Here is a 228452-nt window from a genome sequence, read left to right on the forward strand (position 1 = left end):
TCGACGTCGTTCGCGAAGTCGATCGCAACGTCGCACGGGCCGGCCGCGTGACGCACGCCGCGCAGCACGCGATGGCCGCCGGCTTCGAGCTGCGCGCACAGTGCCCGCCCGATGAAGCCGTTCGCGCCGCACACGAGGACGGTCATGCTGCGCACCCCGGTGCAGCCATGCGGGCAGGTCGACGGCAAGACGGTGTTCATTCTCATCCTCTATTTACAGTTATTTCTGTACAGACAGAAATAACAACCCCGAAAAAAGCGGGCTGGCTGCCCGCATTGCGCGTACCGCTTACTTCGACGGCTTGCGCCTGACCGTCTGGCTGATCTTCGCGCCGATGCCGAGCGCCTTCATCAGCGTATCGGGCTTGAGCCGCAGCATCTCGTCCGACCAGGTCGTGAGCGTCTCGACGAACTGCAGCGTGTCGCGGATGCGCTGCTCGGTCTCGCGGCTCTCGTTCGCGATCTCGGGATTCGTCAGGCAATCGCGCAGCACCGTGAGCGTCGGCTCGATCTCGCGCTGCCGCCGCCCTTCGACGATCAGCTTGAACAGTTCCCAGATGTCGGTCGACGTCTCGAAGTGGTCGCGGCGGTCGCCCAGCACATGCACGACCTTCGCGAGCCGCCACGCCTGCAGCTCCTTCAGGCTCGTGCTGACATTGGAGCGCGCAACGTTGAGCGTCTCGGCGATCTCGTCGGCCGCGACCGGCCGGCCGGCCAGATAGAGCAGCGCGTGGATCTGCGAGACGGTGCGGTTGACGCCCCACCGCGAGCCCATTTCGCCCCAGTGGAGAATGAATCGTTCGGCAATCGGTGTGAGTTCCATGACGTGAAATTTAGGCATTTCAGTTATTTCTGTCAAGAGAGAAATAACCGGGCGATCCGCCCGGTTCCGGCCGCGCCCGCCCGCGATCGGCCGCATCCTTTACAATGCGCGGGATTTTTCCGATTTCAGGCCGTTTCCGCCTTTCTGACTAGAGGTTTCCATGATCATCAAACCGCGCGTGCGTGGCTTCATCTGCGTGACGACTCATCCGGTCGGCTGCGAAGCCAACGTCAAGGAACAGATCGACTACGTGACTTCGCACGGCCCGATCGCCAACGGCCCGAAAAAGGTGCTCGTGATCGGCGCGTCGACCGGTTACGGCCTCGCCGCCCGGATCTCGGCCGCCTTCGGCTCGGGCGCGGACACGCTCGGCGTGTTCTTCGAACGCGCCGGCAGCGAAACGAAGCCCGGCACGGCCGGCTGGTACAACAGCGCCGCGTTCGAGAAATTCGCCGCCGAAAAGGGGCACTATGCGCGCAGCATCAACGGCGACGCATTCTCCGACAAGGTGAAGCAGGTCACGATCGACACCATCAAGCAGGATCTCGGCAAGGTCGATCTCGTCGTCTACAGCCTCGCGGCACCGCGCCGCACGCATCCGAAGACGGGCGAAACCATCAGCTCGACGCTCAAGCCGATCGGCAAGACGGTCACGTTCCGCGGCCTCGACACCGACAAGGAAGTGATCCGCGACGTCACGCTCGAACCGGCGACGCAGGAAGAGATCGACGGCACCGTCGCCGTGATGGGCGGCGAGGACTGGCAGATGTGGATCGACGCGCTCGATGAAGCCGGCGTGCTGGCCGACGGCGCGAAGACGACCGCGTTCACGTACCTCGGCGAGCAGATCACGCACGACATCTACTGGAACGGCTCGATCGGCGAAGCGAAGAAGGATCTCGACAAGAAAGTGCTGTCGATCCGCGACAAGCTGGCCGCGCACGGCGGCGACGCGCGCGTGTCGGTGCTGAAGGCCGTCGTCACGCAGGCCAGCTCGGCCATTCCGATGATGCCGCTGTACCTGTCGCTGCTGTTCAAGACGATGAAGGAAACCGGCACGCACGAAGGCTGCATCGAGCAGGTGTACGGCCTGTTCAAGGACAGCCTGTACGGCGCGACGCCGCACGTCGACGAAGAAGGCCGCCTGCGTGCGGACTACAAGGAGCTCGATCCGCAGGTGCAGGCGAAGGTCGTCGCGCAGTGGAACCACGTGACGAACGAGAACCTGTACGAGCTGACCGACTTCACCGGCTACAAGACCGACTTCCTGCGCCTGTTCGGCTTCGAGATCGCCGGTGTCGACTACGACGCGGACGTGAACCCGGACGTGAAGATCCCGGGCATCATCGACACCACCGTCTGACGATGCTGCCCGCCACCCGCGCCGTGCGTACGGCGCGGGTGGCGGGTTCGAGATTCCGGCTGCGTCAGCGCTGCGCCGGTTCTTCCAGATAGACGCCCGCCGACAGCGTGGCCTTCACGTGCCGCGTGAGTTCGTCGGTGGACACCTCTTCCGCACCCGCCTCGATCGCGTCGTACGCCTGGCGCACGACGTCGGCCGGCGTCGCTTTCGGCACGTCGAGGCCGGCCGTCAGGTCGGTATCGATGAAGCCGGCATGCAGCCCGACGACCTGCGTGCGCTGCTCGCGCAGCGAATGGCGCAGCCCGTTGGTCAGCGCCCACGCGGCCGATTTCGATACGCCGTAGCCCGACAGGATCGGCCGGTTCACCCAGCTCGCGACCGACAGGATGTTCAGGATCGCGCCGCCGCCATGGCTGGCGAGGATGCCCGCGAACGCGCGCGACATCGCCAGCATCCCGAACACGTTGGTTTCGAAGTGATCGCGCAACGCATCGGCCGCACCGTCGTCCGTCAGGCTGCCGAGCCGCGCAATGCCCGCGTTGTTGATCAGCAGCGTGACGTCGCGCGCCGCGTCGGCCGCCGCGGCGACGGCCGACGGATCGGTCACGTCGAGCTTCACCGGCACGACGCCCGGCAGCGTCACGGTGGCCGGATCACGCGCCGCCGCATAGACCTTGCGCGCCCCTCTTGCGAGCGCCTGCTTCGCAAACTCGAGCCCGAGCCCGCGATTCGCGCCCGTGACGAACACCACTGCACCTTCGATCTTCATGATTGTTCCTATCGCATGATGAATCGCATGCACGCCGGCTCGCCGCGCGCGTGAGATCCGGTGGAAAACCAGGCTGCCATTGCGTACCGAACCGTTGCACCGCCGCCGGCAGACGGCGAGCCGCCCGCTGCCCGCGCCCCGCCGGCGCCAAAGACTCCGACCGATTGCCATCCGGTGCTCCGGCAGTGGCTTTGCACCCTCCGCCAAGTCGGCTACACTCGATGTCAATGTCGATCACCATTGTCTTTGCGGTGCATTGTGTTCGCGCAGCCCGGGCATGTCAATGGCGATCACCATTGTGATTTCCAATCGGTGCGATCGGCAAAATCAGGGAGGGATCTATGGGTGTGTCAAGACAGCAGGCTGCCGAGAACCGGAGCGCGATCGTCGCGGCCGCCGAGCGGCTGTTCCGCGTGCGCGGCGTCGACGCGGTGGGGCTCACGGAGCTGATGAAGGAAGCCGGCTTCACGCAGGGCGGCTTCTACAACCACTTCAAGTCGAAAGACGCGCTGGTTGCCGAGGTGATGGACAAGGCCATGCAGGACCGCGCGGATTCGCCGAACGCCGAGAGTCTCGACGCGCAGGTGGCGTTGTACCTGTCGGCCGCGCATCGCGACAACGTCGAGGCCGGATGCCCGCTGTCGGGTTTCGCGGGCGACGCGCCGCGACTGACCGATGCGGCGCGAGCGTGCTATGCGCACGGGCTCGCCACGTATCTCGATCGGCTGGAACGGATGGTGGCCACGGCAGGCGCGACGCCGGCGCAGACGCGTCGTGACGCGATCGCAGCCTTCAGCCAGATGGTCGGCGCGCTCGTACTGTCGCGCGCGATCGCGGGCACCGATCCCGCGCTGGCCGACGAGATCCTCGCAGCAGGGCGGGACACGCTCGTCGACGGGCGCGACGATCCGGGCGTAATCGCGTAATGGCGTGTCGGCTTGCGCGGCGTGTTGGTGTGCGGCGGGCGCGGCGGCGCTTCAGCGACTTGCCCCGCTATTCGACCTATTTGACCGCCCGCGCGGCCTCCCACAGCTGCTGCCCGCCGAGCGCCGCATGCCACGCATCGAAGCGCGTGCGCCACGATTCGAACGGCTCCGCCAGCGGACGGCGCGGATCGTCGCTGAGCGAATACGCCATTCCTTCGATCAGCCAGCGCGGCTTGGTCGCGACGGCCAGGTTGCCGAGCACTTCCGCCTGGCGGTGATGGATCAGCTCGTGCGCGAGAAAGTAGGTCTGCCAGCCGCGCGGTGCGACGACCACGCCGAAATTCCCGAGCGTCAGCGCCGCGCGCTGGCCGAGGCCGAATGCATCGGCGCACGCCCGCGTCGAACAGAACACGACGCGCGGCGCTGCCTGGAATGCACCGACGGCTGCCGCCGCGCGCGCATAGCCATCACGATAGAGTTGCCGCGCATCGCCGAGCTTCGCGGCATCGTCCGTGCAGATGTCGTCGCTCGGGCACGACACGCCGGGGATCAGCGCGGGCGCGACGACGCGCAGCGGCTTGACGAGCGCATACGCGGCAATCGGCAATGCGACGAGCAGGCCCGTGAGGGCGAAAGCAACATGGGAGCGTTTCATCGAGGCGGTGGTTCCGGGGTGTTCTGCTGGTGTTGTCCTGCGTGAATATATCGTCCGGCGACGATGCCGGCCCCGTTCTTCCTTCCGGCCAGAACCAGCCGTCACGATCCATCCTTCCGCTGCAGCACAGACAATTCCAATCGGATTTTCAACCCGATGGCGGCTGCATTCGTCACCGCCGGTAGCGTCTTGAGCCGCGCCAGCCGTTATCGAGCCGGAGAATGGCCGGCCAACCGCTGACCGAACCGCGCCGCGCCCGGCTGAAACGGGCCGCACACATCACGCGGCGCGCTCCGTGCTCACGTCGCCGGCGCCCGCCCCTCGGCGGCTCCAGCGTATTCCCAGCCACAGAAGCGCGACACTGCACACGAACAGGAGCACCTCGACCAGCACGGTATCGACATGCCAGTATCGCGTCAGCAGGACGGCAGCGAGGTCGAACATGAAATGGAGCGCGATCGCACACGCGAGCCAGCGTTTCGTCCCGCGTACGAACGCCTGCAGCACGATCAGCGACAGCCCCACATGCGCGGCCATGGCGCTCGCGCGCTCGAACAGCGCGAGCAACGGCGACGCGAGCGTCATGCCGGCGAACTGCGACCCGATCAGCGACTGCGTGCCGGCCGACACGACGACGCCCGCATGCGCGAGCAGGTAGCCGGTGCCGAGCACGACAAACCCGGCGCCGACCAGCAGCATCGCCTCCAGCCCGCCATGCCCGAGCCCGAGCATCACGGCCGTTTGCGGGTCGTGCCGCTTCGGCAGCAGATACCGGAACGCGACCCAGCGCCCGCATTCCTCGAAGAGCCCGGCCGTCAGCGCCGCGAACACGAGCATCGGCACACGCCAGCGCGGATCGGTCCCGAGCCAGTGGAACAGCGGTATCTGCCACGACAGGCGCAGCACCGGCTGGAACACGAAAAAGATCAGCATGCCGTAGAAGAACACGCGCAACGGAACCTGCGTGCGGCGCCGCCATGCGATCGCGAGCAACGCCGGCACGATCAGCGCCACGACACCCGCCGCGAGCGTGAGGAACAAGAGCAACGGAGCGACGGGATGCATGACGGATGCCGTTACGCCAGCTGCTTGTGGAAATACGTCGTCGCGCAGCGCGTGCCGTCGGGCATCAGCGCATAGTTCGGCACGACGCCGACACGCTGCCAGCCGGCCCGCTCGTACAGGCGCTCGGCGTCGCCGCCCGTCACGGTGTCGAGCACGAGCACGCTCTTGCCGGCGTCGCGCGCGGCTGCATCGGCCGCCGCCATCAGCCGCGCGGCGATGCCCTGCCGGCGCGCGCGCCGCGACACGAGCATCTTCGCGATATCCGCGCGATGCGGCTGGTTCTCGGGCTGTGCGGTCACGACCTGCACGGTGCCGACGATCCGGCCGGCCGCGTCCTCGGCAACGAGCAGGATGCGCTCGCCCTTCGCGACGCCGTCGGCGACGTCGTTCCAGAACGCGACGGCGGTCGGCCGCTCGATCGGCAACATGAAGCTGACGGACGCGCCGCCCTCGACGCAATCGATCAGCACGTCGGCCAGCGCATCGACGCAGGTCTTCGCTTCGCCCGCGTCGACGCGACGGACGGTAACGGATTCGGTCATGCCATCCCCGGTAGTGAGGTGGGCCGCACGCGCGGGTTCGGCGTGCGGCCGGATCGGAAAGAGCGCCGCCCGGTCGTCGCATCTCGCACAACGGTGGCAGGCGCGCGGCAACGCCGCAGCCGATCGGCGCGCGTTACCGCCCCATCATCCTACGCGACGAAAACTTCCGTTGCATCGCCGTTCGCCTCTCCTATACTTAGCCGCATGGCTAACTCTCAACCCGGCATCAGCGACGTCTTCCACGCCCTCGCCGATCCAACGCGCTGCGCGATCGTCAGCGCGCTCGGTCACGGCGAACGGACCGTCTCCGCGCTGGCCGCGCCGTTCGACATGGCGCTGCCGTCGTTCATGAAGCACGTCGCGGTGCTCGAGCGCAGCGGCCTCGTGCAGACCCGGAAAGCCGGCCGCTCGCGCACCTGCACGCTGGTCGGCAGCCGGCTCACCGAGGCCGAGGCATGGCTCGCCGAGCAGCGCGCGCTGTGGGAAGCACGATCCGATCGTCTCGTCGAATGCGTCGAACGCCATCACCAGGAGGAGCACGATGTCAGCCAGCCCCGTCGAACCCGCTGAAGCCCACGATCTCGTCATCACCCGCACGCTGCGTGCCCCGCGCCACGCGCTGTGGCGTGCGTGGACCGACCCTGAACTGCTGAAGGAATGGTGGTGCCCGAAACCGTGGACCACCGAAGTGCGTGCGTTCGACCTGCGGCCGGGCGGCGCCTTCCACACGTTCATGCGCGGCCCCGACGGCGGCACGAGCGACAATCCCGGCTGCTTCCTCGAAATCGTGCCGGAAGCGCGCATTGCGTTCACGTCGATGCTCGCGGGCGGCTGGCGGCCGCAGGTGCCGTGGATGGGCTTCACCGCGATCATCACGATGGCCGACGACGACGCCGGCAGCCGCTACGAGGCGCGCGTGATGCATCCGGACGCCGCGACGCGCGAGCGCCACGAAGCGCTCGGCTTCTTCGAGGGCTGGAACACCTGCATCACGCAGCTCGACGCCTTCGCAGCCGCGCTGCGCTAAGCACGGCCGTGTGCGCACGCATTGCATGCCGCCTCACACGCGCCTAGGATTCCTGAAGGAAGCATGACGACACGCCGGCCGCCGGCGTGCACCGTCGCGCGCGCTCCGCGGGAGGCAACATGTTGCACACGCACACGCACTCGACCCGGGTCAGCCGGCACCTGAACGCCCCGCGCGGCCGCGTCTACCGCGCACTGCTCGATCCGCACGCGGTGGAGCAATGGAAGGTGCCCGACGGCATGACGTGCCGCGTGCATGCGTACGACGCGCGCGAAGGCGGCGCGCTGCGCGTGTCGCTGAGCTACGACGCGCCGTCGGCCGGCGCCGGCAAGACCACCGCGCGCACCGATACCTATCACGGCCGCTTCGTCACGCTCGTGCCGGACGAGCAGATCGTCGAGATCGACGTGTTCGAGACCGACGATCCGATGCTGCGCGGCGCGATGACGATCACGATCACGCTGTCCGACGAAGCGGGCGGCACGCGGGTGGACGCCGTGCACGACGGGGTGCCGCCCGGCGTGCCGGCCGCCGACAACGAGACCGGCTGGCAAATGGCGCTGGCGCGGCTCGCGGCGCTGGTGGAGGCCGGGTGAGCCAGCGCCCGCCCGGCGCGGCATGCGTCAGCCGAGCCGGTAAGCGCGCGTGACCGTGCCGCGGAACAGCGCGTCGCGCTCGTCCGGGCTCGCGTGCGCGGTCAGCCGCTTGAACGCATTCCAGCCGTTCACGAACGAATACGAGCCCTTGTCGACCGGGAAATTGCCCTCGAACATGCAGCGCTCGGGGCCGAACGCATCGATGCAGGTCATCATCCACGGCTTCCACGCGTCGGCGAGCTGCGCGGAAGACGGCGGCCGCGCGCCCTTCTCGAAATCGAAACCGTTGATGCGCATCCCGAGCCCGCCGACCTTCACGTACACGTTCGGCAGTTGCGCGAGCGTACGCATCGACGCCGACCAGCGCTCGAACACCTCCGGCCGCTTGTCGGCATAGCTGGCGATCCGCACGACGCCGCCGCAGTGATTGACGATGACGCGCGTGTCGGGATTCGCCTTCGCGAGCGCGAACAATTCGGGCAGCTGGGGAAAGAACAGCCACGCGTCATACGAAAGCCCGAGCGGTGCGAGCTGCGCGACGCCTGCCCGGTACGCCGGATCGAGCAGCAGCCCGCGCGGCACCGCCGACAGCGGATTGGCGAGCGTCGGATCGGCATCCCATGTCGTCAGGTGACGAATTCCGCGGAAGCGCCCGCGCCCGGCTTCGAGATGCGCTTCGAGCACCTCGCGCACGCGTTCGCCGAGACGCAGGTCCGCGTGGCCGACGATGCCTTTCGCGACGGCCACGGGGCCGTTCTGCAACGACTCTGTCACGCCCGCGACATAGGCCGTCTCGCCCACCGGCTTCAGTTCGGCCGGGCCGGAATCGCGATAGCGCGTCTGCGCCTGCATGTAGACGGACGCCTGGACGTTGTGGCCCGAGCGCGCGTCCTGCAGGTAGTCGTCGAGCATGTAGATCCAGCCCGGCCGCTCATAGAAATGATGATGCGCGTCGACGATCGGCAGGTCGGGCTCGAGCGCGGGTTCGAGCGCCGACGCGAGCCAGTCGGGGCGCACCGCGAGATAGTTGCTTTGCGTCGTCATGCGGGAAACTCCCTCCTGGGTGGCTGCCCGCGTCTCGGTGAACGCGGGCAGCGCAAGCGATGCGGCGGCCGCGCCGAGCAGCCGGCGCCGCTTGATCGAAATGGTCGTATCCATGTCATTCGCTCCGGTCGAACGCATACAGCGACAGCGTCAGCAGCGTCGTGATCGCGAGCACGATCGCGAGGCCGAGCATGCCGGCGGTAAAGGTGCCGAAGCTGTCCTTCAGGTAGCCGACGAGATAAGGGCCCGCGAAGCCGCCGAGCGCGCCGATCGAGTTGATCAGCGCGAGCCCGCCGGCCGCGGCGTGGCCGGACAGGAAGCGCGAGGGCAACGTGTAGAAGATCGTGCGGCCGGCAATCGTGCCGATCAGCGCGAGCGTGATGCCGACGAGTGCCGGCCCGAGCGTCAGGAAGTGCGTCGACACGCCGAGCGCCACCGCGCCGATGAACAGCCCGATCGCCAGGTTCGCGACCGGGCCGCCGCGCCGGTCGACACGCTTCGCCCACCACAGCAGCGCGACGGTCGCGAAGAAGTACGGCACCGCGGACAGCCAGCCCGTCTGCATCGTCGACATGCCGTGCGCCTTCAGCATCTGCGGCAGCCAGATGCCGATCCCGTACGAGCCCATCGTGAAGCCGAACGAGATCAGCGCGAGCACGTACACGCGCACGTCGCGCAGCGCGACGCCGAAGCGCTTCTTGCGGCCGGCGGCCGCGCCGTCGCGCTCGAACGCACGCTGCAGCGCGGCACGCTCGTCGTCCGACAGCCACGCGGCATTCGCCGGCGAATCGGACAGCAGCTTCAGCACGAGGAAACCGAGCGCGCACGCAGGCAGCCCTTCGACGATGAACATCCATTTCCAGCCGGCCAGCCCGAGCGCGCCGTCGAGTTGCAGCAGCCACGTCGACAGCGGGCCGCCGATCAACGACGACAGCGGCGTCGACACGGTGAACCACGCCAGCACGCGCGTGCGGTAGCTCGCCGGAAACCACACGGCGAGGAAGAAGATCACGCCGGGAAAGAATCCGGCCTCCCCGATGCCGAGCAGCAGCCGGATCGCATAGAAGCTCGTCGGCCCGGTCGCGAGCGCGGTCGCGGCCGCCATCAGCCCCCACGTGATCATGATGCGGGCGAGCCAGCGGCGCGCGCCGAAGCGATACAGCGCGAGATTGCTCGGCACCTCGAACACGCAGTAGCCGGCGAACATGATCCCCGCGCCCCAGCCGAACTGCGTCGCGGTCAGCCCGAGATCGCGATTCATCGTGAGCGCCGCGAAGCCGACGCTCGTGCGATCCAGGTAGTTGAAGAAATACGCGAGCGCGAGCAGCGGAATGAAGCGCCACGCGGCCTTGCGCACGGCCCGTTGCTCGATCGACGCGTCGGTCTCGCGATCGGCGGCCAGTGCCGGGGAAGCGGATGTCATGGTTGTCTCCGTGGATGGGGCGGTCCGCGCCCGCGCGTTGCGCGGCCGGGACGCCTTTGTTCGTTCGATGAATCGCGGCCGCGCTACGCGCTCGCCAGTTCGTTCGGCGACGGCGCGCCGCCCGGTGCCGCGTCGTCCGTGCCATGCCGCCCCGCGACGACACCGGCTTCGATCAGCGCACGTGCGTCGTCCGGCGTGTAGCCGAGCTCGCCGAGCAGCGCGCGCGTGTCCTGGCCGAGTGCGGGCGGCGCCGAGCGCAACCGCAGGCGTTCGCCTGCGAGCGTCAGCGGCAGCAGCGCGGTGCGCGTGTCGACCGGCCGCCCGGCGCTGCTCGCGTCGGCCGGCAGCGTCACGGCCTCGAGGCCGCCCGTGGCAAGCAGGTGCGGGTCGTCGAACAGGTCATGCGGTTTCGTGATCGGCGCGTACGGCAGGCCGTTCGACTCGAAGATCGCGCCGATCTCCGCGGCCGAATGCGGCGCGAGCCGCGCCCGCAACTCGGGCAGCAGCCAGTCGCGCGCCTGCACGCGCAGGTTGTTGGTCGCGAGGCGCGGATCGTCCTTCAGCGCGGCCAGGCCGAACGCATCGCAGAACAGCGCCCACTGCGTATCCGACACGACCGCGAGAAAGATCTGTTCGCCATCCCTGACGGCAAACACGTCGTAGACGGCCCACGCGGAAATCCGGCTCGGCATCGGCGACGCGGCCTGCCCCGTTACCGCGAACTGCATCATGTGCTGCGCGACGAGGAACACGTTGTTCTCGAACAGCGAGCTCTGCACCTGCTGGCCGCGGCCGGTGCGCTCGCGCTGCGCGAGCGCGGCCATCGCGCCGATCGCGCCGAACATGCCGCCCATGATGTCGTTCACGCTCGCGCCGGCGCGCAGCGGCCGCCCTTCCGGGCCCGTCATGTACGCGAGGCCGCCCATCATCTGCACCACCTCGTCGAGCGCGGTGCGATGCTCGTACGGCCCCGGCAGGAAGCCCTTGTGCGACACGTACACGAGGCGAGGATTCAGCGAGTGCAGCGCCGGATAACCGAGGCCGATGCGGTCCATCGTGCCGCTCTTGAAGTTCTCGCTGAAGACGTCCGCCGTCGCGACGAGCCGCAGCACGATCTCCAGCCCGCGCGGATCCTTCACGTCGACCGCGAGGCTCTTCTTGTTGCGGTTGAACATCCCGAAGAAACCCGCGCCCGAACCGCGCAGCGCGCGCGTGCTGTCGCCCGCGATCGGTTCGATCTTGATGACCTCCGCGCCGAGATCCGCGAGCAGCATCCCGCAGGTCGGGCCCATCACCATGTGCGTCATCTCGATCACGCGCACGCCTGCGTACGGCAGCGCCGAAGCCGGTCGATGGTCGTTCATTGCGCGACTCCCGTCAGGCATCCTTCCGGTTGCACCGCGGTTGGGGAACGGCCGTCCGCGTAGCGGAAGCCCTTCGGCAACCCGGCGTCCGGCACATGGCCGTACAGCGCCTCGGCCGGCAGCGCCGCGTGCAGGATCGCGCGTGCGGCGAGCAGCGCGTCGACGTCGACACCCGTGTCGAATCCCATCGCTTCGAGCAGGAACACGAGATCCTCGGTGACGATGTTGCCGGTCGCGCCCGGCGCATACGGACAACCGCCGAGGCCGCCCTGGCTCGCGTCGATCGTCGTCACGCCCGCGTCGAGCGCCGCGACGACGTTCGCGAGCCCCTGCCCGCGCGTGTTGTGGAAATGCGCGCCGCCGGCCTTGTCGCCGACTTCGCGCTGCAGGCGCAGGAACAGCCGGCGCACCTGCGCCGGGTTCGCATAGCCGCTCGTATCGGACAATCCGATCTCGTCGACACCGCATTCGGCCATCGCCACCGCCATCGCGATCGTCTCGTCGTCGCTGACGGCGCCCGCGATCGTGCAGCCGAACGCGACCGATACGCCCGCCTCGATCTGCACCGCCGGAAACCGCGCATCGCGCAGCGCGACGATCGCGCGCACCTCGTCGATCATCTGCGCGGACGTCTTGCGGATGTTCGCCAGCGAATGCGCGTCCGTCACCGATACCGGCAGCGTCAGCTTGTGCACGCCGGCTTCGAATGCGCCCTCGGCGCCGCGCAGGTTCGGCGCGAGCGCAGCGACGTGCAGCCCGGGAATCGCCAACGCGTGCGCGACGACTTCGCGCACGTCGGCCATCTGCGGCAACAGCCTGGCCGGCACGAACGACCCGACCTCGATCTCGCGCAGGCCGGCCGCGGCCAGCGCCGTGATCCAGCGCAGCTTGCCGGCCGTCGGCATCACGGCCTGGATGCTCTGCAGGCCGTCGCGCGGCCCGACCTCGCTGACCAGCACCTTCGGATATTCGGAAACGCTCATTTGACACTCCATCGTTCTATCTGAAAGAACATTGTTCTGTTTGACAGAACTCTAAGCATGCATCGAATGAGCTGTAAGCGGGGTATACCCGTGAAATTGCGATTTTCTGGAACTTGAGTTCTGCCAGGCAGAACGATATAGTCGACCGATCGTCATCCGAAGGAAGCAGGCAGTGCCTACGACTCACACCGATCACGCGGGCGGCGGGCCCGATTCGCCGGCCGAAGAAGCGTCCAGCGGCGTCGCCGTTCTCGATCGCGCGTTCGCGATCCTCCGTGCCTTCGGGCAGACCGACGACCGGCTGTCGCTCGCGGAGCTGTCGCGCCGCACCGGGCTGTACAAGAGCACGATCCTGCGCCTGCTCGCGGCGCTCGAACATGGCGGCTTCATGCGCAAGCTCGACGACGGCCAGTACGCGATCGGGCACGAGCCGCAGCGGCTCGCCGCGCTGTACCAGCGTTCGTTCCGGGTCGGCCCGGTGATCGAGCCGCTGCTCGAGACGCTGAGCCGCGAACTCGGCGAAACGGCGTCGTTCTACGTGCGCCAGGGCGACATGCGCTCGGTGCTCTATCGGGTCGAGCCCGCCCGCGCGGTGCGCGTGTCGATTCGTGTCGGCGAGGAGTTTCCGGTTCGCCAGGGTGCGTCCGGGAAGGTGCTGCTGGCGTTCACCGATACGCAGGATGCGCAATGGCACGACGTGCGCGAACAACTCTGGGCCGCGTCGTACGGCGAGCGCGACCCCGAGACGGCGTCGGCGTCCGCGCCCGTGTTCGGTGCGGCCGGCGAGTGTGTCGGCGCGCTGACCGTCTCCGGCCCGAAATCGCGGCTCGCTGCCGCGCCGGCCATGGCGGCGGCGCTCGCGATGCTGCTGCCGCTCGCGCAGAAGGCGACCGTGGCGCTCGGCGGTGCGGGCGCACGCTACGACGCAGCGGCCGTGCGCGACAGCCTCGGGCGGCTCGCGTCGGCAGCGGGCCACGGCGACGCAGCGTCATAACCGGCTGCGCGCGCCCGGCTGCGCAACAGCGCAAAAGGCGGCTGCGTGCGACACTGGCCGCCGATGCATGCATCGCGCGCCGCCTGCGGGCGTGCCGCGCGTGCCACCGCCAACCGGACACGCTTGAGGGCAGCCACCATGAACGCCGCGCGCACCGCCACCTGGTATTTCGACTTCGTTTCGCCGTTCGCCTACCTGCAGCAGGAACAATTCGACCGGTTGCCGGCCGCCGCCGCGTTCGAGCCGCGGCCCATCGTGCTCGGCGCGCTGCTCGCACACTGGGGCCAGAAAGCGCCGGCCGAGATCGCGGCGAAACGCGTCTTCACCTATCGCCACGCGCAATATCGCGCGGACAAGCTCGCCATTCCGTTCCGGATGCCGCCCGCGCACCCGTTCAATCCGATCAAGCCGTTGCGCCTCGCGATCGCGATGGGCAATTCACCCGACGCGATCCGGCGGATCTTCCGGCATATCTGGCGCGACGGCCAGGACGTGTCGACGCCGCAAGGCTTCGCCGCGCTGTGCGAAGCCGTCGGCTTTCCGGAAGGCGTGACCGCCGTCGAAGCCCAGCCGGTGAAGGACGCGCTGCGTGCGAACACCGATGACGCGATCGCGCACGGCGTATTCGGCGTGCCGACCTTCGAACTCGACGGCGACCTGTTCTGGGGCGAGGATGCGACCGACATGTTCGCCGACTGCGCGACGTCGCGCGCGTGGCTCGACTCGCCCGAGGTGCGCCGCATCAGCGCGTTGCCCGAAGGGATCCGGCGCGGCTGACGGCGCCCCGTGGCCGCCCGGCGCGCGCGGCGCGCATCCCGCATCCCGCGTCAGGCGTCGCGCCCTTCGACGAGCCCCGGCACGGCCTCGCGCATCATCGCGGCGAACCGCACGAGCCGCGACGGATAGAACTGCGCATGCGGGTAGGTCAGATAGACAGGCAGCGGCGCGGCCTGCCACTCGGGCGCGAGGTGAACGAGCTCGCCGCGCGCGAGGTCGTCGGCCAGCATCCATGACGAGCCGACGCACGCGCCCACCCCCAGCAGCGCCGCACTGCGCAGCGCGTACAGGTTCGCGGTCGTGATGCGCGGGCGGATCGCAATGCGCCGCGTCTCGCCCGTGACCGAATGCGTGAGCGCCAGCTCGGTACGGTAGTACGTGCGCAGCGCGAGCCACGGCAACGCAGCCAGCGCGCCGGGGTCGGCCGGCACGTCGGCGCCGTTCAGCACGGAAGGCGCGGCGACCACGAAGCGCGGCACCTTCGAGAGCCGGATCGCGACGACGGCCGGATCGGTCGGCTCGCCCACCTGGATCGCGCAATCGATGCCGCTGCCGACGAAATCCCGCACCTCGTCCTGCAGCAGCCACTCGACCGACACGCGCGGATAGTCGCGCAGGAACCGCGCAAGCGGCTCGACGAAACGCTCCTGGCCGAATGCGTGCGGCACCGCAACCCGCAGCAGCCCGTCGGGCTCCTCCTGTGCACCGCGCAGATCGGCCTCGAACGCCGCCCAGTTCGCCAGCAACTCCTTCGCACGCTTGAAGCAGCGCTCGCCGTCGACCGTCAGGCGCATCGTGTGCGTCGTCCGCTGCAGCAGCCGCATGCCGAGCGAACGTTCGAGCGCCTGCAGCCGCCGGCTGATCGTCGGCTGCGTCGTGTGCAGTTGCGCGGCAGCGGCCGACAGGCTGCCGGCCTCGACTATGCGTACGAAGGTTTCCATCAGCTCGAAACGATAGCCGGCACCGTCCACCGGCACCGCCTGAACGCGCGGAGACCCGCCATCAGTGGGGGATAAGGGAGATTTTTCAGTCATTCGTGGAGCGTATAACAAATCTGCGCAGGGCGGCACTACCGTGGCCGGCCGCGTGCCGCCACACTCGCGTCCATTCCCTTGTTCAACCCAGGATGAACGCGATGTCCACTCCGTCCCGCCTCGATGCCGCGCCGCGCGCGGCCCACGCCCCGGCCCGCCCGGCCGCCCATTCGATGCCCGATCGCCGGCTCGTGCTGCTGCTCGCGGCGGCCGCCGGCCTCGGCGTCGCCCCGCTCTACTACGCGCAGCCGATGCTCGGCGCGCTCGGGCCCGATCTCGGCGCGTCGGCACGCGCGATCGGCTTCGTGCCGACGCTCACGCAGCTCGGCTATGCGCTCGGCATCCTGCTGCTCGCCCCCCTCGGCGACCGCTTCGACCGGCGCCGCGTGATCGTGACCAAGGCCGCGATGCTGGTGGTCGCGCTGCTGCTCGCCGCCGTCGCGCCGTCGCTCGGGCTGCTGCTTGCGGCGAGCTTCGCGATCGGCCTCGCCGCGACGATGGCGCAGGACGTCGTGCCGGCCGCCGCGACGCTCGCGCACGACGCGCATCGCGGCCGCATCGTCGGCACGGTGATGACGGGGCTGCTGCTCGGCATCCTGCTGTCGCGGGTCGTGGCCGGGTTCGTCGCCGAGACGGCCGGCTGGCGCGCGATGTTCGCACTCGCGGCCGCCAGCGTCGCCGCGATCGGCGTCGTGGCCGCGCGCGGGCTGCCGCACTTCGAGCCGACCACGCGCCTGCCGTATCGCGCCCTGATCGGATCGCTCGGCGCGCTGTGGCGCCAGCATCCGGCGCTGCGCCGCGCCGCGCTCGCGCAGGGGTTGCTCGCCGTCGGATTCAGTGCGTTCTGGTCGACGCTCGCGGTGATGCTGCACGGCGCGCCGTTCCACCTCGGCAGCGCGGCCGCCGGCGCGTTCGGCCTCGCGGGCGCCGCCGGCGCACTGGCCGCGCCGATCGCCGGGCGCATGGCCGACCATCACGGCCCCGAGCGCGTCACGCGTATCGGCATCGGCATTGCGACGGTGTCGTTCGCGTCGATGGCCGCCGCGCCGCTGATGTCGCCGCATGCCCAGCTCGTGCTGCTCGCGGTCGCGACGATCGGCTTCGATCTCGGCGTGCAGGCCACGCTGATCGCGCACCAGGCAATCGTCTACCGGATCGACCCTGCGTCGCGCAGCCGCCTCAACGCGGTGCTGTTCGTCGGCATGTTCATCGGGATGGCGGCCGGCGCCGCGATCGGCAGTTTGTTGCTCGCGCAACTGGGCTGGAATGCGGTCACCGCGCTGGCCGTCGTGACATCGCTGGCCGCGCTCGCCGTGCGGATCTGGCGCCACTGAATTTCCGCATCACGCACCCATGGCGGGCAGGCCCACAGGGCTTGCCCGCCTTTTCTTTTATTTTCGATCGGCGCACGCACGACGCTGCGCGGCCTGGCGAATTCGCGCGCATCTGGCGCGAAAAGCGCTCATCCCGTGCAAGGTCCATACCGGCCCGCCCGATTGTCCAGTTCAGCGAATTATTTTTCCGGCGGCCATGCGCATCGATGCGCAAACGTCGGACGATTCGATGCGCCCCCCCCACGCGGCACTCGCCCATCCGGCCCCATCGCACAGCCCCGTTTTATCAGGGGATTCCCGGTATTTTTTCGCATTTTCTTTGAAATAACGGGTGACATACTTGCCCCCCGTTGCGCTCCGGTACGAGCGCGCTTCCAGATCCTGCCGGCCGCACGTCATGCACTGCGGGCCCGCCGGGGTCGCACGACATGAACAATTTCGACACCACGATCCAGATCTTCCTCACCCACATGACGTTCGGTCCGCTGATGAATCACGCGATCCGCGTGATCGCGGGCCTGTACACGTTCAAGGGCTTCGTGCTCATTCCCGTGCTGTGCTGGCTGTGGTTCCAGCCGAGTCCGAACCGCGAGCGGCAACGCGAGCAGGTCGTCGCGACGATCGCGAGCGGGCTCATCGCACTCGCGTTCGGCCGGCTGCTCGCCCAGGTGCTGCCGTTCCGCGTGCGGCCGATCTACAACCCCGACCTGCACCTGCATTTCCCGTCGGCCGGACTGCGCGCGGCCACGCTGCAGGCATGGAGTTCGTTCCCGAGCGATCACGCGATGCTGTGGATGGCGATCGCCACCGGCATCTTCATCATCGCGCGCCGCGTCGGCGTGTTCGCGCTGCTTTATTCGGTCGTGTTCATCTGCCTGCCGCGCGCGTATCTCGGCTTTCACTACCCGACCGACCTGATCGCGGGTGCCGCGATCGGCATCGCGCTCGCGTGGCTGCTGACGCGCGACGCGATCCGCTCGCGCTTCGCGCCGCAGATACTGGCGATGATCCGGCGCTTCCCCGCGCCGGCCTATACGCTCGCCTTCCTGCTGTGCTTCGAGCTGATCACGCAGTTCGACGAACTGCTGACGCTCGCGCAGTCGGCCACCCACACGATGTGACGGGGAGACGCCACGATGCTGCCGCTGCTTTCGTTCCGTCGTCGCCCGGGCACGCGCTGCCGGCCCTGCGCGGCAGCGTCGCGCCGCGCGACGCCCGCGCCGATCAGTCGCGATCCGGTGCGCCCAGCGGAAAGAACGAGCGATACGGCCGTGCCTCGTCGACCGCGCGCGCGAACGACGGACGCGCCAGCAGACGCTTGCGGTACGCCATCACGTTCGCGAACGACGGATCGATCCGGTGGGTCCAGTCCGCGTAGAACAGGAACGGCGCCGCGCCGCAGTCGGCGAGGCTGAAGCGGTCGCCGGCCGCCCATTCGCGATCGGCCATCTTCTTGTCCAGCCACGCATACGACGTGTCGAGCATCGCGCGCGCATCGGCGACGCCACGCGCATCGCGCTCGGCTTCCGGCCGCAACGCGTCGTGCACGACCTTCTGCTGCGGCGTCGACACGTAGTTGTCGAAGAAGCGATCCATCGTCCGCACCTCGAGCGCCGCGTGCGGATCGTCGGGCAGCAGCCGCACGGGGCCCGGATGGTTCAGGCCGAGATACTCGATGATGATCGACGCCTCGACCACGGTGCGGCCCGCATCGACGAGCACCGGAAAGCGCTTCAGCGGCCACAGCGCGGTCAGCTCCTGCATCGGCTTCGGATCGTCGTGCGCGAGCACGCGATACTCGAATGGCGTGCCGTTCTCGTACAGCGCGGTCAGCACCTTCTGGCAGTAGGACGAAAAGGGATGGGCGTATAGCGTCGGCATCATCGTGCGGTCTCTCAGGGGTTTCGGCACCGCGTCATGCGGCGCCACGTGATCGGATACCTTGACGACGAACGGCACCGGGCCGTTTCGACAGCGGCCCGGATATTTTTTCGGTGCGACTCGGGCCGTTACGACCGGCCGTCCATCACGACGCGCCCTTCGGCGCGCCAGCGCAGCATCCCGCCGCCGAGATTCGCCACCGTGTCGAAGCCGGCCTTCAGCAGAATGACGGTTGCCTGCGCGGATCGCCCGCCGGCCCGGCACACGGTCACGACCGGCCGGTCGCGTGCGATCTCGCCGGCGCGCGCGGCCAGTTCGCCGAGCGGAATCGGCGTCGCGCCGGGCAGGTGGCCGAGCGGCCCGGTGAATTCGTCCGGCTCGCGCACGTCGACGACCTGCACCGCCGCCAGATGATCCTCGAGCCATTGCGGATCGATTTCCCAGAACCCGGCGAACGTATAGACGAGCGGCGCCCAGTCGGGCACGGCCTGCACATCGGGCGCGTTCGCGGCGACGCCGCACTGCAGGTTCGCCGGCACCGCGACGTCGATCTGGCGCGGATGCGCGAGCCCGAGGTTGCGCATGTAGCCGGCGAAATCGTCTTCGCTCAGATCGCCGCCGAGGCGCGGATTGAAGCGCCGCTCCTCGCCGACACTCGTCACCGTGAGCCCGCGATAGTCGTGCGCCGGATACAGCAGGCACGCGGCCGGCAGCGTGAACAGCCGGCCGTGCACCGCGCGATACAGCGCGCGCGGGTCGCCCTGCTGGAAGTCGGTGCGGCCCGTGCCGCGGATCAGCAGGCAATCGCCGGTGAACGCCATCGATTCGTCGTCGAGCACGAGGCTGATGCAGCCGCTCGTGTGGCCGGGCGTTGCGCGCACGGTCAGGTAGCGCGCGCCGAACGCGCAGCGGTCGCCGTCGTTCAGGTAGCGGTCGGCGCCCTGCGCGCCGCTCGCGGCCGAGATCGCGATCGTGCTGCCCGTGCGCTGCTTCAGCAGCCACGCGCCCGTCACGTGATCGGCATGCACGTGCGTATCGACGGTCGCGACGAGCCGCAGCCCGAGTTCGTCGAGCAGCGCCGCGTCGCGGCGCACCTGCTCGAACACGGGATCGATCAGCAGCGCTTCGCGCGATGCGCTATCGGCAAGCAGGTACGTGTATGTCGACGATTGCGGGTCGAAGAGTTGCCGGAAGATCATCGCGAAGTCGCTCCGTCGCTGGTTGATACGTGCTTGATGCGTATTGTCCGGCCCGCGCCGCCGCTGTCGCGCGAGCCGCCCCGTCGGGGTCCTGCATGGCCGGCATCCGCCCGGCACGTCGTGTCAGCGCGGCTGCGTCACGTAGCGCAGGTATGGCTTCAGCGTCCGGAAGCCGTCCGGATACTTCTGCTTCGCCGCATCGTCCGACACCGACGTCGGAATGATGACATCGTCGCCGGGCTTCCAGTTGACCGGCGTCGCCACCGTATGCTTCGCGTTGAGCTGCAGCGCATCGAGCAGGCGCAGCACCTCGTCGAAGTTGCGCCCTGCGCTCATCGGATAGACGAGCATCGCCTTGACCTTCTTGTCCGGCCCGATGACGAACACCGAGCGCACGGTCGCGTTGTCGACCGCCGTGCGCGGGCCGCCGCTCGCATTCGGATGAATCATGTCGTACAGCTTCGCGACCTTCAGTTCGTCATCGCCGATCAGCGGATAGTTGACCGCGTGACCCTGCGTTTCAGCGATATCCGCCACCCACTTCCGGTGATCGCTGACCGGATCGATCGACAGGCCGATGATCTTCGTGTTGCGCTTGTCGAATTCCGGCTTGAGCCCGGCCATGTAGCCGAGTTCGGTCGTGCACACCGGCGTGAAATCCTTCGGATGGGAAAACAGGATCGCCCAGTGGTCGCCAATCCATTCATGGAAGCGGATCGTTCCCTCCGTGGTCTCCGCGGTGAAATCGGGCGCGTCCTCGCCTAGTCGAATCGACATGTTCGTCTCCGTCTAAATGGGAATCGTCACGACGCCCGCGCCGCGGCTTGCGCGACGCGCGATCGTCCGCGCGCGAAGTGCCGGCATGGCACATGCCGGGTTCCGCGCGTTCATATAGCGTAGGTCAAAATGCACGCGCCACCGGCATGCGGTGTGCGGCATCCGGCGTGCCGTGGCCGATTCCGGCGACGAGTGCGGTGCAGCAGGACGTTGCGCCGCACCCGGCCGCGCGTGCGCGCTGACTTACACTACCGGCTGTTCTCGTCTTACGTTCACAGGAATGCCACCGACATGTCGATGACGATCGATCCGAAGCAAGCCGCCGCGCTGCTGGCCGTCGCCGACACGGGCAGCTTCGAGCAGGCCGCCGTACGGCTGCACGTGACCGCGTCCGCCGTCACGCAGCGGGTCCGCGCGCTGGAGGCGAGCCTCGGCACGCCGCTCGTGCTGCGCACGCGGCCGTGCCGCCCGACGGTGGCCGGGCAGCGCGTGCTGCAGCACCTGCGCCGCGTCGCGCTGCTGCAGGCCGACCTGCAAAGCACGCTCGCGATCGAGCGCGAATCGCCGATCTCCGTCACGATCGCGCTCAATTCCGACAGCCTCGGCACGTGGTTTCTCCCGGCGCTGACGTCCGTGCTCGCGGGCGAACGCATCCTGTTCGAGCTGATCGTCGAGGATCAGGACCACACGTTCGCGCTGCTCGAAAGCGGGATGGCGGTCGGCTGCGTGACGACCGAGCCGAAGCCGATGCGCGGCTGCCTCGCGACGCCGCTCGGCACGATGCGCTACCGGCTGCTCGCGGCCGCCGCGTTCGCGGTGCGCTGGTTTCCGCGCGGGCTGAACCGCACGAGCGCGCGCAAGGCGCCCGTCGTCGCGTATTCGCGGCGCGATACGCTGCAGTCGTCGTTCCTGAAGGAGAAGTTCGGGTTGCCCGAAGGCGCCTACCCGTGCCACTACGTGCCGGGCACCCATTCGCACTTCGCGGCGGTGCGGCACGGGCTCGGCTATGCGATGGTGCCGGAGCCGCTGATCGGCAGCGCGCCCCTCGACGCGCAGGGGCTCGTCGATCTCGCGCCCGCGCACCCGACCGACGTCACGCTGTACTGGCACGCGTGGACGGTGCAGTCGCCGACGATGGCGTCGTTGTCCGAGCGGGTGGTCGAAGCCGCACGCCGGCTGCTCGCGCCGCTGCCGTGACGCGGGCGTGAGCGACACCGCCGACGCAGTGCGCAGTGCGGCGCGACATACATGACGACGAGCATCCCCGCCGCGCCGCCTATACTTTTTCCATCGGCCTCGCGAACGCGTTGCCCGGCCGACCACGTCAATCCGGCCGCTCCCTTTCCCGTCAGGAGAACATCATGTCTCGCCGCTACATCGATTGCCGCGAGTTTCCCAGCGCGACGAATTGCTCGGTCGCGATTTCCGCCGACTCCGACAACGAACTGCTGGAAGCCGCCGTGCAACATGCGGTCCTGGTGCACCAGCACACCGACAGCGCCGAACTGCGCACGCAGCTGAAAGCGCTGTTCCGCGACGGCACGCCGCCTGCCGACGCACCCCGGCAAGCGTAATCCGCCGGCTCGCCCGATATCGACAGACGGGTTGCCACGTCGCCCCGTCACCTCTCCGCTTCCTGCTTCGCGCCAAGTCGCGCCGGCGCCCCCCGCCGGCCGGCGCATTCCACCTTACGCGCGGCGCTGCGCGAAATACGCACCGACCGCGTCGATAAACGTATCGATGTCCGCGCGCGACACGTCGCAGTGCGTGACGAAGCGCGACGCGTACAGCATCTGCGTGAGGATCCCGCGCGCCTTGAGCCACGCCTCCAGCGGCGCGCAATCGGCTTCGGGGAATTGTGCGAACACCATGTTCGTCGCGTGCGACAGCACCTTCACGGCGTCGATGCGCGCAAGGCCTTCGGCAAGATGCGCGGCATTCGCGTGATCGTCCGCGAGCCGCTCGACATTGTGGTCGAGCGCGTACAGGCAGGCCGCCGCGAGAATGCCCGACTGCCGCATCGCGCCGCCGAGCACCTTGCGCCAACGCTGCGCGCGCTCGATCAGCGCGCGGTTGCCGACCAGCACCGAGCCGACCGGTGCACCAAGCCCTTTCGAGAAGCAGATCGACACGCTGTCGAACGGCGCGCCCAGCTCGGCGATCGAACGGCCCGACGCGACGGCTGCGTTGCATACGCGCGCGCCGTCGAGATGCAGCGACAACCCGCGGCTGCGCGCGAACGCGGTGGCTTCCTGCACATAGCCTTCCGGCAAGACCTGGCCGCCGATCGTGTTTTCGAGGGCGAGCAGGCGCGTGCGGGCAAAGTGATTGTCGATCGGCTTGATCGCCGCGGCGATCTTCGCGAGCGGCAGCGTGCCGTCCGGCGCGTTCTCGATCGGCTGCGGCTGGATGCTGCCCAGCACGGCCGCACCGCCGCCTTCGTACTTGTAGGTGTGCGCGAGCTGGCCGACGATGTATTCGTCGCCGCGTTCGCAATGGGCCATCAGCGCGGCGAGGTTGCTCTGCGTGCCGCTCGGGAAGAACAGGCCGGCTTCCTTGCCGGCCCGCTCGGCCATCACCGCCTGCAGGCGCAGCACGGTCGAGTCGTCACCCCATACGTCGTCGCCGACTTCGGCGGCAGTCATCGCGGCCAGCATCGCCTGGCTCGGACGTGTCACGGTATCGCTGCGTAAATCGATCATCGTTGAGTCCTGGGTAAACGCGGACCGGAACCGATGCGTCCGGCCCTGCCGAAACGAGACTCAGAGTGTACGCAATTCATGCAGCGCGTGTGTACCGACGGTCGATGCGCGCACGATTCTTCATTTGCGCGCCATGCTGCACGGGAACGACCGTACTGCCGTCAGTATCGCGGCGGCGGTTGAACGCCCGCCGGCGGCATCGGCGGCGCCGCGCGCGGCGCGCCGCCATATCCGCCACCGCCGCCGCTCATCCCGCCCGGCACCGGCACGCGGTTGCCGGTCGCGTACATGCATTGCAGGTAGCCGTAGTCGTAGCGGCGCTGGATGTCGTAGGCCGAGCCTTGCGCCGCGCCGGCGCCCACCACGCTGCCCGCGAGCAGCCCCGCGCCTGCGCCGACGGCCGCGCCCGTGCCGCCGTTGAACGCCGCGCCGGCCGCCGCCCCGAGCGCGGTGCCGACGGCCGCGCTGCCGACCGCGCTCGCGGTCGACGCTTGGCCCGCGCTCACGCCGCCCGATTGCTGGAACGCGTATTGACGGCAGTTCGCATCGTCGGCGCGGAACTGGTCGAACGACTTGCCGGTGCCGGGCAGCGCCATCACGCTCGGCCCGGTCGGCATGTACGCGCACGCGCCGAGCAGGCCGGCCAGCGCCAGCGCGGCCGGCACGCGCAGGGGTCGAAATACGGATTTCATCGTCGCGCCTCCGTCACTGCGGCCGCGCCGGCACCGATCGCCAGCCCGACTTGCAGGTCTTCACATACGGGTAGTAATGCTTCGACGCGTCGCAGTAGTACCAGAGGTTCGCGTCGCCGTTGTCCTGCGGCTGTCCCTTTTCGACGTACTCGGTCGGCGGCGCCGGATCGACGGGCACCGCGACCACGGGCGGCGGATAGTAATAGGGCGCAGGGACGACGGGGTAGTAATACGGGTAACCGGGGCCGACATAGACGCCGACCCGGGCGGCATGCGCCACGCCGCCCGTCGCGATCGCCACTGCGGCCACCGCGCCCAGTGCGAGCTTCAATCCATTCACGTCACGTTCTCCGGCTGGCGGTTCGTCGATGCGAACCCGACATACCGAACGCTACGCCGCGCGTGATCCGTCATCCATTACGGGCGCACATGCCAATGTTGCGCGGCGTTACCTATGTGACAGCCCCCATCGGCCGCGGCCCGCCGGCACGACCGCGCGCATTACGCGATAACGCACCGCAACGGTTCGGCCGCGCGCGGGCGCCGCGTCGCGCGATGTCACGCAGGGTTTGCGTCCGCACCAAACCGTTCCGATGACGCGACGCGCCATATTGACGCACGTGCGTCAGACCGCCACGCCACGGCCGCGCGCGCCGCAAGCAGCCTTCTTGATACGAATCAACGATTTACCCCGGAATCGCGCACGACGGGCTGGACATCTGCGACGAGTTGGCGCATTTCGCGGTGCAACATCGCGGCACATACTCCAGCCAACCCCGACGCCCCTCCGCCGGGGTCCGCCGGCAACCCGCCGGCGGGTATCGTCAGCCTCGGTCAACTGGTATGGACACCGCTCTTTCGGCCCTCGATCTGGCCCGCCTGCAATTCGCGTTCACCGTCTCCTTTCACATCGTCTTTCCGGCGCTGAGCATCGGCCTCGCCAGCTTCATCGCCGTGCTCGAATATCGCTGGCTGAAGACCGGCAAGCAGTACTACAAAACCCTCTGCCTGTTCTGGTCGAAGATCTTCGCGGTCGCGTTCGGGATGGGCGTCGTCTCCGGCGTCGTGATGAGCTACCAGTTCGGCACGAACTGGTCGGGCTTCTCGAGCTTCGCCGGCGCCGTCACCGGGCCGCTGCTGATGTACGAGGTCATGACCGCGTTCTTCCTCGAAGCCGGCTTCCTCGGCATCATGCTGTTCGGCTGGAACCGCGTGAGCCCGCGCGCGCACTTCGGCGCGACGTTGATGGTCGCGATCGGCACGCTGATCTCGACGTTCTGGATCCTCGCGTCGAACAGCTGGATGCAGACGCCGCAGGGCTTCGAGATCGTCGACGGCCGCGTCGTGCCGACCGACTGGTTCGCGATCATCTTCAACCCGTCGTTCCCGTACCGCCTGTTCCACATGGCGATCGCCGCGTTCATCGTCGCCGCGCTGGTGGTGGCCGCGACCGGCGCGTGGCACCTGCTGAAGGGCCGCCGCGACAAGGGCGTGAAGAAGATGTTCTCGATGGCGCTGTGGCTGCTGCTCGTGCTCGCACCGCTGCAGGCCGTGATCGGCGACCAGCACGGCATCAACACGCTGAAGCACCAGCCCGCGAAGATCGCCGCGATCGAAGGGCTGTGGGAAACCGAAAAGGGCGGCACCGCGCTCAACCTGTTCGGCATTCCGGACATGAAGGCGGAAACGACCCGCTACGCGGTGCAGGTGCCGCACCTCGGCAGCCTGATCCTCACGCACAGCTGGGACGGCGAGATCCGCGGGCTGAAGGACTTCCCGCCGGAAGACCGCCCGAACTCGACGGTCGTGTTCTGGAGCTTCCGGATCATGGTCGGCCTCGGCTTCGCGATGATCGGCCTGGCCGCGCTCGCGTGGTTCCTGCGCCGCCGTGGCCGCCTGTATGAATCGAAGTGGTTCCAGCGCTTCGCGCTCGTGATGGGCCCGACCGGTTTCGTGTCGCTGCTCGCGGGCTGGGTGACGACCGAAGCGGGCCGCCAGCCTTGGGTGGTCTACGGCGTGATGCGTACCGCGCACGCCGTGTCGCCGCTGTCGGTGCAGCAGGTCAGCCTGTCGATGATGACGTTCGTGATCGTGTACTTCCTCGTGTTCGGCACCGGCGTGTACTACATGCTGAAGCTGATGAAAGCCGGCCCCGCGCTACCCGACGCGAAGCATGACGACATGCCCGACACGCGCCACGATCACACCGCGCGCCGCCCGATGTCGGCCGTCGACGAGCCGCTCGAGACCGTCTGAGCCCCACCCTTTCCGCACACGAGAAAACCTATGGACGTCACCGTAATCTGGGCCGCGATCATCGCATTGGGGCTCTTCATGTACGTCGTGCTCGACGGCTTCGACCTCGGCATCGGCATCGTCTTCCCGTTCTTCCCGGACGAGAAGGAACGCGACCTGATGATGAATACGGTCGCGCCCGTGTGGGACGGCAACGAGACCTGGCTCGTGCTCGGCGGCGCCGGGCTGTTCGCGGTGTTCCCGATCGTCTATTCGACCGTGCTGTCGGCGCTGTACCTGCCGCTGATCTTCATGCTGGTCTGCCTGATCTTCCGCGGCGTGTCGTTCGAGATCCGCGCGAAGGCGCGGCGCACGAAGCAGCTGTGGGATCTCGCGTTCATCGGCGGCTCGGCCGGCGCGACGCTGTTCCAGGGGATCGCGCTCGGCGCGTTCCTGCAGGGCATCAACGTGAAGAACGGCGTGTTCGCGGGCGACGCGTTCGACTGGCTCACGCCGTTCAGCCTGCTGACCGGCCTCGGCCTGATCGTGACCTATGCGCTGCTCGGCTGCTGCTGGCTCGTCGCGAAGACGGAAGGTGACCTGCAGCGGCGCCTCCATCGCGTGGTGTGGCCGCTGACGGTCGTACTGCTCGGCTTCATCGCGGTCGTCAGCCTGTGGACGCCGCTGCAGGATCCGGCCATCGCGCAGCGCTGGTTCGATTCGGGGCTGTTCTGGCGCCTGCTGCCGGTACCGTTCCTGGTCGCCGGGTGCGCAGTGTGGATGCGGCGCGCGGTGCGCGACCGGCATGACATGACGCCGTTCGTGCTCGCGCTGGCGCTCGTGCTGCTCGGCTATGTCGGCCTGCTCGTCACGCTGTTCCCGTACGCGATTCCCCAGACGATGACGATCTGGGAAGCAGCGGCGCCGCGTTCCAGCCAGACCTTCACGCTGGTCGGCGCAGCGGTTATCCTCCCGATCATCATCGCCTACACGACGATGGGTTATTGGGTATTCCGAGGCAAGGTGCGCCATGAAGACCAGCATTACTACCACCACTGATTCCGCCGAGCGCCCCGCTACGGCGCCACGGCCGCGGATGCGCGGCTGGATGTGGTTCGTCGTCCTGTGGGCGGGCGGCGTGATCGGCGCCGTCACGCTCGGCTATGCGTTCAAGATCTTCATGAACCTGACGCTGTTTGCGGTGAAGTAAGCCGGCCGGCCGCTTCGATCGAACATGATCGAGGCGGCCGTTTTCATTTCGTCGGCCGATTTGCCGATTTGCAGACCCGTCCGATTTCGCCGCGTCCGCCCGGCAGGCGCCGCCGCGGCCCTCCCCCGCCTACCGCCGCTCGCCCAGCGCCGCCTCGATCTTGCGATCGGTCTTGTACTGGCTCAGCGCATACACCGACCAGATCGCGGCCGGCAGCCAGCCGATGATCGTGATTTGCAGGATCAGGCAGATGATCCCCGCGATCGGGCGGCCGATCGTGAAGAACTGGAACCACGGCAACAGCAGGGCAAGCAGAAGGCGCATTGGGAATCCTCTCGAGGCGTCGTTGAACGTTCATGCGCAGCCAATATGGCGGAGCGCGCGCCCCATTTCAAGCCCGGCCCGCCGCTCGCGCGCGAACCCAGCCGGCCTTCGCCCTACGCCGAATCGGCCAGCCACCGCGCGACCCGCGCAACGAGCGGATCCACTTCGTCGAAGCATTCGGCGCCCGCCACGCGCGGCGCGTCGCAAATCGCGAACACCGGCTTGCCCCACTGCAACCCGAGCGCGATCTCGGACAGCGTGCCGAGCCCGCCGCCGATCGCGATCAGGCACAGCGACGCACGCGCGACCAGTGCGTTGCGCGTGATGCCGAGCCCGGTCGGCAGCGCGACGCTCAGATAGGGATTCGCGAGGGCCGCGTCGTCTTCCGGCAGCAGCCCGATTGCGCACCCGCCGGCCGCATGCGCGCCGCGCGCGGCCGCCTCCATCACGCCCTGCTTGCCGCCGCCGACGATGGCGACACCCGTCGCCGCGAGCGCATGCGCCACCCGCTGCGCGACCCGCATCTGCTCGTCGGTCGCCTCACGCGGGCCGATCACGCCCACCGGCATGCGATGCCGCCGCGTGCCGCGCTGCCGCTGCGCGAGTTGCGCCAGCGCGTCGCACGTCGCATCCGACCACTCATCCATGACGTCGTTGCCGTACAAGGCCTTCCCCCAATGCAAGAACGCAGGTGCAGATCGCCGTCAGCACGATCGACAGCACGGCCGCCTGCGAGAAATCGGTTTGTCCGTCCGACAGCTTCAGATACATCAGCAGCGGCAGGATGTTGATCTGTGTGCCGGCCAGCGCGAGCGCCGTGCCGTAGGTGCCGAGCGCGATCGCCGTGACGAGGCACCACGCGGACGCGACCGACGGCCACAGTTCGCGCCACGCGACGTCGAGCCACGCACGCCACGGCCGCGCGCCGAGCGTCAGTGCCGCCTCGAGCGGCCGCCGGTCGAGATTCGCGAGCGCCGGGTAGATCATCAGCGCGACTCGCGGGATCAGGTAATACGCATACGCGACCGCCAGCCCCGGCATCGTGTAGATCGCGCCGCCGAGCACGTTCGGGTCCGCGCCCAGCGACGCCGCCAGCGTGGTGACGAAGCCCGCGCGGCCGAACGCGAGGATGAAGCCGTACGCGATCACCAGCCCGGAAAACGCAAGCGGCACGCCAAGCAGCGCGAGCGTCCAGTGGCGGCGGGCGGGCGACTGCCCGGCCAGCGCGAAGGCGACCGGCACGCCGACACCCACCGACAGCGTGCCGGCGCCCGCCGCCAGCGCCAGTGAACGTACGATCGCATCGGCGACGAGCGGATCGCGCAGCACCGCGCCGAACGCACGGCCGCCGTCCGTGAAAGCCGAGCCGACGAGCGCGGCGAGCGGTAGCGCGAAGCACACCGCCAGCAATACCGCCGCCGGGGCCGCGCCGAAGCGGCGCAGCGCGCCGCGTTCCGCCAGGGAAGTCTGCATCGCGCGCCTCTCAGTTGCCGAGCGTCGCCTGCGACCAGAGCTGGTCGACCTCGGCCTTGCGTGCGGCCGCCTTTGCCACGTCGAGCGGGCGCACCTGCGGCGCCTTCGGCAGCTTCGCCGCGACATCCGGCGCAACCGGCGTGCCGGGCACGGCCGGCCGCACGAAGCCCTGCGCGAACAGCGCCTGCCCGACGTCGCTCATCACCAGGTTGAGCCACAGCTGCGCGGCGGACGGGTTCGGGCCGTTCTTCACGAGGCTCATCGCATACGGTGCCGACACGCTGCCGTCCTGCGGAATCACGACGTCGGCTGCGTCCCCCATGCCGTCGACGTACTTCGCCTTCAGGCCGTCGTTCTCGTAGCCGATCAGGACCGGAATCTCGCCCTTCACGAACTTCGCATAAGGCGTCGTGCCCTCGACGCGCAGCACGTTGCCCGCGCTCTTCAGCTTGCCGAAGAATTCCGCGCCGGGCTTCGGGTTCTCGACGCTCCCGCCGTTCGCATACGCGGCCGCGAACACGGCGACCTGCCCCTGCCCGGTCGAACGCGGGTCGAGATAGACGACCGCGTTGCGATATTCCGGCTTCAGCAGGTCGGACCAGCGCTGCGGCACGTTCTTCACGAGCTTGCGGTTGACGAGGAATGCGATGTTCAGCGAGTGCACCGCGAACCAGCGGCCGTCCGCCGAGCGAAACACGTTCGGCAGCTTGTCGAAGTTGACCGGCTTGAACGGCGCGACGACATCCTTGCTCTCCGCATCGAGCGCCGACGCGGCGAAGTAATACGCGGTATCGGCCTGCGGACGGCGGCGCGACTTGTCGAGCGCGACCACGGTCGCGGCCGAGCCGATGTCGTTGTAGGTGATCTCGACCTTCGGATAGCGCTTGCGGAACTCGGCGAACAGCGCCTTCCAGTTGGCCCATTCAGGGCCCGTGTCGAACGACACGACGAGCCCTTCGTCGGCGGCCTTTGCATACAGCGCGTCCTCGCCCGGATACAGCGGCGCGGCGTGCGCCGGCGCGGCAGCCAGCGCCGCGAACGCGCAGAGCGCCAGCACGCCGGCGCGCATGGTTTTCACAAGAGGGTGGCCTGCAAGCATCGGGGATCTCCGTTGAATGAAAGGGGTCATTGCGCGTCCGGCGCGGCCGGCAGCACGAGCAGATGGCGCGGTTCGATCGCGATACGCCGGGTGGCCGGCACGCGGCCTTCGCACAGCAGCGGGTCGGCCGAGCCGGCGGGAATGAAGTCGTAGCGTTGCGTCGCGCCGAAGTAGCGCACTTCGCCCGGGCAGCCGTCGATGCGGTTCACGCCGTGCTCCGGCGGATCGGCTTCCACGTGCTCGGGCCGCACCAGCACCTCGATCTCGGCGCCCGGCCGGTGCGCGCCGGTCTCGACGCGCAGCGTCGCGAAACGCACGTCGACCGTGTCGGGCGCGACCACGCGGCCGCGCAGCAACGTCGAATGCCCGACGAAGCGCGCGACCTGCGCGGACGCCGGCCGCTCGTACAGGTCGCGCGGCGTGCCCACCTGCAGCACCCGCCCGCCGTCGACGATCGCGACGCGGTCAGCCATGCTCAGCGCCTCGTCCTGGTCGTGCGTGACGAGCAGCGTCGTCGCGCCGCATGCGCGCTGCAACGCGCGAATCTCGTCGCGCAACTGATGGCGGATGCCCGCGTCGAGCGCCGCCAGCGGCTCGTCGAGCAGCAGCAGCTTCGGCTCGATCACGAGCGCACGCGCCAGCGCGACGCGCTGCTGCTGCCCGCCGGACAGCATCGCGATGCCGCGCTCCGCATGCGCCGCCAGGCCGACGCGCTCGAGCATTTCTCGCGCGCGCCGCCGCCGCGCGTCGGCCGCGACGCCGCGCATCCGCAGCCCGTACGCGACGTTGTCGGCCACCGACAGGTTCGGAAACAGCGCGTAGTGCTGGAACACCATGCCCACTTCGCGCCGCCACACCGGCACGCCCGCCACGTCGGCGCCGCCGATCGCGATGCGGCCGCTGCCGCCATCGAGCAGGCCGGCCGCGAGCCGCAGCAGCGTGGACTTGCCGGACCCGCTGCGCCCCATCACCGCGAGCAGCTCGCCTTGCGCGGCGGACAGCGTGACGTCGTCGACACCGTGTCGCGCGCCGGGATACTGGAAACTGACGTGTTCGAATTCGAGACTCATGACGGACTCACTTCAGACGTTGCACGGTGCCGACCGACACGAGCGTCGCGAGCACGGCGAGGACGAGCAGCACGACGGTGGCCGCGCACGCCATCCCCGACGCGCCGTAGAACGCCTGCAGCAGCACGATCGGATAGTTGCGGTAGCGAAAGCCCGCAATCAGGTTCGAGATCTGGAATTCGCCGATCGACAGCGCGGCCACCATCACGAGCCCCGAAAACAGGCTGTGCCGCAGGTTCGGCAGCACGATCGTGAAGAACTGGCGCAGCGGCGTCGCACCGAGCGTCGCCGCGCAGGCCTCGAGGCGCGCGAGGCCGAGGTGGCGCAGATCGCTGAGCAGCGTCTGCAGCAGGTACGGCAGCGTCAGCACCGCGTGCGCCGCAATCAGCAGCGGCAACGTGCCGAGCCATGGCAGCGTGTCGCCGCTGAAGATCGCGATGTAGCCGAAGCCGAGCGTCAGCGCAGGCACGCCGACCGGCATCAGCATCACGACGCGCGTCGCCATGCCGCGCCCGGCCTGCGCACGGTGATGCAGCGAATAGGCAAGCGGCAGGCCGATCAGCGCGTTGAGCGCGCAGCACGCCAGCGCCACCGTGAGGCTCACGCCGAATGCGCGGGTAAAGCTGCGATTCCCGGCCAGATCGGCGAACCAGTGCCCGGTGAAGCCGGTCGGCAGCAGCGTGTTCGTCCACGACTGACCCACCGACCCGATCAGCAGCAGCGCAATCGGCAACAGCAGGTAGAGCCCGAACACCGCGACGAGCGCATTCAGCAGAAAGCGTCCGGCACGCGGACGCGCGGGCCTGTTACGCGGAATCGGAACACCATCGGCCAGTGCCGGGGCGGTAGACGCAGGCATGGAAACACTCGCGGACAAGAGACAAAGATGCCACGCAACGCCCGCCGGGCGGGGCTGTCACGCGTTTTCTGGACGATCGCAGTGTGCGGTTCCGACATGGCATCGTCATGAAAAAAACGTACAAAGCCCGCATCGATCTGTGCGCCGAAGGAATAGTCGCGATGAAGCACCTGTATCCGAACATCGCGGAACTGCACGCATTCACCTGTTCTGCGAAGTACCTGAATTTTTCCTATGCGGCTCGCGAACTGGGCCTGACGCCCAGCGCGGTCAGCCGGCAGATCGCGAATCTCGAGGCGCTGTTCGGCGTGAAGCTGTTCGCGCGGGAGGGGCGCAGCCTCGTGCTCACGCGCGCCGGGCAGGTGTACCACGCGCGTGTCGCCGGCCCGCTGCGCGAGATCGGCAACGCGTCGATCGAACTGCTGAGCGCGCGCGAGAACGGCGACCTGCTGACGATCGCCAGCGTGCCGACGTTTACGACCAAGTGGCTCGTGCCGCGGCTCTCGCGCTTTCTGGCCGTCGCGCCGAGCGTCACGCTGAGCTTTCGCCGCCATCTCGCGCACGGCGACAGCTTTCCGTTCGGGCTCGACGCGGCGATCCGCTACGGCGACGGCGCTTGGGAAGGGGTGCGAAGCGATTACCTGGACGGTCGGACCTTCGTGCCGGTCTGTGCGCGCGAATTCGGCGAGCGGCACGCGTTGCGCACGCCCGCCGACGCCGTGACCGCACCGCGCCTCGTGCACGAGCAGGCGGAAATCGCATGGTCCGCCTGGGCGGAACGCCATCGCGCCACGCAGATGAACGCACTCGCCGGGCCGCGCTTCGAACAGTATTCGGTGCTGATCCAGGCCGCGCAGGCGGGACTCGGGCTCGCGCTCGTGCCACGTTTCCTGATCGCGGACAATCTCGCGGCCGGCACGCTCGTCGAACCGTTCGACGCGCCCGTCGAGGTCGACGCACAGGGACACTACCTGTGCTATGCGCCAGAGCGACTCGAGACGAGCGAAGCGCTGCGGCACTTCAGGGAATGGATGCTGGACGAATGCGCACCGGCGTAAGCCGGCCCGCATTCGTCATGCGGCGGGACGCGCGCCGCCGCGCGCCCCGTACCGGGCGCCGCCTGGCGGCAGCGTCCGGCAGGCATCGGTCAGCGACCGATACCGAGCCCCGGCAGCACGCCGGTATTCTCGGCCACCACGGCATGCAGCAGGCGCGGGTTCACGCCGAGCAGGCCGAGGATCGTCGGCGCGACCTGCTTCGTGCCGACCGTGTCGGTCACCGTGCGGGCGCGATGCAGGCCCGGATACGACACGAGCAGGCCGAGGTGGCTGTCGTCCGGCGCGTTGCCGCCGTGCTCCTCGTCCTTCTTCATGCTCGACGTGTAGATCACGCCCGGATTCGGCTGGACGACGATGTCCGGCGTGCGGCCGTTGGCCGGATCGCCGAAGCGCTCGGCGAGCGCCGCGCCGTACAGGATGTAGGCCTGCGCACCGTCCGCGCAGATCCCCGGCGCGTTGCAGCTCAGGTTCGCCTTCAGCGTCTCTACCACGGCCGTGCGCTGGTTGCGGTCACGCAGCCAGATCAGGCCGACGTCGTCGGTCTGCACGAAGCCCGTGCCGACCAGGCCGGAGCCGTCGTTCAGGTTGCCCGTCTTCGTGTTGTTCTGGCCGAAGTTGCCGTTCGGGTCGAAATAGTTGTTCGCTTCGAGCAGCTTGGTCAGCGTGTCGCCATTCTTCACGAGCTTCGTGTGATCGGTCGGCGACTGGCCATGCTTCGACGTGACGATCACGGCCGTCGATGCATACAGGTTCGCCTGCTTCAGCGCCGCGACGACATGGCCGATCGAGTTGTCGACGTACGTGATCGCGTTCGCGACCTGCCCGTTCGGCGTGAAGTTCGCATCCAGGTAGCCGCCGCCCTTCGTCACCAGCGCCTTCTGCGCGACGCTCAGCGTCTGGAAATTCGCGCCGAACAGCGTCGGCACCGGCGCGCTCTTCGTGCCGGTCGAGTCACGGCCGTTGATCTGGTTGATCAGCGCCTGCACGTGCAGGTTGTCGAATTGCGCGGTATGCGAATAGACGTCCGTGTAGTCCGTTTGCGTCGCCGGGTCGATCGAGTTGATCTCGGTGCGCGCGAGATCGTCGACGCCGGTGCCCGACGGCCCGTTCAGCCAGTCGTAGCCCCATGCGTGCTTGTCGGCCCACGCGGTGGTTGCGTTCGGGATGCCCGCCTTCACGGCCTCGAACACCGTGTTGGTCTTCACGTAGTTGTGCGGATAGACCGGCACGCACTTGCCGTTGACCTTCGCATTCGGGATCGCCTGCGGGTTGAACGCGCCGCCGCCGTTCAGGTGGACCAGCGCGCCGCCGTTCTGGGCATCGATGCCGGTCGTCTCGTCGAACACGACGTTCCAGCCCTGCTTGCCCGAGCAGCTCGTGTCGCCCGGCGCGTACAGGTTGCGGTCGTACGACACGTCGTAGAACAGGCCGGCCGTCTTCGGCGAGCCGCCCGTCACGAGCGCGGCCAGGCCCGGGAACGAATCCGACAGGCCCGGCGTGTACGCGTTCGTGTACGTCACGCCGTGCTGCGCGAGCACCGCGATGTTCGGGCACGTGTTCGCACCGATGCAGCGCGCGAGATCCTGCTCGTGCAGGCCGTCGACGCTGATCAGCAGCACGTGCTTCACGACGCGGCTCGCGTGGCCGCGGTCCTCGCCCTGACTGTTGCCGTCCTGTTGCGCCGCGTGCGCACCCGCGCCGGCGAGCGCCAGCGCACCCGCCGCCATCCCCACCCATTTCCGCTGCCTACCAAGGAAAGACATGATCACCCCACCTCATCGATTGATGTTGAACTGCGTGACTTGCCATCAGGCGCGCAAAATATCGCCGGATCGTGGGGCGTTCGCATGAAGCGGGGCTTTCTGTTTTCTATCAAACGTAACCAATCGCAAGCGACACGACGCGGTCGCAATGCAAGGTGGCCTGGCGCACGTGACGACGTGCGCGCACGATGTCCGCACCGGGTCGGTGCACGGTGCACGCGGTCGTCCGCCGCGCGAATTTTTTTCGCGCTTGGCGCATGACTATTGGCGTGTGATAAAGGGTTTTCCCTGACCCGGAGCACGAGTATGTCGACCCTGGAAGCCCTCCGGTTCGTGCTGGACGATGCACGCACCCCCGAAATCATTCGCCACCACGTCGTCGACGCGTTGCAGTACGCGTTGCGCAACTACGGACAGGTGTTCACCGCGAAGGAAGTCGAATGGCTGGCGCAGTGGGACGACGCGCGTCTGCCGCTGGCCGCGAAGAAGGAACTGGGCAAGCGCGAAGAACCGGCGATCGCCGCGCGCTGAACGCAGCACGCCGCCGCGCCCGAACGGATGAACGGACACAGCGGCGGCGGATGGCCTGCTTACTGCAGGCCGAAGTCGACGCGGGTGGTCGCGCCCTTGTCCTCGATGCCCTTCGCATCGAGCTTCGGCGCGACGACGAACACGCGGCTCGAATCGATCTTCCCATCGAGGTACTGGCGCACGGCCTGCGCGCGCTGTTGCGCGAGCGCACGCAGCGCGTTGTCGTCGGCCGGCGCATGGTCGGCGAGCGCCTTCTTCATGTCGGCGTCGGGCAGCGTCTTCTGCAGGCCGACCAGGTTGCGCGGCTTCTTGAAGTCGGCGGCCTTGTACGCGCGCGTCAGGTACTTGCTGTACTCGGCCGGCTCGACCTTCACCGACATCGGGTCGATGCTCTCGCCCTGCCCGACCACGTCCTTCAGCTTCTGCTGGCGCACGAGCCGATCGACGTATGCGTCGCCAAGCCCCGACGTGTCCTTCGCCGGATCGACGCGGCCGATCAGGTCGAGGCGGATCGACGGCTTCTCGGTCAGCATCTTCACCACCGTGTCGAGCTTCTTCTGCTGCGCGTCGTCGAGCTGGTACGAGCCCGGCGCGAATTCCACATAGCCGAGATCCTCGCCGCCGCTGCCGAACGCATGCGCGAGCAGCGAGAACGGCGACGTGACGGCCTTCGCGATCAGGTTCAGCACCGCGCGCCAGATCAGCCCGCCGACACTGAACTCCGGATTCGACAGCGAGCCCGACACCGGCAGGTTCACGTCGATCTGCCCGCGCGTGTTCTTCAGCAGCGAAATCGCGAGCTTCACCGGCAGCTTGGTCGCCGTGTCGTTCTCCACGTGGTCGCCGAACGTGAGCTGGTCGATGAAGATGTGGTTGTTCGCCTTCAGCTGGTCGTTCGCGAGCTCGTAATGCAGGTCGACGTTGAGCTTGCCCTTCGTGATCGGGTAGCCCGCGTACTTCGCCGAGTACGGCGTCAGGTTGGTCAGCTCGATGTCGTGCGCGGTCGCGGTGAGGTCGAGCGCCGGCTTCTCGATCAGCGGGTTCACCGACCCCTTGATCGAGATCGGCCCGTTGCCCGCGAGGTTCGCGGCGACGTCGACCGGCGCGGACGTCGTCGAATCCGTGCCGAACGCGCCGACCGTGCCCTTGATCGCGATGAGGTTCGCCGTGTAGTTCGGCTTGATGAAGTTGTCCGTATACGTGACACGGCCGTTCTGCAGCAGCAACTCGCCGAAATGCATCCGCACCGGGTTCTGCGGCGGCGTCGCGGCCTTCACGACCACCGTCGCCGACGCAGCGGCCGGCGCGGATGCCTGCTGCGCGACCGCCGGCGCCGATGCGGCCCGCGGCGACAGCGGCACCGGCTCGCCCTTGCTCGCGTCACGTGTGAGCGACTGCGCGGGGCCTGTTTCCTTCGCGACCACGTCCTTCAGGTTCAGGCGTCCTTGCGCATCGAGCAGCACGCGGCCGTAGAAGTTCGAGAACGTCACGCGCGCGGCGTCGACGTCGGTGCCCTTCTCGTCGTAGTTCGCCTTCAGGTTCGTCAGCGCGAGCGAGCGCCAGCCCGCGAACGGGTCGGAAGTCGCCTTGTCGAGCATCCGCACGTCGACGAGCGCAACGTCGCCGCGATAGGTCGCGCGCGGCGCGTCCTTCACCTGCGCGAACGTCAGGTTGCCCTGTGCGTTGAGCAGCGCGCTTGCGATCGTCGCGTTCAGCGCGCTGCCGAAGTACGGCTCGAACGCGGCCGCGTCGAGGCGGTCGCCGTTGATCTTCAGGCCGAGCTTCAGCGGCTGTGCGGTCACGTCGCCCGTCACGTTCAGCGAGCCCTTGCGGTTCAGCGTCGCCTTCAACTGCACGGGCAGCGGCTTGGTCATGTCGTCGCTGATCTTCTGCACCGACAGGTCCAGCGGCTTGATCGCCAGCTTCACCGGGCGCGGCGTCGACAGGTCGGTGAAGTTCGCGGACGAACCCTTCACGTTCAGCGCGTCGATCCGGTAATGCCACGACGGTGCCGCGGCCTCGGCCTTGCGCGCGACCGTGCGCTTCGGCACCGACGCCTGCGCGGGTTCGGCCAGCGCCGCGAGGTCGATCCTGCCGTCCTTCAGCCGCTGCACGTCGAGCGCGAGCCCGCTGGCGTCGACGCTCGCGATCTCCGCGGTGCGCGTGGCGACGTCGACCTTCGCGATCTTCGCACTCGCGTCGGGCAACACGATCGCGGGCGCCTTCGCGTCGGGCGTCGCGATCTTCAGCGACTTCAGGCTGATCGTGCTGTCGGCAACCTGCGCAGCGAGCGGCGTCTTGCCCCAGTCGGCCTTCGCGTTGACGGTCGCGCCGAGCGTGCCGTCGAGCACGCGCGCACGCGTGGCCTCGCCGAGGTACGGCTGCAGCACCGGCAGCGCGAGCGCGGCGACCGTCAGCTTGCTCTCGGCCTGCTTCTCCGCGAGATTGAATGTGCCTTCGGCCGTCACGTCGCCGCCGCGCGACAGCGACGTCGACAGCGTGTATTTCGCGGGCGTCTTGCCCTGCATCGAGAAGCCGTCGAGCGTCGCGGCGAGCTTCGTGAGCGACAGCGCGGTCGGCGTCGCCGGCACGCGGTCGTCGACGTTGACCGTGCCGCCGTCGATCGCGAAATGACGGATCGTCAGGTCGAGCGGCGGCGCCGCCTTCGCGTCGGCTTCGGCCTTTGTGCCGCTGGCGGCGGCTTCGGCCGCGGCGGAAGCGGCCGCGGCGCCCGACGCCGCGGGCTTGCCTTCGGCAGCTTTCGGTGCAGCTGCCGGCTGTGCGGCGAGCTTCTCGACGTTCAGCACGCCCTGCTTGTCGCGCGACAGGTCGACCACCGGCTGGTCGATCCGGATCTCGTCGAAGTGCATCGCGTTGCGCAGCGGCTCGAGGCTGGCGGCCGCGACGTGCACGCCGCGCGCGGCGAACAGTGGCGCGGACGCGTGGTCCGTCACCTTCGCATCGTTCAGGTCGACGGTGCCCGATACGCGCAGCGCGGGCGTCTCGCCGCTCATCACGAAATTGACCGTGAGGTCGCTGCTCAAGAGGCCGCTCGTCACGGCCACCGGCAGCTTCGCCGGCACGTACGAGATCAGCTTCGGCACGTCGAGGCGGTCGAACTTCAGCGCGATCTCCGATTCGCGCGACTGCGCGAACGGCTTGGTCTTGCCGTCGATCGAGATCGGGCTGCCGTCGAAGCGCGCGCGCAGCTTCGGCTCGACGAAGATGTCGGTCTTCGAGGCCAGCGTCGCGATATACGGAATGCCGAGCGTCCAGTTGTCGACGACGTGCTTTTCGTTCAGCAGGCGGTCGTCGAAATCGATCCGGCCGTTGTTGACCTGGATGTTCGACACCGAGAACTGCGTCGGCTTGCTTTCGGGTTTGGGCGACGGCGTCGAGAACTTCTCGATCAGGTCGGTGAAGTTGAAGCGCTGCGTGTCGTAGCGGACGATATGAAAGCGCGGCGAGTCGAGACGGATCTCATTGACGATCGGCGCACCGCGGAACAGCGATGACCACGACGGCCGCACGATGAGCTTCGCGATGTCGATGAAGTCGCCCTGCCCGCCTTTGTCGCCGAGATGGACGCCGTCGGCTTCGAGGTTCAGCGTGTACGGGTTCAGCGCGATGCGCTGGATCGTGGCAGGCCGGTCGAGCTGCTTGGTCAACTGCTGTTCGGCGATATGGCGGATCAGCGGCGGCGCCGCGAAGAACCCGAGCAGTCCGAATAAAACGACGAAGATCAGCAGGCCGATGCCGATGCGGCGGGTCCGGCGCGAGCGTGCAACGCCACCGAGGGCATGGAGGGTCGAGGATACGGTTTCTTTGTCTGCGCTTGCCATGCTTGAATGCCTCGGGATGGGATGCCAGGCCGCACCGGACAACCGGGCGGCCGCGCACGCTATCCCGAAAGTATAGGCTCAGGAGGTGACGGTACAGGGTTCGGGCGCCGTCGCGCCCGCCGGTCGGACAACGCCGCCGGTCATCCGTTCATTTCCGGACGATGACGGGCGGCATCCACGATCCGTCGCTCGCCTTCGGCTTCGGTGCGTACAGGCGCAACGCGAGCGCAAAATCGGCGCGCGGCGCGGGCAGCCAGTTGGCCGCATGCGTGCCGCCCGGCGACGCCGACACGACGATGTCGATCGAGCCGTCGTGGTTGCGGCGCAGCCGGTCGCGATCGCCGAGCGAGCGGCGCGCCGACCCGACGTCGGGCAGCGCGCCGCTCGTCGTGTACGGCGTGAGCGTCCAGAATGCGCGCACCGGCGGCAGCGCGCCCGGCGCGAAATGCAGCACGTAGCGGTTCGCACCGTTCAGCGGATGGCCGTCGCTGTCGACGCGGACGACCGCGAGCGTTTCGTCGTCGCGCGTCGCGGTGCCGAACTGCGTGTAGGCCGCGTACGCACGCAGCGTGTAGTCCTGCCCGTACTTGCCGGCCGTATCGCCGATCCAGCTCCAGCCGTTCGCGTTCAGCAGGTTCGACGGCGGGGTCGAGAGTCGCGCGCGCGCCTCGGCGACGCCGGCCGTCGCAGCTGCGAGGCGGTCGCCCGTCCACAGCACCGGGTAGCCGGCCGACACGCCGATGTCGGCGAGCAACGACTGCGCGTGCGCATCGTCGGCTGGCGCCGGGTTGTCCTGCAGCGCCTGTGCGAAGCGCGCGAAGAACGCCTTGGGGTCGAGCGACGCCACCTGCTCGGCCGGCGTACCGCCGCCCACCGCTTCGGACGGCGCGCTGCCCGCATGGACCGCGACCGACGCGCCGCGCGCGGCGCCCGTGTAGACGGACAGCGGCACCACGCGAATCGCGCGCTGCAATTTCTTCACGTTCGTCAGGTCGCGCCCGCCGCTCGTCTGCAGCCGGACTTCGAGCCACGCGTTGGCCGACGGGACGTCGATCCGGACCGCGCCCTTCGGCAGCGTGCCCTGCCAGTCCTTCGCGGCGAAGGCAATCGTTTGCGATCGCGCGCCGCCACGGGCACCGCTTGCGCCCACGCTCGACGACGACCACAGCACGTTCGTCCACATGTCGAGCGCACGCGCGTCCCAGTAGCGGCCGCGCGTGTCGGGCAGCGTGACGATCACGGGTTCGGCGGCGACGTCGAGCCAGCCGGTCGAGTCGAGCGTGTCGACGCCCGGCAGCGGCGGATTGACCGCGCCGACGGGCGGCAGCGCCTGCGCGTGGCGCAGCGTGTTGAGCGGCGCCTGCCCCGGTTGCGCGCCGTCGCCGCCCGTCGCCGCTTCCTTCGCGACGTCCATCAGCACGAGCGGATACGCATAGACATAGGAGTCGGCAACTTCCGCGCGCATCCAGCCGGTTTTCCGCTGGATCGCGTCCGGTTGCGACGCGCACCCCGCTAGCAACGCCACCATGGCCAGCGACGCGCACGCGCGCCGCAGAGAAACTGATTCCTGCTGGTTTTCAATCATCGATTACTGGCCGAATATCGTTCTTTTCAGTCAACGCCTTGTTCGACTTGCGAATGCCGAAAGCAAGGCACCCCAGCCTGCCCGGATAACCGTTTCGCTACGTTTCGTCACGGTGGGCGCTGATGTCAGGCCGGTATCATAGCGCCTACGGGCATCCCCCAATATGCCGAATAGCTGGTGGGGCGTATCCGCGGGCCGGGCGGGTCCGAAATATTTCGTCGGATCGTCAGGAAAATTGGGGCGGCATCGTGGCGGCTTCAACCTGCTTCGGCTTCGTCGCAACGCGGATCGAGCCGCCATCCGGATTGACAGATGATGTCGCTACAGCGGCGAATTCAGGGTCCGCATCCCGCCGCAGGCTCACCGCGCGCGGGTGATCCAGGCCGCCGAACAAGGCGTCAGCCGGAGCCGTCTCGCGAGCGCCAAGCTCTGCGCGTGACCACGCGGCGGTGTGCAAACACATGACGCCCGGCTTTCCGCCCGGAAGCCGGGCGTTCGCTTTTTCCAGCCGTGGCACCCTGTGAACAGTGATGGCCTTGTGCCGATCCGCCTGCCTTGCGTCGCATCGTCATGTACCGCTTGACCTTACCATCATGGGAATGTTGATACTGGAATCATTCGCGGCATGAGCCGCGCATTCAGGGAATCCGACATGACTGAACCACTTACCTCCGCAGCGCTGCACACGATCGAGCTGAGCGTCGACGGCATGCACTGCGGCGGCTGCACGGGCCGCGTGCAACAGGCGCTGGCCGCTGTGCCGGGCGTCGTCGAAGCGACGGTCGACCTCGACGCGCACGCGGCGGCGGTGACTGCACAGGAAACGGTCGACGCCGCACAACTCGTCGATGCGGTCGGCGCAGCCGGCTACCGCGCTGCCGTGCGCGCACCGGTGCTCGAAGCCGCCACGGCAGCGCATGCCCATCCTGTCGAAGCGTCGCCCACGCCGATGGCCGCAGCCGCTTCCACTACCAGCCGCCCGCTTCCGGCCGACAGCACCATCGAACTCGACATCGACGGGATGACCTGCGCGTCGTGCGTGTCGCGCGTCGAGAAGGCGCTGGCGAAGGTGCCGGGCGTCACGCGCGCGTCGGTCAATCTCGCGACCGAGCGCGCCGCCGTCGATGCCGCGCCTGACGTTACCGTCGCCCGGCTCGCCGAAGCCGTGAAACAAGCCGGCTATGGCGCGACACCGGTTGCCGGCGCGGCGATCCTGCCGGCAGCCGCCACCACGCCCGCCGAACTCGAACTCGACATCGGCGGGATGACCTGCGCGTCCTGCGCCGGCCGCGTCGAAAAAGCGCTGGCCGCCGTGCCGGGCGTCACGCGCGCTTCCGTCAACCTCGCGACCGAGCGCGGGTCGGTGCACGGCGCCGGCGCCCTCGACGCCGCCACGCTGATCGCGGCCGTCACCACCGCCGGCTACCGCGCGTCGCTCGCCGCCGCGTCATCGGCCGGTCTCACGGCCGGCATTGACGCGCAACCTGCCAGCGCCGAACAGGATCCCGACACCCGCAAGCGCCTCGAAGCGATTCGCGAACGCGATCTCGTGATCTGGTCTGCGGTGCTGAGCGCCCCGCTCGTCGCGCCGATGCTCGTCGCGCCGTTCGGCATCGACCTGATGCTGCCCGGCTGGCTCCAGCTCATGCTCGCATCGATCGTCCAGTTCGGCTACGGCGCGCGCTTCTATCGCGCGGCCTGGCATGCGGTGAAGGCGCGCACCGGCAACATGGACCTGCTCGTCGCGCTCGGCACGTCGGCCGCGTACGGGCTGAGCCTGTGGATGCTGCTGCGCAACCCCGCGCATCCCGGCCACCTGTATTTCGAGGCGTCGGCCGTCATCGTCACGCTGGTGCGCTTCGGCAAGTGGCTCGAATCGCGCGCGAAGCGCCAGACCACCGACGCGATCCGCGCGCTGAACGCGCTGCGTCCCGACCGGGCGCGCGTCGTCGAGCACGGCGTCGAGCGCGAGGTGCCGCTGGCGCAGGTGCGCGTCGGCACGCGCGTCGGCATCCGTCCCGGCGAGCGCGTGCCCGTCGACGGCCGGATCGTGTCGGGCCGCTCGCACATCGACGAATCGCTGATCACCGGCGAAAGCCTGCCGGTGCCGAAGGACGACGGCGACCCCGTCACGGCCGGCTCGATCAACGGCGAAGGCGCGCTCGTCGTCGAAACCACCGCGATCGGCGCGGAGACGACGCTCGCGCGCATCATCCGCCTCGTCGAATCCGCGCAGGCCGAGAAGGCGCCGATCCAGCGGCTCGTCGATCGCGTGAGCGAGGTGTTCGTGCCGGCGATCCTCGGCATCGCGTTGCTGACGCTGGTCGGCTGGCTGATCGCCGGCGCCGGCACGGAAACCGCGATCCTCAATGCGGTCGCGGTGCTCGTCATCGCATGCCCGTGCGCGCTCGGCCTCGCGACGCCCGCCGCGATCATGGCCGGCACGGGCGTCGCGGCCCGGCACGGCGTGCTGATCAAGGATGCGCAGGCGCTCGAACTCGCGCAGCGCGCGACCGTGATCGCGTTCGACAAGACCGGCACGCTGACCGAAGGCAAGCCGTCCGTGACGGCGTTCGAAGCCGTCGGCGTGCCGCATGACGAAGCGCTCGCGCTCGCGGCAGCGGTGCAGCGCCAGAGCGACCATCCGCTTGCACGCGCCGTGGTCGCCGCATACGACGCCGACGTTGCCGCGCGCGGCAGTGCGGTGCTGCCGGCCGTCGCGGCCGATGCACGCGCGGTGGCCGGACGCGGCGTGGAAGCCCGCGTCGGCGGGCAGTTGCTCGCGCTCGGCAGCACGCGCTGGCGCGACGAGCTCGGCATCGCGGTGCCGCCCGCGCTCGACACCCGCGCGACGGAGCTCGAACGCGCGGGCAACACGATCTCGTGGCTGATGCGCGCCGATGCGCCGCGCGCGTTGCTCGCGCTGATCGCCTTCGGCGACACCGTGAAGCCGGGCGCCCGCGACGCGATCGCGGCACTGTCGGCGCGCGGCATCGCGAGCGTGCTCGTGACGGGCGACAACCGCGGCAGCGCGGCAGCCGTCGCAGCCTCGCTCGGCATCGGCGAGGTGCATGCGCAGGTGCTGCCCGACGACAAGGCGCGCGTCGTCGCCGAGCTGAAGCGCACGCACGGCGGAGTCGTCGCGATGGTCGGCGACGGGATCAACGATGCGCCCGCGCTCGCCGCAGCCGATGTCGGCATCGCGATGGCGACCGGCACGGACGTCGCGATGCACACGGCCGGCATCACGCTGATGCGCGGCGACCCGGCGCTCGTCGCCGACGCGATCGACATCTCCCGACGCACGTACCGGAAGATCCAGCAGAACCTGTTCTGGGCGTTCGTCTACAACCTGGTCGGCGTGCCGCTCGCGGCGCTCGGCTGGCTGAACCCGGTGATCGCGGGCGCGGCGATGGCGTTTTCCAGCGTCAGCGTCGTGACCAACGCGCTGCTGTTGCGGAGATGGAAGGGCCGCGCGCGGTGACGCGTGCAGGTGACGATTGCCGGACGGCGTTCGGCGTTCGGCGTTCGGCGCTTGGCGCTTGGCGCTTGGCGCTTGGCGCTTGGCGGACAGGAAGGATCGTGAGGTCGGCCGGCGTTGGCCAGTCGCGGCGAGTCGAGTCGTCAGCGCATGACGACGCGGCGCCGGCCGGTGGATTCAGTCCGAAATGACCGGCTTGATCAAGGTCGTCGTGATCGGTACGAAGCCGCACGCGCGATACAGCGCGCGGGCCGCCGCGTTGTGATTGAACACCGACAGCCCGATCTCGGTGACACCATACCGGCGTGCCTCGGCATCGAGCGCCTCGAGCGCGCGCGTGGCCCAGCCCTGGCGGCGCCGGGACGGGGCGATGTCGAGGTCGTAGATGAACAGCGTGCGGTTCGGCCCTTCGGGCACGATCGCATACCAGAGGTCGCCCACCACGTCGCCGCTGGCGCCGTCGATGAGCACGACGAGGGTCTGGCCGGCGGTACGCAGGCCGTCCGGCAGCAGCGTGTCGAAACAGGCGCGCGCCCGGCTGGCCGCGTCTTCGACAGCATTTTGCCCGGATGAAACGAGATCGCGCGCGTAGCCGTCGATGGCTCGCGTGCGGTACGCGTGGAATTCGCTGGCCGTCATCGGCCGCATCTGCAGCATGGCCCGGTCACCGTGAACGGAATCGGACTTCCAGTGTAGCGGGACGGTCGCGCAGGCGCGCGATGCGGCGGCGGAAAGCGGGCAGGCAGGTGCGGCGGGCGCCGCGCCGACAGCGAATCAGCGAATCAGCGAATCAGCGAATCAGCGAATCAGCGAATCAGCGAATCAGCGAATCAGCGACGGTACAGGACGATCGGCACGAGGTGTGCACGGCGCACGCGCTCGGCTTCGGCACGACGCGCGGCGTACGAATATTCAGCGTCGAGCGGCAGGTGCGGAGACACGAAAAGGTCGTCGATCTTTTGCAGCAGGGCGAGGATGAAGCTCATGTGAGACTCCTGACAGATGTGGCTAGGGTTTTCCCTTAGATTGACTCCATTCTAAGGGTTTTCCCTGAACTCTGCCAGCACACCGCATCAGTTTGCCGCATGCGCACGACGGGCGATCGCCGATGCAGAACGGCGATCCTTGCTCCGTCGGGCTTCCAGGATAGGGTCGAAGCAATTAACGCGTGCGGCGAGCACGCTTCGCGACGGCCGCCTCGCGATTCGCGTTGCGCTGAAGCCGGTCGACTTGCGACAGAAGCGCTTCGTGATGCTCCTCGAGCGTCATCAGCGTTGCCTGCTGCGTCGACAGATCGGCCGCGAGGCGATCGATCCGCTGCTGCTTCGTGGCCACGTCCTGCTTCAGGTGCGCGATCTGGCGCGTCTGCAGCACCAGCGCGACGAGCCCGGCCAGCACGACGACGGCCAACGCCAGCAGCAGGCGGTTGACGCGGCGCATCTCGCGATCGGCCGTGCGCGTCAGGCCGTCAACGTCGGCCTGCAGTGCGGCAAGCCGGTCGGTCAGCGGGCGCAGGTGCGTATCCGGATCGAAGGCCGGCGCGGCCGGTGGCGCGCGCTCCGCCGACGGCTTCGTGACAAAGGAGGCAGCGGAAGCCACCGGCTGTGTGATGGGGGATACGGTGGCGTCGGCCTGCGGCGCGGCGTCACGGGTGTTCGCGGTGATTGCCGGCTTGGCCAACTGCGCCGACGTCTGCGGCTCGACCGTCGACACCGCGTCCGGCGCCGGGCTCGACGCGGCCGCTTCCGGCGCCGTGTCGCCGCTCGTCCCGACCGCTGCGGCTTGCGCCGCTGCCGCATCGCTTGCACCGGCAGCCGCCCGGCGTTTGCCGCCCGACGACGACCGACGCTCCTTCGCGGTGTCACCGGAAGATCGCCCTTCACGGGATTTGGCGGCGGCGGCGACAACAACAGCCTTCTCGACCTCAACACCAACCGCTTGCGATTCGGTCGCCATCGCCGCAGGACCATCGGCCGCTTGCAGCGTGGTCGCCACCATCGCGACGCCGTCGACCGCAGGCACATCGGCGGCCTTCAGTGCGACGCCATCGGCCAGAGGAACATCGACTGCCGTGATTGCCACACCGCCAGAAGCCGGCACGACGTCGGCGTTTGCGACATCCGCACCTTCAGGCGACGAAACGCCATGCGCCACCGCCACGACTTCCGGCGTCACCGCACCTTCTTCTGCTTCCACATTTCCAGCCGCGGCCACATCTTCCGGCACGCTAAACCCGTCCAGCGCGGCCTGCCGCCCGGAGGCCACATCGTCCGCGACACCGGCCGCCGCTTCGGTTTCCGCAACCGCTTCCTCGCGCACTGCAACCGGCACGCGCTCACCCGGCTCGAGCACCGGATCGCCGAACAGGTCGAGCGTCCGTTCGTCCCGCGACGCCTCGGCCGGCGCACTGCCGGATCGCGCCGTCGCCCTCGCGGCGGTACTGCCCGCGGCAGCAGCCGAGCGCGGGCGCGAACGGGCCGACGAACGATTGGAACGGGAACGGGAGCGAGGCGTGGAAACGGATTCGGTCATGGAAATCAGATGGCGGGCCCCGCGGGCGCGGAACCGGATGTCGAACGGAATCGGTGGTCGGCCATTGTCGCATGCCCCGTTGCCGATTCAGCCTATTCGTCGCCCGACAGCCCGTTGCCCTCTTCGAAACGCGTGACGCCCTTCAGCGCGCGCAACTTGTCGCAGATCGCCCGGTATTCGATTTCCGACACCCGCGCGAGCGCGATGCGCACTTCGTCGTGCTCGCCCGTGTCGTCGGCGCGCTGCACGATGAACTGCTTCACGCGCGCGCTGTCGGGGCCGAGCGCCGCGTGCAGCGAATCGAACGTCAGCGCGCCGCTCACGACCGTCAGCGCGAGCTGGCGCCGCTGGCGCACCGTGAAGTAGCGCCGCTCCAGCGGCTTGATGCCGGCCAGGATGATCAGGATGATGATCGTCGCCGAAATCGACGCGACGTAGAGCCCGCCGCCCACCGCAAGGCCGATCGCGGCGACCGACCACAGGCTCGCGGCCGTCGTCAGCCCGCGCACGATCTCGCCACGCAGCAGGATCGAGCCCGCACCGAGGAAGCCGATGCCCGATACAACCTGCGCGGCGATCCGCGACGGATCGAGCACGATGTGCTCGCTGCTGCCGAGCACGTCGGCGAACCCGAACGCCGACACGATCATGATCAGCGTCGAACCGACACAGACGAGCATGTGCGTGCGCAGGCCGGCCGCCCACGACAGGCGCTCGCGCTCGAAGCCGATGACGCTGCCGAGCGCCGCCGCGAGAACGAGCCGCATCACGAGTTCCAGGTTGCTCAGCATGCGATTTATCTCCTTTTTTGGTGCCGGCCGTGCGGAATGTTTTATCCTTGGCCCCGGCCGCGCCGATCCTCCGGGCCGCGCCGACACGTTTCGAACCCAGCGCTCAACCCCGTCATGTCCGTTTCCGACTCCGCTTCCGCCCAGGCCGCCCAGCTGCGCCACCATTTCGCGCACGTCGTCTTGCCGATCTGGCGAGGTTCAGGGTTCGACCAGACATTACAGCTGCCGTTCGAAGCCGTCGATCCGGCCACCCACGCGCCGCTGCCCGTGACCCGTTATCGCGCAATGGCCTGCGCGCGGCAACTGTTCGTGTTCGCACAGGCCGGCGACACCGCGCATGCGGCCACGCTGTTCGATGCGCTGGGCCGGCGCTTTCGCGACCCGCGCCACGGTGGCTGGAACTACAGCGTCGACGCGCAGGGCACGCCGCTCGACACGACCAAGGATCTCTACACGCACGCATTCATCGTGTTCGCGTGTGCCGCGTGGTATGCGGCGTCGGGCGACGCCGCCGCGCGCAAGGCGGCCGAAGAGACCGCGGCGCTGATTCAGGACCGTTTCGCGCCGCGCCCCGGCGACGCGCTGCTCGACGCGGCGCGCCACGCCGACTTCTCGTCATCCGGCAGCGGGGCGCTGCAGAATCCGCTGATGCACCTGACCGAAGCCTGGCTTGCGGCGGCCGATGCATTCGGCGACGCGGCGTTCGACGACGCGCTCGCGCGCACCGCGCAAGCCGTCGAGCGCACGTTCGTCGACGCGGCGACCGGCTGCGTGGCCGAGCTGCCGCTCGGCGCGGCAGACAACCGTTTCGAGCCCGGCCATCAGTTCGAGTGGTTCTATCTGGTCGATGCGGCCGGCGCGCGGCTCGCGCAAACCGGGCTCCCCGGCGCGCTGGCGCGCGCGTTCGCGTTCGCGGAGCGATACGGCGTCGATCCGCGGACAGGCGGCGTATGCGCTTCGCTCGACGCGCAAGGCGCGTGTATCGACGGCACGCAGCGGATCTGGGCGCAGACCGAATACCTGCGCGCGCTCGCGACGCATGGCGGCACGCCGGCCTCCGCGCCGCTCGCGCGGCAGAGCGAACGCTTCGCCGCGCGCTTCCTGCATCCGCGCGGCTGGTTCGAGTGCAAGACGGCGGACGGGCAGGTGTCGCGCGCCGACATGCCGTCGACGACGCCCTACCACCTCGCGACCGCCTACGCGGCGCTGCCGGCCGGTTCGTAACCCGTCCCGGCGAACGACGGCGCCGCGCGTTCGCCGCGTGCGGCGCGGCCATCGCCCAGTTCGAACACCGACACTGCCTGCATCAGGTGCGCGGTCTGGTCGTTCAGCGACGCGGCCGCCGCCGCGACCTCCTCCACCAGCGCCGCATTCTGCTGCGTGAGCTGATCCATCTGCGTGACGGCCTGGTTCACCTGCTCGATCCCGACGCTCTGTTCGACCGACGCCGCCGTGATCTCGGACATCGTCTGCACGACGCGCGTGATCGACGCCGACACCGTGCGCATCGCGTCGCCGGCACGCTCGACGAGCGCCGCGCCGCCGTTGATCTGCGCGACCGAATCCTCGATCAGCGCCTTGATCTCCTTCGCCGATTGCGCGCTGCGCTGCGCGAGCGAGCGCACTTCGCCCGCGACGACCGCGAAGCCGCGCCCCTGTTCGCCTGCGCGTGCTGCTTCCACGGCCGCGTTCAGCGCAAGGATGTTGGTCTGGAACGCGATGCCGTCGATCACCGAGATGATCTCCGCGATCCGCCCCGAGCTCTGCGCGATGCCGCGCATCCGGTCGATCACGCTGTCGACCACGCCGCCGCCGTGGCTCGTCGCTTCGAGCGCCGCGTCGGCCAGCGCGCTCGCCGCGCGTGCGCTGTCGGTGTTCTGCCGGACGGTTGCCGTCAGTTCCTCCATGCTTGCGGCCGTTTCCTCCAGCGACGCGGCCTGGGTGCCGGTGCGCGCCGACAGGTCGGCGTTGCCGCCCGCGATCTCGCCCGCCCCGAGGTGGATCGCGTCGGACGCGTGGCGCACCGTGCGCACGGTGCCCGCGATGCTCGTCTGCATCGTGGCGAGGCCGCGCAGCATCCGGTCGATCTCGAACACGCCGCCCGCCCGCACGACTTCATCGAGCCGGCCCTGCGCGATCCGCTCGAAATGGCGGCCGGCTTCTTCCAGCGGCGCGACGACCGCGCGCCGCGCGGCCGCGTAGATCGCCGCGCTTGCCGCGAGCATCGCCACCAGCAGCACGATGCCGACCGACTTGAACCAGAGCATGCCGCCGTCGATCGTGTCGAGCGCCGTGCGGCTCGATGCGCCGCCATAGTCGGTGAAGCGGCGCAGCTCGGCGAGATAGGCGTCCTGGATGCTTTGCGTCGGCTGGTCGAGGAATGCCTGGATGTTGTCGGCGTCGAGGAACTGCACGAGTTCGCCCAGCGCGCCGCGCAGCGCGCGATAGCGCTCGGCGAGCGCCGCGACGCGTGCGCGGTTGGTATCGTCGACCGGCTGCGCGGCCGTCAGCGCGGCGAACGCCTTGTCCGCCTCCGCAAGCGACGCGCCGGCATGGCGGATGATGTCTTCCGGCTTCGGGCCGCCGCGCACCATCCGCGTGCCGGCGCGCGACAGGTTAATGCGCGCGTCGAGCAGTTGCTGGGTCGCCTGGCTGGCCGCGTCGACCTGCGTGATCGCGATGTTCGACAGATCGTCGACGCCGCTGCGCGTCGACTTGAGCGCCCAGAAGCCGAGCGCCTCGATCGCAAACAGGAAGAGGCAGAACACGGTCAACACGCCGAGCAGACCCGACGCGAGCTTGATTTTTCCGAACATGGGGGGAATTCCTGGAAAGCGGACGATGAGGCAATGCCCCGGCATTAGCGGCATTTCTTCGTCGGACTTTAGGAACAGACGGCGGCAAAGTTCGCGTTGCCCGCGCATTCCAGCCGAATTGCCCGCAAACGGGGAAATCTACGGCATTCGACGCAATAATCGCGTCGCATCGCACCGGAATTTGCAGGAAACGCGGACGAATTTCCTTGCTTATCCGCAGCCCCCTTCCTAGAGTTCAGCGCAAGCGGGCACTCATTTCGAGGAAAGTCGATGACCGACATCACGGACCACGCGCGCGGCGCATTGCGTGCGCAACCGTTCAGCATGCTGCTGGGCACGGAGCTGATGCATATCGGCGACAACGAAGTGTCGCTGTGCCTGCCCGTGCGCGAAGAACTGCGGCAGCAGCACGGTTTCGTGCATGGCGGCGTCATCAGCTACCTCGCGGACAACGCGCTGACGTTCGCCGGCGCGCTCGTGCTCGGCCCGCGCGTGATCACCGCCGAATACAAGATCAACTACCTGCGGCCGGCCGTGAACGGCACGCTCGTCGCCCGCGCGAAGCTCGTCTATGCGGGCCGGCACCAGGCCACCTGCCAGTGTCATGTGTTCGTCATCGACGGCGATCACGAGCGGCTCGTTGCGATCGCGCAGGGCACGATCAACCGCGTCGGCGACGGCAAGATGCCGGATGCGCCGGAGGAAACGGCGTGAGAACGGCCTGAGCGGCCGGAACACAATATCGCGGCCTAGCGGCGCCTGAGTCGCGCCGCTAGGCCGCGTCATCCCCCGCCAGCGGCAAAAACCGCGGCGCCACCCTCGCCCGCACGTTCCCGTTCTCGTCAGTTCGATAGATCCCGCGCGCCGCGTTGTGCGGATGCGAGACCGCATCGGCCACGCTCAGCACCGGCGCGAAACACGCGTCGGTACCTTCGAGCAACGCGCGCCAGTGCGCGGACGGCCGCTGTGCGAACACATCGGCGAAACGCGCCCTCAGCGCGGGCCAGCGCTCCCGGTCGTACTGCGATGCCGGATCGACGCCGGTCAGCCCGAGCCGTTCGACCAGCAGCGCATAGAACGGCGGCTCGAGCGCGCCGATCGTCACGCATTCGCCATCCGCGCAGCGATACACGTCGTAGAACGGCGCATCGTGGAAGAGGCTCGGCTGCGCGCCGTCGAGCTGCCCGTTCGCGCGCGCCCACAGCGCGAGCGAGCCGAGCATCGACACGATGTCGACGATCGCGCCGTCGACCACGCGCCCCGGCCCGCCGCCGCGCACGTCGAACAGCGCGCAGACGATCCCGAACGCGAGGCCGAGCGCGCCGCCCGCATCGCCGACGACGGTCGGCGGCAACCCCGGCCGGCCATCGCGCGGCGCGGACAGCGACAGCAGCCCCGTCAACGCGACGTAGTTCAGGTCGTGTCCGGCCGCGGCCGCGAGCGGGCCGTGCTGGCCCCAGCCGGTCATCCGCCCGTACACGAGCGTCGGATTGCGGCGCGCGCAATCGTCGGGCCCGAGGCCGAGCCGCTCCATCACGCCGGGCCGCAGCCCCTCGATCAGCGCATCGGCCTGCGCGATCAGGTCGAGCGCGGCGTCGCGGCCGGCCGGCGACTTCAGGTCGAGCTCGACGATCGTCTTGCCTTCGCGCAGCAGGTCGCCGTCGCGGGCCTGCAACGCATCCGGCGCGCTCGTGCGGCCGGACGGGCGCGCGATCAGCGTGATCCGCGCGCCCATCCCGGCGAGCATCCAGCCCGCGAGCGGGCCGGGGCCGAGCCCTTCGAATTCGACGATGTGGATGCCGGAAAGCGGCGTGTTCAATGGCATGGCGACCTCGCTGAAATGCAGCCTGGACAGGCGCAACGAAACGTTCCGATTCTATGCGAATGCCTGCATGCGCCATGCCGCGGCCGGCTAGCCTGCCGCGGCATCCGGCCCCTGCCCGGCCAGCGCCTCCCGCATCGCCCGCACGATCGCGTCGCGCTGCGCGTCGATCCGCTCGACCGGCCCGGCCACGCCCATGGCCAGCGGCAGGCCGTTCCAGCCGTCCGCGATCACCATCGAGATCATCGCGGCGCCCTGCGTGACCGTGTGCGCCGAATAGGAATAGCCCGACCGGCGCGTCTGTTCGACCTTGTCGAGCACGACATCCTCGTCGATCGTCCGGCCCGACTTGCCGAGCCGGCGAATGCTGCGCGACACGAGCCGACGGATCGCGCTATCCGGCTGGAGGCTCAGCAGCGCCCAGCCGAGGCTCGACATGCAGATCTCGCGACGCGTGCCGATCGGCGCATAGAACTGGATCGGAATCGTATGCGCGCCCTCGACCGCATCGATGTACTGCACGTACAGGTCGCTCTGCACCGCGATCACGACTGCCTCGCGCGTGCGGACCGCCAGCCGCTTGGCGACGGCATGCCAGTGCCGCCGGCTGCCTGCCGTCGAATCGACGAGCGCTTCGCCGAGATTGACGAGGCGTGCAGTGGGCGCATACGTATGGGTGGCGTCGTCGTAGGCGAGATAGCCGAGCGCCTTCATGCTGGTCAGCAGCGCCGCCGCGCTCGAGCCCGGATAGCCGCAGCGCGTGGTGATCTCCCGCACGCTCAGCGGCCGCTGCAACGCGCTGAACAGCTCCAGCACCTCGAACACGCGCGCCGCGCTCTTGACCACGTTTCCGCTCATCCCGCCGTCTCCTCACGCCACCGGGCGAGCCTTCCACATATGTGGAACGGAATTTCCCGCCGCCAACCGTCGTGACGATACTAGGCTTCGGCCCGCGGCGTGAAGTCCCGCGGGACAGAACACTCGGAGACACCATGACAGCCTTTCTGATCCGTGAACGGCAGGGACCGATCCTGACCGTCACGATGAACCGCCCGGAAACACGCAATGCCATTTCGGACACCGATGCGATCGACGCACTGACCGAATGCTGCGACCACGCGAATCGCGACGAATCGATCCGCGTGCTGGTCCTGACCGGTGCCGGCACGACGTTCTCGTCGGGCGGCAACGTAAAGGCGATGCGCGCGTTCATGGAATCGGGCCCGCACGACCTCGCGGCGATCCGGACGAGCTACCGCCATGGCATCCAGCGGCTGGCGCACGCATTCCAGCATCTCGAAGTGCCGGCCATCGCGGCGATCAACGGCCCGGCCATCGGCGCCGGCACCGATCTCGCGTGCATGTGCGACATCCGCATTGCCGCCGAGCGCGCCCGCTTCGCCGAGAGCTTCATCGCCCTCGGCCTCGTGCCCGGCGACGGCGGCGCGTGGTTCCTGCCGCAGATCGTCGGCGCCGCCGTCGCCGCGGAAATGTCGTTCACGGGCGACGCGCTGGACGCACAGGCCGCGCTGCGCTGCGGGCTCGTGTCGCGCGTCGTTCCCGATGGCGACCTCCTGGCACACGCGCATGAACTGGCCGGCCGTATCGCCCGGCATTCGGGCACCGCGTTGCGCCTGACCAAACGGCTGCTGCGCGAAAGCCGCCACGCGAGCCTCGACACGCTGCTCGACCTGTCGGCGTCGTACCAGGCGTTCGCGCACGCCACTCCCGAACATCGCGCGGCGGTGAACGCGCTGTTTGCCGCGCGCGGCTGATCTCGCGACGCATCGCATGCCGGCATGCCGGCCGGATCCCACATCGAAGGAAACATCGTCATGACAAGCAGTCACGAAGGCGCACTCGCAGGCGTGCGCGTGGTCGACCTGAGCCGCGTCTACGCAGGGCCGTTCTGCGCGCAGACGCTCGCCGACCACGGCGCGGACGTCATCAAGATCGAACCGCCGCAGGGCGACGAAACGCGCGACTGGGGGCCCGCGATGCCGAGCGGCATCTCCAGCTACTACTGGGGGCTCAACCGCAACAAGCGCAATCTCGCGCTCGACCTGTCGCATCCGGACGGGCGCGACGTGCTGTTCCGTCTGCTCGACACGGCCGACGTGCTGATCGACAACTTCAAGCAGGGCACGCTCGAACGCTGGGGCATCGGCTACGACGACTGCCTGCGCGAGCGCTTCCCGCGCCTCGTCCACTGCTCGATCTCCGGATACGGCACCGACGGCCCGCTTGCGCGGTTTCCGGGCTACGACGCCGTCGCACAGGGCCTCGCCGGCTTCCTGTCGATCAACGGCGAGCCGGGCGGCATGCCGCTGAAGGTGCCGTTCCCGGTCGTCGATTACGCGGCGGGCCTGAGCGCCGTGTCGAGCGTCCTGCTCGCGCTGGTCGAACGGACGCGCTCCGGCCTCGGGCAGCACGTCGACATCGACCTGTTCAGCACCGCGCTGTCGATGCTGCATCCGATCAGCACGACCTGGATGGCGACCGGTGACGTTCCGGTCGCGACCGGCAACGTGTATGGCGCGATCGCGCCGTACGGCGTCTATCCGTGCAAGGACAAGCCGATCTCGACCGGCGCCGGCAACAACCGCACGTTCGCGCGGCTCGTCGAAACGCTCGGCGTGCCCGAGCTGGCGCGCGATCCGCGGTTCGCGACCAACGCGAAGCGCGTCGCGCATCGCGATGCGCTCGATACGCTGCTCGGCCAGCTGACCGCCGAACTGCATGCCGACGACATCGTCGAGCGGCTGCTGAACGCCGGCGTCGCGACGGGCCCGGTAAACACCGTCGCCGATGCGTTCGGCCACCCGCAAGCCGCGCGCAACGCGATGTTCGTCCAGACCGACACGTACACCGGCGCGGGCGTCCCCGCCAAACTCTCCCGCACGCCCGGATCGATCCGCCGGCCGCCGCAGCCGTTCGCCGCCGACACCGACGCCGTGCTCGACGCGCTCGGCATCGACGCGGCGCGCCGGGACGCGCTACGGCAAGCGGGGGTACTCCACGACACGCGTGCGGACGCCACCGGGAGCGCGTCATGACCTCATCCGGCTCGTTCTCTTCCCTGACGGGCAACGACGCCCCGTCGATCCTGCGCAACGACGACGCCGGCATCGCGTGGCTGACGATCCATCGTCCGCACGTCGCCAATGCACTGTCCGCCGAAGCGATCCGGCGGCTGTGCGACGAACTCGTCACGCTCGACGACAACCCGTCGATCCGCGTCATCGTGATCCGCGGCGCGGGCGAGCGCGCGTACAGCGCGGGCATCGATCTCGGCGATCCCGAGATGCGCGGGATGCAGCCGATGCGCGGGCTCGCACGCAACGTGCACGAGCTGATCCTCGAGCTGCGCAAGCCGACCATCGCGGCCGTCAACGGCTACGCCATCGGCGCCGGCTGTGAAATCGCGCTCGCCTGCGACCTGCGGATCGCCGCCGATCACGCGTACTTCGCACTGCCCGAAGCGCGCGTCGGCATGGGCGCGAACTTCGCGAGCGTGCTGCTGCCGCGCATGCTGCCGCGTGCGATCGCGATGGAGCTGCTGTTCACGGGCCGCCGCTTCGACGCGGCCGAAGCGCAGCGCGCCGGGTTGCTGAACCGCGTCGTCCCCGGCGCCGCACTCGACGACACCGTGCGCGAACTGGCGCAGACGATCGCCGTGAACGCGCCGCTCACGATCCGCCGCATCAAGGAAACCGCGACACGCAGCCAGGGGCTGCCGGTGGCTGCCGCGCTGCGGCTGGACGTCGGCCCCGACGTCTATGCGAGCGAAGACCGGATCGAGGGTGCCCGCGCGTTCCTCGAGAAACGCAAGCCGGTGTTCAAGGGGCGCTGAGCCCGACGCAGCACGGCGACAAAGCGCGCGCAACCGCTCCCAGAACGCGGGCGTGCGAAAAAAAACATGGACGGAGACACCTTCATGCAACGGAAAGCATTCCTGGTCGGCGCGAGCGTGCTATGCGCCACATCGGCGCACGCGTCGTCGGTCACGCTGTACGGGATCGTCGACAGCTACGTCGAATTCGATCGTATCGGCAGCCTGTCGAGCGTGCGGCAGAGCGGCGGCGGATCGTCGACGAGCCGGTTCGGGCTGACGGGCGTCGAGGCGCTCGGCGGCGGCACGTCGACGAAGTTCGTGCTGGAGAGCGGCTTCTCGCCGGCCGACGGATCGTTCCAGGGCGGCACGCTGTTCTACCGGCAGGCCTATGTGTCGCTGCAGAACACGCGCTACGGCGACCTGCGGCTCGGCCGGCAATACACGCCCTCGTTCTACGTCGCCTATGACGGCGATCCGTTCGGGCTCAACGAACGGCTGTCGCCGCTCGCGCTGCTCGCGACGTCGACGGACACGATCACCAGCAACACGACGCCGCCGATTCCGCGCTTCAACCAGGCGGTGTCGTACCTGAGCCCCGACTGGAACGGCCTGCGCGTGATGGCGACGTACGGCTTCCCGACGCCGAACGCGCTGTCCACGCAGGCCGGACGCAACTATGGCGCCGGGCTCCAGTACCGGATCGGCGGGCTCTACGTCGGCGCCGGCTTCCAGGGCGACACGTCGGCCGGCAACCTGTCGCCCGTCGTCTCCCCGTCGACGACCCGCCACTACGTGTTCGCGGCCAACTACGCGTTCGCGCACGTCAAGCTGTACGCCGCGTTTCTGTACGGCGTCAGCACGGCGCCGAACCTGCCCGCGTTCTCGACCGCGAGTGCCGGCGCGTCGATCGGCGTCGGCGCGCTCGATCGCGTGCTCGTGTCGGTCGTGCGCCGCGACGTGAAAGGCTCGGCGAACGACGCGACCGCGCTCGGCATCGGGTACGACCACCCGCTGTCGAAGCGGACATCGCTCTACGCACGCTACCTCTACATGAAGAACGGCGGCGACGCCCGCAACACCGTCGTCGTCGGCCTGCAGCCGCAACCGGGCGGCACCGAGCAGGTGTTCGCGCTCGGCATCGTTCACCGCTTCTGACGGAGTGCCCATGACCCCGACCCTTTCGACCCACCCGGCCGCCGTCGACGCTGGCGCGACGCCGGCGCTCTACCGCCGGATCTCGCGCCGGCTGCTGCCGTTCCTGATCCTCTGCTACACGCTGTCGTTCATCGACCGGATCAACATCGGCTTCGCGCACGCGCAGATGGCGGCCGAACTGCACTTCTCCGACGCCGTCTACGGGCTCGGCGCGGGCATCTTCTTCATCGGCTACATGGCGTTCGAGATTCCGAGCAACGCGCTGCTTGCACGGATCGGCGCGCGCAGGACGATTGCTCGAATCATGATGCTGTGGGGGCTCGGCTCGGCCGCGACGATGTTCGTCACGACGCCCGCGCAGTTCTACGCGTGCCGCTTCCTGCTGGGCGTGTTCGAGGCCGGCTTCTTCCCCGGCATCCTGTTCTATCTCGGCGCGTGGTATCCGCCGAAGCAACGCGCGAAGGCGTTCGCGCTCTTCATGACGGCCCTGTACCTCGCGGGGATGATCGCCGGCCCCGTGTCGGGCGCCATCCTCTCGTACTTCGACGGCGCCGCCGGCCTGAGCGGCTGGCAATGGCTGTTCCTCGTGGAAGGGCTGCCGAGCAGCGTGCTCGGCCTCGTCGCGCTGCGGTTTCTCGACGATCGGCCGGACGACGCACGCTGGCTGTCGGACGCCGACAAGCACGCGCTGCGCGCCGCGCACACGCAGGCCGAAGCCGGCACGCCGGAGGCGAACGCGGCGCGGCCGCTGCTCGCGCACCGCGATTTCTGGCTGCTGTGCGCGGCCAATTTCGCGATCGCGGCCGCCGGCTATGCGCTGGTGTTCTGGATGCCCGTGATCCTGCATCGCGGCGGCCTGCATGGCGCGATGCAGATCGGGCTGCTGTCCGCGCTGCCCTACCTGTGCGGCATCGTCGGCATGCTCGGGATGGGCTGGCGCACCGAACGGCGGCGCGAATGGCGCGGGCATGGTGCGTTCGCGATGATCGCGTGCGCGGCGGCGCTCGCCGGGCTGGCGAACGCCGCCGGCACGGCACACATGATGATCGCCCTGTGCGTCGCGGTCGCCACGCATGCCGCGGCGCTACCGGCGTTCTGGGTGCTGCCGGGGCTCGCGCTGCCGAAGCGTTCGATGGCAGTCGCGATCGCGGCGATCACGATGTCCGGCGCGATCGGCGGGTTCGCGAGCCCGTTCCTGATGGGCGTGCTCAACACGGCCACCGGGTCGATGCGCGGCGGACTTTATTTCAACGCCGCGCTGCTCGCGGCCGGCGCAATCGCATTGCTCGGCACGCTGCGCGCCCGCGCGGCGTCAAGTACGAACGCCGGCTGACGGCTTCGACCTCCCCTTTCTCACTCTCATCGACGCTCATGAATTTCGAACTCGAACTCGACCACAAGATGATCCGGGACCTCGTCGCACGCTTCGTGAAGGACGAACTGATTCCGCTCGAAGCGGCCGTGATGGCGCGCGAGGCCGGCGGCCAGCGCTTCGGGCTGCTCGCCGACGAGCGCGCACACCTCGACGAGCGCTCCCGGCAGCTCGGCCTGTGGGGGCTCGACGCGCCGCTCGACGCAGGCGGCGCCGACCTGCCGGCCGTCGCAATGGTCGGCGTGAACGAAGCGATCGGCACGACCGTGACCCCGTACATCCTGCCGCCCGACTCGCCGAACCTGCGGATGCTGTGCGAAGTGGCCGACGATGCGCAGCGCGCACGCTATCTCGACCTGTACGCACGCGGCGTCACGCGAGCCGCGATGGCGATCTCCGAGCCGGGCGCCGGCTCGGATCCGGGCGCGTTGTCCACGACGGCCGTGCGTGACGGCGACAGCTGGGTGCTGAACGGCCGGAAGATCTGGATCAGCCACGCGCCCGAAGCCGACTGGACGATCGTGATGGCGCTCACCGACCGGAGCAAGGGCAAGCGCGGCGGCATGTCGGCATTCATCGTCGACCGCGACACGCCGGGCTTCATCATCGAACGCCGGATCCCGATGATCGGCGGGCTGTCCACGTATGAAATCGTGCTGGAGAACTGCCGCATTCCCGCCGCGCAACTGCTGGGCCGGGAAGGCGCCGGGTTCGCGCCGATGCAGGCGCGGCTCGCGAACCGGCGGCTGGAGATGGCCGCCTGGTGCATCGGCCGCGCCGAGCGCGCGGTCGCGCTGCTGTGCGACCATGCGAAACAGCGCACGACCTTCGGCGTGCCGCTCGCGGAACGCCAGGCTGTCCAGTGGTGGGTCGCCGACGCGCTCACGCAGATCCACGCGTGCCGCCTCATGACCTACGAAGCGGCCGCGCGCGTGGATGCCGGGCAGGACGCGCGCACGCAGATTTCGATGGTCAAGGTGTTCGCGACCGAAATGGCATGGAGCGTCATCGATCATGCGATGCAGACGCTCGGCGCGATGGGCATGACGAAGGAAATGCCGTTGCAGCAGATGGCCAGCGAAGCGCGGCTGATGCGCATCTTCGAGGGCCCGACCGAGGTACACCGTTGGGTCGTCGCGCGCAGCGTGCTGTGATCGCGCAGCCCACCGTCACGATGGAGCCATGCGTTGGATACCCTGCATCTCGTCGATCCTGAAATCCGCCCGCTGCTCGCGGCCTGGCCGACCGTCACGCTCAGCGCCGACAATCTCGCGCAGTCGCGCGAACGCGTGCTGCCGCTGCCACCGCCGGACCTCGCCGGCAGCACGCTCGAGTGCCGCGCGGTGCCAGGCCCCGCCGGCGCGCCGGACGTCCCGGTTCTCGTCTACCGGCCCGAGGCCGGCGCACGCCCGCTCCCGGCGATCGTCCACATGCACGGCGGCGGCTACGTGCGCGGCGCGGCGAAGGATCTCGAGGCAGTGCACCGGTCACTCGTGACGCAGCTCGGCTGCGCACTGATCTCGATCGACTACCGCCTCGCGCCGGAAACCGTGTTTCCCGGCGCGATCGAGGACTGCTACGCGGCGCTCGCGTGGGTCTTCCGCCAGGCCGATGCACTCGGCATCGACGCGGCGCGGATCGGCGTGGCAGGCGAAAGCGCGGGCGGCGGGCTCGCCGCCGCGCTGGCGCTGCTGGCACGCGACCGCGGCGAATACCCGCTCGCGTTCCAGCACCTGATCTATCCGATGCTCGACGATCGCACCTGCACGCGCACGCCGCATCCGCATGCCGGCGAGTTCGTCTGGCATGCGGCCAACAACCGGTTCGGCTGGCACGCGCTGCTCGGTCACGCACCGGGCCTCGACGGCGTGTCGCCGTACGCCGCCGCCGCACGCGCCACGCGGCTCGACGGCCTGCCGCCCGCGTTCCTGTCGGTCGGCTCGCTCGACCTGTTCCTCGACGAAAATCTCGACTACGCGCAGCGCCTGCTTCGCGCGGGCGTGCCCACCGAACTGCACGTGCTCCCGGGTGGCGTGCACGGTTTCGACATCGTGCCCGGCGCGCGCGTGGCCGAAGCGGCACGCCGCCTCAGCCACGACGCGCTGCGCCGGTTCCTGCACGGATGACGAAAACGACGCGGGCGGCCGAAGCCGCCCGCATCTGCACCGCACCAACCGGCAACGCTCAGAACGCGTCGCCCGGCACGCGCACCCAGCCTTCCATCAGCACACGTGCGCTGCGGCTCATGATCGCCTTGGTGACGGTCCACTCGCCGTTCTCGCGCTGCGCTTCCGCACCGACGCGCAGCGTGCCCGACGGATGCCCGAAGCGCACCGCGTTGCGTTCGCCGCCGCCCGCCGCCAGGTTGACGAGCGTGCCGGGGATAGCCGCGGCCGTGCCGATCGCGACTGCCGCCGTGCCCATCATCGCGTGATGCAGCTTGCCCATCGACATCGCGCGCACCAGCAGGTCGACGTCGCCCGCATTCACGCGCTTGCCGCTCGATGCGACGTAATCGGCCGGCTTCGCGACGAATGCGATCTTCGGTGTGTGCTGCCGCGTCGCGATTTCATCGAGCGTGTCGATCAGGCCCATGCGCAGCGCGCCGTGCGCACGAATCGTCTCGAACTTCTCGAGCGCCTTCGCATCGCCGTTGATCGCGTCCTGCAGCTCGGTGCCCGTATAGCCGATCGCTTCCGCTTCGACGAAGATCGTCGGGATCCCCGCGTTGATCATCGTCGCCTTCAGCGTGCCGACGCCCGGCACCGTCAGATCGTCGACGAGGTTGCCGGTCGGGAACATCGACCCGCCCGCGCCTTCTTCCTCGGCGGCCGGATCCATGAATTCGAGCTGCACTTCGGCAGCCGGGAACGTGACGCCGTCCAGCTCGAAGTCGCCCGTCTCCTGCACCGCGCCGTTCGTCACCGGCACATGCGCGACGATCGTCTTGCCGATGTTCGCCTGCCAGATCCGCACGGTCGCGATGCCGTCGCGCGGCACGCGCGCCGGATCGACAAGCCCGCCGCTGATCGCGAACGGGCCGACGGCCGCCGACAGGTTGCCGCAGTTGCCGGTCCAGTCGACGAACGCCTTGTCGATCGAGACCTGCCCGAACAGGTAGTCGACGTCGTGGCCGGGCCGCGTGCTCTTCGACACGATCACCGTCTTGCTGGTGGACGACGTCGCGCCGCCCATCCCGTCGATCTGCTTGCCGTATGGATCGGGGCTGCCGATCACGCGCAGCAGCAGCGCGTCGCGCGCGGCGCCCGGCGCCTGCGCGGCGTCCGGCAGGTCCTGCAGCCGGAAGAACACGCCCTTGCTGGTGCCGCCGCGGATATAGGTCGCCGGAATCCTGATTTGAGGAATGTGAGCCATGTTTGCGTTATCCCTGTGTGACCCGGTCAGGCCGCCTGCGACGATTCGAGGAAGTCCTGCGCGAAGCGCTGCAGCACGCCGCCCGCCTCGTAGATCGACACTTCCTCGGCCGTATCGAGCCGGCACGTCATCGGCACCTCGACGCGCTCGCCGCTCTTGCGGTGAATCACGAGCGTCAGGTCGGCGCGCGGCGTGCGCTCGCCGATCACGTCGAAGGTCTCGGTGCCGTCGATGCCGAGCGTCGTCCGGTTCGTGCCCGGCTTGAACTCGAGCGGCAGCACGCCCATCCCGATCAGGTTCGTGCGGTGGATCCGCTCGAACCCTTCGGCGGCGATCGCCTCGACGCCCGCGAGCCGCACGCCCTTCGCGGCCCAGTCGCGCGACGAGCCCTGGCCGTAGTCGGCGCCGGCCACGACGATCAGCGGCTGCTTGCGATTCATGTACGTCTCGATCGCTTCCCACATCCGCATGACCTTGCCTTCCGGCTCGACGCGCGCGAGCGAGCCCTTCTTCACCGCGCCGTCGACGACCGCCATCTCGTTGATCAGCGTCGGGTTCGCGAAGGTCGCGCGCTGCGCGGTCAGGTGGTCTCCCCGGTGCGTCGCGTACGAGTTGAAGTCTTCTTCCGGCAGGCCCATCTTCGCGAGGTATTCGCCGGCCGCGCTGTCCAGCAGGATCGCATTCGACGGCGACAGGTGGTCGGTCGTGATGTTGTCGCCGAGCACCGCGAGCGGGCGCATCCCCTGCAGCGTGCGCTCGCCGGCCAGCGCGCCTTCCCAGTACGGCGGGCGACGGATATACGTGCTCTGCGCGCGCCAGTCGTACAGCGGCGCCGCACGCTCGCCCGTATCGGCCGTACGCGCGAACATCGGTTCGTAGACCTTGCGGAACTGCTCGGGCTTCACGCTCGACGCGACGATCGCATCGATCTCCTCGTCGGTCGGCCAGATGTCCTTCAGCGTGACGGGCTTGCCGTCCTGGTCGTGGCCGAGCACGTCCTTCTCGATGTCGAAGCGGATCGTGCCGGCGATCGCATACGCGACGACGAGCGGCGGCGATGCGAGGAACGCCTGCTTTGCATACGGGTGGATGCGGCCGTCGAAGTTGCGGTTGCCGGACAGCACGGCCGTCGCGTACAGGTCGCGATCGACGATCTCCTGCTGGATCTTCGGGTCGAGCGCGCCCGACATCCCGTTGCAGGTCGTGCACGCGAACGCGACGATGCCGAAGCCGAGCTTCTCGAGTTCGGGCAGCAGCTTCGCTTCTTCCAGGTACAGCTCGACCGCCTTCGAGCCCGGCGCGAGCGAGCTCTTCACCCACGGCTTGCGCGTGAGGCCCTTCGCGTTCGCGTTGCGCGCGAGCAGCGCCGCGGCAATCACGTTGCGCGGGTTGCTGGTGTTCGTGCAGCTCGTGATCGCGGCGATGATCACCGCGCCGTCGGGCATCTCGCCCGCCTTCTCTTCCCACTGGCCGGCGATCCCGCGTGCGGCGAGATCGGACGTCGGCAGCCGCTTGTGCGGGTTCGACGGGCCGGCCATGTTGCGCACGACGCTCGACAGGTCGAACGTCAGCGTGCGCTCGTACTGCGCGTTGGCGAGCGTATCGGCCCACAGGCCCGCCGCCTTCGCGTAGGTCTCGACGAGCTTCACCTGCTCGTCGCTGCGGCCCGTGAGGCGCAGGTAGTCGGTCGTCTGGCCGTCGATGAAGAACATCGCGGCCGTCGCGCCGTATTCGGGCGCCATGTTCGAGATCGTCGCGCGATCGCCGAGCGTGAGGCTCGCCGCGCCTTCGCCCCGGAATTCCAGATACGCGCCGACCACCTTTTCCTTGCGCAGGAATTCGGTCAGTGCGAGCACGACATCGGTCGCGGTGATGCCGGGCTGGCGCTTGCCGGTCAGCTCGACGCCGACGATGTCGGGCAGGCGCATCCACGACGCGCGGCCGAGCATCACGTTCTCGGCTTCGAGGCCGCCGACGCCGATCGCGATCACGCCGAGCGCGTCGACGTGCGGCGTGTGGCTGTCGGTGCCGACGCAGGTGTCCGGATATGCGACGCCGTCCTGCGCCTGGATCACCGGCGACATCTTCTCGAGGTTGATCTGGTGCATGATGCCGTTGCCCGGCGGGATCACGTCGACGTTCTCGAACGCCTTCTTCGTCCACTCGATGAAGTGGAAACGATCCTCGTTGCGGCGATCCTCGATCGCGCGGTTCTTCGCGAACGCGTCCGGATCGAAGCCGCCGCACTCGACGGCGAGCGAGTGATCGACGATCAGCTGCACGGGCACGACCGGGTTCACCTTGGCCGGGTCGCCGCCGCCGTCGGCGATCGCGTCGCGCAGGCCGGCGAGATCGACGAGCGCGGTCTGCCCGAGGATGTCGTGGCACACCACGCGCGCCGGGAACCACGGGAAGTCGCGGTCGCGCTTGCGCTCGATGATCTGCTTCAGCGAATCGGCCAGGATCGCCGGGGCGCAGCGGCGCACGAGGTTTTCGGCGAGCACGCGCGACGTGTACGGCAGCGTGTCGTAGGCGCCGGGCGCGATCGCTTCGACCGCGGCGCGCGCGTCGAAATAGTCCAGCGACGTGCCGGGCAGGGGTTTGCGGTTGGCGGTATTCATGATGTGGGGCGGAATTCGGGGTAAGACGTTGCGCGCGCGGCGGCGGCCCGGATCACGGGTGGCCGCCGCGCGCGGCGGACGATCAGCGCTTCTCGATCGGCACGAACTGCAGGTCTTCCGGACCGGTGTAGTTCGCGCTCGGGCGGATGATCTTGTTGTCGATGCGCTGCTCGATGATGTGCGCGCTCCAGCCCGACGTGCGCGAGATCACGAACAGCGGCGTGAACATCGCGGTCGGCACGCCCATCATGTGATACGACACCGCGCTGAACCAGTCGAGGTTCGGGAACATCTTCTTCGCTTCCCACATCACCGATTCGAGGCGCTCGGCGATGTTGTACAGCTTCAGGTCGCCCGCTTCCTTCGACAGCTTGTGCGCGACGCCCTTGATCACCTTGTTGCGCGGATCGGAGATCGTGTAGACCGGGTGGCCGAAGCCGATCACGACTTCCTTGTTCTCGACGCGGCGGCGGATGTCGGCTTCGGCGTCGTCCGGCGAGCTGTAGCGGCTCTGGATTTCATACGCGACTTCGTTCGCGCCGCCATGCTTCGGGCCGCGCAGCGCGCCGATCGCGCCGGTGATCGCCGAGTAGATGTCCGAGCCCGTGCCCGCGATCACGCGGCCGGTGAAGGTCGACGCGTTGAATTCGTGCTCCGCGTACAGGATCAGCGACGTGTGCATCGCCTCGACCCACGACTTCGACGGCGTCTTGCCGTGCAGCAGGTGCAGGAAGTGGCCGCCGATCGAATCGTCGTCGGTTTCCGTCTCGATGCGCTTGCCGTTGTGCGAGAAGTGATACCAGTACAGCAGCATCGAGCCGAGCGATGCCATCAGGCGGTCGGCGATGTCGCGCGCGCCCGGCAGGTTGTGGTCGTCCTTCTCCGGCAGCACGGTGCCGAGCACCGACACGCCGGTGCGCATCACGTCCATCGGGTGCGCGGACGCCGGGATCTGCTCGAGCGCCGCCTTCAGTGCGCTCGGCAGGCCGCGCAGCGCGCGCAGCTTGGTCTTGTACGCGGCCAGTTCGGTCAGGTTCGGCAGCGTGCCGTGCACGAGCAGGTGCGCGATTTCCTCGAATTCGCACGACTCGGCGACGTCGAGAATGTCGTAGCCGCGATAGTGCAGGTCGTTGCCGGTCTTGCCGACCGTGCACAGCGCCGTGTTGCCGGCCGTCACGCCCGACAGCGCCACCGACTTCTTCGGCTTGAATGCGCCTGCGGCGGCCGGTGCTGCTGCGTCTTTCGTCTCGCTCATGTTTCTGCTCTCCAATGTGTATCTGTGTCGGCCGGACTTGGCGCTTTAGCGCTTAGTCCGGCCCCATGCAAAGCGTTCCGGAATCGAATCCCGGCGCGCGGGCGCGTTACTTCTTGCCCTGCGCGAACAGCTCGTCGAGCTTGCGCTCGTATTCGTGATAACCGAGGTAGTCGTACAGCTCGGCGCGCGTCTGCATCGTCGGCACGGCCGCCTTCTGCGTGCCGTCGCGGCGCAGCGTCTCGTAGAAGTTCAGCGCCGCCTTGTTCATCGCGCGATATGCGCCGCAGCAGTACAGCGCGATGTCGACGTTCGCCTCGCGCAGCTCGTCGAGCGTGAACAGCGGCGTCGAGCCGAACTCGGTCAGGTTCGCGAGAATCGGCACCTTCACGGCTGCCTTGAAGCGGCGGTAGTCGTCGAGCGACTTCATCGCTTCCGGGAAGATCATGTCCGCGCCGGCTTCGACATAGGCCACCGCGCGCTCGATCGCCGAGTCGATCCCTTCGGCGGCAGCGGCGTCGGTGCGCGCCATGATCACGAACTGGTCGTCGGTACGCGCATCGACCGCGGCCTTGACGCGATCGACCATTTCCTCGATCGGCACGACTTCCTTGCCCGGACGATGGCCGCAGCGCTTCTGGCCGACCTGGTCTTCCAGGTGCACGGCCGCAACGCCGGCCTTGATGAACGAACGGACCGTGCGCGCGATGTTGAACGCGCCGCCCCAGCCGGTATCGATGTCGACCAGCAGCGGCAGGTCGGTCGCATTGGTGATCCGGTTCGCGTCGATCAGCACGTCTTCCATCGTGCTGATGCCGAGGTCGGGGATCCCGAGCGAGTTCGCGGCGACGCCGCCACCCGACAGGTACACGGCCTTGAAGCCGACGGCCTGCGCCATCTTGGCTGCGTATGCGGTGATCGCGCCGACCACCTGCAGCGGCTGCTCCGCCGCGACTGCCGCGCGGAATTTCGCGCCGGCGCTCTGAAGATGCGTATTGCTCATGAACGGCCTCCTGAAGGAACGACCATTAACAGCAAGGACCGGGCCAGCTCGCGGAATGTCGCTAACCCACTGATTCTTAAACAACCGGCACGGGCGAGGCAGCACCCGGCGATTTCAATTCGGCAATTTCATGTTTCAAAAATGAAATCGCGCGCGCATAATCGACCGTCATGGATCTCTCCTCGACCAAGCCCGTCGGCCCGGACGATCGCGCGGCGCGCCCGCGCATCTGGGCGATGGGTATTAGCCGTCTGCGCGATCTCTTTCGCGAGATCGCCGGCGAATTCGACGAACGCGCCGACGTGCGCATCGTGACGCGCGCCTATGAGGATGCGCTCAGCGCGATCGCCGAGGCCGGCACGGCGCGGCCTGACGTGATCGTCGCGGCCGGCTCGAACGGCGGCTTCCTGAAAACGCGTGCGCAGGTGCCCGTGGTGGTCGTGTCGCCGACCGGTTTCGACGTGATGCAGGCGCTCGCGCGCGCGCGGCGCGACGCATCGCGGATCGCGCTCGTCAGCGCCGGGGAAACGCCGCCTGAAGTGCGCCGCTTCGTCGCCGCGTACGGCCTCGACGTGCAGTTTGCGTCATATCAGTCCGCGCAGGAAGCGGAAGCCTGCGTACACGACCTGCGCGACCGCGGCATCGAGACGATCGTCGGCCCCGGCCTCGTCACCGATCTCGCAGCCAGCGCCGGCATGGGCGCGGTGTTCCTGTATTCGCACGCATCGGTACGCAAGGCCGTCGATACGGCGCTCGAAGTCGCGTATGCGACGCATGCCGAGGCATTCCGCCGCCAGCGGCTCGACAACCTGCTCCAGCACCTGCGCGACGGCGTGGTCGCGCTCGATGCGCGTGGTCGCGTGGAGGCGATCAACGAGCGGCTCGCGTCGGCGCTCGGGGTCGAACCCGCCGCGGCCGTCGGCCGCGCGCTCGTCGACCTGCGGCCCGAGCTGCGCACGCTGCGCGGCGAGGACGGCGACGCGCTCGCGACCGTGCGCGGCGTGCGCTACGTCGTGCATCGCGGGCCGCTCGTCGATCGCGGCGTCACGTCGGGCAGCGTGCTGACGTTCCAGGAATCGCGCGCGGTCGAGCGGCTCGACCGCGCCCTGCGGTCGCAGCCCACCACGCAGCAGTTCGCAGCGCGTTATGCGCTCGACGACGTGGTCGGCGCATCCGCCCCGATGGCCCGCGTGCGCGATCTCGTACGCCGCTATGCGAAATCCGACGCGACCGTGCTCGTGCTCGGCGAAAGCGGCACCGGCAAGGAAATGATCGCGCAGAGCCTGCACGCGCTGTCCGCGCGGCGCAACTACCCGTTCGTCGCGGTCAACTGCGGCGCGTTTCCGGAAGCGCTGCTCGAAAGCGAGCTGTTCGGCTATGAGGAAGGCGCGTTCACCGGCGCGCGGCGCGGCGGCAAGACCGGCCTGTTCGAAGCCGCGCACCGCGGCACGCTGTTTCTCGACGAGATCGGCGAGATGCCGCCGTCGCTACAGAGCCGGCTGCTGCGCGTGCTGCAGGAGCGCGAGGTGATCCGCCTCGGCTCGACCGAGCCGATCCGCATCGACGTGCGCGTGATCGCCGCGACGCACCGTCCGCTGCTCGCGGCCGTCGAGGCCGGCACGTTCCGCGCGGATCTCTATTACCGGCTCAACATCCTGAACGTCGGCCTGCCGCCGCTGCGCGAGCGTGCAGCCGACATCCCCGCGCTCGCGGCCACGCTGCTCGTGCAGGCCGCACGACGCGAACCGCGCCTCGCCGAACGCCTGCGCGACGCCGCCGATGCCGCGCGCGTGCTCGGCGCGACGCAAGCCGCACTCGCGCGCTACCGGTGGCCCGGCAACGTGCGCGAGCTGCAGAACGTGATCGAGCGGATCGCGGTGGAGCTGGCCGAGGAAGCCGATGAAAACGATCCGGCCGCCGCATGCGGTACGCTCGCCCCCGACGCACTGCAGGCGATCGCGCCCGAGCTGTTCGCGGCGCCGCCCGACGCGGCCGATAGCGACGATGCGCAGACACTACATGCGCGCCGCCGGCGCGCGGAAGCCGACGAGATCCGCGCGGTACTCGACGCGTGCGGCGGCGACCGCGACCGCGCATGCGCGATGCTCGGCATCAGCAAGACGACGCTGTGGCGGAAGTTGTCGGTGAAGTAGGCGGGCCCGGATTCGACGCGCCTGCGTGCTCGTGCCTGAAGAGATACGTCAGTCGGCCTTGTGATAGTGGCGGTACGCCTTCGCGCGATTGCCGCACGACGACATCGAACACCAGCGGCGGCTGCCGTTCTTGCTGTCGTCGATGAACAGCCACCGGCACGCGTCGTTCGCGCAACGCTTGACCTTCGCGAGCCGCGCACCGCCGAGCAGGTCGATCGCCGACCACAATACAGGGCTCAGCAGCCCCGCGAGCGTGGCGCCTGACGCGTCGATCCGCCACGCATAGCCGCCGTCGATACGCGCCAGCGCGACGCGCGGTGACGCTTCCGCCAGAAAACCGCTGAGCAGCGCGAGATCGTCGGCCTGCGGCTCGCATCGCTCCGCCTGCGCGTGAAAGAGCCGATACAGCGCCTCGCGCAACGCGAGCGCGCGCGCCAGCATTGCCGGTTCCCCCTCTTCTTCACCGTGCACACGGCACGCTTGCGCGAGGCCGGCCGGCACGCCTGCGTGCTCGCGGCACCATGCCAGCAGGTCGTCCATCGTCCCGAAGGTTTCCGTCGGCAGGTCGCTGCCGCGCCAGTACAGCGTGTTCATGAAATCGATGCCCAGCGTTTCGGGCGGCGCCGGAATCAGGCAGTCCAGCATGACGGAAGGTTGCGTTTTGCTCACGACGCCATCGTATCTAACCATCATGCCGGTTGACAAGCATCCGGGCGCTTTCTAACATAACCAGCATAGTAGTTATAAAAAGGTTTGCTGCACTGACACCCGCCTCAGTTCAAGGAGCCACAGATGATCGATCGTCTTTCGTACGTCGTTATCCACAAGGACCGCAGCCGCGCGTTCTACGACCGCACACTCGGCGCACTCCGCTACAAGCGGCTGGCATGGTGGTTATAAGCAGGTTTGCCGCACTGACGCCCCTCTTCAGTCCAAGGAGCCCCACATGATCGATCACCTTTCGTTCGGCGTTGCGCACATCGACCGCAGCCGCGCGTTCTACGACAGCACGCTCGGCGCGCTCGGCTACAAACGGCTGTATAGCGACGACGGATCCATCGGGTACGGCGCGACCGAGCCGCAGCTATGGTTGCAGCGCGCGGCGCGCCCGGTCGTCGCCGATCCCGACTCGGGAATGCATCTGTCGTTCAAGGCCGCTTCGCCGGTCGAGGTCGACGCGTTCTACCGCGCCGCGCTCGAGCACGGCGGCCAGGACAACGGCGGGCCCGGCAAGCGCGAACACTATGGCCCCGGCTACTACGCGGCGTTCGTCGTCGATCCCGACGGGTATCGGCTGGAAGCGCATTGCGAACTCGACAACATCGTGTAATCGCGTTCGCGTACCTATGCCAAGGGCCCGATTCCGCGCAATGCGAAATCGGGCCCTTGCCTTTGAACCACCGGTATCCGGCGCCCGACGACCGCCGGCAGCGGTCGTTCGACGGGATCGCCGGGTGCGCGGCTATCGCGCGTCGCGCGTGCGCTGCAGTTGCTCGCCGAGTCCTTCGACACCGAGGCGCGCCGTCTGGCCGGCCTTCAGGAACACCGGCGACGGCTTGACGCCCATGCCGACGCCCGGCGGCGTGCCGGTCGTGATCACGTCGCCCGGCTGCAGCGTCATGCAGCTCGACAGGTAGGCGATCAGTTGCGCGACGGTGAACACCATCGTGCGCGTGTTGCCGTTCTGATAGCGGTGGCCGTCGATTTCGAGCCACAGGTCGAGGCGCTGCGGATCGGGCACCTCGTCGCGCGTGACGAGCCACGGACCGATCGGGCCGAACGTGTCGAAACCCTTGCCCTTGTCCCACTGGCCGCCGCGCTCGATCTGCCATTCGCGCTCGGACACGTCGTTGACGACGCAATAGCCCGCGACGTAATCCAGTGCGCGCGCTTCGTCGACGTCCTTGCAGGTCGCGCCGATCACGACCCCCAGCTCGACTTCCCAGTCCGTCTTGACCGAACCCTTCGGGATGTCGATACCGTCGTTCGGGCCGCAGATCGAACTCGTCCACTTGCCGAACACGACCGGCTCCTTCGGCACCGGCATGCCGGCTTCGGCCGCATGATCGGCGTAGTTCAGGCCGATGCCGATGAACTTGCCGACATGCCCGACGCACGCGCCGATGCGCGGCTCGCCTGACACGAGCGGCAGCGTGGCCGGATCGATCGCGCGCAGCCGCGCGAGACCCGCGTCGGACAGCACGTCGCCGGACAGATCCGGCACATGCGCGGACAAGTCGCGAATCCGGCCTTCCGCGTCGAGAATACCGGGCTTTTCCTGGCCGGACGGGCCATAGCGAAGCAGTTTCATCGTGCTCAACCTCTGTTGTGGAATGGGACAGGATACCGGCCGACGCGGCCTTGCGCGGCCGCGCGCCAGACTGATTGTCGATCGTCGATTGCGCGCGCCGGCGCCGCATCCGGCATGCCGTTCGACGCGCGAGGGTCGCGCGGGCGCAGCGATCGTGGCGCCGCACGGAGGTACGGCGCGCATCGAACGGGCGGCCGCCGGCCTGCGCATCGGCGACGACAGCCCGGCACCCGCGACATGGTCCGGCCCGTACCGGCCGGCTTCACGCGCGGCCGCACCGTCGCTGGCCCGCCAGCCTTTGTACCACCGGCCGCGCACCGTGAAATGACGCGCGACGGATACCGACTATTGGTGCGCCCGCGGACGCTGCAGCGCAGCATCACGGGCGGCACCGCCCCCTTGTTCCTTTCGAAAACCTTGAACGGGTGCCACCTGTCATGAATACCGGGTATTCGGGGCTTCCCTGTCATCCTGAAAGTGAACTGATCCGTTCTTATACGGTAACGATCGGTAAAAAGACGCTGCATTGCACACTAAATGTTTGTTGTTAAGCTCAAACGGATGGCGTTCGTCGCCACACGCGGGCTCGATACGTGCGTGTTGCAGAATCGGCCAGCGTGCGTCGCCAATCGATCGAAAGCAAGTCCCCCAACTTCACACCGACAATGCAAACAACCAACGACCTGCTTCCCGGCTGCGACGCACGGGAATCGATGGGTGCGATCGACCGCTATCGCGCACCCGCGCTCGACAAGGGTCTCGACATTCTCGAGCTCCTGTCGGAGCAGAAAGAAGGCCTCACCCGCACCGAAATCACGAAGGAACTCGGCCGCAACGCGAGCGAGATCTACCGGATGCTCGAACGCCTCGTCGCGCGCCGCTACGTGATGCGCTCGACCGGCGGCGACCGCTACACGCTCAGCCTCAAGCTGTTCTCGCTCGCGCACCGGCATCCGCCGATGAGCCGGCTGATCGCCGAGGCCTTGCCGCCGATGCAGCGTTTCGCCGACGCCTCCGAGCAGTCGTGCCACCTGTCCGTCTACGATCGCGGCAACCTGCTCGTGATCGCGCAGGTCGACGGGCCCGGCCCGTGGGGCGTGTCGGTCAGGCTCGGCTCGCGCATCGGGCTCGCCGATACGGCATCGGGGCGCTTGATGCTGGCGTTCCAGGGCGCCGAGCAGCGCGCGCACATGCTCGCCGAGCACCGCAAGGTCAAGGGCGAGGCGCCGCTGAACGAGCAGGAACTCGCGCACGCGTGCCAGTCCATCCGGCAAGCCGGCTACCTGCGCCAGGACAGCCGCCAGGCGTACGGCGTGACCGACCTGACCGCGCCGATCCTCGGGCCGTCCGGCCATGCGATCGCGGTGCTGACCTGCCCATACCTGCGCCGGATCGATGCGCACATGGCGCCGTCCGTCGACACGGTCGTCGAAAGATTGCGCGACACGACCGCCCACCTGTCGATGTGCCGCGACGAGGCCTGCTGACGCGCAGGGCTCGGTGGCGCGCACCGGGTACGGCGCCATTGGCCGATCCCGGTCGCGCGCAATACCTGCGCGCGGCGCGACGCACGGTGCCATATCGTGCGTCCACGGCGCTACGCTAAAATAGCGGCCCTCTCAAAAACTACGGCGGCCGGTTGTCGCGGCCGTCGTGTCCGATGGATGTCATGGCCAAACTTCTGAACGATCAAGAATTCCAGCGTTTCTCCGAACTTCAGCAGAAGCAGGCAAGCTTCACGATCACGCCCGAAGAGGCGGACGAACTGCGCGATATCGTCGCGCGCGCGCAGAAGAAGCGCGACGATCGTGCCACCGCAATGCAGGCGATCGAGAACTACATCGAGCAGTTCGACATCACGCCCGACGAGCTCTTCTCGCCCGAGCAGATCGGCGACGCGGCCCGCACCTACGGGCTCATCACGGCGACCAAGAAGGAACGCACGCTGCCGCCGTCGATCACGTTCAACGGCAAGCCGTACCAGTGGACCAAGACGCTTCCGGACGACGTGCGCGGCGCGCTGTTCGAAGCGTTCACGTCCGGCGAATCGGTCAAGCGCTTCATCGCAATGCCGAAGGACACCGCGCGCTGCGCACTGACGATCGCCCGCCTCGAGCGCGAAACCGGCGCCGTCTATGCCGATCCGCACCTCGAGGAACTGGCGATTTCGCGCGACCAGGTGAACGACGCGGCGTCGAAACTCGCTGCCTGAAGGTAGCCGCGGGCACGGTTCATGCGTGCCCGCTCCCTGCGTGACGCCGGCCCCGGCCGGCGCTGCGCTTTCGGGAGCCGTGCGCCCTGACGCTCCCGAAAAGTCTCACCTTGGCGTCCTGCAAGCGCTCACCTACACCTCCCGAAAAAGCTCACCAAGACGCCAGGAGACCCTTACCGAAGCCTCCCGGATGTCCTCACCGACACTTCCCGCAGACCCTCACCGATGCGCCCCGGAAAGGCTCACCGATGCCTCCCGCAGACACTCACCGGCGACTCCCGGGAAGGCTCACCGAGTGCTCCCGTATCGGCTCACCGCTACCTTCCCGGAGAAGCTCACCAGCGGCTCCCGAAAAATCTCACCTTTTGGGCAAGTTCGAATTTTCGCGGGTGGAATACGGCGGTAAATGCGTGCGGACACCCTGCCGAAAACGGCGACGCGGGACAGGTATCGCAGCAAGCCGCATGCGTCCCGCAACGCCCTTTGTGCGTCGATATTTCCGTTGCGAACAGGCGCCGTCACGTTCGCGGTTGCTTCGCTCGCAAGACAGGCTCGAACGCTCTGCATTTCTGTATGTAACCGTCCACAACGTGCCGAAGGGCCGGAGACATCGACTGCATCCAACGTCTCCGCGCGGCGGGCCGCCGACACACGCTACGGCTGCAGCTTCATCCTGAAGCCCACGACGCCGGGCTCCTCCGTCGTCGACACAGCAAAACCGCACGACTTCGCAAGCGAGATCATCGCCGAGTTCTCGCGCAGCGCCTCGCCGATCATCCATGCGGTTCCGCGCGAGCGCGCGTAGTCGATGATCCGGGCCATCATCAGCCGGCCCAGCCCCTTGCCCTTCTGATCGGGTCGCACGGCGATCGCGAACTCCGCCGTCTCGTTGTCGGGATCCGCCACCGCGCGCACCACCGCGAGCGTATGGTCACGCCCCGACACGTCGGTGAACGTCACGATGAATGCCATCTCACGGTCGTAATCGATCTGCGTCATGCGCGCCACCTGCGAATGATCGAAGCTGCGCACCGCGCCGAAGAAACGCATCCTCAGATCGTCCGGTGTCATCGCGCCGAGCAGTTCGTTGTGCGCGGCCTCGTCTTCCGGACGGATCGGGCGAATCGTCACCGTCTCGCCGCGCCACTCGAGCGTCTGCTCGAGGTGGCGCGGATACGGCATGATCGCAAGCCGGCTGCGCCCCGCAGCCAGCGTGATGCGCGGCGCAATCACCTGCGCACGGTCGGACAGCACGCGCAGCGTGACCGATATCGCAACGACTTCGCGCACGTCGCAGACGACCTGCGACAGCGCCGTCAACGCGTCGAGCGTCGGCTCGATGGGCGTGCTGCGCGCATACGGCGAGCGTTCCATCACCGCCCGCGCGAGCACGGTGTTCAGCGGCGGCAGGCCATAGACGACGAACGGCGCCGATACGCCGTCCGCAGGCGGCACGGCATAGCGAAACACCGGGCCGAAGTTCGGATCGTCGTACATGTCGACGGTGACATCGACGACTTTCGTTCCGGCCGGCTCGACGGCCTGCTCGCCCTTCAGGCCGAAATGGGACAGCCAGTGCAGCGCGGCTTCGCCGGTCAGCTCATGCTGGCCGGCTTCGACCATTCGGCGCGCATCGGCCTGCGCGGATGCAACGCACTCGGCCGGTTGCTGAGGCGTGCCCTCGGGCGTTTGCATCAGCAGTTGCCGGCCGAGGTTGTAGTCGACGAGACGCGCATACGCACGTGCGAGCCGCTGCGGCGTGGTGTGCACGGGAATGCCGTTCGCGTGCAGTGCATCGCGCGTCGCCGCGTCGACCGCGCCGAAGAAACACGCGAGGATGCCGCGATGCGCGTACTGCCGCGCCTCGATCAGCGTGTGCGCAACTGCATCGGCCGGCGCGCTGTGGGAAGTCGAATGGACGACGAACAGCGTGCCCGTTTGCGGGAACGGCGCGAGTGCCTTGACTGCCGCGGCAAAATGCTCGGGGCGCGCATCGTCGCCCAGCGTCAGCGGATTGCCCGGCGCCGCGAGATGCGGCAGCGCAGCCGCCACGGCCGACGTGACCGCGGGCGACCAGTCGGCCAGCACGTCGCGCACCTCGGCCACCGCATCGACCGCGAGTTTCGCGACGCCCGCATCGCTCGTCACGAGCGTGGCCGCGCCACGCGCCGCGACGCGGCCGACGCCGAGCGTCTCGATCTCGTCGAGCAGATCGTCGAGCGCATCGACACGCACCATCCCCGCGCGCTGGAACGCTGCCGTATAGAGTGCGTCGCCGGGATCGGCGCGGCCGGTGCGCAATGCGAGCACCGGCTTGTTGCGTGCAGCCGCGCGCGCCGCCGACATGAACTTGCGCGCGGCGCGCACGGTATCGAGTTCGAGCAGGATCGCGCGCGTGCCGGGATCGCTCGCGAGATAGTCGAGCACGTCGCCCGCATCGACGTCGGACTCAGCGCCGAGCGCAACGACATGCGAAAAGCCGAGGCCCCGCGCATCGGCCCAGCCGAGCACGGCGTTCGTCAGCGCATTCGATTGCGACACCCATGCGACGCCGCCCGATCGCGCCGTATAGGCCGGCGCGCCGAAATGCGCATGCCGTGCAGGCGACAGTACGCCGAGGCTGCCGGGCCCGACGATACGGAGCACGAACGGCTTTGCCGCTTTCAGCGTGCGATCGAGCGCGGCGCGATCGGCGTCCGTGCGCGCCTCGCCGACGATCACCGCGACGCGCGTGCCGAGCTCGCCGAGCTTGCGCACGATGCCGGCCCAGGTTGCGGGCGGCGTGCAGATCACGGCGACCGACGGCGGCGCAGGCAACCGGTCGACATCGGAGACGACCGCATGCCCGTGCAGGTCACGATATTTCGGATTGACGGGCCACACGGGCCCCTGGAACGCACCGTCGAGCACGCGCGCCCATACCATCGCGCCGATACTGCCCGCGCGCGACGACGCGCCGACGACCGCAACGGACTTGGGCTGGAACAACGCATCGAGATGGCGAACGGTCACATCGGCTCCCTGCGATAACGAAAGACGACCCGATCGGCATGCGGCACGGACAGCGCCATACGCCGATCGACGCGAACCCCAAGCATAGGCGAAGCGCATGCGGCTGCCTATATGCCGAACGGTCGACTATTCGACACACGTCAACGCTCGCACCATGGTGCCTGTAACACAAACACGGAAGCCATCGCCGCGCGCCGATCGAGCACACTCGCTCGGCGCACACAGTGCAGGCGCACGATGCTGCGTCCGCTTTCTCAAAGGTGAGGATTTACAGGAGCTATGGTGAGGATCTTCGGGAATTGCACGGCGCCACGCGCAAACACGCGAAAGGTGATCGGAATTCGCTGCACGCGTGCACCGCGAGAATGGCGCAGGCCAACGCGCGTGTACCGCGCAATTGAAGCGCTGTTTACCGGAATTCGCTGCGATATGCCGTTGAATCGCGGCGAATTCGCAAAACGGGATCCGTCAATTGCGCGGCGTCGCGGTTCAATACGCTGTCGGGAATCGCGCCGGGAATGTACAAAAACAAAACGGTGCGACGGCCGCATGGCCGTTCGCACCGTCAGTCAACACGCGAAAGGTGAGGTTTTTCGGGAGTCAGTCCTTGATCAGGAAACGCGCGCGGTTCTTGCCGAGCCATGTCGGCGACCGCCCGCGGCCACTCCAGGTTTCGCCCGTCTTCGGATTCAGGTATTTCGGCGGCGACGTCCGCTTCGGCTTCGCGCTGGCAGCGGCCGCGCCTACCGGACGAAACCCGAGTTCTTCCGGCGTAATGTCGTATTCGTCGATTTTTGCGCGGATATCGGCAATCGCATCGGCAATCGCCTTTTCGCGTTCCTTGTCGATCTTTTGCTGAAGCCGTTCGAGCTGCGCGGTCAGTTGCCTGTAGGTCGCCATATCGATGGGACTCCGTGAGTATTATTCGTGAAAAATAGATGACTCTCAGCCAACAGAAAAGCGCTTCGCCCGATCGTGGTCTCCTCAGCCGGCAATCTCGGGATCAGTAACCGCTCTTCTTCTTGCACGCGAAGAGAAGATTTCGCGTGGCGTCATCACTCGATTGCTGAAGCACGTCGAAATCCCCATTGCAGATCGCCCGGGCATTGTCCGTGCAATTGCTCCAGTCGCGGCCGGTGCATTGCACCTGTGTGGTTGGGCGCCCGTCCGAAGTGAACAGCGGCGCGCTGCCGCCGCACCCGCCGAGCCCCGCAACCAGAGCCAACACGACGGCCGCCCGAGGCCACCGACAGACCGACGCAAGCATGTGTTTCATTGTTGTTCCCGTCAACCTTTTTTTGAATGTCGCGAGTATGCCATGCGCGGCCCTTTCGCCGTCAGTTCGGCGTTCGGCCGGGTTGCCCGCGCGCCTTGTACGGCAAGCTCTTGCGCGGATCGTCGGTGATGCGAACGAAAACCTGCTCGACGTCCGGAAGCGCCTCGAGTTCGCGTTGCAACGCCTGCCGATCGAACGCCGTATCGGCACATCCTTCGACGTAAATGAAACGCCGCTGCACGGTGATCCACAGGCTCGTGCCATGCAGCCGATCGGAGCCGGCGAAGTGCGCCTTCACGGCATCGGCAATCGGTGCGTCATACATATAAGAGTTCGGCTTCGTGCAGCGGTGCGCGAGCCAGCAGGTGGTGCCGCGTTCGGCACGGTAATGCGCGTCGTCCGTCATCTCGGCCCGGGTCATCCACGGGCCGAGCGGCAACGGGCATTCGGCCACATCCCGCGACAGCGCGATGAACGGATCGTTGTACCAGTTGCGCCGCGCCTCGGGCGCGTCGGCGTCGCCGGACTGCGCGAACGCAGAGGCCGCCAGCGACAGGGTCAGCCACCCCGCGATGCCGATCCGTTTCATCGTGATCTCCTCCTGTTCGATGCCTCACGTCCAGGCGCGTCGGCTTTGCCGATCGGCCTACCGGTCGATGCCCAGCGCCGCCAGCTTCTTGTAGAGCGTCGCGCGGCCAATCCCGATGCGCGCAGCCGCTTCCACCACCTTCCCGTCGCAGGCCGCCAGCGCATCGATCAGGAACTGGCGCTCCCACGCCGCCAATGCATCGGCATACGAAGCGGCCGGCGCAGCAGGCACCTCGCCCGCACGCCGCTCGACCCGCGACATGCCCACCGGCTGCGCCGGTGCAGCGCCGTCCGTCGATACGCGCACCGGCCCAAGAAACGGCGCGAGCGCACGCGCATCGATCACCGACCGGTCCGACAGCATCAGCGCGCGTTCGAGCGTATTGCGCAACTCGCGCACGTTGCCCGGCCACGGGTACGCACACAGCATCCGCAGCGCATCGTCGGTCAGCTCGCAATGGGCGGCGCGCCCGTGCTGCGCGGCCAGTTCCTCGAGCGTTGCGTAGACGAGCGCCGCGATGTCCGACGCACGCTCGCGCAGCGGCGGCGCGTGGATCGTCAGCACGTTCAGCCGGTAATAGAGATCTGCGCGAAAACGCCCGGCCGCGACCAGCGCCGGCAGGTCGGCGCTCGTGGCAGCGATGATCCGGACATCCGCGCGCACGATCCGGTTCGAGCCGACCGGCTCGAATTCCTTGTCCTGCAGCACGCGCAGCAGCTTGCCCTGCAGCGGCAGCGGCATGTCGCCGATCTCGTCGAGAAACAGCGTGCCGCGATCGGCCAGCTCGAACTTGCCGATGCGCCCCTTGCGGTCGGCGCCCGTATACGCACCGGGCGCCGCGCCGAAGAATTCGGTTTCGAGCAGCGTGTCGGGAATCGCGGCGACGTTGACGGTCACGAGCGGCTGGTGCGCACGCGCCGACGCCGCATGGATCGCGTGCGCGAGCAGTTCCTTGCCGGTACCCGTCTCGCCGAGCAGCAGCACCGGCGAATCGACCTGCGCGGCGCGGCGCGCCTGGCGCTTGGTTTCGAGACTCGCAGCGCTCGTGCCGACGAAGCTCGCGAACGTGTATTTTGCGCGGCGCGCCTGCGCGAGCGAACGCTGCGTCGCGATCAGTTGCTGCTGAAGCTGTGCGTAGCGGGAAAAGATCGGCGTGAGCGTCTTCAACTGGTCGAACAGTGCGAAGCCGATCGCGCCGACCGTCTCGCCGGCCTCGTTCTTCAGCGGCAGGCGCGTGACGACGAGCGGCTCGCGGCCCGTCTCCATGATGTCGAGCAGGATCGGCTGCCCGGTCGACACGACCTCGCGCATCAGGCTGTTCGGGATCACGGTCTCGCAGTCGAGGCCGACGGCCTGCTGCGGATCGGCGAAACCGAAGCGTGCCGCGTACCGCTCGTTCATCCACACGACGCGCGCATCGCGATCGACGACCACCGTGCCCGCACTCGAATCCTCGAAGGTCCGGAACAGCGACTCGGCGGCGCGCCGCAGTACGTCGCCGTAGTTGACCGGCAGGCGGGCCCAGTCGTTCATCATCGTGTCTTCGTCTCCGTGTATTTTCGACCGGCTGTCTCCGGAACGAGACGGATTATCTCACTCTGGAGACACGCCGCAATGCGTTGTCCGGGAAAGCCCTGCCCGATTCCACTGGCTGGCCGGACAGCCATTTCGTCTCCCGATGGAGACGTTTTAGGTAGAATCGTCAGACAACGACCGGCGCGGGCCCGCCGGTCTCCGGCGGACCCACGTCCGGCGGCGCAATCCGGCCGATGGCACGAAACCTGCACGAACCTGAGCCGGTTCGCGGCGCGTCGCGCGATCGAACAACAACCAAAGCCATTAGGAGACTCCCTTGTCATTCGTGATCGTCCTCGCCGCGCTGGCGTTTCTGATGTTCGCCGCGTACCGCGGCTACAGCGTGATCCTGTTCGCGCCGATCGCCGCGCTCGGCGCGGTCCTGATGACCGAGCCAGCGGCCGTCGCACCGGTCTTCTCCGGCATCTTCATGGAGAAGATGGTCGGCTTCGTCAAACTGTATTTCCCGGTGTTCATGCTCGGCGCCGTGTTCGGCAAGGTGATCGAACTGTCGGGCTTCTCCGAGTCGATCGTCCATGCGGCAATCCGCTACATCGGCCGCTCGCGCGCGAATGCGGTGATCGTCGCGGTGTGTGCGCTGCTCACCTATGGCGGCGTGTCGCTGTTCGTCGTGGTGTTCGCGGTCTATCCGTTCGCGGCCGAGCTGTACCGCCAGAGCAACATTCCGAAGCGGCTGATGCCCGGCGCGATCGCGCTCGGCGCGTTCTCGTTCACGATGGATTCGCTGCCCGGCACACCGCAGATCCAGAACATCATCCCGACCACGTTCTTCAAGACGACCGCTTGGGCCGCCCCGGCGCTCGGCACGATCGGCTCGCTGTTCATCATCGTCGTCGGCCTCTCGTATCTCGAATGGCGCCGCCGTTCGGCGATGGCGAAGGGCGAAGGCTACGGCACGTCGCTCGTCAACGAGCCGGAGCGCGTCGCGGCCGAATCGCTGCCGAGCCCGTTCCTCGCGATCCTGCCGCTGATCCTCGTCGGTGTGTCGAACTTCGCGCTCACCAAGCTGATCCCGACGTGGTACGGCGCCGCGTCGTACACGGTCGCGCCCGACGTGCTGCCGGGCGTGCATACGCCGGTAACGACGTCGATCAAGACGGTCGTCGCGATCTGGTCGGTGGAGGCCGCGCTGCTGCTCGGCATCCTGCTCGTCGTCGCCACCGCGTTCAAGCGTGTCAGCGAACACTTCGCGGCCGGCTCGAAGGCGGCGGTGGGCGGCGCGCTGCTCGCCGCGATGAACACCGCGTCGGAATACGGCTTCGGTGGCGTGATCGCCGCACTGCCGGGCTTCCTGGTCGTGGGCGATGCGCTGAAGAGCATTCCGAACCCGCTCGTCAACGCGGCCGTGTCGGTCAGCTCGCTCGCCGGTATCACGGGCTCGGCGTCGGGCGGCATGAGCATCGCGCTCGCCGCGATGTCGGACCTGTTCATCAAGGGCGCGCAGGCCGCGAACATCCCGATGGACGTGCTGCACCGGGTCGTCGCAATGGCGAGCGGCGGCATGGACACGCTGCCGCACAACGGCGCGGTGATCACGCTGCTCGCGGTCACGGGCCTCACGCACCGCCAGTCGTATCGCGACATCTTCGCGGTCACGATCATCAAGACGCTCGCGGTGTTCTTCGTGATCGCCGTGTACTACACGACGGGGCTCGTGTAATTGTCTGCATGAGGCGGCATTCCATATGCCGCCTCCAGGCCGGCAGCCTCGCCGCTGCAAATCGCGCCAAACCAGTCACGATCGGACCGCATGCGCACCGGAACGGATTCCGGCACTCGCATCCGGTCCGATTTCATTTCCCGGCTCGAGGGATCCGGTCGAATCCACGCCGCCGCGCACTCGCGTAGCGTGCGCGCCGCCATCCGGCATCCGCCACCGCCACCGCCACCGCCACCGCCACCGCCCGCCCATTGTTGCCCGCAACAAAACACTGCGTTGGGTGCGATCGCATTTTTCGCACGCCCGCCTCGGCCTACACTGGTTTCGACGTCGCCCGGCGCTTCGACGAACGAAGCGCCGCGATTCACATGAATCCCGGAGGTCCCGATCATGAAACGCCTGATCCAAGCCGTCGCCATTGCCTTGGCCGTCTCGACCCCGCTCGCCGCGCAAGCGCAGTCGAACCCGCCGCTGACGCGCGCGCAGGTCCACGCCGAAGTGAAGGCGCTCAAGCAGGCCGGCTTCCAGTCGAGTGACTGGTTTTATCCGGCCAGCATCGTATCCGCCGAAGCGAAGATCGCCCGTCAGCGCGACGCAGGCTACGGCAACGATCGCGGCGCGTCGTCGGAGTCGGGCAGGTAATCCGTCATCCGGCCCGCCCGACGCCGCATCCGCGGGTCGTCACGCCTTCACGGGCTGGATCAGCTTCGCGCACGCCGCGGCCTGCGGATCGCCCGCCGGCAGTTTTCCGCACACGCCGTCGAATTGCTTCACGAGCGAGCGCACCGATGCATCGTGCGCGCCGCTGCCGCGCCAGCGGTTCAACTGCGTGACGACCTTGGTCAACGCGCGCAGGTTCGCACCGTAGAACGCGTCGCGCGTCTTGTCCGCCTGCGCGAGCACGCTCGCGGCAATCCCTTCGATGCGCGCCGAATCGTCCGGCGCCAGCTCGACCGCATTCGCAAGATAGGTCGCGCCCCAGCGCAGCTTCGTCGCCGGCCCGCTCGCCGCGTCGTATGCCTTGCGGTACCAGTCGAGCGCCGCGGCCTTGTCGCCGCGCGCCTTCGCATTCGCGGCCAGCCCGGACATGAAGTAGTACGGTGTGGACGAACGCGGCAACTCGGCCTTCAGCAACGCATCCGACTCGTCGTACAGCCCCGCGTCGGTCAGCGTGTCCGCGCCTTCGCTGACGAGCGCCTGCCGCTCGTATGCGTTCGCGGCGCCCTGCACCGATGCGGCGATCTGTTTGCGCGCCGTGTCGGCCAGCGCCGGCGCGGCAAGCGGTACGCCCTTGTGCGCATCGCCGCGCGCGAGCAGCACGCGGCCGTGCAGCGCCATCAGCCGGTCGATCGACGACAGCGTGATATCGGTCGACAGGCGCGCGAGCGCCGTGTCATACGCGCCGCGCAATTTCGCGCGCTGCGCGTCGCCACCGCCGAGATACGCGACCACGCGCGCGGGCGCCGCGACCAGCACGTCCGAATCGGCGCGCGACAATGCGGGATCCTGCAGCACCGTGCGCAGCGAATCGGCAAGCGCCGCCTTGTCGAGCGCGCCGGCCTGCGCCGGATCGTCGGACGCGGCGACCACGGCCGACTTCAGCGCGAAGCGCGCCGATTCGGCTTTCGCACCGGCCGCCCGCGCGCGCTGCGCGAGCGACTGCAGCGTCTCGGCGACGCGATCGGCCGGCACCGGCAACGCGCCGTCGGTATCCCACGAATAGTCGGCCAGCAGGCGCCATTCGTCCGGCGTCAGCGACGCGCCATTCTTCAGCGCGGTCGCAAGCGTCTGCCGCACCGGATGCGCGGCCGTCATCCCGAGCGACAGCGCCTGCATGTAGCGATCGAGATCGGCTTCGCCCGGCAGCCGCGTGACTTCGGTGCCGTCGGGACGGAACAGGATCATCGTCGGATAGCCGTGCACCTTGAAACGCTCGCCGAGCTTCTGCGCGCTTTCGGTATCACCGTCGAGATACACGGGCACGAAGAACGACGAGCGGGTCTTGAATGCCTGCTGGCTGAAGATCGTCGACTTCACCTGGTTGCACGACGGGCACCACACCGCGCCCCAGTAGAGCAGCAGCGGCTTGCCGGTGCGCTTCGCCAGCGCGAAAGCAGCATCGACGTCGCCGTGCTGCCATGCGATGCCGGGCGGCAGGTGCGCGCCGTCAGGTGATGTGCTCGCCACCGGGGCGCCCGTGGGCGTGGCAGCGGCAAACGCCGCACCCGCGGCGGCGAGCAGGCAGGCGGCAGTCAGATTCCGGAGAGCGGTTTTCATCGAAGCGGGCCCGTTGAAAGAGACGGTTGCGGGAAAGTGCGGTACGCGAAGCGATGGCTACGACACGCAATGGCTGTGAAGCGACAGCCATGAAGCGATGACGATGAAGCCAGCCAACGTGCAACGCCGCGCATGGATCGTTACGGAAAAGCGCACGCCGGCCGAGGCGACCGGCAAATCGTTCAACGATACGACGGGCACAGCCGGCAGAAAACGAACGAATTCTCGAATGAATATGACGCGCGGCGTCGCGGCCGCGCGTGCTGCCGGATATGCGTCGGCCGAGCCTTCACTGCCGCGCCTTGAGCCGCGCCATGTGATACACGGATGCGTGCACGCCGTCGCGCAATGCATAGCCCGGCGATTCGCCCTCGATCCGGAAGCCGTGCTTCTCGTAGAGTGCGATCGCCGCGCGGTTGTCGGTGAACACGGTCAGCTCGAGACGCGTGATGTTCAGCCAGTTTTCCGCGAGATCGATCGCGGACGCGAGCAACCGGCTGCCGACGCCGCGCCCGTGATGCGCCGCGTCGACCATCATGCCGAGCCCTGCCGCATGGCGCCGGCGCGGATTCGGTTCGGGATGCAGGCCGAGATGGCCGACCACCACGCCGTCGATCTCGGCGACGAGGCTCACGCCGTGCTCGCGCGCGCGTTCGAGCCGCGTCTGCCATTTCTCGAGCGACGGAAACGGATGCTGCAACGTATTCGCGTACACCGCGGGGTGCGCGGCGATCTGCCGGACCGCGTCGACGTCGTGTGTCTCGCTGTGCCGGATCTTGATGTCGGTCATGGGTGGGCCGGTTCCGAAAAATCGCGCCAGTCGCGCGGGCTGCGCACGTGCGCAGCAACGGATCGAGCTTATCCGATTTCACGCATTTGAAACAACGGCGTCATGCGATGCCGTTGCACTCGCAACGACACGCGATCACGCCTCCCCCGCCGCGAGCAGGGAAAATCTGACCGCCCACGCAAACGGCAATCGGTAATTCCCGACTCGCTTTCGTCACGCATCGCCTCCCGGTCAGTCGTTGCGCACGCAACGTCACGCGCGCGACATGCGATGTCATGTCTTCATCACGTCGACGTCACGTCGCCTCCCTAGACTGGGCGCCGCCCAACCCGGCATGCGCCGGGCCGGCGTGTGCCGACGTCCCGGCCCGCGCATCACGAGCGCGCGGCGCACCGGATCGCGGCAACGGCCAAGGCATCCGCGCGACACCACGCATCGCGCGCGATGCGCGCACCGCCGCCACGCGCGGCCGATGCACTCGAACGCACACGCGGCGCGAATCGTCCCAGGGGGGCGACGCACGGGCGCCGCCAGACGAAGTCACGAACGCTCCCATCATCACAGGACCCGAACGCCATGACGTCACGCCGCAAATTCCTTCAGCAGACCGCCACTTCCGGCCTCGCCGCCGCCGCGCTGTCCGCGTTTCCGCCGAGCATCCGCCGTGCGCTCGCGATTCCCGCGTTTCACGAAACGGGGACCATCAAGGACGTGAAGCACGTCGTGCTGCTGATGATGGAGAACCGCGCATTCGACAGCTATTTCGGCACGTTCAAGGGCGTGCGCGGCTATGGCGACCGCTTTGCGGTGCCGTCGCCGAACGGCCGCAACGTGTTCTACCAGACGTACACGAAGCCGACGCCCGCCACCACCGTCACGCCGTATCACCTCGACGCGAGCCAGGGCAACGCGCAGCGCGCGGGCGGCACGCCGCACACGTGGGCCGATGCGCAGGCCGCGTGGGACCACGGCCGGATGAACCGCTGGCCCGACGCGAAGACGCCGCTGTCGATGGGCTACTACGACGCGGCGGAAGTGCCGTTCCAGCGCGCGCTCGCCGATGCGTTCACGCTGTGCGACCACTACCACTGCGGGATGCACACGGGCACGATCGCGAACCGCCTGTTCTACTGGAGCGGCACCAACGGCCCGAACGGCATCAGCCCGGCCGACGGCAGCCGCGTGAAGATCGCCGCGCTGAACAACCAGTTCAACGGCGGCAACGACATCGGCCCGTCGAGCCAGGGCTGGACCTGGACCACCTACGCCGACCGGCTGCAGCAGGCCGGCGTGAACTGGAAGGTCTACCAGAGCCTGATCGACAACTTCGGCTGCAACGAGATGATGAGCTTTCGCCACTGGCGCGCGGCGATCGAGCAGATGCCGCCCGCGCGCCGGCCCGCGTACGTCGCGTCGACGGACATCACGCAGCCCGTGACGGCGGCCGGCGCGTTCTACGATCCGGCGATCGACGATCCGCTGAGCCCGCTCGCGAAAGGGTTCGGCAACACGATGCCGTACGGCTTCCTCGAATCGTTCCGCGACGACATCCGCAACGGCACGCTGCCCGAGGTGTCGTGGATCATCCCGCCGTCCGTGTACAGCGAACACCCGGGGCCGTCGAGTCCCGCGCAGGGCGGCTGGTACGTGCAGGCCGTGCTCGATGCGCTGACGGCGAACCCGGAGGTCTGGAGCAAGACCGTGCTGCTGGTCAACTACGACGAGAACGACGGCTTCTTCGATCACATGCCGTCGCCGGCCGTGCCGTCGCGCAACGCCGACGGCACGCTCGCGGGCGGCCATACGCTGCGGGATGCCGACGTCGCCGCCGAGTACCACGACTTCACGCCGGCCACGTCGAGCCAGCCGGCGATCGACGGCCGCCCGTACGGCCCGGGCCCGCGCGTGCCGATGTGGGTCGTGTCGCCGTGGAGCCGCGGCGGCTGGGTCAACTCGCAGGTGTTCGACCATACGTCGACGCTGCTCTTCCTCGAAAAGCGCTTCGGCGTCGCGGAGCCGCAGATCAGCGCGTATCGCCGCGCGGTGTGCGGCGACCTGACGAGCGCGTTCAACTTCCGCTCGCCGAACAACGAACCGCTGCCGACGCTCGCGGGCCATACGACGAAAAGCCAGGTCGACGCGCTGAGCGCCGCGCAGCAGGCCGCGCCGAAGATCGTGCCGCCGGCCGCGCCGGCGCTGCCCGCGCAGGCCACCGGGGTGCGCCCGTCGCGCGCGCTGCCTTACGAGCTGCATGCGAGCGCGCGTACCGATGCCGGCAACGGCACGGTCACGCTGAAGTTCGCGAATACGGGCCGCGCCGCCGCCGTGTTTCACGTCTACGACAAGCTGCACCTCGACCGCCTGCCGCAGCGCTACGTCGTCGAACCGGGCAAGACGCTGCACGGCGACTGGGCTGCGCGCGCCGACAATAGCGGTAAATATGACCTGTGGGTGCTGGGCCCGAACGGCTATCACCGCCGCTTCACCGGCGACCTGAGCCGTCTGGCCGGCGCACGCGCGCCCCATCCGGAAGTTCGCGTCGGCTACGCGGGCGCGAGCGGCAGCCTCCACCTGCGGTTGCGCAACCACGGCGGCGGCACGGTGCGCTTCACCGTGAAGTCGAACCAGGTCTACGGGCCGCTGTCCGGCCGCGGCGCACTCGACGATCGCGGCCACGGCCATGGCAACGAAGACGGCAACGGCCAGGGTCGCGGCCACGACCATGGCCCCGGTACCACGTGGACGGTCGCGGTACGCGCCGGCGACCAGGCCGAGCTGCACTGGAAGCTCGACTCGACCGGCCACTGGTATGACTTCATCGTCACCGCGGACAGCGACGCGAGTTTCTCGCGCCGCGTCGCCGGCCGCGTCGAAACCGGCCGCCACTCGGTCAGCGACCCGGCGATGGGGCTCGCCGACCGCTTCTGACGGCCGCCGCGGCGGCACGCGTTGCACCGCGTGTCGCCGCCCGCGCCGGCGCGGCCGCCATCGGCGGTCAGGCGCCGGCCGCGGCCGCGCCCGATCCGGCGGAAACGCCCGCCCCGCGTGGCTGAAACATCAGAAGGATCAATGGTTCAACCCTCTATTCCCCCCAACGAAATTGCTCCGAATTGCGGCCCGTTCGCGTTAAACTGCGTCAAGCTGTATTCAACCAAGACATCTTCGCCACTACGGCATCCACGATACGAGGATAGGTTCGATGCGCACTACCGGCTCATCCGGGGCAATGACCCTGCTCACCGAACACGACCCGGCCGACGGCCGCGAACTGCGCTCGCTCCGGCTCGAAGCAACCGGCGACGGCAAGAGCGTGCTGCTGATCGAGATCGATGAACGCAAGCCCGGCATTCACCGCGAAGTCCGCTACGAGATCACGCCGGCCGAACTGATCGCGGCGATCCGCTCGCACGGCGCCGAGTTGCCCGGCGAAAACCACGGCGCAGCGTCGCTCGCCCGCACCTCCTCCTGATTTCGCACGGTGAGCCGCACGCAGCGCGCCGGCTCACCGCGCCCCCTGCCGCCGTCAGGCGCATTGCGTTATTCCCTCCGCTGACTTGAAAAAGGCCGATAATCGGCCCATCTGCGTGCTTCCCGCACGCGTTTCCTTTTCGGCCAGCCGTCATGCTCCTCCGTGACCTCGTCGCCCAATACGGGCCGCTTCTCGTCTTCGCCAACGTGCTCGCGGCGGCCATCGGGCTGCCGGTGCCCGCGATGCCGACGCTCGTGCTGTTCGGCGCGATGTCCGCGATGCATCCGGCGATGATCGGCTCGCAACTGGTCACGGTGGTCGCGCTGTCGGTGCTCGGCGCCCTGATCGGCGATACCGTGTGGTACCTCGCCGGCCGGCGCTTCGGCGGCACGACGCTGAAGACGATCTGCCGGCTGTCGCTGTCGCGTGACAGCTGCGTGAAAAAGACCGAACACTTCTTCGGCCGCTACGGCGTGCGCGTGCTCGCCGTCGCGCGCTTCATTCCGGGGCTGTCGCTCGTGTCGGTGCCGATGGCCGGCGCGTTCGGCACACGCTATCGCACGTTCGTCGGCTACGACGCACTCGGCGCCGCGCTGTGGACGATCGTCGGGCTGACGGTCGGGCTGATGTTCTATCGCCAGATCGACTGGCTGTTCGCCGGCGCGGGCCAGCTCGGCCGCGTGGCGCTGCTGGTCATCGTCGCGCTGCTGGCGGTGTACGCGGCGATCCGCTGGATGCGCCGCCGCGCGCTGATCCGCCAGCTCGCGAGCGCGCGGATCGGCGTCGACGAGCTCGACTCGATGCTGCGCAATACGTCCGCGCCGGTGGTCCTCGACGTGCGCTCGCCCGAGCACCGCAAGCTCGACCCGTTCACGATTCCCGGTGCGCAATTCGCCGACGAACGCCAGATCGGCGACATCGTCGCGCGCTATCCGTTCACGCAGAAGTTCGTCGTGTTCTGCTCGTGCCCGAACGAAGTGACGGCGGCCCTGATGGCGAAGCGCCTGCTGGACGCAGGCTTCACCGATGCGCTCGCGCTGCGCGGCGGCCTCGACGCATGGCGCGATACGGGCCGCCAGCTCACGTCGCTCGTGGAAGACATGCCCGCTGCGAACGATCCGGTCGCGGGGCTGCACAAGCCGGCCTGATCGTTTCGATCGCAGGCCGGCCGTGCGAGGCGGGGGCGCGTGCGCCCCCTTCGATCAGAACGCGTGCAGCGGCAGGTTCACGACCAGACGGTACTCGGTGTTCGTCGCGTCCGAGTAGTGCGCCGAACCGGCGTGCCACATCGCGATGAACGTGACCTTCGTGTCCTTCAGCTTGCCGCTCTGGAACGTGTACGACGGGATGAAGCCGAACTCGTGGTGACGGCCCTGCACCGGCGCGCCGTTGCTCCAGTAGATGCTCGACTTGCTCGGGTCGTTCGCCGCACCCGCGCTGCCGTCCGCACCCCAGCCCGTCACGCCCCAGACCATCGCCTTGAAGCCCGGCAGGCCCGCTTCCTTGCCGTAGAACGTGTAACGCAGCTGCAGCGACTTTTCGTGCGGCGCGTTGTAGTCGACGTCCATCGAGTTGGTCAGGAAGATGCCGTTCGTTTCGTTCAGGTAGTCGAAGAACTGGTCGCCGAGCACCTGCTGGAAGCCGAGCAGCAGCTCGTGCGGGCCGTGCTGCGCGGCCAGCGACAGGCTGTATGCGTTGTTGTTGATCTTGCCTTGCAGCGCATCGCCCGTGTCGTGCGTCGAGTAGACATTGCCGAAGCCCGTCCACTTGATCGTCTGCGGGCTGCCGATGCTGTGCTTCACCGACGCGTAGTACTGGTGCCACACATCGTCGGCCTGGTTCGCGTACAGCGCGATTTCGCCGTTCGGCGAGTAGTCCCACGTGCCGCCGACATACGACAGGCGGTTGATGCGCGTGCCGCCGTACTGCGTCGTCAGGTTGGTGAGCGTCGTGTGGCCGCGCGCGTCGGTCTTCGTGAAGCTGCCGGCCTCGAGCATCACGTTCTTGAATTCATTGCTGACGAGGGTCGCACCGAGGAACGTCGGCGGCAGCGCACGGTTGTCGTGCTGCTCCATGAACGGGTTGTCGACGGCCTGCAGACCGTACTTGACCACCGTGTTCGAGATGCGCGCCTTCACGTCGTAGATGCCGGGATAGGCCCATGCGAGCTGGTTGCCGCCACCGCCGCCTTTCGCGATGTGCACCATGCTGCCGGCGCCCTGGCCGCCGTCGAGCTTCAGCGCCGCATACAGCGACGCGTCGAAGCCGATACCGATCAGGCCCGTCGTATAGCCCGACTCGAAGTTCGCCATCGCGCCCTGGACCCACGCGTGACGATGCGGGCCGCCCTTCGCATCGAGCACGTCCGCATAGTTGCGGAACAGGAAGTTCAGATGGCTGTCGGCAATGAAGCCCTTCGACTGCGACTGGGCCGACGGCTCGTCCGGCGGCGTGACGGCCTGGTTCGCTTCGGCGTTGATAATGGCGTTCGGGGTCGTTGCCTGCGCAACGGTCGTGCCCGGCGCGGCCTGTGCGACCGTCAGCGGTGCGGGGGCCGCGTCGTCGGCGTGCGCGACGCCCGTCAGCGAGACACCGGCGAGTGCCGGCAGCCCCCATGCGAGCAGCATTTTCGATGCCGTCCCGATCGTCTTCTGTTTTTTCATCGTCATTCTCGTCTTGTGTTGATATCGTCCACGCCGGTTGCGATCCGCTCCCGGCCCCCCGGCGCGCCCGGCTAAGGACGCGCCTGTACCCGCGGCGCGAAGATCGTTCGCGCCGCACCTACCCCTGTTGACCTGCCTTGGTTATGTTTGCTGCGTCACTTCATCTCACGCCACACCCGCGCGGATGCACGCGACACGCGCTGCCGACCCCTGCCGAACTTCCGGCAGCGGCACGTCCTGCGCGCACGCATCGATCGCGACCGGGCAGCGCGTGCGGAACGCGCAGCCGGATGGCGGGTTGAGCGGCGAGGGCATCTCGCCCGCCAGCAGCATCGGGCGGCGAGCACGCTCGCGTGCCGGCTCCGGCGTCGGCGCCGCATCGAGCAGCGCCTTCGTGTACGGGTGCTGCGGCACGCCGTACACGTCATGCCGCGTGCCGAACTCCATCACGCGGCCGAGATACATCACGAGCACACGCTGGCTGATCGCCTTCACCACCGCCAGATCGTGCGCAACGAACAGATAGGACAACGACAGGTCGCGTTGAAGGTCGCGCAGCAGGTTCACGATCTGCGCCTGGATCGACACGTCGAGCGCCGATACGGGTTCGTCGCAGATCACGAGCTTCGGCTCGCCGATCAGTGCGCGTGCGATGCCGACGCGCTGGCACTGCCCGCCGGAAAATTCGTGCGGATAACGCAGCAGGTGATGCGCGTTCAGGCCGACGCGTTCGAGCATCGTGACGACGCGGTGGCGCACTTCGGTGCGGCCGAGGCCGGCCTGGTGCGTGACGAGCGGCTCGGCGACGACCTGTTCGATCGTCATGCGCGGATCGAGCGACGCGAGCGGATCCTGGAAGATCATCTGCACTTCGCGCCGCATCGTGGAGCCGCGCAGGTGATCGGGCGCCACGGCTTCGCCGCGCCATTTCACCGTGCCGGCCGTCATCGGCACGAGGCCGATCAGCGCACGGGCGAGCGTCGACTTCCCGCAGCCCGATTCGCCGACGAGCCCGACCGTCTCGCCGCGCTTCACGTCGAACGACACGCCGTCGACGGCGCGCAGCGTCCCCTTCGGCGACCACGGATAACCGCCGAGCGGCACGCGGAAATGCACTTTCAGACCATCGACGGACAGCAGCGTGTCGTCCGTCGCGCCGGCATGGCGGCGTTCATTGACGCTCATCGCAGACCTCCCGTCAGATCGGCCACGGGCCGGTGGCACGCGCGCACCGCGCCCGCGGCGCCATAGGTTTCGAGCGCGGGGCGCGCCGCGCCGCAGCGTTCTTCCGCATACGTGCAGCGCTTCGCGAACGCGCAGCCGGCCGGCGCGGTGCCGGGCATCGGCGGATTGCCGGGAATCGCGACGAGCGGCGCATCGTCCGCATCGGTCAGGCGCGGCAGCGCGTTGAGCAGGCCGATCGTGTACGGATGCGACGGCGCCGCGAAGATCGATTCGGCCGGCGCGTATTCGACGGTGCGGCCCGCATACATGACCATCACGTCGTCCGCGAGGCCCGCGACCACGCCCATGTCGTGCGTGATCAGCACGATCGCCGTGCCGCGCTCGCGGTTCAGCTCGCGCAGCAGGTCGATGATCTGTGCCTGCACGGTCACGTCGAGCGCGGTGGTCGGCTCGTCGGCGATCAGGATTTCCGGCTCGGACAGCAGCGCCATCGCGATCATCACGCGCTGGCGCATGCCGCCCGAGAACTCGTGCGGATACATGCGGATACGGCGCGCCGCGTCCGGGATACGCACCGATTCGAGCGCCTCGACGGCGCGCTTCGTGGCTTCCCTGCGCGACAGCTTGCGATGCAGCTGCAGCGTCTCGGTCATCTGCCGCTCGATCGTCAGGAACGGATTGAGCGACGTCATCGGATCCTGGAAGATCATCGCGATCCGGTCGCCGCGCACCTTGTTCAGCGCACGCGAATCCATCTCGAGCAGGTTGTCGCCGCGATAGCGCGCGGCACCGCTCGTCGCGCCGTTGCCGGCCAGCAGGCCGAGCAGCGCCATCACGGTCTGGCTCTTGCCCGAGCCCGATTCACCGACGATGCCGAGCGTCTTGCCGGCTTCGAGCGAGAACGACACGCCGCTCACGGCGTCGACCGGCGGCGCGTCCTTGCGCGTGAAGCGCACGCCGAGGTTGTCTACTTCAAGTAGTGCGGCCATCGTTAGCGATCCTTCGGGTCGAGCGCGTCACGCAGGCCATCGCCGACGAAGTTCACGCAGTAAAGCGTCACGCACAGCATGACGGCCGGGGCCAGCAGCAGCCACGGCGTCGATTCCAGTTTCTGCGCGCCGTCCTGGATCAGCACGCCCCAGCTCGTCATCGGCTCCTGCACGCCGAGGCCGAGGAACGACAGCACCGATTCGGTCAGCACGATGCCCGGCACCGAGACCGTCGCGTACACGACGACCACGCCGAGCAGGTTCGGCACCACGTGGCGCAGCACGATCGATGCCGGCGACACGCCGATCGCACGTGCCGCATCGACGAACTCGCGGCTGCGCAGCGACAGCGTCTGGCCGCGCACGACACGCGCCATGTCGATCCACGAGAACGCGCTGATGGTCAGCACGACCAGCATGAACGAGCGGCCGAACAGGGTCATCATCAGGATCGCGATCAGCAGGTACGGGATCGCGTACATCATGTCGACGATGCGCATCATCACGGAGTCGACACGGCCGCCCGCGAAGCCCGCGGTCGCGCCCCAGGCGACGCCGAACAGGCCCGACACGAGCGTGCCGAGCAGGCCGACCTCGATCGACACGCGGCCGCCGATCAGCGTACGCACCAGCAGGTCGCGGCCGAGCTCGTCGGTGCCGAACCAGTGCTGGTTCGCCCAGGTCGGCGGCAGGCTGATGGCGCCCCAGTCGCTCGCGGCGGGATCGGCCGCGAGCAGCCACGGGCCGGCGAAACACGCGAGCGTGATCAGCGCGAGCAGCACGAGGCTGAACACGGCCGCACGGTTGTGCAGGAAGCGCGCCATCGCAAGCGCGAGCGGCGAGCGCGAGCGCGGCGGCGAGTCGGTCTGCACGGGCAGGCCGACGACGGGAGTAGTCGGAGTCATCGCTGTGCCTCGCTCAATAACGAATGCGCGGATCGAGCCACGCGTACGCGAGGTCGACCAGCAGGTTGAACAGCACCGCGAAAACGGTCGTCATCACGACGAGGCCGAGCACCAGCGTGTAGTCGCGGTTGATGGCGCCGTTCACGACGAGCTGCCCGATCCCCGGCAGCGCGAACACCGATTCGGTGACGACGGCCGCCGTGATCGACGTGATGCAGACCGTGCCGAACAGCGACACGACCGGCATCAGCGCGGGCTTCAGCGCGTGGCGCAGCACGATCGTCGAGCCCGGCAGGCCTTTCGCGCGCGCGGTGCGGATGTAGTTGCTCGACAGCGTCTCGATCATCGAGCCGCGCATCACGCGTGCGAGCAGCGACACGTTGATGAAGGTCAGCAGCACGATCGGCAGCAGCCGGTATTGCCAGCCGCCGTCACCCCAGCCGCCCGCCGGCAGCCAGCCGTTGCCGGCCGACGTCTTCAGCAGGATCGCGAAGATCCACACGAGCACGGGGCCGAGCACGAACGGCGGGATGACGTTGCCGAAGTTGCCGATCAGCATCACGAAGCGGTCGATGAAGCTGTCGCGGCGCACGGCCGCGACGGTGCCGAGCAGCACGCCGAACACGATCGAGATCGGGATCGACACGCCGCCCACGCCGAGGCTCACGGGCAGCGCCTTCTTCACGAGATCGTTCACCGACCAGTCGACGTAGCGGAACGACGGGCCGAGATCGCCGTGCAGCAGCGCGTTCAGGTACAGCAGGTACTGCTTCCACAGCGGCTCGTCGAGGTGGTACTTCGCGTTCAGGTTCGCGAGCGTCGCCGCGGACAGCTGCTTCTCCGTATCGAACGGGCCGCCGGGCGTGAAATGCAGCAGCAGGTAGCAGACGGTGATGACCGCGAGGATCGTCGGCACCGCCCACAACGTGCGCCTCAATGCATAGGCCAGCATGATCGCTCCGCTCAGTGCTTGATCAGGTACATGTCCTGCGAAGCACGCATGTCGATCACGTTCTTCAGCGAGTAGCCGCCCACATAGGACTTCACGAGACGGTCGGCCGAGTACTGGAACAGCGGCACCATCGGCGTGTCGTTCATCGCCGCGTCGTGCGCCTGCGTCAGCAGCGCAACACGCGCCTTGTCGTCGAGCTTCTGGTTGCCGTCTTCGACGAACGTGTCCACCTGCTTGTTGCAGTAGCCGACGGTGTTCTGCGAGCTGCCGCAGCGGATCAGGTCGAAGAAGGTCATCGCGTCGTTGTAGTCGGCGAACCAGCCGTCGCGCGCGATCTGCACCTTGCCGTCATGCCGCTCCTTCATCAGCACCTTGAACTCGACGTTCTCGAGCTTCGTGTTGATGCCGAGCTTCGTGCGCCATTCCGACGCGGTGAATAGCGCGACCTTCTTGTGCAGGTCGTTGGTGTTGTACGTCAGCGTGAACGACAGCGGCTTCGCGTCCGAGTAGCCGGCCTGCTTCAGCAGGTTCTTCGCGGTCTCGACGCGCTTGGCCATCGGCCACGACGCCCATTCCGGCGTGAACGGCTGCACGCCCTTCGTGCCGTTCGGCATCAGGCCGTACATCGGCTTCTCGCCGGCCTGCGTGAGCTTCGACGTCAGCACGTCGCGATCGATCACCATCGACAGCGCCTGGCGCACGCGCTTGTCCTTCAGCGCCGCGTCGCTGTTGTTCAGGTAGTAGTAGTAGGTCGCGAGCTGCAGGCCCGGGCGCAGTTCGCCGCCGAACTGCTTGCTGACCTGCTGGAAGATGCCCGACGGAATCGAGTAGCTGTAGTCGATCTGGCCGGCCTGGTACATGCGCATCGCGGTTTCGTCGCTTTCGATCGGCAGGTACGTGACCTTGTTGATCACGACCTTCGGCGCGTTCCAGTACTTCGCGTCCTTCGTCACGACGATGCGGTTGTTCGGCTGCCAGTCGACGAGCTGGTACGCGCCGTTGCTGACGAGGTTGCCCGGGCGCGTCCACGCGTCGCCGAACTTCGCGACGACGTCCTTGTTCACCGGCACGAGCGGCGCCATCGCGGTCAGCTCGGGGAAGAACGCGACGGGCACATCGGTCGTCACCTCGAGCGTGTACGGATCGACGGCGCGCACGCCGAGCGCCGACGGCGCGGCCTTGCCCGCGATGATGTCCTTCGAGTTCTTCACGAACTCGACGAGGATCGTGTATTTCGAGCCCGTCTTCGGATCGACGAGGCGCTGCCACGAATAGACGAAATCGGCGGCCGTCACCGGCTGGCCGTTGCTCCACTTCGCGTCATGGCGAAGCTTGAAGATCCACGTCGTCGGCGTCTTGCGTTCCCACGACAGCGCGACGCCCGGCACGACCTGGCCGGCCGCGTCGATGCGGGCCAGCCCTTCGAACAGGTCGAGGCCGATCGTGTTGCCGGTCCACGACTCGATGTGCGCGGGATCGAGCGACTCGACTTCGGCGGGCACCTGGCGCGTCAGGTCCTGTTGAGGAGCGAGCGCGACGTTCGACGGAACGGTAACGGCGTGGGCGACGGGCGTCAGGGCGAGCGCGGCCAGCACGGCCGACATGGCATGCAAGGATTTCATCGTGGCAGTCTTGAGAAGGGTTGTTCGGTGAGCGTCGCGCGGCGAATGCCGCGGATTACGCTTGAGACGCTGACGGGCGCAGCGATTGAGGAGGCCCGTGATTCTCGTATTGCATTTTAGTATTCCTTACGTTTCTTTCGACAGGTATTCCGTCTTCGAAACGAAGGAATACCTGTGCGTTAGAACAGCCTCGGTGTACCGACCCAGACCACCACCGACTCGATCTTCGCGGTGTTGACCCAGCTGTGCGGGACCGTCGACTGATAGTGCGAGCTGTCGCCGGCCTGCAGGACGAACGTCTTGCCTTCCAGCGTCAGCGACACTTCCCCTTCAATCACATACAGGAACTCCTCTCCTGCATGTGTCGTCACCTCAGACCGCTTCTGCCCCGGCGGCATCCTCACGAGGATCGCCTCCAGCTGGCGTCCTTCGGATACGTTCGTCAGCCTCGCGAACAGGTTCGCCGAATCGGCAAACCCGAAGAAGCGCAGCTGCTCGCCACGGCAGACCGAGCGTTCCTCGCTCGGCGTATCCACAAAGTACTGCACCGTCACACCGAGCGCGTGCGCGATACCGGCCAACGATGTCAGCGACGGCGACGCGAGCCCGCGTTCGACTTGAGACAGAAACGGCTTCGAAATCCCCGCGGCAGTTGCGGTGTCGTCGAGCGTGCGCTTGAGTCGTTGGCGCAACGCGCGAATCTTGCTGCCCAGAGCGGCAGCGTCTGCGGACCGCGAGTTTTCAGTGGGGGGAACCATAGCAGGCCGAAAAGTGATCGTCAAAAAATGTTTGATGGAAAATAACTAAGTTAGAACGATATAGCTTAGTCTTCGGGTTCGCATACGTCTTCGGTGTTGAGCCCGGTGCACTAAACGGGACACGAAGCGAGCGAAATGACGCGCTATCTTGCCAGACTCGCCGGCTTCACAGGCAAGCTGCAAGCGGCTCTCCGGGAATCTTCGGAGAGCCGGCACGAAATCTTACAAGTAGATGATGAGACGAATGTTCCTGAAAGCTACTGCCACATTGGGAGTTTCCCTAAGTGGCGGATACCTGACGCACCGGACCGGCAACCGTTACCACGCGCGCGCCGGTTGGGGCCCCTCGCCGCCACACCAGGCGGTGCCAGGCCTCGGCCCGGGCTAACCGCCCGACTGTTTCATCGCCAGCGCAAAGCCTATCCGGCCCCATTGTGCACCGGCGCCAGTTCGACCCCAAGACGACGCGCGATCCGTGCCGTCCGTTTCAAACGAGATTGATGATGCAACCACCTGTTTCACAAACCCGATCGTTCACGACAGTCTTCCTCATCGAAATGTGGGAGCGCTTCGGCTACTACGGCATGGCCGCGCTCCTGGTCCTCTTCATGGTCGACCGGCTCGGTTTCACCGACAGCCATGCGAACCTGACCTGGGGTGCATTCACCGCACTCGTCTATGCGGCGCCGTCGATCGGCGGCTGGATCGGCGACAAGGTGCTCGGCGCCCGTCGCACGATGATCATCGGCGCGTCCGTGCTGTGCGCCGGCTACCTGATGCTGTCGGTACCGAACGATCACCTGACGTACATGTACGCGTCGCTCGGCGTGATCGTCGTCGGCAACGGCCTGTTCAAGGCCAACGCGGCGAACCTCGTGCGCCGCATCTATGAAGGCGACGACGCGCGCATCGACAGCGCGTTCACGATCTACTACATGGCGGTCAACATCGGCTCGACGGTGTCGATGCTCGCGACGCCGTGGATCAAGGATCACTGGGGCTGGCACACCGCGTTCGCAGTCTGCTGCGGCGGCATGTTGCTCGCAATCCTCAATTTCATGCTGATGCATCGCACGCTTGCGCACGTCGGCTCGCTGCCCGACGACCAGCCGATCCGCTGGAAGCGCCTCGGCGCAGTCGCGCTGGGCGGTGTCGGGCTCGCGCTGATCACGCTGTACGTGCTGCAGCACAAGCAGCTCGCAGTCGCCAGCGTGTGGACGGCAGCGTTCGCGATCCTCGCGATCTTCGCGTACATGATCGCGAAGTCGGAGCGCTCGGAGCGCGCAGGCCTGATCGCAGCACTCGTGCTGATCGGCCAGGTGATCCTGTTCTTCATCTTCTACGTGCAGATGTCGACGTCGCTGACGCTGTTCGCGCTGCGCAACGTCGATCCCCGCTTCATGCTGTTCGGCACGACGCTGTTCACGTGGAGCGCCGCGCAGTTCCAGGCGCTGAACCCGATCTGGATCATGCTGCTGAGCCCGGTGCTCGTGTGGGTCTACAACGCCGTCGCGAAGGGTGGCCGCGACCTGCCGGTCGCCGCGAAGTACGCGCTCGGCTTCGGTGCCGTGGCCGCGGGCTACCTGGTGTTCACGATCAGCGGCCGCTACGCGGTCGACGGCCGCGTGTCGTCGTGGTTCATGGTGTGGGGCTACGGCCTCTACTCGCTCGGCGAACTGCTGGTGAGCGGCCTCGGCCTCGCGATGATCGCCCGCTACGTGCCGGCGCGCATGAGCGGCTTCATGATGGGTGCGTACTTCGTCGCAACGGGCGTGTCGCAGTATCTGGGCAGCGTCGTCGCGAACTTCGCGCAGATGCCGTCGCACGAACTGCCGGCCACCGAATCGCTGCCGCTCTACCTGTCGCTGTTCGAGAAGCTCGGCTGGCTCGCCGCGATCGGCATGCTGCTCGCGCTGCTGCTGCTGCCGCTGATGAACCGCCTGTCGCGCCAGCACCAACGTTGTGCGGAAGAGCGTCGCGAGGAAGCGCTGCAGGCGCAGGGCGCCGCCACCGCGCAGTAAGTAATATCCCTCGGCGTGCGGCCTGCACGCCACATTCTCCCGCCAGGCACGCGAACGCGTCCTACACTGGATGCAGGAAACGCATCCGCTTCGCGCGATGCGCACTGGCGGGAGAAGACGATGAAAAGCAAGGCAACGCGGCTGTTGAGGATACTGTCGGACATCCGGCACGCTCAGCGCTGCACCGCGATACGGGCCGCGCGCGCCGCGGCCGAAGCCGACGCGGTACTCGCGGAACGCGACGATCCGGCGCCCGACGAACGCGACGACGCCGAATCCGACGACGCCACCGCCGCTCCCCGCTCCCGTATCGGCTCACCTCACTGACGCCGCGCAGCACGCTCCGTGCCGCACGCACTGCGTCCCGCGCCGCTCACGCGGCCGCGCCGCGCCACCGCGCGATCCACGTTCCCGAACCGGCCACGGCCATCATCAGCCCGAGCGCGCACGCGTCTGCCGCAAGGCCTACGCCGACATGCCGCAGATCCGCGCTGCGCACGACCGGGTGCAGCAGCGAATCGATGACGAGCGAAATCGCCGCGCCCGCGACGAAGCAGATCAGCCCACGCTGGCCCACGGCCACGACGGGCCGCACACCCTGCGCGATCCGTGCGATCCAGCCGAAGCGCACGCAGTCGGCCATCAGCCACGCAACGGCCGCGAAGCTCACGACACGCGGCAGCGCGAGATCACGCTTGAACACGCCTTCCGGCAGCGGCAGCCCCGAGAACAGCTTGTAGCTCGCGCAGCCGAGCACGACCGCGCACGCGAGCCCGGTCGCGGCGGCCCCCCAGCGCCCGAGCGCGATGCGCCGGTAGAACGGCTGGCAGCGCGCAAGCAAGCCAGCGACGAACATCAGTTGCCACGCGAACGGATTGAAACTCCAGCGGAATCCGTCGGTATCCAGCAGCTCGGGGCCGAGCCAGCCGGCCGTCAGCCATGACGCGATGCTCAGCGCGACGAGCAGCCACGGGTGCCGCCGCGCGGACGGCACGAGCACCGGCGACGCGAGCGCGAACAGCACGTACATCGGCAGCACCGACGCGAGATACGGCTGGCGCTGGAAGGTCAGCAGCTCGGCTGCGCCCGTGAGCGGCGACGCGAGCATCACGCTGACGTCGTCGAGCGCGAGGTTCGGCGCATCGATCCCGAAGTGGTCGAGCACGGCCGACACGACGAGCATCAGCGTCGAGGTCGCGAGAAACGCGCGGTAAATCTGCATCGCGCGGCGCACGAAGCGCTTTTGCGCGGCGCGCGCGCCGTGCCGCTCGGCAATCGCGCCATAGGCGCTCGCGGTCGCGAAGCCGCCGAGAAAGACGAAGACCTCGGCCGCATCGCACAGCGCGAACGCGTGCAGCGTAACGCGCGACAGCACGCTCGCGCCGATGTGATCGACGACGATCATCAACAGCACGATGCCGCGGAAGAAATCGACTTCGACCAGGCGGCCGCTGCGCGACGATGGAAACGTGGCGGAAGGCGGCGTGCTCAACGACATGAGCACACCTGCACGACGGCGGTGCGGCACGCACCGGAAGATGGATCGGGGAGAAGAAGGCGAGCGCGATCAGCGGCGATGCGCGTATGCCCGCATCGCGCCAACCCGGCCGGCCAGGCACGGAGATGACCGTTCATTGAAAGGCCGCATACGTAGGGAAGTCGGTAAGGCCAGTCTAATGGCCGATCCGGGGAGACCCTAAGTAACAAAGTGCAACCGAATCTTCTGTTCGATTACACGCGCGAGCCTTGTCGCGCAAAGCGGGCAGCGTCGCCAGACTCGCGTCAGCGCGACGCCAGTTTGCGGTCAGCATCGACGCGTTCGACCGCTGCGACGTGGTCGTTCTGCGATGCACGACACGGCACGCGGCATGCAGCCGCTGCATCGCGATCGACGTTTATCCGCGCGTGGGCAGGCGCCGCATCAGCATCGCGCTGTGCCACGCGGTCAATGCAACGGCGACCCAGATCGGCCCGTACGTCGCGAGCTTCGCGACGCTCAGCGTTTCGCCAAGCAGCAGCAGCGACACCGCGACGAGCAGCACGGGCTCGACGTAGCCGAGAATCCCGAACAGCGCCATCGGCAACATCCGGCTCGCCTTCAGGTAGCTCGCGAGCGCAAGCGTGCTGAGCACGCCGAGGCCCGGCAGCAGCGCGGCCCACAGCACCGGATGGCCGGCCACCTGCGTCGTGCTCGTCGCGACCATCGCGAACGCGATCGGGCACAGCAGCACGATCTCGACCGCGAACGCGGCGAGCGAATCGGCATTGATCCGCCGGCGCAGCACGAAATACGGCGGGTAGCCGAGCGCGACGACGAGCGTCGGCCACGCGAACGCGCGCGTCGCCCATACTTCGTGCGCGACGCCGAGCGCGGCGCATGCGACCGCCGCCCATTGCAGCGGGTCGAGCCGTTCGTGATAGTAGAAGCGGCCGACGAGCACCATCGTCAGCGGCAGCAGGAAATAGCCGAGCGACACTTCGAGCATGCGGCCATGCAGCGGCGCCCACAGGAACAGCCACAACTGCACGCCGAGCAGCGCGGCGCTCACGGGCAGCGCAATCAGCAGACGCCCGTTGCGCACGCTGCGCCGAAGGAGATCGACGAGCGCGGGCCAGCGGCCGCGCAGCGCGATCAGCGCAAGCGCGCCCGGTGCGGTCCACAAGACACGCCACGCGAAGATGTCGAGCCCCGTGAGCGGCGCGAGCAGTTTCGCGTAGGCGGACATCAGCGCGAACAACGTCGACGCCATCACCGACAGCATGAGGCCGCGCCCGGCCTCCGGATACCCCGTCATGATCGTCCCGTGCCGCTTACTGCTGCTGGAAGCGCTCGAAGCGCCTTTCGGTCCGGCGTTCCTCGAACGTCACCTCGGTCACGCGCGCGGCCGGCGGCCCGTGACGCAGCCACGCGAGCATCCGGTCGATCTGCGCGCCGGGCCCCTGGATCATCGCCTCGACGCTGCCGTCCTCGAGATTCGCGACCCAGCCGCGCAGCTTCAGCGCGTGCGCCTCACGCACCGTCGCATGACGGAAGCCGACGCCCTGCACGACGCCGCGCACCCGCACGTAGTAGGTCTCGATTCGTTCGTCCAGTTCATTGCGGCTCATCGCGTCGCCCTCCCGTTGCATTCAAGCCCGGCATTGTAGTCGCGTCGGACGCTTCGCACACGGGCCAGGGCCCGTTCGCGCCCGTCTCGGCCTTGCGTCGCCGCGCGCGCCGACCACGTACAATCTCGCCGATGCTCAACCGCCGCGCCGCTCGCGCGCGGCCCTGAAGGAAACGCATGACTGATACCTCCCGCGATCTCGTTCTCGTCACCGGCGCGTCCGGTTTCGTCGGCTCGGCCGTCGCGCGCATTGCGCAGCAGAAAGGCTATGCGGTGCGCGTGCTCGTGCGCCCGACCAGCCCGCGCACGAACGTGGCGGATCTCGACGCCGAGATCGTCACCGGCGACATGCGCGACGAGGCGTCGATGCGCGCCGCGCTGCGCGGCGTGCGCTACCTGCTGCACGTGGCGGCCGACTACCGGCTGTGGGCGCCCGATCCCGACGAGATCGAGCGTGCGAACCTCGAGGGGGCGGTCGCGACGATGCGCGCGGCGCGCGCGGAAGGCGTCGAGCGGATCGTCTACACGAGCAGCGTCGCGACGCTGAAGGTGACGAGCGCCGGCGATCCGTCCGACGAGAACCGCCCGCTCACGGCCGAGCAGGCCATCGGCGTCTACAAGCGCAGCAAGGTGCTCGCGGAACGCGCGGTCGAGCGGATGATCGCCGACGAAGGGCTGCCGGCCGTGATCGTCAACCCGTCGACGCCGATCGGCCCGCGCGACGTGAAGCCGACGCCGACCGGCCGCATCATCGTCGAGGCCGCGCTCGGCAAGATTCCGGCGTTCGTCGACACGGGGCTGAACCTCGTGCACGTCGACGACGTCGCGCACGGCCACTTCCTCGCGCTCGAGCGCGGCCGGATCGGCGAGCGCTACATCCTCGGCGGCGAGAACCTGCCGCTGCAGCAGATGCTCGCCGACATCGCGCAGATGACGGGCCGCAAGGCGCCGACGATCGCGCTGCCGCGCTGGCCGCTCTACCCGCTCGCAGTCGGCGCGGAGGCGGTCGCGAAGTTCACGAAGAAGGAGCCGTTCGTCACCGTGGACGGGCTGCGGATGTCGAAGAACAAGATGTATTTCACGTCCGCGAAGGCCGAGCGCGAGCTCGGCTACCGCGCGCGTCCGTACCGCGAAGGGCTGCGCGATGCGCTCGACTGGTTCGGCTCCGCAGGCTACCTGAAGTAACACAAAGCGGCGTGCCTCACGCCGCTTTGCGCACTTTGTTACACGTCCCGCGCGGCCCGGCACCGGCGCAGCGGTTAAAATCGCGGGTCTTACGCAGAGAAGACACGCATGAACCTGAACGATCAGATCGCTTCGCTCACCATGGGCGTCGATCAGCTCCTCCACGATCACCACGCCGCGCAGCAGGCGGCCCGCAGCGCGGAAGCCTTCGCACGCGCCGCGGCAATGGAAGCCCAGGCCGCGGCAGAGCGTCACGCCGCCGCGGAAACCGAAGCGCAGGCCGCCGCGCAACGCCACACGGCCGCCACCGCCGAGGCCGAGGCCGCGCAGCAGCGCCACGCCAGCGCGACCGCCGCCGCCGAAGCCGCCGCCCAGCGTCATACCGATGCCACCGCGCAAGCCGAAGCCGCCGTGCAGCGCCATGCGGAAGCCACCGCGCTGACCGAAGCGCTCGCGCAGCGTCACGCGGATGCCGAAGCCGCCTCGCAGCGCCACGCGGCAGCGATCGCCGAAGCCGAGGCCGCCGCGCAGCGTCATCACGCGGCCGCAACCGAAGCCGATGCGGCTGCGCAGCGCCATGCGGCCGCGGCCGTCGAAGCCGAGGCCGCCGCGAAGCGTCATGCGGAAGCGACCGCCGAAGCCGAAGCGGCTACGCAGCGTCACGCAACCGCAATCGCCGAAGCCGAGGCCGCCGCGCAGCGCCACACGGCCGCGATCGCAGAAGCCGAAGCGCTCGCGCAGCAGCACACGCAGGCGATCGCGGAAGCGCAGGCCGCCGCGCAACGTCATGCCGACGCGACCGCCGAGGCCAAAGCCGTCACGCAACGCCATACCGAAGCGATCGCACAGGCCGAGGCGGCCGCGCAACGCCACGCCGAGGCCGCCGCGCAGGCCGAGGCCGTCACGCAGCGCCACACCGAAGCGATCGCACAAGCCGAGGCGGCTGCGCAGCACCACGCGAAGGCCATTGCCGACGCCGAGGCGCTGGTCGAGGCCGTCGTCAAGGAAGCCGCGACGAGCGTCGTCGCCGCCACGACAGTTGCCGCGGAAGTCGTCGAACCTGCGCCGGCCGACGCGCCGGCGGCAGAACCGGTCGTGATCGCGCCCGCGCCGGCCGAAGCCGAAGCGGTGGAGGCAACGACCGGCGCCGAAACGGCCGCCGTCGCGACGGTGCAAGCCGAAACGCCGGTTGAAGGCGAAGCCGCCCATGCCCCGGCCCCGTCCGACAAATCGACGCTGCACGTGTCGCGCCCGACGCAGAACGAACTCACGCTGACCATCAACGGCGAATCGATCACGCTGCATCCGGAGCAACTGGGCCAGCTGATCGAGGAACTCGCGCATGCGCGCGCGTCGATGCAGCCGGAACCGCCGCCCGGCATCCCGGCCGGCTGGCGCTTCGTGACGACGAAGAACCCGATGATGGCCGTGCAGAAGCAGACGAACGGCGACCGCCTGCTGGTCGCCCGCCACACGGGCTACGGCTGGGTGCCGTTCACGTTCTCGCCGGACGTCGTGGTCCAGATGTACATGATGCTGACCCAGCGGTAAGCGCCGGCAGGCAGCGCCGCCCCGCCGCAAACGAAACAGCCCGACCGGTTCGCACCGATCGGGCTGTTTGCTTTCCGGCTACCGGAAGGCACGCCTCCCGGGCAATACTCAGCGATCCACCGGCGCCTGCACGCGCGCCTTCCACTGGCCGCCCTTGCCGCGCCAGTAGCGCCACGCGGACGCGAACGTCGCGCCGACGTAGAACAGCGCGACGAGCGGCAGCGCCGGCGCCCACAGCGGCGAGCGCCGGTAGTAGCGCAACATCGGCGCATACGCGGCGCACATCGACGCCCACGCGAGCCACGCCGGCCATGCGCGCGCGCCGTACGCGAGCGCCGCGGCGGGCGGCACGAGATAGATGATCGTCATCCCGAGCAGCGTGCCGGCCAGCAGCAGCGGCGAATAGTGCAGCTGCGTGAACGCGGTGCGCGCGATCATGTTCCAGATGTCGCGCCAGCTGTCGTACGGGCGCAGCGACACGCTGCGGTCGGCCAGGTCGAGCCGGATCGGATGGCGGCCTTCGCCGCGATGCTTGATCTGAGCGGCGAGGCTGCAGTCGTCGATCAGCGCGCCGCGGATCGACTCGATGCCGCCCGCCTCCTCGAGCGCCGTGCGCTTCACCAGCATGCAGCCGCCCGCGGCGCCGGCCGTCCGGTTGCGCGGGTTGTTGATCCACGAGAACGGGTACAGCTTCGCGAAGAAGAACACGAACGCAGGGATCAGCGCCTTTTCCCAGAACGAATCGCAGCGCAGCCGCACCATCAGCGACACGAGATCGCGGTTCTCGGCCTGTGCGCGCGTGACGAGCTGCGCGACGGCGTCGGGTGGATGGCCGATGTCGGCATCCGTCAGCAGCAGGTAGTCGGCCGGCAGGCCGAGCGTCTGCACCGCGGCGATCCCCTGCGACTGCGCCCACACCTTGCCCGACCAGCCGGCCGGCAGCGGCTTCGCGGCCAGCACCGTCAGCCGGTCGGCGCGGTTGATCGCGAGCGCGGCCGCGCGGGCCGCGTCGGCGGTGCCGTCGTCGCTGTGGTCGTCGACAATGATCAGATGAAAATTGCCCGGGTAATCCTGCTCGAGCAGCGAAGTCGCCGCCCGGGCGATCACGTCGGCCTCGTTGCGCGCCGGCACGACCGCGACGACGGCCGGCCAGCCGGCCTCGGCCGCGGCGCCGCGCGCCTCGGGCGGCAGCGGCCGCGCAGGCACCGCGCGCCAGAAGCCGCCGCGCGCGACGAGCAGCACGATCCAGATCATCAGCGACAGGCCGGACACCAGGAATGCGAGGACCAGCATCATCGGCGCGCCTCCTGCGGGGCGCCGGTAACGGCAGAATCAATAAGGGTCAGGAACAAAACGCCCGAAACCGCATGGGCGGACGGGCAATACGCGTAAGAATCGACGGTCATCGAATGGCCTTGAAATGAGCGCGACGCCGGGCAGCCGGAGCGGCTGCCCGCGAAACCGCATAGTTTACTGGGTTCCGCGCGCGCCAGCGCCGACGCGGCTCTCCCGCAAATGCAACACGGCAGATACGGCACCAGAGCAAGGACTGCGCGATAGAGTTAAAATGCGCGATTAATTCGGGGTTCCGGGGCCTGGCCGGCCGGTTCGTTCCTGCCTTCATAACATCAAGCCGGGGCGAGCGAGCGAGTGCCAGCTCCTCGAACCCCGGCGTCTGTCGTCGGAGTTCGCTCACTTATGCGAGTCATCCTTGCCCAGCCCCGCGGCTTTTGTGCGGGGGTTGTCCGTGCGATCGAGATCGTCGATCGCGCGCTGCAACAGCACGGTGCGCCGGTCTATGTGCGTCACGAGATCGTGCATAACCGGCATGTCGTCGAAAATCTGCGTAATAAAGGGGCGCGATTCGTTGAGGAACTCGACGAGGTGCCCCACGGCGCTGTCGCGATCTTCAGCGCGCACGGTGTCGCCCAGACGGTCGAGCGCGACGCGGAAACGCGCGGGCTCGACGTGCTCGACGCCACCTGCCCGCTCGTCACGAAAGTGCACGTGCAGGGCCGCCAGTACGTTGCGGCGGGCCGCCGGCTGATCCTGATCGGCCATGCGGGCCACCCGGAAGTCGAGGGTACGATCGGCCAGATTCCGGCCGAGGTGATCCTCGTGCAGAGCGAAGCAGAAGTCGATACGCTGACGCTGCCCGTCGACACGCCGGTCGCGTACATCACGCAGACCACGCTGTCGGTCGACGATACGCGCGGCATCATCGAAGCGCTGCAGCGCCGGTTCACCGACCTCGTCGGCCCGGACACGCGCGACATCTGCTATGCAACGCAGAATCGCCAGGCTGCCGTGCGCGAGCTGAGCGAACAGGTTGACGTGCTGCTCGTGGTCGGTGCGACGAACAGCTCGAACTCGAACCGCCTGCGCGAGATCGGCACCGAAAGCGGTGTGCCGAGCTACCTCGTCGCCGACGGTTCGGAAGTCAAGGCCGAATGGTTCGCGGGTGTGCAGACGGTCGGCCTGACGGCCGGCGCGTCGGCGCCCGAAGAGATGGTCGAAGATGTAATCGGCGCGTTGCGCGCGCTGGGCCCCGTCGACGTCACGACGATGGCGGGCCGTGAGGAAAAAGTCGAATTCAAGCTGCCGGCGAAGCTCACGCAAGCTGTCGCCCGCGAAGTTTAAGGAGGACATCTCTTGTCTATTCCGCTGCTCCAGCAAGTCCGCGTCGGCGCGTACATCACGCGCCAACACCTGTCCGGCAACAAACGCTATCCGCTCGCGCTGATGCTCGAGCCGCTGTTCCGCTGCAACCTCGCTTGCAACGGCTGCGGCAAGATCGATTACCCGGATCCCATCCTGAACCAGCGCCTGTCCGTCCAGGAATGCCTGGAAGCGGTCGACGAGTGCGGCGCGCCGATCGTGTCGATCGCAGGCGGCGAGCCGCTGCTGCACAAGGAAATGCCGGAAATCGTCCGCGGCATCATGAAGCGCAAGAAGTTCGTCTACCTCTGCACGAACGCGCTGCTGATGGAAAAGAAGATGGACGACTACCAGCCGAGCCCGTACTTCGTCTGGTCGGTCCACCTCGACGGCGACGCGCAGATGCACGACCACTCGGTGTCGCAGGAAGGCGTGTACGACAAGGCGGTCGCGGCGATCAAGGAAGCGAAGCGCCGCGGCTTCCGCGTGAACATCAACTGCACGCTGTTCAACGATGCGATCCCCGAGCGCGTCGCGAAGTTCTTCGATACGCTGAAGCCGATCGGCGTCGACGGCATCACCGTGTCGCCGGGCTATGCGTACGAGCGCGCGCCGGATCAGCAGCACTTCCTGAACCGCGACAAGACGAAGAACCTGTTCCGCGAGATCCTGAAGCGCGGCGAAGGCGGCAAGCGCTGGTCGTTCAGCCAGTCGTCGCTGTTCCTCGACTTCCTGGCCGGCAACCAGACGTACAAGTGCACGCCGTGGGGCAACCCGGCGCGTACGGTGTTCGGCTGGCAGAAGCCGTGCTACCTGGTCGGCGAAGGTTACGTGAAGACCTTCAAGGAGCTGATGGAGGACACGAACTGGGACAACTACGGCGTCGGCAACTACGAGAAGTGCGCGGACTGCATGGTCCACTGCGGCTTCGAAGCGACCGCCGTGATGGACACGATGGCGCATCCGCTGAAGGCGTTCGCCGTGAGCCGCAAGGGCATCAAGACCGACGGCCCGTTCGCACCGGACATTCCGATCGACAAGCAACGCCCGGCCGAGTACGTGTTCTCGCGTCACGTCGAGATCAAGCTCGAGGAAATCCAGCGCGCCGGCAAGGGCAAGCTGCAGAAGGCGGCGAAGCCGGCAGCGGCGGCCTAACTGCGTTTCGCCACGCGGGGGCTTGCGCCTCCGCACCGGCTGGCATCGAAGAAGCGCCACGGAGTTCGCTCCGTGGCGCTTTTGTTTTGCCGCACGCGTTTCGTCGAACGCGGGGCGGCCCGGAGCACGCCGGCGCACGCAGGCAAGCGTGCATGGCGACTGCCTAGTGCCTGGACTCCGCCGCCGCAATCAACTGCCATGCGGTCGGACCGCGATCGAGCAGCGGATCCGACGGCGGATCGACATCGTGCCGATGCGCTTCCTCCGACGGCAGCGTCTGCCACTTCGCGATGGCGATCTCGTCGCCGCATACGATGCATCGATAGATGCCCGCCACCGTCACCTCACTGCCCGGCGGCAGGTTCTCGCTGAATGCGCAGCCGCTTCCACACGTGAAATAGCCGCCGCTCCTGTATAGCGCCATCGCTCCTCCTGACCGAAACGAATGCGTTCGCGTCGACACGCACGATCGTCGCAAACGCAAGGATGGATCGTCGTCGCCCGGATACTTCCGGGTGCCTGTCATGTCATGAGACGACGAGCATGGGCACGATGAAATGCGACGTGTACGAAACACGCCCCACGGCCGGTCACTCAATGCAGAACAGCCGGCTCCCGCATCTTCGCCGCCGCCTGCGCGACCAGCGCCGGCTGTTCGGCCAACGCGAACGTGCAGACGTGCTCCCATAGCTCGGCGAGCCGATGCCGCGTGAGCATCGCGACGCACGCGTCGTTCGCGGCGAGCACGCGTTCGAGCACCGCGCATTCGTCGTCGGGCAGCGTCCATGCACCGCTTTGCGCGGCTCGCGCCACGCTCGCGTCAAGCACGCGCTCCGCGTCGACGCACAGGTCGATGCTCGCGTCGGGAGACACCGCATCGTCGAGCGCGAGGAAGACCAGATACACGCTCGTGCGCAGCCGCATCAGCAACGTTTCGCTGCCGTGCCCGCCGCGCAGCGCAACGAGCGCCATGTGGCATTTCAGCGAGATGTCGCGTGCATGCGTGGGCGGCAGCGGCAGCAGCCATTCGCGGGTCAACGGCACATGGCGACGGTTCTTCCGGGTGCCCTTCATGATCGGCTCCCGCTTGCGGGCGCATCGCTCGCCGCGACGGCCGGCCATGCGATGCGGCACGCAACGGCGTCACGGCCCGCATGGCGCAGGCGATTCGCACGGCGCCGAGCGCCGCGTCCATCGTCCCGCCGCTGCATCGCTCGCGCGTCCGGCAGCCGGCGCGGCGCCGACGCGCGCACGACGCCGGCAAATCGGATCGGGCAAGGCATGCTCGTCTCCTGCATCAGAACGTGTTCTCGCCCTTCAGGTAGTACGCGGTCTTCACGAAGAACGCCTTGACCGGATGGCCGCCCTGCACGTCGCGCGCGGCGCGCGCTTCCATCTCGGCCCGCTCTTCGTGCGACCGGTCCGGCACCGGATTGCGGACACGTTCGAGCGCTCGCTGCATCGCGAGCGGATAGTTCTGGTTGCCGGCCGACGTCGCGCGATAGCCGGCGCGCGTCATCTGCATCAGTTGTGCGTCGGTTTCGGCGCGCGCCGCAGACCAGCTCGACAGCGAGGCACTCGATGCGCCATCGGGCACGGCAGACTGAGCGAAACTGACGGCGGGCAGCGCCACGAGTGCGCAGGAAAGTACCGCAACGGGAACGAGGGATCGCATAGTGGCCTCCAGGTGGTTGTCCCCGCATCGATCGTGTTCGACGATGCGTTGAAACCATCGTATGACGCACCGCTTTCCGCTTGAATAGCCGATTCCGCAATTGATATTTTCGGCTTCGAAATCCGGCGCGCAAACCGCGTCATGCGCGAATCCCGCCAAACCGGAATTTCTTTATTTCATTCAACGCCCTGATCGCATTTGTTCAGACGATCCGACGCCGCACACGCAGCGCTTTTTCAATTTCCGAAATGACGTGTTGCCGGTGCGATCTCGGCCGGCGTACCTGCCGACAAGGCGTCCGGCGTGATATCGCGCGTGCGGATACCGCAAACCCCTGGCTTGATCGAACCGAACGATTCTTGTGATTCAGGACAAGTCATCGCGTCCGGATTGCCGGATAGCGACACGACATGCACCGCAAGGACGCGCGATAATCATGCATCGGCCGTTTCGCACGGCACCTCATGCATTCCCATTTCTATCGAGTCCTTCCATGGCTGCCCTCGACACCACTGCCATCCACAGTTGGCACGCGCACGTCTATTTCGATGCGGCCAGCCGCGACGCGGCCTGGGCATTTCGCCAGGTCGTCGACGAACGGTTCGGCGCGGTCATCGAACTCGGCCGCTTTCACGAACGCCTCGTCGGCCCGCACCCGGCCTGGTCGTACCAGATCGCGTTCGACGCCGCGCGCTTCGACGAGATCGTGCCGTGGCTCGTGCTGAACCACGGCGCACTCGATATCTTCCTGCATCCGAATACGAACGACGAACTGCGCGACCATCGCGATTGCGCGGTGTGGATCGGGAAGTCGTACGTGCTGAATCTCGACGCGCTGGCCGGATAACGACCGGCACGCGGCCACCTGCGCCGCGGCAACATCCACGTTTCGGGTCGACGTGAAACGTCCGGCGGCGGTGCGCCCCTACAGTGGGTTCCGTTATCGATGCTTCCGGAACCCGCCATGACACACGCCGATACCGATGCCCGGCACATTTACGAAGGCTGGCACGCAGCCGTGGTCGCGCGCGACGTCGATGCGCTGATGGCGCTGTATGCCGACGACGCGGTGCTCGAAACGCCGCTGATCGTCGTCACGCTGCCCGGTCACGGCTCCGGCGTACTGCACGGCAAGGCCGCGATCGGCGCATTCTTCGCGGCCGGCCTGCGCAATCCGGGCAACCGGCTCGGACGCTGGTACCGCACCGGGCTGTTCTTCTCGAACGGCCGCCAGCTCACGTGGGAATATCCGCGCGCCACGCCGGACGGCAACCAGGTCGATCTCGTCGAGGTGATGGATCTGCGCGACGGGCTGGTCGCACATCATCGCGTGTACTGGGGATGGGCCGGCTTTCTTGCGCTGCAAGCCGCCACGCCGGCGCGCGACCGCGCATGACGGCCACCGTGCCGAACCGCGCCGCGGCCCGCCGCGTGCTCGCCGCGACCTGCGTGAGCTACACGCTCGTGCTGCTCGACGCGTCCATCGTCAACGTCGCGCTCACCGACATCGCCCATACGTTCGGCAGCCGCGTAGCCGGCCTGCAGTGGATCGTGAACGCGTACACGCTCGCGTTCGCGAGCCTGCTGATGACGGGCGGCACGCTCGGCGACCGGCTCGGCGATCGCACCGTCTATCTCGCGGGGCTCGCGGTATTCGTCGCCGCGTCGGCGCTGTGCGGCGTCGCGCCGACCCTCCCGGCGCTCGCGATCGCCCGCGCGTTACAAGGCGTCGGCAGCGCGATGCTGGTGCCCTGCTCGCTCGCGCTGCTCAACCGCGCATTCCCCGAACCGGCGGCGCGCACCTCGGCGATCAGCCTGTGGATGGGCTGCGGCGGCATCGCGATGGCGTCGGGCCCGCTGATCGGCGGCCTGCTGATCCACCTGTTCGGGTGGCGCAGCCTCTTCTTCGTGAACCTGCCGCTCGGGCTTGCCGGCATCTGGCTCGGCCGCACGGTCGCGCGCGCCGCCGGCGATGCATCGCGGCATTTCGACTGGGGCGGCCAGGCCGCGGCCATCGTCGCGATTGCAGCGCTGATCGGCACGCTGATCGAAGGCCCGTCGCTCGGCTGGCGCTCGGCGCCGATCGTCGGCGGCGCGGTGACGAGCGTCGTCGCGTGGATTGCGTTCATCGCGATCGAAGCGCGGCGCCGCGAGCCGATGCTGCCGCTCGCGTTCTTCCGCAACCGGTTGTTCGCCGGATCGACGTTCGTGTCGATGGCGTCGGCGTTCGTGTTCTACGGCTTGCTGTTCGTGCTCAGCCTGTTCTATCGGCAGATCCGCGGCGCGAGCCCGCTCGACACGGGGCTTGCGTTCCTGCCGATGACCGCGATGGTTGCGCTCGGCGGACTGTGTTCAGGACGGCTGGTGGCGCACTTCGGCGCGCGCGGCACGATGTGCGCCGCGTTCGCGCTCTATGCGGCCGGCGCGCTCGGCATGACGGGCATCGGCGCGACGACGCCCGCGTGGCTTGCCGTCGCACCGATGCTCGCAATCGGCTTTGCATCGGGATTCATCTCGCCAGCGGCGACGTCACCGGCGCTCGGGACGGTCGACCGGCGCCGTGCCGGCGTGGCGGCGGCCGCGCTGAACGCGGCGCGGCAGAGCGGATCGGCGCTCGGTGTGGCGATCTTCGGTGCGTGCATCGCGACGCTGCAGCCGTTTCCGGCGGCGATGCGGGTGGCGCTCGGCATCGCCGCCGGATTGTCGGCGCTCGCTGCGGCGACATGGTGGATCGCGGCGCGGCCGACACCGGCAACCCGCGAACCGGCCGCGCACCTGCGAACCGCCACGCGCCGGTAACGCCTGCGCCGGCAGACGCGCCCGCGGCGCGCCGTCACCGAATCAACGCCGCCCGCCGCTCACGCCACATACATCGCGACGCTGACGAACTGGCACAGGCTCCCTGCGAGCACGAACAGATGCCAGATGCCGTGCCCGTGACGGATACGCTCGTCGTTGATGAAGAAGTAGATCCCCGCGCTGTAGATCAACCCGCCGGCCACGAGCCACGCGGTTCCGACCGGCGGCAGCGCATGGATCAGCGGACGCACCGCGACGAGCGCGAGCCAGCCCATCGCCACGTACAGGATCATCGACAGCATGCGCGTGCGCCGCCCGAGCGTCAGTTCCTGCACGATGCCGAACACGGCCAGCCCCCAGCTCACGCCGAACAGCGACCAGCCCCACGGGCCGCGCAGCGTGACCAGCGTGAACGGCGTGTAGCTGCCGGCGATCAGCAGGTAGATCGCCGAGTGGTCGCACTTCTGCAGGATCGCTTTCAGGCGCGGGCTGCGCACGCTGTGGTACAGCGTCGAGATCGCGTAGAGCAGGATCAGCATCGCGCCGTACACGCTGAAGCTCACCACCTTGTACGGATCGCCTTCGAGCGCGCCCATCGTCACGAGCGCCACGAGACCGACCACCGACAGCACCGCGCCGACGAGATGGGAAATGCTGTTGAAACGCTCACCGACATGCACGACGTGTTCTCCTGCGGGTCCATCGGGAAAAATGAACCCTTATGATACCGGCCGCCGGCTGTCGCCGTGCTGCGCGCCGGCAAACGGCGCGGCGATTCCCGCTGCCTGCGCGCCGCCGGCCCGCCAAAGAAAAAGCGCCGCGAAATCCTTCGCGGCGCTTTCCTGTCGATCACCGCGCCGTCGTGGCGGTGCGGTTCAACAGCACTTCCCTGCCCCCGACCCGTACCGCGCATTCTGACGCTCGCGGAAGAATTCCTCGTACGTCATCGGCTCGCGGTCCGGATGGGTCTCGCGCATGTGCGCGACGTAGGTGTCGTAGTCGGGCAGGCCGACCATCAGCCGCAACGCCTGCCCGAGGTAACGGCCCGCACTGCGCAGGTCGCTGCCAAGATCGCTGAACATCGCGGCCTCCCCTTAACGTCCGCTGCCGAGCGCCTGCGCGGCCGGCATTGCTTCGTACGGCGTCTCGCGCACGGTCGGCTTCGATTCGCGCCGCGCGCGCAGCACGGCAATCACGCCGTACACCGCGATCGCCACGACGACGAAGATGAACAGGCCGGCCAGCGCCGCATCGATGTAGTCGTTGAAGATGATCCGCTGCATCTGCGCGATCGACTTCGCCGGCGCGAGCACCTTGCCTTCGTCCACCGCGGCCTGCAGCTTCGCGGCGTGCGCGAGGAAGCTGACCTTCGGGTTCGCGTCGAAAATCTTCTGCCAGCCGGCGGTCAGCGTGCAGATCAAGAGCCATGCGGTCGGCACGATCGTCACCCACGCATAGCGCTCGCGCTTCATCTTGAACAGCACGACGGTGCCGAGCACCAGCGCGATCGCGGCGAGCATCTGGTTCGAGATGCCGAACAGCGGCCACAGCGTGTTGATGCCGCCGAGCGGATCGACCACGCCCTGGTACAGGAAGTAGCCCCACGCGGCCACGCACAGCGCGGTGGCGACCAGGTTCGCGGGCAGCGACTCGGTGCGCTTGAGCGCCGGGTGGAACGTGCCGAGCAGGTCTTGCAGCATGAAGCGGCCCGCGCGCGTGCCGGCGTCGACGGCCGTCAGGATGAACAGCGCCTCGAACAGGATCGCGAAGTGATACCAGAACGCCATCATCGCTTCGCCGCCGATCACCTGGTGCAGGATGTGCGCCATGCCGACGGCCAGCGTCGGTGCGCCGCCCGCGCGCGCGATGATCGTCGTCTCGCCGACGGCCTTGGCGGTCTGCGTCAGCATGTCGGGCGTCAGCACGAAGCCCCATTGCGTAACCGTGTTGGCCACCGCTTCCGGCGTCGAGCCGAGCACGGCGGCCGGTGCGTTCATCGCGAAGTAGATGCCCGGCTCGATCACGCATGCGGCGACGAGCGCCATGATCGCGACGAACGATTCCATCAGCATCGCGCCATAACCGATGAAGCGCGCGTTGGTTTCGTTGTCGATCAGCTTCGGCGTCGTGCCCGACGAGATCAGCGCGTGGAAGCCCGATACGGCGCCGCATGCGATCGTGATGAACAGGAACGGGAACAGGTTGCCCGACCACACCGGGCCCGTGCCGTCGACGAACTTCGTCAGCGCGGGCATCTTCAGTTCCGGTGCGACGACCAGGATGCCGATCGCGAGGCCGAGGATCGTGCCGATCTTCAGGAACGTCGACAGGTAGTCGCGCGGCGCGAGCAGCAGCCACACCGGCAGCACCGATGCGACGAAGCCGTAGCCGATCAGGATCCACGTGAGCTGCGTGCCCGTGAACGTGAACCACGCGGCGAGCGTCGGCGAATCGTGCACGTGCTGGCCGAACGCGATCGATGCCATCAGCAGCACGAAGCCGATGACCGACACTTCGCCGATGCGGCCCGGACGGATGTAGCGCGTGTAGACGCCCATGAACAGCGCGATCGGGATCGTCGCGGCGACGGTGAACGTGCCCCACGGCGAATTGGTCAGCGCCTTCACGACGATCAGCGCGAGCACCGCGAGGATGATCACCATGATCAGGAACGCGCCGAACAGCGCGATCACGCCGGGCACCGTGCCGAGCTCCATCTTGACGAGATCGCCGAGCGAGCGGCCGTCGCGGCGCGTCGAGATGAACAGCACGATGAAGTCCTGCACCGCGCCGGCGAACACGACGCCGGCCAGGATCCACAGCATGCCGGGCGTATAGCCCATCTGCGCGGCGAGCACGGGCCCGACGAGCGGGCCGGCACCGGCGATCGCGGCGAAGTGATGGCCGAACAGCACGTACTTGTTGGTCGGCACGTAGTCGAGGCCGTCGTTGTATTTGACGGCCGGCGTCATCCGCAGCCCGTCGAGCTGCATGACCTTGCTGGCGATGAAACGGCTGTAGAAGCGATATGCGATCAGATATACGCAGACTGCGGCGATCACGATCCAGAGGGCACTGACACGCTCGCCGTGCGCGAGTGCGATCGTTCCGAACGAGAACGCGCCGAGCAGCGCGACCGCAATCCAGAGCAGGGTACTGGAAGCCCGATTCATGGCGTCTCCTGGTCTCCAATGTGTTTTTGAGTGGATGCAGCGCGACGGCTGCACCCGCGTGACGTCGATGCGTCGTGCCGCGACCTCGCAGAGGCCGCGGCGATGGGCCGTAGTATTCCGTGCGACGGGGGTGGCTTACAAGCGGATAATTACGTACGCGGATCTACGTAAAATTACGTAGATGCCCGGCGCGTGGGCAGCGTCGGGCCGCGATTGATCGCGACCGGCGAGCCACGTACAGTGTTCGCCTGCCTCCATTCCGGAACCGCCATGCCGATCGGATTTCAGAAGATGAACGCGAACGGCGATGACTTCGTCATCGTCGACCTGCGCGGCCAGAATCAGGACCAGGCGCACCGCATCGACCGTGACCTGGTGCGGCGCATGGGCCACCGGCGTTGCGGCATCGGCTTCAACCAGCTCGCGGTCGTGTCGGACTGCGACGATGCGGCGGCCCGCGTCGCGTTCTGGAACGCCGACGGCTCACCGCTCGACACCTGCGGCAGCGCGACACGCGGCGTCGCGTGGCAACTGATGCGGGAAACCGGCATGGCGTCGCTCATGCTACGAACCCGCCGCGGGTATCTCGTGTGCTCGAGGGAGGCGAACGGCCTGATCACCGTCGAGATGGGCAGGCCGCTCACCGGCTGGCGGGACGTGCCGGCCGCCGAGGCACTCGATACCCTCGCGCTGCCGCTGCCCGGTGCGCCGGCCGCCTGCAACATGGGCAATCCGCATTGCACGTTCTTCGTCGACGATCTCGGCGCGATCGATGTCGCGGCGCTCGGCCCGGCCATCGAAACGCATCCGCTGTTTCCGCAGAAAACCAACGTGCATTTCGTTCAGGTCATCGATCGCACGCACATTCGCCTGCGCATCTGGGAGCGCGGCGGCGGCGTGCCGCTCGGTTCGGGATCGTGTTCGTGCGGCGCGGTCGTCAACGGTATCCGGCGCGGGCTGCTGGATGCGTCGGTACGCGTCGCATGCGACGGCGGCGACGTGACGGTGCATTGGGATGGCACCGGCAGTGTGTTCCTGAGCGGGCCCGTGACGTTCGGGTTCAGCGGGGTGTGGTTGGGCGAGCAGATGCTCGATACCTGACGGCCCGGCCCAACGCGCGCGCCTCGCAGGCGCGCGGTCGGCCTCACCAGCCCGTGCGCATTGGGCGCCGGCCCGGGTAGAACAATGCTCGCTCAGTGCTTGTCGTCGACCTTCTTCGGCTTCGGCGGCGACGGTACCTTCGCGTACTGGAACGCAGGCGTCGCCTTCAGCGCGTCCTTCGTCGCGCCCGGCAGGTAGATGTTGCCGTTGCGTACGTCGAGCGACGCGATCGGCACCGCGACGTCATGCGCAGCCACGCCGAGGAAGCCGCCGGCCGACACGATCGCCGCCGACACCGAGCCGTCCGGCGCGACGATCAGGTCGCGCACGGTGCCGACTTTCTGGTTCGCGTCGTTGTACACGGTCTTGCCGAGCACACTCTTCTTCACGCTCCAGCCTTCGAGGAGTGCCTGCGATTGCTCGACGGTCACGCTCAGCGGCTGCGCGCCGGCAATCTGTGCATGCGCGCTGACGCTTGATGCGAGAACGGTTGCTGCGATGAGGGTTTTGTAGAACTTCATGTGCGTTGCACTCCGGTTCGGTTGTTGTTGATTCCGGGAGCGAAGCGACGCGGGTGCAACGGCTCACCGGTGAGCATCCGGCGCTTCGGCGGTCGCGTGGCGGCCGGCCGCGCCGCCACTGCGTGTGTGCGTGGCGGACTGGCATGGCCGGCCGCAGCGTGCAACACGGCTTCATGGTAGCGGCATTCGCCCGATCGTGCGTTCAGCGTGCAACGTGGCAGGCGGGGTGAGCCGGATCACGATCAATGATCGTGCAGATAGATGGGGGTGCGCGGCGCGGAAAAATGGCGCCGCGGCCCGTTGGTCAGGACAACCTCACGGACGCGCCCCCGATCTTCGCGGCGCATCGAACAACGCGGCGTCACGCATTCCGCGAGTACGTTCGCCGGTGCCGCACCGCGTCGGCCAGCACGTCGAGCACGGGCTCGGTTTGCGTCCAGCTCAGGCACGCATCGGTGATCGACACGCCGTACTTCAGCGGCACACCCGGCTTCAGGTCCTGGCGCCCGGCCTCGAGATGGCTCTCGACCATCACGCCGACGATCCGGTGCTCGCCCTGCGACAGTTGCCGCGCGAGATCCTGCGCGACGTCGATCTGCCGGTCGTGCGACTTGTTCGAGTTCGCGTGCGAGCAATCGACCATCACCTGCTCGCGCAAGCCGGCCTTGCGCAGCACCGCGCAGCACGCTTCCACGTGCTCGGCGTCGTAGTTCGGCCCGGTCTTGCCGCCGCGCAGGATCACGTGCGCGTCGTCGTTGCCGCGCGTCTCGAAGATCGCGGCCATCCCCATTTTCGTCATCCCCATGAACGCGTGGCTCGCGGCCGCGGCGACGATCGCGTCGGACGCGACCTGCACGCCGCCGTCGGTGCCGTTCTTGAAGCCGATCGGGCAGCTCAGGCCCGACGCGAGCTGGCGATGGCTCTGGCTCTCGGTCGTGCGCGCGCCGATCGCGCCCCACGCGATCAGGTCGGCGATGTACTGCGGGCTCAGCAGATCGAGGAATTCGGTCGACGCCGGCAGGCCCAGCGCGTTGATGTCAAGCAGCAGTTGCCGCGCGGCGCGCAGCCCTTCGTTGATGCGGAAGCTGCCGTCGAGGCGCGGATCGTTGATGTAGCCCTTCCAGCCGACCGTCGTGCGCGGCTTCTCGAAATAGACGCGCATCGTGATCAGCAGGTCGTCCTTCAGCGCATCGGCGGCAATCTTCAGACGGCGCGCGTAATCGAGCGCCTGGTCGTGATCGTGGATCGAGCACGGGCCGACGACGAGCAGCAGCCGGTCGTCGCGGCCGTGCAGGATGTCGCCGATCGCACGGCGCGTATCCTCGACGAGCGTCTGCGTGGCGGCCGGCACCGGCAGTTCGTCCAGCAGCAGCGCCGGCGAAATCAGCGGGCGCACGGCGCCGATGCGGACGTCGTCGATGCGCGTGGTGTCCTGCGTCGCGTCGGCGCTGCCTACCTCGCGATCGTGGGAAGGATTGTCGAGGTTCTGCATGGTGATTCTCCGGGGGACGTCTGGAATGTTGGGCAGGCTCGATTATGGCACCCGGGCGGGACGGCGGCGGGTTGCGGCAGGGGGACGGGCACGGCTGCATAGCCGCAGCGCGACGGCGATCAAAAGGCGAAAAGAAAAAAGGCGACCCGCGAAGGGTCGCCCTGCCACGTGCTCCATCACACGCGGCGTTGCGGCTAGTGCAGCGTCTCGGGCGCCAGCGAATTGCTCGGCAGCAGCGACGTCAGCCAGCAATTGCTCGGCGCGGCTTTCCCGTTGAAGCGGTCGTAGAGCCACGGCAGCATGCCGGCCACCCACGGCACGATCGCGCCCGCATGTTCGAGCGGATATTCGTTGTACGTCACCGGCGTGCCGCTGGCGCAGAACTTCTGCGCCAGCGCGCGCACGTCGTACGCGAGCATCACGCCGTCCCCCACCTGGGTGCTGAACGTGCCATCGAGCGCGCCCGCCGTGCCCTGGCCGATGAACATGGGGATCGTCGGCGATGCGGCCAGCCCGGCATTCACCTTGTTCGCATAGGTCACGTACGCGGGAATGCTGTTGATGTCGCTCGCGTATTGCGGCTTGAACAGCGTGCCCCAGTGCAGCCCCGTGTACCTCGGCAGGATGTACGCGAGCGACTGGCTCTGGATGTCCTTGAATACGGCGACGCCGGTATCGCTGAGATACGGCGTCAGGTCGAAGCCGTAGCCGCGCGACAGCCCGGCCAGCGCGGCCGCGGCCACGCCGCCCCAGACGATGCTGCCGTCGACGTAACGCAGGTTGTGCGCGGGATCGACCAGCACGCCGCCCTCCGCCGCGCCGACGAGCTGCTTGTTGATCTCGGGCGCATAGCTCGGTGCGAGTTGCGCGGCCCAATTCGTTGCGATCGCGCCGCCGGAATAGCCGATCATCGCCACCTTGCTCGACGGATTCAGGCCGGTCGACGGCGTATTGAGCGCCGCGCGGATCGAATCGAGCGTCGTCATCCCGTATTCGGGGCCGGCAGCGAAGTCGGCCGTCTGGCCTTCCGTATCGGGCACGATGACGTTGTAGCCCAGCAGCAGCAGCGTCGACAGCGGAATCGATTCCGCGCTGTACAGCAACGTGCCGACGTTGATGACCTTCGTGACATCGCGATCGCCGGCGATCACCTGCGACGGCTCGTCGTACGAGTTCAGCGAATCATAGGCCGACTGGTACGAGATGGCCTGGCCGTTGCCGACCTGGCTCCGGATCACGGACGTCACGTTGACGACCGGCTGGTTCAGCGCGTTATTGGTGCGATACAGCAACTGCTGCGCGGTCAGTGCTGTGGGGATGCCGGCCACGTGATAGGTGACGTTGCGCATCTTGAGCACCGTGCCTGGCGGAATCGACGCCAGCGGCGTGGCGCCGGTGTACGTGTAGAACGGGTCGGACACGGTCGGCGCGGCGGCGCTGGCCGGCGGTGCGGCGATGGCCAGCGCGGCAGACACGGCGGCCGCGGCCATCATGAAACGTCTGGAGGACATGGTTGGGGCCCCTGGGATAACCTGCTTTCATCGAAGGAAGTTCGGCGGCGTTGCAGACCATCGTGCGTGCCGCTTCAAAACCGTTTCCGAGCCATCGACTGTCTCCTGAGAATGAGTAATCAGGGCTGTTCCGAATCTTCAGTTTTAGTAGGAGTACAAACCGGATGAATTGAAGCACAACGCGCACGCACTCGATGGGCGTTTTCCATTGTTTGAAGGTAAACGTCTAAAACCGGCGCGGCGAGATGCGGGGCGCTCCGGCCATTCGGCCGACTGTCCGTGTTTTGCCGAAGTGCCGTACGATCACGGCTGTCCGGTACCGAAGGCCGCGTCGTGCGATGCCGGCCGCACCGCGCACCGCCTGCCTTTGACCGATCGTTCCCTGCCCAACCGACACGCCACGATGACCGTCTCCGAACTGCTCCGCGCCATCCGCCAACCGTATGCCGACCTGCTCGCGAAAGCAGCTGCGCAACCGGCCGTGATCGTCGAACCGGCCTACCGGCGCGCCGACGGTACGCTCGCCACCGAAGGGCCGCTCGCGTTGCCGTGCCGGGCCGACATCATCGCGACCGAAGGCGAATCGGGCGGCCAGCCGACGATGGTCGACTCCGCCACGCAACTGGAGTTCGAGCCGTTGGCATTCGACCTCGAAACGGCGGCCGTGTCGATTCGCCCGTTCGTGTGGGACTGGGCCGCGATCGAGGCCGACGGTCTCGACGAAGCCGCGGCGGCCGATGCGTTCAAGGCGTGGTTCTTCGCGTGGTTCGATGCTGACGACGAGAACACGCCGGCCGAGGACGGCCTGCATGGGATCGTTCACTACCTGTCGGAACCGGTTCGCACGGAACAGGGATGGCGCGTCAATGCGGATCTCGGTTCCGCACCCGAGACGGCCGTCGAGGATCTGCTGTTCAAGTTAGTCGATGCGGGCGCTACGCGGATCAGCATCGGTTGATGACGCTTCCTTTCTCACACGCGACCATGAAAAAAGTCTTCGCCACTGTGCTGCTCTGCCTGTCGCTACCGGCACTCGCCAAAGTGTCCACCGACGTGTACTGCTTCAAATCGGCTGGCGACAAACCCGTGCGCTTCGAAATGCGCACCTACTACGACGACGCCGTCGATTGGTCGGGTGGCATGGTCCGCTATGCGAAAGCGAAAGCGGCCCTGCCGCTGGCGGTCGAACACGTCGATGAGGAAGTGCTCGTCGAGGGCCGCCCGCACCAGTTCACGACGACCTGGGTCGAAATGGTCGACGGCAGGATCAATGGACGGTACGAGATGATGTCGCAAGGCGCGATGATCTATTCGATGACCTATACCAGCGCACGCACCGGCAAGAAGACCGCGTTCAGCAGAGCACTGGACATAGACGCCTCCGAACAAACCGGGTGCCGCTGGTGATGCGCCCGCTGCTCCGGATCACGTGGGTGCTGGCCGCGCTGCATGCGGGCTTCGCGAATGCCGCGCCACGCACGGTCTACGAAGGCACGCTGCAAGGCGCCGGCGCCGTCGTGATGGAACTCGACGATCGCCCGGCCGCGGACGGTTCGATCTCCGGCCGCTACTTCTATGCGCAGCACGGCATTGATATTCCGCTGCACGGCACGCCCGCGGAACTGGTCGAACCGCTCGTGCGAACGCAGTTGCCGGACGATGCGCACAATGCATCGGGGTTCCGCGAGCACGCCGATTTCGATCATGCTGCGGCCACCTGGCAGGGTACGCGGGACAAGGCCGGCTATCGCGGCCGCTGGACCGATGCGCGCTCCGGCAAGACGCGCGATTTCGCGTTGCGGCGCGTCGCCGAATACGATCCCGACGCGGTCGCGCCCGGCGCCGTCGAAGCGATCACCACCGTGTCCGGGGGGGGCGTCGGCAGCGGCATCGCGCGCAGCGCGGACATCGACATGCAGCACGCGCCTTATGCCACGCTGAAACTTGCCGGGCACGAACGGCCAGTGGGCCCCGAGATCGGCGATGGTACGGTCGCGTACCGGATGTGGAGCGACCCGCGCACTGTGCTCGCTTATCCGCGACTGAGTCGCCATCCCGATCCGGCCGTGATGACACGGGTCAACCATCTGCTGGAACAACGGCACTGGCAGATGAGTCTTGCGGCGCTCGAATGCGCATCGACGCGCTATACCGACGACGGGCCGGCAGCCGGGACGCTCGGCAGCTACGACGACGACGAGCACGTGACGGTCACGTGGCTGTCGCACGCGGCGTTGGGTATCGTGGAATCAGGCAGCCTCTTCTGCGGCGGCGCGTACCCGGACAATCACTACGATCCGGTCACGTTCGACCTGCTGCGAGGCGCGTACCTCGACTGGAATCGCGTGATCGACGCCACTACGACAGGAACGGACGGCGACCCGGCAACGAGCCCCGCGCTGGTGGGCTTCATTACGCGGTTGCGCGCTGCGGCCACACAGGGCACACGAGTGACGGATGGCGAAGGCAATTCGCTGTCGTGCGCCGACGTGCTCCCCGAGTATCTGGCGTTCGAACTCGATGCACCCGGCAAGCTGTCGTTCGCCGTCTCCGGCATCGGGCACGCGATGGGCGCTTGTCTCGGGCCGCAACTCGATGCGCCATTTTCGGCACTCGCACCGATCCTGAAACCGGGCGGTTCGCGCTATCTCGTACCAGGCGTCAAGCTGAAATAACGCGGCGGTGCGGGCGGTATCCGCATCGTGCCCCGGCCCGGCCGCATAGCGACGGAGCCGGGCGATGCGCACGCACCGCGGGCGCTTGTGTCAGGACGCGTCGCCTTGCGCATCGACATCGATGCCCAGTTCGCTGGCCATCCGCTGAACCAGCGCATTCAGCCGCGCCACTTCATCCGCGAGGCGCTTCTGTTCAGCCTTCAGCGCTTCGAATTCGGAAGGCGGCACGGAATCGGCGCCGCCGGCATCCGCGCTCGCGAAGTCAGCCAGGTTCACTTCACCGCACATCAGGTGCATCCAGCGGTTCTCGCGCGCGCCGGGCGCACGCGGCAGCCGGACGACGAGCGCCTGCGCGCGCGCCGCGAGTTCGTCGAGGAACGCCTCGACCGACGAGATATCCGCGAAGCCGTGCAGGCGTGCGCTGTTCAGGCGCAGTTCGGCGGCCGTCTGCGGGCCGCGCAGCAGCAGGATCGTCAACAATGCGATCGCCTGGCTCGGAATGCCGAGCACGCGGTTCACGTTGTGTTCGAAACGCGGCACGCGGCTGCTGCTGCCTTCCATCACGAGGCTGAGGTGCTTCAGCCCGTCGAGTGCGGCCGTGACCTCGTCCTCGCTGACATTCATCACCGGCGAGCGCGCGGTTTTCTGGTTGCAGCCTGCGGTCAGCGCATTCAGCGACAGCGGATAGGTGTCCGGCACCGTGTGCTGTTTCTCGACGAGCACACCGAGAATGCGGGCCTCGAGAGGCGTGAGTTCGCGAAGGGCGCGTGGCGTGGGCGTATCCGGCGTGGTGTTCATGAGTGGCGTCGCAGCGTGCAGCAGTGAAGGGAAACAGTCGCGGCCCGTCCGGCATCGCGCACGGGCGAGCCATATGATAGCTCGCGCCGCGCGGCCCGCCGCCGCGCGCCCTTGCCGCAGCCGGCTTTCGTCCAACGTATCGGCGAGCCGGTGCTGCGCGGCAAAGGCGGTCGCGCCGCGCCGCCGATTCCGCCCCCTTGCACGTGACGGCGTTTGCGCGACGCGCATGCGGGCGCTACGATATGCGTCACCCTGACGTCCGCGGCGCCGCGCGACAGCCTTCGCACGCCACATCACGCATCGCCCGTCCCGCACGCCATGCCGCCATGCATGCGCACCGCTCGTCGACGCCGCTCATCCGTTCACCCCTTCGAACCGTTCACCGCCATGACCGCATCCTCCTCCGCACCGCACGTGCGCGCCATCGTCACCGGACACACGCGCGGCCTCGGCGCGTCGCTCGCCGAACAACTGCTGCTCGAAGGCATCGCCGTGCTCGGCGTGTCGCGCAGCCGTCATCCGTCGCTTGCGTCGCAAGCCGGCGACCGTTTCGCCGAAATCGAACTCGACCTGTCGGATACGTCGGCCGTCGCGGCCTGGCTGGCCGGCGATACGCTGCGCCGCTTCGTCGACGGCGCGTCGATCGTGCTGCTGTTCAACAACGCGGGCATCGTCGATCCGATCGGCCCGTTCGCCGCGCAGGATCCGGCGATCGTCGCGCGCGCGGTCGGCGTGAACGTCGCGGCGCCGCTGATGCTGTCGGCCGCGCTCGCGCAGGCGGCATCGGCCACGACCGAATGCCGGATCCTGCACGTGTCGAGCGGCGCGGCACGCAACGCGTACGCGGGCTGGAGCGTCTACTGCGCGACCAAGGCCGCACTCGATCACCATGCGCGCGCGGTCGCGCTCGACGCGAACCGCGCGCTGCGCATCTGCAGCGTCGCGCCGGGCGTCGTCGATACGGGCATGCAGGCGACCATCCGCTCGACCCGCGAAGACAACTTCCCGATGCGCGAGAAATTCGACCAGTTGAAGTCGAGCGGCGCGCTCGCGACGCCCGAGGCGGCCGCGCGACAGCTGATCGGCTATGCGCTGAGCGATGCGTTCGCCGCCGAGCCGACGGCCGACGTGCGGGAACTGCCGAGCCGCTAAGCCGCGCGGCCCGTCAACGCCCTTCGAGCCGCTTCGTCCAGTCTTCGACCTGCCGCTCCGTCCGGCGCTTTTCCAGCATCTTGCGCCAGCCGGGCGGTAGTATCGGGACGTCGCACGGCGCATCGAGCGTGCCCCCAGCCACAAGCGCGCACCGGCCAGCTGCTTGTCGATCGCGCTCGCGTGCGGCGTGCCGGCCAGCGGTCGGCTCGTACCGACCCGCACCGCGCCGACCGCGGCCGAGATCGCCGGCCGTGCCGCATCGCTCATGTCGTCACACCGTCGGGCAGTGCCGCGAGCAGGCGTTCGAGTTCGCGCGTGCGCGCGTCGCCGAGCGGCATCAGCGGCTTCCTCGGCTCGCCGGCGTCGAAGCCGCGCAGGCGCAACCCGGCCTTCACGGTCACCGGCAACCCGCCGTTGACGATGAACTGCAGCAGCGGCAGCTGCGCATGAAAGACCGACCTGGCGCGCGCCAGATCACCCGCGTGCATCGCGTCGAACAGCGCCAGCGGCAACGCCGCATTCAGGTTCGGCGCGGCCGTGCACCATCCGGCCGCGCCCGCCGCAAGCGCGGCGAGCGCCATCGGATTGCTGCCGTTGTAGAACGGGATCGCGCCATCGCTCAGCTGCGCGAGCCGGTGCATCCGCCCGATGTCGCCCGTGCTCTCCTTCACCATCGTCACGTTGTCGACGGTCCGGCAGATCGTCGCGATCAGGTCGGGCGACATGTCGACACCGCTCGTCGCGGGGTTGTTGTACAGCATGATCGGGATGCCGACGGCGTCGCCGATCGCGCGATAGTGCGCGACGATCTCGTCGTTGCCGAGCTTCCAGTACGACACCGGCAGCACCATCACCGCATCGGCGCCGGCCTGCTCGGCGAAGCGCGCGCGGCGCACCGCGCCCGCCGTGGTGAGATCGGAAATGCCGACGACGGTCGGCACGCGCCGCCGCACCGCGCGAATCGACGCGGTGGCGACCGCCTCCCATTCGGCATCGGACAGGTACGCGCTCTCGCCGGTACTGCCCAGCGGCGCGATCGCGTGGACGCCGTCGGCAATCAGGCGTTCAATCAGCGCATCGAGCGCGCTCAGGTCGACACCACCGTCGGCGGAGAACGGCGTCACCGGGTAGGCAATGATGCCTTTCAGCAGGATGGACACGATAGGTATTCCTCAGTAATGGTCGGATAGGGAAGCGACGAATCGCCCGCTCATGCGACGCAGTCCTGGTGCGTACGCAAGGCCCTGCGTGCGTAGTAGTCGAACGTCACGGCATCGCGCTTCGGCTTCGAAATCCAGTCGTGCGCCTCGCGCGCCAGCGCCGGCGGCACCGGCTTGATCTCGCCGGCCGACATCGCGAGCAGTTGCAGCTTCGCGGCCCGCTCGATCAGCAGCGCGAGAATGCACGCTTCCTCGATCGTCTTGCCCACCACGAGCTGGCCATGGTGCGACAGCAGGATCGCGCGCTTGCTGCCGAGCGCCTTCGAGATGATCTCGCCCTCCTCGTTGCCGACCGGCACGCCGGGCCAGTCCTTCAGGAACGCACAATCGTCGTACAGCGGGCAGGTATCCATGTGCGACACGACGAGCGGCTGCTCGAGCATCGACAGCGCCGCGACATGCGCCGGATGCGTATGGATGATGCAGTTCACGTCCGGGCGCTCGCGGTAGATCCACGTGTGGAACCGGTTGGCCGGATTCGGGATGCCTGCGCCGTCGACAACGTCGAGATCCTCGTTGACGCGCAGCAGGTTCGCGGCCGAGATCTCGTCGAAACCGAGCCCGAGCCGCTGCGTGTAGTAGGTGCCGGCGTCGCCCGCGCGGCAGGTGATCTGCCCGGCCAGGCCGGAATCGTGACCGGCGTCGAACAGGATCCGGCACGTGAGCGCGAGCTTCTGCCGCGCGGACCAGCCGCTGTCGCCCACCTCGCTGTCAAGACGCCGCTCCGCCAGCGCGACCAGCGCCGCCTTCGTCAGATTCAGCGTTTCCGCCATGTTCACCTCCTGAATGGATCGGGTCGGCCGGGCCGTCCGCAGCCGTTTCCCCGCGAAACATGACACACAATACACCACAGGACACTTTGTGTCATGCGTTACAATCGGTTTTTCGAAGGACACCCGGCGCCCCATGACGATTCGCCTGAAGCTGCTCAGAAAACAGAAGGGCTGGACGCTCGACGTGCTGGCCGACGAGACGGGCCTCACCAAGAGCTACCTGTCGAAAGTCGAGCGCGGCCTGAGCGTGCCGTCGATCGCGGTTGCGCTGAAGCTGTCGAAGGCACTGAATATCGACGTCGAGCAGTTGTTCTCGGAAAGCCACAACCGCGAGCTGATCACGGTCACGCGCGCCGGCGAGCGCACGGCGATGGGCGCAGCGGCCGACCGCCAGGCACACCGCTTCGAAAGCATCGCGGCCAGCGTCGCACCGAAGAAGATGCTGCCGTTCGTCGTGCATCCGCCGCACGAGTTCGTCGCGTCGACGTTCCGCGAACACGAAGGCGAGGAATTCCTGTTCGTTCACAAGGGTCGCGTCGAAATCGAATTTCCGAACGAGACGGTGCAACTCAAGGCCGGCGATTCAGTCTATTTCAACGCACTCATCCCGCACCGCACGCGCAGCCTCGGCGCCGCGCAGGCGGAGATCCTTGTCGTCGTCAGTCACGACGACTAGCATCGTCACTTCTTCGCGCAAGGATCCCCGATGGTCACGAAGGCCACCGCACCGTTCCAGCAGATCAAGACGCTCGTTCGCCAGAACGTCGAATCGGGCGACTGGCGCCCCGGCGATCGCATCCCGTCCGAACTCGATCTCGCCGCGCAATTCGGCGTCGCGCGCATGACGGTCAACCGCGCGCTGCGCGAGCTGACCGAGGAAGGCGTGCTGAAGCGCGTCGCGGGCGTCGGCACCTTCGTCGCCGAGGTGAAGCCGCAGTCGAACCTGCTGATGATCGCGCACATCCGCGACGAAATCCGGGCGCGCGGGCACGAATACCGCTGCCGCGTGCTGAACCAGTCGAGCGAACCCGCGTCGTTCGACGTCGCGGCCGCGTTCGGCCTGCCGGTCAATACGCCGGTCTTTCACGTGGTGTGCGTGCACGAGGAAAACGGGCGCCCGATCCAGCTCGAGGATCGCTACGTGAATCCGGCCGCCGCGCCCGGCTTCATCGACCAGGATTTCCAGGTCGAACCGCCATCCGAATACCTGTACAACAACGTGTCGCACGACGAACTGGAGATCGAGCACGTGGTCGATGCGTCGCTGCCGACCGGCGAACAGGCGCGGCTGCTCGACATGCGTGCCGACGAGCCGTGCCTCACGCTCACGCGCCGCACCTGGACGAACGGGCTGCCCGTCACGTTCGTGCACTTCCTGCATCCGGGCAACCGCTACCGGCTCGGCTCGCGCTTCAAGCCGGGCGCCGGACGCCACCCGACCTGATCCTTCATCCACGCACACGAGCGCGGCGGCCGATTCGTCAGGAAACGGCCGCCGCGTCCGTCATGCACGCCCGGCAACGTCAGATCGCGCCGGCCTGCCCCGCGCCACGCGACCACACGACCGGAAACAGCGGGTGATCGAGCGGCGCGCCGTCGGGCAGCTGCGCCGCGAGCTCGGGGAAATCGGGCGACGTCTTCCAGCGGCGCGGCGCGTGGCGGACATCGTCGCCGACGAAGCGGATCGAGAACGCGCGCCGCCGGTTCTGCGTCCCGCCCGACGCGTGGAGCGTGAGCATCCGGAAGCACACCATGTCGCCAGGCTCGAGCGCCCAGTGGCGGATCGGGAAGGCCGCGCGATCCGCTTCGATGTCGGGCAGGTCCGCCAGGCTGCCTTCCGGAAACCACTTCGCTTCCTTGTCCATGAACGTGCGCGGCATCAGCCACGGCCCGCGATGCGAGCCCGCGACGAATTCCAGCGTCGATTCCAGCGGCACCGGATCGACCGGAATCCACATGCTGACGTTGTCGTCGCCCTCGATGTTGTAGTACGGCTGGTCCTGGTGCCACGGCGTGCGCTGCCGCGTGCCGGGCTCCTTCACGAGCAGGTGGTCGTGATGCAGCCGCACGCTGTCGGTGCCCATCAGCGCGGCGGCCACCGACGGCGCCGGCGAGCGCACGATGAAGTCGCGATACGCGTCGTTGTGCTGCCAGTTGCAGAAATCCTCGAAGAACCAGCCCGGATCGTCGGGCCGGCTCGCGACTTTCGCGCGCGCGCTCGGCTGCGCGAGATTCGCGTCGATGCCGGCGCGCAGCGCGGCGACTTCGTCGGGCGAGAAGATGCCCTTGATGCAGACCGCGCCTTCCTCGCGGAACGCGGCGATCAGCTCGGGCGTCACGGCTTGCGCGACGCGATCCTGGATACTCGTCATGGTGTGCCTGTCGATTGAATGGATCACGGAATCACGGTGCGGACGTCAGCTGCTGTTTCGCGCCGTAGATGTCGAAGTCGAAATACTTCGCGGCGATCTTCTGGTACGTGCCGTTTGCGCGGATCGCAACGATCGCGTCGTTCAGCCGCTTCTTCATCGCGTCGTCGCCCTTGCGCACGCCCATCGCGACGCCGTAGCCGGTGATCCGCACGTCGGTCACGTCGGGGCCCGCGAACGCGTAGCCCTTGCCGCGCGGCGTCTTCAGGAACGAGTAGCCGGCCTGCGTCTTGTCCTGGAACGTCGCGTCGAGGCGGCCGTTGACGAGATCCTGGTACACCTGGTCCTGGTTCTGGTACGAGACGATCGTCACGCCCTTGGTCGCCCATTCGGCCTTCGCGTAGGCCTCCTGCGTCGTGCCCTGGTCGATCCCGATGCGCTTGCCCGCGAGCGACGCGGCGGTTGGCAGCAGCGTCGAGCCGACCGGCGCGACGAGCGCGCCCGGCGACGCATACAGCTTGTTCGAGAAGTCGATCTGCTTGAGGCGCTCGTCGGTGGCCGTCATCGCGGACATGATCACGTCGAACTTGCGAGCGCGCAGCGCCGGAATCATCCCGTCGAAGCCCTGCTCGACCCACACGCACTTCGCATGCAGCTGCTCGCAGATCGCATTGCGCAGGTCGATGTCGAAACCGGCGAGCGAGCCGTCGGGCTGCTTCGCTTCGAATGGCGGATACGTGGGGTCGATGCCCCAGCGGATCGTCGACGTGTCCTGCGCGAACGACACGAGCGGCGCGAACGCCAGCGCGGTAACGAGGAGCTTTGCAGTGCGGTTCATGGCGGGTCCTTGAAGGTCTCGACGCGGCGGGCGAACGCCGGCGTCCGGTGGGGGCGGTGCGCCGGCATGCCCGGCGCGGTACGCGAAAAGACTGGGACTTCGATGAAACTGCGATGCAGTCTAGACCGCTTAATTTTTGAGCGCAAGCGGGGGAAACGGGGGCGGGGTGGATGGAGGTCGGGCCGGGGCTCGAATCGGGAAGGATGCGTGGGGTGGTACTTGCAAAATGACCATCTGGCGGGGTTTTCAGGCCATTTTTAGGTGTTTTCCATGCGAGACGCGCGCCCGCCACGGGATGTGTTTTTCCGGATATCTATGGGATCACTATGGCTATCCAGGTGATCCCGGCACGATCTCGCCCAATGCTTTTCCAGTGGTGTGGCCGATGCACCCTATACAACGATGGCATTCCCCAAGGACGTGAATCAACCTGCGCGCCGCGCTCGAGCAGCGTGCGCGCTTCCGCCCGCATCGCCGCGATCGGCCGCGCTGCGCAGCCGGCCTTCGAGCGCGCCGCCGTCGGCGGCAGCCATGGCCGACGTGAGCGTGGTCAACGCAAACGAGCCGATGATCGCGATCCGTTTGAAAAACATCCCGTCTCCTCCTTGCTCGCCGCGCGCGCCGATGCGCGGCCGATGCGATGCGTCAGGCACCCCCGTGGCGCCGCGCAATGCCGCGCCGGGTCCGGCGAAACCGCGATTGCCCGCAGCGTCCGGCCATGTTAAAAATCGTCGCACGCATTTGGAAATGAAATGTTCTAATCCGAAAAAGTGCAGAAATGAATAGACCCCTGTTCGACCTCGACCTGCTGCGCGCGCTCGTGATGGTCGCCGACTGCGGCAGCTTCACGACGGCCTCGGCGCGCCTGCATTCGACGCAGTCGACGGTCAGCCAGAAGGTGCGCCGGCTCGAGGAAATCGCCGGGCACCGCCTGCTCGACCGCGGCACGCGCGACGTGCGGCCGACCGACGCGGGCGTGACGGTGCTCAGCTATGCGCGGCGCATGATCGCGCTGAACGACGAGATGCTGGAAGCGCTGTCGGGCGCCACGGTCGCGCTGACGATCCGGCTCGGCGTGCCCGACGATTTCGCGGCGGGCCGCACGACGCATGCGCTCGCGGCATTCAAGCGCGCGCATCCGCAGGTGAAGCTCGAAGTGATGTGCGGGCTGAGCCGCGACATCAGCGCCGCGTACGACCGCGGCGAGCTCGACCTCGTGCTGATCAAGCAGCGCCGCGACAGCCGCGAAGCCGTCGTGCGCTGGCCCGAGAAGCTGCGCTGGATCGACAGCGCGAAGCATCCGTCGATCGATCTCGACCCGGTGCCGATCGTCGTCTTCCCGCCGCGCGGGCTGTATCGCGACGACATGATCAAGGCGATCGAGGAGCGCGGCCGCCGCTGGCGGATCAGCTTCACGACGTCGAGCCTGAGCGGCATCCAGGCCGCGGTCGCGGACGGGCTCGGCATCAGCGTGCTCCCGGCGCGCGTGGTGACGGACGAGCACGTCGTGCTGACCGCGAAGCAGGGTTTCGCGCCGATCGAGCACATGGACATCGCGATCCTGCACCGGCCGACGGCCGACCCGATGGTCAGCGAGCTGACGAAGGCGCTCGCGACGATGCTGGAGCTCGAGGAGTAGCAAGCAGGCCGAATGCGGCGGCAACATGAAGAACGCCGAGGCGCTGCCGGCATGGCCGATGCAACGAGATCGCGGGCGCATCGACACGCCGCGCACGGCACCCGTCAGAACATCGTGTTCCCGTTCGCCGCCTGCTCGGGCACGGGTTGATTGACGTCCCAGTGCTCGACGATCTTGCCGTTCTCGAGCCGGAAGATGTCCATGATCGCGCTGCCGCGCGTGCCGGGTTCGCGCACCGCATGCACGTGCAGGATCACGTAGTCGCCGTCGACGAACGAGCGCTTGATCTCGCTGTGCGACTGCGGATACTTGTCGCGCAGGAACGCGACGAACTTGCGGAAGCCATCGCGGCCATCGGCCGCATTCGGGTTGTGCTGCACGTAGCGATCGCCAACGTACGCGAGCGCGGCGTCCGCATCTTTCTCGTTCAGGCCTTTTTCGTAGAACGCGAGCACCGTCCGCCGGTTGGCTTCCTGCTGCGCGTCGATCGGCCCTGCCGCTGCCGCGTGCGCGGCCGTCACGGCGAACAGGGCCGCTGCCATCCATCGTGCGGCCCGTGCCGCTGTCGTGCGTCGCATCGTCGTCTCCCGGAAGATCCGGCTGAAAACCCGATCATACCGGGGCGACGCTGCGCTCACGCTTCACTCAGGCCAGCGCACCGTTGCGCGCAACGATCTTCCCCGACGACACGACAAGCCGCCGCACCGGCCGCGCGACGACGGCCTCGGCGAACGTCAGCGCATCGACCAGCACGACGTCCGCACGGCTGCCCGGTTGCAGCCCGTATTCGCCGAAGCCGCAACCGCGCGCCGCGCTGTGCGTCACGCAGTCGAGCGCGACTTCGAGTGCATCGTCGCGGCGGAAATCGTTGCGCATGCCGATCAGCATCGCGCGCTCGAGCATGTCGGGCGACCCGTACGGCGTCCACGTATCGCGCACGCCGTCGTTGCCGCCGATGACCGTCACGCCCGCCGCGCGGCACGCGGCCACCGGCGGCACGGGCACCGCCGCCGGCGCGGTCGTGACGAGCCCGACGCCGAGTTCGGCCATCCGCGCGAGCAGCGCATCGCGCTCGCGTTCGGCGATCTCGCCGAGACAGAATCCGTGGCTGATCGTGACCTTGCCCTGCATGCCATGCGCGGCCGTGCGCTGCAGGATCAGGTCGAGCGAATACGCACCCATCGATCCGCGCTCGTGCAGGTGGAGATCGAGCCCGCGGCCGTGGCGCTCGGCGAGCGCGAACAGCACGTCCACCGCCTCGACCGGATCGCCTTCGATCGCGCACGGGTCGAGCCCGCCGAGCAGATCGGCACCGGCGGCGAGCGCGTCGGACAGCAGTGCGTCGGTGCCCGGCCGCTTGAGCACGCCCGATTGCGGAAACGCGACGATCTGGATCTCGACCTGCCCGCGCAGCGTCTCGCGCGTCGCGAGCACGCCGTGCAGATGCCGCAGCCCGGCTTCGGTATCGATGTCGACGTGCGTGCGGATGCGCGTCGTGCCGGCCGCGAGGAACGCGCGCGCCAGCGCGAGCGACGCGGCGCCGGCGTCATGGCCGCTCGTCGCACGATAGTGGCGCTCGTTCTCGATCCGGTCGACGAGGCGCGGCCCAACCTGGTTGCGATACCACGGCATTCCCCAGTGCGTCTTGTCGAGGTGCGTGTGGCCTTCGACGAGACCGGGCAGCGCGAGCGCGCCGGCACCGTCCTCGATCGCGCAGCCGGCAGGCGCGTCGAGCGACGGGCCGACGCGCGCGATGCGATCGCCTTCGATCAGGATGTCGAGCGCGGCGTCGGCACTCGGGCGGACGTTGCGGATCAGCAGGTTCGTCATGTCGGTTCCGGTGGGGGCGGTCAGGGCAGTCAGTGCGAAGGGAGCACGGCGCGTGCCGTGCCGCCGGTCAGGTCGGTCAGCGCGTGAAGCGCAGCGCGGGAGCGAACGGCGCGCCCGTGTCGCTTTCGCCGCGGCGGAACACCCAGCGCTCGGCCGGCACGCCGGCGACGGCCGCCGCCGCATTCGGCGCACGCACCGCGACGAACGTCGCATCGCAGCCGACCGCGATTCCATAGTTGTCCTTGCCGATCACGCGCGCGCCGGCGTGCGTCGCCATGTCCAGCGCGATGCCGAGTGCCTCGTCAGTGTAGAAACCCGACCGATAGCCGACCATCATCGCGCGCTGCAGCATGTCGCCGTTGCCGTATGGCCACCATGCGTCGCGAATGTTGTCGTTGCCCGCGAACACGTGCACGCCCGCGTCGCGCAGCGGCTGTACCGGCGGAAACGCGCAGTCGCCCGGCGCATTCGTCAGGATCGACACGCCGGCTTCGGCCAGCGCCGCCGCGGTGCGCCGCACGTCGTCATCGCTCACCTGGCCGAGCGCGTACGCATGGCTCACGTTCACGCGGCCGCCGAGCCCCGCCGCGCGCGTGCGCGCCGCGATCCGCAGCAACTGCGCGATGCCCGTTTCACCCGGTTCGTGCAGGTGGATGTCGATCTTCGCGCCGCGCTTCTCGGCGATGCCGAACACGATGTCGAGCTGGCCGTCCGCATCGCCGTCGAGCGTCGTCGGGTCGATCCCGCCAACCACGTCCGCGCCTTCGCGCACGGCTGCATCGAGGATCTCCGCGGTGCCGGGGCTCGTGACGACGCCGGCCTGCGGAAACGCGACCAATTCGATATCGACGATGCCGCGCCATTGCTCGCGCGCGGCCATCACGGCGTGCAGGTTCGACAGGCCCGTCGTCGCATCGACGTCGACATGGCTGCGCATCGCGACCGTGCCGAATGCGGCGGCCTGCGCGATCAGCGCATTCGCGCGTTCGACGATCGGCGGCGCGGCGGCGAGCTGGCGCTTCTCGACCGCGAGCCGCTCGCGCAGCGTGCCGACCGGTTCGTGCGGCACCCAGCGATCGCCGACGAAGCTCTTGTCGAGATGGATGTGGCCGTCGACGAAGCCGGGCAGCACGACGCGGCCGTCGAGGTCGATCGTTTCCGCGCCGGGCGCGGCGGCGCAATCGGCGCCGATCGCGGTAAAGCGGCCGTCACGGACGACGAGGTTGATGGGCTGGCCGCCGGCGTCGACGGCGTTGATGAAGATACGATCGGTCATGGCTCGGAATGTGGGGCGGTCGCGGCACGTCGCCGGCGCGGACAGGGGAAGGCACCGCAGCCGGCACGGCGCGACCGTTGGCAGGGAATCCGGCCACGATATCGGACGCCGCAGCCCGAGGCCAATTAAATGTCGCGATGCCACGCATTCGATTTCGCGATGCGCGGCGTGCGTGCGCGCCGGGCCTGGCGCGGCGATGGGGCGGGATCGCGGTGAAGACCGCGGAAAAACCGATGGCCGCGCAGCGTCGGCATCACCGGAAAGCGGGCGTCCGGAGGCTGCCTCGCGCCCTCGCCAGGCGTCGCTTCAGCGCGCCGCCCGGGCGGCGATTTACGCGGCAACAGACTTTACACGTTGTTACCCGGCCGCACCGGACGCGCCTTCGGCCATTCCTTATACTCACGCCGAGTTCGCCACCCGTCCCGGATTTCGTCGGCGAACCCGATGCCGATGCAGGAAACATCATGATGCGCATGCCTTCCACGAAGACCGTTCTGTTCGCCTCGCTCGTCGCCGTCGCGGCGCTTCCGCTGACCGCCTGCGTCGCGCCGGGTTACTACGGCGCGCAGCCGGGATATCCGCAGCAACAGCAATACGCCACGCCCGGCTACGCGCAGCCTGCGTATTCGCAACCCGGCTACGTGCAGCAGCAACAGCCGTATCCGAACCAGGCGCCGCAGCCGTACGATCAGTACGGCAATCAGCAGCAATACGGGTCGCAGCCGTATGACCAGTATGGCAATCAGCAGCAATACGGCAATGGATACGGCACGCAGTACGGCACGGTCTCGAATATCCAGCCGGTCAACGGTTCGGTCGGCCCGTCGGGTGTCGCCGGCACCGTCGTCGGCGCGCTGGTCGGCGGCCTGGTGGGCAACCAGTTCGGCCGCGGTCACGGCCGCGATGCGGCGACCGTGATCGGCGCGCTCGGCGGTGCGGTGGCCGGCAACCAGATCGGCCAGCAGATGGGCGCCGCGCAAGGCCCGAGCAGCTACCGGATCGACGTGCAGGTCAGCGACGGCACGATGCGCTCGTTCGACGTGCAGTCGCCGGGTAACCTGCGGCCAGGCGATCGCGTGCAGATCAACGGCAATCAGCTGGCGCGGTATTGATTCCGATCCGGCGCGCCTGACCCGATCGGGCACACCTTCGCGCGTGTGACGTCGGGCGTTGATCCGGCGCGACAGCGCGCCTGCTTCGCTTCACCCTCAATCTTCGTACCGGCGCGGCGCGCATGACGCGCCGCCGACACTGCCACAACGCCTTCGCACCGTCGGCCATCTCGAGCGCGCTCCGCCACACGACCGCTCCGCCGCACCACCGGCCGCGAGCCGGTGCATGAGCATCGCACACGCTTTGCGCCGAGCCCGACACGCGTCGACCGCGCGGCCGCCTGCAGGTGCCGCGAGCGCCGGTAGATGATCGCCATCAACGCCATCAACGCAGCGCCCGCATACAGCGACCCGCGCGTCGACGGATCGACGCCGAGCGTCGCGAACACGGGACAGATCCACGACGTGACCGACGCGTACGGCATGCGGAATGCCACCGTCTCGCCGCACGCGCCGGCGCGATGACGCCGTCGTTCACGCCGGCCGGCCAGCAGATGGTCTGCGACACGCCGATCTATGCTTACGGGATGCTCGCGAACGACCTGACCGGCAAGCGGACGGTGCCCGTGCGCGGAAGGATTCATGCGCGCAAGCTGTCGGATTTCGCCGGCTACATCCGGCACAGCGGCGAGGAGTTCGTGTTCGTGCCGAACGGCGAGCTGGAGCTGCGCTTCGAGAATGGCCATCCGTACCGGCTCGGCGCTGGCGACGGCCTGTATTTCGGCAGCGCGGTCGGCACATGTACCTGAGCCTCGGCGACACCGATGCCGAGGTGCTCGCATGCTGCGTCGACAGCGTTGCGCAGCGGCCGCGCGACGCGATCTGAAAGCACGAACGCGGCGGTGTCGAACGCCGCCACGCGGCATCCGGATTCCTATTACGATACAGACGATGCATCCTGCGGCCGCAACGGCCCGCGCCGGCATGCACGCCTCTCAACCGGAACGCCCCCGATGACGATCACGACCCGCCTGCTCGATGCGGCCGACGCCGCCCGTTTCCAGACCCTTCGCCTGCGTGCGGTCGACACCGCGCCCACCTCTTTCCTGCCGACGCTCGACGAAGAATCGCAGGTGCCGGTCGACGAATTCGCGACGCGCATCACGCCGACCCGCGAGCGTGCGGTGTTCGGCGCGTTCGACGGCGACACGCTCGTCGGCATCACCGGCGTGCGCCGCGATGCGCGCGTGAAGATCGCGCACAAGGCAACGATCTGGGGCGTGTTCGTCGATCCCGCGTATCGCGGGCAGGGCATCGCGCAGACGCTGCTCGAAAGCGCGACCGCGCATGCGGCGCAGGCATGGCAATGCAAGCAGCTGATGCTGTGCGTGAACGAGGTCAACACAACCGCGGAGCGGCTGTATGCGTCGCAGGGGTTCGTCCGGTTCGGCACGGAACCGCGCTCGATGTTCTTCGATGGCCGCTTCTACGACGAGCACCACATGGTCAAGACGCTGGCGTAACGCGGTACGGCGGCGAACGGGCATCGTGAGACGCAGCCAGATGCGTCCTTGTGCCCGCTTCGTCCGCACCCGCCTCGACGCCAACGATGTGAGCACCCACCAACTTTCCATGCGATAAACTGGCCGGGCCGATCCGCGCCGGTTTATGCGCAAAAACTTTTAAAAAAATTTCTGCGCCTTGGCCCTGCCCAACGCTGTCGCGCCCACGCCAGCCCGCCTCCGTCATTCCGCCCCTGTTCATCCCCCCGGCGCCCGCGCTATCGTTTCCGTACGTTCACAGCCCAGGAGCTACCTTTGCCTTCCCGCCACGGAGTCGACCTCATCCGCGCCCGCGTGCTGTTCGATCGCGAGCGCCGCGCGTTCACCGAAGCCATGCCGATCTCCCGTGCACTATCCGCGGAAGCGTCCGAGCATCTGCTGTTCGGCGTGCCGTTGCACTGGATGCAGGACTGGTCGACGCCGTTCTCGCTGTATGTGAAGGAGGCGCGCGGCGCGACGTTCACCGACGTCGACGGCCATCGCTATGTGGACTTCTGCCTCGGCGACACCGGCGCGATGTTCGGCCACGCGCCCGAACCGGTCGCACGCGCGCTTGTCGAGCAGGCCACGCGCGGCTACACGACGATGCTGCCGAGCGAGGACGCCGCGTGGGTGTCACGCGAACTCGCGCGCCGCTTCAGGCTGCCGGTCTGGCAGTTCGCGCTGAGCGCGAGCGACGCGAACCGCTTCGTGCTGCGCTGGGCGCGCGCGGCCACCGGCCGCAGCACGATCGTGGTGTTCAACGGCTGCTACCACGGTACGGTCGACGACGTGTTCGTCGATCTCGTCGATGGCCGCCCCGTGCAGCGCGACAGCCTGCTCGGGCAGTCGTACGACCTGCTCGCGAACACGCGCGTCGTCGAATTCAACGACCTCGCTGCGCTCGAAGCGGCGCTGAAAGGCGGCGATGTCGCCTGCGTGCTCGCCGAGCCCGCGATGACGAACATCGGGATGGTGCTGCCCGATCCGGGCTTCTGGGAGGCGGCACGCGAGCTGACGCGCCGCTACGGCACGCTGCTCGTGATCGACGAAACGCACACGATCAGCAGCGGCCCGGGCGGCTACGCGGTCGCGCACGATCTTGAACCGGACATGCTGGTGGTCGGCAAGCCGATCGCGGGCGGCGTGCCGTGCGCGGTGTACGGTTTCAGCGCGGAATTCGCCGAACGCGCGAAGCAGGCGAAGCTGAACGCGCCGCCCGGCCATTCGGGGATCGGCACGACGCTCACCGCGAACATGCTCGCGATGCGAGCGACGCGCGCGACGCTCGCCGAAGTCGCGACCGATGCGGCCTATGCGCACATGTTCGAACTCGCCGCGCGGCTGGCGGCGGGGCTCGAACAGGCGATCTCGAAGCACGGGCTGCCGTGGTGCGTGACGCGCATCGGCGCACGCACCGAGTTTCAATTCGCGCCCGTGCCGCCGCGCAACGGCACGCTCGCCGGCGCCCAGCTCGACAGCGAGCTCGAACACATCGTGCACCTGTACCTGCTGAACCGCGGCGTGTTGATCACGCCGTTCCACAACATGATGCTCGTGTGTCCGCAAACGACGGCCGACGATGTCGACCGGCTCGTCGCGCAATTCGACGCGTGCCTCGGCGAACTGGTCTGATGCCGTGACGTTCGCGGCGGGATGCACATCGCTCGAGTGCGGCCGCGTCGCACTGCCTGCGCCGCCGCTCGTGTCGCTTGACGGTGAAACAGGCCGCCGCACGGCGAGCCGTTTCCCGTCGCAGGCGAATCGTGCAACGACGCGCTACGCCGCCTTCAACGCCAGCCGCGCCACTTCCGCGAAATACCGCGCCCCCACCGGCAGGATCTCGTCGTTGAAGTCGTAGCCCGCGTTGTGCAGCGGCACGCCGCCGCGACCGGCCGCGTCGCCGTTGCCGATAAACACGAAATTGCCGGGCACGGCCTGCAGGAACGCACCGAAATCCTCCGAGATCATCATCGGCTGCACGTCGGCGTTCACCGCATCCGCACCCGCGACCTGCGCAGCAGCTTGCACGGCCGTGCCGACCCATTCCGGCGAATTCACCGTCGGTGCGAACTCGTGCGTGTAGTCGAACGTGCAGGTCGCGCCGTGCGTGCGGCAGATCCCTTCGCTGATCTCGCGCATCCGCGTTGCCAGCAGCGCCTGCACGTCGCGCGAATAGCTGCGCGTGTCGCCCTTGATCGTCACGGTCGACGGCAGCACGTTGCGCAGCCCGTCGGTAATGAACTCCGTGCACGAGATCACCGCCTGCTGGCCCGGATCGAGATTGCGCGACACGATCGTCTGCAGCGCGAGCACGACCTGCGCGCCGATCACGATCGGATCGATGCCCATGTGCGGGCGCGCCGCATGCGTGCCGCGCCCGTCGATCCGGATCACGAAGTTATCCTCGCTCGCCATGATGCCGCCGGCGCGCGTCGAGAACGTGCCCGCGCGCATCCCCGGCATGTTGTGCGCGCCGAAGATCGCATCGACCGGGAAGCGCTCGAACAGCCCGTCGGCCATCATCGCCTTCGCGCCGCGGCCATGCTCCTCGGCCGGCTGGAAAATGAAGCGCACGGTCCCGTCGAAATCCTTGCGCTCGGCCAGCAGCTGCGCGGCACCGAGCACCATCGACATGTGGCCATCGTGCCCGCACGCATGCATCTTGCCGGGCGTGCGCGATGCATGCTCGCGGCCCGGCGCATGCTCGGCGATGTTCAGTGCGTCCATGTCCGCGCGGATGCCGATCGCGCGCTTGCCGGTACCGGCCGTCAGGTTCGCGACGAGCCCCGTGCCGCCGATCCCGCGATGCACGTCGAGGCCGAGCGTCGTCAGGATGCGCGCGACGTAATCCGACGTGTTCACCTCCTCGAATCCCGTCTCCGGATGCTGGTGCAGATGGCGGCGCCAGGTCTTCAGTTGTCCCTGCAGCGTGCTTTCTTCGGTTGCGTCGGTCGGGTCCATTGCGTTCGCCTCGTCGGTCGTCATGTCGTTCAGGCGGCCACCGCCGTGCGGTTTAGCCAGTTGCGCTGCCGCGCGAGCACGGCGTCGGCCGTCTCGCCGACGCAGCGTCGGTACACGGACGGCGCCGTCGCGCCCTCCGTATTGATCGCCAGCACGCGCGAATGCGCGTCGAGCCCCACCTGCCGCGCGAGCGCAGGGTCGCGCATCAGCACCGCCAGCCCCGCGACGCCGGCCGCGCCCGATTCGCCGGCCACGAGCGGCACGTCGCGTTCGCTGCCGGCCGCGAGGCCGCGCATCGCCTGCACCGCGTCTTCGTCGTCGATCAGCATGAAGTGGTCGATGCACATCTCGAGGAAATCCCACGCAAGCGGCGACGCCTCGCCGCACGCGAGCCCGGCCATCACCGAATCGACGCTGCCGGTCGCCCTGGTCGCACGCCCTGCCAGCGCACTCTGGTACAGGCAGTCGGCCTGGCGTGGCTCGACGACGACGAAACGCGGCCGCTGCACGCCGTCGCGCTCCCAGAGATAGCTCGCGACGCCCGCGGAGAGGCCGCCCACGCCGCCCTGCAGGAACACATGCGTGAACGGCCGCCCGTCGTCCTGCGCCGCCTGCGCGGCCGCTTCGGCGGCGATCACGCCATAGCCCTGCATCACGTCGCGCGGAATCGCTTCGTAGCCGTCGTACGACGTATCCGACACGACGTACCAGCCGTTCGCCTGCGCGAGCTGCGCCGCGCACACCACCGACTCGTCGTAGTTCCCCGCGATGCGCACGATTCGCGCGCCGTACGCCGAGATCGCGCGTTCGCGCTCGGCGTCGACGTTCGCGTGCAGCACGATCACGCACCCGCAGCCGATCGTGCGCGCGGCGGCGGCGAGCGCGCGGCCGTGATTGCCGTCGGTCGCGCTGATCACCGTCAGGTCGGCCAGTTCCGCCGCGTAGCGGCCGGTGACGAGCCCTTGCGGATCGAGATCCTGCGTGCGCCGCAGGCGCTTCACGAGCCGCACCAGCGCGATCGGCGCGCCGAGCGCCTTGAAGCTGCCGAGCGGCGAACGGCACGACTCGTCCTTCACGCTGACGCTCGCGACGCCGAGCCGCGCGGCGAGATCGGGCAGCGCGCGCAGCGGCGTGCGCGCGTTGCCGACGAGCGGCCAGTGCGACAGCCACGCGCCGCTTTCGTCGGCCGATGCGATGTTCATCACGCGGCGCAGCGCGTGGGGATAGGCGGCGCGCGATGCGCGGGGGTTGGCGATCAGCATGGCGGGCAGCACTCCGTAAGTCGGTTCGGGTCGGGCGCGCACGGGTTGCACGCGCCGCCGGTTCGAAAAATAATATTGCGCACGCTGGTCAATAAAATCGCCAATTCGGCGGTCGCCACGCAAAAATTTCTCATTCTTTCGAGGCTTCACGCGCCATCATGACCACCCCACTCGATGCGTTCGATCGCAAGCTGCTGATGGAAATCCAGCGCGACGCGCAGACCCCGCAGAGCGAACTCGGCGTGCGCGTCAACCTGTCGACCGCGGCCGTGAACCGGCGCCTGAAACGCCTTGCGGACGACGGCGTGATCGAGCGCTACACGGCCGTCGTCGCGCCGGACAAGGTCGATCATCCGCTGACGATCGTCGTCAACGTCGAGGTCGAAAGCGAGCAGATCGACCAGCTCGACGCGATGAAGCGGACCTTCGAGCGCTGCCCGCAGATCCAGCAGTGTTACTACGTGACGGGGGAATGGGATTTCGTGCTGATCCTGGCCGTACGCAACATGGACCAGTACAACGCGCTCACGCGCGAGCTGTTCTTCGCGAACAACAACGTGAAGCGGTTCAAGACGCTGGTGAGCATGAGCCGCGTGAAGGTCGGGCTCGAAGTGCCGGTCGAACCGGGCGAGTGAGTGAGCGATTGCACACGTGAGGCGACCGGCATGCCATGGCGCACACCGGCCGCCTCCCATCGACGGCTACGTCAACGGCAGCTGAAGCTCGCCGCCGAATTCACGTCGCCCGAGCCGTTGTAGCGCGCCACCTGCGGATACGCGCACAGCGGCCGCGTGCGTCCCGCGCCCCACGACGCGGGCACATCCGCATTCGGCACCGCGTTCGTCGCATCGCGCGCGGCGGCCACCACCGCGCCGGGTGCCTGCCCCTGCTCGACCCACGCGACGAGCGGCGTCAGCAGGTCGAACTGGTCGGCCGCCGGCCCGCCCGAGCAGTGGTTCATTCCCGGCACCGGGTAGAAGCGCGCGAAATCCGACGCATCTCCGCCGTTCGCCTGCGCAACCCGTGCGTACCAGTCGCGTGTGTCGTCGAACGAGAACACCGGGTCGCCCGTGCCGTGATAGACGAGCAGCTTCGCACCGCGCGACTTCAGCGCGGACAGGTTGGTCTCGTCGGGCAGCGTCATGAACGACCACGCGGATTGCGTGTACACACCATTAGTCGCGAAAATCGCCGGCGCGTCGTTGTCCATGTCGAAACCGAGCGCGAAACCGGGCAGGTTCGCGAGCGTCGCGGCGGCTTTCGGCGGCGTCATGAATGTGAACGCCATCGCGGCCGGGTCGAGCGTGATCGAATTCGACTGCTTCCACGCAGCCCAGCCGCCGCCGGCGATGCCCGGATCGTACGGAAAGCCCGCGTAGAGCGCCGTGCCCGCGCTGTTGCGTGCGCCCGTGAACACGTTCCCGAGCGCGGTCTTTTGCGCGGTCGTCAGGCACGCGCCCGTACGTGTGCCGTTCGCGCAGGTCGGGATGTCCGATTCGACGCTGAAGTGCGCCTGGCACGCGGCGACGTCCTGCACCATCCCGTCGGCCGCACCGTCGAGCGCATCGCATTTCTCGAGGATCTTCGCGCCGACGAACTGCCGTTCCGCATCGTTGAAACCGCTGCGGATATCCGGCAAGCCGTTCGTTCCGGTCGCCGACGCGATCTTCGCGAACTGTTGCGCGCCGTACATCTCGCCGATCGCCGCCTTCGGCAGATGAAAGCCTGGATCGCCCGCGATGATGCCGTCGTAGTCGGCCGGGTTGCGCACCGCCGTGACCATCGCGTGACGGCCGCCGTTCGAGCAGCCGCCGAAATAGCTGCGATCGGGCGCCTTGCCGTACGCGAGCCGGATCACCTGCTTCGCCATCGGCGTCAGCGCGTCGACGGCGCCGTAGCCGTAGTCGATGCGCGCCTGCGGATCGATGCCGAACAGCGGGTTCTGCGCCGCGCTGTGCCCGGAGTCCGAGCTGATCACCGCGAAACCCTGGTTCAGCGCGTTGGTCAGCGGCCCGCCGCCGCCGATCTCGCCGGTCGCGGTCACGACGTTGCCGTCGAGGCCCCCGTTCGCCTGGTAGAAAAAGCGACCGTTCCACGCCTTCGGCAAGCGCATCTCGAAGCCGATCGCATAGGTCTTGCCGTCAACCGTGCTCACGCGCTCGTTCATCTTCCCGTCGATCACGCAGTGCTCGGCGATCGGTTTGCCGGCCACCGTGAGCGCGCCGGCGGCCGCGGTCGTCACCGACGTGAACGACGTGTTCGCATATGCGAGCTTCGCGGCGAGCGCGTCGCAGGTCTGCGCCATCGCGGCAGGCATCGCGGCGCTCATGTGCGTAGGCGGCGCGCTGATCGAATCGTCGCCGCCGCAACCGGCGAGCAGGGCGGCGGCGGACAGCGGCGCGATACAGAGGAATGCAGATTTCCTGTTCAAGATAACTCCCGTTGGGTTCGTCACGCCGGTGAATCAGAACATGTGCCGCACGCCGACCATCGCGCCGAGCTGCCCCATCCCTTCGCCGGGCGTCGTGCCGGGCCCGCCGCCGCTGACCGAGTAGCGCGCATGCGCGCTGTTCCACAGATACGACGATTGCGCATAGACGGCCGTGCGCTTGGTCAGCAGATAGGTCGCGCGCAGCGTCGCCATCGTCGCGCGCGTGTCGTGCGCGCTGTTGACGATCCGGTAGCCTTCGCCGTCGACGACGAAATCGGGCTTCACCGCATACGACGCGCCGACGAAGAACAGGTCGGAATGCGCGCCGGGCGCGGCCGGCGATCCGGTCGACACGCGCCGCCCGATCCAGCCCGCGCCGATCTTCGCGCCGGCCGCCTGCGCATACGCGCTCACGTGCGTGCGCGCATCCTTGCCGCCGCTGCTGGTGAAGGGAACGGGCGCCACGCCGTCGAAGAAGTTGGCGGCCGCGCCGGTGCCGCCGCGCTGTTCCTCGTACGACGCCGCCGCACCGAAGTACGCGCTGTCGTACTTGAGCATCACCGACCAGTTGCGGCACTGCACCGCGTCGCCCGGCACCTGCCCCGCGCACGTGCCCTGCCCCGGCGAGTTGCCGGTGCCCGCGCCGTCGCGGCCGAACGAATACGCGGCGCCGAAGGTCACGCCGCGATACGCGCCGACGTAGGTCACCGCGTTGTCGGCGCGGCCATTCGGCACGTACGCGTCGAACGAGCCGAGCCCGTAGATGTCGGGGCCGATGATGTCCGCGCCCTGCAGCGCGAGATAGGTCATCGTGTACTGGCGGCCGAACGCAAGCGTGCCGAAGCCGCTCTTCAGCCCGACGAACGCCTGGCGCCCGAACAACCGGCCGCCCTGCCCGAGATCGCCGCCGCGCACGTTGAAGCCGCTCTCGAGCGTGAATACCGCCTGGTAGCCGCCGCCGAGATCCTCGGTGCCACGCAGCCCCCAGCGCGACGGCAGCTCGCCCGTCACGCCCGGCATGCGCACGACGTGATCGCCGGCCGCGTTCGCGTGCGACACGTATTCGACGCCCGTATCGATGATCCCGTATAGCGTCACGCTCGACTGCGCATGCGCACCGGGCGCGGCGAGCGCGCAGCACGCGCCGGCGGCCAGCAGGCCGTTCCTTGTCTTCGTCTTCATCGTTGCGTCTCCAGACCTTGAGTAAGCGCGCTCTGACGGCGCGCATTGAAAAAACGAACCATCAGTCGCCTGCTTGCGGGCGGCGAATCAGCACGAATGCAGCAAAGGCCGCCACGAGCGTGACGGGAATGCTCGCGCCGATCACGACGGGTGCGCTGCGGCCCGCGGCCAGCAGCGTCGCGGCCGCGAGCGGCCCGACGACGGAACCGAGCCGGCCGACCGCCACCGCCGCGCCGACGCCGGTGCCACGCATCGCGGTCGGGTAGTAGATCGCCGCGAGCGCGTACAGCACCGACTGCCCGCCGACGACGAACATCCCCGCCGCGAACGCAGCCGCCGCGAGCGACGCGAAACCGGGCGCGGCCGCGAGCGCGGCGAGCGACAGCACGATCCCGATATACATGCCGCCCACCACACGCGACGCGCGCATCCGGTCGAGCGCCGCGCCGATGCCGAGCGCGCCGAGCCCCGCGCCGACGTTGAACGCGATCTGCACGAGGCCGACGTGCGCGCGGTCGAGCCCGCGCGAGGCCATCAGCGACGGCAGCCAGTTCAGCAGGAAGTACAGGACGATCAGCGTGCAGAAGTAGCTGATCCACAGCGCGACCGTCGACGTCGTACGGCCGTCGCCGAACAGCGTCCGTGCGACGCTCGTGCGCGCGGCCTGCGTGCCGGCGACGTCGAGATACGCGCGCGATTCCGGCAGGAACCACACCAGCAACGGCACGAGCAGCAACGGCCCCACGCCGCCGACGTAGAAGATGTGCCGCCACTCGGTGTCGCCGGCGAGCAGCACGCCGATCACGGACGCGATCACGCCGCCGAACGGGATTCCGCAGTACATCGTCGCGACCGCGCTGCTGCGCGAGCGCGGCTCGACCGCTTCGGACGACAGCGCGATCAGGTTCGGCATCGCGCCGCCGAGACCGATGCCGGTCAGCACGCGCACGACGACGAGCATCGCGAACGTCGATACCTGCGCGGTCGCGATCGACAGCAGCCCGAACAGTACGACCGATGCGATCAGCACGCGCTTGCGGCCGATCCGGTCGGCGAGCCGCCCGCCGAGCATCGCGCCCGGCAACAGCCCGAAGGTGCCCGCGCTGAACGCGATGCCCATCTGCGATACGGACAGCCCGAATTCGCGTGCCATCCGCGGCGCGGCGACGCCGACCGACTGCAGGTCGAGCCCTTCGAGGAGTGCGATCGCGAAACACAGCGCGAGCGTGGTCGCGACCGTGGATTTTTCCGCAACGTAGGTGTTCATCGTGTCTCCAGTCCCATGTCTTGTAATCGATCGGCCATGCAACGGCCGCCGCGCGCCGCCGCCGGCCAGTGGCGGGTCGGCGCGCGACGTCTCGTCCGAACGGCTGTTTTTATCAGGCAGCCTGATTCACTGGCCGCAAGCGTGCCTGCCGGTGTCGTGGCCGGCCGGTCGTTGTGCCTGCTTGTTGCTGCTTACTGCTCGCGCGTACTGCTTACGCGTAAATCACGTCAGGATCGCGTCGCGCCGGGTCGTACAGCGCGTCGATCGTCGCCGCGCGATGCTTCTGCACGGCCGCCTGGTTCAGCGAGCCCTTGTCGGTCACTTCACCGAGATCGAGCGACGGCGGCGTGTCGACCAGGCGGATCCGCGCGACGAACGTCGACCCGCCGCTCGCGTTCCGGTTCAGCGCGGCGAGCCACGCCGCGAACGCCGCGCGCACCGCCGGCGCGCGCAGCACGTCGGTCACGGACGCATCGGCCGGGAGCCCCGCCAGCGCACGGCAGGCATCGACGCGCGGGAACACCAGCAAGCCGATGTCGTCGCGATTGATTCCGGTGACGACCACGTCCTGCACATACGGCGCGCCGCTCGACACCGCGTTCGCGCGCAACGGCCCGACGCTGACGAACGTGCCGCTGCTCAGCTTGAAATCCTCGGTCAGCCGCCCGTCGAACAGCAGCCCGAGTTCCGGCCGCTGCGGATCGGCAAAGACGCCCGCGTCGCCGCTTCGGTAATAGCCTTCTTCGTCGAATACGTCGCGCGGATCGACGTCCGCATGCCAGTAGCCACGCATCACGTTCGGCCCCTTGAAGCGCAGTTCGTGCTTGCCTCCGCACGGCACGAGCTTCGCGTCGCAGCCGGGCGCGGGCAGCCCGATATAGCCGGCGCGCATCAGCGGCCCGGTCGTGAACAGGCACGACGGCGACGCCTCCGTCATCCCGAGCCCGGCCATGATCCGGATGCGCTCGCCGCAATGCGCTTCGGTCACGCGGTCGAGCCGGTCCCACGCGGCCTGCGACAGCCCCGCGCCGCCGAAGAAATACAGCTTCACGCGCGAGAAGAACGTCGCGCGCAACTCGGCATCGCGTTCGAGCGCGACGGTCAGCTCTTCCCAGCCCTTCGGCACGTTGAAGTAGATCGTCGGCGCGATCTCGCGCAGGTTGCGCACGGTTTCGTCGAAGCGGCCGGGCATCGGGCGGCCGTCGTCGATATACAGCGTGCCGCCGTTGTACAGCGCGATGCCGAGGTTGTGGCTTCCGCCGAACGTGTGATTCCACGGCAGCCAGTCGACCAGCACCGGCGGCTCGCGCGTGAGTTCCGGCATCGTCTGGCGCAGCATCTGCTGATTGCTGCACAGCATCCGGTGCGTGGTCGGCACGGCCTTCGGCAGCTTCGTCGAACCGGACGTGAACAGGATCTTCGCGAGATGGTCGGGGCCGACCGCCGCGTGGATCGCGTCGATCGTGCGCGCAACGGTGGCGAGCAGGCGCGACAGCGGCGCGGCGCGACCCTCTGCGTCGACATCGGCATCGCGCGCGACGATCAGCGCCGCATCGGCCGGCAACGTCGCGTCGAGCGCACGCGCGAACGGCGCGCGCTCGGCGACGAACACCGCGCCCGGCCGCAGCACGCCGAGCGTATGACGCAGCTTGCCGTAGTCGGTGGACACCAGCGAATACGCGGGCGAGATCGGCGAGTACGGCACGCCGGCCAGCATCGCCGCGAACATCAGCTGCAGATGCTCGAGATCGTTGCCGGACAGCACCGCGAGCGGACGCTCGGCCGACAGCCCGAGATCGACGAGGCCCTGGCCGAGCGCACGCGCACGGTCGAGCATCTGCGCATAGGTGATCTCGATCCAGCGGCCGTCGTCGCCACGCTTCGCGGCCAGCACGCGATCGGGATGCGCTTGCGCGCCGCGCACGAGGCAGTCGGTCAGGCGCGCCGGGTAGTCGCCGAGCGGTTCGCGCGAACGCAGGTACCACGCGCCGTTTTCCGCGCGACGAATCTCGGCCGCGCCGACGGCGACGGCCGCTGCGCGATAGCGCACGCCGCTCGTGTCGTTCACCGGCCCGCTGGCGAGCGTCGCATCATTCATCGTCGGCTCGCTCATATGGGATAGTGGCGCGGCGCGGTCTGCACGGTGATCCAGCGCAGCTCGGTGAATTCGGCGATCGACGCGCGGCTGCCGAAGCGGCCGTAGCCGCTCGCCTTCGTGCCGCCGAACGGCATCTGCGCTTCGTCGTGCACGGTCGGGCCGTTGATGTGGCAGATCCCCGATTCGATCCGTCGCGCGACCGCCATCGCGCGCGCGATGTCGCGGCTGAACACACTCGCCGACAAGCCGAACTCGCTGTCGTTCGCGAGCGCGACCGCTTCGTCGTCGCTGTCCGCGCGCAGGATCGTAACCACCGGCGCGAACGATTCCTCGCGATACAGGCGCATGTCGCGCGTCACGCCGTCGACGATCGCAGGCTGCATCGTGGCGCCTTCCACACGGCAGCCGAGCGGCAGTTGCGCGCCAAGCGCACGCGCATCCTCGACCAGCGACGCCGCGCGCGCGGCAGCCGACGCATCGACCATCGTGCCGAGCGGATGGCCGTCCAGCGGATCGCCGGCAACCAGCGTGCGCGCCTTCGCGACGAGCCGCTCGACGAGCGCATCGGTGATCGGCCGCGCGGCGATCACGCGCTCCGTCGACATGCAGATCTGCCCCTGGTTGAAGAACGCGCCGAACGCGATCGCGTCGACGGCCGCATCGAGATCCGCATCGTCGAGCACCAGCACCGGCGCCTTCCCGCCGAGTTCGAGCAGCACGGGTTTCAGGTGCGCGGCCGCGTGGCGCGCGATGATGCGGCCGACGTGCGTTGACCCGGTGAAGTTGATCCGCTTCACGTGCGGATGAGCGATCATCCGTTCGACGAGTTCGGGTGCATCGGCTGCCGCATGCGTGATCACGTTGACCACGCCGGCGCCGAGCCCCGCTTCGTCCAGCACCGCGCCGATCAGCGCGTGCACGCCCGGGCACGCCTCGGACGCCTTCAGCACGACCGTATTGCCGCACGCGAGCGGCATCGCCAGCGCCCGTGTGCCGAGGATCACCGGCGCGTTCCACGGCGCGATGCCGAGCACCACGCCGCACGGCACGCGCATCGCGAGCGCGAGATTGCCCGGTACGTCGGACGGAATCACGTCGCCGGCGATCTGCGTCGCCATCGACGCGGCCTCGCGCAGCATGTTTGCCGCGAGCGTCACGTTGAAGCCGAGCCAGCCGGGCGTCGCGCCGGTTTCGGCCACGCCGGTCTGCACGATCTCGTCAATGCGCGCGTCCATCAGGTCGGCCGCCTTCAGCAGCCGGCGCCGCCGCTCGGTCGGCGCGAGCGCCGCCCATGCGGGGAATGCGCGATGCGCGGCGTCGATCGCCGCGTCGGCGTCGGCAATGCCGGCCGCCGGCGCGCGCGACGCGAGCGCGCCCGTCGCGGGGTTGAAGCGGTCGAAGGTGCGGCCGTCGCGGGCGTTGCACCACTCGCCGCCGATCAGCATCCGTCTGTCGGTCATGTCGTCTCCTGCCTTGCCTGTCTCTTGCGATTACGCCGGCGGTGATGCCGGCGGCTGCGTCCGCGCTTGTATCAGCGCTTGTATGCCTGCAGGCCCGGCTTGATCGTCTTGTCGTCGAGGAACTGCTTCAGCCCCTGCTCGCGGCCGCGCTCCGGGTCACGCAGCTGCGCCTGGTCGAGCTTCGCATACAGGTAATCCTCGCACTGTTCCCACGTGAGCTCGCGCGAACGCTTGAAGCCATGTTTCGCCGCGCGCAGCACGACCGGGTTCTTGTCCATCAGACGCGCGGCGAGCGCGATCGTCGCGTCGCGCAGGCCGGCGAGCGGCACGCTGCTGTTCACGAGGCCCATCTCGGCCGCTTCCGCGCCAGTGAACGTGTCGCCGGTCATGATGTAGTGCAGCGCGCGGCGGTGCCCGACCGTGTCGGCCATCGCCTTGCTGACGAGGTTGCCCGGCGGGATGCCCCAGTTGATCTCCGACAGCCCGAACACCGCGTCGTCCGCCGCGATCGCGAGGTCGCATGCAACCAGCGGCGAGAACCCGCCGCCGAAGCACCAGCCGTTCACCATCGCGATCGTCGGCTTGTTGTACATCCGCAGGCGGCGCCACTGCCATTCGGACGCGTCGCGCCGCACCTTTTCCTGCAGCGCGTCGGAGCCGCCGTCGATCTCGCGGAAATATTCCTTCAGATCCATGCCGGCCGTCCACGCGGCGCCCGCGCCGGTCAGCACCAGCACCTTCGCCTCGTCGTCGAACTCGACCGCGTCGAGGACTTCCAGCATCTCCCGGTTCAGCGTCGGGCTCATTGCGTTGCGCTTCTCGGGGCGATTCAACGTCACCCACGCGATGCCGGCCTCCACTTTCACTTCAACGGTCTGCCAGCGGTTGTCGTACTTGCTCATGTCTGTTCCTGTCGTTCGTTTCCAGTGCGATTCGGTGCGCAGCCGTCCTGCTGCGGACGACCTCATTTAATATCAGGCTACCTGATATTGCAAGCGGCACGAGCGCCGGTGTAAACCCGGATCGGAACGCGGAGAAAGCGGCGGGGAAATCAGGGAGCAGCCGGGCGGCCGTCGATGGCGCGGACGAAGCGAACGCGGGCCGGGCGGGCCCGCGTCGTGAAAATCGGGGAAGCGGTCAGCCGCGCAGGTTGCGCGAGAACAGTTCGAGCGCGCGCTGTACGTGCGCGGCGTCGTCGGCCGAGATGTCGCCGAGCATGCGGGCCTCGAGCGGGCGCAGCACGGCTTCGCATTCGCGCAGCATCGCCGCGCCGGCGCCGGTCAGCGTCAGCAGGATGATGCGGCCGTGGGAAGGGTCGGCTTCGCGCGTGACGAAGCCCCGGGCGGCCATCACGCTCATCACCTCGTTCGCCGATTGCGGCGTGATCCATGAGCGCTCGGCCAGTTGCGCGTTCGACGATGCGCCGCGCGCCTCGAGCACCGACAGCGCCGTGTATTGCGCGAGCGTGATGCCGAGCGGTGCGAGCGCGTCGGTCATGTGGCGGCGCAGCAACCGGTCGAGGCCGCCGATCACGTAGGTCAGGCGCTGCTGCACGCGCGCCTTCGGCTTGTCGCCCGCGGCGCGGGCGGCGTTCTTCGCGGCGGGTTTCGAACGGACGGGCTTGGTCGGGGTGGAACTCATGGCGCGTGCTGGATGGAATTGCGGGCCATCTTACCAGCAGGTCGGCGGGCGAACGCATAGTCGCGACATCACTCTCAGCGTGCCTCCATGTTCTCGCGTGCCTCGTATAAGTACGAAATTATCGATCGGCACACTAATTAAATTACCAAAAACAATCGATTCTCATCTTGATAATGGTTCGTCACTTCGCGATGGGGTAAAAGAACGAATTCACTCCAATCCTCACTGGGTGGAGTGACTGCGATACTGAAACCAACAAGAGATAACATGAGACGAGGGTTTTGTTAATTACCAAATATTCCAAAACAGATAATTAATCCATTAGTGAAACATAATTATGGCTGATGTAAAAAAGATTCCTTACTATAGACCGCAAAAAGGGTTGCTAGGGCCAGAGTTGAAGAAGTACGAGGGCGCACAAGGATGCATCCCGCTTGAGACTCAAAAAACTGTATCAATCGATAAACTAGCTCCAGGCGAAAAACCGCCGCCATCCCCTCCACTACCACCAAAGCCGGTAGCGGAGCCGCCCAAAACCCGGAAGCAAGCAGAAGCACCGCAGCCGAAGCAACAGCCAAAGACCGAAGACCCACCAAAGCAAGACGAGGCCGAAGTTTGCGAGAATCCCCCACCCTTTGATTTGCAAGATGTAACTATTGCGATGGATAACTTGGGTTGGAGAGTCTCAGCCAAACTCGCCCGCATTTGGTTTGCGAGTTCCGAGCATATTTATAATGACAATGCCAAGTCAATTCAACCGGTAGACGGCGATAGCGTAACTCTTGGCTGGACGTTGAAATTTGGAAGTGTTCGCAGGAAATATGAAAAGCTTCTTGCCGAGGATATTTATCGAGACGCGGCCATAGTCGAAGCAAGAACAAAAATTCTTGCAAAAATCAACAAAATGTTCTCAGAAGACCGAAGAGCAAATCTCAATATCAATACGACTAAATTTTTGTCCGATATTCGTCATTTTCATATCGATTGGCAATTTCAGCTTGCTTCGATCAGCAATTGGGACACGCTCGAAAATCTCGCGCCAACCGACCTCACGGGAGCCTTGGCGAATTTTAATATATACGCAGCCATAGGCAATCTTGAGATCATTGGTGAAAAATATTTTAGATACGAGAAAACGAGCAATTTTTATTGTCTAAACGCCATCGGGAAAATTACGCATGTGTACGTTTACGTCAAAGATAACTACTCATTTAATGGGATTCAATATTTGGGGCATTGGAATAAGCGTGGCGTGATCATCGCGCCGGGACCTGTGATAAGCGGATCGGCGTCTAGTTCGCCAAAGCGTGATACTGATGTGGATATCTGGGTAAAAAGCATCAACAAGCCTGTGGACACGAGAAAAAGCCTTTTCGGGAAGTTCAAAGAGCCTGACGTGTTCTATCCGGTCTACAACTCGGACTACCGTCGATGGCGCGCCAAGCATCATAGGGGCGGAGACTTTATGATATATTCGAAACCCGTCTACCTGAAGCTGAAGAAGCCTGTTGAAATAAAACTTGGTGAAATATGCAGATTAGCCCCCCCCGAATCACTGGGCTAGCCATTCTTGTGTTTTTGCTGGTTGGCTTTTCCATTCACATGACCAGACCAAATTATGGTCGGTGTGATTTTTTTGAAAAAGAACTGAATGGGGGAAAGAAAGAATTTGGAGGTGCGGAATATTACGCAAAGTTGTGTGGCACGAATATTCGAAATGGACATGAAGTGAGACTTCAGCTTTTTGACGGGACTGGAGAATTGCGCGCTCAACGCTATTTTTCATATTACGTAAATTCGTCAACTGAGCGAGAACTGGTAGATGGTGTCGGCGGAATCGTATATTACGATAACTCGAGCAGTGATGTGATGCAGTTGCTTGCGATTCCGCCTACCAAATGGGATTGGATTCGCGCCCGACTACCTTTATTTTAATTGTGGTGATTATGAGCAAAAGAAAAGCCCCCGAACCTTCACAAGCCGGGGGCTTTCGTTGTTCTGTACCATTTCGGGTTGTGCTGCTGCTTCGCCCACGGAGGTAGCCACGTCTACAGCTCCCGTACGAACGGATGACCTTGCGTCACGTCGGCGTTACCCATTCCGCGATCACGTTTTTCGCGCGGCATGCCTGCCGTTCACACCCGCCATTCATCCAGTACGTGCCCCGCAAACCGCGCAGTCGGCAATCCCGCATACCGCGTCTGCGCGACGAACACGCCGCCTGCATCGGCATCGCTCGCCAGCGCGTCGTCGCTCAAGCCAACGCGCGCGCTCGTCACGTACAGACGGCCGCGGCCATCGAGCGCCGCGCAGCTCGGCTGCGTGGTCGGCACCGCGATGCGTTCCGTCTCGACACCGTCCGCCGCGTAGCGCACCACCCGCCGGCCGCCCCACTGCGCGTTCCACAGGCCGCCGTCGCGGTCCATCGTCGAGCCGTCCGGGTCGCCGTCCGCATCGGTCAGCCGCGCGAACGGCCGCACGCCGGCCACACCGGCGCGGCTGTAGTCGCACACGAGGATTTCTCGCACGAGCGAGTCGCAGAAGTACATCTTCGAGCCGTCCGGCGAGAACGCGATGCTGTTCGCGATCGCCGCCGCCGGCAACGCGAGCCGCTCCAGCGTGAGGTCGGCATTGAGCCGGTAAAACCCGCCAACCGCTTGCGGCGGCTCGCTACCCTCGTCCTTCATCCCGAACACGAACGCGCCGGACGGATCGCAACGCCCGTCGTTCAGCCGCGTCGGTAGATCGGGCTCGACGTCGACGATCCGCGTGAACGCGCCGCTGCGCAGGTCGAAGAACGCGAGATGCGTCGCGAGCCCGACGAGCAGCACGTCCGGATCGTGCGTCAGTGCGAAACACGCCAGCCGTTCGGGCATCGGCCAGTGCGCGAGGTCCGAACCGTCCGCGCGGCAGCGCCACAGTTGCGCGCCTTCGATATCCACCCAGTACAGCGCGTGCGTCTTGTCGCACCACGTCGCGCCTTCGCCGAGCGTGTTGCGGGTGTCCGCCAGCAGCGTCGCCGACGCGGCCGGATCAATCTGTTGCATTCCGTCTCCCGATATTTGTCGCATTCGCAGGCAGCCGCGCTTGCGTCAGATCTTCATCGCGCGCCGCTGGTTGCGACGATACTGGTCGAACAGCACCGCGAGCAACAGAATTCCGCCGCGTATCAGATATTGGTAAAAGGTCGGCACGTTCAGGAGGCTCATCGCATCCTGCACGGAGCCCATGATCAGCACGCCGACCAGCACGCCCGAGATCGTCGCGACGCCGCCCGTCAGCGACACGCCGCCGAGCACGCACGCGGAGATCACGCCGAGTTCAAGCCCGACCGACGTCTTCGGATCGCCGAGGCTCATCCGCGACGCGAGCATCACGCCGGCGAAGCCCGTCACGAGCCCCTGCAGCACGAACACGGTGATCTTGATGCGCATCACCGGCAGCCCCGCGAGCAGCGCGGCCTCGCCGTTGCCGCCCACCGCGAGCACGTTCTTGCCGAACACCGTCTTGCGCAGCAGGAAGCCGAACACGACGAAGCCGACGATGTTGCTCCAGATCGGATACGAGATGCCGAGGAACGACCCGCCGCCGAGATCGAAGAAGCGCTCTTCCGAGATCATCACCGCGTCGCCGTTCGACGTGATGAAGGCGAGCCCGCGCACGACTTCCATCATCGCGAGCGTGACGATCAGCGAGTTGATCCGCCAGCGCGCGATCAGCACGCCATTGACGAGCCCGACCGCGCCGCCCGCGAGCACGCCGCCCGCGATACCGAGCACGACGCTGTGCGTCGCGGTGATCAGCGTCGACGCGACGACGCCCGAAAACGCGACGATCGACGCGACCGACAGGTCGACCTCGCCGAGCGCGAGCACGAACATCATCGTCACCGCGATCGAGCCGATCAGCGTGACCGACAGCAGCAGGCCCTGGATGTTGCGCGGCGTGAGGAAGTCCGGCACGGTCAGCGACAGCGTCGCGAACAGCACGAGAAACACCATCACGATGCCGGAGCGGTTGATCAGCTGCCACATGCCGCCACGCGCCCGCACGGGCACGGCGGCGGCATCGGGGGACGGGGAAGTGCGTTGGGGTTGCATTGCCTGGCTCATTTCGTTTGCATCCGGTTGATCGTTGCGGGGCGCTAGCGCGGCAGCGCGAGCTTGATCAGCGCGTCGGGCGTCGCCTGCGCCTTCGCGACCTCGCCCGCGATCCGTCCTTCCTTCATCACGATGATCCGGTCCGACACGCCGATCACCTCGGCCAGGTCGCTCGACACGAGGATCACCGTGCGGCCCGCTTCCGCGAGTTCGTAGAACAGGTTGTAGATTTCCGCGCGCGCGCCGACGTCGATGCCGCGCGTCGGCTCGTCCATCAGGAACACGTCGATGCGTTCGGCCAGCCAGCGCGCGAGCACGACCTTCTGCTGGTTGCCGCCGGACAGCGCGCCGATCGGCGTGTCGCCGTCGCGGGTCTTGATCGCGAGCCGCTCGATGTAGCGTTGCGCGAGCTCGCGTTCGCGCCGCGCGTCGAGCAGCATCCGCGCCGGGCTGAAATGCCGGCGCGCGCTGATGTTCAGGTTGTCGGCCACCGACGCGATCGCGACGATGCCCTCCTGCTTGCGGTCTTCCGGGCACAGTGCGAGGCCGGCGCGCACCGCGTCGCGCGGGCTCCCGAACGCGACGCGCCGCCCGTTCAGCTCGACGTGCCCCGCGCTCGGGCGCGCGGCACCGTACAGCAGCTTCATCAGTTCCGAGCGGCCCGCACCGACGAGCCCGAAGAAGCCGACGATCTCGCCGCGCCGCGCGGTGAACGACACGGGCTCGGATAACCCGGGGCCCGCCAGCCCTTTCGCCTCGATCAGCACGTCGCCGGCCGTGCGCGGCCGGTAGCCGTACACGTCCTCGATCGAGCGGCCGACCATGCAGCCGATCAACCGGTCGCGGTCGAGATCGGGAACGGATTCGAACGTGTCGATGCGGCGGCCGTCGCGGAATACGGTCACGCGATCGCACAGTTCATACACTTCTTCCATCCGGTGCGTGACATAGATGATCGCGCGGCCTTCCGCGCGCAGCGCGCGGATGATCCGGAACAACTGCGTGGTCTCGCGCGCGGACAGCGAACTCGTCGGCTCGTCGAACGCGATCACGCGCGCGTCGCGCATCAGCGCCTTGCCGATCTCGATCATCTGGCGCTGGCCGATCGACAGATACTTCACCGGAATGCCCGGGTCGATATGCTCGCCGAGCCGCTCCAGCGCATCGAGCGCGCGCGCGGCGAGCGTGCGTTCGTCGACCACGCCGAGCCGGCTCGGCAGTTGCCCGAGCATCAGGTTTTCGGCAACCGTCAGCTCGGGCACCAGATGCAGTTCCTGGTAGATGATCGCGATGCCGGCCTCGAGCGCCGCGCGCGTCGACGCGAAGCGCTGCACCGTGCCGTTCAGCGTCAGCGTGCCGGCCTGCGGCTGGTTCACGCCGGACAGCACCTTCAGCAGCGTCGACTTCCCCGCGCCGTTCTCGCCCATCAGCCCGTGCACTTCGCCCGCGCGCACCGACAGCGACACGGCGTCGAGCGCACGCACGCCCGGGAACGTCACCGTGATGCCGTCGAGCGCGAGCAGCGGGCCGCCCGGCGGCGATCCGCCGGCATCGCTACCGGTGTCGCCGTCGTTGCCGGGTACGGCCGTCATCGTCTGCGTCGTCATCGCGTTCTCGCCTCGTGCGCTCAGATGCCGAGCTCGGCGCGCACGGCCTGCCAGTTCGCGCGCGTCATCAGCTTGCCGCTCGTCTGCGTGTCGGCCGGCGGCGTCTTGCCGTCGCGAATCCACTCGACGAGATTCTGCGTGCTGTCCTTGCCGTGGTTCGTCGAGCTGACCGCGATCGTCCCGAAGAAGCCGGTCGGCTCCTTCTTCTGGAATTCGGCGAACGCCTCGCCCGCACCGTTGATGCCCACGCCGATCACGTCGGCCGCCGGGATATGCAGTTGCTCGGTCGCACGCACCGCGCCGAGCACGGATTCCTCGTTCAGCGCGTAGACCACCCATTTCTTCACGTTCGGATGGCGCGCGAGCACGGGCGCTGCCGCGCTGAAGCCGCCTTCGTCGTCGGTCGTCTTCTGCGGCGCGTCGAAGATGTTCTCCTTGCGGAAGCCGTTCGCGATCAGCGCCTGCGTCGCACCGTCGGTGCGCAGCTTCGCGGTCGGCAGCTCGTAGTTCGTGATCCGCAGCGCGCCGACTTCCTCGGGCTTCCAGCCGCGCCGCTTCATCTCGTCGGAAATGGCCTGGCCGACCTGGTTGCCGATCTTGGTCGCCGACATCCCGAGGTGCGGCACGTTCGACAGCGGCTTGCCGGTCGAATCGACGAGCTGGTCGTCGACGGTCACGAACTTCATGTTGTAGCGCTTCGCGCGTGCGGCGATCGCCGGGCCGAGACGCACGTCCGGTGCGCAGATCACGAAGCCCTGCGCACCTTGCGAACCGAGGTTGTCGATCGCGGCCAGCACCTTCTCGCCATCGGGCGTGCCGATCTTCACGACCGAGAAATTCTCCTTCTGGCCGAGCGCAGCCGCGGCGTTCTGCTCGTTGATGAACCATGCCTGCTCGGGCATCTTCACCAGGAAGCCGATCTTCAGCGGCGCGTCGGCGCGCGCGGCGCCCTGCATGCCGAGCGGCGCGATGCAAAGCGCGGCCAGGAGCGCGCGCAACGTATGGCGGCGAATCGTGTGAGTCGTGCGGTTCATTCGGTGTCTCCTTGATATCGGCTTATGCCGTAATGATTCGTCGTGTGCGATCGCGCCGCAGCGCGTGCACATCGTTCAGCGGCCGAACGCGTCGGTCTGCACGCGCCGGCCGAACAGGAACGCGTCGGCGACGAGCCGCAGCGGCCGCACGTCGACGTCGCTTTCGCCACGCGCGATCAGCGCATGGAAGTGCGCATACAGCGCCGGATACTCGCGCTCCGGCCCGATCTCGACCGGCTCGCCGCCAATCGACAACTGCGCGCCGCCGCGGCTGATCGCGAGCACGCCGTCGGCCGTGTCCACCGCGATCTCCCATTGCTCGACCGGGCCGTGCCGCCAGTCGAATTCCGCGCGTACCGGCACGCCGTCGGTATCCATGCAGTCGAGTTCGGCGGCGATCGGCGTCTGCACGTCGCTCGGCACGATGAGCGTCGCCTCGCGCAGCACGAGCTCGCGCGGCAGGATCCGCGTGACGATCGACAGCGCGTTGATGCCCGGATCGAACACGCCGAGGCCGCCCGGCTCCCAGATCCACTGCTGCCCCGGATGCCAGCGCCGCACGTCTTCCTTCCAGCGCACCTGCACCGCACGGATCGCGCGCGTCGCGAGCCATGCGCGGGCGGGCTCCACCGCACTCGCGCAGCGCGAATGCCAGGTCGCGAACAGCGTGAGGCCGCGCTCGCGCGCGAGCGCCTCCAGCACGGCCACTTCGCCGAGCGTCGCGCCCGGCGGCTTCTCGAGCATCACGTGCTTGCCGGCCTCGAGCGCGGCGCGCGCCTGCGCGTAGCGCACCTGCGGTGGCGCGCACAGCGACACGGCGTCGAGCTCGCGCTCGGCGGCCAGCAGCGCGCGCAGATCGCGATAGTTGCGCACACCGGCGACTTCCGCGTGGCGGCTCGCGCATGCGGTCAACCTGAAGCCCGGTTCGGCGTCGATCGCCGGCAGATGCTGGTCGCGCGCGATCTTGCCGATCCCGACGACACCCAGCGAAACCTGATCACTCATCGTGCATGCCTCCTTCGCGAATCGTTCGGTGATCGTTCAGCGCGCCCAGCGCAGCACGAGCGGATCGAGCCGGCGTGCGATCGCGAGCAATTCGGCGCGCGTGTCCGGATGCAGCTCCGGCATCGGATGCCGCGGCTGCTCGCACGCGATCACGCCGCCTGCGCGCATCAGCGCCTTCGCGGTGAGGATCCCGGACTGGCGGTTCTCGTGGTTGATCAGCGGCAGCCACGCCTGGTAGCGCGCAAACGCATCGTCGTGGCGCCCTTCGCGGAACGCTTCGAGGATCGGCCGGATGCCGTCCGGAAACCCGCCGCCCGTCATCGCGCCGGTCGCGCCTGCATGGAGATCGGCAAGCAGCGTGATCGCCTCCTCGCCGTCCCACGGCCCTTCGATCGCGTCGCCGCCGAGCCGGATCAGCTCGCGCAGCTTGTTCGCGGCGCCCGGTGTCTCGATCTTGAAGTACGCGACCTGTTCGATCTCCCGCGCCATCCGCGCGAGGAACGGGGCAGACAGCGCGGTGCCGCTCGCGGGCGCGTCCTGGACCATGATCGGGATCGCGATCGCGTCGGACACGCGGGCATAGAACTCGAAGATCTGCGCTTCGGGCACGCGGAACGTCGCGCCGTGATACGGCGGCATCGCCATCACCATCGCCGCGCCGAGCTGCTGCGCGCGCAGGCTGCGTGCCGCGCACACCTGCGTGCTGTAGTGCGAAGTCGTGACGATCACCGGCACGCGGCCCGCGACATGGTCGAGGATCGTGCGCGTGAGCACGTCGCGCTCGTCGTCGGTGATGGCGAACTGCTCGGAGAAATTCGCGAGGATGCACAACCCGTCCGAGCCCGCGTCGATCATGAAATCGACCGCGCGCTTCTGGCTCGCGAGATCGAGTTCGCCGGTTTCGGCAAACGTCGTCGGGACGACGGGGAAAATGCCGCGATAACGCGGCGTGCTGCTCGATGTCATGGTTCGCGTCCTGCGCCGGCCCCTGCGGCGGCCGGCGGTCATGCGTTTACGGTTTCACGAAGCGCAGGCCCGGAAAGCCCGCAACCGGCTGCCACGCAGCCGCTCAATGCGAATGGCTCGGCACCTCCGCGCCGCGCATGCCGACCAGGAAGTCGAGGTCGCACCCCTCGTCGGCCTGCAGCACGTGATCGATGTACAGCCGTGCGTAGCCGCCCTTGCCGAGCTGGCCGGCCACGCCCGGCGCCGCGGTCGGATCGACGTCCGACAGGCGGCGCTGCAGCTCTTCATCCGTAATGTCCAGATGCAGCGTGCCGGCCTCGCAGTCGAGCTCGATCCAGTCGCCATTGCGCACGGCCGCGAGCGGGCCGCCGGCGGCAGCCTCCGGCGCGACGTGCAGCACGACCGTCCCGTACGCGGTACCGCTCATCCGCGCATCGGAAATCCGCACCATGTCCTTCACGCCCTGGCGCAGCAGCTTCGGCGGCAGCCCCATGTTGCCGACCTCGGCCATGCCCGGATAACCGCGCGGCCCGCAGTTCTTCAGCACGAGCACCGAACTGGCGTCGACGTCGAGCGCTTCGTCGTTGATCGTCGCCTTGTAGTGGTCGAGGTTCTCGAACACGACCGCGCGGCCGCGATGCTTGAGCAGTTCCGGGCTCGCCGCCGACGGTTTCAGCACCGCGCCGCGCGGCGCGAGATTGCCGCGCAGGATGCGGATGCCGCCGTCCGCGATCAGCGGCCGGTCGAGCGGGCGGATCACTTCGTCGTCGTAGTTCGGCGCTTCGCGCACGTTGTCCCACAGCGACTTGCCGTTTACCGTCAGTGCGTCCGGGTTCGGCAGCAGCCCGCCTTCGCCGAGCCGGCGCAGCACCGCCGGCAGCCCGCCCGCGTAATAGAACTCTTCCATCAGGAAGCGCCCCGACGGCATCAGGTCGACGATCGTCGGCGTGTCGCGGCCGATGCGCATCCAGTCTTCCAGCTCGAGCGGCACGCCGATGCGGCCCGCGATCGCCTTCAGGTGAATCACCGCGTTGGTCGAGCCGCCGATCGCCGCATTCGCGCGGATCGCGTTCTCGAACGCCGCGCGCGTGAGGATCTTCGACAGCACGAGCCCTTCGAGCGCCATCTCGACGATGCGGATGCCGGACATGTGCGCGAGCACGTAGCGGCGCGAATCGACGGCCGGAATCGCCGCGTTGTGCGGCAGCGCGACGCCGAGCGCCTCGGCCATGCACGCCATCGTCGACGCGGTGCCCATCGTGTTGCAGGTGCCGGCCGAGCGCGACATCCCTGCTTCGGCCGACAGGAAGTGATGCAGGTCGATTTCACCGGCCTTCAGCGCTTCGTGCAGTTGCCACACGGCCGTGCCCGAGCCGATGTTCTTGCCTTCCAGCTTGCCGTTCAGCATCGGGCCGCCCGACACGACGATCGCCGGCACGTCGCAGCTCGCCGCGCCCATCAGCAGCGCGGGCGTGGTCTTGTCGCAGCCGGCGAGCAGCACGACCGCATCGATCGGGTTGCCGCGGATCGCCTCCTCGACATCCATCGACGCGAGGTTGCGCGTGAGCATCGCCGACGGCCGCAGGTTCGATTCGCCGTTCGAGAACACCGGGAACTCGACCGGGAAGCCGCCGGCCTCGAAGATCCCGCGCTTCACGTGTTCGGCGAGCTTGCGGAAGTGCGCGTTGCACGGCGTCAGTTCGGACCACGTATTGCAGATGCCGATGATCGGCCGGCCGTCGAACTCGTGATCGGGGATGCCCTGGTTCTTCATCCAGCTCCGGTACATGAAGCCGTTCTTGTCGTTCGTGCCGAACCATTGGGTGGAGCGCAGCCTGGGTTTCGTTGCCGACATCGTCAGTCCTGTGGTGACGGGATACCGGCGCAGTCTAGGCAGAATTTTGATAACTGGCTAATGACGTTTTTGGCGATTACGATATCGATTCCGATATCGATATAAACCCGTACGATGCCCGAAGCCAGCCCGTGGGGAAACCGTGGCCGCCTCAAGACGCGCCAGCTTCTGCTGGTCGTCGCGCTTGCCGACGAAGGCAGCATTCATCGCGCGGCGGCCGCGCTGAACATGACGCAGCCGGCCGCGTCGAAGCTGCTGCGCGAACTCGAGGAATCGATCGGCGCGGTGCTGTTCGAGCGCCTGCCGCGCGGGATGCGGCCGACACTGTACGGCGACGCGCTGATCCGCCACGCACGCGCGGCGCTCGGCAGCCTCGACCAGGCGCACGAAGAACTGGCCGCGCTGAAGGCCGGCCATCTCGGCCACGTGGCGGTGGGGGCGATCACGTCGCCGGGCCTGCGGCTCGTGCCGCCGGCCGTCGCCGCCGTGAAGGGCACGCATGCAGGCCTGCATGTATCGGTCGAGATCGACACCAGCAACGTGCTGCTCGAACATCTCGCACAAGAAAAGATCGACATCGTGCTCGGCCGGCTCTCGGCCGAACACGACAAGCTGCGCCTGCGCTACGAGCCGCTGACCGGCGAGTCGGTCGCCGCCGTCGTGCGGCCCGGCCATCCGCTGCTCGCGCAGGCACCGCTGTCGCTCGCGGACGTGCAGCGCGCCGCGTGGGTCGTGCCGCCGGCCGGCAGCGTGCTGCGGCACCGCTTTGAGCTCGTGTTCCAGCGCGCGAGCCTCGCACCGCCGGCGAACCTCGTCGAGACGGCGGCGCTGCTGTTCATCACGCAACTGCTGGAGCAGAGCGACATGATCGCGGTGCTGGCCGAGGACGTCGCGCGCTACTACGCCCGGCACGGGATCGTCACGATGCTGCCGCTGGAGATGGATTGCCGGATGGACGATTTCGGGATCATCACGCGCACCGACCGGCTGCATTCGCCGGCCGTCGCGATGATGGCCGATGCGATTCGTGCGGCGGCGCGGGAGGTTTATGGGGTCGTGCCGTGAGGTAGCGGCGGTAGGGTAGGGTTCCGCCGCCGGACGTGGAGAGCAAGGTCGCCGTCCGGGGCTCTCCGACAACAGTACCCCGCTCTATACGGTCGAAGTCGTCAGCTCTCGAGCTTCGCCGCCGCCCTCTTCGACGACGGCGGGCCGGGTGCCGTATTGCGCTCGCTTCATCAGAACTGTGCGGTGACCTGAAAACCCACCGTCACGCGTGCCGTTGGGAATCCGGATGGCTTGTAGACCGGTGTGCCGGCAAACAGGTCGTAACCGTAGGCGCCCAATCGAGTCGCGACGCTGCCCTTTACGCCGATCACGGCACCTGCCAGTTGCGTGCCGACCAGCGCGACCGGCTGCGGGCCCCACACGCGGCCGTAGTCGAGGCCCGCGTAGACCGCCATACCCGTCTGCCCGATCGGCGCCTGCAATTCGTTGCGCCAGTAGAAACCGCGAGAAGCCGCCAGCATCGTCTCTCCGTCAAAGCCGCGCACCGTATAGCGGCTGCCGATCGCCAGGTCGTCGATGTAGTAGAGCGTGTTGCCCGTGTACTGGCCGTGGAAGGTCGTCACGTAGCGGAACGGCTGCTGCGCGATCGCGAACGGCACCGACAGGTTCGCATCGAGCACCGCCATCTTGTAGCGGTAGGTCGGGCCGCCGTCGGCCGCCAGCATGTCCTCCTGCGCGCCGAATGCGCCAATGCCCTGTCGGTACGCGAGCGTGCCGTCGAACTGCGCATTGCCGAAGTAGTGGCGATCGGTCAGGCCAAATTCAACGAACGTGTTGTTGCGGCGCTGCTGCGGAATTTCGGTATCTTCGATGAAGCTCTGGCCGAAGCGGCGCGACAGCCGGAACTGCGAACCGAACACGTCGTTCTGGCTGCGCGACAGCACGCGGTTCAGCTTGAAGTCGACCGTCTTCGAATTGCCGCTCGCGATGAACGTCTGGTTCACGCCGGCAATCTGCTGGTAGTACGTATTGGTGTATGCCGAGAGCGTCGCGGTCCAATATCCCCACGGGATCGAGTAAAAGCCATTCCAGCCGTGCGAGCCAAGACGCTTGTCGCCGAATTCCAGATCCTGGCTCACGCCGACGTTGAAGATGTCGTTCAGGCCGAGCGGGTTGTCTATGCAGAGCGACAGGTTGCCCTGCAGGCGGCCGGTCGCGCGCGTGCCCGAGTTGTCGATCGACGCGACCACGGTCCAGGGCTTGCCGCGCTTCACGTCGAGCACGACATCGCTCTCGCCCGGCACATCGGCGGGGACGATCTGCATCGACACGTCCTGGCTCGATACGCGCTTCATCTGCTCGAGGCCCTGCTCGAGGTCGCGCAGGTTCAGCAGTTCGCCATCGCGGGTCGGGAAAGCGGTTTTCCAGGTGCCGCGCAGCTTGTCGTCGGCGAAACGCACGTGGCGAATCACTCCGGGGATCAGCGAAAACTTGAGGGTGCCGGTCGACAGATCCTGCTCGGGCAGCAGCACGCGCGTCGTGACGTACCCGCGTGCCAGGATCGCTTGCGACAGGCCCTTGACGAGCATATCGATGCCTTGTTTGCCGACGCACTGGCCGACGTAGTGATCGAGCCATTCGCGCGCGAATGCGAAGCGGTCCATCGGCAAGGCCGACGCGCCTTGCGACTTCAGGGAAGCGGGCAGCGAGTCAGGCACGTCGAGCGAAAAACGATCAATGCGAAAGCACGGCGTTTCGGACGGCAGCGCCGGATACCCTGCGCTCGCCGTCACGCTCGAACGCACCCCGGGCGCGGAAACGGTCCGCTCGCGCTCGCGCGCCTCTTCCTGTTGTCTGATTTGCTGGTCGTTACCCGAACTGATCGGGCGGAGAGCCTCTTGTGCCGACACACTGGTCGCGATAAACAGCAGCGCTGCGGCGGCCGAATTCCCTCGGCGAATAATTTTCATGTTCTTCTAGATATGGAATCGTGAACTACAACCAGATCATGCGTATTCGTCAAGGATGCGACTGCTTATTAACGCGGTCAGCACACTGATCACCTAAAAAAGTCCGGCAAAAAATGCATAGGTAGCAGCCATACTGACCCAAGCAGCAGTATTCTGCTTGTGCGTCATCTTGACCCGCTTTTCTGGATTTTGATCTCCGCTAACTGTCACCATCCAACTATCCTGCTTTCCAAGAAAAGTCTTAGCTAAAGAAGATATTCCTCAATATCACGTAAACGATGAAGCCCATAACCGCAGCGAAAAAGCACCACCAGATGATTTTCTGTCTCCGCGTTTTCGGAACAGATGTAATTGACGGCCCCATGGCTACCACCCAATCCCAGTTTTCCCTTGATCAACGGAGAAGCACAAACCAATCTCGGCAATTTCGTCTACCAATCTGGCGCTGCCGAGTGATGAGATAGTCACCACCAGGACTTCATCGCCTGCAATTCATTACTGTTCCGGAATTATATTCCATTGACAGGCCATAGATATCAATCTGCCTCTCAGGAAACCATTCTGGGACAAGACTCAGCGCGGCGCGCCCTCCATCCTTACAAAACGATATTTCTTTTTCATTTGAGCCAACAACATTCCATCCTCGTGAAATAAACGCATCTCTGTAAGCGTTCAACAGCCGCTCATCCACTGAACGAGCATCAATACTCCTAATAATAAGCACAGCGCTGCCTCGTTCATTATCTTTGGAAAAGACAGTCATTCCACCCCGCCCGACAATCCAATCCATATCAGATTTCATTTTTCGGTATTTTTCAGCGGTATCCGTAGGGCTATTAACCAGAACTTTAGCAAAAAAAACATACATCGCCCCCAGCACCAAAAAACCGATAATCAAAGCTTTGAGTAACTTCATCAACGGCCACCTTCCATTATTGAACCTTGCCTATTTGCCCCCCGTACCCAACCCCTAAAGCACCACCCACACCAGGGACTTTTGTTACACCTCCAGCACCAATACCGATTTCAAAGGCAGTATCGCCGCCAATTGCATGATTGACTCCGGCGCAAACGCCGAACATACATGCACCAGCCCCAATCGATGCGCCGCTGAGGAAGTTATCAGTATTGCTCCCTCTCTGACTTGTAGGCAACCCTGCGTTTGATGCAACCATCCCGGTGGCAAGAGATATACCAGGCACTACCGGCACTGCACCACCAACCGAAAGATATGTGTTCCCGTTGTGGAGGTTTATTGTAAGAGACCCGCCCAAACCTAATGCTGAGCCTTGCACAGATAAGTAATCAAATGATCCGGTTCGCCTTGCAGACAGCCCCGATTGAAGGGTCGCGAAATCAGCTTGGGCATCTTGACTACTGTATTGAAACAAGTTGCCCGAGGCCACCTGCTTTACCATGCCGCCATACGACCCAGCCGAGAGGAAAGTAGTCGCGTAGTTCTTCAATTGCGCTTGCTCAGCAACATAACCACGTCCCTCTTGCTCTAATGCCACATACTGGTTGTATTCCGACGTACCTACGGCATATTCGGCTGAACACCGAACCAGTGCACATCCGGCGGCCTCCAATTTATGTTGTTTGGTCGGGTCGCCATTCGCTAAATCCTTGATGACCTGCTTTTCTTCCGGATGCAACTGCCGATTGAACCGATCAACGTTATACCCAGAGAACGCGCCAGACTCTCCACCCACAGCCGCCCCAGCCCCCGTCGCAAGCGCATTCGCCACGATATTGCCCAGCGCCTGATTCATATTGGCGTTACCGGTCGGATCGCTGCCTGCGACCGCGCTACTCAGCTCGTTCAGCTTGCCTGACGCGATCGACGCAATCGCCGCACCGGCTGCGCCGCCGACCGCATTGCCGCCCGCCAATCCCGTCACCAGCGCCGCGCCGGCACCTTGCATCAGTGCGCGGTTCGCTCCGCCCTCCTTCCAGGCGTCAACGCCTGCCTGGTCGCCATTCTTCTGGGCTTGCCGTTTCATCTCGTCAGCATAGTCCCCAATCCGGCGCGACACGGCTTCGCCAGCCGCGCTGGCCGCGGCCATCATGTCCGACTGGTTGGCCAGCAGGTTCTGCATGTCCGGAAGTTTGGCGACCGTGCCGTTCGTGTTCGTCGTATCGCGGTTCAAGCTGGCCACGTCCTGCTTCTGGTTTGCCGAATCCGTGATCGTCACCGTCCCTGCACTGACACCGCTCTTCGTCGTCGCGCTATCACTGCCGCTGTCGTTCTGACCAAGCATGGGCGCGGCGCCCCCCGCATTCTTGCCCGACGTGCTGCCGTGCGTGCTGTAGTTCATCCCGCCGTCGCCGGTCGTCGCGCCGGCACTGAAGCCGCTCGAGCTCGCATCGTAGCGCGACTGGTTCTGGATGTCCGAGAAGGACAGCGAACCCGTCGTCAGCGAATTCTTCGACGCGTCCGCTTGACTTGCGATGAATCCGCCCTTCAGGTCGGTATTGCCGGTGACGTTGATATTGAAACCGCCATCGCCCGCGTGAATCCCGGCCTGTTCATTGACGCCCGCATAGCTGCCCGACGCGTTGCCCTTGCTCTGGCTGAAGCTCGCACTGGCGCCGCCCTGACTGACGCTGAAGCCGCCACCCGAACTCGACTGATGTGCCGCGCTCGTCAGCGTGTCCTGCACGCTGACGATGTTCAGATTCCCGCCCACGTCGGCGTTCACCTGATTGCCCTTCACGTTCGAGCCGATGATGTTCGTATCGCCGCCCGAGATGATCGTCACATTGTTTGCTGCGTGTACATGGTTATTGTTTTGCGTGGCCAGATCGCTGTTGCCGTCGCCGTTGGCCTGCGACATCGCCGCGGAAACACCGAACCCGCCCGTGCCGACCGACACACCCACGCTCGCGCTCTTCGACTCATTCGTGCTGCGCGTCGAGTCGGTGTCCGTCGTATTGACGATATTGACCTGATTCTTCGCCGCCAAAATCACATCATTCGCGTTCACGTTCGAGCCGGCGATCGTCACATTCCCGCTACCCGGCTGTCCGTTCCCCGTTGCCGCAAACGCCGCCGTTCCGCCCGCAGTGACGCTGGAGCCGCGATTCGTCACGCTGTCTTCGGAGAACGCGCTCTTGCTATGACTGCTGCCAACGCTGACTTCGACCTTGAACTGAGGCGTTTCGCCCGCCCCCAGCGCCCGGACCACATCGCCCGCGGCCATGTTCGCATCCCACGCCGCGCTGGCCGCCGCCATTCCGTGGAGCGCTGCCGCGCGACCATCCTGGCTATTGCCGGACGCGCGCGATTGACCAACGGCATTCGACACCGCGTCGATCACCGGTGCCTTCAGTGCCAACGTCAGGCCGCTTTTCGACACTTCCTGCGTTTCGCCGCGGTGGTTCTTGTCCTGCGCCGCGTCGATCGTCACGTTCGCGCCTGTCCCGCTGAGATTCTTCGCGGCGATGAGGTCGCTGCCCGTCACGTGCAAATCATTGCCAGCCGTGATGCTGAGGTTACCCTTCAGCGAGCCGATCGTGCTGGCGTTGTTCGACACCTCGTTCGTCTGACTGGTCGTCTTCAGCGAACTGCTGCCCACCGACACCGACAGTCCGCCGCCCGACATCAACCCGGATTCCTTCTTGTCGTAGTAGCTCGACGACTGCAAGGTATCCTGCGACGTCGTCACCGTCACGTTGCGTGCGGCCGTAAGCGTCACGTCGTTCGTTCCGACGATGGTGCTGCCTCCAACATTGACGTCCTTTCCGCTGACAATGTTCACGCCGTCCGCCGATACCAGACTGCCGCGATTGAGCGTCATCGTCTGGTCGATCCCGCTCGCAACCTTCACGCCGCTTACGACATTGCTGTGGCTGTGCGTTTCGTGCGAGTTGAGTTCATGTGTCTCGGTTGCCGCGCCGACGTTCACATCGCCGGCCGCAAGCAGGTTCGCGTTGCCCTTATCGAGGCTGATCGTGCTACCGGAGAGCGTTATATCCTTGCCCGACACAATATTGACCGTATCGCCGCCCTTGAGCGTCGTCCCGGTCAGCGCCTGATCGGACGTGTGCAGCGTCTCCGCGTAGCTGCCGTGACTGTCGCTGCCCGAACTGTTGCTGTTCACCGTCGATGTCGTGCTTGCCGCGCCGAACGTCACAGCGCCCTTGGCAGCGATCGTGCCACCCTGGCCGAGGTCGATCTGCGCGCCCTTGGCGGTCAGGTCTCCGCCGACGGCAATCAACGATTGCCCACCAACCGTCACCGAGCTGCCGCTAACCTTGTTGATGTCGGTATTCGACACGCCATTGGCCCGCTGCACGATCTTGTGCTCGCCCGTCTGGACCGCACCGAGATCCCAGTTGCCGCCAACGTTCATCCCGAGGTTGCCGCCAACCGACAGGTTGCCCGCGTTCTGTTGGAAGTTGCCGCCGGTGACGATCAACGCATCACCCGCGACATCCAGCTTGGCGGTCGGCCCGAGCGTCGTCACCACGCTCGTCGCACCGTCGCGGCTCACGCGCGTGTTCGTCTTCGTCGCCGTATCGAGAATCAGGTCCTTCCCGGCGTCGAGTTGCAGGCTGCCGGCCTTCACGTTGGCCGACGTCAGGTCGATGTCGTTCTCGGTCTTCAATGACATCTGCCCACCGCTTTGCAGCGCGCCGAATGCGTTGTCGATCTGCTTGCCCTGAATCGCCAGCGTGTTTTCCGCCTTGATCGTTCCGCTATTCGTGAACGACTGTGCATTCTGGAAATCGATGTTCGTCGCACTGATCAACGGGCCGTCGATATTCTGCTGGCTGGCCTTCGCGAGATAGACGACCGGCACGAGCACCGACTGACCGTCGACCACCCGTGTTTCCATCATGACCACGTTGCTGGTCAGCTTCGACACCTGATCGGCCGACAGGCTCGCGCCGATCGGTAGATCGAGCGACTTCGACAGATCCGCGCCGGCCGCCATCAGCGATTGATACATGGTCTGCAGGTCTGCGTACGGCCCGATCACGGCCTTGCCCGTCAGCGCGGTGACTTCGTTGCGCACGAGCTGCTGCTCGTAGAAACCGTCGCCGAGCCGCTTCGGGATATGCGTGAGGTCGACGCCGAGCTGACCGAAGAAGTAGTCGCTCGAAATGAAATTCTTCTGGTTCGTGAACGCCGGATTCGTTTCGATCACGTAGCTCGCATTCGGCGCAGTCGTCGGCTTGAACAAGCCGCCTTGCGGAATGGTGAGGTTGTTCAGGATGTTCAGCGCCGTTGCACTGGCGATGATCGGATCGACCGGCGCCGACGGGCCACCGTGCACGGCCGACGCACCCGATTTCGCGCCGCTCGCGTTGCCGCTCAGGTTGGTGGGGGTGAAACCCGGCACCGACTGCCCCGGCAGCAGGCCGAGCGACGGAATCGATGCGTTGCCCGCCGTGTTGTTGACGCTGACGCCCGTGCCGGAAATCGTGCCGTTCGAACTCAACGTCGAGTCGTATTTCGGCAGCTTGTAATCCTTGATCGATGCCGGTGCCGCCTGGGTATAGCCGCCCGGGCGTCCCGTCACGAACGGCGCGTTGCCGAACGGCAACTGCCAGTCGTGTTCCGAGTTGTCGTAGTTGTTGTAGTGATATTGGCCCGAGTAGGAAACCGACACGCCCGGCAGCTTCTGGCCGGACGCCGCCCAGCCGTCGGCGTCGTAGTAGGCCGGCATCTTGATGTCGCCGACCGCCGCGATGTTGCTCCAGTAGTTTTGCAGCGTGCCGACCGACGACGCATCGATCTTGCCGCCCGACACGATTTGCGCGGCCGGGCTGATGTCCGTCACGGTCGTCGCCGTCGCGCTGTCCGCGTAGTAGGTCGTGAACTGATACGTGCTGTTCCATTGACCGCCATGAGGCGGCTCGGTGTAGACGCCGCCGATGCTGTCCGGATCCTTCACGCCGATCTGGCCCGTGCGACCGCTGATCGGAATGCCGAACTGCGCGAGCGATACAGGATCGATCTGGCTGGTAGACGTCTTCATCGCGCGGCGCGTGCTCGTCACCTTGTCCGCGTGCAGTTCCATGTCGCCGCCCGACTGGATCAGGGCCGACACGTTGTTGACGAGCGCCGCGTTCGTGTAGTTGCCGCTTGCGTCCTTGCCACCAGCCAGCACGACCTTGCCCATGCCGAAGATGGCCGTCGTCGCCATCGAATCTGCCGCGGTCGTGTCGTCGCGGTTTTCGATGTCGTGCGCGAGAATTTCCAGCGTACCGTTGCTGTCCGATGCACCGATCAGCGCCGTCGCCCCGAGGTTCGAGATCGTATTCGTCGCGTTGAGCGAAGCGCTGGCGCCCACGAGTGCGCCCGTATTCGTCAGGTTGGCCGATTGCGTGTGCAGCAGGCCGCCGGCAGTCAGGGCGCCCACGTTGACGATGTTGCCCGCGTTGACGCTCAGGTTGTTGACTGACTGCAGGTTCGCGTTGTTCGTGAAGGTGCCGGGCAACGTGAAGGCGAGATCGTGACCGACGTTGAACTGTGTGTCGGCCGCTGCCGTGTAATCGCCCTGCAGGCTCACGTCGGCGTCATGCGTCGCGCTATATGTGCCTCCGCCCTGCAGCGTGGCCGCCGCGACCGACAGGTCGTGAGTCGAGCTGATCTGGCCGTTCGTGTTCGTGATCGCGCCGGTGGTCGTGACGTTCACGTCGCCGTTCGACTTGGTGACGTTGCCGATGGTGCCGCCGCTGTTGTCCAACGTGTTGCTTTGAACATGCAGCGATGCACCGCTGAGCTGGCCGCCCTGCGTGTTGCTGATCGACGCTGCACCGATCGTCACGTCGCCGTTGCCGGTGATCGCACCCATTCCGGATACGACGCCGCCAGCGTGGCTGTTCGTGATCTGGCTGCCGCCTTGCACCGTCATCTTGCCCGCGCCGAGGTCAACGATGGCGCCGTCCGCGTTGTCGATCGAGGCCGATTGAATGGCGAGCGTGCTGTTGTCGCCCGCAGTCGACTGCCCGGCCTGGACATGCCCGCCATGGTTCGAAAGCGCACCGCCGTTCGTCAAGGACAGCGACGCGTCCGATCGCAGCAGACCCTGCGCGTTGTTAACGTCGCCGGCAATGGTCGCGTTGATGCCGCGCTGCGCCGCGAGAATACCGCCGGCGTTGTTCCAGGTAGCCGCGTTGACGATGGCTTGCCCCTTCGTCACGATGGTGCCCGACGCATTGTTCAACGCGCTGGCTCCATTGCCCGGTGCGATCGTCAGCGTACCCGCACCGGCGTGTGTAATGGTGCCGCCCGCGTTGTTCAGCTCGGCCGGCGTGAGCGTCAGATCCGTACTGTTGGTCTGGATCACACCGGCGGCCGAGTTGTCGAGCATGCCGCTGACGTTCATGCCCATTGCCGACGAGCCGTACTGGGTGATCGTACCGCCGTGGTTCACGAGGTTTGCAGCCGTCAGCGCAAGCTGATTGGCCTCGAGCTTGCCGCCACTGTTGTCGAGCGTCGAATCGGCGGTGACCGACAGGTTCGGCGCGACGATAGAGCCGCCCTGGTTCGTCATCGAGCCGGTGTGGATCGCCGCGTTCGCGCCAGCACCGATCTGACCGCCGTCGTTCGCTAGCGTACCGCTGGTGACACTCAGATCCGTGTTCGACAACAGCTTGCCGCGCGCGTTGTTCAGCGTGCCGCCGACAGTTGCCGTCAGTCCGTTCTGCGCGTTGATCGAGCCCGCCGTGTTGTTTAGTGTGCCGGTTTGCGCGACGACGCGCCCGTTGCTCGCAATGGAACCACCCACGTTCGACACCAAACCCGTACCACCGCCAAGCGTCAGTGCGCCGTTGCCGGCATGGGTGATCGTGCCGCCGTCGTTGACGAGTACGGCAGGGGCGAGCGTCAGGTCGGTACTGTTGGTTTGCAGCGTGCCGCTGTTCGAGTTGTCGAGCGTGCCCGACACGTTCACGCTCATCGCCCCGGCCCCGGTCTGCGTGATCGTGCCGCCGTGATTCACGAGATCCGTCGCATTCAACGACACCTGGCCCGCCTGCACGGTGCCGGCGCTGTTGTCGAGCGTCGTGGCGCTGACAGTGGCCGTCTGGCCGACGATTGATCCGCCGTTGTTCGTCAGATGCGTGCCGGCGTCGACCGCAACGTTCTGCGCGGCCTGCAGGGTTCCGCTACCGTTATCGACCGACTGGCCCGAAACGTGAAGATTCGTGTTGGATGTGATCGCGCCATGGTTGACAACGTTTGCGCCGCGGACCGAAACATCGCCGTTGCCTCCGATCACACCGCCTTGTGCACCGTTCGCAGTCGTCCCTGCGGCATTGGTCAACTGGTCACTCGTTGTCACCGACAGGCCGTCGCCGTTGAGCGACGTGATCCGACCCGCGGTGTTATCGAGTGACGCACCGGCCACCGTCATGCCGGCCGCGCTTTGAAGGGTGCCCTGGTTGTTCGCGATCGCGCCGCCACGCACGTCCGCCGTGCTCTCGGATACCAGTTCGCCGGACTGGTTGGCGATCTGGCCAACCACGTTGACTGATAGCGGCCCCTGCGACGAAACCTTGCCACTCTGGTTCGAGAGGGCCCCGCCGGTCAGCGTCGTGCCGCCGCCGCTCGACAGGTTACCGTGATCGTTGATCACGGTGCCCGATGCGTTCGCCTGAATGGCACCTTGCGCGCTCGTCGTCGCGTTCGACAGGTTCACGTCGCCGGCCGTCGCATTCAGCGACAGATTGCCGTTCGCCGCCGTCTGGCTGCCGGCGAAATTCACGTTGGCGCCTGTCAGCGACGCATTGCCACCTGCGACATTCTGGCCGATCGCCGTCAGCTGGCCCGACGCCGTCAGGTTCAGGTCGCCGCTGTGCGTGACGGAACCGTCGTTGTTCACGCCCGCGCCGAGCGTACCGGTCGAATTGATGGTGCTGGCATTCACCGTCGTGTTCTGCTGCGCCGCGAGCGTCCCACTGTTCGTCAAATCGGCCGCGGCGTTGGCCGACAGCGATTGCTGCGCATACGTGGTGCCGATATTTTGGATGCCGCCCGCGGCCGACAGCGCCATATTGCCGCTTGCCGTGGTCTTGCCCGTGAGCACGAGCCGGCCGTCCGATTGCAGCATCAAATCGCCAGCCTGCGCCGCGATCGTCCCAGCGTTCGCGACACCAACGCCTGCGGAGTTACCAACCAAAAACATCCTATTGGCATACATGCCGCCTAACTGAGCCACGTCAATTGCGACAGCGGGGGCAGGACCGTCACCGGCGATCGGCGTCGCGGCAAGCGTGTTGTGATTAACCTGATTCGTACCGGCGATTACGTTCAGGTTCTTCGCGTAGACCGCCGCGTTCACCTGTACCGCGCGGGCAATAAGGTCCACCTGATCGGTACCGGTTGCATTCAAGCCGGCACCTGAGACGGTCACGAGCCCGCGGTTGACGTTGTATCCAGCGAGCGAACCGTCGGCGCCGTAGTACGGCACGCCGGTCGTCAAGGTCGCGCGACTGGTATTCAGGAACGTTCCGCCGTCCACGAAAATCCCGGACGGGTTAGCGATGACCAGCTCCGCGCGAGCGCCTGCGATCTCCACGGCGCCGCGAATTTGAGAGGGGTTCGGGCTGTTGACCTGGTTGACGATGATCCGTGCGGCCTGCCCGGCTCCGTAGTTCGGGTTGCCGTTGATCCAGCCCGCCTGCTGCGTCTGAACCATCGTGGCCGAGTTGTTCAGGATCGCGCCAGCCTTTTGGACATCGAACTGGTTGTAGGTGTTGACCGATACGCCGGCCCCCGAAGGCTTGGCCACGTTGACTTGGGGCAAGCCATTCGGCGTCTGGATCACCTGCGTGCTGGTGCCGGGCGTCGGGATGATCTGTGCATCGGACAGGGTGGGTAGCATACCGAGTGCGGCGACGCCCGCCATCACGGCGCGAGCGCCGGACGTCGACGACCGCCGCTGCGCGCGTGCTTCGCCTGTTGCGGGTTTCCCTTCAGCTGTCGCTGTCTCCGCGACGGCCACCACCATACCCCGAAGCCTGGAAAACACCAGGCGGTGCGTATTCTTATTCATTCTGGTCGACGCGGCCCGCGTCCGTTCGTTTGATTATTGAACGCGAGCTTACTGAAACATCGAAAAATGACTGTCAAATATTGCCACGCCGTTGACGGAGAACCACAAATTTCGAATTTCAGTCTCGTCCGATTGACGCGGACTCGGACATCCCCAATCGGTTTCTCAAAGAATCCGTCGGCCAGACCAGATCGATTTCACGCGGATCTTTCGTGTATCCACCTGTTACACACTCCAGAACAACGGCGAATCGAATTCCATTGTGAGCTGGATCGCCGGGCGCGCGAGTCACTGCGGTAGATAACCACTGCGCCCGTTCCGGCGTGCAGAGGTCGGGCGCGAGGCGCTGCTCAGGATGCGTATCGGCGAGATGCAGGCAGATCGCGGCTGTTTCGTACAGCACGAGGTCGCCATCGACCAGCACCGGAATAAGTTCGGATTCAGCGCAAGATTGTCCGGTGACTTGTGCCGGTCGTGCACGCGGTCGATGTACTCGAGCTCGAACGGCTAGCCGATTTCTTCAAGCACGAAGTGCTGCGCCATGCTGACATTGCTGGGGGAGTAGAAAAGCTTCATCGTCGATTTCGTTTGGCGGGCATCGGCATCACGCAGCCGCAAACTCGATCACCGGCTCGCAGCGGATCGGAAAATTGACCGAGTTCGCGATATAGCACTTCGCATGCGCATCGTGATGCAGATGCGTCGCCTTCTCACGATCGTCGCCCGCCAGAATGGTCACGTGCGGGCGCAGCACGATTTCGGTGAAGCGGCCTTCCTCGGCGCTGTCGACCATCGTGCCTTCCGCGCTGTCGACATAGCCGAGCACGCGAATGCCCGCCTCGGCGCACAGGTGCAGATACCAGAGCTTGTGGCACGCCGATGCCGACGCGACCAGAAGGTCCTCGGGATTCCAGCGCGCGGCATCGCCGCGGAACGCAGCGTCCGACGAACCGGGAATATCCGGCTTCGATCCGGCACGGATCACATGATCGCGCCCGTACTCGCGATATCCCGACGTGCCGGTGCCGCGATTGCCCGTCCACTCCACTGCGACGCGATACGTGTGTTCGCCTGATGCCATCTCGCTCTCCATTGATGTCGGTTGCCTCGACCGTGCCGGATGCCGTTTTGCAGCACCCGCCCGTGGCCGTCATTGTGGCACCGGATTGCCGTTTGGTATACCATTATCCCAAATTGACGAAACACGCAGGCATGGAAGCCAAACTCGACTCCACGGCGGACGCCGTCGCCGCATCGCTGCGCGACATGATCATCAACGGCGAGCTTTCGGCCGGCGAACGGCTCGTCGAGCGCGACCTGGCCGAGCGGTTCGGCATCAGCCGGATTCCGATGCGCGAGGCGATCCAGCGGCTGGAACGCGAAGGCTTGCTGAATATCTTCAGGAATCGCGGCGCGGTCGTGCGGATGCTGAGTGTGACCGACGTGCAGGAAATCTACGACCTGCGCGTGCTGCTCGAAGGCGACGCGATCTACCGGAGCGTGAAGCGGCTCGACGACGAAACGCTGGCGCGCGCCGAACTCGTGCATCGCCTGCTCGGCGATGCGACCGTGCCGCGCAGGCAGGGCGAGCTGAACCGCGAATTCCACGCGTTGCTGTATTCATGCTGCGGCAATGCGCGGCAGTTGAAGTCGATCGCGGAGCTGCGCAGCCAGGTCGAACGTTACGAGCGCCTGCAGACCACGCTGCTCGCCGACACGCCGTCGTTCCAGGTCGAACATGAAGAAATCCTGAAGGCATGCCGCGAGCGCAATGCGCGTGCGGCACGCTCGATGACGATCGCGCATCTCGAGACGGCGAGAAGCATCGTGATGCGGCTCGTCGAAGGCGGCTGACGCCGGCGCGCGGTGCATATGCCCGCGAACGCCGGCCCGTGCGCCACTCGACGCTATTCGATACGTGTTCCGACACGCAGCTGGTTGCGGACCGCCGTCACACCGGCAACCTGTTGCGCGGCATTGACGGCCAGCGGAATCTGCACGTTGTCCGGTACGGTGCCCGACAGCGTCACCGTGCCGTCGCCCGCGCGAATCAGGATGCGGGTCGAATCGAGCCCGCGCGTGCGCGCGAGTACCGCGGCCACACGCTTGACGAGCAGCCGGTTCGATTTCCGTCTGGCCCGCGCCGTATCGCGATTGGCTGCGGCGGCGCCGGTGACACCGGCATCGCTTCCCGACTCGACGGCCGGCACGTCTGCGCGCGACGCCGCCGGCTGCGCCAGCACCGGCGCGGCCGGCGCCAGCAACAGCGCGGCGAGCATCAGGACAACCCGGGGGTTCGAATAGATCATGGTTGAGTTCCGCAATAGGATGGAAAACGAATCAAGTACCGGCCGCTGAAGCCGCACGCATCAGAACTGGGTGATCATGCCAACCGACACGCCGGTCACCGTGCGCCCGTCCGGCCGCAACGACAGCCCCGCGACGTTGGTCGGATCCTTCTTGTAGGCACCCGAGAAGCCGTTGCGATCGAACTCCGCATACAGGCTCGTCCGCTTCGACAGGAAGTACTGCAACATCGCGTACGACGTGAGCTTGCGGCCATCCGCGCCGGCGGCATTCTTCAGGTTCTGTCCGAAGTCCCAATAGGTCGCACCGGAGAATTGCAGGAACGGCGTGATCTGGTAGACGATCCCGGCCGCCGGAACCCGGTCGCGCCGTTCCGGCGCGCCGGCCTTCGTGGCGCTGACGGCGAGATCGCTGTAGCTCAGGTACAGGCGGGCCGGGCCGACCTGCCAGGTCGCGCCGCCCATGATCGTGCGCGCCCATTGCGATGCGTCGGCATTCCACGTCGTCTGATACGCGGCCCCGAGCAGCAGCGTCTGGTACCGGTAGCTCGTGCCAACCGCGACATTCGAGCCAGCGCGCTGGTTGCCGGCCGTTCCGCCGGGCGAGTAGCTGCCGCGCACGGTCATGCCGCCGAACGTGCCGGCGTACTTGATCGTGTTGTTGAAGCGCGAATCGTTCGTAAAGAAGTTGCCGCCCCACACCACGCCGGGAATCGTCGCGAGCGACTGTCCTTGCCCGCCGTTCGGGTCGAGCGCGATGCCGATGTCCTCGGCCGCATTCAGCTGTCGCCCCAACGTGACACGGCCGAACGTGCCGCTCAAGCCGACATAGGACATCTGCGAGAACAGCAGCCCCTGCGATTTCGACAGCGCGCCCGTTCCCGTCAGGAACCCGCTCTGCAGCATGAAGATCGCCTGCACGCCTCCGCCGAGATCCTCGACGCCCTTCAGTCCGAAGAGGTTGCCCGATATCGCGTTGTTGTCGAAGCCGACCTGGCTCCCCCCCTTCACGCCGTCGGTCCAGCGCACGCCGCCGCCGACATAGCCGAACAATGTCACGCTCGATTGCGCGACGGCATTGGCGGCCACGCATGCCAACGCCGAAACCACGATGATTCGCTTCATGTGTCTCCATCCATATATTCGTTATGCTTATTTTTCAAGCATCGCCAGTGCTTGAGTCCTGGTCGATGCGACAGCGTCGGCCGGCTCACGGGATCGCATCGCGGCGATCCGTGCGGGCCGGCCGTCACGCGTTCGGCAAGCGCGCTAGCGGCGCGCTTCCGTCTGCGGGAACGGGTAGGCGAGCTTCGCGGCCGTATAGCCGATCCGCATCGCGTTGACGTGCAGCGTGTCGCCGGGGCTCAACGGAATCACGCGCCCCGCGTCGTACACGGACCAGGCTTGCGGCGCGGGCCGCTGATCGCCGAGGTGGGCGAAGCGCGCCCCGAGCTTCGGCGGCAGCATTTCGCCGGCGAGCCGTTCGAAGTCCCAGCTCAGTACGGTGTGCGTGAGTCGGGGCGCCGGATCGTCGCGCCGCTCGATCCAGTAGCCGATCGACGCGCCGCGGGTCGCGCATGCGATCGTCACGCCGCCCGGTGCCGGCCGGATTTCCGGCATCGCCGTGGCCGGCGGCGCGGCGCCACCGAGCCACATCCGCGAGATCATCTCGGGCTCCGGGATGCCGCCCATGTCGCCGTAACGGTCGGTCCAGGTGTGGAATGCGGCGCGAAGTTCGTCGAGCTTCGCGCGATAGCGCGGGTCGTTCGCGAGGTTGTGCAGTTCCCACGGATCACGATCGGCGTCATACAGTTCCTCGACCGGTTTCGGGCCGAACCACGCTGCGGTGACCGGCGGCAGTTTGCCTTCATCCTTCAGCCGCAGGATGTCGCGCATCATCGGCATGCTTTCGCGGAACCGGATCGGCTGGTAGTACGGCCTCTCCGGCATGTAGTTGTACAGATAGCGGAAGCGCTGATCGCGCACCATCCGCACGCGGTCGTATTCGCTGTCCATCCGGTCGCGCGCGGCGAACACGTATCGGCGCGGCGTGGGTGCCCGTGCCGGCCCGAGAAACGCCTGGCCCTGCATGTAGGACGGAATCGGCACGCTCGCCAGCGACAGCACGGTCGGCGCGAACCCGGTTTCGGTGATGTAGATCTCCGGTGCGCCGTAGTCGCGATGCAGGCGCAGCAGCATCTCGGTCATCCCGTCCGGCTCGACCTGGAAATACGCGGTGCGTGGCAGATCGGCCGGCGGCTCGGCTTGCTCGACGCCGAACGGCACCGACGGATTGGCTCGCACGTAGATGCGTGAGTAGTAGTTCATCCCGAGGAAATCCGGCTTCGCGGCGATGACGTCCATGTCGCCGGGCTGGACAAGGCTGGCGAGCGAATGGTCGAGCGGCTCGGGGTAACCGTGTCCGTACAGCGGATCAAGGAACGCTCGATTCCACAGCATGTCGACGAGGCCGGCCGCCTTGCGGTCTTCGTCGCGCGGGCCGGCCGGACGGATCGGTTGAAGGTTGATCGTCGTGCCGATCCGTGCATCGCGCAGGTTGGCGCGCAGCGCCTGGAACGCGAGGCCCTGGGCCAGGTTCTGGTGGTGCATCGCCGCGAATACGCCTTCCGGCGAACGCAGGCCCGGTGCATGCACGCCCATTCCGTAACCGCGCAGCGCGAGACTGTTCGGTTCGTTCAGCACGATCCAGTGGCGCCGGTATCCCGGCGATGGGATGCATCGGCATCGACGGCATTCGATTTCGTGTTCGCGCATGCGGACAGCATCAGGATCGCGACGGCGCAGCCAGCGGTTCGGTACAGGCGGATTGCTCGGATCATGTCGACAAGGGGTCCGGGGTCGGGTCGGATAGCGCATCCATCGGCTCGACGCGTTGCCGTCAGCAAACGGCGCGGCCTCGAACTCGCATGCGTTGCAACATACAAGTAGGACATATTGCTTGTCAACGAAGCGAACCGAGCGATGTCTCGAAATGTGGTTCGGGGTCGGTGCAATGCGTCGCGCACCCGGATCGCTCGGTGATCCAGGTATTGTCACGGCATGCGGCGCCGGCCGGACAGCGGCCGGAATCGCCAGGGAGTCTCAGCGCGGCGCGCGGCGCTTGGCGCCCTTCGATTCCGCCGCCGCGGGACGTTGCGTGAGGGCCTCGATTTGCCGAAGCGCGATGTCGCGCCAGAGCGCGAATGCGGCGCGCGCGACCGCAGGCTCGCCGCCTGTCACGACGTCGATGGTCAGCCCGCGGATCATCGATCCGCCCAGCAACTGCAATTGCCTGATCGTCTGTGCGGTCGCGTGGTCGAAACCCGCGACGACATCGTCCGTCAATGCGCGAAAGCCGTCGTCGAACGGCTCGAGGATGCGCACGACCGCGTCGTCGAGCTCCTTGTCCGCTCGCCGCGCCAGCTGGATCTCCATGCTGGCGGCGAACAACGGCGTGCCGATGAGCGCGCCGGCGACGTCGAGCATCCGGTCGATCCGCTCCAGCGGTGTTGTCGCACCATGTGCCGCGCGCTTGAACTGCGCGAAGCGATCGCCGGTGAGGCGCTCCTGAACCGCGGCCATCAGCTCCGCCTTGGTCGGAAACTGATGCTGCAGCGCGCCCATGCTGACGCCGGCTTCGCGCCGGATCGCGAGCGTCGTCGCGCCCGAATAGCCTTCCTTGTAAAGCAGCGAGATCGCGGCGGTGATCACGCGTTCACGCGTCGCCTGGCTGCGTTCCGCCTGCGTCGGCCGGCGGGCGCGCGCAGTGCCGGTAGTCGTTGCCGCACCTGTCTTGACGATTTTCTTCATTCACGTGTTGGGTCGGACGCCGTGACGGACAAGGTCGGCCGTCGGGCGCGGTCATCATTTGACGATGGTGGTCGAGATCGGTCACAGCGCTCGACCCGCTATCGCACCCTCGCGCAAACGCGCATGGTCCATCGCGAACCACCGCCACATCGGCGCGGCATAGCCGCAGGGGTATCGTGCGCGGCCTGCGGCGGGCCGTCTACGGATGCGGATTCTACCAATGAAGCCCCCATGGGCACATGGCCGGCATGCGGCCTGCCCTCGGCATCAGGTGTGCCGCGATCGCGCGGCACCGTGCGTCGCGCGGTTGCCTGCCGGCGCGGTCGTCCCCCGCACCACCAGCCGCGGCACCGACGCCATCCGCACGCGCGACGCATCGTCGATCTGTCCGCCCGCCTCGCGCAACGCGTTCAGCAACTCGACCGCGAGCCCGGCGGCCTCGGCGGTCGGGATCGCGACGGTCGTCAGCGTGGGCCGCGTGTCGCTGGCCAGGTGAATATCGGTGATCCCGACGATCGACAGGTCATCCGGCACGCGCCTGCCGCGATCGGCTGCCGCATGCATCGCGCCGATCGCCGGCAGGTCGTTGGTCGCGACCAACGCAGTCAGTTGCGGATGTGCATCCAGCAACCGCCCCGCCGCACGCACGCCGCCTTCGATCGAATCCGGTTCGGCCGTGACGATCGACGCATCGAGCCCGGCTTCGTGCATCACGTCGACGAAGCCGTCATAGCGCGCCGCCTGCACGCCGTTTGCCGACCCGCCGACGATCGCGCCGATCTCGCGATGGCCGAGCTCGATCAGATGCCGCGTCGCAATCCGCCCTGCCTCGCGGAAATCGATCGCCACGCACGGCAATCCGTCGGGTGGCGCCTCGGGCCGCTCCCACAGGCACAGCACGACCGGCACGCCGCGCGCCGCCACGTCGAGCAGATCAGGCAAATGCAGGTTCGCGTTGGTCACGAGAATCCCTTCGGAGATCGTGCCGGCGATCTGGTCGAGATACGCACGCCCCTGCAACGGATCTTCGTTCGTATTGCAGACGATCAGGAACTGCCCGTTGCGCCGCACTGCGCGCTCGACTGCCAGCGCGAACTCCGGATAAAACGGGTTCGCGATGCTCGACACCATCAGCGCGACCGTCGGCGCGCGCCCTTCCGCCAGCGCCCGCGCGGCGAGATGCGGCCGATACCCGAGCGCCTCCACGGCCTCCAGCACCCGCGCACGGGTCGCCTCGCCCACCCGGCCGCGGCCGCGCAGCACGTTCGACACGGTCGCTGCCGTCACGCCGGCACGGTGGGCCACTTCATCCAGGGTTGCCATCGCTTGCTCACTATATGAGACGCTTATCCAATATTTGCTTCGCTTACCGAAGCGGCGCACTATCGCCGCACACCCTGCCGCCCGACCAACGGGCGCGACTCGGCCGCGATCGCATCGCCTCTTTTTTTGATCGCGATGATTAAGCGCTTAATCACTGATGAAAGCGCATTAGAACATGGAGCGGAGACAATGGCGAGCATCTCGATGCGACGCGTGCAGAAAGCCTATGGCGATCACGCGCCGGTCATTCGCGACGTCGATCTGGAGATCGGCGCGCACGAGTTCTGCGTGTTCCTCGGGCCGTCCGGATGCGGCAAGTCGACGTTGCTGCGCATGATCGCCGGGCTCGAGGATCTCAGCGCGGGCGAGCTGTCGATCGACGGCCGCCGCGTCGACGACGTGCCGGCCGCCGAGCGCGGCGTCGCGATGGTGTTCCAGAGCTACGCGCTGTTTCCGCACATGACGGTCTACGAGAACATGGCGTTCGGGTTGAAGCTCGCGCGCATGCCGAAAGCCGAGATCGACCGGAAGGTGCGCGATGCCGCGCGCATCCTGCAGCTCGACACGCTGCTCGATCGCAAGCCGAAGGCGCTGTCGGGCGGGCAGCGGCAGCGCGTCGCGATCGGCCGCGCGATCGTGCGCGAGCCCGGCGTGTTCCTGTTCGACGAGCCGCTGTCGAATCTCGACGCCGCGCTGCGCGGCCAGACCCGCATCGAGATCGCGCGGCTGCACCGGCAGTTCGAACGCGCGAGCGTCGTCTACGTGACGCACGACCAGACCGAAGCGATGACGCTCGCCGACAAGATCGTGCTGCTGCATGCCGGCGCCGACACCGCGCAGCACGGCAGCATCGCGCAGGTCGGCGCGCCGCTCGACCTCTACCACCACCCGGCCAGCCGCTTCGTCGCGGGCTTCATCGGTTCGCCGCGGATGAACTTCCTGCCGGCCGTCGTGACCGCCTGCGATGCGCATCGCACGACCGTCTCGCTCGCGCCGTCCGGCGAGACCTTCGTGCTGCCGCGCGACGGTTCGGCACTCGGCGCCGGCGCCGCCGTGACGCTCGGCATTCGCCCTGAACACCTGACGCTCGGCGCCGCGCACGACGCCACGGCGCTCGCGCGCGATGTCGCGCTCGTCGAGCGCCTCGGCGAACAGACCTACGTGCACCTCGACCAGCCCGGCGGCAGCTCGCTCATCGCGAAGGTGCCCGGCGACGCGCAGGTGCGCAGCGGCGAACGCGTGCTCGTGCATGCGCCGGCCGCGGCCTGCCATCTCTTCACTGAAGACGGCCGCGCGGTGCCCGCGTGCGCCGACGTCCACGTTCACCACTACGCATAAGGATCGGGCATGCGCCTCGGAGTCTGCTACTACCCGGAACACTGGCCGGAAACGATGTGGGCCGACGATGCCCGCCGGATGAAAGCGCTCGGCATCGAGCAGGTGCGGATCGCCGAATTCGCGTGGAGCCGTATCGAGCCGTCGCCGGGCGAATACGACTGGGGCTGGCTCGATCGCGCGGTCGACGTGCTCGGCACGGCCGGCCTCGAGATCGTGATGTGCACGCCCACCGCGACGCCGCCGAAATGGCTGGTCGACCTTCATCCCGACATCCTTGCGATCGGCGCGGACGGCCGGCCGCGCGCGTTCGGCTCGCGCCGCCACTACGACTTCTCGTCGCCGACCTATCTCGAAGCGTCGCGCCAGATCTGCACGGCGGTCGCCGAGCGCTACGGCCGCCACCCGGCCGTGCGCTACTGGCAGACCGACAACGAGCTCGGTTGCCACCAGACCGTCGTCAGCTACTCGCCGGCCGCGCTCGTGCGCTTCCGTGCATGGCTGAAGGCGCGCTACGGCACGATCGACGCGCTCAACCGCGCGTGGGGCACCGTGTTCTGGAGCATGGAGTATCGCCATTTCGACGAGGTCGACGCGCCCGTCGGCACCGTGACCGAGGCCCACCCGTCGCATCGCCTCGACTACCGGCGCTTCGCGTCGGACGAAGTCGCGCGTTATCACCGGATGCAGGTCGACGTGATCCGCGCGCATTCGCCGGGCCGCCCCGTCGCGCACAACTTCATGCAGCTGTTCACCGAGTTCGACCATTACGAGGTGGCACGCGACCTCGACATCGCGACCTGGGACAGCTATCCGCTCGGCGCGCTCGAGGAGCAATGGTTCGCGCCCGACGTGAAGGCGCGCTGGCTGCGCACCGGTCATCCCGATTTCGCGTCGTTCAACCACGACCTCTATCGCGGCATGTCGAAACTGCCGTTCTGGGTGATGGAGCAGCAGCCGGGCCCCGTGAACTGGGCGCAATGGAACCCCGCGCCGCTGCCGGGCATGGTGCGCCTGTGGAGCTGGGAAGCATTCGCGCACGGCGCCGGCTGCGTGTCGTACTTCCGCTGGCGGCAGGCGCCGTTCGCACAGGAGCAGATGCATGCGGGCCTGAACACGCCCGACAACCAGCTCGACGAAGGCGGGCGCGAAGCACAGCGTGTCGCCCAGGAAATCGCCGCCGTGCTCGACGCCGGCGCGGATGCCGACGCGAACGGTACGGTGCGTGCACCCGTCGCGCTCGTGTTCGACTACGAGGCAAAGTGGCTGTTCGAAGTACAGCCGCAGGGCGCCGATTTCCATTACCCGCGCTTCGCGTTCGAGTACTACTCGGCACTGCGCTCGCTCGGCCTCGACGTCGACATCGTTTCGGCGCACGCGCCGCTGGACGGCTACCGCCTCGTTGTCGTCCCGCCGCTGCCCGTCGTGCCGGACGATTTCGCCGCACGACTCGCGGCCTCGGGTGCGCATGCCGTGTTCGGGCCGCGCACCGGCTCGAAGACCGTCGACCTGCAGATTCCGCCGACGCTGCCGCCCGGCCCGCTGGCGTCGATCCTGCCGGTGCGCGTGTGGCGCGTCGAATCGCTGCGGCCGAACGTGACCGAGCGAATCGATGGCACGCTGCGCGACGGTTCGCCGCTCGCGGGCGATGCGCGCCACTGGCGCGACTTCGTCGAACTGCACGACGACACGCGCAGCGTCGTGCAGGCGCGCTTCGCCGACGGTCACCCGGCCTGCGTGTCGCACGGCGCGCTGCACTACTGGGCCGCGCTGTTCGACGACGCGACCACCATCCGGCTGTTCGCCGATATCGCGGCCGAAGCCGGTCTCGCGCCGACGCCGCTCGGCGACGGCGTGCGCGTGAGCCGGCGCGGCGGCCTGACCTACGTGTTCAACTATGGCGACACGCCGCACACGATCGACGCAGTGCCGCCGTCCGCGTTCGTGCTCGGCACTGCGCGGGTGGAACCGCAAGACGTTGCCGTGTACCGCAGCCGTTCGTAGCAACCGCCACCGGCGCCACGACGCGCCGGTCACGCACAACGACACCCAGGACTGGAGACATACATGACACATCGCCCCCTTCGCGTCGCCGCCCGGCTCGCCACGGCCGCCGCTGTCGCACTCGCATCGCTCGGCATGACGGCGCCCGCCGATGCCGGCACGCTGACGATCAACATCGCGTTCAAGGGCGCCAGCCAGCGCGCGGTCTGGCAGTCGACGCTCGACGCGTTCCGCAAGGCGCATCCCGACATCGACGTGAAGGCGACCTTCGTCGACGAAGAGGCGTACAAGGTGCAGCTCCCCGCATGGCTCACGACCGTCGCGCCCGACGTCGTGAACTGGCACGCGGGCGAGCGGATGGCGTACTACGCGAAGCGCGGGCTGTTCGAGGACCTGAGCGGCGACTGGACGAAAAACGGCTGGGGCGCGATGTACGCGTCGACGCGCGATGCATCGTCGTACAACGGCAAGCAGTACGCGGCGCCGACCGTCTACTACTCGTGGGGGCTGTTCTACCGCAAGGACCTGTTCCGCAAGGTCGGCATCGCCGACGAGCCGAAGACGTGGGACCAGTTTCTCGATGCGTGCAAGAAGCTGAAGGCGGCCGGCATCACGCCGATCGCGATCGGCGGCCGCGACGCGTGGACCCTCGCCGGCTGGTTCGACTATCTCGACCTGCGCGTGAACGGCAACGCGTTCCACCAGCAACTGATGGCCGGCGACGTGCCGTACACCGACCCGCGCGTGAAGAAGGTCTACACGACGTGGAAATCGCTGATCGATGCGGGCTACTTCATCGACAATGCGCTGTCCTACGATCTCGACGGCGCGCAGCCGTTCCTGTTCCAGGGCAAGGCCGCGATGATGCTGATGGGCACCTTCATCGCGGCAGGCTTCCCGCCGAACGTGAAGCAGGAGATGGGCTACTACCGCTTCCCGATCATCGACCCGAAGGTGCCGACCGCCGAGGACGGCCCGGTCGAATCGCTGCACATCCCGACGAAGGCGAAGAACAAGGCCGACGCACACACGTTCCTCGCGTTCGTCGAGACACCCGAGATGGGTGCGAAGCTCGCGGAAGGCCTCGGCTCGCTGTCGGCCAACAGCAAGTCGCCCGAGCCGGCCGATCCGATCTCGCGTATCGGCTTCCGGATCCTCGCCGACACGAAGGGCGGCGTCGCGCAGTTCTACGACCGCGACATGACGAAGGAAATGGCCGACGAAGGGATGAAGGGCATGCAGCAGTTCCTCGCGAATCCCGCGCAGCTCGATACGGTGCTCGCGCAACTCGAACAGACCCGCAAGCGCATCTACAAGAAGTGACCGCGTGACCCAACCGGCGGCCCGCGCCGCCGAGCCCGTTCAGGAGGCTTGCCGTGTCCAGTCCGATCACGTCCACCCCGCCCGCTGCCACTGCGCCGCCGCCGCGCGGGCCATCCGCCGCCGTGGCGCCCGCGCGCCGCCCGTCGCCCGCGGTACGGCGGCAACGGCGCGCCGCGTGGCTCTTTCTCGCGCCGGCCTGCGCCATGGTTGCCGTCTATGTGATCTGGCCGATCCTGTCGACGCTGTGGCTGAGCCTGTACAACTGGGACGGGATGACCGAGCGCACCTTCGTCGGTCTCGCGAACTACGTCGAACTGCTGCATGCGCCGACGTTCTACACGGCGCTGCGCAACAACGTGATCTGGCTCGTGCTGTTCATGCTCGCGCCACCGCTCGGCCTCGCGCTCGCGTTGTACCTGAACCAGGCGGTCGGTGGCATCCGGCTCGTGAAGTCGCTGTTCTTCGCGCCGTTCGTGCTGTCCGGCGTGGTCGTCGGCCTGATCTTCTCGTGGTTCTACGATCCGACGTTCGGGCTGCTCGCGCTGATCGCCGGGCACGGCATCCCGGTGCTCGGCGACGCGCGCTATGCGACGTTCGGCATCGTGTTTGCCGCGCTATGGCCGCAAACCGCGTACTGCATGATCCTGTACCTCACCGGCCTCACGTCGCTCAACCCCGAACAGATCGAAGCCGCACGGATGGAAGGCGCGCGCGGATTCGCGCTGCTGTGGCACGTGGTGCTGCCGCAACTGCGGCCGACCACCTTCATGGCGATCGTCGTCACGGTGATCGGCGCGCTGCGCAGCTTCGACCTGATCTCGGTGATGACGAGCGGCGGCCCGTTCGAGAGTTCGACCGTGCTCGCGTATTACATGTACGACCAGGCGATCAAGTACTACCGGCTCGGCTATTCCGCGTCGATCGCGGTCGTGCTGTTCGCGATCATGCTCGTCTACATCGTGTTCCAGTTGCGCCGCCTGCTGCGCAACGAGCAATAACCTGACCGGAGGCCATCATGTTTCCGACTCCCATTGCCCAATGGAAGCCCGTCTCGCGCAGGCTGTACAAGCTGTCGCTGCCCGTCGCGCTGCTGATCTGGCTGCTGCCGATGATCGCCGTGTTCGTCACCTCGGTGCGCTCGACCGAGGAACTGGTCGAAGGCCATTACTGGGGCTGGCCGCGGCACTTCTCGATGATCGAGAACTATCGCGACGCGCTGACGACGTCACCGATGCTGCATTACTTCTGGAACAGTGTGCAGATCACGGTGCCGTCCGTCATCGGCTCGATCGCGCTCGCGGCGATGGCGGGCTTTGCGCTCGCGACCTACAAGTTTCGCGGGAGTACCGCGCTGTTCGGGACGTTCGTCGCAGGTAACTTCGTGCCGGTGCAAGTGTTGATGATTCCGGTGCGGGACTTGTCGCTGCGGCTCGGGGTGTTCAATACGGTCGAGGCGCTGATCCTGTTTCATGTCGCGTTTCAGACGGGGTTCTGCACGCTGTTCCTGCGCAACTTCATCAAGCAGCTGCCATTCGAGTTGATCGAGGCGGCGCGAATTGAGGGGGCGGGGGAATGGACGGTGTTCTGGCGGATCGTGCTGCCGTTGATCCGGCCTGCGCTGGCCGCGCTGGCGATTCTCGTTTTTACGTTCGTGTGGAATGACTACTTCTGGGCGCTGTGTCTCACGCAAGGCGATGAAGCCGCGCCGATCACGGCAGGCGTTGCCGCGTTGAAGGGGCAGTGGACGACGTCGTGGAATCTCGTATCGGCCGGGTCGATTCTTGCCGCGCTGCCGTCGGTCGCGATGTTCTTCGCGATGCAGAAGCATTTCGTCGCAGGGCTTACGTTCGGGGCGACGAAAGGCTGAACGCGCTGCACACGCACACTCGCATCTCCCCCTCCGCATCGTGAGGTTGCCCGCTTCGGCGGGCTTTTTTTGTTGCCGCTGTAACGGCGACGACGCGTGATCGTCTACGAAAAACGCTGCAAGCCTCGTGAACGCGCGGCGGTCTCATGGCGATCATCGACAGTCGATAGACGATCAGTAGTCCAACAAAACCGGCACGCAGCGAAATCCGTCGCCGTTCTTTGCAATATGACCGATGGACGGAAACGCGACTTGCGCTGCGGCCAGTAGCGCGCCAGCTTCGGCGGCTTCATTGAACAGCGCGATACGCGCGGCGGCAGCCGCTTCAGGATCGTGCTCGAAGCCATTTTGCCACTCTGGATTATCGAAGTTGACTTCGATAATCGCCTCGCCTGCGAACGTCAGTTTCTCGCCATTCGACGCAACGTTCCGCCCGCCGACGTGATCCATGTCATCGCGCAAGCGTGCCCGCGGCCGTTCACGTCCACCCCTCGAGCCGCAACGTCGACCGCACGAGCCGCTGCTCCTCCTGTTCGATCTCGCGCAAATACTCGACGCACTGGCGAATATGTTCGCTCGCTGCCTTGCGCGCCTGATCGGGCAGCCGCCCCGTCACCGCGTTATAAAGCCGCGCATGCTGCCGATCAATCTGCTTCTTCAACGGCTCCCGGTGATAGAGATTGTTCACCGACGCAAACACGGAACTCAGCAGCAGATCCGTCAACGACTGCAGCGTATTCACAAGCACCGGGTTATGCGACGCCTCGCAAATTGCGAGATGAAACGCATGATCGAGCTTCGCGCGCGCGGCCGGGTCGAGATCCTGCGCATCGGCCGCCGTCATCTCCTCATAGCGACGCCTGATCAGGATGAAATCGGCCGGCGTACCGCGCAGCGCCGCGAGCCGTGCCGCCTCCGTCTCGAGCATCCCGCGCACCTCGAACAGGTCGTACAGCGTGCGCGGCTGCGAGCCGAGCAGATGCATCATCGGCGAGACTTCGCGTTGCGGGGTCAGGCTCGCAACGAACGAGCCTTTGCCGTGCGTGGTGTCGATGATCCCGCGCGCACGCAGCAGCTTCATCCCTTCACGCACGGCCGTGCGCGACACGCCGAGCTTCTCGGTCAGCCGCCGTTCGGACGGTAGCGCCTGCCCGGCCTTCAGCACGCCGTCGACGATCAGCGTCTCGATGCGCTCGGCAACGACGTCGGCCACGTTCCGCGCCGGGCCTGCGCGATCCTGCATTTCCATACTGGTATGACCACTTCCGAAGGATATTGGCGATTTTCTCACAAACCCTTTTCCCCATTGGGTTTAAAGGCATAGGTCGCAGCGGCTTTCCAATCGCCTTTCAAAAACTGGTATGACCACACCAGCCACGTCTGGACACACGCCCGCGGCACGCCAAGAATCCCGTCCATCCGGCGCACCGCCCATCGCGCTGCCGCATGAAAGAGACGGAGACACCCCGATGAGTTTCACCTACGACGAACGGATCGACGGCCCGCTGGCGACCGTCGGCCGCGACACACTCGTCGCCGCACTTCACGCGGCGGCGCCCGGCCTCGACGTGCTGCACGAACGCGAGGCACTCAAGCCGTTCGAATGCGACGGCCTCGCCGCGTACCGCACCGTGCCGCTCGCGGTCGTGCTGCCCGACACGGTCGAGCAGGTGCGCGCAGTGCTGCGCGTTGCGGCCGCACTCGGCGTGCCGGTCGTCGCGCGCGGCGCGGGCACGGGGCTGTCAGGCGGCGCAATGCCGCTCGAAAAAGGCATCCTGCTCGTGATGGCGAAGTTCAACCGGATTCTCGGCATCGACCCCGATGCCGGCATCGCACGCGTGCAGCCCGGCGTGCGCAACCTCGCCATCTCACAGGCGGCCGCACCCTACGGCCTCTACTACGCGCCCGATCCGTCGTCGCAGATCGCCTGCTCGATCGGCGGCAACGTCGCCGAGAACGCGGGCGGCGTGCACTGCCTGAAATACGGGCTCACCGTGCACAACATCCTGAAGGTCGAGATCCTGACGATCGACGGCGATACGCTCACGCTCGGCGCCGACGCGCTCGACGCGCCCGGCTTCGACCTGCTCGCGCTGTTCACCGGCTCGGAAGGGATGCTCGGCATCGTCACGGAAGTCACCGTGAAGCTGCTGCCGAAGCCGCCGAGCGTGAAGGTGCTGATGGCGAGCTTCGACGACGTCGCGGAAGCCGGCGCCGCGGTCGCGCGGATCATCGGCGCGGGCGTGATTCCCGGCGGCCTCGAGATGATGGACAACCTCGCGATCCGCGCGGCCGAGGATTTCATTCATGCGGGCTACCCGGTCGACGCGCAGGCGATCCTGCTGTGCGAGCTCGACGGCTCGCCGACCGACGTCGAAGAAGACGCCGAACGCGTCGCCACGCTGCTGCGCGACGCGGGCGCAACCGAGATCCGCGTCGCGCGCGACGAAGCCGAGCGCCAGCGTTTCTGGGCCGGCCGCAAGAACGCGTTTCCGGCGGTCGGCCGCATGTCGCCCGACTACTACTGCATGGACGGCACGATCCCGCGCCGCGAGCTGCCGCGCGTGCTCGAGGGCATCGCCGCGCTGTCCGCCGAATATGGGCTACCGGTCGCGAACGTATTCCACGCGGGCGACGGCAACATGCACCCGCTGATCCTGTTCGACGCGAACCGGCCCGGCGAGCTCGACCGCGCGGAAGCGCTCGGCGGAAAGATCCTCGAGCTGTGCGTCGCGGCGGGCGGCAGCATCACCGGCGAGCACGGCGTCGGCCGCGAGAAGATCAACCAGATGTGCGTGCAGTTCAACGCCGACGAAATCACGTTCTTCCACGCGGTGAAGGCCGCATTCGATCCGCAAGGCCTGCTCAATCCCGGCAAGAACATCCCGACGCTGCACCGCTGCGCCGAATTCGGCGCGATGCACGTCCATCACGGCAAGCTGCCGTTTCCCGAACTGGAGCGCTTCTGATGCGACGCGACATCGAATCGATCGACGACAGCGCAGCGCTCGTCGCGCAGGTCGACGCGGCGATCCACGATCGCCAGCCGCTGCACATCCGCGGCGCCGGCACGAAGGCTTTTCTCGGCCGCCCCGTCGAAGGCCGCACGCTCGACGTGCGCACGCATCGCGGCGTCGTCTCGTACGACCCGACCGAACTCGTCATCACCGCGCGCGCGGGCACGCCGCTCGCCGAACTCGAAGCAATGCTCGACGCGGCCGGCCAGATGCTGCCGTGCGAACCGCCGTCGTTCGGCGGCGCGGCAACGGTCGGCGGGATGTTCGCGGCCGCGCTGTCGGGGCCGCGCCGCCCGTGGGCCGGCGCGGTGCGCGACTTCGTGCTCGGCTGTCGCGTGATCACCGGCCACGCGAAGCACCTGCGCTTCGGCGGCGAGGTAATGAAGAACGTCGCGGGCTACGACGTGTCGCGGTTGCTCGCGGGCAGCTTCGGCTGTCTCGCCGTCGTGACCGAGGTGTCGCTGAAGGTGCTGCCGAAGCCGCGCGCGAGGTGCGATCTCGCGTTGCCGCTTGCCGTGGACGAAGCCGTGCGGCGCGTCGCTGCCTGGCGGCGTGCGGGGCTGCCGCTTGCAGGCGCATGCCACGCGGACGGAGTGCTGCGCGTGCGGATCGAAGGCGGCGACGGCTCGGTGAAGGCCGCGCGCGATGCGATCGGCGGCGAGCGCATGGACGACCGCGACGACGCGTTCTGGGCACGGCTGCGCGACCTCGCGCTGCCGTTCTTCGACGATCCGCGTCCGCTGTGGCGCGTGTCGGTGCCGGCCGCGGCGCCGCTCGACGCGTTGCCCGGCGTGTTGCTCGCCGACTGGGGCGGCGCACAGCGCTGGCTGAAGAGCGATGCCCCGCCGGCCGACGTGCAGCGCTTCGCCGCGCACGCGGGCGGCCATGCGACCTGCTTCACGCCCGGCGCCTCGCCCGAGCCGGTCCAGCCGCTGCCGGCCGCGCTGCTGCGCGTGCACCGGCAGCTCAAGGCGCAGCTCGACCCGCATGCGATTTTCAATCCCGGCCGCCTGTACGCCGATTTCTGACGCGAACCCGATCCCGACCGCCGATGCAAACCAATCTCAGCGAAGCAAGCAAGGCCCTCGCCCGGGCCGACGAAGCGGAAGCGATCCTGCGCGCATGCGTGCACTGCGGCTTCTGCAACGCGACCTGCCCGACCTACCAGGTGCTCGGCAACGAGCTCGACGGGCCGCGCGGGCGCATCTACCTGATCAAGCAGTTGCTCGAAGGCGAACCATGCGGCGAACGCACGCAGCAGCATCTCGACCGCTGCCTGACGTGCCGCAACTGCGAGACGACCTGCCCGTCCGGCGTGCGCTATCACACGCTGCTCGACATCGGCCGCGCGGAAGCCGAAAAACGCGCGCAGCGGCCCGCGCGCGAGCGCCTGCTGCGCGCGGGGCTGCGTCACGTCGTGCCGCGCCCGGCGACGTTCGCCGCGTTGCTGAAGGCCGGCCGCGCGCTGCGCCCGCTGCTGCCCGGCACGCTGCAGGACAAGATCCCGGCCGCCATCCCCGCAGCCGCGCCCCGTCCGGCCGTACGCCATGCACGGCGCGTGCTGATGCTCGAAGGCTGCGTGCAGCCGTCGCTGTCGCCGAACACCAATGCGGCCGCCGCGCGCGTGCTCGACCGGCTCGGCATCAGCGTGAGCCCGGCGCGCGAGGCTGGCTGCTGCGGCGCGACCGAATATCACCTGAACGCGCAGGATGCGGGCCTCGCCCGCGCACGCCGCAACATCGACGCATGGTGGCCCGCGATCGAAGCGGGTGCGGAAGCGATCGTGCTGACGGCGAGCGGCTGCGGCGCGTTCGTCAAGGAATACGGCGACCTGCTGCGCTCCGACCCCGTCTATGCGGAGAAAGCGCAGCGCGTCAGCGCGCTCGCGCGCGATCTCGCCGAGGTGATCGCGGCCGAGCCGCTCGATGCGCTGGCCGGTTCGATGCCGCGCCGCATCGCGGTGCATTGCCCGTGCACGCTGCAGCACGCGCAGCGCCTCGGCGGCGCGGTCGAACGCATCCTGACGCGGCTCGGCTTCGATCTGACGAATGTCGCCGACGGCCATCTGTGCTGCGGTTCGGCCGGCACGTATTCGCTGACGCAGCCCGCGCTCGCGACGAAACTGCGCGACAACCGGCTCGACGCGCTCGAAGCCGCGCGGCCGGACCTGATTGTCACGGCCAACGTCGGCTGCCAGACTCACCTGAACGGCGCGGGCCGCACGCCTGTGCGCCACTGGATCGAGCTCATCGACAACCCACGCGTCAACTGACCTGATTCCGGAGGAATGCCATGCAGACGAAACCCGAACTCGAACTCGCCGATGCCGACCGCATGCTCGCCGCCGCCCGCGCGGAAGCGGAGCGCCACGGCTGGGCCGTGTCGATCGCCGTCGTCGACGACGGCGGCCACCTGCTCGCGTTCGCGCGGCTGAACGACGCATCGCCGGCCACCACCTATATCGCGCAGGACAAGGCGCGCGCGGCGGCGCTCGGCCGGCGCGAGACGAAAGCGTATGAGGATATGATCAACGGTGGCCGCACCGCGTTTCTCAGCGTGCCGCTGACGGGGTTGCTCGAAGGCGGTGTGCCGGTCACGGTCGGCGGCCGGATCGCGGGCGCGATCGGCGTGTCTGGCGTAAAGTCCGAACAGGACGCGCAGATCGCCCGCGCCGGCACACAAAGCGTCGCGGCATAACCAGCCCAAGCCGCGCGCGATTTTTTCCCCGGGAGGATTAACGATGATCGACCAAGCAGGACTGCAAGTCGCGCCAGCGCTGAGCCAGTTCATTGAAAACGAAGCGCTGCCGGGCACCGGCATCGACAAGGCCGCGTTCTGGAGCGGTTTCTCGGCCCTGGTGCACGACCTGGCGCCGCGCAACCGCGAACTGCTCGCGGAACGCGACCGCCTGCAGCAGGAACTCGACAGCTGGCACCGCGCGCACCCCGGCCCCGTGCGCGACCACGCCGCGTATCGCGCATTCCTCGAACAGATCGGCTACCTCGTGCCGGTCCCGTCGAACGTCGCGGCAGCCACCGCGAACGTCGACAGCGAGATCGCCACGCAGGCCGGCCCGCAGCTCGTCGTGCCGCTGTCGAACGCGCGCTATGCGCTGAACGCCGCGAACGCGCGCTGGGGCAGCCTGTACGACGCGCTGTACGGCACCGATGCGCTGCCTGAAGACGGCGGCGCCGAACGCACCGCGACCTACAACCCGACGCGCGGCCAGCGCGTGATCGACTACGCGCGCAACGTGCTCGACAACGCGGCGCCGCTCGCGAGCGGCTCGCACCGCGACGCGCTGCGCTACCGCGTGCAGGACGGCCAGCTCGCCGTCGAAACCGCGAAGGGAATCGTGGGCCTCGCGCAGCCGGCGCAGTTCGTCGGCTACCAGGGCGCGGCCGACGCGCCGTCCGCGATCCTGCTGAAGCACAACGGCCTGCACGTCGAGATCCAGATCGACGCGTCGACCCCGATCGGTCGCGCCGATCTCGCGAACGTGAAGGACGTCGTGCTCGAAGCCGCGGTCAGCACGATCATCGACTGCGAGGATTCCGTCGCAGCGGTCGACGCCGACGACAAGGTCCAGCTCTACCGCAACTGGCTCGGGCTGATGCAGGGCACGCTGGTCGAGGAAGTCGCGAAGGGCGGCAAGACCTTCACGCGCCGCCTGAACGCCGACCGCGACTACACGACGCCCGCCGGCGGCACGCTGTCGCTGCATGGCCGCTCGCTGCTGTTCGTGCGCAACGTCGGCCACCTGATGACCAACGGCGCGGTGCTCGACCGCGACGGCAACGAGATTCCGGAAGGGATCCTCGATGGCGTCGTCACGGTGCTGTGCTCGCTGCACGACCTGAAGGCGAAGCGCAACTCGCGCACGGGTTCGATCTACATCGTGAAGCCGAAGATGCACGGCCCGGTCGAAGTCGCGTTCGCCGATACGCTGTTCGCGCGCATCGAGGATCTGTACAACCTGCCGCGCAACACGCTGAAGATGGGCATCATGGACGAGGAGCGCCGCACCAGCGTGAACCTCGCCGCGTGTATCGCCGCCGCTGCCGCGCGCGTGGCGTTCATCAACACCGGCTTCCTCGATCGCACCGGCGACGAAATGCACACCGCGATGGAAGCGGGCCCGATGATCCGCAAGGGCGACATGAAGTCGTCGGCCTGGATCCAGTCGTACGAGCGCAACAACGTGCTCGCGGGCCTGTCGGCCGGCCTGCGCGGCCGCGCGCAGATCGGCAAGGGCATGTGGGCGATGCCGGACCTGATGCACGCGATGCTCGAGCAGAAGATCGCGCATCCGCGCGCGGGCGCGAACACCGCGTGGGTGCCGTCGCCGACCGCCGCGACGCTGCACGCGCTGCACTACCACCTCGTCGACGTGCAGGCCGTCCAGCAGGAACTCGAGAAGACGCCGTACGCAAGCGAGCGCGACACGCTGCTCGAAGGCCTGCTGACCGTGCCGGTCGTCGAGCGCGCGGCGTGGAGCGAGGCCGAGATCCTGAGCGAAGTCGAGAACAACGCGCAGGGCATCCTCGGCTACGTCGTGCGCTGGGTCGAACAGGGCGTCGGCTGCTCGAAGGTGCCCGACATCCACGACGTCGGCCTGATGGAAGACCGCGCGACGCTGCGCATCTCGAGCCAGCACATCGCGAACTGGCTGCGCCACGGCGTGATCACCGAGGCGTTCGTGCTCGACGTGTTCAAGCGGATGGCACGCGTCGTCGACCAGCAGAACGCCGGCGACCCGAACTATCGCCCGATGGCGCCCGGCTACGACGAGTCGACCGCGTTCAAGGCCGCGTGCGCGCTCGCGCTGCAGGGCACGTCGCAGCCGAGCGGCTATACCGAGCCGCTGCTGCACCGGTTCCGGCTCGCGTTCAAGGCGCAACAGCACGGCGGATAAGCATGGGCGTGCTGCGGGCTCCCGGCATCCCGGGAGCCCGTATGCCGGGAGCCCGTATGCCGGAAGCCCGTATGCCGGAAGCCCGTATGCGGGCTTTACCAGACGGGCGGCCGCCACGACCGCCCGTTTTCATTTTCGTGTTCGTCCGGCCATTGAAACGGATAATCGGCGCATATCGTCTGCCTTCATTTTTCGCGTGCGTGTGCCGTTAACTGGATGGAATCGGCAGCTGCATGCCGCGCGCCACGACCCTTCATGCCGCAAAGCCTTGCACCGGAACGCTCTGCCCAATATTCGCAAGCCCGGGAATTCACTGAAATTTGATCCGGATCAACGGCGCGCAACATTTTCCGCGCGCGCAGACGCGCGCGCTATACTCCGTTGAATTCGCGCTGCCCGATTCGTCGGATCGTTGAATCGGCGCAGATGTCGCCAATGAATGTTTGATTTACCGGTATATCTGGCCGCGATTACCGATAATCGGCGGCCATTTTCTCCGCCGGCCGGCAGGAAGGCGTCGAAATGGCCGCGTCACGGATCGCCGCCGGCACGTCATACGAACCCATCGCATCGGCCCGCCTCCCGGCGGCAATGCCCTTCGATCCACCGACCATGGCAGAAACCGACTACGCAATGCCCAGCGAATCCGGCCTGACGAGCCGTGTCGCCGCTCATCTGCGCCGGTTCCTGCTGCCGCACCTGATCTTCTATACCGGGCTGCTGATCGCGCTGGTCCTGCTGCTCCTGTGCGGGATCGTGCTGTACGAAGGCCGCATCGACGCGCGCGACCGCTCGATCGCGATGCAGCAGAATCTTGCGCTGATGGCGTCGTGGGACATCGAGCGCAACATCGAGATCTATTCGCTGTCGCTGCAGGCCGTCGTCGAAGGCGCGAACGACCCCGCGATCGTCAAGCTGCCGATGTCGCTGCGCCGCCAGGTGCTGTTCGACCGTGCGACGACAGCCAAGTACCTCGGCGGCATCTACGTGCTCGACGCGAAGGGCGACATCGCGGTCGACGGCAAGAGCGATGTGCCGCGCGAGGCCAACTTCGTCAACGAACCGTACTTCGCCGTGCACCGCGACCACCCCGACGCCGGCCTGTACGTCAGCCCCCCGTATCACTCGCGGCTGCGCGACGGCTCGCCGAGCGTCGCGCTCAGCCGGCGGATCACGAAGCCCGACGGCTCGTTCGGCGGCGTCGCCGTGATGTCGATCCGGCTCGAATATTTCCAGAACCTGTTCTCGCGCCTGTCGCTGGGCGATCGCGGCTCGATCGCGCTGATCAACACGGACGGCAAGATGCTCGCGCGCGAGCCCTACGAGCCGAAGATCGTCGGCCGCGACATCAGCCACGCCAGCACGTTCCGGCGGTTCATGACCGCCAGCGAAGGCAGCTTCGCCGACACCGCGTCGATCGACGGCGTGCGGCGCCTGTACGTGTTCCGGCACCTCGAGCACCTGCCGCTCATCATCATGGTCGCCCGCTCGGAAGCGGATACCTACGCCGCGTGGTACGACCGTGCGATTCCGATCGGCTCCGCGATGGCCGCGCTCGCGATCGGCTTCGTCGGCCTGTCGCTGCTGCTCGACGTGCAGCTGCGCAAGCGTCACCGCGCGGAAACCGAGCTGCAGGCGCTCGCGCGCACCGACGGCCTCACGGGCCTCGACAACCGCCGGATGCTCGACGTCACGCTCGCGCGCGAATGGCGCCGCGCCGCGCGCTCGCAGCACGCGCTGTCGCTGCTGTTCATCGACGTCGATTACTTCAAGCGCTACAACGACACGCAGGGTCACCAGGCCGGCGACGACGCGCTCGCCGCGGTCGGCCACTGCATCGCCGGCTGCCTGCGCCGTCCGGCCGACTACGCGGCGCGCTACGGCGGCGAGGAATTCGTCGTCGTGCTGCCCGACGTCGACACCGATGGCGCGGTGACGATCGCCGAGACGATCCGCACCGGCATCCTCGATCTCGGCATCCGGCACGACGCCGGCACGGCCGGCCGCCTGACGGTGAGCATCGGCGTGACGACCAGCTATCCCGAACTCGACGACGACATGCAGGCCGCGCTGAAGCTGGCCGACGACGCGCTGTATCGCGCGAAGGAAGGCGGGCGCAACCGCATCGTCGTGCACGCGGCCGCTTCCGGCGGCCTCGCGGCGCGGCAGGCCTGAGCGGCCGGGGCACCACGCCGCCGAGCGGCGGCAGGGCGGCCGCCGGGCCGCCGTCGCCGCCCGTGCGCAAAATCGCCGACAATGTCGCCTCGACACGCCGCCGCGCGGCTGATGCGCCCGGCCGGCCCGGTTCGCGGCCGCTTCGCACCACCATGAGACTCAAGGCAAAGATCTTCCTTCTGGCCATCGTGCCGTTCCTGCTCGCGATCGCCGGTATCGGCTTCGGCGTGCGCCAGCAGGCGACGTCCCTCGCGCGCACGCAGCACGCGACGATCCAGGCCGCGTACCTGTCGAGCAAGGAAGTCGAGCTGAAGCACTACGTCGAGCTCGCGACGAGCGCGATCATGCCGCTCTACGACGCGAGCGGCCGCAACGCGCGCGACGACGCGCTGCTGCGCACGCAGGCGCTCGCGATGCTGCAGAAAATGGATTTCGGCCCCGACGGCTATTTCTTCGTGTACGACCTGCACGGCAATTCGCTGATGCATCCGCGCGAGCCCGAGCGCGTCGGTCACAACTACTGGTCGATGCGCGACCCGCAGGGGGCGCTGACGATCCAGCAACTGATCGGCGCGGCGTCGAGCGGCGGCGGCTACGTGCGCTACGCATGGCAGCGGCCGTCGACAGGCCGCGTCGCGCCGAAGCTCGGCTACGTCGTCGCGCTCGAGCGCTGGGGCTGGATGGTCGGCACCGGCATCTATCTCGACGACGTCGACACCGCGCTGCAGCGCATCGACGCGCGCGCGTCCGCGAACATCGAGCGCACGATGAGCTGGCTCACCGCGATCGCGCTCACGGGCGCGGCGGCAATTGCCGTGTGCGCGCTGGTGCTGAACGTCAGCGAGTCGCGCAGTGCCGACGCGAAGCTCAAGCTGCTCGCGCAGCGCGTCGTCGAATCGCAGGAGCAGGAGCGGGCGCGGCTGTCGCGCGAGCTGCACGACGGGATCAGCCAGATGATGGTATCGGCGAAGCTGATGCTCGAATCCGCGCTCGCGCGCTTCGAACGCGGCTCGGCGCGCATGCCCGAGGCCGAGCAGGCGCTGGCATCGGGCGTCGTGCGGCTCGGCGACACGCTGCGTGAAGTGCGGCGCATCTCGCATGCGCTGCGTCCCGCGATGCTCGACGATCTCGGCCTCGCGGCGGCACTCGAGCAGCTGGTGCGCGAGCTCGGCGCCGAAAGCGGCATCGACATCGGCTATACGCAGGTCGCGCACAGCAGCGCCCGGCCGCTGCCCGCGGCGGTCAACACCGCGCTGTTCCGGATCGCACAGGAAGCGCTCAGCAACATCGTGCATCATGCGCAGGCGTCGCGCGCGGCCGTCACGCTCGACGTCGGCGCGCAATCCGTCACGCTGACCATCGCCGACAACGGCTGCGGCTTCGACGCCGAACGCTCGCAGGCGGATGCGCGCCGCGGCATCGGCCTGCGCAACATGCGCGAGCGCCTCGACGCGCTCGGCGGCATGCTGACGATCACGTCGCAGGTCGGCCACACGATCGTTGCCGCGCGGGTGCCGCTGCCGGGCACCGCGTCATGACGCGCCCCATAACAGGAGACCTTTCACGCATGAGCGCCCCCGACACCGCCCGGCCCGTCGCCCGACTGCTGCTCGTCGACGATCACCCGCTCGTGCGCGACGGCTTGCGGATGCGGCTCGAAGCGGCCGACCTGTCCGTGGTCGGCGAAGCCGGCAACGCCGACGAGGCGCTCGCGCTCGCCGCGTCGCTCGAACCCGATCTCGCGCTGATGGACGTCGGCATGAACGGGATGAACGGCATCACGCTCGCGGGCGTGTTCCACGAGCGCTTTCCGGGCATCCGCGTGCTGATGCTGTCGATGCACGACAACACCGAATACGTGACGCAGGCCGTGCGTGCCGGCGCGAGCGGCTACCTGCTGAAGGATTCGCCCGCGAGCGAGATCGTCCGCGCGATCGGCGCGGTGCTGGCCGGCCAGACGTTCTTCAGCGAAGGGCTCGCCGCGCGGATGATCCACGCGAGCGCGACCGCGTCGCCGCTCGACCGGCTCACGCCACGCGAACGCGACATCCTCGACGCGCTGGCGGAAGGGCTGTCGAGCAAGCAGATCGCGCAGCAGACGGGGCTGTCGGTGCGCACGGTCGAGACGCACCGGCTCAATCTGAAGCGCAAGCTGGAAATCGAAGGGCAGGCCGAGCTGATCAAATTTGCGGTGGAGCATCGGCGGAGGTAGGCGCGAACACGTGCGAGGTCCACGCGCCGCCATGAAAAAAGGGCGCCCGAGGGCGCCCTTCGTGCATCCGGACCGAGGCCTTGCAACGGCCGTCAGTTCGTCCGCGAATTGTGCTTCTGCAGATACGCGATCAGGCCATCGATCCCGCCCGATGAGAGCTGGCTCTTGAACTGCCCCTGGTAGACCTGGATCAGCCAAGCGCCCGACATGTCGATGTCGTAGATCTTCCAGTCGTTGCCGACCTTGCCGAGACGATATCCGACCGACTGGCTGTCGCCCGGCGTCGTGACCGTCGACTGCACGAGCGCGTCGGCGCCCGACGCGCCGCCCGCCTTGAACGAGAACTTCGCGTCCTGGCTGCCGAGCTGCGCGAGCGACGCGGCGTAGGTACGCGTCATCAGCAGCTTGAACTGCTTGTACAGCTCCTGCTGCTGTTGCGGCGTGGCCTGCTTCCACGCGTCGCCGACCGCGATGCGGGTCGTACGCTCGAAGTTGGTCGCGGGCAGGAAGCGCTGCTCGACGACCTGCGTGACCTTCGCCATGTCGCCGCCGCGTGCGGCGGGATCGGCCTTCATTGCGGTGACGGTGCCCTCGACCGCATTGCGGACGATATCGACCGGCGCGCTCTGCGCGAAAGCGGAAACCGACACGGCGGCCGCCGCGACGAAAGCAAACAGATGACGTTTCATACGAATATCGCTCGATGAGAAAAAACGACCGGATCATTGCACCGGCCGACGCTGCAAAGTATACCGGGCCTGACGCCTCGCTGCCGCGCCGTGACCGACTGTTACCTTTCAGCTTCATTTGTCACAGGCCTGCGGAGGCGCGTCGAAGCGGCGTGGCGCCGATTATGTAAATATCCCCTTATAAACCGGCCGGCCATCGGTACCGATTCCGCCGTCGCGAACAAATCTCCTTCCCTCCCCAAAACCCCCAACGTCACGACCGCCGCCACGCTGCGCCGGTATACTTGGCTACTTTGCCCTTGCCAGCCGCTTCCCACCGCCACATGGTGACATCTCTCATCGTCCGACTCGTTGCATGGTCGGTGCGTCGACCCGTCTGGGTCGTCGTCCTGTCGCTCGTCATCGCCGCGCTCAGCGGCGTCTATGTCGCGCAGCATTTCAAGATCAACACCGACATCAGCAAGCTCGTCGACGCGGAACCGCAATTTGCCGCGCTCGGCCAGGCCGTCGATAAAGCGTTCCCGCAACGCAACGGCACGATCCTCGCGGTCGTCGAGGCGCCCGCGCCCGAATTCGCGAATGCCGCCGCGCATGCGCTGACCGAAGCGCTGCGCAAGGATGCCGAAGCCGGCCGCATCGGCCAGGTTGCCGAGCCCGGCGGCGGGCCGTTCTTCGAGCACAACGGGCTGCTGTTCCTGTCGCCGCAGGATGTCACCGATACCACCTCGCAGCTCGCGAGCGCGCGCCCGCTCGTCAACGAACTCGCGAAGAACCCGAGCCTGACCGGGCTCGCCACCACGCTGTCGACCACGCTCGGCCAGCCGCTGCTGACCGGCCAGGTGAAACTGCCCGCGATGGCGAAGCTGCTCGCCCGCAGCGCTGCAACGGTCGACGACGTGCTGGCCGGCAAGCCGGCCGCGTTCTCGTGGCGCGCGCTGGTCGACAGCGACGCCGCGCGGCAGCCCGCGCGCGCGTTCGTCACCGTGCAGCCCGTGGTCAACTACGGCGCGCTGAAGGCCGGCGCGGAAACCAGCCAGGTGATCCGCGACGCGGCCCGTTCGCTCGACCTCGAGAAGCGCTTTGGCGCGGCCGTGCACCTGACCGGCGAACAGCCGCTCGCCGACGACGAATTCGCGTCGGTCGAAGACGGCGCGGCCCTCAACGGCGTCTTCACGCTGCTCGCCGTGCTCGTCATCCTGTGGCTGGCCTTGCGCTCGAAGCGGATGATCGGCTCGGTCCTCGTCACGCTGTTCGTCGGCCTCGTCGTGACCGCCGCGCTCGGCCTCGCGATGGTCGGTTCGCTGAACATGATCTCGGTCGCGTTCATGGTGCTGTTCGTCGGCCTCGGCGTCGACTTCTCGATCCAGTACGGCGTGAAGTACCGCGAGGAGCGCTTCCGCGACCAGCGCATCGATCACGCGCTGATCGGCGCCGCGCACTCGATGGGCATGCCGCTCGCGCTGGCCACCGCGGCCGTCGCGGCGAGCTTCTTCTCGTTCATTCCCACGGCCTATCGCGGCGTGTCCGAGCTCGGCCTGATTGCGGGCGTCGGGATGTTCGTCGCACTGCTGACCACGCTCACGCTGCTGCCCGCGCTGCTGCGCCTGTTCGCGCCGCCGGGCGAATCGAAGACGCCGGGCTTCCCGTGGCTCGCGCCGGTCGACGATTACCTCGATCGTCATCGCAAGCCGATCCTGATCGGCACGCTCGTGGTCGTGGTCGGCGCGCTGCCGCTGCTCGCGTTCCTGCGCTTCGACTTCAACCCGCTGCACCTGAAGGATCCGAACAGCGAATCGATGGCAACGCTGCTCGCGCTGAAGGATTCGCCGGAAGCCGCCGTCAACGACGTCACGCTGCTCGCGCCGTCGCTCGCGGATGCCGACGCGGCTGCGAAGCGCCTCGACGCGCTGCCTGAAGTCGGCCGCACGACCACGCTGTCGACCTTCATTCCCGCCGACCAGCCGGCCAAGCGCGCGGCGATCGCCGCGGCCGCGAGCGACCTCGTGCCCGCCCTGACGCAGCCGGCCGCGCCGCCCGCGACCGACGCGCAGCGCGTCGCCGCGCTCAAGCGCCTGTCGGACCTGCTGAGCTACGCGGCCGAAGATCATCCGGGCCCGGGCGCTGCCGCCGCGCAGCACCTGTCGGCGTCGCTCGCGAAGCTCGCCGCCGCAGATGCCGCGACGCGCGACCGCGCCGAGCGCGCGTTCTCCGACACGCTGCGCATCGCGCTCAACCAGCTCGCATCGCTGCTGCAGCCGCAGGACATCACGCGCGAATCGCTGCCGCCGCAGCTCGTGCGCGACTGGGTCGGGCCGGACGGCCACGCGCTCGTGCAGATTTCGCCGAAGGTGCCGAAGGGCGTCGACCCGAACGACGACACGATGCTGCGCCGTTTCGCGCAGACCGTGAAGGCCGCGGAGCCGGGCGCGACCGGCGGGCCGATCTCGATCCTGCATTCGGCCGACACGATCATCAATGCGTTCCTGCATGCGGCGCTGTGGTCGATCATCTCGATCACGATCCTGCTGTGGGTCACGCTGCGCCGCTTCGGCGACGTGCTGCGCACGCTGGTGCCGCTGCTCGTGTCGGGCGTCGTGACGCTCGAACTGTGCGTCGTGCTCGGCATGCCGCTCAACTTCGCGAACATCATCGCGTTGCCGCTGATGCTCGGCGTCGGCGTCGCGTTCAAGGTGTATTTCGTGATGGCGTGGCGCGCGGGGCAAACCGGGTTGCTGCACTCGAGCCTCACGCACGCCGTCCTGTTCAGCGCCGCGACGACGGCGACCGCATTCGGCAGCCTGTGGCTGTCGCACCACCCGGGCACGTCGAGCATGGGCAAACTGCTCGCGCTGGCCCTGACCTGCACGCTGATCGGCGCCGTGGTGTTCCAGCCCGTCCTGATGGGCAAACCGCGCGTCAAACGCGCCAAGAACCAATCGCAAGGAATCAATGAATAAGGTGCGAATCATTGCGGCGACCGTTGCCGCCAGCACTGTGCTGGCCGGCTGCGCGACGGGACCGAACCGCAACCCCAACGACCCGCTCGAGCCGATGAACCGGGCGATGTACAAGTTCAACGACACCGTCGACACGACCATCGCCCAGCCGATCGCGAAGGGGTACCAGAAGGTCACGCCGACGCCCGTGCGCACCGCGATCAGCAACTTCTTCTCGAACCTCGGCGATCTCGGCAACATCGCGAACAACCTGCTGCAGTTGCGCATCACCGATGCCACCGAGGATCTGATGCGCGTGGCGATGAACTCGGTGTTCGGCGTCGCCGGCCTGATCGACATCGCGACGCCGGCCGGGCTGCCGAAGCATCACCAGGACTTCGGCCTGACGATGGCGCGCTGGGGCGTGCCGTCGGGCCCGTACCTCGTGCTGCCCGTGTTCGGGCCGAGCACGATCCGCGACGGCGTCGGCCGCGCGGTGGACGTGCGCTTCAACCTGCTCAACTACATCGAGCCGGCCGCGCGCAACCCGATGTATATCGCGCAGTTCATCAGTGCGCGTTCGGACCTGCTCGGCGCGACCGACCTGCTGAAGCAGGCCGCGCTCGATCCGTATTCGTTCGTGCGTGACGCGTACCTGCAGCAGCGCAAGTCGCTGACGTATCGCAGCCAGTCGTCGTCGGCCACGCTGCCGACTTACAACGAACCGGGTGAATCGGGCGCCGTGCCGGCCGCGACGCCGGCCGTACCGGGGTTGCCGAACTACGAGGATCCGGGCGATGCGGGCGGCGCATCGGGCGCCACGCCGAACAACGCACCGGCCGCGCCGGGATTGCCGCAGTACGACGATCCGGGTGCAGACAATGCGATGCCGGCGAGTGCGCCGGCGGCGGCACCTGCTGCGGCATCGGCAACCGCACCGGCGACGCCTGCGAGCGCTCCGGCCGCGCAGTAACGCGGCAACGGCCGCCGCCGCAAAGACAAAGAGCGCTGCAGTTCAAATGCAGCGCTCTTTTTTTGCCCACGAGAAACGAAAAACCGGGGAGAGAAGAGAAGGGCGAGAAAGGCAGCGAACGCCGCTCAGACGATCCGCATCGCGCCCGTACGCTCGAACGCGTGGCGCGCCTGGATAAGCGTGGTGCGCGCGGCGCGCGCATCGCTCGCGACCTGCAGCAGCGGGCCGAGTTGCGACGGCTGCTTCAGCAATTCGCGCAGGATCGGCAGGATCGCCGTGCTGCCGTCGTCGCGCAGGCCGGCCGTTGCCGCACGCGGCAGCGTGCGCCACGCCGGATCGACGATCGCGCGGCACACCGCGAACGGCACGCCGCGCGCGGCCGCAAAGGCCGCCGCGATATGCGACTCCATGTCGACGGCCAGCGCGCCCTTCGCGCGATGCAGCGAGGTCTTTTCCTGTTCGCTGACGACCGGCGCGCCGACAGCCGCGATCGTGCCGCGCGTGACGCGCGCCCAGACCGGCGTGTCGTGCAGCGCAGCGACGAGCCGCGCGCTCCAGCCCGCATCGGTCTCGACGCGACCGAACGGCCCGTCGATCGCGTTCGCGATCACGAGTGCGCCGGGCGCGAGGTCGGGCGCGAGCCCGCCCGCCGTGCCGAAGCTCACGATACCCGCGCAACCGCGCGCGGTCGCCTCGGTCAGCGCGCGTTCGAGCCGGTCGGCCCGTGCGGCAAAGACGGCCTCGACGCCGTCGCCGCGCGCAATGCGCGCCTCGAACGCCATCCCCGTCACGGCGATGACGGGCAACGTGCCGGTGGATTGCGTCGCCACGCGTTACAGCCCGAACGTCACGCGCGTCGTGTTGTCGCGCTTCAGGTTGCGATAGCGGGCGAGCGCCCACAGCGGGAAGAACTTGCGATAGCCGTGGTAGCGCAGGTAGAACACGCGCGGGAAGCCCGTCGCCGTGAAGCGCGCCTCGTCCCACAAGCCCTCTTCGTTCTGCTCGGCGATCAGGTAGTCGATGCCGCGTGCAACCGCCGGGTTGTTCACCTCGCCGGCCGCCATCAGGCCAAGCAGCGCCCACGCGGTTTGCGACGCGGTGCTCGGCGCCTGCTCGAAGCCGCGATAGTTCAGCTTGTAGCTGTCGCCGTCCTCGCCCCAGCCGCCGTCCTTGTTCTGGATCGACAGCAGCCACTGCGCGCCGCGCTTCATGCGCGGATCGTCCGGCGTCAGGCCGGCCGCGTTCAGCGAGCACAGTGCCGTCCATGTGCCGTACACGTAGTTCATCCCCCAGCGGCCGTACCAGCTGCCGTCCGGTTCCTGCTCCTTGAGCATGTAGTCGAGCGCGCGACGGGCCGGCTCGCTGTTCAGCGTCGTCTCGCCGAGCTGCGACAGCATCGACAGGCAGCGGCCCGACACGTCGGCCGTCGGCGGATCGAGCAGTGCGCCGTGATCCGAGAACGGGATGTTGTTCAGGTAGTACTGCGTGTTTTCCGGTTCGAACGCCCCCCAGCCGCCGTCGCTGCTCTGCATCCCGACAACCCATTCGCGCGCGCGCGCGATCGAATCGCGATACGCGTCGTTCTGCTTGAGTTTCTGCGCGCGCTCCATCGCCACCGCGACCACCGCCGTATCGTCGACGTCCGGGTAGTGCGCGTTCGCATACTGGAACGCCCAGCCACCGGGCCGCACGTGCGGGCGGCGCGAGATCCAGTCGCCGCGCACGTCGAGGATCTGCAGCGGGCGCAGCCATTCGAGGCCGCGGATCGCGGCGTCCTCGGCACGCGCGTCGCCCGTTTCGAGCAGCGCATGCGCGGCGAGCGACGTGTCCCATACCGGCGACAGGCACGGCTGGCAATACGCTTCGTCGTCGTGCACGACGAGCAGCTTCTCGATCGACTTGCGCGCGATCGCGCGGTTCGGGTGATCTTCCGCGTAGCCGAGCACGTCGTACATCATCACCGCGTTGGCCATCGCCGGATAGATCGCGCCGAGGCCGTCCTCGCCGTTCAGGCGCTCGTCGACGAACGACACGGCCTGGCGGATCGCGCGTTCGCGCGTGTAGCTCGGGAACAGGCCGTCGACCGCGCGCAGCGCATGGTCGACCACGCGGAAGAACGCGAACCAGCCGGCGCTCTGGTGACCCTGGCGCGGCAGCAGCCCGGCGTTGACGGGCGGATCGATGAACAGCTCGTCGATGCGCACGCCGCGCGGATTCTTCGCGAGCGGGCGCTTCGCGTTCAGCACGAGCAGCGGCACGATCACGGTGCGCGCCCAGTACGACACCTTCGACAGATGGAACGGGAACCACTGCGGCAGCAGCATGATCTCGACCGGCATCATCGGCACCGCGCGCCACGGAATCGCGCCGTACAGCGCGAGCTGGATGCGCGTGAACACGTTCGACATCTCGGCGCCGCCCATCGCGTGGATGGCCTGGCGCGCACGCTGCATGTGCTCGGCGTTCTCGTCGTCGCCGATCACCTTCAGCGCGAAATACGCCTTCACGCTCGCGCTGATGTTCGGCGCACCGTCGGTGAACAGCGGCCAGCCGCCGTCCGCCTGCTGGATGCGGCGCAGATACTTGCCGATCTTCTGCTCGAGTTCGAGGTTCGGCGTCTCGCCGAGATAGTGGACGAGCAGCACGTATTCGGCGGGAATCGTCGAATCGGCTTCGAGTTCGTAGACCCAGTGGCCATCCGCGTTCTGCGCGGCCAGCAGCGCGTCGGTCGCGCGCGCGACGGCTGAGTCGACGCCGGCCGGCACGGCGCCGGCGGACAGGACAGCCATTTCGGTGAGATCGTTCATCGGTCCCTCTCTTATTGTGTCTGGAGCACGTCCGCGGCCAGCTGGCCGGAGCGGATCGCGCCCTCGATCGTGGCGGGCAAGCCGGTGGCAATCCAGTCGCCCGCCAGCACAAGATTGGTCCAGCGCGTACGCACGGCCGGACGCTTCATTTCCTGCGACGGCACCGCCGCAAAGCCCGCGCGCGGCTCGACGACGAGCTGCCACGCGGGGATGGTTTCCGGGTTCGCGCCGGTCACGCGCGCGACGTCTTCCCAGATGCGCCGCGCGAGCGTGTCGCGCGGCGTGTCGAGCCAGCGGCCCGCGTCGCGGATCGTCGCCGCGAGCTGGCCGCCGCCGGTGCGCACCGTATCGACGACACCGTTGACCACGGCCGTCTGCAGCGGAGTGCCGGCCGGCGCTTCGACCGCGAAATACGCGGTCACGACCGCGCTGAACGTATCGGGCGCGGTGAGTTCGGGCACGAGCGGCTGCGCGACCTCGGGCGGCACGGCCAGCACGACGGCGTCACCCGGCGCGAGATCGATGCGCTCGCCGCCGACCGAGATCGCATCGACCGCATTGCCGTGCGCGCCGAATTCGAACGCGTCGAGCCGCGAGTTCAGCCGGATCTGCGCGCCGCCGTGCTGCAGCATCCGCAGCGCCGGTTCGACGAATGCGCTGCCGAGGCCGTGGCGCGCGACGAGCGGACGGCAACCGGGGCCGCCCGCGGCAAACGTGCCGTACAGCGCCGCGCGCGCGAGTTCGGCACTCGCGTGGCGCGGCTCGACGTTCAGCACACCGAGGAAATACGGCCGCAGCCAACGTTCCCACAGCATGCCGTCGCATCGCATCGTCTGTGCGAGTGAGCGGCCCATGCGCGCGAACGCGAGCGGGGCAAGCGCGAGGTAGTCGAGCGGCGTCGTGCCCGGCGCGCGCGACGCGGCATCGAACAGCCACGACGGCCAGCGCCCGTTGCCGAAGCGCAGCGTCCAGCGCTGCTGCGACGCGACGTCGACGACCGGGAATTCAGGCAGCGCGGGCCCCGCGAGCTGGTCGGCCGCGCCGATCGCGCGCAGGTAGCGCTGTGTCGCGGGCTGTCCCGCGAATACCGTGTGCAGCCCGCTGTCGAGCGTCGTGTTCAGCGTCCCGTCGAACCACGAGCGGCAGCGGCCGCCCGCATGCGCGTGCGCGTCGTGCAGCACGATGCGTCGCCCGCGGCGTTGCAGCTCGACCGCGGCCGACAGGCCGGCAAGGCCGGCGCCGATCACGTGGACGGTCCTGGGCATCGAGTCGGTCGGCTCAGAACAGCGCGTAGCGCGCGGCGATCATCAGCATGCGCGCCTTCGGCTTGCGCAGCGGCGCGCGCGGGAAGGCAAAGCCGCGTGCGATCGCGGCTTCGAGAATGCAGCGATACGCGCCCGACATGATGCGCGGCGCCTTCACCTGCGCACGCGGGCAGGTATCCATCACCGCGTCGGCCTGGCGGAAGTGCTCGAGCGCGCGCTCGACGAGCGTCGCGCATACGCGCGGCAATGCCGGATCGCGCACGATCGTCGCCGGATCGGTGATCGCGATGCCTTCGCGCGCGAGCAGCTCGCGCGGCAGGTAGCAACGGTTGATCGCCGCATCGTCGTCGATGTCGCGCAGGATGTTGGTCAGTTGCAGCGCGCGGCCGAGGTGATGCGACAGCGTGATTCCTTCGGCTTCAGGCATCCCGAATATCCTCACCGACAGCCGGCCGGCTGCGCTCGCCACGCGATCGCAGAAGAGGTCGAGCGTCGGTTCGTCCGGCGCGCAGATGTCTTCGACCGCATCCATCGCCATCCCGTCGATCATCGCGTGGAAATCGTCGCGCTGCAGGTTGAATGCGCGGATCTCGCGGTCGAGCGCGGCCAGGTGGCGCGGCGGGCGGCCGGCGAAGCACGCGTCGATGTCCGCGCGCCAGCGATCGAGGCCCGCGTTGCGCTCGGCGCGCGGCAGGTCGCTGTCGGCGATGTCGTCGACCGCGCGGCAAAACGCGTAGACCTGGAACATCGCATCGCGCTGCGCGGCCGGCAGGATGCGCATCGCAAGATAGAAAGAACTGCCCGATGTGACGGCAGCAGCGTCGGTTTCTTGTTCGTCCACGACGGAATTGGAAACGGCCAAGACGAGCTCCACGGAGACACCCACGCGGGGCGATTGAAGAAGCCATGCCCGGCTGGGATGGTCAGGGTGTCAAATGCGTGCGAGATATGCGAACGATCGACGCAGACAGGCACAAATTACCGGCCGGAAGCCGGAATTGGGCGAAAGTATAGCAATCTTTGAAGTTCGATGGCGGACACGCGCCACGTCCGGCGGGGCGCCGGGCACCGCTGTCGGGCCGGCACGGCGGCCTCGGGGGAACGGGTTCCGCGCGGCGCGTCAGCCGTAAACGATGTCACGCTGCAGGTCGAGCGCAATGAGCCCCATTTCGCGGGTGAGCTGCAGCATCGAGCGGCGTTCGAGGCGCGAGCCCATGAAGCTCGTCACGCGGCCGTCGGGCTCCGCGGTGAACTGGAAAACCGCGCCGCCCGTGCCGAACCACGCCCCCGGCACATCGGGCGATTCCTGCCAGTCGATCTGCGCGAACACGCGCGCGATGCCAGCACGCACCAGGTCGCCCGGGCCGATCGGCGGCGCGATGTCGCCCAGGTCGTCGAGCGAGTAGGGGCCGGGCTTGTCCGGCTTCCGGTAGAAGAGGTAGTCGACGTTCATGGGGAGCAATCGCGAGCAAAGCCACAAATTAGCGCGCTTCGGAATAAATTCATATCGGATACGGACGAAACGTGGCCTGCACGAGACAAGAGGGACGGATCAAAACCGGCCCGTCTGGGCGCGCGCGGGTTCGTCTAAGATGACACCTTTCTCAAAATCTAAAGACCCGGACATCATGGAGACGAACGCAAGCGCCACCCCGCAGTCCGATCATCCCGTTTTCGTGCTCGTGCACGGCGCCTGGCACGGCGCGTGGTGCTACGCGCACGTTGCGGCCGCGCTGGCCGCGCGCGGCCACCTGTCGATCGCGCGTGACCTGCCCGCGCACGGCATCAATGCCCGCTTTCCCGCGTCCTACTCCGCACGCCCGCTCGACAAGGACGCGTTCGGCGCCGAGCCGTCGCCGGTCGCGAACACGACGCTCGACGATTACGCGACGCAGGTGATGCAGGCGGTCGACGACGCATACGCGCTCGGCCACGGCAAGGTCGTGCTCGTCGGGCACAGCATGGGCGGCCTTGCGATCACGGCGGCCGCCGAACGCGCGCCCGAAAAGATCGCGAAGATCGTCTATCTCGCGGCCTTCATGCCCGCGTCGGGCGTGCCGGGCCTCGATTACGTGCGCGCCCCCGAGAACACGGGTGAAATGCTCGGCCCGCTGATGCTCGCGAGCCCGCGCGTCGCCGGTGCGCTGCGCATCGATCCGCGCAGCGGCGACGCCGCGTATCGCGAGCTCGCCAAGCGCGCGCTGTATGACGACGTGCCGCAGGCCGACTTCGAGGCCGTCGCGAACCTGATGACCTGCGACGTGCCGGCCGCGCCGTTCGCGACCGCGATCCCGACGACCGCCGCACGCTGGGGCGCGATCGACCGCCACTACATCAAGTGCCTGCAGGATCGCGTGATCCTGCCCGCGCTGCAGCAGCGCTTCATCGACGAAGCCGACGCGTTCGTGCCCGGCAACCCGACCCACGTGCACCAGCTCGACAGCAGCCATTCGCCGTTCATGTCGCAACCGGCCGTCCTGGCCGGCGTGCTGGCCGACATCGCGAAAAGCTGAGCGCGGCACGCATCCGCTCCGCGCACGGCGGGGCGGATGCGCCGCCTATGCGTACGCGACCGACCGGTCGCGCCCGAGCCGCTTCGCGCGATAGAGCGCGGCGTCGGCCTCGTTGACGAGCACGTCGCAGGTCGGCGCGCCCGTCTTCGCACACGCACCGCCGACGCTCGCCGTCACCGGCACGCTGACGCCCTCCGCGTCGACCGGCATGCTGCCGATCGCATCGCGCACCTTGTCGGCCACCAGCATCGCCTCGTCGAGATTCGTACACGGCAGCAGCAGCGCGAATTCCTCGCCGCCGAAGCGGCCGAACGTATCCTGCGCGCGCACGATCGACGCGACGCGGCGCGCCGTCTCGCGCAGCACGGCATCGCCGGCCGCGTGCCCGAAACGGTCGTTGATCGTCTTGAAGTGGTCGAGGTCGAACAGCAGCACCGACATGTCGCCGCCGTAGCGCTGCCAGCGCGCGAATTCGTCGCCGAGCCGCGCCTCGAAGAAACGCCGGTTCGCGATGCCGGTCAGGCCGTCGCGATTCGCGTGTTCGCGCAGCTTCGCGACCGCTTCCTCCCGCTCGCGCTGCATCACGCTCACGTGCGTGACGTCCGAGATCGTCACGCACACGGCTTCGACGTCGCGGCCGCGCGTGAGCGGCATGAACGTGCAGTCCTGCTGCATGTAGTCGACGCCGCCCGTGATCGGCCGGTCGTGCTCGAAGCGGAACAGGTAGGGCCGCTGCTCCCACGAGCTGAACGCGAAGCTGCCGAGCTGGAACACGCTCTCGAGCTTGCGCGACAGCCACGCGCGCGGCAGGTCGGGAAAGCAGTCGAACAGGTTGCGGCCGATCACGTCGGCGGCCGGGATGCCGCTGTGGTCCTGCATGAAGCGATTCCACATCAGCACGGTCATCGCGCGATCGAGCACGAACAGGCCGAAGCCCACCCGCTCGATCACGAGGTCGCTCAGCGACGGGGTGGCGGCCGTCATAGCGCGGACAGCAACGCGTCGAGCGCGTCGCCCATCAGCCGGATCGAATCCTCGGCCATCAACATCACGAAGTGGGCCCGGAACGCGTGATCCTCGAGCCCGAAGTTCACTTCCAGCAGCAATGCCACGCTCCATGCCAGCTCGGTCGGCTGGAATACGTCGTCGAACGACACGTTCGCGCCGAGCAGCCCCGGCGGAAAGAACACGGGCTTGCGGCCGAGCTCGTCGAGGATCGACGCGACGCACGCCCCCATCAGCACGTTTGCGACGTCGAACACGACTTCGTCGGGTGTCGCCATCCCGCCGTACACGCCGTCGCCGAACGTGCGGTCGACGACCGACATGAGCCGCGCGATGCTCGCGGTGCGGCACAGCACGATCGCTTCGCCCTTGATGTCGGAACGGAAACCCTGGCGCACGGCGGTCACGTTGTCGTGAATGCCCGTCATCTCGCGCAGCGCGTCGCCCGCGTCGGCCGCTTTCACGACCCGCACGCGCGGCACCGACAGCTCGATGAAGTGCCCGAGCAACAGCGCGAGCCGCGCGGCGGCGCGGCCCATTGCAAGGTTGGCGATCTCCTGCAACGCGTCGCGTTGCTCCGCCGTGAACACCGATTCAGGCATACAACCCATACTCCTTGAGAATGGGCAGCAATGCCTCCGACGTCACGGGCTTGGCTACGAATGCGATCGCGCCCAATTCGCGCACGCGTGCTTGTGCCTGCGGCTGAATATCGGCGGATACCACGATCACGAACGTGTTCAGATCTTCGTGGCGCAGTGTCTCCAGGACCTGATATCCGCTCATGTCGGGCATCGTCAGGTCAAGAAACATTACGGAAGCTTTGCCGTCACGATAGAGCGCCAAGGCCTCTCGACCATTCGCGGCATACGCGACATCGACGTCCCAGCCTCCCGGCAGCGCCTTTGTCAGAAGTTTGCGAGCGAGCAGCGAATCGTCGGCAATTACAATCGGCAAAGGCATGGGGCGATGCGGTATACGGAATGGTCTCTCTCGCGTTAACGACCGCGCGGCGCGCTTCTTGAGGGCCGATGCGTTCGGGCGCGGGCAACCGCCTTGCGGCCGCGCGCGGGCGTCGCGACGCGGGTGCGCGCGACGCGCCGCGCGGCGAACACCGGCGAGCGCATATATCTGTCATAGGGAAAGCAAGGCGCGATTCTCGGAGTAAACCGGAGGCGATGCAACTCGCCATTTTCACCATTTCGAACAGAATCGGTCAAAACGCACGCCATTCCGAAAACAGTCACGACCATTTTCGAGATAAGCACGCAAAATTTTTCCTTGTGTACGTTTGCGCTGCCGGATTCGTCGCGTTTTCAATCTGACAATTTCTCCTGCCGGAATCGACAGGATGGCGGGCGTCCGGGGCCGTGCAGCGGGCCGTCGCAACTCGTTTATGATGGCAGGCACCTCCGCCTCACCCGCTTCCTCGATGACGTCCGACCGGCCCGCCGATTCCCACGCTCCCGCCTCCCCGCCCGCCGACGACTGGCAGGACGACGGCAACTATGCGTCCGGTGCGCCCGAGCACGATTTCGCGGTGCGCCGCGTAACGCTGATCGTGCTGCTCGTCGCGGCGATCGTGCTGCCCTGCATCTACGTCGTGGTGATGGCGTACAACGACCTGAAGACGCGCGAGGCTGCCGCGAGCGACGTGACGATGCGCACCGTGCGGGTGGCCGAAGAGCACGCGCTCAAGGTGTTCGACCTGAGCGAAACGCTCGATGCGCGCATCGTCGATCTCGTGCAGGACATGGACGACGCGACCGTGCGCAACCGGGAGTCCGACATCCACGAAGCGCTGAACACGATCGGCGGCGGCTATCCGCAGGTGGCCGCCGTGTCGATCTTCGGCGCGAGCGGGATGCTGCTCGCGAACAGCCTCTACTATCCGGCGCCCTATGCGTCGATCGCGAATCGCGACGACTTCGCCGGCATTCGCGACGGCAAGGTCATCGAACACATCTCGCGGCTGATGATGGGGCCGCTCAAGCTCGAGAACATTCCCGTGTTCAACACGGGTGTCGCGCGGCGCCATAGCGACGGTTCGTTCGCCGGGATGGTATCGATCGCGCTGAAGTCGTCGTATTTCAACGCGTTCTATCGCGACCTGCTCGGCGGGGCCAGCACGCCGATGACGATGGCGCTCGCGCGCTCGGACGGTGCGGTGATCGCGTCGTATCCGCCGCCGCCGGCACTCGCGCACACCGATCGCGCCGTCACGTTCGGCGACGCGCGCAACGATCCGCGCGCCGGCGTCGTGCGCGTGCGTCACGACGGCGCGAGCGAGATCGTCGCGTATCGCCAGGTCGGCAGCTATCCCGTCTACGTGACGTGCGCGTACCGCACATCGGCAATCTGGCGTGAATGGTACGAACACCTGAGCGTGCTGTTCATCTCGATGTTCGCGCCGTCGGTCGCACTGTGGTCCGTGATCTGGTTGTCGCTCAAGCGGCTGAAGGCGGAAGAGGAGGCGTGGGACCGCTGGCAGGCCGAAGCGTCGATGCGGCGCTCGATCGAATCGGCATACCGGCAGTCGCGCAAGATGCAGGCGCTCGGCAACCTCGTCGGCAGCGTCGCGCACGACTTCAACAACCTGCTGATGATCATCTCGAGCAACGTGCAGATCGCGCGGCGGCGCGGGGTCCAGCATCTCGACAAGGAACTCGGCGCGATCGAACGCGCGCTGAAGAACGGGCAGTCGCTCACGCGCCAGCTCCTCGGCGTCGCGCGCAAGCAGCCGCTGCACAACGAGACGATCGACGTCGGCCAATGGGTCGGCACGTGCCGCGAACTGCTGAAGACGTCGCTCGGTTCGAAATCGTCGCTGGTCGTCGCGATCGAGCCCGGTGTCTGGCCGATCCGCGTCGATGTTGCCGAGCTCGAGCTCGCGGTGATCAACCTCGCGGTCAACGCGCGCGACGCGATGGCGGCCGGCGGCCGCTTCACGGTCGGCGCGCGCAACGTGACGCTGCGTCGCGAGGACGGCTTTCCGCTGACCGGCGATTTCGTGCAGATCTCGCTCGACGATACGGGCTCGGGCATGGCGCCCGACGTGCTCGCGCGTGCGTTCGAACCGCTGTTCACGACGAAGGCGCAGGGGATGGGGACGGGGCTCGGCCTGCCGCAAGTGTTCGCGTTCTGCGAACGCTCGGGCGGCCTCGCGACGATCGACAGCGCGGTCGGTGCCGGCACGTCGGTGCGGCTCTACCTGCCGCGCGCGCGTGCCGAGGATGTCGTCGCGCGGCCGCCGGCGGTCGTGCACGACGCGGGTGCGGGCGCGCTCGCCGGCCTGCACGTGCTGCTCGTCGAGGACAATAGCGAAGTCGCGGCCGGTACCGAAGCGCTGCTATCGCTGCTCGGGCACCGCGTGACCTACGCGCCCACCGCCGACGACGCGTTGCGCCTGATCGAAGGCGCAGCCGCCAACGACGCGTTCGATCTCGTGATTTCGGATATCCACATGCCGGGCCGCCTGAACGGCATCGACCTCGCCGAAGCGGTCGAGAAGCGGCCGGGGAAGCTGCCCGTGATTCTCGTCACGGGTTACGCGGAGGAACTCGACCGCACGCGCACCGTCAACGTCCGCGTGCTGTCGAAGCCGTTCGACATCGCGCTGCTCGACGAGATCCTGCTGGGCATCCGCGAAGCGCGCGACGCGCGGCACGCCGGCACGTGACCCGCTGCGTGCGGGCCGGCGCCGGCGGCGGCGTGAACGGGTGCGACGCTCAGGCCGACTTCAGCAAGCGCACCCAGCCCGTGTAGCGATCGACGAAGCCCTGCAGGAACTTGCGGGTGTCTTCGCTGACGATCTGGCCCTGATCGTCGATGCGTGCCGGGTCGTGCTTGATGAACATCTCGGGCTGCCCGAGCGTCTTCACGTCGAGGTACGCGAGCACGTTGCGCAGGTGCTGCTGCGCCAGCGCTGTACCCGTTGCACCCGGCGACGTGCCGAGCACAGCGCCCGGCTTGCCCGACCACGAGTTGGAACCCCACGGGCGCGACCCCCAGTCGAGCGCGTTCTTCAGCACGCCCGGAATCGAGCGGTTGTACTCGGGCGTGACGAACAGCAGCGCGTCGGCAGCTTCGATCGACTGCTTGAAGCGTTTCGCGACTTCCGGGAAATCCGCGTCGTAATCCTGGCTGTACAGCGGCAGCTCGCCGATCTCGACGAACTCGAACGAGAAATCGGCGGGGGCAAGCGAGATCACGGCGTGCGCGAGCGCGCGGTTCGATGAAGCGCGACGCAGGCTGCCGACGACCACAGCGATGCGATATGACATGGCATTCTCCTTCCGGTGAGTGAGGAATCGGATCGATTGCTTCCGAACAAGCGACAAAGGTCTGTTTATAGGCAAGCCAGCCCGCGAACCGCCCCACGGGGCCGGCCGGCCGACTTTCCACAAGGTTTTCCACAGAAATTGTGGATAACTCGGCCATTATGTTCTGACGTTACAGACTGCCCGCCGCGCGTCGTCGCTGGCACGCGGCACTGGGTTCGGCAAGCATAGCGCAGCGCGCCGGCCGGTTTCGTGAATTCGTGACGGAACATGCATTGCGGGCCGGCACCGCGCCCAGTAAGCTGCTCGCACCGCGACGCGCCCATTTGGTGGCGCACGTGCGCTTGCCTCGAGACACCGCAACCAGACATGCCGTCCGCCTACGACGACCCCACCTATCTCGCGCAACTGCGGCGCGACCTGCTGCGCTTCGCGCGACTCCAGCTCCGCGATGCCGATGCGGCCGAAGACGCCGTGCAGGAAGCGCTCGCCGCCGCGTGGTCGCATGCAGGCGATTTCGCCGGGCTGTCGGCGCACAAGACCTGGGTGTTCGGCATCCTGCGCAACAAGCTGATCGACGTGCTGCGTGCGCGGCAGCGGACGGTGAACCTGTCCGCGCTCGATGCCGAACTCGACGGCGAATCGGTGCTCGATCGCGAGCTGTTCAAGGAAAACGGACACTGGGCCGCACATGCGAAGCCGCGACCATGGGCGCGCCCCGAAACGCTGTTGCAGCAGCAGCAGTTCTGGATACTGTTCCAGGCCTGCCTCGATCACCTGCCGGAACAGATCGGGCGCGTGTTCATGATGCGCGAATTCCTCGACGTCGAAATAACGGACATCTGCAGCGAATTGACGCTGACGACGAATCATTGCAGCGTGCTGCTGTATCGGGCGCGCACGCGCCTGCGAACCTGCCTGAGCGAAAAAGGACTGACGACCGAAGATGCTGCCGGGGAAATGTACTGACGTGACGCGACTGCTGTCGGATGCGCTCGACCGGCATCTGACCCTGCATGAACGCCTGCAGGTGCGTGTACACCTGCCGACCTGCAGTGGCTGCAGGGCCTATCGCGGGCAGATCGCGCTGCTGCGGGCGGCCGCGAAAGCGGCGGCGGGGCAGGGGCCTTCGCCGGATGATGACGGTGCGCCGCCCGGGGAAGGCTAGGCTCGGATCGCGTGACGGCGATCGTCCGGGCGGTGGTGGCAGGCTGCCCGGCGATCGTGCCGGCTTTGATTGCCTGCACGTGCGCCAGTGCTTGCACCGGACTGACGCAATCAGAAAAATACGGCGGGTAAGAATTATTCGAATATCGCCTGCACGGATTCGGGCGGCCGGCCGATGGCTGCCTTGCCGCGATAAACGACGATGGGCCGCTGCAGCAGAATCGGATGAGCGGCAATTGCCGCGTAGGCGTCCGTATCGGTCAGATCGGCACGGGCCAGATCCAGCGTCTTGTACGGCTCCTCACCGTCGCGCAGCATGTCGCGAACGGGGCGGCCAAGCTGCCGATGCAGCGTTTCCAGTTCCTCGACCGTCGGCGGCGTCTTCAGGTACTCGACGACATTCAACGGTGCACCGGTGGTATTCAGCGACTCGACCAACGCAAGCGTCTCGCGCGACTTCGAACATCGGGGGTTGTGGTAGATCGTGATCATCATTCAGGCCTGGAGGGGAGAGCCCTGTATTGTAGCCAGTCTGCATCGGGGGCTTGGCGGGTGGTCGACACGGGATCGGAGGCGGATTCGCTGCTTCGTAGAGGCAGGTGGGGGAGGCAGAGCGACGGACCGCGAGAGGAGAGTCCCGTTCGGGATGCGTTTCAATGGATCTGTGGGTTTATGCGCATAAAGGCGAGTGGCTCTCTATCGCGGGATGACAAACAAAGGTCCCACATGCCGGCGTTTCGGTTCGTAAAGGATACGGGCAGGTGCGTCGCAGGTCGGTTGGTTTATGCGCATAAAGCGTGCGATTGCCGGATGCGGTACCTCTCGATTCACGGCGCGGTGAGTGCGGACACTTCGGCGTGTCGGTGTGATGCCTGCTTCGGTGTGATGCCTCGCGGGTAGATCGCCCCGCACTGGGTTCGGGCCCGGTCGGGACGGGATCCTCCGTTACTCGCCGTCTATCGCTCGCGGTTTATGCGCATAAACATAGCGCCCGGACGGCGCGTTGTGTCGACGTCCGTGGATTCCGCGGCACACGTCTACGCTGCGCCCCCGGCGAGGGCGTACTGCTTCCCCCTCTCGCTCAGAAGCATCCGCCTTCTCGTCGCACGATCGACCGCGCCGGTATCCGCAGAGTTTATGCGCACAAACTCCCCGGTTCTCAAGCAAGACTGCCCCATCGAACGAAAGGGCAGTGCACCGCGATCCTGCGGCCACCCGCTACTCACACCGACGGCGCCACGCATGATGACTCAATCCCGTGGCGGTCATCGACGTTTATGACATCCGCCACACCATCCGATCGAGCCTCCGTTCATCACCAGTTCGTTTATGCGCATAAACCGATAGCCCGAATGGCCAATGCGTAGTTGTCGAACGACAATTTCATTGAAATTCAAATATCGTCCTGTAGAATTCCAACGACCAAAATAGGAGTGAAAATTGGCCGCGGAAATCATTGCAGTCACTCAACAAAAAGGTGGCGTCGGCAAAAGCACGATTGCCATGCACCTCGGTGCCGCGTTCCATGAAAAAGGGAAGCGCGTCCTCGTCATCGACGCAGACCGTCAAAACACACTGGTTCACTGGTCGAGCGCATCCGGCGACAGCGACACCGGCATTCCGTTTCCGGTCGTCAACCTGGCTGAAGCCGATGGCCAGATCCATCGAGAGATCAAGAAGTTCATCAACGACTACGACATCATCGTCGTGGACTGCCCGCCGTCGATCACCGAGAAGGTATCGGGCGTTGTCCTGCTGGCCGCATCGATCGCCGTGATTCCGACGTCGTCGTCGCCGGCCGATTACTGGTCGAGCGTCGGCCTCGTCAAACTGATCCAGCAGGCGCAGGTCATGAACGAAGATCTCCGTGCCGTCTTCCTGCTGAACAAGACCGAAGAGAAGCGCATGCTGACCCGCGAGCTCAAGCGCGCGCTCGAGGAACTCGGCTTCCCGTTGCTGAGAACGCAGATCCCGACCCGGGAGGCGTACAAGCAGGCGATGGCGCTCGGTCAGACCGTACTGCAGATGAACGATCGTGGCGGCAAGCTGGCCGCTGCAGAAATTCGCGCATGCGCCGACGAAATCGTCGCCATGCTGCCCTGACTTTATGCGCACAAAGGAGTCACATGAAACCCTCCCAATTTGCCAAAGGATTCCAAGCGCGCCCGGATATCACGACGAGCGAGAAGCGCACGGCGCTCGATCGACTCAATGCGATCGACGGCATCGTCAAGTCCGAGACGCCCACCCCGGCGCCGACCAAATCCGCGAAGAAAGACGTCGCGCCCCCGCCCGTGCCCGAGCTGACGCTCGATCCGTCGATCGATGAATCGGCGCAATATCGCGCGTGGCGTCTCGAGAATCGCTATGCACCGGGGCAGGTGATCGAGCTGTCGCTGAAGGCGATCAAGCATAGCCCGTTCAATCCGCGGCATTTCTATCTGAAATCGTCGATTGCCGAACTCGCGGTCAACCTCGCGAAGCAAGGGCAGCAGCAAGCGATCCACGTGATTCCGGATTACGACAACCCGGGCACGTACTTCGTCAGCGATGGCGGCCGCCGTGTGCGGGCACTGAAGGAAGCGAACAAGGAATCGGTCAAGGCGATCGTGATCGACTTGCCGATCGGCATCCAGAGCTACAAGCTCGGCTACGATCTCAACGTCCAGCGCGATTCGCAGACGGTATTCGACAACGCCGTCGTGTGGCGTCGCTTTCTCGACGACAAGCATTTCCAGAGCCAGAAGGAACTCTCCGAGCATCTCGGCCTCGACGAGTCGACGGTGGCCGTCGCGCTGTCGATCGGCAAGCTGCCGGAAGCGATCATGCAGGAAATGGTTGCGCGCCCCGATCGCTTCGGTTCGAACATGGCGTATCAGGTCGGCCGCTATCACAATGCGCGCGGCACCGACGCCACGTTGCGGCTGATCAACAAGATCGTGTCGGACGATCTCAGCACGCGCCAGGTGTCGGACATCGTCAAGGGCCGCGTCGCGGCGCAGGAAACGCCGAAGGCTGCGGGCCGTCAGCGCTATGCGCAGCGTCTCGAGATCAAGCTCGGCGGCAAATCGGTCGGCGACCTGAAGTCGTATGGCGAAGATCGCATCGAATTGCGCCTGCGCGGTCTCCCGAAGGACAAGCGCGACGCGATCCTCGAGCAGCTCGAGCGGATGCTGTTGTCGGAGTGACGGAAACGGCCGGCAGGGCCTGGTGAGGACGCCGGGCCCGCCCATCGAGGGCGGGGCCCGCGGCGGCCCGTCAGCGGGCCTGAGCGGGCTTCAGGCAGCCCGCGACTGGTTCAGCGTGAACGACAGCAGGTCGCCGTCCGTCGGCTCGCCCCAGGTCTTCTGGGCCAGCCAGTCGAAAAAGGCCGTCTCGGCCAGCTTGGAATCGAGGCCGCGCTTGCGCCAGTCATCGCGCATGTGGGAGCCCATCGTCGGCAGTGCCTCCGACTCGAACGACTCGCGCGCCACTTCGCGCTCGGCGTCGCCCTGCTCTTCGTACAGCACCTTCGCTTCCTTGCGGCGGAACGCTGCGAACTCGCTCAGCAGGCGAGCCTTCAGATCGTCCGGCTGGGCCGCTGCAACTTTCGCGGACGGCGTGCCGGCAGGCAGCGCGTCGACCGATTCGACCGGCGGTGCATAACCCTTCTTCAGCGCATCCTTGAACAACGCCGGCGCGCTGCGCACCGGCGGCAGCGTCGTGCTGCGCATCCGCTGCTCGGTCATCTGCAGCGCGGCACGAATGCGGTTCTCCTCGCTGTCCGCATAGAGCGTCTGCGCTTCCTTCAGTGGGATCCCGAGCTTCACCATCCGGTCGACCAGCGTGCTGTCGAACACGTTCGGGTGTTCGTCGAGCGCGAGCATCGGCTGCTTGCGCTCGGTCACGCGGAACTGGATCTCCGCGACCCGGCGCCCTTCACGGTGCTCGATCAGTTCGACGAAGATGTTGGTGACCGCATTGACCTCCGCGATCGCGGGACGCAGATAGTCGCGCTTGAAGTACTTGTACTCGCGCTTCGCCTCGTCGCCGGCTTCCGTGTCGGGAGTACCCGACAGGATCGGCCGCCACCATTCCCACGGCTCGCGCATCGTCAGGTGGCTCGGGTTCGTCAGGTAGCGCACGCAGATTTCGTACAGCGCGAGACCGGCGCTGCTGCGCAGCTGGCTCTGGAACTGCAGGCTCAGGCGCGCGTACTGCACCGGGTCGAGCAGCTTCTTCTTGATCTTCGGCGCGAACGAGAATTCGACCCACACGCGGCGGGTCGCCGGATCCTCGAGAATTTCCGCATCGGCGATCAGCGTCGAGATCCCCCACTTGCGGCCCGGCTTCTGGCTCGACGTCCCCGTGCTCCACTCGACCTGCACCGACACCATGCGGCGCAGGTGTTCCTTTACCAGCGCGGTGTCGTTCGAATCGAAGGCGGAGTTGGCGACGATGTCCGACAGCAGCGCGCGATACGTATCGCCCGAGTCGTCGGCCTGCTGCGCCACGGCCAGCAGGACATTGAACAGCTTGCGAGTGAGGAGCGTGATCTTGCCGCTCTTCGGCTGGATTGCGATCGCCTCGACGGCCTTACGCAATTCGGCTGAACTGGCACTCACCACATCCACATCGGTTTTCTTGGCGCGCTTCGTCGTGGCCATACGTCGGGTCGGAGGAGAAGTTTTCCGGAAGGATAGCGCCTGCGGTGATGTGCGTCCAGAACGACATGCTCACCATAGCGGGTGAAGCGCGCGTGCAAAACGGCACTCACCCCAGGCGCTCCCGAAAACCCTCACCACTCCGGATTTGCAGCGTTCCGGACTCGTCCAGACGTGCTGCGGGATGCGCCGATTCACAGAATTTCACCTGTGCACGACACGTGCGGAATGTGCTCCCGTATCGGCTCACCTTTCGATTTGTCGTAATTTTACGACTGCGCAGCTGTGAGTTCGGCACAGGGTTGCGATCCCACCTCGCCGCGCCTCCCGATCGGCCCGCATCGGCCTGTATGCATGTACAGGCGCGACTCACCGGGAGATCGCGATCGAGTCCGGCATCGCGGAAGACGCCCGCGAAACCGGCCAGCGCGACCCGATAGGGCCAGCTTTATCGGCCCGGGCGCGCATTGTACAGCGCACAAACCGTGTCGGGTCCCGAAAATACTCACCTCGAGCACAGCGTGTTCATTCCTCTGAATGTCGACAAATGCCCGACACGCGCGGGATTCGCTACCAACACCTCCCGAAAACGCTCACCTCAAGGAAAAATCGCTGTGCCTCCACGGGCACGGGAATAGCTCCCGAAAAACCTCACCGTAACTGTCTCGGTATCAAAAATCCCAATGCCTTCCGATACTTATGCACAGAAGGCATTTGGCTGTGCGTTGTCGACGCCTCCCGAAAAGCCTCACCTTTCGACTGAAATCCTTCATACGACAACCCGATGTCAGCCCCCGAAAAATCTCACCTGTGCCAAAAAGGGGCACAGCAAAAACGAGATTTCTTCCAGTCCTGGTGGGCTTTTCGGCGAATTCGGCAGCTTACAGATCCCGAAAAGCCTCACCTTTGACCATTTTTCAGGCAAATTCCGTTCCCGGAAAGTCTCACCTGTGGCCCGAGTCACAGCCTGTGATCCGGGCCCCGAAAAATCTCACCTCACCGGGATCTGGGCAGGAAAACCCGGATTTCCCTCCCGAAAAACCTCACCTTTGGCGCTTCACAGGCCTCAGAGAGCGCTTTCGCTGTGCAAAATGGTGTTCGTTTCCCGAAAATCCTCACACCAAATCCCCGTGGAGTCCCGTGAAACCTCACCTTTCACAAAAACTGCCTAAAAGATGGGCAGAATCGGGGCGCGAAGAAGGTCCCGCAAATTCTCACCTATGTCTGCACAGGCAGAAAACTGTGCAGTCAGGCACAGCGCGGGTTCTGTGGCTGTGAGGCCCCGAAAAACCTCACCTTTGGGAAATCTCGTGTTTCACTGTGATCCCGAATCCGCTCACGACCTTTCCTGCAACGGCTCACGCAGCTCCCTGAACCCCATCACGTCAGCTCCCGCAGAAGATCACCTTGGCTCCCGTAAAACTTCACCTTGTCGGCCGGAAAGCCTTGCAGCATAAGGCTGTGCCGTGGCGTTAACGTTTTTAACTAAGGGTTCAAGGGTGTTTACTTCTAATACTCTCAAGACATGGGCCGACGAGTTTTCCACAGATACCCCAACCCCTGAACACCTACAGGCCATCGCATCCGTGGTCGTGTGAAACAAATGCCGAAATTGGGGCTCTTCAGGAAAATGCTTGTGCGACAAGGACTTGGATAACTTTCTTCGCTTTGTTTCACGAAATCCTGGACCACAGTCGTCGGGATTGACTTACAGACCGGGTTTCTGTGGAAAGCGACGTAAATTCACAACGTCGAGCCGAAAAAAGTATCAAGAAATACGTATTTCGTTATGATTGCCACACTTCAATGTCTGTGAGCACAGCGATGACCCTGGACGAAATACGCCAAGCCATTCGGGACGAACTGGAATCGCTGCGTGCAAGCGGTGCTCGGCGACAGGAATTGTCGCTGCACGCATGCAAGCGGCTGTTTTTCGATCTCGGCATCCGGCCGTCGGCCGCCAACGTCCGCGATCTCACCCAAACCGGCAGCGCCAGCGATATCCCGAAAGACATCGACCACTTCTGGGAGCGCATTCGTTCCGCGTCGAAAGTCAGGCTTGACGGTGCGGCAATCCCGAAAGCCGTCGAGGAAAAGGCGGGTGCGTTGCTCGGCGCGCTCTATGAAGAAGCGCTGAAAGCCGCGCGGGACAGTCTCGATGGCGATCGCGAGCAGGTTCGTGCCGGCATTGCCGACGCCGAACAGCGGTTGCGCGACGCAACCGTCCGCCAGGAGGCACTCGAAGGCGCGCTCGCGCGTGGCGAAGCGAAAAACGAGCAGTTGCAGGCTCGCGTAACCGAACTCGAGGTCCAGCTCGCGTCGCAGACGACGCACGGTTCGGCCAGCGAAGCGACGTTGCTCACCACAGTCGCCCGACTGGAGAAGGAACTGGCTGCGGCCGCCGGCCGTATCGAAGCCGAACAGGCGCAGAACGCCACGCTGCGTGACCGCATCGATGCGCTGCAAGCCGAACTGCAGCAGCGCACCGAGCACTACGCGCAGCAAATCAAGGACGCGGTGGCCGAAGCCGAACGACGCGTCAAGCCGATGCTGGTCGAGCTGGATTCGTTGCGCAGCATGGCATCGACCTACCAGAGCGGTTTGCGCGACGTTCAGCGCAAGGAGTTCGACTTCCTGCAGCAACTGAGTTCGGCCAAGGCGCGCGCCGACCGGCTCGAAGAACAGTTGCGCAGCCAGGGCGATGAACTGGAACGTGCGACACGCGATGTGAGTTCGCTGCGTGCGAGTCGCGGCATGAATCCGGAAATCGCCGCGCTGATCCGCCGCCTGGCCGATGCCGGGCAACTGGATGCGGAGGCGTTTGCCGCGATCGGCACCTCGCTGGATCAGGAGATTCCGGTGCCGGCCCATTGTCCGCATTGCGATGGCGAGCCGGAACTGTCACACGGAGAAGCGGGTTTTGAAGTGGCCTGCCCCGAGTGCGAACATGCTTCGGGCACATGGCCGTCGCGATTCGAAGCGGTCGCCCGCTTTGCGCGCACGTGACGTGAGGATCGGCCGCCGCTCACAGGTGAGACGATCCGGGGAGCTTGAGGTGAGGTTTTTCGGGAGCTGTGAAACGGTGAGGCTGCGCCGCACAAGGCTGCTCACGGATCGCTTCGCGTGAGCAGCCGTTTGGCGATCAGTGAGTTTCTTTGCGGTCGGACGCGTCACCGTTGCTGTCGGCCAGACTGTCGCGCCAGTTTTTCCATGCACGATGCAGGCGGTTCGACGAAATCGGCCGCATGAAGCCCAGCCATTTGCCGACCCGTTCGGGCGGCACGTCGTGCTCGAACAATTCGGCCGCATAGGTATTGCGCAGCGTTTGCGGGCTCGCGCGGGCGGTGCGCGACGACGTGAGCCCGGCGGATTCGACGATCGCGTCGATCGCGCGCAGCATCGTCGCCTTGTGCATCGGCCGCCCGG

General features: G+C 67.3%; 199 protein-coding genes and 4 pseudogenes (2 of these 203 only partly in view). 85 read left to right on the forward strand and 118 right to left on the reverse strand.

The genetic code is table 11. From position 1 onward, the window contains the following. Both B7G54_RS04630 and B7G54_RS04635 read right to left on the reverse strand, forming a co-directional pair. On the reverse strand, positions 1-200 hold the 5' portion of the coding sequence (locus B7G54_RS04630) for an SDR family oxidoreductase (RefSeq protein WP_085038023.1). 1120 nt of this gene lie to the left of the window's left edge; 200 of the gene's 1320 nt are visible here — the first part of the coding sequence; it begins with the start codon at positions 198-200; its stop codon lies off the left edge, out of view. A gap of 88 nt (positions 201-288) precedes the next feature. After that, positions 289-822 carry a GbsR/MarR family transcriptional regulator gene (locus B7G54_RS04635; protein WP_006480371.1) on the reverse strand — a complete coding sequence of 178 codons (534 nt, stop codon included), beginning with the start codon at positions 820-822 and terminating at the stop codon, positions 289-291. Between the two features lie 160 nt (positions 823-982). Here B7G54_RS04635 and fabV point away from each other — a divergent pair, with 160 nt between their 5' ends. Continuing rightward, positions 983-2185: an enoyl-ACP reductase FabV gene (gene fabV / locus B7G54_RS04640; RefSeq protein ID WP_085038024.1), complete on the forward strand. Its 1203-nt coding sequence runs from the start codon at positions 983-985 to the stop codon at positions 2183-2185. Between the two features lie 64 nt (positions 2186-2249). Here the strand turns inward: fabV and B7G54_RS04645 are convergent, their stop codons facing one another. Continuing rightward, on the reverse strand, positions 2250-2954 hold the full coding sequence (locus B7G54_RS04645; protein ID WP_085038025.1) for an SDR family oxidoreductase: 705 nt from the start codon (positions 2952-2954) through the stop codon (positions 2250-2252). A 341-nt stretch (positions 2955-3295) separates the two neighbouring features. Here B7G54_RS04645 and B7G54_RS04650 point away from each other — a divergent pair, with 341 nt between their 5' ends. Further along, a complete protein-coding gene (locus B7G54_RS04650) occupies positions 3296-3880 on the forward strand; it encodes a TetR/AcrR family transcriptional regulator (RefSeq protein ID WP_085038026.1) in 585 nt (194 codons plus the stop codon). A gap of 76 nt (positions 3881-3956) precedes the next feature. Here B7G54_RS04650 and B7G54_RS04655 read toward each other — a convergent pair whose 3' ends face one another. From B7G54_RS04655 to B7G54_RS04665, 3 genes are all read right to left on the reverse strand, one after another. Continuing rightward, positions 3957-4535 (reverse strand): hypothetical protein, encoded by a 579-nt coding sequence (locus tag B7G54_RS04655; protein ID WP_085038027.1) that lies wholly within the window; start codon positions 4533-4535, stop codon positions 3957-3959. 279 nt (positions 4536-4814) lie between these two features. Continuing rightward, on the reverse strand, positions 4815-5600 hold the full coding sequence (locus tag B7G54_RS04660; protein WP_085038028.1) for a YhfC family intramembrane metalloprotease: 786 nt from the start codon (positions 5598-5600) through the stop codon (positions 4815-4817). An 11-nt stretch (positions 5601-5611) separates the two neighbouring features. Further along, complete coding sequence (locus B7G54_RS04665; RefSeq protein WP_085038029.1) at positions 5612-6142, reverse strand: GNAT family N-acetyltransferase; 531 nt, start codon at positions 6140-6142, stop codon at positions 5612-5614. Positions 6143-6346: 204 nt separating this feature from the next. On the opposite strand from B7G54_RS04665, the gene B7G54_RS04670 reads away from it, so the two are divergent. The 3 genes from B7G54_RS04670 to B7G54_RS04680 all read left to right on the forward strand — a co-directional run bounded on the left by B7G54_RS04670 (position 6347) and on the right by B7G54_RS04680 (position 7765). Then, positions 6347-6712, forward strand: coding sequence for an ArsR/SmtB family transcription factor (locus B7G54_RS04670; protein WP_085038030.1), 366 nt, complete (start codon positions 6347-6349; stop codon positions 6710-6712). Continuing rightward, positions 6684-7169 carry an SRPBCC family protein gene (locus tag B7G54_RS04675; protein ID WP_085038031.1) on the forward strand — a complete coding sequence of 162 codons (486 nt, stop codon included), beginning with the start codon at positions 6684-6686 and terminating at the stop codon, positions 7167-7169. Before B7G54_RS04670 ends, B7G54_RS04675 begins: the two co-directional genes overlap by 29 nt. A gap of 119 nt (positions 7170-7288) precedes the next feature. Continuing rightward, the gene (locus B7G54_RS04680; protein ID WP_059684055.1) at positions 7289-7765 is read left to right on the forward strand and encodes an SRPBCC family protein; all 477 of its coding nucleotides are present in this window, start codon (positions 7289-7291) and stop codon (positions 7763-7765) included. 27 nt (positions 7766-7792) lie between these two features. Here B7G54_RS04680 and B7G54_RS04685 read toward each other — a convergent pair whose 3' ends face one another. The 4 genes from B7G54_RS04685 to B7G54_RS04700 all read right to left on the reverse strand — a co-directional run bounded on the left by B7G54_RS04685 (position 7793) and on the right by B7G54_RS04700 (position 12579). Then, on the reverse strand, positions 7793-8923 hold the full coding sequence (locus B7G54_RS04685; protein ID WP_085038032.1) for an amidohydrolase family protein: 1131 nt from the start codon (positions 8921-8923) through the stop codon (positions 7793-7795). A gap of 1 nt (position 8924) precedes the next feature. Then, a complete protein-coding gene (locus tag B7G54_RS04690) occupies positions 8925-10232 on the reverse strand; it encodes an MFS transporter (protein WP_085038033.1) in 1308 nt (435 codons plus the stop codon). Between the two features lie 83 nt (positions 10233-10315). Further along, complete coding sequence (locus B7G54_RS04695; protein ID WP_085038034.1) at positions 10316-11596, reverse strand: CaiB/BaiF CoA transferase family protein; 1281 nt, start codon at positions 11594-11596, stop codon at positions 10316-10318. After that, positions 11593-12579, reverse strand: coding sequence for a hydroxymethylglutaryl-CoA lyase (locus B7G54_RS04700; RefSeq protein ID WP_085038035.1), 987 nt, complete (start codon positions 12577-12579; stop codon positions 11593-11595). Before B7G54_RS04700 ends, B7G54_RS04695 begins: the two co-directional genes overlap by 4 nt. 172 nt (positions 12580-12751) lie before the next feature. Between B7G54_RS04700 and B7G54_RS04705 the strand changes: the two genes are divergently transcribed. Both B7G54_RS04705 and B7G54_RS04710 read left to right on the forward strand, forming a co-directional pair. Then, a complete protein-coding gene (locus tag B7G54_RS04705) occupies positions 12752-13573 on the forward strand; it encodes an IclR family transcriptional regulator (protein ID WP_085038036.1) in 822 nt (273 codons plus the stop codon). A gap of 138 nt (positions 13574-13711) precedes the next feature. Next, on the forward strand, positions 13712-14350 hold the full coding sequence (locus B7G54_RS04710; protein WP_085038037.1) for a 2-hydroxychromene-2-carboxylate isomerase: 639 nt from the start codon (positions 13712-13714) through the stop codon (positions 14348-14350). Between the two features lie 50 nt (positions 14351-14400). Here B7G54_RS04710 and B7G54_RS04715 read toward each other — a convergent pair whose 3' ends face one another. Then, entirely contained in the window at positions 14401-15384 is a 984-nt protein-coding gene (locus tag B7G54_RS04715; RefSeq protein WP_085038038.1) for a LysR family transcriptional regulator, read from the reverse strand. A 101-nt stretch (positions 15385-15485) separates the two neighbouring features. Between B7G54_RS04715 and B7G54_RS04720 the strand changes: the two genes are divergently transcribed. Both B7G54_RS04720 and B7G54_RS04725 read left to right on the forward strand, forming a co-directional pair. After that, the gene (locus tag B7G54_RS04720) at positions 15486-16718 is read left to right on the forward strand and encodes an MFS transporter (RefSeq protein WP_085038391.1); all 1233 of its coding nucleotides are present in this window, start codon (positions 15486-15488) and stop codon (positions 16716-16718) included. Positions 16719-17146: 428 nt separating this feature from the next. Further along, complete coding sequence (locus B7G54_RS04725; RefSeq protein ID WP_085038039.1) at positions 17147-17839, forward strand: phosphatase PAP2 family protein; 693 nt, start codon at positions 17147-17149, stop codon at positions 17837-17839. Positions 17840-17942: 103 nt separating this feature from the next. On the opposite strand, the gene B7G54_RS04730 is transcribed toward B7G54_RS04725, so the two are convergent. From B7G54_RS04730 to B7G54_RS04740, 3 genes are all read right to left on the reverse strand, one after another. Next, complete coding sequence (locus tag B7G54_RS04730) at positions 17943-18602, reverse strand: glutathione S-transferase family protein (RefSeq protein WP_085038392.1); 660 nt, start codon at positions 18600-18602, stop codon at positions 17943-17945. A gap of 125 nt (positions 18603-18727) precedes the next feature. Then, the gene (locus B7G54_RS04735; protein WP_085038040.1) at positions 18728-19798 is read right to left on the reverse strand and encodes a rhodanese-like domain-containing protein; all 1071 of its coding nucleotides are present in this window, start codon (positions 19796-19798) and stop codon (positions 18728-18730) included. Positions 19799-19921: 123 nt separating this feature from the next. Then, the gene (locus tag B7G54_RS04740; RefSeq protein ID WP_085038041.1) at positions 19922-20575 is read right to left on the reverse strand and encodes a peroxiredoxin; all 654 of its coding nucleotides are present in this window, start codon (positions 20573-20575) and stop codon (positions 19922-19924) included. Between the two features lie 291 nt (positions 20576-20866). Between B7G54_RS04740 and B7G54_RS04745 the strand changes: the two genes are divergently transcribed. Then, positions 20867-21772, forward strand: a complete 906-nt coding sequence (locus tag B7G54_RS04745; protein WP_085038042.1) for an HTH-type transcriptional regulator ArgP — start codon at positions 20867-20869, stop codon at positions 21770-21772. 164 nt (positions 21773-21936) lie between these two features. Further along, positions 21937-22149, forward strand: coding sequence for a DUF1059 domain-containing protein (locus tag B7G54_RS04750; protein ID WP_039349722.1), 213 nt, complete (start codon positions 21937-21939; stop codon positions 22147-22149). A 114-nt stretch (positions 22150-22263) separates the two neighbouring features. Here the strand turns inward: B7G54_RS04750 and ltaE are convergent, their stop codons facing one another. The 3 genes from ltaE to B7G54_RS04765 all read right to left on the reverse strand — a co-directional run bounded on the left by ltaE (position 22264) and on the right by B7G54_RS04765 (position 24309). Beyond that, the gene (gene ltaE, locus B7G54_RS04755) at positions 22264-23277 is read right to left on the reverse strand and encodes a low-specificity L-threonine aldolase (protein ID WP_085038043.1); all 1014 of its coding nucleotides are present in this window, start codon (positions 23275-23277) and stop codon (positions 22264-22266) included. Between the two features lie 161 nt (positions 23278-23438). Then, positions 23439-23969: a YMGG-like glycine zipper-containing protein gene (locus B7G54_RS04760; RefSeq protein ID WP_085038044.1), complete on the reverse strand. Its 531-nt coding sequence runs from the start codon at positions 23967-23969 to the stop codon at positions 23439-23441. 13 nt (positions 23970-23982) lie between these two features. Further along, positions 23983-24309 (reverse strand): hypothetical protein, encoded by a 327-nt coding sequence (locus B7G54_RS04765; protein ID WP_085038045.1) that lies wholly within the window; start codon positions 24307-24309, stop codon positions 23983-23985. Positions 24310-24812: 503 nt separating this feature from the next. Between B7G54_RS04765 and B7G54_RS04770 the strand changes: the two genes are divergently transcribed. The 3 genes from B7G54_RS04770 to B7G54_RS04780 are packed head-to-tail and all read left to right on the forward strand — an operon-like array spanning position 24813 to position 27414. Then, positions 24813-26225, forward strand: a complete 1413-nt coding sequence (locus B7G54_RS04770) for a cytochrome ubiquinol oxidase subunit I (protein ID WP_085038046.1) — start codon at positions 24813-24815, stop codon at positions 26223-26225. Positions 26226-26255: 30 nt separating this feature from the next. Next, entirely contained in the window at positions 26256-27263 is a 1008-nt protein-coding gene (gene cydB / locus B7G54_RS04775; protein WP_085038047.1) for a cytochrome d ubiquinol oxidase subunit II, read from the forward strand. Beyond that, on the forward strand, positions 27235-27414 hold the full coding sequence (locus B7G54_RS04780; protein ID WP_085038048.1) for a hypothetical protein: 180 nt from the start codon (positions 27235-27237) through the stop codon (positions 27412-27414). The genes cydB and B7G54_RS04780 overlap by 29 nt, the downstream gene beginning before the upstream one ends. A gap of 129 nt (positions 27415-27543) precedes the next feature. Here the strand turns inward: B7G54_RS04780 and B7G54_RS04785 are convergent, their stop codons facing one another. The 6 genes from B7G54_RS04785 to B7G54_RS04810 form a co-directional block, all read right to left on the reverse strand. Continuing rightward, a complete protein-coding gene (locus B7G54_RS04785) occupies positions 27544-27738 on the reverse strand; it encodes a YqaE/Pmp3 family membrane protein (protein ID WP_060317401.1) in 195 nt (64 codons plus the stop codon). Positions 27739-27851: 113 nt separating this feature from the next. After that, a complete protein-coding gene (locus tag B7G54_RS04790; RefSeq protein WP_106408940.1) occupies positions 27852-28385 on the reverse strand; it encodes a TIGR00725 family protein in 534 nt (177 codons plus the stop codon). After that, complete coding sequence (locus B7G54_RS04795; protein WP_085038050.1) at positions 28378-29211, reverse strand: ABC transporter permease; 834 nt, start codon at positions 29209-29211, stop codon at positions 28378-28380. The genes B7G54_RS04790 and B7G54_RS04795 overlap by 8 nt, the downstream gene beginning before the upstream one ends. Positions 29212-29221: 10 nt before the next feature. Continuing rightward, on the reverse strand, positions 29222-30310 hold the full coding sequence (locus tag B7G54_RS04800; RefSeq protein ID WP_085038051.1) for an extracellular solute-binding protein: 1089 nt from the start codon (positions 30308-30310) through the stop codon (positions 29222-29224). A 26-nt stretch (positions 30311-30336) separates the two neighbouring features. Continuing rightward, entirely contained in the window at positions 30337-31380 is a 1044-nt protein-coding gene (locus B7G54_RS04805; RefSeq protein WP_085038052.1) for an ABC transporter ATP-binding protein, read from the reverse strand. 7 nt (positions 31381-31387) lie between these two features. Then, positions 31388-32239 (reverse strand): ABC transporter permease, encoded by an 852-nt coding sequence (locus B7G54_RS04810; protein WP_085038053.1) that lies wholly within the window; start codon positions 32237-32239, stop codon positions 31388-31390. Positions 32240-32400: 161 nt separating this feature from the next. Between B7G54_RS04810 and B7G54_RS04815 the strand changes: the two genes are divergently transcribed. Next, a complete protein-coding gene (locus tag B7G54_RS04815; RefSeq protein WP_085038054.1) occupies positions 32401-33297 on the forward strand; it encodes a LysR substrate-binding domain-containing protein in 897 nt (298 codons plus the stop codon). A gap of 89 nt (positions 33298-33386) precedes the next feature. On the opposite strand, the gene B7G54_RS04820 is transcribed toward B7G54_RS04815, so the two are convergent. Beyond that, entirely contained in the window at positions 33387-35060 is a 1674-nt protein-coding gene (locus tag B7G54_RS04820; protein WP_425266452.1) for an alkaline phosphatase family protein, read from the reverse strand. 306 nt (positions 35061-35366) lie between these two features. On the opposite strand from B7G54_RS04820, the gene B7G54_RS04825 reads away from it, so the two are divergent. Continuing rightward, the gene (locus B7G54_RS04825) at positions 35367-35591 is read left to right on the forward strand and encodes a hypothetical protein (protein WP_027790361.1); all 225 of its coding nucleotides are present in this window, start codon (positions 35367-35369) and stop codon (positions 35589-35591) included. Between the two features lie 59 nt (positions 35592-35650). Here the strand turns inward: B7G54_RS04825 and B7G54_RS04830 are convergent, their stop codons facing one another. Continuing rightward, positions 35651-39433 carry a DUF748 domain-containing protein gene (locus B7G54_RS04830; protein WP_085038056.1) on the reverse strand — a complete coding sequence of 1261 codons (3783 nt, stop codon included), beginning with the start codon at positions 39431-39433 and terminating at the stop codon, positions 35651-35653. A gap of 148 nt (positions 39434-39581) precedes the next feature. Further along, a complete protein-coding gene (locus B7G54_RS04835) occupies positions 39582-41018 on the reverse strand; it encodes a DUF1254 domain-containing protein (protein ID WP_085038057.1) in 1437 nt (478 codons plus the stop codon). A 322-nt stretch (positions 41019-41340) separates the two neighbouring features. On the opposite strand from B7G54_RS04835, the pseudogene B7G54_RS37975 reads away from it, so the two are divergent. Together B7G54_RS37975 and B7G54_RS04850 are read left to right on the forward strand one after the other, a co-directional pair. Then, positions 41341-41457, forward strand: a pseudogene (locus B7G54_RS37975) (toxin-antitoxin system HicB family antitoxin); the annotation flags it as partial. A 213-nt stretch (positions 41458-41670) separates the two neighbouring features. Beyond that, positions 41671-44502: a heavy metal translocating P-type ATPase gene (locus B7G54_RS04850; protein ID WP_085038058.1), complete on the forward strand. Its 2832-nt coding sequence runs from the start codon at positions 41671-41673 to the stop codon at positions 44500-44502. Positions 44503-44676: 174 nt separating this feature from the next. Here the strand turns inward: B7G54_RS04850 and B7G54_RS04855 are convergent, their stop codons facing one another. The 4 genes from B7G54_RS04855 to B7G54_RS04865 form a co-directional block, all read right to left on the reverse strand. Further along, complete coding sequence (locus B7G54_RS04855) at positions 44677-45156, reverse strand: GNAT family N-acetyltransferase (protein ID WP_085038059.1); 480 nt, start codon at positions 45154-45156, stop codon at positions 44677-44679. 173 nt (positions 45157-45329) lie between these two features. Continuing rightward, positions 45330-45485: a hypothetical protein gene (locus tag B7G54_RS38935; RefSeq protein WP_006481665.1), complete on the reverse strand. Its 156-nt coding sequence runs from the start codon at positions 45483-45485 to the stop codon at positions 45330-45332. 175 nt (positions 45486-45660) lie between these two features. Beyond that, complete coding sequence (locus B7G54_RS04860) at positions 45661-47031, reverse strand: flagellar hook-length control protein FliK (protein WP_085038060.1); 1371 nt, start codon at positions 47029-47031, stop codon at positions 45661-45663. A gap of 92 nt (positions 47032-47123) precedes the next feature. Continuing rightward, positions 47124-47822 carry an MgtC/SapB family protein gene (locus B7G54_RS04865; protein WP_085038061.1) on the reverse strand — a complete coding sequence of 233 codons (699 nt, stop codon included), beginning with the start codon at positions 47820-47822 and terminating at the stop codon, positions 47124-47126. Between the two features lie 114 nt (positions 47823-47936). Between B7G54_RS04865 and B7G54_RS04870 the strand changes: the two genes are divergently transcribed. After that, positions 47937-49046, forward strand: coding sequence for an AGE family epimerase/isomerase (locus B7G54_RS04870; RefSeq protein WP_085038062.1), 1110 nt, complete (start codon positions 47937-47939; stop codon positions 49044-49046). Here B7G54_RS04870 and B7G54_RS04875 read toward each other — a convergent pair. After that, a complete protein-coding gene (locus B7G54_RS04875; RefSeq protein ID WP_085038063.1) occupies positions 49019-50638 on the reverse strand; it encodes a methyl-accepting chemotaxis protein in 1620 nt (539 codons plus the stop codon). The genes B7G54_RS04870 and B7G54_RS04875 overlap by 28 nt on opposite strands. 270 nt (positions 50639-50908) lie before the next feature. Here B7G54_RS04875 and B7G54_RS04880 point away from each other — a divergent pair, with 270 nt between their 5' ends. Beyond that, positions 50909-51352: a PaaI family thioesterase gene (locus tag B7G54_RS04880; RefSeq protein WP_011353771.1), complete on the forward strand. Its 444-nt coding sequence runs from the start codon at positions 50909-50911 to the stop codon at positions 51350-51352. Between the two features lie 58 nt (positions 51353-51410). On the opposite strand, the gene B7G54_RS04885 is transcribed toward B7G54_RS04880, so the two are convergent. Next, on the reverse strand, positions 51411-52463 hold the full coding sequence (locus tag B7G54_RS04885; protein WP_085038064.1) for a CaiB/BaiF CoA transferase family protein: 1053 nt from the start codon (positions 52461-52463) through the stop codon (positions 51411-51413). 87 nt (positions 52464-52550) lie between these two features. Continuing rightward, positions 52551-53318 (reverse strand): IclR family transcriptional regulator, encoded by a 768-nt coding sequence (locus tag B7G54_RS04890; protein ID WP_085038065.1) that lies wholly within the window; start codon positions 53316-53318, stop codon positions 52551-52553. 134 nt (positions 53319-53452) lie between these two features. Here B7G54_RS04890 and B7G54_RS04895 point away from each other — a divergent pair, with 134 nt between their 5' ends. From B7G54_RS04895 to B7G54_RS04925, 7 genes are all read left to right on the forward strand, one after another. Then, on the forward strand, positions 53453-54235 hold the full coding sequence (locus B7G54_RS04895; protein ID WP_085038066.1) for a crotonase/enoyl-CoA hydratase family protein: 783 nt from the start codon (positions 53453-53455) through the stop codon (positions 54233-54235). A gap of 60 nt (positions 54236-54295) precedes the next feature. Beyond that, positions 54296-55516, forward strand: a complete 1221-nt coding sequence (locus tag B7G54_RS04900; RefSeq protein WP_085038067.1) for a CaiB/BaiF CoA transferase family protein — start codon at positions 54296-54298, stop codon at positions 55514-55516. Next, entirely contained in the window at positions 55513-56313 is an 801-nt protein-coding gene (locus tag B7G54_RS04905) for an enoyl-CoA hydratase/isomerase family protein (RefSeq protein WP_085038068.1), read from the forward strand. The genes B7G54_RS04900 and B7G54_RS04905 overlap by 4 nt, the downstream gene beginning before the upstream one ends. An 84-nt stretch (positions 56314-56397) precedes the next feature. Next, positions 56398-57450, forward strand: a complete 1053-nt coding sequence (locus B7G54_RS04910) for a porin (RefSeq protein ID WP_085038393.1) — start codon at positions 56398-56400, stop codon at positions 57448-57450. A 10-nt stretch (positions 57451-57460) separates the two neighbouring features. Beyond that, positions 57461-58783 carry an MFS transporter gene (locus tag B7G54_RS04915; protein WP_085038069.1) on the forward strand — a complete coding sequence of 441 codons (1323 nt, stop codon included), beginning with the start codon at positions 57461-57463 and terminating at the stop codon, positions 58781-58783. Between the two features lie 38 nt (positions 58784-58821). Then, the gene (locus B7G54_RS04920) at positions 58822-59976 is read left to right on the forward strand and encodes an acyl-CoA dehydrogenase family protein (RefSeq protein WP_085038070.1); all 1155 of its coding nucleotides are present in this window, start codon (positions 58822-58824) and stop codon (positions 59974-59976) included. Between the two features lie 33 nt (positions 59977-60009). Further along, entirely contained in the window at positions 60010-60948 is a 939-nt protein-coding gene (locus B7G54_RS04925) for an alpha/beta hydrolase (RefSeq protein ID WP_085038071.1), read from the forward strand. Between the two features lie 58 nt (positions 60949-61006). Here B7G54_RS04925 and prpF read toward each other — a convergent pair whose 3' ends face one another. The 4 genes from prpF to prpB form a co-directional block, all read right to left on the reverse strand. Next, complete coding sequence (gene prpF / locus B7G54_RS04930) at positions 61007-62197, reverse strand: 2-methylaconitate cis-trans isomerase PrpF (protein ID WP_085038072.1); 1191 nt, start codon at positions 62195-62197, stop codon at positions 61007-61009. 26 nt (positions 62198-62223) lie between these two features. Beyond that, on the reverse strand, positions 62224-64818 hold the full coding sequence (gene acnD, locus B7G54_RS04935; RefSeq protein WP_085038073.1) for a Fe/S-dependent 2-methylisocitrate dehydratase AcnD: 2595 nt from the start codon (positions 64816-64818) through the stop codon (positions 62224-62226). A gap of 82 nt (positions 64819-64900) precedes the next feature. Then, positions 64901-66073 (reverse strand): bifunctional 2-methylcitrate synthase/citrate synthase, encoded by a 1173-nt coding sequence (prpC, locus tag B7G54_RS04940; protein WP_043181158.1) that lies wholly within the window; start codon positions 66071-66073, stop codon positions 64901-64903. A 106-nt stretch (positions 66074-66179) separates the two neighbouring features. Then, positions 66180-67073 carry a methylisocitrate lyase gene (gene prpB, locus B7G54_RS04945; protein WP_085038074.1) on the reverse strand — a complete coding sequence of 298 codons (894 nt, stop codon included), beginning with the start codon at positions 67071-67073 and terminating at the stop codon, positions 66180-66182. Between the two features lie 170 nt (positions 67074-67243). Here prpB and prpR point away from each other — a divergent pair, with 170 nt between their 5' ends. Then, positions 67244-69226, forward strand: a complete 1983-nt coding sequence (gene prpR, locus B7G54_RS04950) for a propionate catabolism operon regulatory protein PrpR (RefSeq protein ID WP_085038075.1) — start codon at positions 67244-67246, stop codon at positions 69224-69226. A gap of 48 nt (positions 69227-69274) precedes the next feature. On the opposite strand, the gene B7G54_RS04955 is transcribed toward prpR, so the two are convergent. Continuing rightward, positions 69275-69919: a CGNR zinc finger domain-containing protein gene (locus B7G54_RS04955; RefSeq protein WP_085038076.1), complete on the reverse strand. Its 645-nt coding sequence runs from the start codon at positions 69917-69919 to the stop codon at positions 69275-69277. Positions 69920-70172: 253 nt separating this feature from the next. Between B7G54_RS04955 and B7G54_RS04960 the strand changes: the two genes are divergently transcribed. Next, a complete protein-coding gene (locus B7G54_RS04960; RefSeq protein ID WP_085038077.1) occupies positions 70173-70556 on the forward strand; it encodes a VOC family protein in 384 nt (127 codons plus the stop codon). 132 nt (positions 70557-70688) lie between these two features. Here B7G54_RS04960 and B7G54_RS04965 read toward each other — a convergent pair whose 3' ends face one another. Continuing rightward, entirely contained in the window at positions 70689-71537 is an 849-nt protein-coding gene (locus B7G54_RS04965) for an ureidoglycolate lyase (RefSeq protein ID WP_085038078.1), read from the reverse strand. Between the two features lie 665 nt (positions 71538-72202). Between B7G54_RS04965 and B7G54_RS04975 the strand changes: the two genes are divergently transcribed. Next, entirely contained in the window at positions 72203-73024 is an 822-nt protein-coding gene (locus B7G54_RS04975; protein ID WP_085038079.1) for an IclR family transcriptional regulator, read from the forward strand. Positions 73025-73197: 173 nt separating this feature from the next. Beyond that, a complete protein-coding gene (locus B7G54_RS04980) occupies positions 73198-73749 on the forward strand; it encodes a hypothetical protein (protein WP_085038080.1) in 552 nt (183 codons plus the stop codon). A gap of 654 nt (positions 73750-74403) precedes the next feature. Here B7G54_RS04980 and B7G54_RS04985 read toward each other — a convergent pair. The 5 genes from B7G54_RS04985 to B7G54_RS05005 form a co-directional block, all read right to left on the reverse strand. Continuing rightward, entirely contained in the window at positions 74404-76761 is a 2358-nt protein-coding gene (locus tag B7G54_RS04985; protein WP_085038081.1) for a bifunctional acetate--CoA ligase family protein/GNAT family N-acetyltransferase, read from the reverse strand. A gap of 600 nt (positions 76762-77361) precedes the next feature. Next, a complete protein-coding gene (locus tag B7G54_RS04990) occupies positions 77362-77661 on the reverse strand; it encodes an H-NS histone family protein (RefSeq protein WP_085038082.1) in 300 nt (99 codons plus the stop codon). A gap of 103 nt (positions 77662-77764) precedes the next feature. Continuing rightward, positions 77765-78037 carry a hypothetical protein gene (locus B7G54_RS04995; protein ID WP_085038083.1) on the reverse strand — a complete coding sequence of 91 codons (273 nt, stop codon included), beginning with the start codon at positions 78035-78037 and terminating at the stop codon, positions 77765-77767. A gap of 61 nt (positions 78038-78098) precedes the next feature. Further along, the gene (locus B7G54_RS05000) at positions 78099-78626 is read right to left on the reverse strand and encodes a BON domain-containing protein (protein ID WP_085038084.1); all 528 of its coding nucleotides are present in this window, start codon (positions 78624-78626) and stop codon (positions 78099-78101) included. A 57-nt stretch (positions 78627-78683) separates the two neighbouring features. Then, entirely contained in the window at positions 78684-80162 is a 1479-nt protein-coding gene (locus tag B7G54_RS05005; RefSeq protein ID WP_085038085.1) for a sigma-54 interaction domain-containing protein, read from the reverse strand. Positions 80163-80478: 316 nt separating this feature from the next. Here B7G54_RS05005 and B7G54_RS05010 point away from each other — a divergent pair, with 316 nt between their 5' ends. Next, the gene (locus B7G54_RS05010) at positions 80479-81882 is read left to right on the forward strand and encodes a GntP family permease (protein ID WP_085038086.1); all 1404 of its coding nucleotides are present in this window, start codon (positions 80479-80481) and stop codon (positions 81880-81882) included. Positions 81883-82272: 390 nt separating this feature from the next. Then, on the forward strand, positions 82273-82524 hold the full coding sequence (locus tag B7G54_RS05015) for a DUF4148 domain-containing protein (RefSeq protein WP_085038087.1): 252 nt from the start codon (positions 82273-82275) through the stop codon (positions 82522-82524). Between the two features lie 39 nt (positions 82525-82563). Here B7G54_RS05015 and B7G54_RS05020 read toward each other — a convergent pair whose 3' ends face one another. Both B7G54_RS05020 and B7G54_RS05025 read right to left on the reverse strand, forming a co-directional pair. After that, entirely contained in the window at positions 82564-84159 is a 1596-nt protein-coding gene (locus B7G54_RS05020) for a thioredoxin family protein (protein ID WP_085038088.1), read from the reverse strand. 289 nt (positions 84160-84448) lie between these two features. Beyond that, on the reverse strand, positions 84449-84949 hold the full coding sequence (locus B7G54_RS05025; RefSeq protein WP_085038089.1) for a GNAT family N-acetyltransferase: 501 nt from the start codon (positions 84947-84949) through the stop codon (positions 84449-84451). A 576-nt stretch (positions 84950-85525) separates the two neighbouring features. Between B7G54_RS05025 and B7G54_RS05030 the strand changes: the two genes are divergently transcribed. The 3 genes from B7G54_RS05030 (at position 85526) to B7G54_RS05045 (ending at position 89566) form a co-directional block, all read left to right on the forward strand. After that, the gene (locus tag B7G54_RS05030) at positions 85526-87877 is read left to right on the forward strand and encodes a phosphocholine-specific phospholipase C (protein ID WP_085038090.1); all 2352 of its coding nucleotides are present in this window, start codon (positions 85526-85528) and stop codon (positions 87875-87877) included. Between the two features lie 271 nt (positions 87878-88148). Further along, positions 88149-88418, forward strand: coding sequence for a hypothetical protein (locus B7G54_RS05035; RefSeq protein WP_011353737.1), 270 nt, complete (start codon positions 88149-88151; stop codon positions 88416-88418). A 152-nt stretch (positions 88419-88570) separates the two neighbouring features. Then, positions 88571-89566 carry a DedA family protein/thiosulfate sulfurtransferase GlpE gene (locus B7G54_RS05045; protein WP_085038091.1) on the forward strand — a complete coding sequence of 332 codons (996 nt, stop codon included), beginning with the start codon at positions 88571-88573 and terminating at the stop codon, positions 89564-89566. Positions 89567-89620: 54 nt separating this feature from the next. On the opposite strand, the gene B7G54_RS05050 is transcribed toward B7G54_RS05045, so the two are convergent. The 7 genes from B7G54_RS05050 to B7G54_RS05080 form a co-directional block, all read right to left on the reverse strand. Then, positions 89621-91081 (reverse strand): OprD family porin, encoded by a 1461-nt coding sequence (locus B7G54_RS05050; RefSeq protein WP_085038394.1) that lies wholly within the window; start codon positions 91079-91081, stop codon positions 89621-89623. A gap of 165 nt (positions 91082-91246) precedes the next feature. Continuing rightward, a complete protein-coding gene (locus tag B7G54_RS05055; protein WP_085038092.1) occupies positions 91247-92266 on the reverse strand; it encodes an ABC transporter ATP-binding protein in 1020 nt (339 codons plus the stop codon). Further along, the gene (locus B7G54_RS05060) at positions 92263-93255 is read right to left on the reverse strand and encodes an ABC transporter ATP-binding protein (protein ID WP_085038093.1); all 993 of its coding nucleotides are present in this window, start codon (positions 93253-93255) and stop codon (positions 92263-92265) included. Before B7G54_RS05060 ends, B7G54_RS05055 begins: the two co-directional genes overlap by 4 nt. 2 nt (positions 93256-93257) lie before the next feature. Continuing rightward, on the reverse strand, positions 93258-94160 hold the full coding sequence (locus tag B7G54_RS05065; RefSeq protein WP_085038094.1) for an ABC transporter permease: 903 nt from the start codon (positions 94158-94160) through the stop codon (positions 93258-93260). Positions 94161-94173: 13 nt separating this feature from the next. Continuing rightward, positions 94174-95112, reverse strand: a complete 939-nt coding sequence (locus B7G54_RS05070) for an ABC transporter permease subunit (RefSeq protein ID WP_085038095.1) — start codon at positions 95110-95112, stop codon at positions 94174-94176. A gap of 11 nt (positions 95113-95123) precedes the next feature. Continuing rightward, a complete protein-coding gene (locus B7G54_RS05075; RefSeq protein ID WP_085038096.1) occupies positions 95124-96734 on the reverse strand; it encodes a peptide ABC transporter substrate-binding protein in 1611 nt (536 codons plus the stop codon). A gap of 179 nt (positions 96735-96913) precedes the next feature. Next, positions 96914-97492 (reverse strand): cupin domain-containing protein, encoded by a 579-nt coding sequence (locus B7G54_RS05080; RefSeq protein ID WP_039349569.1) that lies wholly within the window; start codon positions 97490-97492, stop codon positions 96914-96916. 500 nt (positions 97493-97992) lie between these two features. Here B7G54_RS05080 and B7G54_RS05090 point away from each other — a divergent pair, with 500 nt between their 5' ends. Beyond that, complete coding sequence (locus B7G54_RS05090) at positions 97993-99513, forward strand: peptide MFS transporter (protein WP_085038097.1); 1521 nt, start codon at positions 97993-97995, stop codon at positions 99511-99513. A 120-nt stretch (positions 99514-99633) separates the two neighbouring features. Next, on the forward strand, positions 99634-99840 hold the full coding sequence (locus B7G54_RS05095) for a hypothetical protein (RefSeq protein ID WP_085038098.1): 207 nt from the start codon (positions 99634-99636) through the stop codon (positions 99838-99840). 46 nt (positions 99841-99886) lie between these two features. Here the strand turns inward: B7G54_RS05095 and B7G54_RS05100 are convergent, their stop codons facing one another. The 3 genes from B7G54_RS05100 to B7G54_RS05110 all read right to left on the reverse strand — a co-directional run bounded on the left by B7G54_RS05100 (position 99887) and on the right by B7G54_RS05110 (position 102621). Further along, positions 99887-101011 carry an OpgC domain-containing protein gene (locus B7G54_RS05100; protein ID WP_085038395.1) on the reverse strand — a complete coding sequence of 375 codons (1125 nt, stop codon included), beginning with the start codon at positions 101009-101011 and terminating at the stop codon, positions 99887-99889. A gap of 397 nt (positions 101012-101408) precedes the next feature. Continuing rightward, the gene (gene rarD / locus B7G54_RS05105) at positions 101409-102308 is read right to left on the reverse strand and encodes an EamA family transporter RarD (RefSeq protein ID WP_085038099.1); all 900 of its coding nucleotides are present in this window, start codon (positions 102306-102308) and stop codon (positions 101409-101411) included. Between the two features lie 16 nt (positions 102309-102324). Further along, a complete protein-coding gene (locus B7G54_RS05110) occupies positions 102325-102621 on the reverse strand; it encodes an acylphosphatase (protein WP_034187849.1) in 297 nt (98 codons plus the stop codon). Between the two features lie 176 nt (positions 102622-102797). On the opposite strand from B7G54_RS05110, the gene hpnA reads away from it, so the two are divergent. Both hpnA and B7G54_RS05125 read left to right on the forward strand, forming a co-directional pair. Continuing rightward, positions 102798-103805 (forward strand): hopanoid-associated sugar epimerase, encoded by a 1008-nt coding sequence (gene hpnA, locus B7G54_RS05120; RefSeq protein ID WP_011353724.1) that lies wholly within the window; start codon positions 102798-102800, stop codon positions 103803-103805. Between the two features lie 108 nt (positions 103806-103913). Then, the gene (locus B7G54_RS05125; RefSeq protein WP_085038100.1) at positions 103914-105356 is read left to right on the forward strand and encodes a phage tail protein; all 1443 of its coding nucleotides are present in this window, start codon (positions 103914-103916) and stop codon (positions 105354-105356) included. 108 nt (positions 105357-105464) lie between these two features. On the opposite strand, the gene B7G54_RS05130 is transcribed toward B7G54_RS05125, so the two are convergent. After that, positions 105465-106652: a glycosyltransferase gene (locus tag B7G54_RS05130; RefSeq protein ID WP_085038101.1), complete on the reverse strand. Its 1188-nt coding sequence runs from the start codon at positions 106650-106652 to the stop codon at positions 105465-105467. A gap of 402 nt (positions 106653-107054) precedes the next feature. Here B7G54_RS05130 and ispH point away from each other — a divergent pair, with 402 nt between their 5' ends. Further along, positions 107055-107996, forward strand: a complete 942-nt coding sequence (gene ispH, locus B7G54_RS05140) for a 4-hydroxy-3-methylbut-2-enyl diphosphate reductase (protein WP_085038103.1) — start codon at positions 107055-107057, stop codon at positions 107994-107996. A gap of 12 nt (positions 107997-108008) precedes the next feature. After that, positions 108009-109169: an adenosyl-hopene transferase HpnH gene (gene hpnH, locus B7G54_RS05145; protein WP_039349540.1), complete on the forward strand. Its 1161-nt coding sequence runs from the start codon at positions 108009-108011 to the stop codon at positions 109167-109169. A gap of 163 nt (positions 109170-109332) precedes the next feature. On the opposite strand, the gene B7G54_RS05150 is transcribed toward hpnH, so the two are convergent. The 3 genes from B7G54_RS05150 to B7G54_RS05165 form a co-directional block, all read right to left on the reverse strand. Beyond that, positions 109333-109593: a hypothetical protein gene (locus B7G54_RS05150; protein ID WP_085038104.1), complete on the reverse strand. Its 261-nt coding sequence runs from the start codon at positions 109591-109593 to the stop codon at positions 109333-109335. A 170-nt stretch (positions 109594-109763) separates the two neighbouring features. Next, entirely contained in the window at positions 109764-110243 is a 480-nt protein-coding gene (locus B7G54_RS05155) for a hypothetical protein (protein ID WP_085038105.1), read from the reverse strand. A 223-nt stretch (positions 110244-110466) separates the two neighbouring features. Continuing rightward, positions 110467-110844, reverse strand: a complete 378-nt coding sequence (locus B7G54_RS05165; RefSeq protein ID WP_085038106.1) for a hypothetical protein — start codon at positions 110842-110844, stop codon at positions 110467-110469. A gap of 493 nt (positions 110845-111337) precedes the next feature. On the opposite strand from B7G54_RS05165, the gene B7G54_RS05170 reads away from it, so the two are divergent. The 3 genes from B7G54_RS05170 (at position 111338) to B7G54_RS05180 (ending at position 113643) form a co-directional block, all read left to right on the forward strand. Then, complete coding sequence (locus tag B7G54_RS05170) at positions 111338-111691, forward strand: DOPA 4,5-dioxygenase family protein (protein ID WP_085038107.1); 354 nt, start codon at positions 111338-111340, stop codon at positions 111689-111691. 117 nt (positions 111692-111808) lie between these two features. Continuing rightward, complete coding sequence (locus B7G54_RS05175; protein WP_085038108.1) at positions 111809-112240, forward strand: nuclear transport factor 2 family protein; 432 nt, start codon at positions 111809-111811, stop codon at positions 112238-112240. Next, positions 112237-113643 (forward strand): MFS transporter, encoded by a 1407-nt coding sequence (locus tag B7G54_RS05180; RefSeq protein WP_085038109.1) that lies wholly within the window; start codon positions 112237-112239, stop codon positions 113641-113643. Before B7G54_RS05175 ends, B7G54_RS05180 begins: the two co-directional genes overlap by 4 nt. 59 nt (positions 113644-113702) lie before the next feature. Here B7G54_RS05180 and trhA read toward each other — a convergent pair whose 3' ends face one another. From trhA to B7G54_RS05195, 3 genes are all read right to left on the reverse strand, one after another. Then, positions 113703-114323: a PAQR family membrane homeostasis protein TrhA gene (trhA, locus tag B7G54_RS05185; RefSeq protein ID WP_085038110.1), complete on the reverse strand. Its 621-nt coding sequence runs from the start codon at positions 114321-114323 to the stop codon at positions 113703-113705. A gap of 195 nt (positions 114324-114518) precedes the next feature. After that, on the reverse strand, positions 114519-114725 hold the full coding sequence (locus tag B7G54_RS05190; protein ID WP_006480280.1) for a YbdD/YjiX family protein: 207 nt from the start codon (positions 114723-114725) through the stop codon (positions 114519-114521). A gap of 12 nt (positions 114726-114737) precedes the next feature. After that, positions 114738-116816, reverse strand: coding sequence for a carbon starvation CstA family protein (locus B7G54_RS05195; RefSeq protein ID WP_085038111.1), 2079 nt, complete (start codon positions 116814-116816; stop codon positions 114738-114740). 270 nt (positions 116817-117086) lie between these two features. Here B7G54_RS05195 and dapF point away from each other — a divergent pair, with 270 nt between their 5' ends. Continuing rightward, positions 117087-117917: a diaminopimelate epimerase gene (gene dapF / locus B7G54_RS05200; protein ID WP_085038112.1), complete on the forward strand. Its 831-nt coding sequence runs from the start codon at positions 117087-117089 to the stop codon at positions 117915-117917. Between the two features lie 92 nt (positions 117918-118009). On the opposite strand, the gene B7G54_RS05205 is transcribed toward dapF, so the two are convergent. The 3 genes from B7G54_RS05205 to B7G54_RS05215 all read right to left on the reverse strand — a co-directional run bounded on the left by B7G54_RS05205 (position 118010) and on the right by B7G54_RS05215 (position 121441). Further along, entirely contained in the window at positions 118010-118438 is a 429-nt protein-coding gene (locus B7G54_RS05205; protein ID WP_085038113.1) for a PRC-barrel domain-containing protein, read from the reverse strand. Between the two features lie 361 nt (positions 118439-118799). Further along, positions 118800-119930 carry a 3-deoxy-7-phosphoheptulonate synthase gene (locus B7G54_RS05210; RefSeq protein ID WP_085038114.1) on the reverse strand — a complete coding sequence of 377 codons (1131 nt, stop codon included), beginning with the start codon at positions 119928-119930 and terminating at the stop codon, positions 118800-118802. 194 nt (positions 119931-120124) lie between these two features. Next, entirely contained in the window at positions 120125-121441 is a 1317-nt protein-coding gene (locus tag B7G54_RS05215) for a lipase family protein (protein ID WP_085038115.1), read from the reverse strand. A gap of 403 nt (positions 121442-121844) precedes the next feature. Here B7G54_RS05215 and B7G54_RS05220 point away from each other — a divergent pair, with 403 nt between their 5' ends. The 3 genes from B7G54_RS05220 to B7G54_RS05230 are packed head-to-tail and all read left to right on the forward strand — an operon-like array spanning position 121845 to position 124116. Beyond that, positions 121845-122399, forward strand: a complete 555-nt coding sequence (locus B7G54_RS05220; protein ID WP_085038397.1) for a hypothetical protein — start codon at positions 121845-121847, stop codon at positions 122397-122399. Beyond that, the gene (locus tag B7G54_RS05225) at positions 122399-122848 is read left to right on the forward strand and encodes a hypothetical protein (RefSeq protein ID WP_244289252.1); all 450 of its coding nucleotides are present in this window, start codon (positions 122399-122401) and stop codon (positions 122846-122848) included. The genes B7G54_RS05220 and B7G54_RS05225 overlap by 1 nt, the downstream gene beginning before the upstream one ends. Then, on the forward strand, positions 122848-124116 hold the full coding sequence (locus B7G54_RS05230) for a hypothetical protein (protein WP_085038398.1): 1269 nt from the start codon (positions 122848-122850) through the stop codon (positions 124114-124116). Before B7G54_RS05225 ends, B7G54_RS05230 begins: the two co-directional genes overlap by 1 nt. Before the next feature lie 90 nt (positions 124117-124206). Here B7G54_RS05230 and B7G54_RS05235 read toward each other — a convergent pair whose 3' ends face one another. After that, on the reverse strand, positions 124207-124914 hold the full coding sequence (locus B7G54_RS05235; protein ID WP_085038117.1) for a YceH family protein: 708 nt from the start codon (positions 124912-124914) through the stop codon (positions 124207-124209). A 387-nt stretch (positions 124915-125301) separates the two neighbouring features. On the opposite strand from B7G54_RS05235, the gene B7G54_RS05240 reads away from it, so the two are divergent. Then, entirely contained in the window at positions 125302-126066 is a 765-nt protein-coding gene (locus B7G54_RS05240; RefSeq protein WP_085038118.1) for an SDR family oxidoreductase, read from the forward strand. A gap of 13 nt (positions 126067-126079) precedes the next feature. On the opposite strand, the gene B7G54_RS40190 is transcribed toward B7G54_RS05240, so the two are convergent. The 4 genes and pseudogenes from B7G54_RS40190 to B7G54_RS05255 form a co-directional block, all read right to left on the reverse strand. Beyond that, on the reverse strand, positions 126080-126208 hold the full coding sequence (locus B7G54_RS40190; protein WP_279628046.1) for a hypothetical protein: 129 nt from the start codon (positions 126206-126208) through the stop codon (positions 126080-126082). After that, a pseudogene (locus B7G54_RS40195) lies at positions 126196-126333 on the reverse strand (MOSC domain-containing protein); the annotation flags it as partial. The pseudogene B7G54_RS40195 and the gene B7G54_RS40190, both read right to left, overlap by 13 nt. Next, entirely contained in the window at positions 126330-127226 is an 897-nt protein-coding gene (locus B7G54_RS05250; protein WP_085038119.1) for a dihydrodipicolinate synthase family protein, read from the reverse strand. The pseudogene B7G54_RS40195 and the gene B7G54_RS05250, both read right to left, overlap by 4 nt. 50 nt (positions 127227-127276) lie before the next feature. After that, positions 127277-128059 (reverse strand): aldolase, encoded by a 783-nt coding sequence (locus tag B7G54_RS05255; protein ID WP_085038120.1) that lies wholly within the window; start codon positions 128057-128059, stop codon positions 127277-127279. A gap of 133 nt (positions 128060-128192) precedes the next feature. On the opposite strand from B7G54_RS05255, the gene B7G54_RS05260 reads away from it, so the two are divergent. Continuing rightward, on the forward strand, positions 128193-128735 hold the full coding sequence (locus tag B7G54_RS05260) for a helix-turn-helix domain-containing protein (RefSeq protein WP_085038121.1): 543 nt from the start codon (positions 128193-128195) through the stop codon (positions 128733-128735). A gap of 30 nt (positions 128736-128765) precedes the next feature. Next, on the forward strand, positions 128766-129503 hold the full coding sequence (gene hutC, locus B7G54_RS05265; protein ID WP_085038122.1) for a histidine utilization repressor: 738 nt from the start codon (positions 128766-128768) through the stop codon (positions 129501-129503). 79 nt (positions 129504-129582) lie between these two features. Here the strand turns inward: hutC and B7G54_RS05270 are convergent, their stop codons facing one another. The 3 genes from B7G54_RS05270 to B7G54_RS38505 form a co-directional block, all read right to left on the reverse strand. Next, positions 129583-130431 (reverse strand): phytanoyl-CoA dioxygenase family protein, encoded by an 849-nt coding sequence (locus B7G54_RS05270; protein ID WP_085038123.1) that lies wholly within the window; start codon positions 130429-130431, stop codon positions 129583-129585. A gap of 31 nt (positions 130432-130462) precedes the next feature. Then, complete coding sequence (locus B7G54_RS05275) at positions 130463-131266, reverse strand: ABC transporter substrate-binding protein (RefSeq protein WP_085038124.1); 804 nt, start codon at positions 131264-131266, stop codon at positions 130463-130465. A gap of 425 nt (positions 131267-131691) precedes the next feature. Next, positions 131692-131859: a hypothetical protein gene (locus B7G54_RS38505; protein ID WP_244289253.1), complete on the reverse strand. Its 168-nt coding sequence runs from the start codon at positions 131857-131859 to the stop codon at positions 131692-131694. A 185-nt stretch (positions 131860-132044) separates the two neighbouring features. Here B7G54_RS38505 and B7G54_RS05280 point away from each other — a divergent pair, with 185 nt between their 5' ends. After that, positions 132045-132905, forward strand: coding sequence for a LysR family transcriptional regulator (locus B7G54_RS05280; RefSeq protein WP_046548765.1), 861 nt, complete (start codon positions 132045-132047; stop codon positions 132903-132905). Between the two features lie 104 nt (positions 132906-133009). On the opposite strand, the gene B7G54_RS05285 is transcribed toward B7G54_RS05280, so the two are convergent. The 3 genes from B7G54_RS05285 to B7G54_RS05295 form a co-directional block, all read right to left on the reverse strand. Further along, a complete protein-coding gene (locus B7G54_RS05285) occupies positions 133010-133483 on the reverse strand; it encodes a nuclear transport factor 2 family protein (RefSeq protein WP_085038125.1) in 474 nt (157 codons plus the stop codon). 67 nt (positions 133484-133550) lie between these two features. After that, positions 133551-134735, reverse strand: a complete 1185-nt coding sequence (locus tag B7G54_RS05290; RefSeq protein WP_085038126.1) for an amidohydrolase family protein — start codon at positions 134733-134735, stop codon at positions 133551-133553. Positions 134736-134811: 76 nt separating this feature from the next. Beyond that, positions 134812-136011 carry an amidohydrolase family protein gene (locus tag B7G54_RS05295; RefSeq protein WP_085038127.1) on the reverse strand — a complete coding sequence of 400 codons (1200 nt, stop codon included), beginning with the start codon at positions 136009-136011 and terminating at the stop codon, positions 134812-134814. Between the two features lie 464 nt (positions 136012-136475). On the opposite strand from B7G54_RS05295, the gene B7G54_RS05300 reads away from it, so the two are divergent. The 5 genes and pseudogenes from B7G54_RS05300 (at position 136476) to B7G54_RS05320 (ending at position 140239) form a co-directional block, all read left to right on the forward strand. Continuing rightward, positions 136476-137123: an outer membrane lipoprotein gene (locus B7G54_RS05300; protein WP_027790262.1), complete on the forward strand. Its 648-nt coding sequence runs from the start codon at positions 136476-136478 to the stop codon at positions 137121-137123. 306 nt (positions 137124-137429) lie between these two features. After that, positions 137430-137588, forward strand: coding sequence for a hypothetical protein (locus B7G54_RS38940; RefSeq protein WP_165765545.1), 159 nt, complete (start codon positions 137430-137432; stop codon positions 137586-137588). After that, positions 137570-137949 (forward strand): annotated as a pseudogene (locus B7G54_RS05310) (cupin domain-containing protein); the annotation flags it as partial. The gene B7G54_RS38940 and the pseudogene B7G54_RS05310, both read left to right, overlap by 19 nt. A 127-nt stretch (positions 137950-138076) precedes the next feature. Beyond that, positions 138077-138586, forward strand: a complete 510-nt coding sequence (locus B7G54_RS05315; RefSeq protein ID WP_085038399.1) for a GNAT family N-acetyltransferase — start codon at positions 138077-138079, stop codon at positions 138584-138586. Positions 138587-138880: 294 nt separating this feature from the next. After that, positions 138881-140239 carry an aspartate aminotransferase family protein gene (locus B7G54_RS05320; RefSeq protein ID WP_085038128.1) on the forward strand — a complete coding sequence of 453 codons (1359 nt, stop codon included), beginning with the start codon at positions 138881-138883 and terminating at the stop codon, positions 140237-140239. A gap of 144 nt (positions 140240-140383) precedes the next feature. Here the strand turns inward: B7G54_RS05320 and B7G54_RS05325 are convergent, their stop codons facing one another. Together B7G54_RS05325 and B7G54_RS05330 are read right to left on the reverse strand one after the other, a co-directional pair. Then, positions 140384-141568 carry a M20 aminoacylase family protein gene (locus B7G54_RS05325; protein ID WP_085038400.1) on the reverse strand — a complete coding sequence of 395 codons (1185 nt, stop codon included), beginning with the start codon at positions 141566-141568 and terminating at the stop codon, positions 140384-140386. Positions 141569-141597: 29 nt separating this feature from the next. Further along, entirely contained in the window at positions 141598-142830 is a 1233-nt protein-coding gene (locus B7G54_RS05330; RefSeq protein WP_085038129.1) for a diaminopropionate ammonia-lyase, read from the reverse strand. Positions 142831-142988: 158 nt separating this feature from the next. On the opposite strand from B7G54_RS05330, the gene B7G54_RS05335 reads away from it, so the two are divergent. Then, the gene (locus B7G54_RS05335; RefSeq protein WP_085038130.1) at positions 142989-143465 is read left to right on the forward strand and encodes an Lrp/AsnC family transcriptional regulator; all 477 of its coding nucleotides are present in this window, start codon (positions 142989-142991) and stop codon (positions 143463-143465) included. A 71-nt stretch (positions 143466-143536) separates the two neighbouring features. On the opposite strand, the gene B7G54_RS05340 is transcribed toward B7G54_RS05335, so the two are convergent. The 7 genes from B7G54_RS05340 to B7G54_RS05370 form a co-directional block, all read right to left on the reverse strand. Next, entirely contained in the window at positions 143537-145261 is a 1725-nt protein-coding gene (locus B7G54_RS05340) for a tannase/feruloyl esterase family alpha/beta hydrolase (protein WP_085038131.1), read from the reverse strand. Between the two features lie 33 nt (positions 145262-145294). Then, positions 145295-146443: a porin gene (locus B7G54_RS05345; protein ID WP_085038132.1), complete on the reverse strand. Its 1149-nt coding sequence runs from the start codon at positions 146441-146443 to the stop codon at positions 145295-145297. Between the two features lie 61 nt (positions 146444-146504). Beyond that, on the reverse strand, positions 146505-147710 hold the full coding sequence (gene mhpT / locus B7G54_RS05350; RefSeq protein WP_085038133.1) for a 3-(3-hydroxy-phenyl)propionate transporter MhpT: 1206 nt from the start codon (positions 147708-147710) through the stop codon (positions 146505-146507). A gap of 211 nt (positions 147711-147921) precedes the next feature. Then, complete coding sequence (locus B7G54_RS05355; protein WP_085038134.1) at positions 147922-149823, reverse strand: feruloyl-CoA synthase; 1902 nt, start codon at positions 149821-149823, stop codon at positions 147922-147924. Continuing rightward, on the reverse strand, positions 149820-151268 hold the full coding sequence (locus B7G54_RS05360) for an aldehyde dehydrogenase (RefSeq protein WP_085038135.1): 1449 nt from the start codon (positions 151266-151268) through the stop codon (positions 149820-149822). Before B7G54_RS05360 ends, B7G54_RS05355 begins: the two co-directional genes overlap by 4 nt. A gap of 71 nt (positions 151269-151339) precedes the next feature. Then, positions 151340-152170, reverse strand: a complete 831-nt coding sequence (locus B7G54_RS05365; RefSeq protein ID WP_069621703.1) for a p-hydroxycinnamoyl CoA hydratase/lyase — start codon at positions 152168-152170, stop codon at positions 151340-151342. A gap of 235 nt (positions 152171-152405) precedes the next feature. Continuing rightward, positions 152406-152909, reverse strand: coding sequence for a MarR family winged helix-turn-helix transcriptional regulator (locus tag B7G54_RS05370; RefSeq protein ID WP_085038136.1), 504 nt, complete (start codon positions 152907-152909; stop codon positions 152406-152408). 337 nt (positions 152910-153246) lie between these two features. On the opposite strand from B7G54_RS05370, the gene B7G54_RS05375 reads away from it, so the two are divergent. Both B7G54_RS05375 and B7G54_RS38510 read left to right on the forward strand, forming a co-directional pair. After that, positions 153247-154473: a DUF6402 family protein gene (locus tag B7G54_RS05375; RefSeq protein WP_175130444.1), complete on the forward strand. Its 1227-nt coding sequence runs from the start codon at positions 153247-153249 to the stop codon at positions 154471-154473. Between the two features lie 38 nt (positions 154474-154511). After that, the gene (locus B7G54_RS38510; protein WP_133059140.1) at positions 154512-154844 is read left to right on the forward strand and encodes a hypothetical protein; all 333 of its coding nucleotides are present in this window, start codon (positions 154512-154514) and stop codon (positions 154842-154844) included. A gap of 200 nt (positions 154845-155044) precedes the next feature. Here B7G54_RS38510 and B7G54_RS05380 read toward each other — a convergent pair whose 3' ends face one another. The 7 genes from B7G54_RS05380 to B7G54_RS05410 all read right to left on the reverse strand — a co-directional run bounded on the left by B7G54_RS05380 (position 155045) and on the right by B7G54_RS05410 (position 163476). Then, positions 155045-155956, reverse strand: coding sequence for an SMP-30/gluconolactonase/LRE family protein (locus B7G54_RS05380; RefSeq protein WP_085038137.1), 912 nt, complete (start codon positions 155954-155956; stop codon positions 155045-155047). 45 nt (positions 155957-156001) lie between these two features. Then, complete coding sequence (araH, locus tag B7G54_RS05385) at positions 156002-157021, reverse strand: L-arabinose ABC transporter permease AraH (RefSeq protein WP_085038138.1); 1020 nt, start codon at positions 157019-157021, stop codon at positions 156002-156004. A gap of 32 nt (positions 157022-157053) precedes the next feature. Continuing rightward, a complete protein-coding gene (gene araG, locus B7G54_RS05390) occupies positions 157054-158616 on the reverse strand; it encodes an L-arabinose ABC transporter ATP-binding protein AraG (protein ID WP_085038139.1) in 1563 nt (520 codons plus the stop codon). Positions 158617-158636: 20 nt separating this feature from the next. After that, positions 158637-159650: an arabinose ABC transporter substrate-binding protein gene (locus B7G54_RS05395; protein WP_085038140.1), complete on the reverse strand. Its 1014-nt coding sequence runs from the start codon at positions 159648-159650 to the stop codon at positions 158637-158639. A 75-nt stretch (positions 159651-159725) separates the two neighbouring features. After that, positions 159726-160655, reverse strand: a complete 930-nt coding sequence (locus B7G54_RS05400) for a Gfo/Idh/MocA family protein (RefSeq protein ID WP_085038141.1) — start codon at positions 160653-160655, stop codon at positions 159726-159728. 36 nt (positions 160656-160691) lie between these two features. Next, positions 160692-161621: a dihydrodipicolinate synthase family protein gene (locus B7G54_RS05405; protein ID WP_085038142.1), complete on the reverse strand. Its 930-nt coding sequence runs from the start codon at positions 161619-161621 to the stop codon at positions 160692-160694. A gap of 103 nt (positions 161622-161724) precedes the next feature. After that, entirely contained in the window at positions 161725-163476 is a 1752-nt protein-coding gene (locus B7G54_RS05410) for an IlvD/Edd family dehydratase (RefSeq protein ID WP_085038143.1), read from the reverse strand. 114 nt (positions 163477-163590) lie between these two features. Here B7G54_RS05410 and B7G54_RS05415 point away from each other — a divergent pair, with 114 nt between their 5' ends. Beyond that, a complete protein-coding gene (locus B7G54_RS05415; RefSeq protein WP_085038144.1) occupies positions 163591-164541 on the forward strand; it encodes a LysR substrate-binding domain-containing protein in 951 nt (316 codons plus the stop codon). A 170-nt stretch (positions 164542-164711) separates the two neighbouring features. On the opposite strand, the gene B7G54_RS05420 is transcribed toward B7G54_RS05415, so the two are convergent. From B7G54_RS05420 to B7G54_RS05435, 5 genes are all read right to left on the reverse strand, one after another. Further along, a complete protein-coding gene (locus B7G54_RS05420; RefSeq protein WP_085038145.1) occupies positions 164712-166451 on the reverse strand; it encodes a ShlB/FhaC/HecB family hemolysin secretion/activation protein in 1740 nt (579 codons plus the stop codon). Between the two features lie 478 nt (positions 166452-166929). Beyond that, positions 166930-167367, reverse strand: a complete 438-nt coding sequence (locus B7G54_RS38515) for a hypothetical protein (protein ID WP_133059141.1) — start codon at positions 167365-167367, stop codon at positions 166930-166932. Positions 167368-167383: 16 nt separating this feature from the next. After that, positions 167384-176461 carry a contact-dependent inhibition toxin BcpA gene (locus B7G54_RS05425; RefSeq protein WP_085038146.1) on the reverse strand — a complete coding sequence of 3026 codons (9078 nt, stop codon included), beginning with the start codon at positions 176459-176461 and terminating at the stop codon, positions 167384-167386. 118 nt (positions 176462-176579) lie between these two features. After that, positions 176580-176885: a hypothetical protein gene (locus tag B7G54_RS40200; protein ID WP_425266453.1), complete on the reverse strand. Its 306-nt coding sequence runs from the start codon at positions 176883-176885 to the stop codon at positions 176580-176582. 180 nt (positions 176886-177065) lie between these two features. Beyond that, on the reverse strand, positions 177066-177542 hold the full coding sequence (locus B7G54_RS05435) for an OsmC family protein (RefSeq protein ID WP_085038147.1): 477 nt from the start codon (positions 177540-177542) through the stop codon (positions 177066-177068). Positions 177543-177673: 131 nt separating this feature from the next. Here B7G54_RS05435 and B7G54_RS05440 point away from each other — a divergent pair, with 131 nt between their 5' ends. Then, a complete protein-coding gene (locus tag B7G54_RS05440; RefSeq protein WP_085038148.1) occupies positions 177674-178315 on the forward strand; it encodes a GntR family transcriptional regulator in 642 nt (213 codons plus the stop codon). A gap of 53 nt (positions 178316-178368) precedes the next feature. On the opposite strand, the gene B7G54_RS05445 is transcribed toward B7G54_RS05440, so the two are convergent. The 5 genes from B7G54_RS05445 to B7G54_RS05465 form a co-directional block, all read right to left on the reverse strand. After that, positions 178369-178770, reverse strand: a complete 402-nt coding sequence (locus B7G54_RS05445) for a BON domain-containing protein (RefSeq protein WP_244289254.1) — start codon at positions 178768-178770, stop codon at positions 178369-178371. Positions 178771-178830: 60 nt separating this feature from the next. Beyond that, positions 178831-179892, reverse strand: coding sequence for a porin (locus B7G54_RS05450; protein WP_085038149.1), 1062 nt, complete (start codon positions 179890-179892; stop codon positions 178831-178833). Between the two features lie 144 nt (positions 179893-180036). Then, complete coding sequence (locus B7G54_RS39530; protein ID WP_244289255.1) at positions 180037-181470, reverse strand: family 1 glycosylhydrolase; 1434 nt, start codon at positions 181468-181470, stop codon at positions 180037-180039. 399 nt (positions 181471-181869) lie between these two features. Beyond that, entirely contained in the window at positions 181870-182577 is a 708-nt protein-coding gene (locus B7G54_RS05460; RefSeq protein WP_085038150.1) for a TetR/AcrR family transcriptional regulator, read from the reverse strand. A 267-nt stretch (positions 182578-182844) separates the two neighbouring features. Next, the gene (locus tag B7G54_RS05465; RefSeq protein WP_085038151.1) at positions 182845-183900 is read right to left on the reverse strand and encodes a LacI family DNA-binding transcriptional regulator; all 1056 of its coding nucleotides are present in this window, start codon (positions 183898-183900) and stop codon (positions 182845-182847) included. Positions 183901-184089: 189 nt separating this feature from the next. On the opposite strand from B7G54_RS05465, the gene B7G54_RS05470 reads away from it, so the two are divergent. The 5 genes from B7G54_RS05470 (at position 184090) to B7G54_RS05490 (ending at position 190429) form a co-directional block, all read left to right on the forward strand. Further along, complete coding sequence (locus B7G54_RS05470) at positions 184090-185238, forward strand: ABC transporter ATP-binding protein (protein WP_085038152.1); 1149 nt, start codon at positions 184090-184092, stop codon at positions 185236-185238. Positions 185239-185247: 9 nt separating this feature from the next. Continuing rightward, positions 185248-187239, forward strand: a complete 1992-nt coding sequence (locus B7G54_RS05475; RefSeq protein WP_085038153.1) for a beta-galactosidase — start codon at positions 185248-185250, stop codon at positions 187237-187239. Between the two features lie 63 nt (positions 187240-187302). Then, positions 187303-188562 (forward strand): ABC transporter substrate-binding protein, encoded by a 1260-nt coding sequence (locus B7G54_RS05480; RefSeq protein WP_085038154.1) that lies wholly within the window; start codon positions 187303-187305, stop codon positions 188560-188562. 53 nt (positions 188563-188615) lie between these two features. Further along, entirely contained in the window at positions 188616-189560 is a 945-nt protein-coding gene (locus B7G54_RS05485) for a carbohydrate ABC transporter permease (protein WP_085038155.1), read from the forward strand. Positions 189561-189577: 17 nt separating this feature from the next. Beyond that, entirely contained in the window at positions 189578-190429 is an 852-nt protein-coding gene (locus B7G54_RS05490) for a carbohydrate ABC transporter permease (protein WP_085038156.1), read from the forward strand. Between the two features lie 174 nt (positions 190430-190603). Here the strand turns inward: B7G54_RS05490 and B7G54_RS05495 are convergent. Beyond that, a pseudogene (locus B7G54_RS05495) lies at positions 190604-190858 on the reverse strand (MBL fold metallo-hydrolase); the annotation flags it as partial. Positions 190859-190907: 49 nt separating this feature from the next. Further along, positions 190908-191678, reverse strand: a complete 771-nt coding sequence (glcC, locus tag B7G54_RS05500) for a transcriptional regulator GlcC (RefSeq protein WP_085038157.1) — start codon at positions 191676-191678, stop codon at positions 190908-190910. A 220-nt stretch (positions 191679-191898) separates the two neighbouring features. Between glcC and glcD the strand changes: the two genes are divergently transcribed. The 8 genes from glcD to B7G54_RS05540 all read left to right on the forward strand — a co-directional run bounded on the left by glcD (position 191899) and on the right by B7G54_RS05540 (position 202748). Continuing rightward, positions 191899-193398: a glycolate oxidase subunit GlcD gene (gene glcD, locus B7G54_RS05505; RefSeq protein WP_085038158.1), complete on the forward strand. Its 1500-nt coding sequence runs from the start codon at positions 191899-191901 to the stop codon at positions 193396-193398. After that, complete coding sequence (gene glcE, locus B7G54_RS05510; protein WP_085038159.1) at positions 193398-194474, forward strand: glycolate oxidase subunit GlcE; 1077 nt, start codon at positions 193398-193400, stop codon at positions 194472-194474. Before glcD ends, glcE begins: the two co-directional genes overlap by 1 nt. Before the next feature lie 23 nt (positions 194475-194497). Further along, complete coding sequence (gene glcF, locus B7G54_RS05515) at positions 194498-195718, forward strand: glycolate oxidase subunit GlcF (protein WP_085038160.1); 1221 nt, start codon at positions 194498-194500, stop codon at positions 195716-195718. A gap of 20 nt (positions 195719-195738) precedes the next feature. Then, complete coding sequence (locus B7G54_RS05520; protein ID WP_085038161.1) at positions 195739-196143, forward strand: GlcG/HbpS family heme-binding protein; 405 nt, start codon at positions 195739-195741, stop codon at positions 196141-196143. Positions 196144-196186: 43 nt separating this feature from the next. Continuing rightward, positions 196187-198361: a malate synthase G gene (locus tag B7G54_RS05525; RefSeq protein ID WP_085038162.1), complete on the forward strand. Its 2175-nt coding sequence runs from the start codon at positions 196187-196189 to the stop codon at positions 198359-198361. A 612-nt stretch (positions 198362-198973) separates the two neighbouring features. Further along, the gene (locus tag B7G54_RS05530) at positions 198974-200536 is read left to right on the forward strand and encodes a sensor domain-containing diguanylate cyclase (RefSeq protein ID WP_085038163.1); all 1563 of its coding nucleotides are present in this window, start codon (positions 198974-198976) and stop codon (positions 200534-200536) included. Positions 200537-200688: 152 nt separating this feature from the next. Continuing rightward, positions 200689-202074 (forward strand): cache domain-containing protein, encoded by a 1386-nt coding sequence (locus B7G54_RS05535; protein WP_085038164.1) that lies wholly within the window; start codon positions 200689-200691, stop codon positions 202072-202074. 29 nt (positions 202075-202103) lie between these two features. Then, positions 202104-202748: a response regulator gene (locus B7G54_RS05540; protein WP_085038165.1), complete on the forward strand. Its 645-nt coding sequence runs from the start codon at positions 202104-202106 to the stop codon at positions 202746-202748. Between the two features lie 92 nt (positions 202749-202840). Here B7G54_RS05540 and B7G54_RS05545 read toward each other — a convergent pair whose 3' ends face one another. After that, on the reverse strand, positions 202841-203437 hold the full coding sequence (locus tag B7G54_RS05545; RefSeq protein ID WP_085038166.1) for an MlaC/ttg2D family ABC transporter substrate-binding protein: 597 nt from the start codon (positions 203435-203437) through the stop codon (positions 202841-202843). 323 nt (positions 203438-203760) lie between these two features. Here B7G54_RS05545 and hpnN point away from each other — a divergent pair, with 323 nt between their 5' ends. After that, the gene (gene hpnN / locus B7G54_RS05550; protein ID WP_085038167.1) at positions 203761-206394 is read left to right on the forward strand and encodes a hopanoid transporter HpnN; all 2634 of its coding nucleotides are present in this window, start codon (positions 203761-203763) and stop codon (positions 206392-206394) included. Continuing rightward, on the forward strand, positions 206387-207346 hold the full coding sequence (locus tag B7G54_RS05555; protein WP_085038168.1) for an MlaA family lipoprotein: 960 nt from the start codon (positions 206387-206389) through the stop codon (positions 207344-207346). Before hpnN ends, B7G54_RS05555 begins: the two co-directional genes overlap by 8 nt. 125 nt (positions 207347-207471) lie before the next feature. On the opposite strand, the gene B7G54_RS05560 is transcribed toward B7G54_RS05555, so the two are convergent. From B7G54_RS05560 to B7G54_RS05580, 5 genes are all read right to left on the reverse strand, one after another. Continuing rightward, the gene (locus B7G54_RS05560; protein ID WP_244289264.1) at positions 207472-208128 is read right to left on the reverse strand and encodes a phosphorylase; all 657 of its coding nucleotides are present in this window, start codon (positions 208126-208128) and stop codon (positions 207472-207474) included. A gap of 51 nt (positions 208129-208179) precedes the next feature. Continuing rightward, complete coding sequence (gene shc, locus B7G54_RS05565; protein WP_085038170.1) at positions 208180-210153, reverse strand: squalene--hopene cyclase; 1974 nt, start codon at positions 210151-210153, stop codon at positions 208180-208182. Positions 210154-210164: 11 nt separating this feature from the next. Further along, on the reverse strand, positions 210165-211418 hold the full coding sequence (hpnE, locus tag B7G54_RS05570; RefSeq protein WP_085038171.1) for a hydroxysqualene dehydroxylase HpnE: 1254 nt from the start codon (positions 211416-211418) through the stop codon (positions 210165-210167). Between the two features lie 13 nt (positions 211419-211431). Then, complete coding sequence (hpnD, locus tag B7G54_RS05575; RefSeq protein ID WP_085038404.1) at positions 211432-212280, reverse strand: presqualene diphosphate synthase HpnD; 849 nt, start codon at positions 212278-212280, stop codon at positions 211432-211434. A 258-nt stretch (positions 212281-212538) separates the two neighbouring features. Then, positions 212539-212871, reverse strand: a complete 333-nt coding sequence (locus tag B7G54_RS05580; protein WP_011353632.1) for a hypothetical protein — start codon at positions 212869-212871, stop codon at positions 212539-212541. A gap of 175 nt (positions 212872-213046) precedes the next feature. On the opposite strand from B7G54_RS05580, the gene B7G54_RS05585 reads away from it, so the two are divergent. Continuing rightward, positions 213047-213931 carry an alpha/beta fold hydrolase gene (locus B7G54_RS05585; protein WP_085038172.1) on the forward strand — a complete coding sequence of 295 codons (885 nt, stop codon included), beginning with the start codon at positions 213047-213049 and terminating at the stop codon, positions 213929-213931. Positions 213932-213976: 45 nt separating this feature from the next. Here B7G54_RS05585 and B7G54_RS05590 read toward each other — a convergent pair whose 3' ends face one another. The 3 genes from B7G54_RS05590 to B7G54_RS05600 are packed head-to-tail and all read right to left on the reverse strand — an operon-like array spanning position 213977 to position 215899. Next, a complete protein-coding gene (locus tag B7G54_RS05590; protein ID WP_085038173.1) occupies positions 213977-214915 on the reverse strand; it encodes a GGDEF domain-containing protein in 939 nt (312 codons plus the stop codon). Continuing rightward, entirely contained in the window at positions 214912-215538 is a 627-nt protein-coding gene (locus B7G54_RS05595) for a chemotaxis protein CheC (RefSeq protein WP_085038174.1), read from the reverse strand. Before B7G54_RS05595 ends, B7G54_RS05590 begins: the two co-directional genes overlap by 4 nt. Next, the gene (locus B7G54_RS05600; protein ID WP_021161390.1) at positions 215531-215899 is read right to left on the reverse strand and encodes a response regulator; all 369 of its coding nucleotides are present in this window, start codon (positions 215897-215899) and stop codon (positions 215531-215533) included. Before B7G54_RS05600 ends, B7G54_RS05595 begins: the two co-directional genes overlap by 8 nt. A gap of 469 nt (positions 215900-216368) precedes the next feature. Here B7G54_RS05600 and B7G54_RS05605 point away from each other — a divergent pair, with 469 nt between their 5' ends. Then, the gene (locus B7G54_RS05605) at positions 216369-218615 is read left to right on the forward strand and encodes a hybrid sensor histidine kinase/response regulator (protein ID WP_085038175.1); all 2247 of its coding nucleotides are present in this window, start codon (positions 216369-216371) and stop codon (positions 218613-218615) included. Between the two features lie 49 nt (positions 218616-218664). Here B7G54_RS05605 and B7G54_RS05610 read toward each other — a convergent pair whose 3' ends face one another. Beyond that, positions 218665-219219 carry an NADPH-dependent FMN reductase gene (locus tag B7G54_RS05610; protein WP_085038176.1) on the reverse strand — a complete coding sequence of 185 codons (555 nt, stop codon included), beginning with the start codon at positions 219217-219219 and terminating at the stop codon, positions 218665-218667. A 366-nt stretch (positions 219220-219585) separates the two neighbouring features. On the opposite strand from B7G54_RS05610, the gene B7G54_RS05615 reads away from it, so the two are divergent. After that, complete coding sequence (locus B7G54_RS05615) at positions 219586-220185, forward strand: RNA polymerase factor sigma-70 (protein WP_085038177.1); 600 nt, start codon at positions 219586-219588, stop codon at positions 220183-220185. Next, positions 220163-220384: a zf-HC2 domain-containing protein gene (locus B7G54_RS05620; protein WP_085038178.1), complete on the forward strand. Its 222-nt coding sequence runs from the start codon at positions 220163-220165 to the stop codon at positions 220382-220384. The genes B7G54_RS05615 and B7G54_RS05620 overlap by 23 nt, the downstream gene beginning before the upstream one ends. Positions 220385-220518: 134 nt before the next feature. Here the strand turns inward: B7G54_RS05620 and arsC are convergent, their stop codons facing one another. Next, positions 220519-220875 (reverse strand): arsenate reductase (glutaredoxin), encoded by a 357-nt coding sequence (gene arsC / locus B7G54_RS05625; protein ID WP_085038405.1) that lies wholly within the window; start codon positions 220873-220875, stop codon positions 220519-220521. A gap of 948 nt (positions 220876-221823) precedes the next feature. Here arsC and parA point away from each other — a divergent pair. Together parA and B7G54_RS05635 are read left to right on the forward strand one after the other, a co-directional pair. Continuing rightward, positions 221824-222486 carry a ParA family partition ATPase gene (parA, locus tag B7G54_RS05630; RefSeq protein ID WP_085038179.1) on the forward strand — a complete coding sequence of 221 codons (663 nt, stop codon included), beginning with the start codon at positions 221824-221826 and terminating at the stop codon, positions 222484-222486. A gap of 23 nt (positions 222487-222509) precedes the next feature. Beyond that, positions 222510-223571, forward strand: coding sequence for a ParB/RepB/Spo0J family partition protein (locus tag B7G54_RS05635; protein ID WP_085038180.1), 1062 nt, complete (start codon positions 222510-222512; stop codon positions 223569-223571). Positions 223572-223661: 90 nt separating this feature from the next. On the opposite strand, the gene B7G54_RS05640 is transcribed toward B7G54_RS05635, so the two are convergent. Then, positions 223662-225029, reverse strand: coding sequence for a replication initiation protein (locus tag B7G54_RS05640; protein ID WP_085038181.1), 1368 nt, complete (start codon positions 225027-225029; stop codon positions 223662-223664). Positions 225030-226850: 1821 nt separating this feature from the next. Between B7G54_RS05640 and B7G54_RS05650 the strand changes: the two genes are divergently transcribed. Continuing rightward, positions 226851-228032: a DNA-binding protein gene (locus tag B7G54_RS05650; RefSeq protein WP_085038182.1), complete on the forward strand. Its 1182-nt coding sequence runs from the start codon at positions 226851-226853 to the stop codon at positions 228030-228032. A gap of 136 nt (positions 228033-228168) precedes the next feature. Here the strand turns inward: B7G54_RS05650 and B7G54_RS05655 are convergent, their stop codons facing one another. After that, positions 228169-228452, reverse strand: partial view of a tyrosine-type recombinase/integrase gene (locus B7G54_RS05655; protein ID WP_085038183.1) — the final stretch only. It continues 736 nt past the right edge of the window; only the last 284 of its 1020 coding nucleotides appear in the window; its start codon lies off the right edge, out of view; it ends in the stop codon at positions 228169-228171.

Source organism: Burkholderia puraquae (assembly GCF_002099195.1).
Lineage (GTDB): Bacteria > Pseudomonadota > Gammaproteobacteria > Burkholderiales > Burkholderiaceae > Burkholderia > Burkholderia puraquae.

Coding starts and splice junctions, on each gene's coding strand:
- B7G54_RS05410 (WP_085038143.1), bottom strand. CDS start 163,476: ATGTCGGCAACGAAACCCAGGCTGCGCTCCACCCAATGGTTCGGCACG.
- B7G54_RS05460 (WP_085038150.1), bottom strand. CDS start 182,577: ATGAAGAAAATCGTCAAGACAGGTGCGGCAACGACTACCGGCACTGCG.
- B7G54_RS04815 (WP_085038054.1), top strand. CDS start 32,401: ATGAAGCACCTGTATCCGAACATCGCGGAACTGCACGCATTCACCTGT.
- B7G54_RS05070 (WP_085038095.1), bottom strand. CDS start 95,112: ATGCTGGCCTATGCATTGAGGCGCACGTTGTGGGCGGTGCCGACGATC.
- B7G54_RS05620 (WP_085038178.1), top strand. CDS start 220,163: ATGCTGCCGGGGAAATGTACTGACGTGACGCGACTGCTGTCGGATGCG.
- B7G54_RS05150 (WP_085038104.1), bottom strand. CDS start 109,593: ATGGCGCTATACAGGAGCGGCGGCTATTTCACGTGTGGAAGCGGCTGC.
- ispH (WP_085038103.1), top strand. CDS start 107,055: ATGCGAGTCATCCTTGCCCAGCCCCGCGGCTTTTGTGCGGGGGTTGTC.
- glcE (WP_085038159.1), top strand. CDS start 193,398: ATGCGACGCGACATCGAATCGATCGACGACAGCGCAGCGCTCGTCGCG.
- B7G54_RS05530 (WP_085038163.1), top strand. CDS start 198,974: ATGGCAGAAACCGACTACGCAATGCCCAGCGAATCCGGCCTGACGAGC.
- B7G54_RS05190 (WP_006480280.1), bottom strand. CDS start 114,725: ATGTTCAGCGATCTTGGCAGCGACCTGCGCAGTGCGGGCCGTTACCTC.
- B7G54_RS05125 (WP_085038100.1), top strand. CDS start 103,914: ATGAACCTGAACGATCAGATCGCTTCGCTCACCATGGGCGTCGATCAG.
- prpF (WP_085038072.1), bottom strand. CDS start 62,197: ATGGCTCACATTCCTCAAATCAGGATTCCGGCGACCTATATCCGCGGC.
- B7G54_RS05525 (WP_085038162.1), top strand. CDS start 196,187: ATGATCGACCAAGCAGGACTGCAAGTCGCGCCAGCGCTGAGCCAGTTC.
- B7G54_RS04800 (WP_085038051.1), bottom strand. CDS start 30,310: ATGCTTGCAGGCCACCCTCTTGTGAAAACCATGCGCGCCGGCGTGCTG.
- B7G54_RS04890 (WP_085038065.1), bottom strand. CDS start 53,318: ATGAGCGGAAACGTGGTCAAGAGCGCGGCGCGCGTGTTCGAGGTGCTG.
- B7G54_RS05235 (WP_085038117.1), bottom strand. CDS start 124,914: ATGAACACCACGCCGGATACGCCCACGCCACGCGCCCTTCGCGAACTC.
- B7G54_RS05335 (WP_085038130.1), top strand. CDS start 142,989: ATGACCACCCCACTCGATGCGTTCGATCGCAAGCTGCTGATGGAAATC.
- B7G54_RS05345 (WP_085038132.1), bottom strand. CDS start 146,443: ATGAAGACGAAGACAAGGAACGGCCTGCTGGCCGCCGGCGCGTGCTGC.
- B7G54_RS05450 (WP_085038149.1), bottom strand. CDS start 179,892: ATGAAGCGAATCATCGTGGTTTCGGCGTTGGCATGCGTGGCCGCCAAT.
- B7G54_RS05580 (WP_011353632.1), bottom strand. CDS start 212,871: ATGAACGTCGACTACCTCTTCTACCGGAAGCCGGACAAGCCCGGCCCC.
- B7G54_RS05360 (WP_085038135.1), bottom strand. CDS start 151,268: ATGACCGACAGACGGATGCTGATCGGCGGCGAGTGGTGCAACGCCCGC.
- B7G54_RS38510 (WP_133059140.1), top strand. CDS start 154,512: ATGACCAGACCAAATTATGGTCGGTGTGATTTTTTTGAAAAAGAACTG.
- araH (WP_085038138.1), bottom strand. CDS start 157,021: ATGAGCCAGGCAATGCAACCCCAACGCACTTCCCCGTCCCCCGATGCC.
- B7G54_RS04695 (WP_085038034.1), bottom strand. CDS start 11,596: ATGAACGACCATCGACCGGCTTCGGCGCTGCCGTACGCAGGCGTGCGC.
- glcF (WP_085038160.1), top strand. CDS start 194,498: ATGCAAACCAATCTCAGCGAAGCAAGCAAGGCCCTCGCCCGGGCCGAC.
- B7G54_RS05465 (WP_085038151.1), bottom strand. CDS start 183,900: ATGGCAACCCTGGATGAAGTGGCCCACCGTGCCGGCGTGACGGCAGCG.
- dapF (WP_085038112.1), top strand. CDS start 117,087: ATGCCGATCGGATTTCAGAAGATGAACGCGAACGGCGATGACTTCGTC.
- B7G54_RS38505 (WP_244289253.1), bottom strand. CDS start 131,859: ATGTTTTTCAAACGGATCGCGATCATCGGCTCGTTTGCGTTGACCACG.
- B7G54_RS04820 (WP_425266452.1), bottom strand. CDS start 35,060: ATGTCTTTCCTTGGTAGGCAGCGGAAATGGGTGGGGATGGCGGCGGGT.
- B7G54_RS05585 (WP_085038172.1), top strand. CDS start 213,047: ATGGAGACGAACGCAAGCGCCACCCCGCAGTCCGATCATCCCGTTTTC.
- B7G54_RS04995 (WP_085038083.1), bottom strand. CDS start 78,037: ATGAAACACATGCTTGCGTCGGTCTGTCGGTGGCCTCGGGCGGCCGTC.
- B7G54_RS05065 (WP_085038094.1), bottom strand. CDS start 94,160: ATGACTCCGACTACTCCCGTCGTCGGCCTGCCCGTGCAGACCGACTCG.
- B7G54_RS04990 (WP_085038082.1), bottom strand. CDS start 77,661: ATGGCGACCTACAGGCAACTGACCGCGCAGCTCGAACGGCTTCAGCAA.
- B7G54_RS05215 (WP_085038115.1), bottom strand. CDS start 121,441: ATGTCCTCCAGACGTTTCATGATGGCCGCGGCCGCCGTGTCTGCCGCG.
- B7G54_RS05225 (WP_244289252.1), top strand. CDS start 122,399: ATGACGCTTCCTTTCTCACACGCGACCATGAAAAAAGTCTTCGCCACT.
- prpB (WP_085038074.1), bottom strand. CDS start 67,073: ATGAGCAATACGCATCTTCAGAGCGCCGGCGCGAAATTCCGCGCGGCA.
- B7G54_RS04645 (WP_085038025.1), bottom strand. CDS start 2,954: ATGAAGATCGAAGGTGCAGTGGTGTTCGTCACGGGCGCGAATCGCGGG.
- B7G54_RS05370 (WP_085038136.1), bottom strand. CDS start 152,909: ATGAGTTCCACCCCGACCAAGCCCGTCCGTTCGAAACCCGCCGCGAAG.
- B7G54_RS04790 (WP_106408940.1), bottom strand. CDS start 28,385: ATGGATGAGTGGTCGGATGCGACGTGCGACGCGCTGGCGCAACTCGCG.
- B7G54_RS04735 (WP_085038040.1), bottom strand. CDS start 19,798: ATGATCTTCCGGCAACTCTTCGACCCGCAATCGTCGACATACACGTAC.
- glcD (WP_085038158.1), top strand. CDS start 191,899: ATGAGTTTCACCTACGACGAACGGATCGACGGCCCGCTGGCGACCGTC.
- B7G54_RS05315 (WP_085038399.1), top strand. CDS start 138,077: ATGACGATCACGACCCGCCTGCTCGATGCGGCCGACGCCGCCCGTTTC.
- B7G54_RS04795 (WP_085038050.1), bottom strand. CDS start 29,211: ATGCAGACTTCCCTGGCGGAACGCGGCGCGCTGCGCCGCTTCGGCGCG.
- B7G54_RS05535 (WP_085038164.1), top strand. CDS start 200,689: ATGAGACTCAAGGCAAAGATCTTCCTTCTGGCCATCGTGCCGTTCCTG.
- B7G54_RS05425 (WP_085038146.1), bottom strand. CDS start 176,461: ATGAATAAGAATACGCACCGCCTGGTGTTTTCCAGGCTTCGGGGTATG.
- B7G54_RS05110 (WP_034187849.1), bottom strand. CDS start 102,621: ATGAGCCGCAATGAACTGGACGAACGAATCGAGACCTACTACGTGCGG.
- B7G54_RS38940 (WP_165765545.1), top strand. CDS start 137,430: ATGATCGCCATCAACGCCATCAACGCAGCGCCCGCATACAGCGACCCG.
- B7G54_RS04875 (WP_085038063.1), bottom strand. CDS start 50,638: ATGTTCGGAAAAATCAAGCTCGCGTCGGGTCTGCTCGGCGTGTTGACC.
- B7G54_RS05155 (WP_085038105.1), bottom strand. CDS start 110,243: ATGAAGGGCACCCGGAAGAACCGTCGCCATGTGCCGTTGACCCGCGAA.
- B7G54_RS05005 (WP_085038085.1), bottom strand. CDS start 80,162: ATGATGAACGACTGGGCCCGCCTGCCGGTCAACTACGGCGACGTACTG.
- B7G54_RS04830 (WP_085038056.1), bottom strand. CDS start 39,433: ATGGCAAGCGCAGACAAAGAAACCGTATCCTCGACCCTCCATGCCCTC.
- B7G54_RS05415 (WP_085038144.1), top strand. CDS start 163,591: ATGCCCGAAGCCAGCCCGTGGGGAAACCGTGGCCGCCTCAAGACGCGC.
- B7G54_RS05165 (WP_085038106.1), bottom strand. CDS start 110,844: ATGCGATCCCTCGTTCCCGTTGCGGTACTTTCCTGCGCACTCGTGGCG.
- B7G54_RS05605 (WP_085038175.1), top strand. CDS start 216,369: ATGACGTCCGACCGGCCCGCCGATTCCCACGCTCCCGCCTCCCCGCCC.
- B7G54_RS38935 (WP_006481665.1), bottom strand. CDS start 45,485: ATGAGCTTCATCCTCGCCCTGCTGCAAAAGATCGACGACCTTTTCGTG.
- B7G54_RS05280 (WP_046548765.1), top strand. CDS start 132,045: ATGAATAGACCCCTGTTCGACCTCGACCTGCTGCGCGCGCTCGTGATG.
- B7G54_RS05405 (WP_085038142.1), bottom strand. CDS start 161,621: ATGACATCGAGCAGCACGCCGCGTTATCGCGGCATTTTCCCCGTCGTC.
- B7G54_RS04650 (WP_085038026.1), top strand. CDS start 3,296: ATGGGTGTGTCAAGACAGCAGGCTGCCGAGAACCGGAGCGCGATCGTC.
- B7G54_RS05170 (WP_085038107.1), top strand. CDS start 111,338: ATGGCTGCCCTCGACACCACTGCCATCCACAGTTGGCACGCGCACGTC.
- B7G54_RS05180 (WP_085038109.1), top strand. CDS start 112,237: ATGACGGCCACCGTGCCGAACCGCGCCGCGGCCCGCCGCGTGCTCGCC.
- ltaE (WP_085038043.1), bottom strand. CDS start 23,277: ATGATCGATTTACGCAGCGATACCGTGACACGTCCGAGCCAGGCGATG.
- acnD (WP_085038073.1), bottom strand. CDS start 64,818: ATGAATACCGCCAACCGCAAACCCCTGCCCGGCACGTCGCTGGACTAT.
- B7G54_RS04665 (WP_085038029.1), bottom strand. CDS start 6,142: ATGACCGAATCCGTTACCGTCCGTCGCGTCGACGCGGGCGAAGCGAAG.
- B7G54_RS04975 (WP_085038079.1), top strand. CDS start 72,203: ATGCAAACAACCAACGACCTGCTTCCCGGCTGCGACGCACGGGAATCG.
- B7G54_RS04905 (WP_085038068.1), top strand. CDS start 55,513: ATGACCTCATCCGGCTCGTTCTCTTCCCTGACGGGCAACGACGCCCCG.
- B7G54_RS05255 (WP_085038120.1), bottom strand. CDS start 128,059: ATGGCGGAAACGCTGAATCTGACGAAGGCGGCGCTGGTCGCGCTGGCG.
- araG (WP_085038139.1), bottom strand. CDS start 158,616: ATGACGACGCAGACGATGACGGCCGTACCCGGCAACGACGGCGACACC.
- cydB (WP_085038047.1), top strand. CDS start 26,256: ATGGACGTCACCGTAATCTGGGCCGCGATCATCGCATTGGGGCTCTTC.
- B7G54_RS05635 (WP_085038180.1), top strand. CDS start 222,510: ATGAAACCCTCCCAATTTGCCAAAGGATTCCAAGCGCGCCCGGATATC.
- B7G54_RS04700 (WP_085038035.1), bottom strand. CDS start 12,579: ATGAGCGTTTCCGAATATCCGAAGGTGCTGGTCAGCGAGGTCGGGCCG.
- B7G54_RS05590 (WP_085038173.1), bottom strand. CDS start 214,915: ATGACGGCCGCCACCCCGTCGCTGAGCGACCTCGTGATCGAGCGGGTG.
- B7G54_RS04910 (WP_085038393.1), top strand. CDS start 56,398: ATGCAACGGAAAGCATTCCTGGTCGGCGCGAGCGTGCTATGCGCCACA.
- B7G54_RS05205 (WP_085038113.1), bottom strand. CDS start 118,438: ATGAAGTTCTACAAAACCCTCATCGCAGCAACCGTTCTCGCATCAAGC.
- B7G54_RS04685 (WP_085038032.1), bottom strand. CDS start 8,923: ATGGATACGACCATTTCGATCAAGCGGCGCCGGCTGCTCGGCGCGGCC.
- B7G54_RS05600 (WP_021161390.1), bottom strand. CDS start 215,899: ATGCCTTTGCCGATTGTAATTGCCGACGATTCGCTGCTCGCTCGCAAA.
- shc (WP_085038170.1), bottom strand. CDS start 210,153: ATGAACGATCTCACCGAAATGGCTGTCCTGTCCGCCGGCGCCGTGCCG.
- B7G54_RS04725 (WP_085038039.1), top strand. CDS start 17,147: ATGAACAATTTCGACACCACGATCCAGATCTTCCTCACCCACATGACG.
- B7G54_RS05275 (WP_085038124.1), bottom strand. CDS start 131,266: ATGAACCGCACTGCAAAGCTCCTCGTTACCGCGCTGGCGTTCGCGCCG.
- B7G54_RS05490 (WP_085038156.1), top strand. CDS start 189,578: ATGTTTCCGACTCCCATTGCCCAATGGAAGCCCGTCTCGCGCAGGCTG.
- B7G54_RS05290 (WP_085038126.1), bottom strand. CDS start 134,735: ATGACGAACCTGCTGATCCGCAACGTCCGCCCGAGTGCCGACGCCGCG.
- B7G54_RS04900 (WP_085038067.1), top strand. CDS start 54,296: ATGACAAGCAGTCACGAAGGCGCACTCGCAGGCGTGCGCGTGGTCGAC.
- B7G54_RS05420 (WP_085038145.1), bottom strand. CDS start 166,451: ATGAAAATTATTCGCCGAGGGAATTCGGCCGCCGCAGCGCTGCTGTTT.
- hpnA (WP_011353724.1), top strand. CDS start 102,798: ATGACTGATACCTCCCGCGATCTCGTTCTCGTCACCGGCGCGTCCGGT.
- B7G54_RS05055 (WP_085038092.1), bottom strand. CDS start 92,266: ATGAGCGTCAATGAACGCCGCCATGCCGGCGCGACGGACGACACGCTG.
- prpR (WP_085038075.1), top strand. CDS start 67,244: ATGGATCTCTCCTCGACCAAGCCCGTCGGCCCGGACGATCGCGCGGCG.
- mhpT (WP_085038133.1), bottom strand. CDS start 147,710: ATGAACACCTACGTTGCGGAAAAATCCACGGTCGCGACCACGCTCGCG.
- B7G54_RS04880 (WP_011353771.1), top strand. CDS start 50,909: ATGACCGACATCACGGACCACGCGCGCGGCGCATTGCGTGCGCAACCG.
- hpnE (WP_085038171.1), bottom strand. CDS start 211,418: ATGCCCAGGACCGTCCACGTGATCGGCGCCGGCCTTGCCGGCCTGTCG.
- B7G54_RS05650 (WP_085038182.1), top strand. CDS start 226,851: ATGACCCTGGACGAAATACGCCAAGCCATTCGGGACGAACTGGAATCG.
- B7G54_RS04740 (WP_085038041.1), bottom strand. CDS start 20,575: ATGTCGATTCGACTAGGCGAGGACGCGCCCGATTTCACCGCGGAGACC.
- B7G54_RS04850 (WP_085038058.1), top strand. CDS start 41,671: ATGACTGAACCACTTACCTCCGCAGCGCTGCACACGATCGAGCTGAGC.
- B7G54_RS05560 (WP_244289264.1), bottom strand. CDS start 208,128: ATGGCGTTCGAGGCGCGCATTGCGCGCGGCGACGGCGTCGAGGCCGTC.
- B7G54_RS05400 (WP_085038141.1), bottom strand. CDS start 160,655: ATGAGTGATCAGGTTTCGCTGGGTGTCGTCGGGATCGGCAAGATCGCG.
- B7G54_RS05595 (WP_085038174.1), bottom strand. CDS start 215,538: ATGCCTGAATCGGTGTTCACGGCGGAGCAACGCGACGCGTTGCAGGAG.
- B7G54_RS04980 (WP_085038080.1), top strand. CDS start 73,198: ATGGATGTCATGGCCAAACTTCTGAACGATCAAGAATTCCAGCGTTTC.
- B7G54_RS04835 (WP_085038057.1), bottom strand. CDS start 41,018: ATGATTGAAAACCAGCAGGAATCAGTTTCTCTGCGGCGCGCGTGCGCG.
- B7G54_RS05610 (WP_085038176.1), bottom strand. CDS start 219,219: ATGTCATATCGCATCGCTGTGGTCGTCGGCAGCCTGCGTCGCGCTTCA.
- B7G54_RS04780 (WP_085038048.1), top strand. CDS start 27,235: ATGAAGACCAGCATTACTACCACCACTGATTCCGCCGAGCGCCCCGCT.
- B7G54_RS05025 (WP_085038089.1), bottom strand. CDS start 84,949: ATGACCGACATCAAGATCCGGCACAGCGAGACACACGACGTCGACGCG.
- B7G54_RS04865 (WP_085038061.1), bottom strand. CDS start 47,822: ATGCTGAGCAACCTGGAACTCGTGATGCGGCTCGTTCTCGCGGCGGCG.
- B7G54_RS05020 (WP_085038088.1), bottom strand. CDS start 84,159: ATGAAAACCGCTCTCCGGAATCTGACTGCCGCCTGCCTGCTCGCCGCC.
- B7G54_RS04675 (WP_085038031.1), top strand. CDS start 6,684: ATGTCAGCCAGCCCCGTCGAACCCGCTGAAGCCCACGATCTCGTCATC.
- B7G54_RS04870 (WP_085038062.1), top strand. CDS start 47,937: ATGTCCGTTTCCGACTCCGCTTCCGCCCAGGCCGCCCAGCTGCGCCAC.
- B7G54_RS05470 (WP_085038152.1), top strand. CDS start 184,090: ATGGCGAGCATCTCGATGCGACGCGTGCAGAAAGCCTATGGCGATCAC.
- B7G54_RS05615 (WP_085038177.1), top strand. CDS start 219,586: ATGCCGTCCGCCTACGACGACCCCACCTATCTCGCGCAACTGCGGCGC.
- B7G54_RS05555 (WP_085038168.1), top strand. CDS start 206,387: ATGAATAAGGTGCGAATCATTGCGGCGACCGTTGCCGCCAGCACTGTG.
- B7G54_RS05220 (WP_085038397.1), top strand. CDS start 121,845: ATGACCGTCTCCGAACTGCTCCGCGCCATCCGCCAACCGTATGCCGAC.
- B7G54_RS05130 (WP_085038101.1), bottom strand. CDS start 106,652: ATGATGCTGGTCCTCGCATTCCTGGTGTCCGGCCTGTCGCTGATGATC.
- B7G54_RS05295 (WP_085038127.1), bottom strand. CDS start 136,011: ATGACCGATCGTATCTTCATCAACGCCGTCGACGCCGGCGGCCAGCCC.
- hpnN (WP_085038167.1), top strand. CDS start 203,761: ATGGTGACATCTCTCATCGTCCGACTCGTTGCATGGTCGGTGCGTCGA.
- B7G54_RS04785 (WP_060317401.1), bottom strand. CDS start 27,738: ATGCGCCTTCTGCTTGCCCTGCTGTTGCCGTGGTTCCAGTTCTTCACG.
- B7G54_RS05330 (WP_085038129.1), bottom strand. CDS start 142,830: ATGCTGATCGCCAACCCCCGCGCATCGCGCGCCGCCTATCCCCACGCG.
- B7G54_RS04720 (WP_085038391.1), top strand. CDS start 15,486: ATGTCCACTCCGTCCCGCCTCGATGCCGCGCCGCGCGCGGCCCACGCC.
- B7G54_RS04760 (WP_085038044.1), bottom strand. CDS start 23,969: ATGAAATCCGTATTTCGACCCCTGCGCGTGCCGGCCGCGCTGGCGCTG.
- B7G54_RS05240 (WP_085038118.1), top strand. CDS start 125,302: ATGACCGCATCCTCCTCCGCACCGCACGTGCGCGCCATCGTCACCGGA.
- B7G54_RS04690 (WP_085038033.1), bottom strand. CDS start 10,232: ATGACATCCGCTTCCCCGGCACTGGCCGCCGATCGCGAGACCGACGCG.
- B7G54_RS04710 (WP_085038037.1), top strand. CDS start 13,712: ATGAACGCCGCGCGCACCGCCACCTGGTATTTCGACTTCGTTTCGCCG.
- B7G54_RS05230 (WP_085038398.1), top strand. CDS start 122,848: ATGCGCCCGCTGCTCCGGATCACGTGGGTGCTGGCCGCGCTGCATGCG.
- glcC (WP_085038157.1), bottom strand. CDS start 191,678: ATGGAAATGCAGGATCGCGCAGGCCCGGCGCGGAACGTGGCCGACGTC.
- B7G54_RS04670 (WP_085038030.1), top strand. CDS start 6,347: ATGGCTAACTCTCAACCCGGCATCAGCGACGTCTTCCACGCCCTCGCC.
- B7G54_RS38515 (WP_133059141.1), bottom strand. CDS start 167,367: ATGAAGTTACTCAAAGCTTTGATTATCGGTTTTTTGGTGCTGGGGGCG.
- B7G54_RS04660 (WP_085038028.1), bottom strand. CDS start 5,600: ATGCATCCCGTCGCTCCGTTGCTCTTGTTCCTCACGCTCGCGGCGGGT.
- B7G54_RS04920 (WP_085038070.1), top strand. CDS start 58,822: ATGAATTTCGAACTCGAACTCGACCACAAGATGATCCGGGACCTCGTC.
- B7G54_RS04730 (WP_085038392.1), bottom strand. CDS start 18,602: ATGATGCCGACGCTATACGCCCATCCCTTTTCGTCCTACTGCCAGAAG.
- B7G54_RS04860 (WP_085038060.1), bottom strand. CDS start 47,031: ATGACCGAATCCGTTTCCACGCCTCGCTCCCGTTCCCGTTCCAATCGT.
- B7G54_RS04965 (WP_085038078.1), bottom strand. CDS start 71,537: ATGAAACTGCTTCGCTATGGCCCGTCCGGCCAGGAAAAGCCCGGTATT.
- B7G54_RS04895 (WP_085038066.1), top strand. CDS start 53,453: ATGACAGCCTTTCTGATCCGTGAACGGCAGGGACCGATCCTGACCGTC.
- B7G54_RS04680 (WP_059684055.1), top strand. CDS start 7,289: ATGTTGCACACGCACACGCACTCGACCCGGGTCAGCCGGCACCTGAAC.
- B7G54_RS04715 (WP_085038038.1), bottom strand. CDS start 15,384: ATGACTGAAAAATCTCCCTTATCCCCCACTGATGGCGGGTCTCCGCGC.
- B7G54_RS05195 (WP_085038111.1), bottom strand. CDS start 116,816: ATGAATCGGGCTTCCAGTACCCTGCTCTGGATTGCGGTCGCGCTGCTC.
- B7G54_RS04745 (WP_085038042.1), top strand. CDS start 20,867: ATGTCGATGACGATCGATCCGAAGCAAGCCGCCGCGCTGCTGGCCGTC.
- B7G54_RS05365 (WP_069621703.1), bottom strand. CDS start 152,170: ATGAGCAAGTACGACAACCGCTGGCAGACCGTTGAAGTGAAAGTGGAG.
- B7G54_RS04810 (WP_085038053.1), bottom strand. CDS start 32,239: ATGCCTGCGTCTACCGCCCCGGCACTGGCCGATGGTGTTCCGATTCCG.
- B7G54_RS05435 (WP_085038147.1), bottom strand. CDS start 177,542: ATGGCATCAGGCGAACACACGTATCGCGTCGCAGTGGAGTGGACGGGC.
- B7G54_RS05355 (WP_085038134.1), bottom strand. CDS start 149,823: ATGAGCGAGCCGACGATGAATGATGCGACGCTCGCCAGCGGGCCGGTG.
- B7G54_RS05260 (WP_085038121.1), top strand. CDS start 128,193: ATGACGATTCGCCTGAAGCTGCTCAGAAAACAGAAGGGCTGGACGCTC.
- B7G54_RS05050 (WP_085038394.1), bottom strand. CDS start 91,081: ATGAAAAAACAGAAGACGATCGGGACGGCATCGAAAATGCTGCTCGCA.
- arsC (WP_085038405.1), bottom strand. CDS start 220,875: ATGATCACGATCTACCACAACCCCCGATGTTCGAAGTCGCGCGAGACG.
- hutC (WP_085038122.1), top strand. CDS start 128,766: ATGGTCACGAAGGCCACCGCACCGTTCCAGCAGATCAAGACGCTCGTT.
- B7G54_RS05480 (WP_085038154.1), top strand. CDS start 187,303: ATGACACATCGCCCCCTTCGCGTCGCCGCCCGGCTCGCCACGGCCGCC.
- B7G54_RS05380 (WP_085038137.1), bottom strand. CDS start 155,956: ATGCAACAGATTGATCCGGCCGCGTCGGCGACGCTGCTGGCGGACACC.
- B7G54_RS05175 (WP_085038108.1), top strand. CDS start 111,809: ATGACACACGCCGATACCGATGCCCGGCACATTTACGAAGGCTGGCAC.
- B7G54_RS05035 (WP_011353737.1), top strand. CDS start 88,149: ATGCGCACTACCGGCTCATCCGGGGCAATGACCCTGCTCACCGAACAC.
- B7G54_RS05075 (WP_085038096.1), bottom strand. CDS start 96,734: ATGAAATCCTTGCATGCCATGTCGGCCGTGCTGGCCGCGCTCGCCCTG.
- B7G54_RS04825 (WP_027790361.1), top strand. CDS start 35,367: ATGTCGACCCTGGAAGCCCTCCGGTTCGTGCTGGACGATGCACGCACC.
- B7G54_RS05270 (WP_085038123.1), bottom strand. CDS start 130,431: ATGACGAGTATCCAGGATCGCGTCGCGCAAGCCGTGACGCCCGAGCTG.
- B7G54_RS04655 (WP_085038027.1), bottom strand. CDS start 4,535: ATGAAACGCTCCCATGTTGCTTTCGCCCTCACGGGCCTGCTCGTCGCA.
- fabV (WP_085038024.1), top strand. CDS start 983: ATGATCATCAAACCGCGCGTGCGTGGCTTCATCTGCGTGACGACTCAT.
- B7G54_RS05095 (WP_085038098.1), top strand. CDS start 99,634: ATGAAAAGCAAGGCAACGCGGCTGTTGAGGATACTGTCGGACATCCGG.
- B7G54_RS04955 (WP_085038076.1), bottom strand. CDS start 69,919: ATGATGGTTAGATACGATGGCGTCGTGAGCAAAACGCAACCTTCCGTC.
- B7G54_RS04805 (WP_085038052.1), bottom strand. CDS start 31,380: ATGAGTCTCGAATTCGAACACGTCAGTTTCCAGTATCCCGGCGCGCGA.
- B7G54_RS05045 (WP_085038091.1), top strand. CDS start 88,571: ATGCTCCTCCGTGACCTCGTCGCCCAATACGGGCCGCTTCTCGTCTTC.
- B7G54_RS05285 (WP_085038125.1), bottom strand. CDS start 133,483: ATGCGACGCACGACAGCGGCACGGGCCGCACGATGGATGGCAGCGGCC.
- B7G54_RS05300 (WP_027790262.1), top strand. CDS start 136,476: ATGATGCGCATGCCTTCCACGAAGACCGTTCTGTTCGCCTCGCTCGTC.
- B7G54_RS05325 (WP_085038400.1), bottom strand. CDS start 141,568: ATGGACCCGACCGACGCAACCGAAGAAAGCACGCTGCAGGGACAACTG.
- B7G54_RS05090 (WP_085038097.1), top strand. CDS start 97,993: ATGATGCAACCACCTGTTTCACAAACCCGATCGTTCACGACAGTCTTC.
- prpC (WP_043181158.1), bottom strand. CDS start 66,073: ATGAGCGAGACGAAAGACGCAGCAGCACCGGCCGCCGCAGGCGCATTC.
- B7G54_RS05445 (WP_244289254.1), bottom strand. CDS start 178,770: ATGATCTATTCGAACCCCCGGGTTGTCCTGATGCTCGCCGCGCTGTTG.
- B7G54_RS05210 (WP_085038114.1), bottom strand. CDS start 119,930: ATGCAGAACCTCGACAATCCTTCCCACGATCGCGAGGTAGGCAGCGCC.
- B7G54_RS05100 (WP_085038395.1), bottom strand. CDS start 101,011: ATGTCGTTGAGCACGCCGCCTTCCGCCACGTTTCCATCGTCGCGCAGC.
- B7G54_RS05375 (WP_175130444.1), top strand. CDS start 153,247: ATGGCTGATGTAAAAAAGATTCCTTACTATAGACCGCAAAAAGGGTTG.
- B7G54_RS04915 (WP_085038069.1), top strand. CDS start 57,461: ATGACCCCGACCCTTTCGACCCACCCGGCCGCCGTCGACGCTGGCGCG.
- B7G54_RS05000 (WP_085038084.1), bottom strand. CDS start 78,626: ATGAAACGGATCGGCATCGCGGGGTGGCTGACCCTGTCGCTGGCGGCC.
- B7G54_RS04750 (WP_039349722.1), top strand. CDS start 21,937: ATGTCTCGCCGCTACATCGATTGCCGCGAGTTTCCCAGCGCGACGAAT.
- B7G54_RS04635 (WP_006480371.1), bottom strand. CDS start 822: ATGGAACTCACACCGATTGCCGAACGATTCATTCTCCACTGGGGCGAA.
- B7G54_RS05080 (WP_039349569.1), bottom strand. CDS start 97,492: ATGGTTCCCCCCACTGAAAACTCGCGGTCCGCAGACGCTGCCGCTCTG.
- B7G54_RS04960 (WP_085038077.1), top strand. CDS start 70,173: ATGATCGATCACCTTTCGTTCGGCGTTGCGCACATCGACCGCAGCCGC.
- B7G54_RS05395 (WP_085038140.1), bottom strand. CDS start 159,650: ATGAACCGCACGACTCACACGATTCGCCGCCATACGTTGCGCGCGCTC.
- B7G54_RS05030 (WP_085038090.1), top strand. CDS start 85,526: ATGACGTCACGCCGCAAATTCCTTCAGCAGACCGCCACTTCCGGCCTC.
- B7G54_RS04770 (WP_085038046.1), top strand. CDS start 24,813: ATGGACACCGCTCTTTCGGCCCTCGATCTGGCCCGCCTGCAATTCGCG.
- B7G54_RS04885 (WP_085038064.1), bottom strand. CDS start 52,463: ATGCCATTGAACACGCCGCTTTCCGGCATCCACATCGTCGAATTCGAA.
- B7G54_RS05545 (WP_085038166.1), bottom strand. CDS start 203,437: ATGAAACGTCATCTGTTTGCTTTCGTCGCGGCGGCCGCCGTGTCGGTT.
- B7G54_RS05520 (WP_085038161.1), top strand. CDS start 195,739: ATGCAGACGAAACCCGAACTCGAACTCGCCGATGCCGACCGCATGCTC.
- B7G54_RS05015 (WP_085038087.1), top strand. CDS start 82,273: ATGAAACGCCTGATCCAAGCCGTCGCCATTGCCTTGGCCGTCTCGACC.
- B7G54_RS05540 (WP_085038165.1), top strand. CDS start 202,104: ATGAGCGCCCCCGACACCGCCCGGCCCGTCGCCCGACTGCTGCTCGTC.
- B7G54_RS04855 (WP_085038059.1), bottom strand. CDS start 45,156: ATGCTGCAGATGCGGCCGATGACGGCCAGCGAATTCCACGCGTACCGC.
- B7G54_RS05440 (WP_085038148.1), top strand. CDS start 177,674: ATGGAAGCCAAACTCGACTCCACGGCGGACGCCGTCGCCGCATCGCTG.
- B7G54_RS05475 (WP_085038153.1), top strand. CDS start 185,248: ATGCGCCTCGGAGTCTGCTACTACCCGGAACACTGGCCGGAAACGATG.
- rarD (WP_085038099.1), bottom strand. CDS start 102,308: ATGACGGGGTATCCGGAGGCCGGGCGCGGCCTCATGCTGTCGGTGATG.
- B7G54_RS05060 (WP_085038093.1), bottom strand. CDS start 93,255: ATGGCCGCACTACTTGAAGTAGACAACCTCGGCGTGCGCTTCACGCGC.
- B7G54_RS05640 (WP_085038181.1), bottom strand. CDS start 225,029: ATGGCCACGACGAAGCGCGCCAAGAAAACCGATGTGGATGTGGTGAGT.